Origin of the sequence: Saccharothrix mutabilis subsp. mutabilis, assembly GCF_039521145.1 — a bacterium.
GTDB classification, from domain to species: Bacteria; Actinomycetota; Actinomycetes; order Mycobacteriales; family Pseudonocardiaceae; genus Actinosynnema; species Actinosynnema mutabilis.
In genome coordinates this window covers 226762-450987 of the sequence record NZ_BAAABU010000004.1, presented here as the reverse complement: position 1 = coordinate 450987, position 224226 = coordinate 226762, and the positions used below count along the sequence as shown (strand labels likewise).

The 224226-nt window shown below is 71.4% G+C and carries 226 protein-coding genes, 1 tRNA gene and 1 pseudogene (2 of these 228 cut by a window edge); 101 read left to right on the top strand and 127 right to left on the bottom strand.

Translation table 11 applies throughout. The annotated features are described in order from the left end of the window. The 3 genes from purM to ABD126_RS13140 all read right to left on the bottom strand — a co-directional run. Window positions 1-960, bottom strand: the 5' portion of a protein-coding gene (gene purM / locus ABD126_RS13150; RefSeq protein WP_380567169.1) for a phosphoribosylformylglycinamidine cyclo-ligase. 117 nt of this gene lie to the left of the window's left edge; only the first 960 of its 1077 coding nucleotides appear in the window; its start codon is at window positions 958-960; its stop codon lies off the left edge, out of view. An 18-nt stretch (window positions 961-978) separates the two neighbouring features. Next, window positions 979-2499: an amidophosphoribosyltransferase gene (purF, locus tag ABD126_RS13145; RefSeq protein ID WP_343934052.1), complete on the bottom strand. Its 1521-nt coding sequence runs from the start codon at window positions 2497-2499 to the stop codon at window positions 979-981. 104 nt (window positions 2500-2603) lie between these two features. Next, a complete protein-coding gene (locus ABD126_RS13140; RefSeq protein WP_343934051.1) occupies window positions 2604-3332 on the bottom strand; it encodes a maleylpyruvate isomerase N-terminal domain-containing protein in 729 nt (242 codons plus the stop codon). 157 nt (window positions 3333-3489) lie between these two features. Here ABD126_RS13140 and ABD126_RS13135 point away from each other — a divergent pair, with 157 nt between their 5' ends. Further along, window positions 3490-3795, top strand: coding sequence for a hypothetical protein (locus ABD126_RS13135; RefSeq protein ID WP_343934050.1), 306 nt, complete (start codon window positions 3490-3492; stop codon window positions 3793-3795). Further along, window positions 3792-5786, top strand: a complete 1995-nt coding sequence (locus ABD126_RS13130) for an alpha/beta hydrolase (protein WP_343934049.1) — start codon at window positions 3792-3794, stop codon at window positions 5784-5786. The genes ABD126_RS13135 and ABD126_RS13130 overlap by 4 nt, the downstream gene beginning before the upstream one ends. Before the next feature lie 49 nt (window positions 5787-5835). Here ABD126_RS13130 and ABD126_RS13125 read toward each other — a convergent pair whose 3' ends face one another. From ABD126_RS13125 to ABD126_RS13095, 7 genes are all read right to left on the bottom strand, one after another. Beyond that, on the bottom strand, window positions 5836-6168 hold the full coding sequence (locus tag ABD126_RS13125; RefSeq protein ID WP_343934048.1) for a hypothetical protein: 333 nt from the start codon (window positions 6166-6168) through the stop codon (window positions 5836-5838). 41 nt (window positions 6169-6209) lie between these two features. Further along, on the bottom strand, window positions 6210-6587 hold the full coding sequence (locus ABD126_RS13120) for a sterol carrier family protein (protein ID WP_343934047.1): 378 nt from the start codon (window positions 6585-6587) through the stop codon (window positions 6210-6212). A gap of 9 nt (window positions 6588-6596) precedes the next feature. After that, window positions 6597-8246, bottom strand: coding sequence for a glycosyl hydrolase family 28-related protein (locus tag ABD126_RS13115; RefSeq protein WP_343934046.1), 1650 nt, complete (start codon window positions 8244-8246; stop codon window positions 6597-6599). Between the two features lie 157 nt (window positions 8247-8403). Then, window positions 8404-9210: an ESX secretion-associated protein EspG gene (locus ABD126_RS13110; protein WP_343934045.1), complete on the bottom strand. Its 807-nt coding sequence runs from the start codon at window positions 9208-9210 to the stop codon at window positions 8404-8406. A 111-nt stretch (window positions 9211-9321) separates the two neighbouring features. Continuing rightward, on the bottom strand, window positions 9322-10632 hold the full coding sequence (locus ABD126_RS13105) for a PPE domain-containing protein (protein WP_343934044.1): 1311 nt from the start codon (window positions 10630-10632) through the stop codon (window positions 9322-9324). Window positions 10633-10683: 51 nt separating this feature from the next. Further along, the gene (locus ABD126_RS13100; protein ID WP_343934043.1) at window positions 10684-11073 is read right to left on the bottom strand and encodes a transcriptional regulator; all 390 of its coding nucleotides are present in this window, start codon (window positions 11071-11073) and stop codon (window positions 10684-10686) included. 118 nt (window positions 11074-11191) lie between these two features. Continuing rightward, the gene (locus ABD126_RS13095; RefSeq protein WP_343934042.1) at window positions 11192-11776 is read right to left on the bottom strand and encodes a DUF3558 domain-containing protein; all 585 of its coding nucleotides are present in this window, start codon (window positions 11774-11776) and stop codon (window positions 11192-11194) included. Window positions 11777-11941: 165 nt separating this feature from the next. Between ABD126_RS13095 and ABD126_RS13090 the strand changes: the two genes are divergently transcribed. Continuing rightward, window positions 11942-14551 carry a glycosyl hydrolase 2 galactose-binding domain-containing protein gene (locus tag ABD126_RS13090; RefSeq protein ID WP_343934041.1) on the top strand — a complete coding sequence of 870 codons (2610 nt, stop codon included), beginning with the start codon at window positions 11942-11944 and terminating at the stop codon, window positions 14549-14551. 38 nt (window positions 14552-14589) lie between these two features. Then, the gene (locus ABD126_RS13085) at window positions 14590-15624 is read left to right on the top strand and encodes a glucose 1-dehydrogenase (RefSeq protein ID WP_343934040.1); all 1035 of its coding nucleotides are present in this window, start codon (window positions 14590-14592) and stop codon (window positions 15622-15624) included. On the opposite strand, the gene ABD126_RS13080 is transcribed toward ABD126_RS13085, so the two are convergent. Both ABD126_RS13080 and ABD126_RS13075 read right to left on the bottom strand, forming a co-directional pair. Next, the gene (locus ABD126_RS13080; RefSeq protein ID WP_343934039.1) at window positions 15625-17784 is read right to left on the bottom strand and encodes a putative bifunctional diguanylate cyclase/phosphodiesterase; all 2160 of its coding nucleotides are present in this window, start codon (window positions 17782-17784) and stop codon (window positions 15625-15627) included. Between the two features lie 60 nt (window positions 17785-17844). After that, window positions 17845-18666 carry an SAM-dependent methyltransferase gene (locus ABD126_RS13075; protein ID WP_343934038.1) on the bottom strand — a complete coding sequence of 274 codons (822 nt, stop codon included), beginning with the start codon at window positions 18664-18666 and terminating at the stop codon, window positions 17845-17847. Between the two features lie 152 nt (window positions 18667-18818). Here ABD126_RS13075 and ABD126_RS13070 point away from each other — a divergent pair, with 152 nt between their 5' ends. Together ABD126_RS13070 and ABD126_RS13065 are read left to right on the top strand one after the other, a co-directional pair. Next, window positions 18819-19865 (top strand): pentapeptide repeat-containing protein, encoded by a 1047-nt coding sequence (locus ABD126_RS13070; RefSeq protein ID WP_343934037.1) that lies wholly within the window; start codon window positions 18819-18821, stop codon window positions 19863-19865. After that, the gene (locus tag ABD126_RS13065; RefSeq protein ID WP_343934036.1) at window positions 19862-20830 is read left to right on the top strand and encodes a pentapeptide repeat-containing protein; all 969 of its coding nucleotides are present in this window, start codon (window positions 19862-19864) and stop codon (window positions 20828-20830) included. The genes ABD126_RS13070 and ABD126_RS13065 overlap by 4 nt, the downstream gene beginning before the upstream one ends. Here ABD126_RS13065 and ABD126_RS13060 read toward each other — a convergent pair. Further along, entirely contained in the window at window positions 20780-21655 is an 876-nt protein-coding gene (locus ABD126_RS13060; RefSeq protein WP_343934035.1) for a LysR substrate-binding domain-containing protein, read from the bottom strand. The two genes, ABD126_RS13065 and ABD126_RS13060, sit on opposite strands and share 51 nt — an antisense overlap. Window positions 21656-21759: 104 nt before the next feature. Between ABD126_RS13060 and ABD126_RS13055 the strand changes: the two genes are divergently transcribed. The 3 genes from ABD126_RS13055 to ABD126_RS13045 all read left to right on the top strand — a co-directional run bounded on the left by ABD126_RS13055 (window position 21760) and on the right by ABD126_RS13045 (window position 24385). Further along, window positions 21760-22605: an aldo/keto reductase gene (locus ABD126_RS13055; RefSeq protein ID WP_343934034.1), complete on the top strand. Its 846-nt coding sequence runs from the start codon at window positions 21760-21762 to the stop codon at window positions 22603-22605. A gap of 85 nt (window positions 22606-22690) precedes the next feature. Next, entirely contained in the window at window positions 22691-23479 is a 789-nt protein-coding gene (locus tag ABD126_RS13050; RefSeq protein WP_343934033.1) for a lysozyme, read from the top strand. Between the two features lie 111 nt (window positions 23480-23590). Beyond that, entirely contained in the window at window positions 23591-24385 is a 795-nt protein-coding gene (locus ABD126_RS13045; RefSeq protein WP_343934032.1) for a lysozyme, read from the top strand. A gap of 49 nt (window positions 24386-24434) precedes the next feature. Here the strand turns inward: ABD126_RS13045 and purL are convergent, their stop codons facing one another. The 6 genes from purL to ABD126_RS13015 all read right to left on the bottom strand — a co-directional run bounded on the left by purL (window position 24435) and on the right by ABD126_RS13015 (window position 29830). After that, window positions 24435-26696, bottom strand: coding sequence for a phosphoribosylformylglycinamidine synthase subunit PurL (purL, locus tag ABD126_RS13040; protein WP_343934031.1), 2262 nt, complete (start codon window positions 26694-26696; stop codon window positions 24435-24437). Then, the gene (gene purQ, locus ABD126_RS13035; protein ID WP_343934030.1) at window positions 26693-27364 is read right to left on the bottom strand and encodes a phosphoribosylformylglycinamidine synthase subunit PurQ; all 672 of its coding nucleotides are present in this window, start codon (window positions 27362-27364) and stop codon (window positions 26693-26695) included. The genes purL and purQ overlap by 4 nt, the downstream gene beginning before the upstream one ends. After that, window positions 27361-27600: a phosphoribosylformylglycinamidine synthase subunit PurS gene (gene purS, locus ABD126_RS13030; protein ID WP_343934029.1), complete on the bottom strand. Its 240-nt coding sequence runs from the start codon at window positions 27598-27600 to the stop codon at window positions 27361-27363. The genes purQ and purS overlap by 4 nt, the downstream gene beginning before the upstream one ends. Before the next feature lie 228 nt (window positions 27601-27828). Beyond that, the gene (locus tag ABD126_RS13025; protein ID WP_343934028.1) at window positions 27829-28368 is read right to left on the bottom strand and encodes a DUF3800 domain-containing protein; all 540 of its coding nucleotides are present in this window, start codon (window positions 28366-28368) and stop codon (window positions 27829-27831) included. 191 nt (window positions 28369-28559) lie between these two features. Beyond that, the gene (locus ABD126_RS13020; protein WP_343934027.1) at window positions 28560-29099 is read right to left on the bottom strand and encodes a hypothetical protein; all 540 of its coding nucleotides are present in this window, start codon (window positions 29097-29099) and stop codon (window positions 28560-28562) included. A gap of 191 nt (window positions 29100-29290) precedes the next feature. Beyond that, the gene (locus tag ABD126_RS13015) at window positions 29291-29830 is read right to left on the bottom strand and encodes a hypothetical protein (protein WP_343934026.1); all 540 of its coding nucleotides are present in this window, start codon (window positions 29828-29830) and stop codon (window positions 29291-29293) included. A gap of 126 nt (window positions 29831-29956) precedes the next feature. Between ABD126_RS13015 and ABD126_RS13010 the strand changes: the two genes are divergently transcribed. Next, entirely contained in the window at window positions 29957-30919 is a 963-nt protein-coding gene (locus tag ABD126_RS13010; protein WP_343934025.1) for an NAD-dependent epimerase/dehydratase family protein, read from the top strand. Here the strand turns inward: ABD126_RS13010 and ABD126_RS13005 are convergent. Continuing rightward, window positions 30903-32045 carry a trypsin-like serine peptidase gene (locus ABD126_RS13005; protein WP_343934024.1) on the bottom strand — a complete coding sequence of 381 codons (1143 nt, stop codon included), beginning with the start codon at window positions 32043-32045 and terminating at the stop codon, window positions 30903-30905. The two genes, ABD126_RS13010 and ABD126_RS13005, sit on opposite strands and share 17 nt — an antisense overlap. A gap of 111 nt (window positions 32046-32156) precedes the next feature. Between ABD126_RS13005 and ABD126_RS13000 the strand changes: the two genes are divergently transcribed. Next, complete coding sequence (locus ABD126_RS13000) at window positions 32157-32768, top strand: MBL fold metallo-hydrolase (RefSeq protein WP_343934023.1); 612 nt, start codon at window positions 32157-32159, stop codon at window positions 32766-32768. Here ABD126_RS13000 and ABD126_RS12995 read toward each other — a convergent pair. Both ABD126_RS12995 and ABD126_RS12990 read right to left on the bottom strand, forming a co-directional pair. Next, window positions 32690-33409 (bottom strand): DUF2334 domain-containing protein, encoded by a 720-nt coding sequence (locus ABD126_RS12995; RefSeq protein ID WP_343934022.1) that lies wholly within the window; start codon window positions 33407-33409, stop codon window positions 32690-32692. The two genes, ABD126_RS13000 and ABD126_RS12995, sit on opposite strands and share 79 nt — an antisense overlap. A gap of 110 nt (window positions 33410-33519) precedes the next feature. Beyond that, window positions 33520-34404, bottom strand: coding sequence for a phosphoribosylaminoimidazolesuccinocarboxamide synthase (locus ABD126_RS12990; RefSeq protein ID WP_343934021.1), 885 nt, complete (start codon window positions 34402-34404; stop codon window positions 33520-33522). A gap of 64 nt (window positions 34405-34468) precedes the next feature. Between ABD126_RS12990 and ABD126_RS12985 the strand changes: the two genes are divergently transcribed. From ABD126_RS12985 to ABD126_RS12970, 4 genes are all read left to right on the top strand, one after another. Continuing rightward, window positions 34469-35320 carry an ABC transporter substrate-binding protein gene (locus ABD126_RS12985; RefSeq protein ID WP_343934020.1) on the top strand — a complete coding sequence of 284 codons (852 nt, stop codon included), beginning with the start codon at window positions 34469-34471 and terminating at the stop codon, window positions 35318-35320. Beyond that, window positions 35317-36150, top strand: coding sequence for an amino acid ABC transporter permease (locus tag ABD126_RS12980; protein WP_343934019.1), 834 nt, complete (start codon window positions 35317-35319; stop codon window positions 36148-36150). Before ABD126_RS12985 ends, ABD126_RS12980 begins: the two co-directional genes overlap by 4 nt. Continuing rightward, window positions 36147-36896: an amino acid ABC transporter ATP-binding protein gene (locus ABD126_RS12975; RefSeq protein WP_343934018.1), complete on the top strand. Its 750-nt coding sequence runs from the start codon at window positions 36147-36149 to the stop codon at window positions 36894-36896. The genes ABD126_RS12980 and ABD126_RS12975 overlap by 4 nt, the downstream gene beginning before the upstream one ends. Before the next feature lie 90 nt (window positions 36897-36986). Beyond that, window positions 36987-37400 carry a hypothetical protein gene (locus tag ABD126_RS12970; RefSeq protein ID WP_343934017.1) on the top strand — a complete coding sequence of 138 codons (414 nt, stop codon included), beginning with the start codon at window positions 36987-36989 and terminating at the stop codon, window positions 37398-37400. Between the two features lie 46 nt (window positions 37401-37446). On the opposite strand, the gene purB is transcribed toward ABD126_RS12970, so the two are convergent. The 7 genes from purB to ABD126_RS12935 all read right to left on the bottom strand — a co-directional run bounded on the left by purB (window position 37447) and on the right by ABD126_RS12935 (window position 42611). Beyond that, entirely contained in the window at window positions 37447-38877 is a 1431-nt protein-coding gene (purB, locus tag ABD126_RS12965; protein ID WP_343934016.1) for an adenylosuccinate lyase, read from the bottom strand. Window positions 38878-38984: 107 nt separating this feature from the next. Beyond that, a complete protein-coding gene (locus ABD126_RS12960; RefSeq protein ID WP_343934015.1) occupies window positions 38985-39731 on the bottom strand; it encodes a hypothetical protein in 747 nt (248 codons plus the stop codon). Then, complete coding sequence (locus ABD126_RS12955) at window positions 39728-40258, bottom strand: RNA polymerase sigma factor (protein WP_343934014.1); 531 nt, start codon at window positions 40256-40258, stop codon at window positions 39728-39730. The genes ABD126_RS12960 and ABD126_RS12955 overlap by 4 nt, the downstream gene beginning before the upstream one ends. A gap of 65 nt (window positions 40259-40323) precedes the next feature. Next, entirely contained in the window at window positions 40324-40911 is a 588-nt protein-coding gene (locus tag ABD126_RS12950; RefSeq protein ID WP_343934013.1) for a TetR/AcrR family transcriptional regulator, read from the bottom strand. A 13-nt stretch (window positions 40912-40924) separates the two neighbouring features. Then, window positions 40925-41248, bottom strand: a complete 324-nt coding sequence (locus ABD126_RS12945; protein WP_309109800.1) for a DMT family transporter — start codon at window positions 41246-41248, stop codon at window positions 40925-40927. Between the two features lie 82 nt (window positions 41249-41330). Further along, window positions 41331-42077, bottom strand: coding sequence for a hypothetical protein (locus tag ABD126_RS12940; RefSeq protein WP_343934012.1), 747 nt, complete (start codon window positions 42075-42077; stop codon window positions 41331-41333). A 15-nt stretch (window positions 42078-42092) separates the two neighbouring features. Continuing rightward, a complete protein-coding gene (locus ABD126_RS12935; RefSeq protein ID WP_343934011.1) occupies window positions 42093-42611 on the bottom strand; it encodes a SigE family RNA polymerase sigma factor in 519 nt (172 codons plus the stop codon). A 212-nt stretch (window positions 42612-42823) separates the two neighbouring features. Here ABD126_RS12935 and ABD126_RS12930 point away from each other — a divergent pair. Both ABD126_RS12930 and ABD126_RS12925 read left to right on the top strand, forming a co-directional pair. Beyond that, window positions 42824-43782 (top strand): annotated as a pseudogene (locus ABD126_RS12930) (threonine aldolase family protein). Beyond that, complete coding sequence (locus ABD126_RS12925) at window positions 43779-44369, top strand: HAD family hydrolase (RefSeq protein WP_343934010.1); 591 nt, start codon at window positions 43779-43781, stop codon at window positions 44367-44369. Before ABD126_RS12930 ends, ABD126_RS12925 begins: the two are co-directional and overlap by 4 nt. Here ABD126_RS12925 and ABD126_RS12920 read toward each other — a convergent pair. The 12 genes from ABD126_RS12920 to ABD126_RS12865 form a co-directional block, all read right to left on the bottom strand. Then, complete coding sequence (locus tag ABD126_RS12920) at window positions 44366-45109, bottom strand: potassium channel family protein (protein WP_343934009.1); 744 nt, start codon at window positions 45107-45109, stop codon at window positions 44366-44368. The genes ABD126_RS12925 and ABD126_RS12920 overlap by 4 nt on opposite strands. Before the next feature lie 36 nt (window positions 45110-45145). Further along, window positions 45146-45319, bottom strand: coding sequence for a hypothetical protein (locus ABD126_RS12915; RefSeq protein WP_343934008.1), 174 nt, complete (start codon window positions 45317-45319; stop codon window positions 45146-45148). A 38-nt stretch (window positions 45320-45357) separates the two neighbouring features. Further along, window positions 45358-46503 (bottom strand): pyridoxal phosphate-dependent aminotransferase, encoded by a 1146-nt coding sequence (locus ABD126_RS12910; RefSeq protein ID WP_343934007.1) that lies wholly within the window; start codon window positions 46501-46503, stop codon window positions 45358-45360. Between the two features lie 118 nt (window positions 46504-46621). Further along, window positions 46622-47152 carry an ESX secretion-associated protein EspG gene (locus tag ABD126_RS12905; protein ID WP_343934006.1) on the bottom strand — a complete coding sequence of 177 codons (531 nt, stop codon included), beginning with the start codon at window positions 47150-47152 and terminating at the stop codon, window positions 46622-46624. Between the two features lie 77 nt (window positions 47153-47229). Next, on the bottom strand, window positions 47230-47997 hold the full coding sequence (locus ABD126_RS12900; protein WP_343934004.1) for an ESX secretion-associated protein EspG: 768 nt from the start codon (window positions 47995-47997) through the stop codon (window positions 47230-47232). Next, window positions 47994-49256, bottom strand: a complete 1263-nt coding sequence (locus ABD126_RS12895; RefSeq protein WP_343934003.1) for a hypothetical protein — start codon at window positions 49254-49256, stop codon at window positions 47994-47996. Before ABD126_RS12895 ends, ABD126_RS12900 begins: the two co-directional genes overlap by 4 nt. A 10-nt stretch (window positions 49257-49266) precedes the next feature. Next, a complete protein-coding gene (locus ABD126_RS12890) occupies window positions 49267-49863 on the bottom strand; it encodes a DUF3558 domain-containing protein (RefSeq protein WP_343934002.1) in 597 nt (198 codons plus the stop codon). After that, window positions 49850-50311: a hypothetical protein gene (locus ABD126_RS12885; protein WP_343934001.1), complete on the bottom strand. Its 462-nt coding sequence runs from the start codon at window positions 50309-50311 to the stop codon at window positions 49850-49852. The genes ABD126_RS12890 and ABD126_RS12885 overlap by 14 nt, the downstream gene beginning before the upstream one ends. Before the next feature lie 171 nt (window positions 50312-50482). Next, window positions 50483-51739 carry a phosphoribosylamine--glycine ligase gene (gene purD, locus ABD126_RS12880; RefSeq protein ID WP_343934000.1) on the bottom strand — a complete coding sequence of 419 codons (1257 nt, stop codon included), beginning with the start codon at window positions 51737-51739 and terminating at the stop codon, window positions 50483-50485. A gap of 28 nt (window positions 51740-51767) precedes the next feature. After that, entirely contained in the window at window positions 51768-52748 is a 981-nt protein-coding gene (locus tag ABD126_RS12875) for a TAXI family TRAP transporter solute-binding subunit (RefSeq protein WP_343933999.1), read from the bottom strand. Beyond that, entirely contained in the window at window positions 52741-54741 is a 2001-nt protein-coding gene (locus ABD126_RS12870) for a TRAP transporter permease (protein ID WP_343933998.1), read from the bottom strand. Before ABD126_RS12870 ends, ABD126_RS12875 begins: the two co-directional genes overlap by 8 nt. A gap of 896 nt (window positions 54742-55637) precedes the next feature. Continuing rightward, window positions 55638-55898, bottom strand: coding sequence for a UBP-type zinc finger domain-containing protein (locus ABD126_RS12865; RefSeq protein WP_343933997.1), 261 nt, complete (start codon window positions 55896-55898; stop codon window positions 55638-55640). A 28-nt stretch (window positions 55899-55926) separates the two neighbouring features. Between ABD126_RS12865 and ABD126_RS12860 the strand changes: the two genes are divergently transcribed. Together ABD126_RS12860 and ABD126_RS12855 are read left to right on the top strand one after the other, a co-directional pair. Continuing rightward, on the top strand, window positions 55927-57480 hold the full coding sequence (locus ABD126_RS12860; protein WP_343934223.1) for a Na+/H+ antiporter: 1554 nt from the start codon (window positions 55927-55929) through the stop codon (window positions 57478-57480). Between the two features lie 114 nt (window positions 57481-57594). Next, window positions 57595-58701, top strand: coding sequence for a glycerophosphodiester phosphodiesterase (locus tag ABD126_RS12855; RefSeq protein WP_343933996.1), 1107 nt, complete (start codon window positions 57595-57597; stop codon window positions 58699-58701). Window positions 58702-58813: 112 nt separating this feature from the next. On the opposite strand, the gene ABD126_RS12850 is transcribed toward ABD126_RS12855, so the two are convergent. Then, entirely contained in the window at window positions 58814-60103 is a 1290-nt protein-coding gene (locus ABD126_RS12850) for an adenylosuccinate synthase (RefSeq protein ID WP_343933995.1), read from the bottom strand. A 128-nt stretch (window positions 60104-60231) separates the two neighbouring features. On the opposite strand from ABD126_RS12850, the gene ABD126_RS12845 reads away from it, so the two are divergent. From ABD126_RS12845 to ABD126_RS12835, 3 genes are all read left to right on the top strand, one after another. Next, a complete protein-coding gene (locus ABD126_RS12845) occupies window positions 60232-60855 on the top strand; it encodes a hypothetical protein (protein WP_343933994.1) in 624 nt (207 codons plus the stop codon). A gap of 107 nt (window positions 60856-60962) precedes the next feature. Continuing rightward, the gene (locus ABD126_RS12840) at window positions 60963-61601 is read left to right on the top strand and encodes an HNH endonuclease family protein (protein ID WP_343933993.1); all 639 of its coding nucleotides are present in this window, start codon (window positions 60963-60965) and stop codon (window positions 61599-61601) included. Then, window positions 61601-61849, top strand: a complete 249-nt coding sequence (locus ABD126_RS12835; protein WP_343933992.1) for a hypothetical protein — start codon at window positions 61601-61603, stop codon at window positions 61847-61849. Before ABD126_RS12840 ends, ABD126_RS12835 begins: the two co-directional genes overlap by 1 nt. A 34-nt stretch (window positions 61850-61883) precedes the next feature. On the opposite strand, the gene ABD126_RS12830 is transcribed toward ABD126_RS12835, so the two are convergent. Both ABD126_RS12830 and ABD126_RS12825 read right to left on the bottom strand, forming a co-directional pair. Continuing rightward, window positions 61884-63176, bottom strand: coding sequence for an FUSC family protein (locus tag ABD126_RS12830; protein WP_343933991.1), 1293 nt, complete (start codon window positions 63174-63176; stop codon window positions 61884-61886). 15 nt (window positions 63177-63191) lie between these two features. Further along, window positions 63192-63599 carry a DUF3151 domain-containing protein gene (locus ABD126_RS12825; protein WP_343933990.1) on the bottom strand — a complete coding sequence of 136 codons (408 nt, stop codon included), beginning with the start codon at window positions 63597-63599 and terminating at the stop codon, window positions 63192-63194. 288 nt (window positions 63600-63887) lie between these two features. Here ABD126_RS12825 and ABD126_RS12820 point away from each other — a divergent pair, with 288 nt between their 5' ends. Further along, window positions 63888-65018: a hypothetical protein gene (locus ABD126_RS12820; RefSeq protein WP_343933989.1), complete on the top strand. Its 1131-nt coding sequence runs from the start codon at window positions 63888-63890 to the stop codon at window positions 65016-65018. Window positions 65019-65512: 494 nt separating this feature from the next. Here ABD126_RS12820 and fbaA read toward each other — a convergent pair whose 3' ends face one another. Next, window positions 65513-66547, bottom strand: coding sequence for a class II fructose-bisphosphate aldolase (fbaA, locus tag ABD126_RS12815; RefSeq protein ID WP_309109825.1), 1035 nt, complete (start codon window positions 66545-66547; stop codon window positions 65513-65515). Window positions 66548-66640: 93 nt separating this feature from the next. Here fbaA and ABD126_RS12810 point away from each other — a divergent pair, with 93 nt between their 5' ends. After that, window positions 66641-66925: a DUF427 domain-containing protein gene (locus tag ABD126_RS12810; protein WP_343933988.1), complete on the top strand. Its 285-nt coding sequence runs from the start codon at window positions 66641-66643 to the stop codon at window positions 66923-66925. Between the two features lie 48 nt (window positions 66926-66973). Here the strand turns inward: ABD126_RS12810 and ABD126_RS12805 are convergent, their stop codons facing one another. Continuing rightward, the gene (locus ABD126_RS12805) at window positions 66974-67801 is read right to left on the bottom strand and encodes an LLM class F420-dependent oxidoreductase (protein WP_343933987.1); all 828 of its coding nucleotides are present in this window, start codon (window positions 67799-67801) and stop codon (window positions 66974-66976) included. 110 nt (window positions 67802-67911) lie between these two features. On the opposite strand from ABD126_RS12805, the gene ABD126_RS12800 reads away from it, so the two are divergent. Beyond that, a complete protein-coding gene (locus ABD126_RS12800) occupies window positions 67912-68841 on the top strand; it encodes an aldo/keto reductase (RefSeq protein WP_343933986.1) in 930 nt (309 codons plus the stop codon). Window positions 68842-68926: 85 nt separating this feature from the next. Then, a complete protein-coding gene (locus ABD126_RS12795) occupies window positions 68927-69802 on the top strand; it encodes an SDR family oxidoreductase (RefSeq protein ID WP_343933985.1) in 876 nt (291 codons plus the stop codon). Window positions 69803-69959: 157 nt separating this feature from the next. Here ABD126_RS12795 and ABD126_RS12790 read toward each other — a convergent pair whose 3' ends face one another. Further along, window positions 69960-70244, bottom strand: a complete 285-nt coding sequence (locus tag ABD126_RS12790; RefSeq protein ID WP_343933984.1) for a YciI family protein — start codon at window positions 70242-70244, stop codon at window positions 69960-69962. Between the two features lie 68 nt (window positions 70245-70312). Between ABD126_RS12790 and ABD126_RS12785 the strand changes: the two genes are divergently transcribed. The 8 genes from ABD126_RS12785 to ABD126_RS12750 all read left to right on the top strand — a co-directional run bounded on the left by ABD126_RS12785 (window position 70313) and on the right by ABD126_RS12750 (window position 76148). Next, a complete protein-coding gene (locus tag ABD126_RS12785; RefSeq protein ID WP_309109831.1) occupies window positions 70313-70891 on the top strand; it encodes a SigE family RNA polymerase sigma factor in 579 nt (192 codons plus the stop codon). 193 nt (window positions 70892-71084) lie between these two features. Further along, window positions 71085-71978, top strand: coding sequence for an ROK family protein (locus ABD126_RS12780; RefSeq protein ID WP_343934222.1), 894 nt, complete (start codon window positions 71085-71087; stop codon window positions 71976-71978). Next, window positions 71975-73126 carry an N-acetylglucosamine-6-phosphate deacetylase gene (gene nagA / locus ABD126_RS12775; RefSeq protein WP_343933983.1) on the top strand — a complete coding sequence of 384 codons (1152 nt, stop codon included), beginning with the start codon at window positions 71975-71977 and terminating at the stop codon, window positions 73124-73126. The genes ABD126_RS12780 and nagA overlap by 4 nt, the downstream gene beginning before the upstream one ends. Before the next feature lie 53 nt (window positions 73127-73179). Next, entirely contained in the window at window positions 73180-73368 is a 189-nt protein-coding gene (locus tag ABD126_RS12770; RefSeq protein ID WP_343933982.1) for a hypothetical protein, read from the top strand. 9 nt (window positions 73369-73377) lie between these two features. Further along, window positions 73378-74118: a DedA family protein gene (locus ABD126_RS12765; RefSeq protein ID WP_343933981.1), complete on the top strand. Its 741-nt coding sequence runs from the start codon at window positions 73378-73380 to the stop codon at window positions 74116-74118. A gap of 72 nt (window positions 74119-74190) precedes the next feature. Then, the gene (locus ABD126_RS12760; protein ID WP_343933980.1) at window positions 74191-74622 is read left to right on the top strand and encodes a glycosyl hydrolase family 18 protein; all 432 of its coding nucleotides are present in this window, start codon (window positions 74191-74193) and stop codon (window positions 74620-74622) included. Continuing rightward, the gene (locus ABD126_RS12755; protein ID WP_425542795.1) at window positions 74619-75101 is read left to right on the top strand and encodes a glycosyl hydrolase family 18 protein; all 483 of its coding nucleotides are present in this window, start codon (window positions 74619-74621) and stop codon (window positions 75099-75101) included. Before ABD126_RS12760 ends, ABD126_RS12755 begins: the two co-directional genes overlap by 4 nt. A gap of 102 nt (window positions 75102-75203) precedes the next feature. After that, entirely contained in the window at window positions 75204-76148 is a 945-nt protein-coding gene (locus tag ABD126_RS12750; protein ID WP_343933979.1) for a hypothetical protein, read from the top strand. A 32-nt stretch (window positions 76149-76180) separates the two neighbouring features. Here the strand turns inward: ABD126_RS12750 and ABD126_RS12745 are convergent, their stop codons facing one another. Continuing rightward, window positions 76181-77554 carry an FAD-binding oxidoreductase gene (locus ABD126_RS12745; protein WP_343933978.1) on the bottom strand — a complete coding sequence of 458 codons (1374 nt, stop codon included), beginning with the start codon at window positions 77552-77554 and terminating at the stop codon, window positions 76181-76183. A 105-nt stretch (window positions 77555-77659) separates the two neighbouring features. Between ABD126_RS12745 and ABD126_RS12740 the strand changes: the two genes are divergently transcribed. Then, the gene (locus ABD126_RS12740) at window positions 77660-78325 is read left to right on the top strand and encodes a DedA family protein (protein ID WP_343933976.1); all 666 of its coding nucleotides are present in this window, start codon (window positions 77660-77662) and stop codon (window positions 78323-78325) included. A gap of 7 nt (window positions 78326-78332) precedes the next feature. On the opposite strand, the gene ABD126_RS12735 is transcribed toward ABD126_RS12740, so the two are convergent. Beyond that, window positions 78333-78953 (bottom strand): nucleoside/nucleotide kinase family protein, encoded by a 621-nt coding sequence (locus ABD126_RS12735; RefSeq protein ID WP_343933975.1) that lies wholly within the window; start codon window positions 78951-78953, stop codon window positions 78333-78335. After that, complete coding sequence (locus ABD126_RS12730) at window positions 78950-79789, bottom strand: PfkB family carbohydrate kinase (RefSeq protein ID WP_343933974.1); 840 nt, start codon at window positions 79787-79789, stop codon at window positions 78950-78952. Before ABD126_RS12730 ends, ABD126_RS12735 begins: the two co-directional genes overlap by 4 nt. A 67-nt stretch (window positions 79790-79856) precedes the next feature. Here ABD126_RS12730 and ABD126_RS12725 point away from each other — a divergent pair, with 67 nt between their 5' ends. Both ABD126_RS12725 and ABD126_RS12720 read left to right on the top strand, forming a co-directional pair. Continuing rightward, window positions 79857-80816, top strand: coding sequence for a LacI family DNA-binding transcriptional regulator (locus ABD126_RS12725; protein WP_343933973.1), 960 nt, complete (start codon window positions 79857-79859; stop codon window positions 80814-80816). A 10-nt stretch (window positions 80817-80826) separates the two neighbouring features. Beyond that, window positions 80827-81597, top strand: coding sequence for a sugar phosphate isomerase/epimerase family protein (locus ABD126_RS12720; RefSeq protein ID WP_343933972.1), 771 nt, complete (start codon window positions 80827-80829; stop codon window positions 81595-81597). Here ABD126_RS12720 and ABD126_RS12715 read toward each other — a convergent pair. Both ABD126_RS12715 and ABD126_RS12710 read right to left on the bottom strand, forming a co-directional pair. Then, entirely contained in the window at window positions 81578-82654 is a 1077-nt protein-coding gene (locus ABD126_RS12715; protein WP_343933971.1) for a glycoside hydrolase family 76 protein, read from the bottom strand. The genes ABD126_RS12720 and ABD126_RS12715 overlap by 20 nt on opposite strands. A 25-nt stretch (window positions 82655-82679) precedes the next feature. Continuing rightward, window positions 82680-83231, bottom strand: coding sequence for a TrmH family RNA methyltransferase (locus ABD126_RS12710; protein WP_343933970.1), 552 nt, complete (start codon window positions 83229-83231; stop codon window positions 82680-82682). Window positions 83232-83249: 18 nt separating this feature from the next. Between ABD126_RS12710 and ABD126_RS12705 the strand changes: the two genes are divergently transcribed. Then, window positions 83250-83387: a hypothetical protein gene (locus ABD126_RS12705; RefSeq protein WP_343933969.1), complete on the top strand. Its 138-nt coding sequence runs from the start codon at window positions 83250-83252 to the stop codon at window positions 83385-83387. Here the strand turns inward: ABD126_RS12705 and ABD126_RS12700 are convergent, their stop codons facing one another. The 4 genes from ABD126_RS12700 to pyrE are packed head-to-tail and all read right to left on the bottom strand — an operon-like array spanning window position 83388 to window position 85847. Beyond that, on the bottom strand, window positions 83388-84104 hold the full coding sequence (locus ABD126_RS12700) for a hypothetical protein (RefSeq protein WP_343933968.1): 717 nt from the start codon (window positions 84102-84104) through the stop codon (window positions 83388-83390). Between the two features lie 51 nt (window positions 84105-84155). Further along, a complete protein-coding gene (locus ABD126_RS12695; protein ID WP_343933967.1) occupies window positions 84156-84542 on the bottom strand; it encodes a DUF2784 domain-containing protein in 387 nt (128 codons plus the stop codon). 56 nt (window positions 84543-84598) lie between these two features. Continuing rightward, the gene (locus ABD126_RS12690) at window positions 84599-85291 is read right to left on the bottom strand and encodes a hypothetical protein (protein ID WP_343933966.1); all 693 of its coding nucleotides are present in this window, start codon (window positions 85289-85291) and stop codon (window positions 84599-84601) included. A 1-nt stretch (window position 85292) separates the two neighbouring features. Beyond that, window positions 85293-85847, bottom strand: a complete 555-nt coding sequence (pyrE, locus tag ABD126_RS12685; protein WP_121224223.1) for an orotate phosphoribosyltransferase — start codon at window positions 85845-85847, stop codon at window positions 85293-85295. A 53-nt stretch (window positions 85848-85900) separates the two neighbouring features. On the opposite strand from pyrE, the gene ABD126_RS12680 reads away from it, so the two are divergent. Continuing rightward, window positions 85901-86473 (top strand): hypothetical protein, encoded by a 573-nt coding sequence (locus ABD126_RS12680; protein WP_343933965.1) that lies wholly within the window; start codon window positions 85901-85903, stop codon window positions 86471-86473. A gap of 147 nt (window positions 86474-86620) precedes the next feature. On the opposite strand, the gene ABD126_RS12675 is transcribed toward ABD126_RS12680, so the two are convergent. The 6 genes from ABD126_RS12675 to clpB form a co-directional block, all read right to left on the bottom strand. Next, the gene (locus tag ABD126_RS12675; protein WP_343933964.1) at window positions 86621-87046 is read right to left on the bottom strand and encodes a hypothetical protein; all 426 of its coding nucleotides are present in this window, start codon (window positions 87044-87046) and stop codon (window positions 86621-86623) included. Continuing rightward, the gene (locus ABD126_RS12670; RefSeq protein ID WP_343933963.1) at window positions 87043-87930 is read right to left on the bottom strand and encodes a WXG100 family type VII secretion target; all 888 of its coding nucleotides are present in this window, start codon (window positions 87928-87930) and stop codon (window positions 87043-87045) included. Before ABD126_RS12670 ends, ABD126_RS12675 begins: the two co-directional genes overlap by 4 nt. Continuing rightward, entirely contained in the window at window positions 87927-88280 is a 354-nt protein-coding gene (locus ABD126_RS12665; protein WP_343933962.1) for a hypothetical protein, read from the bottom strand. Before ABD126_RS12665 ends, ABD126_RS12670 begins: the two co-directional genes overlap by 4 nt. A 104-nt stretch (window positions 88281-88384) precedes the next feature. After that, entirely contained in the window at window positions 88385-89164 is a 780-nt protein-coding gene (locus tag ABD126_RS12660) for an SDR family NAD(P)-dependent oxidoreductase (protein WP_343933961.1), read from the bottom strand. Next, entirely contained in the window at window positions 89161-89856 is a 696-nt protein-coding gene (locus ABD126_RS12655) for a type III secretion system chaperone family protein (protein ID WP_121224211.1), read from the bottom strand. The genes ABD126_RS12660 and ABD126_RS12655 overlap by 4 nt, the downstream gene beginning before the upstream one ends. 71 nt (window positions 89857-89927) lie before the next feature. Next, window positions 89928-92510 carry an ATP-dependent chaperone ClpB gene (gene clpB / locus ABD126_RS12650; protein ID WP_343933960.1) on the bottom strand — a complete coding sequence of 861 codons (2583 nt, stop codon included), beginning with the start codon at window positions 92508-92510 and terminating at the stop codon, window positions 89928-89930. A gap of 158 nt (window positions 92511-92668) precedes the next feature. Between clpB and ABD126_RS12645 the strand changes: the two genes are divergently transcribed. The 3 genes from ABD126_RS12645 to ABD126_RS12635 all read left to right on the top strand — a co-directional run bounded on the left by ABD126_RS12645 (window position 92669) and on the right by ABD126_RS12635 (window position 95058). Next, window positions 92669-93046 carry a VOC family protein gene (locus ABD126_RS12645; RefSeq protein ID WP_343933959.1) on the top strand — a complete coding sequence of 126 codons (378 nt, stop codon included), beginning with the start codon at window positions 92669-92671 and terminating at the stop codon, window positions 93044-93046. Between the two features lie 42 nt (window positions 93047-93088). Then, entirely contained in the window at window positions 93089-93469 is a 381-nt protein-coding gene (locus ABD126_RS12640) for a VOC family protein (protein ID WP_343933958.1), read from the top strand. Window positions 93470-93954: 485 nt separating this feature from the next. Next, entirely contained in the window at window positions 93955-95058 is a 1104-nt protein-coding gene (locus tag ABD126_RS12635) for an FAD-binding oxidoreductase (protein ID WP_343933957.1), read from the top strand. 5 nt (window positions 95059-95063) lie between these two features. Here ABD126_RS12635 and ABD126_RS12630 read toward each other — a convergent pair whose 3' ends face one another. Genes ABD126_RS12630 through dnaK form a run of 4 tightly spaced genes read right to left on the bottom strand, consistent with a single transcriptional unit; the run spans window position 95064 to window position 99201 of the window. Then, window positions 95064-95492, bottom strand: a complete 429-nt coding sequence (locus ABD126_RS12630; protein ID WP_343933956.1) for a heat shock protein transcriptional repressor HspR — start codon at window positions 95490-95492, stop codon at window positions 95064-95066. Beyond that, window positions 95489-96658, bottom strand: a complete 1170-nt coding sequence (gene dnaJ, locus ABD126_RS12625; RefSeq protein ID WP_343933955.1) for a molecular chaperone DnaJ — start codon at window positions 96656-96658, stop codon at window positions 95489-95491. The genes ABD126_RS12630 and dnaJ overlap by 4 nt, the downstream gene beginning before the upstream one ends. 21 nt (window positions 96659-96679) lie before the next feature. Beyond that, the gene (gene grpE, locus ABD126_RS12620) at window positions 96680-97351 is read right to left on the bottom strand and encodes a nucleotide exchange factor GrpE (RefSeq protein WP_343933954.1); all 672 of its coding nucleotides are present in this window, start codon (window positions 97349-97351) and stop codon (window positions 96680-96682) included. After that, window positions 97348-99201 (bottom strand): molecular chaperone DnaK, encoded by a 1854-nt coding sequence (gene dnaK, locus ABD126_RS12615; protein ID WP_343933953.1) that lies wholly within the window; start codon window positions 99199-99201, stop codon window positions 97348-97350. The genes grpE and dnaK overlap by 4 nt, the downstream gene beginning before the upstream one ends. Window positions 99202-99366: 165 nt before the next feature. On the opposite strand from dnaK, the gene ABD126_RS12610 reads away from it, so the two are divergent. Next, the gene (locus ABD126_RS12610) at window positions 99367-99543 is read left to right on the top strand and encodes a hypothetical protein (RefSeq protein ID WP_343933952.1); all 177 of its coding nucleotides are present in this window, start codon (window positions 99367-99369) and stop codon (window positions 99541-99543) included. Here ABD126_RS12610 and ABD126_RS12605 read toward each other — a convergent pair. From ABD126_RS12605 to ABD126_RS12590, 4 genes are all read right to left on the bottom strand, one after another. Beyond that, complete coding sequence (locus tag ABD126_RS12605; RefSeq protein ID WP_343933951.1) at window positions 99540-100328, bottom strand: DUF4097 family beta strand repeat-containing protein; 789 nt, start codon at window positions 100326-100328, stop codon at window positions 99540-99542. The genes ABD126_RS12610 and ABD126_RS12605 overlap by 4 nt on opposite strands. Window positions 100329-100434: 106 nt before the next feature. Then, window positions 100435-101010 carry a hypothetical protein gene (locus ABD126_RS12600; protein WP_343933950.1) on the bottom strand — a complete coding sequence of 192 codons (576 nt, stop codon included), beginning with the start codon at window positions 101008-101010 and terminating at the stop codon, window positions 100435-100437. Window positions 101011-101034: 24 nt separating this feature from the next. Further along, window positions 101035-101613 carry a TetR/AcrR family transcriptional regulator gene (locus ABD126_RS12595; RefSeq protein WP_343934220.1) on the bottom strand — a complete coding sequence of 193 codons (579 nt, stop codon included), beginning with the start codon at window positions 101611-101613 and terminating at the stop codon, window positions 101035-101037. A gap of 169 nt (window positions 101614-101782) precedes the next feature. Continuing rightward, window positions 101783-102109 carry a DMT family transporter gene (locus ABD126_RS12590; RefSeq protein ID WP_343933949.1) on the bottom strand — a complete coding sequence of 109 codons (327 nt, stop codon included), beginning with the start codon at window positions 102107-102109 and terminating at the stop codon, window positions 101783-101785. 129 nt (window positions 102110-102238) lie between these two features. Here ABD126_RS12590 and ABD126_RS12585 point away from each other — a divergent pair, with 129 nt between their 5' ends. After that, window positions 102239-104515 carry a (Fe-S)-binding protein gene (locus ABD126_RS12585; RefSeq protein WP_343933948.1) on the top strand — a complete coding sequence of 759 codons (2277 nt, stop codon included), beginning with the start codon at window positions 102239-102241 and terminating at the stop codon, window positions 104513-104515. Window positions 104516-104568: 53 nt separating this feature from the next. Here the strand turns inward: ABD126_RS12585 and ABD126_RS12580 are convergent, their stop codons facing one another. After that, window positions 104569-104949 carry a phage holin family protein gene (locus ABD126_RS12580; RefSeq protein ID WP_343933947.1) on the bottom strand — a complete coding sequence of 127 codons (381 nt, stop codon included), beginning with the start codon at window positions 104947-104949 and terminating at the stop codon, window positions 104569-104571. Between the two features lie 83 nt (window positions 104950-105032). Between ABD126_RS12580 and ABD126_RS12575 the strand changes: the two genes are divergently transcribed. Next, on the top strand, window positions 105033-106016 hold the full coding sequence (locus tag ABD126_RS12575) for a cation diffusion facilitator family transporter (protein ID WP_343933946.1): 984 nt from the start codon (window positions 105033-105035) through the stop codon (window positions 106014-106016). Here the strand turns inward: ABD126_RS12575 and dcd are convergent. After that, a complete protein-coding gene (gene dcd / locus ABD126_RS12570; RefSeq protein ID WP_343933945.1) occupies window positions 106013-106594 on the bottom strand; it encodes a dCTP deaminase in 582 nt (193 codons plus the stop codon). The two genes, ABD126_RS12575 and dcd, sit on opposite strands and share 4 nt — an antisense overlap. Window positions 106595-106631: 37 nt before the next feature. On the opposite strand from dcd, the gene ABD126_RS12565 reads away from it, so the two are divergent. Further along, window positions 106632-106702 (top strand) — tRNA-Gly (locus ABD126_RS12565). A 123-nt stretch (window positions 106703-106825) separates the two neighbouring features. Here the strand turns inward: ABD126_RS12565 and ABD126_RS12560 are convergent. The 5 genes from ABD126_RS12560 to ABD126_RS12540 all read right to left on the bottom strand — a co-directional run bounded on the left by ABD126_RS12560 (window position 106826) and on the right by ABD126_RS12540 (window position 110310). After that, window positions 106826-107359: a hypothetical protein gene (locus tag ABD126_RS12560; RefSeq protein WP_343933944.1), complete on the bottom strand. Its 534-nt coding sequence runs from the start codon at window positions 107357-107359 to the stop codon at window positions 106826-106828. Window positions 107360-107406: 47 nt separating this feature from the next. After that, window positions 107407-107868, bottom strand: coding sequence for a DUF5313 family protein (locus ABD126_RS12555; RefSeq protein ID WP_343933943.1), 462 nt, complete (start codon window positions 107866-107868; stop codon window positions 107407-107409). Next, entirely contained in the window at window positions 107865-108320 is a 456-nt protein-coding gene (locus ABD126_RS12550) for a MarR family winged helix-turn-helix transcriptional regulator (protein WP_343933942.1), read from the bottom strand. The genes ABD126_RS12555 and ABD126_RS12550 overlap by 4 nt, the downstream gene beginning before the upstream one ends. Before the next feature lie 11 nt (window positions 108321-108331). Continuing rightward, entirely contained in the window at window positions 108332-108706 is a 375-nt protein-coding gene (locus ABD126_RS12545; RefSeq protein WP_343933941.1) for a hypothetical protein, read from the bottom strand. Between the two features lie 95 nt (window positions 108707-108801). Next, window positions 108802-110310: a sodium:solute symporter family protein gene (locus tag ABD126_RS12540; RefSeq protein ID WP_343933940.1), complete on the bottom strand. Its 1509-nt coding sequence runs from the start codon at window positions 110308-110310 to the stop codon at window positions 108802-108804. Between the two features lie 236 nt (window positions 110311-110546). On the opposite strand from ABD126_RS12540, the gene ABD126_RS12535 reads away from it, so the two are divergent. After that, on the top strand, window positions 110547-111245 hold the full coding sequence (locus tag ABD126_RS12535) for a LuxR C-terminal-related transcriptional regulator (protein ID WP_343933939.1): 699 nt from the start codon (window positions 110547-110549) through the stop codon (window positions 111243-111245). A gap of 116 nt (window positions 111246-111361) precedes the next feature. Beyond that, window positions 111362-113200, top strand: coding sequence for an acyl-CoA dehydrogenase (locus ABD126_RS12530; protein WP_343933938.1), 1839 nt, complete (start codon window positions 111362-111364; stop codon window positions 113198-113200). Window positions 113201-113254: 54 nt separating this feature from the next. On the opposite strand, the gene ABD126_RS12525 is transcribed toward ABD126_RS12530, so the two are convergent. The 4 genes from ABD126_RS12525 to ABD126_RS12510 form a co-directional block, all read right to left on the bottom strand. Continuing rightward, on the bottom strand, window positions 113255-114058 hold the full coding sequence (locus ABD126_RS12525) for a DUF1206 domain-containing protein (RefSeq protein ID WP_343933937.1): 804 nt from the start codon (window positions 114056-114058) through the stop codon (window positions 113255-113257). A 735-nt stretch (window positions 114059-114793) separates the two neighbouring features. Further along, window positions 114794-116527 carry a VanW family protein gene (locus ABD126_RS12520; protein ID WP_343934219.1) on the bottom strand — a complete coding sequence of 578 codons (1734 nt, stop codon included), beginning with the start codon at window positions 116525-116527 and terminating at the stop codon, window positions 114794-114796. A 596-nt stretch (window positions 116528-117123) separates the two neighbouring features. Next, window positions 117124-117417 carry a GroES family chaperonin gene (locus ABD126_RS12515; RefSeq protein ID WP_121231684.1) on the bottom strand — a complete coding sequence of 98 codons (294 nt, stop codon included), beginning with the start codon at window positions 117415-117417 and terminating at the stop codon, window positions 117124-117126. Between the two features lie 48 nt (window positions 117418-117465). Beyond that, window positions 117466-119295, bottom strand: a complete 1830-nt coding sequence (locus ABD126_RS12510; RefSeq protein WP_343933936.1) for an NHL domain-containing thioredoxin family protein — start codon at window positions 119293-119295, stop codon at window positions 117466-117468. A 97-nt stretch (window positions 119296-119392) separates the two neighbouring features. Between ABD126_RS12510 and ABD126_RS12505 the strand changes: the two genes are divergently transcribed. Then, window positions 119393-119854, top strand: coding sequence for a helix-turn-helix domain-containing protein (locus tag ABD126_RS12505; protein WP_343933935.1), 462 nt, complete (start codon window positions 119393-119395; stop codon window positions 119852-119854). Further along, window positions 119845-120357 carry a VapC50 family PIN domain-containing toxin gene (locus ABD126_RS12500; RefSeq protein WP_343933934.1) on the top strand — a complete coding sequence of 171 codons (513 nt, stop codon included), beginning with the start codon at window positions 119845-119847 and terminating at the stop codon, window positions 120355-120357. The genes ABD126_RS12505 and ABD126_RS12500 overlap by 10 nt, the downstream gene beginning before the upstream one ends. A gap of 39 nt (window positions 120358-120396) precedes the next feature. Here the strand turns inward: ABD126_RS12500 and ABD126_RS12495 are convergent, their stop codons facing one another. The 3 genes from ABD126_RS12495 to ABD126_RS12485 all read right to left on the bottom strand — a co-directional run bounded on the left by ABD126_RS12495 (window position 120397) and on the right by ABD126_RS12485 (window position 122777). Further along, on the bottom strand, window positions 120397-120771 hold the full coding sequence (locus ABD126_RS12495; protein WP_343933933.1) for an NTP pyrophosphohydrolase: 375 nt from the start codon (window positions 120769-120771) through the stop codon (window positions 120397-120399). Between the two features lie 443 nt (window positions 120772-121214). Next, window positions 121215-121370 (bottom strand): hypothetical protein, encoded by a 156-nt coding sequence (locus ABD126_RS12490; RefSeq protein WP_343933932.1) that lies wholly within the window; start codon window positions 121368-121370, stop codon window positions 121215-121217. Window positions 121371-121583: 213 nt separating this feature from the next. Continuing rightward, window positions 121584-122777 (bottom strand): AAA family ATPase, encoded by a 1194-nt coding sequence (locus ABD126_RS12485; RefSeq protein ID WP_343933931.1) that lies wholly within the window; start codon window positions 122775-122777, stop codon window positions 121584-121586. Between the two features lie 132 nt (window positions 122778-122909). Here ABD126_RS12485 and ABD126_RS12480 point away from each other — a divergent pair, with 132 nt between their 5' ends. Beyond that, a complete protein-coding gene (locus ABD126_RS12480) occupies window positions 122910-123530 on the top strand; it encodes an SIMPL domain-containing protein (protein ID WP_343933930.1) in 621 nt (206 codons plus the stop codon). Window positions 123531-123568: 38 nt separating this feature from the next. Here the strand turns inward: ABD126_RS12480 and ABD126_RS12475 are convergent, their stop codons facing one another. Then, window positions 123569-124846, bottom strand: coding sequence for an acetyl-CoA C-acetyltransferase (locus ABD126_RS12475; protein ID WP_343934218.1), 1278 nt, complete (start codon window positions 124844-124846; stop codon window positions 123569-123571). 84 nt (window positions 124847-124930) lie between these two features. Between ABD126_RS12475 and ABD126_RS12470 the strand changes: the two genes are divergently transcribed. Then, the gene (locus tag ABD126_RS12470) at window positions 124931-126250 is read left to right on the top strand and encodes a 3-oxoacyl-ACP reductase (protein ID WP_343933929.1); all 1320 of its coding nucleotides are present in this window, start codon (window positions 124931-124933) and stop codon (window positions 126248-126250) included. Continuing rightward, a complete protein-coding gene (locus ABD126_RS12465) occupies window positions 126250-127053 on the top strand; it encodes a MaoC family dehydratase (RefSeq protein ID WP_343933928.1) in 804 nt (267 codons plus the stop codon). The genes ABD126_RS12470 and ABD126_RS12465 overlap by 1 nt, the downstream gene beginning before the upstream one ends. Here the strand turns inward: ABD126_RS12465 and ABD126_RS12460 are convergent. Further along, window positions 127050-127727, bottom strand: coding sequence for a TetR/AcrR family transcriptional regulator (locus tag ABD126_RS12460; RefSeq protein ID WP_343933927.1), 678 nt, complete (start codon window positions 127725-127727; stop codon window positions 127050-127052). The genes ABD126_RS12465 and ABD126_RS12460 overlap by 4 nt on opposite strands. A 100-nt stretch (window positions 127728-127827) precedes the next feature. Between ABD126_RS12460 and ABD126_RS12455 the strand changes: the two genes are divergently transcribed. Together ABD126_RS12455 and ABD126_RS12450 are read left to right on the top strand one after the other, a co-directional pair. After that, complete coding sequence (locus ABD126_RS12455) at window positions 127828-128466, top strand: SCP2 sterol-binding domain-containing protein (protein ID WP_343933926.1); 639 nt, start codon at window positions 127828-127830, stop codon at window positions 128464-128466. After that, complete coding sequence (locus ABD126_RS12450) at window positions 128463-129677, top strand: acyl-CoA dehydrogenase family protein (protein ID WP_343933925.1); 1215 nt, start codon at window positions 128463-128465, stop codon at window positions 129675-129677. The genes ABD126_RS12455 and ABD126_RS12450 overlap by 4 nt, the downstream gene beginning before the upstream one ends. 21 nt (window positions 129678-129698) lie before the next feature. Here ABD126_RS12450 and ABD126_RS12445 read toward each other — a convergent pair whose 3' ends face one another. The 7 genes from ABD126_RS12445 to ABD126_RS12415 all read right to left on the bottom strand — a co-directional run bounded on the left by ABD126_RS12445 (window position 129699) and on the right by ABD126_RS12415 (window position 135638). After that, window positions 129699-130925 (bottom strand): tyrosine-type recombinase/integrase, encoded by a 1227-nt coding sequence (locus tag ABD126_RS12445; protein WP_343933924.1) that lies wholly within the window; start codon window positions 130923-130925, stop codon window positions 129699-129701. A gap of 36 nt (window positions 130926-130961) precedes the next feature. Next, complete coding sequence (locus ABD126_RS12440; RefSeq protein ID WP_184926377.1) at window positions 130962-131156, bottom strand: helix-turn-helix transcriptional regulator; 195 nt, start codon at window positions 131154-131156, stop codon at window positions 130962-130964. Between the two features lie 19 nt (window positions 131157-131175). Beyond that, a complete protein-coding gene (locus ABD126_RS12435; protein ID WP_343933923.1) occupies window positions 131176-132783 on the bottom strand; it encodes a replication initiator in 1608 nt (535 codons plus the stop codon). Then, window positions 132780-134186 carry an FtsK/SpoIIIE domain-containing protein gene (locus ABD126_RS12430; protein WP_425542802.1) on the bottom strand — a complete coding sequence of 469 codons (1407 nt, stop codon included), beginning with the start codon at window positions 134184-134186 and terminating at the stop codon, window positions 132780-132782. The genes ABD126_RS12435 and ABD126_RS12430 overlap by 4 nt, the downstream gene beginning before the upstream one ends. Before the next feature lie 385 nt (window positions 134187-134571). Beyond that, the gene (locus ABD126_RS12425; protein ID WP_343933921.1) at window positions 134572-134856 is read right to left on the bottom strand and encodes an AMED_5909 family protein; all 285 of its coding nucleotides are present in this window, start codon (window positions 134854-134856) and stop codon (window positions 134572-134574) included. Further along, a complete protein-coding gene (locus ABD126_RS12420; protein WP_343933920.1) occupies window positions 134853-135173 on the bottom strand; it encodes a hypothetical protein in 321 nt (106 codons plus the stop codon). Before ABD126_RS12420 ends, ABD126_RS12425 begins: the two co-directional genes overlap by 4 nt. A 3-nt stretch (window positions 135174-135176) precedes the next feature. Further along, entirely contained in the window at window positions 135177-135638 is a 462-nt protein-coding gene (locus tag ABD126_RS12415; RefSeq protein ID WP_343933919.1) for a hypothetical protein, read from the bottom strand. A 179-nt stretch (window positions 135639-135817) separates the two neighbouring features. Here ABD126_RS12415 and ABD126_RS12410 point away from each other — a divergent pair, with 179 nt between their 5' ends. The 5 genes from ABD126_RS12410 (at window position 135818) to ABD126_RS12390 (ending at window position 140273) form a co-directional block, all read left to right on the top strand. After that, a complete protein-coding gene (locus tag ABD126_RS12410; protein WP_343933918.1) occupies window positions 135818-136705 on the top strand; it encodes a DUF5919 domain-containing protein in 888 nt (295 codons plus the stop codon). Next, window positions 136705-137493 carry an inositol monophosphatase family protein gene (locus tag ABD126_RS12405; RefSeq protein WP_343933917.1) on the top strand — a complete coding sequence of 263 codons (789 nt, stop codon included), beginning with the start codon at window positions 136705-136707 and terminating at the stop codon, window positions 137491-137493. The genes ABD126_RS12410 and ABD126_RS12405 overlap by 1 nt, the downstream gene beginning before the upstream one ends. Window positions 137494-137526: 33 nt before the next feature. Next, window positions 137527-138669 carry a GmrSD restriction endonuclease domain-containing protein gene (locus tag ABD126_RS12400; RefSeq protein WP_343933916.1) on the top strand — a complete coding sequence of 381 codons (1143 nt, stop codon included), beginning with the start codon at window positions 137527-137529 and terminating at the stop codon, window positions 138667-138669. 1 nt (window position 138670) lies between these two features. Beyond that, a complete protein-coding gene (locus ABD126_RS12395; protein WP_343933915.1) occupies window positions 138671-139201 on the top strand; it encodes a HEPN domain-containing protein in 531 nt (176 codons plus the stop codon). Between the two features lie 703 nt (window positions 139202-139904). After that, window positions 139905-140273: a VOC family protein gene (locus ABD126_RS12390; RefSeq protein ID WP_343933914.1), complete on the top strand. Its 369-nt coding sequence runs from the start codon at window positions 139905-139907 to the stop codon at window positions 140271-140273. A 3-nt stretch (window positions 140274-140276) separates the two neighbouring features. Here the strand turns inward: ABD126_RS12390 and ABD126_RS12385 are convergent, their stop codons facing one another. Continuing rightward, entirely contained in the window at window positions 140277-141179 is a 903-nt protein-coding gene (locus tag ABD126_RS12385; protein WP_343933913.1) for a helix-turn-helix domain-containing protein, read from the bottom strand. 73 nt (window positions 141180-141252) lie between these two features. On the opposite strand from ABD126_RS12385, the gene ABD126_RS12380 reads away from it, so the two are divergent. After that, window positions 141253-142341 carry a pentapeptide repeat-containing protein gene (locus ABD126_RS12380; protein ID WP_343933912.1) on the top strand — a complete coding sequence of 363 codons (1089 nt, stop codon included), beginning with the start codon at window positions 141253-141255 and terminating at the stop codon, window positions 142339-142341. On the opposite strand, the gene ABD126_RS12375 is transcribed toward ABD126_RS12380, so the two are convergent. Genes ABD126_RS12375 through pdhA form a run of 3 tightly spaced genes read right to left on the bottom strand, consistent with a single transcriptional unit; the run spans window position 142338 to window position 146012 of the window. Continuing rightward, window positions 142338-143783, bottom strand: a complete 1446-nt coding sequence (locus ABD126_RS12375) for a dihydrolipoamide acetyltransferase family protein (RefSeq protein ID WP_343933911.1) — start codon at window positions 143781-143783, stop codon at window positions 142338-142340. The two genes, ABD126_RS12380 and ABD126_RS12375, sit on opposite strands and share 4 nt — an antisense overlap. 13 nt (window positions 143784-143796) lie before the next feature. After that, window positions 143797-144819 carry an alpha-ketoacid dehydrogenase subunit beta gene (locus ABD126_RS12370; RefSeq protein ID WP_343933910.1) on the bottom strand — a complete coding sequence of 341 codons (1023 nt, stop codon included), beginning with the start codon at window positions 144817-144819 and terminating at the stop codon, window positions 143797-143799. Next, entirely contained in the window at window positions 144819-146012 is a 1194-nt protein-coding gene (gene pdhA / locus ABD126_RS12365) for a pyruvate dehydrogenase (acetyl-transferring) E1 component subunit alpha (RefSeq protein WP_343933909.1), read from the bottom strand. The genes ABD126_RS12370 and pdhA overlap by 1 nt, the downstream gene beginning before the upstream one ends. 442 nt (window positions 146013-146454) lie before the next feature. Here pdhA and ABD126_RS12360 point away from each other — a divergent pair, with 442 nt between their 5' ends. The 7 genes from ABD126_RS12360 to ABD126_RS12330 all read left to right on the top strand — a co-directional run bounded on the left by ABD126_RS12360 (window position 146455) and on the right by ABD126_RS12330 (window position 158703). Then, window positions 146455-147864, top strand: coding sequence for a M20/M25/M40 family metallo-hydrolase (locus ABD126_RS12360; RefSeq protein ID WP_425542793.1), 1410 nt, complete (start codon window positions 146455-146457; stop codon window positions 147862-147864). Between the two features lie 214 nt (window positions 147865-148078). Further along, window positions 148079-150754 (top strand): MGH1-like glycoside hydrolase domain-containing protein, encoded by a 2676-nt coding sequence (locus ABD126_RS12355; RefSeq protein ID WP_343933908.1) that lies wholly within the window; start codon window positions 148079-148081, stop codon window positions 150752-150754. 156 nt (window positions 150755-150910) lie between these two features. Beyond that, window positions 150911-151732, top strand: a complete 822-nt coding sequence (locus ABD126_RS12350; protein WP_343933907.1) for a transporter substrate-binding domain-containing protein — start codon at window positions 150911-150913, stop codon at window positions 151730-151732. An 83-nt stretch (window positions 151733-151815) separates the two neighbouring features. Continuing rightward, window positions 151816-152640, top strand: a complete 825-nt coding sequence (locus ABD126_RS12345; protein ID WP_343933906.1) for an amino acid ABC transporter permease — start codon at window positions 151816-151818, stop codon at window positions 152638-152640. Continuing rightward, window positions 152637-153410 (top strand): amino acid ABC transporter ATP-binding protein, encoded by a 774-nt coding sequence (locus tag ABD126_RS12340; protein WP_343933905.1) that lies wholly within the window; start codon window positions 152637-152639, stop codon window positions 153408-153410. Before ABD126_RS12345 ends, ABD126_RS12340 begins: the two co-directional genes overlap by 4 nt. A gap of 195 nt (window positions 153411-153605) precedes the next feature. Continuing rightward, entirely contained in the window at window positions 153606-156308 is a 2703-nt protein-coding gene (locus tag ABD126_RS12335) for a hypothetical protein (protein WP_343933904.1), read from the top strand. Window positions 156309-156381: 73 nt separating this feature from the next. Beyond that, the gene (locus ABD126_RS12330) at window positions 156382-158703 is read left to right on the top strand and encodes an NEW3 domain-containing protein (protein ID WP_343933903.1); all 2322 of its coding nucleotides are present in this window, start codon (window positions 156382-156384) and stop codon (window positions 158701-158703) included. Here ABD126_RS12330 and ABD126_RS12325 read toward each other — a convergent pair. Further along, window positions 158700-159374 (bottom strand): TetR/AcrR family transcriptional regulator, encoded by a 675-nt coding sequence (locus tag ABD126_RS12325; RefSeq protein ID WP_343933902.1) that lies wholly within the window; start codon window positions 159372-159374, stop codon window positions 158700-158702. The genes ABD126_RS12330 and ABD126_RS12325 overlap by 4 nt on opposite strands. 105 nt (window positions 159375-159479) lie before the next feature. Here ABD126_RS12325 and ABD126_RS12320 point away from each other — a divergent pair, with 105 nt between their 5' ends. Next, entirely contained in the window at window positions 159480-159992 is a 513-nt protein-coding gene (locus ABD126_RS12320) for a hypothetical protein (RefSeq protein WP_343933901.1), read from the top strand. A 70-nt stretch (window positions 159993-160062) separates the two neighbouring features. Here the strand turns inward: ABD126_RS12320 and mctP are convergent, their stop codons facing one another. From mctP to ABD126_RS12305, 3 genes are all read right to left on the bottom strand, one after another. After that, window positions 160063-161697, bottom strand: a complete 1635-nt coding sequence (gene mctP / locus ABD126_RS12315; protein WP_343933900.1) for a monocarboxylate uptake permease MctP — start codon at window positions 161695-161697, stop codon at window positions 160063-160065. After that, window positions 161698-161964, bottom strand: coding sequence for a DUF3311 domain-containing protein (locus tag ABD126_RS12310; RefSeq protein ID WP_343933899.1), 267 nt, complete (start codon window positions 161962-161964; stop codon window positions 161698-161700). It lies immediately after the preceding gene. Window positions 161965-162084: 120 nt separating this feature from the next. Next, window positions 162085-162783, bottom strand: a complete 699-nt coding sequence (locus ABD126_RS12305) for a GntR family transcriptional regulator (protein WP_343933898.1) — start codon at window positions 162781-162783, stop codon at window positions 162085-162087. A 260-nt stretch (window positions 162784-163043) separates the two neighbouring features. Here ABD126_RS12305 and ABD126_RS12300 point away from each other — a divergent pair, with 260 nt between their 5' ends. From ABD126_RS12300 to ABD126_RS12290, 3 genes are read left to right on the top strand one after another with little or no spacing between them, the layout of a single operon-like run. Further along, window positions 163044-163817, top strand: coding sequence for a LamB/YcsF family protein (locus ABD126_RS12300; protein WP_343933897.1), 774 nt, complete (start codon window positions 163044-163046; stop codon window positions 163815-163817). Window positions 163818-163869: 52 nt separating this feature from the next. Next, a complete protein-coding gene (locus tag ABD126_RS12295; protein WP_343933896.1) occupies window positions 163870-165129 on the top strand; it encodes a pyroglutamyl-peptidase I in 1260 nt (419 codons plus the stop codon). Window positions 165130-165134: 5 nt separating this feature from the next. Next, window positions 165135-165971 (top strand): septum formation family protein, encoded by an 837-nt coding sequence (locus tag ABD126_RS12290; RefSeq protein WP_343933895.1) that lies wholly within the window; start codon window positions 165135-165137, stop codon window positions 165969-165971. Window positions 165972-166012: 41 nt separating this feature from the next. On the opposite strand, the gene ABD126_RS12285 is transcribed toward ABD126_RS12290, so the two are convergent. From ABD126_RS12285 to ABD126_RS12275, 3 genes are all read right to left on the bottom strand, one after another. Then, on the bottom strand, window positions 166013-166501 hold the full coding sequence (locus ABD126_RS12285; RefSeq protein WP_343933894.1) for a hypothetical protein: 489 nt from the start codon (window positions 166499-166501) through the stop codon (window positions 166013-166015). 129 nt (window positions 166502-166630) lie between these two features. After that, entirely contained in the window at window positions 166631-168442 is a 1812-nt protein-coding gene (locus ABD126_RS12280) for a phosphoenolpyruvate carboxykinase (GTP) (protein WP_343933893.1), read from the bottom strand. A 391-nt stretch (window positions 168443-168833) separates the two neighbouring features. Next, window positions 168834-168956, bottom strand: coding sequence for a hypothetical protein (locus ABD126_RS12275; RefSeq protein WP_343933892.1), 123 nt, complete (start codon window positions 168954-168956; stop codon window positions 168834-168836). A 73-nt stretch (window positions 168957-169029) separates the two neighbouring features. On the opposite strand from ABD126_RS12275, the gene ABD126_RS12270 reads away from it, so the two are divergent. Next, window positions 169030-169452, top strand: coding sequence for a hypothetical protein (locus ABD126_RS12270; protein WP_343933891.1), 423 nt, complete (start codon window positions 169030-169032; stop codon window positions 169450-169452). On the opposite strand, the gene ABD126_RS12265 is transcribed toward ABD126_RS12270, so the two are convergent. From ABD126_RS12265 to ABD126_RS12250, 4 genes are all read right to left on the bottom strand, one after another. Next, window positions 169449-170156: a hypothetical protein gene (locus ABD126_RS12265; protein ID WP_343933890.1), complete on the bottom strand. Its 708-nt coding sequence runs from the start codon at window positions 170154-170156 to the stop codon at window positions 169449-169451. The genes ABD126_RS12270 and ABD126_RS12265 overlap by 4 nt on opposite strands. A 128-nt stretch (window positions 170157-170284) precedes the next feature. After that, window positions 170285-172102, bottom strand: coding sequence for a dynamin family protein (locus ABD126_RS12260; RefSeq protein WP_343933889.1), 1818 nt, complete (start codon window positions 172100-172102; stop codon window positions 170285-170287). Continuing rightward, entirely contained in the window at window positions 172099-172467 is a 369-nt protein-coding gene (locus ABD126_RS12255) for a nucleotide exchange factor GrpE (RefSeq protein ID WP_343933888.1), read from the bottom strand. The genes ABD126_RS12260 and ABD126_RS12255 overlap by 4 nt, the downstream gene beginning before the upstream one ends. Continuing rightward, complete coding sequence (locus tag ABD126_RS12250) at window positions 172464-173981, bottom strand: dynamin family protein (RefSeq protein ID WP_343933887.1); 1518 nt, start codon at window positions 173979-173981, stop codon at window positions 172464-172466. The genes ABD126_RS12255 and ABD126_RS12250 overlap by 4 nt, the downstream gene beginning before the upstream one ends. Before the next feature lie 87 nt (window positions 173982-174068). On the opposite strand from ABD126_RS12250, the gene ABD126_RS12245 reads away from it, so the two are divergent. The 3 genes from ABD126_RS12245 (at window position 174069) to ABD126_RS12235 (ending at window position 176529) form a co-directional block, all read left to right on the top strand. After that, window positions 174069-174575: a hypothetical protein gene (locus ABD126_RS12245; RefSeq protein ID WP_343933886.1), complete on the top strand. Its 507-nt coding sequence runs from the start codon at window positions 174069-174071 to the stop codon at window positions 174573-174575. A gap of 102 nt (window positions 174576-174677) precedes the next feature. Beyond that, window positions 174678-175862: a sensor histidine kinase gene (locus tag ABD126_RS12240; RefSeq protein WP_425542792.1), complete on the top strand. Its 1185-nt coding sequence runs from the start codon at window positions 174678-174680 to the stop codon at window positions 175860-175862. A 10-nt stretch (window positions 175863-175872) separates the two neighbouring features. Then, window positions 175873-176529 (top strand): response regulator, encoded by a 657-nt coding sequence (locus tag ABD126_RS12235; RefSeq protein WP_343933885.1) that lies wholly within the window; start codon window positions 175873-175875, stop codon window positions 176527-176529. Window positions 176530-176569: 40 nt separating this feature from the next. Here ABD126_RS12235 and ABD126_RS12230 read toward each other — a convergent pair whose 3' ends face one another. Both ABD126_RS12230 and ABD126_RS12225 read right to left on the bottom strand, forming a co-directional pair. Continuing rightward, window positions 176570-177478, bottom strand: a complete 909-nt coding sequence (locus ABD126_RS12230) for an SDR family oxidoreductase (RefSeq protein WP_343933884.1) — start codon at window positions 177476-177478, stop codon at window positions 176570-176572. Further along, on the bottom strand, window positions 177479-178048 hold the full coding sequence (locus tag ABD126_RS12225) for a TetR/AcrR family transcriptional regulator (RefSeq protein WP_343933883.1): 570 nt from the start codon (window positions 178046-178048) through the stop codon (window positions 177479-177481). A gap of 50 nt (window positions 178049-178098) precedes the next feature. Here ABD126_RS12225 and ABD126_RS12220 point away from each other — a divergent pair, with 50 nt between their 5' ends. Next, a complete protein-coding gene (locus tag ABD126_RS12220) occupies window positions 178099-178893 on the top strand; it encodes an HAD family hydrolase (protein WP_343933882.1) in 795 nt (264 codons plus the stop codon). 28 nt (window positions 178894-178921) lie between these two features. On the opposite strand, the gene ABD126_RS12215 is transcribed toward ABD126_RS12220, so the two are convergent. Then, window positions 178922-180373 (bottom strand): multicopper oxidase family protein, encoded by a 1452-nt coding sequence (locus ABD126_RS12215; protein WP_343933881.1) that lies wholly within the window; start codon window positions 180371-180373, stop codon window positions 178922-178924. A gap of 84 nt (window positions 180374-180457) precedes the next feature. After that, window positions 180458-181318 (bottom strand): dihydrodipicolinate synthase family protein, encoded by an 861-nt coding sequence (locus ABD126_RS12210; protein WP_343933880.1) that lies wholly within the window; start codon window positions 181316-181318, stop codon window positions 180458-180460. Window positions 181319-181388: 70 nt separating this feature from the next. On the opposite strand from ABD126_RS12210, the gene ABD126_RS12205 reads away from it, so the two are divergent. The 7 genes from ABD126_RS12205 to ABD126_RS12175 all read left to right on the top strand — a co-directional run bounded on the left by ABD126_RS12205 (window position 181389) and on the right by ABD126_RS12175 (window position 187874). Then, window positions 181389-182288 carry a LysR family transcriptional regulator gene (locus ABD126_RS12205; RefSeq protein ID WP_343933879.1) on the top strand — a complete coding sequence of 300 codons (900 nt, stop codon included), beginning with the start codon at window positions 181389-181391 and terminating at the stop codon, window positions 182286-182288. An 81-nt stretch (window positions 182289-182369) separates the two neighbouring features. Further along, window positions 182370-183200: a hypothetical protein gene (locus tag ABD126_RS12200; RefSeq protein ID WP_343933878.1), complete on the top strand. Its 831-nt coding sequence runs from the start codon at window positions 182370-182372 to the stop codon at window positions 183198-183200. 1 nt (window position 183201) lies between these two features. Then, window positions 183202-184320, top strand: a complete 1119-nt coding sequence (locus ABD126_RS12195) for a sensor histidine kinase (RefSeq protein WP_343933877.1) — start codon at window positions 183202-183204, stop codon at window positions 184318-184320. Beyond that, window positions 184317-184964, top strand: a complete 648-nt coding sequence (locus ABD126_RS12190) for a response regulator (protein ID WP_343933876.1) — start codon at window positions 184317-184319, stop codon at window positions 184962-184964. The genes ABD126_RS12195 and ABD126_RS12190 overlap by 4 nt, the downstream gene beginning before the upstream one ends. Before the next feature lie 189 nt (window positions 184965-185153). Next, entirely contained in the window at window positions 185154-186068 is a 915-nt protein-coding gene (locus ABD126_RS12185) for an ABC transporter ATP-binding protein (protein WP_343933875.1), read from the top strand. Window positions 186069-186076: 8 nt separating this feature from the next. Next, complete coding sequence (locus ABD126_RS12180) at window positions 186077-186838, top strand: hypothetical protein (RefSeq protein ID WP_343933874.1); 762 nt, start codon at window positions 186077-186079, stop codon at window positions 186836-186838. Window positions 186839-186974: 136 nt separating this feature from the next. Beyond that, on the top strand, window positions 186975-187874 hold the full coding sequence (locus tag ABD126_RS12175; RefSeq protein ID WP_343933873.1) for an ABC transporter ATP-binding protein: 900 nt from the start codon (window positions 186975-186977) through the stop codon (window positions 187872-187874). 21 nt (window positions 187875-187895) lie between these two features. Here the strand turns inward: ABD126_RS12175 and ABD126_RS12170 are convergent, their stop codons facing one another. Further along, on the bottom strand, window positions 187896-189131 hold the full coding sequence (locus tag ABD126_RS12170) for a S8 family serine peptidase (protein WP_343933872.1): 1236 nt from the start codon (window positions 189129-189131) through the stop codon (window positions 187896-187898). Window positions 189132-189337: 206 nt separating this feature from the next. On the opposite strand from ABD126_RS12170, the gene ABD126_RS12165 reads away from it, so the two are divergent. From ABD126_RS12165 to ABD126_RS12145, 5 genes are all read left to right on the top strand, one after another. After that, window positions 189338-189919, top strand: coding sequence for a hypothetical protein (locus ABD126_RS12165; RefSeq protein WP_425542791.1), 582 nt, complete (start codon window positions 189338-189340; stop codon window positions 189917-189919). A 92-nt stretch (window positions 189920-190011) separates the two neighbouring features. Then, window positions 190012-190653, top strand: a complete 642-nt coding sequence (gene trmB / locus ABD126_RS12160; protein WP_343934215.1) for a tRNA (guanosine(46)-N7)-methyltransferase TrmB — start codon at window positions 190012-190014, stop codon at window positions 190651-190653. Between the two features lie 145 nt (window positions 190654-190798). Beyond that, the gene (locus ABD126_RS12155) at window positions 190799-191920 is read left to right on the top strand and encodes a nitric oxide synthase oxygenase (protein ID WP_343933870.1); all 1122 of its coding nucleotides are present in this window, start codon (window positions 190799-190801) and stop codon (window positions 191918-191920) included. Window positions 191921-192192: 272 nt separating this feature from the next. Continuing rightward, window positions 192193-193365 (top strand): sensor histidine kinase, encoded by a 1173-nt coding sequence (locus tag ABD126_RS12150; RefSeq protein ID WP_343933869.1) that lies wholly within the window; start codon window positions 192193-192195, stop codon window positions 193363-193365. A gap of 107 nt (window positions 193366-193472) precedes the next feature. Next, the gene (locus ABD126_RS12145; protein ID WP_343933868.1) at window positions 193473-194774 is read left to right on the top strand and encodes an amidohydrolase family protein; all 1302 of its coding nucleotides are present in this window, start codon (window positions 193473-193475) and stop codon (window positions 194772-194774) included. Here the strand turns inward: ABD126_RS12145 and ABD126_RS12140 are convergent. From ABD126_RS12140 to ABD126_RS12125, 4 genes are all read right to left on the bottom strand, one after another. Next, window positions 194771-195442: an SDR family oxidoreductase gene (locus ABD126_RS12140; protein WP_343933867.1), complete on the bottom strand. Its 672-nt coding sequence runs from the start codon at window positions 195440-195442 to the stop codon at window positions 194771-194773. The genes ABD126_RS12145 and ABD126_RS12140 overlap by 4 nt on opposite strands. 574 nt (window positions 195443-196016) lie before the next feature. After that, on the bottom strand, window positions 196017-198098 hold the full coding sequence (locus tag ABD126_RS12135; protein WP_343933866.1) for a PhoX family protein: 2082 nt from the start codon (window positions 198096-198098) through the stop codon (window positions 196017-196019). Window positions 198099-198257: 159 nt separating this feature from the next. Then, a complete protein-coding gene (locus ABD126_RS12130) occupies window positions 198258-200309 on the bottom strand; it encodes a PhoX family protein (protein WP_343933865.1) in 2052 nt (683 codons plus the stop codon). A 60-nt stretch (window positions 200310-200369) separates the two neighbouring features. After that, window positions 200370-201542 (bottom strand): MFS transporter, encoded by a 1173-nt coding sequence (locus ABD126_RS12125; RefSeq protein ID WP_343933864.1) that lies wholly within the window; start codon window positions 201540-201542, stop codon window positions 200370-200372. Between the two features lie 64 nt (window positions 201543-201606). On the opposite strand from ABD126_RS12125, the gene ABD126_RS12120 reads away from it, so the two are divergent. The 4 genes from ABD126_RS12120 to ABD126_RS12105 all read left to right on the top strand — a co-directional run bounded on the left by ABD126_RS12120 (window position 201607) and on the right by ABD126_RS12105 (window position 204731). Continuing rightward, window positions 201607-202260 carry an HAD family hydrolase gene (locus ABD126_RS12120; RefSeq protein ID WP_343933863.1) on the top strand — a complete coding sequence of 218 codons (654 nt, stop codon included), beginning with the start codon at window positions 201607-201609 and terminating at the stop codon, window positions 202258-202260. Between the two features lie 37 nt (window positions 202261-202297). Continuing rightward, window positions 202298-203188 (top strand): DNA-processing protein DprA, encoded by an 891-nt coding sequence (locus ABD126_RS12115; RefSeq protein WP_343933862.1) that lies wholly within the window; start codon window positions 202298-202300, stop codon window positions 203186-203188. Window position 203189: 1 nt separating this feature from the next. Next, a complete protein-coding gene (locus tag ABD126_RS12110; protein WP_343933861.1) occupies window positions 203190-203930 on the top strand; it encodes a ComF family protein in 741 nt (246 codons plus the stop codon). 75 nt (window positions 203931-204005) lie between these two features. Then, entirely contained in the window at window positions 204006-204731 is a 726-nt protein-coding gene (locus ABD126_RS12105) for an SDR family NAD(P)-dependent oxidoreductase (RefSeq protein ID WP_343933860.1), read from the top strand. A 58-nt stretch (window positions 204732-204789) separates the two neighbouring features. Here the strand turns inward: ABD126_RS12105 and ABD126_RS12100 are convergent, their stop codons facing one another. Both ABD126_RS12100 and ABD126_RS12095 read right to left on the bottom strand, forming a co-directional pair. Further along, entirely contained in the window at window positions 204790-205881 is a 1092-nt protein-coding gene (locus ABD126_RS12100; protein WP_343933859.1) for an inositol-3-phosphate synthase, read from the bottom strand. A 29-nt stretch (window positions 205882-205910) separates the two neighbouring features. Beyond that, window positions 205911-206453, bottom strand: coding sequence for a PadR family transcriptional regulator (locus tag ABD126_RS12095; RefSeq protein WP_337723526.1), 543 nt, complete (start codon window positions 206451-206453; stop codon window positions 205911-205913). Window positions 206454-206620: 167 nt separating this feature from the next. Here ABD126_RS12095 and ABD126_RS12090 point away from each other — a divergent pair, with 167 nt between their 5' ends. The 3 genes from ABD126_RS12090 to ABD126_RS12080 all read left to right on the top strand — a co-directional run bounded on the left by ABD126_RS12090 (window position 206621) and on the right by ABD126_RS12080 (window position 211718). Next, the gene (locus ABD126_RS12090) at window positions 206621-207025 is read left to right on the top strand and encodes a DUF5318 domain-containing protein (RefSeq protein WP_343933858.1); all 405 of its coding nucleotides are present in this window, start codon (window positions 206621-206623) and stop codon (window positions 207023-207025) included. Window positions 207026-207608: 583 nt separating this feature from the next. Next, window positions 207609-210080 (top strand): transglycosylase domain-containing protein, encoded by a 2472-nt coding sequence (locus tag ABD126_RS12085; RefSeq protein ID WP_343933857.1) that lies wholly within the window; start codon window positions 207609-207611, stop codon window positions 210078-210080. Window positions 210081-210170: 90 nt separating this feature from the next. After that, window positions 210171-211718: a glycosyltransferase family 87 protein gene (locus ABD126_RS12080; protein WP_343933856.1), complete on the top strand. Its 1548-nt coding sequence runs from the start codon at window positions 210171-210173 to the stop codon at window positions 211716-211718. A 33-nt stretch (window positions 211719-211751) separates the two neighbouring features. Here the strand turns inward: ABD126_RS12080 and ABD126_RS12075 are convergent, their stop codons facing one another. Next, complete coding sequence (locus tag ABD126_RS12075; RefSeq protein WP_343933855.1) at window positions 211752-212993, bottom strand: serine hydrolase domain-containing protein; 1242 nt, start codon at window positions 212991-212993, stop codon at window positions 211752-211754. 69 nt (window positions 212994-213062) lie between these two features. Continuing rightward, the gene (locus ABD126_RS12070; protein ID WP_343933854.1) at window positions 213063-213743 is read right to left on the bottom strand and encodes a TetR/AcrR family transcriptional regulator; all 681 of its coding nucleotides are present in this window, start codon (window positions 213741-213743) and stop codon (window positions 213063-213065) included. 66 nt (window positions 213744-213809) lie between these two features. Here ABD126_RS12070 and ABD126_RS12065 point away from each other — a divergent pair, with 66 nt between their 5' ends. Continuing rightward, window positions 213810-214919: an FAD-dependent oxidoreductase gene (locus tag ABD126_RS12065; protein WP_343933853.1), complete on the top strand. Its 1110-nt coding sequence runs from the start codon at window positions 213810-213812 to the stop codon at window positions 214917-214919. Window positions 214920-214924: 5 nt separating this feature from the next. Here ABD126_RS12065 and dnaB read toward each other — a convergent pair whose 3' ends face one another. The 6 genes from dnaB to ABD126_RS12035 form a co-directional block, all read right to left on the bottom strand. Next, window positions 214925-217522, bottom strand: coding sequence for a replicative DNA helicase (gene dnaB / locus ABD126_RS12060; protein ID WP_425542790.1), 2598 nt, complete (start codon window positions 217520-217522; stop codon window positions 214925-214927). 415 nt (window positions 217523-217937) lie between these two features. After that, window positions 217938-218393 (bottom strand): 50S ribosomal protein L9, encoded by a 456-nt coding sequence (gene rplI / locus ABD126_RS12055; protein ID WP_121224024.1) that lies wholly within the window; start codon window positions 218391-218393, stop codon window positions 217938-217940. A 16-nt stretch (window positions 218394-218409) separates the two neighbouring features. After that, entirely contained in the window at window positions 218410-218649 is a 240-nt protein-coding gene (gene rpsR / locus ABD126_RS12050; protein ID WP_033428226.1) for a 30S ribosomal protein S18, read from the bottom strand. A gap of 46 nt (window positions 218650-218695) precedes the next feature. Continuing rightward, window positions 218696-219190 (bottom strand): single-stranded DNA-binding protein, encoded by a 495-nt coding sequence (locus ABD126_RS12045; RefSeq protein WP_343933852.1) that lies wholly within the window; start codon window positions 219188-219190, stop codon window positions 218696-218698. A gap of 15 nt (window positions 219191-219205) precedes the next feature. Then, window positions 219206-219517, bottom strand: coding sequence for a 30S ribosomal protein S6 (gene rpsF, locus ABD126_RS12040; protein ID WP_343933851.1), 312 nt, complete (start codon window positions 219515-219517; stop codon window positions 219206-219208). Window positions 219518-219672: 155 nt separating this feature from the next. Continuing rightward, the gene (locus ABD126_RS12035) at window positions 219673-220665 is read right to left on the bottom strand and encodes a hypothetical protein (protein WP_343933850.1); all 993 of its coding nucleotides are present in this window, start codon (window positions 220663-220665) and stop codon (window positions 219673-219675) included. A 150-nt stretch (window positions 220666-220815) separates the two neighbouring features. On the opposite strand from ABD126_RS12035, the gene ABD126_RS12030 reads away from it, so the two are divergent. From ABD126_RS12030 to ABD126_RS12015, 4 genes are all read left to right on the top strand, one after another. After that, complete coding sequence (locus ABD126_RS12030; RefSeq protein ID WP_309109948.1) at window positions 220816-221586, top strand: deoxyribonuclease IV; 771 nt, start codon at window positions 220816-220818, stop codon at window positions 221584-221586. After that, the gene (locus ABD126_RS12025) at window positions 221583-222968 is read left to right on the top strand and encodes a glycosyltransferase family 87 protein (protein ID WP_343933849.1); all 1386 of its coding nucleotides are present in this window, start codon (window positions 221583-221585) and stop codon (window positions 222966-222968) included. Before ABD126_RS12030 ends, ABD126_RS12025 begins: the two co-directional genes overlap by 4 nt. After that, entirely contained in the window at window positions 222965-223615 is a 651-nt protein-coding gene (locus ABD126_RS12020) for a class I SAM-dependent DNA methyltransferase (RefSeq protein ID WP_343933848.1), read from the top strand. The genes ABD126_RS12025 and ABD126_RS12020 overlap by 4 nt, the downstream gene beginning before the upstream one ends. A gap of 73 nt (window positions 223616-223688) precedes the next feature. Continuing rightward, a protein-coding gene (locus ABD126_RS12015; protein WP_343933847.1) for an ATP-binding cassette domain-containing protein crosses the window boundary here: on the top strand, window positions 223689-224226 show its 5' portion. The gene runs 407 nt beyond the window's last position; only the first 538 of its 945 coding nucleotides appear in the window; its start codon is at window positions 223689-223691; the stop codon falls past the right edge of the window.

Here is a 224226-nt window from a genome sequence, read left to right as displayed (position 1 = left end):
GTCCTCCGGGGACACGACGGCGACCATGCCGATGCCCATGTTGAACGTCTTCTCCATCTCCTCGCGCTCCACCCGGCCGCGCTGGGCGATCATCTGGAACACCGGCGCGGGCGTCCAGGTGCCGCGGTCGAGGGTGGCGTGCAGGCCCTCGGGCAGCACGCGCGCCAGGTTCGCGGCCAGGCCGCCGCCGGTGACGTGCGCGAACGTCCGCACCTCGGCCTCCGCGGCCAGCGCGAGGCAGTCCTTGGCGTAGATGCGGGTCGGCTCCAGCAGCTCCTCGCCGAGGGTGCGGCCGAACTCCTCGACGTGCCCGGACAGCGGCATGCGGCCGATGTCCAGCAGCACGTGCCGGGCCAGGGAGTACCCGTTCGAGTGCAGCCCGGAGGACCCCATGGCGATGACGACGTCGCCGTGCCGCACGCGGTCCGGCCCGAGCATCGCGGACGCCTCGACCACGCCCACGCCGGTGCCGGAGATGTCGTAGTCGTTCTCGCCCATCAGGCCGGGGTGCTCGGCGGTCTCGCCGCCCAGCAGCGCGCAGCCGGCCTGGACGCAGCCCTCCGCGATGCCCTTGACCAGCGCCGCGACCTTCTCCGGCACGACCTTGCCGATGGCGATGTAGTCCTGCAGGAACAGCGGCTCCGCGCCGCACACCACGAGGTCGTCCACCACCATCGCGACCAGGTCGATGCCGACGGTGTCGTGCTTGTCCAGCGCCTGGGCGACCGCGATCTTGGTGCCGACGCCGTCGGTGGACGACGCGAGCACCGGCTCCTTCCAGCGGTCCAGGCGCAGCTTGAACAGGCCCGCGAACCCGCCGATGCCGCCGAGCACCTCGGGCCGCTGCGCCTTCGCCGCCCACGGCTTGAGCTTCTCCACCGCCTCGTCACCTGCGGTGATGCTGACTCCGGCGGCGGCGTAAGTGGCCTTGGGGGTGTCGGTCACGTCACTGGCTCTCATGTTGTGCGGGCAGGTCTGTCAGGGACGCCGCAAAGCGTCCTCGGCACCGTACCCGTTCGCCAGAACGGGAGCCGCCGAGCCCGCCACGCCCCGGATGCCCTCCAGCAGGTGCTTGCCGATCAGGGCGTCCTCGGGCAGCGGGATGGGGTACTCGCCGTCGAAGCAGGCCGAGCACAGCCGGGTGCGGGGCTGTTCGGTGGCCGCGACGAGCTGCTCCAGCGACACGTAGCCCAGCGAGTCGGACCCGATGGAGCGGCGGATGCCGTCGTCGTCGAGGCCGTTGGCGATCAGCTCGGCGCGGGAGGCGAAGTCGATGCCGTAGAAGCACGGCCACTTCACCGGCGGGGACGCGATCCGGACGTGCACCTCGACCGCGCCGGCCTCGCGCAGCATGCGGACCAGGGCGCGCTGGGTGTTGCCGCGCACGATCGAGTCGTCCACGACGACCAGGCGCTTGCCGCGGATGACGTCGCGCAGCGGGTTGAGCTTGAGCCGGATGCCCAGCTGCCGGATGGTCTGCGACGGCTGGATGAACGTGCGGCCCACGTAGGCGTTCTTGACCAGGCCGGACCCGTAGGGGATGCCGGAGGCCTGGGCGTAGCCGATGGCGGCCGGGGTGCCGGACTCGGGCACCGGGATGACCAGGTCGGCCTCCACCGGGTGCTCCTGGGCCAGGCGGCGGCCGATCTCGACTCGGGTGGCGTGCACGGACCGGCCGGCGATCGTGGTGTCCGGGCGGGCCAGGTAGACGTACTCGAAGATGCAGCCCTTGGGCTCGGGGTTGGCGAACCGGGACGACCGCAGGCCGTTCTCGTCGATCGCGATCAGCTCGCCCGGCTCGACCTCGCGGACGAACGACGCGCCCACGATGTCCAGGGCGGCGGTCTCGCTGGCCACGACCCAGCCGCGCTCCAGCCGGCCCAACACCAGCGGGCGCACGCCGTGCGGGTCGCGGGCCGCGTAGAGGGTGGACTCGTCGGAGAAGGCGAGGCAGAACGCGCCGCGCAGGGTCGGCAGGAGCTGCATGGCGGCCTGCTCGATGCCGATGTCCGCGGCCTGCGCCGCGAGCAGCCCGCACACCAGGTCCGAGTCGGTGGTCGCGCCGTGGCTGGTGTCCACGCCCAGCTCGCGGGCGCGGACCAGCAGCTCGGCGGTGTTCACCAGGTTGCCGTTGTGGCCCAGCGACAGGCCGGAGCCGGTCGCCGTGGTGCGGAAGGTGGGCTGGGCGTTCTCCCACGTGGTGGAGCCGGTCGTGGAGTAGCGGCAGTGCCCGACGGCGACGTGGCCGCGCAGGCTGGACAGCACCTGCTCGTCGAACACCTGGCTGACCAGGCCCAGGTCCTTGAAGACGACGACCTGGCTGCCGTCGCCGACGGAGATGCCGGCGGCTTCCTGCCCGCGGTGCTGCAACGCGTACAGGCCGTAGTAGGTGAGTTTGGCGACCTCTTCGCCCGGCGCCCAGACACCGAACACCCCGCATTCCTCGCGGGGCTCCTGCTCGGTATCGGTGCGGCCGGTTGCTGACTGGTCGGTGACCACCGAGTGCTCCCTAGCGACGCGGGCGGGCTGCACACCGAGTGTAAGGCGAACGGGGGGTGAACCACCCCCATCAGCACCCGTCGGACGTGAGCAAGCACACCCCGTCAGTCCAGCTTGACCACGCTGAGCAGGCTCTGGTCACCGGTGGTCTTGAGCGGCAGCCGGCCCCAGAGCCCGTAGTGGACGATCTGCGCCTCGCCGGTGATCTGGAGGTCGGTCTCCTCACCCGGCCACGCGGCCCGCAGCTCGGGCACCACCCCGGGCTCCAGGGTGACCACCCACGCCTCGGGGACGTCGGTGAGCTGCACGAACGCGGTGCCCTTGGCGGTCGGCGGGACGTCGGTGGCGTACTTGGCGGCCAGGAGGGTGCCCAGGGACTCCTCGATGCCGTCCACGGCGAAGTCGGTGTCGCCTGCGACCAGCTCGCGCAGGGCGGCCTGGGCGTCCCAGCGGCGCAGGTCGAGTTCGTGGGCGATGCGGCGGTGCCACACCCAGGCGAGGTCGGGCGCGGCGGGCGAGAACGTCCAGGCGGGGCGGTTGCCGGGGACGGCGGGCAGCACCTCGGCGGCCAGCGCGAGCTGCGCGTCGAGGTAGTCGAGGGGGACGACGTCCCGCGGCACCGGGGGCAGGTTGAGCCGGACCGTGCTGCCGCTGCGCAGGTATTCGAGGGAGGTCTGGAGGAAGCGGCCGACGTGCAGGGTCAGCTCGGTGAACGTCCAGCCGGGGCAGCTGGGCACCTTGGCCTCCGGGTCGGCCCCGCCCACGGCTGCGCGGAACATCGCGGCCTGCTCCTCGAACTTCGCCGTCCACCGCTGCGGGTTCCAGCCAGCCACTTGCGCCTCCCGTGTCCTGTCACGCCGCCTCCACCGACGCGGCCACAGCGAACATGGTTCCGCATCCGGGCTCACGTTTCGCGGGAACCGGGGATGATCGTGCTGCGTCGGAGTGGCCAGCGGCTAGCGGCACGAAGGGTGGGGAACCGTGTTCGGTGTGCGACCAGAGACGTTGCGCGCGGCGTCCAAGCAGTTCCACGAGGGTGCGGACGCGGCGGGCGACGGAGCCGAGATGATCTCGATGCTGCGCCTGGACGCGAGCGCCCTGGGCGAGGTCGCCGCCGCCGCCGAGTTCGCCGACGCCCTGGCCAAGTGGGCCGGCGAGCAGTCCGACGACCTGCGCCGCGGCAGCGCGTGGTACCGCGACGCGGGCGACGGCCTGAACGAGAACGCCGACGCCTACCAGCGCGCCGACGACGACTCCGGCAACTCGTTCCGTTCCGTGGAAGGTGGCCTGGCGTGAGCTTCGTCGACCCCGAGGTCCTGTACGGGCAGCTCGCGTCGGGCGACGCGGGCCGAGTGGCCGCCGCCGCGGACCCCATCAGCGGCGCGCAGAGCGCCGTGAGCCGAGCGGGCCAGTCCGTGACCACCGGCGGTCAGACCGCCACCGCCAGCTGGCAGGGCGAGTCGGCCCAGAGGTTCGGCGTGCGCGCCGAGCTGTCCACCAGGTCCGCCACCGTGGCCGGCGAACGCCTGGGCGCGGGCATCGACATCGTGCAGGCGGCGTCCCGGGCGTACGGCCAGATGCGCGGCAGCGCGGACCAGCTGATCGACTTCTGGCGCGGCCGCTCCCCGGCGCTGGACGAGGCGCAGACGCGCGAGCTGGCGAACAAGGTCAACGAGCAGCTGACGAACGTCAAGAACAGCTACGAGAACGTCCTGCGCTCGTACGCGAAGGCCCTGTCGGGCGTCCGCCCGGCCTTCCAGGAGGTGGCGGCGAAGGACGCCGGCTGGAACACGGCCGTCCAGTCCATGCGGACGACCGCCACCGTCCCCCCGCCGGGCACCGACCCGAAGAAGGTCGCCGAGTGGTGGAAGTCGCTGACGAAGGAACAGCAGGACGAACTCCTGCGCACGAAGTTCCAGGAACTCGGCCAGCTCCGCGGCCTGCCCTCGGAAGTCCTCGACACCGCCAACCGCCGCCGCATCGACGACGACCGGCAGCGCTTCTCGGCGGAGGCCGACCAGCTCCAGTCGCAGATGGACGCGCGGGCCCGCGAGCTGGGCCTGGACCCGAGCAAGTCCGACGACCTGACCAAGCTGCTGAACGACCCGCGGTACGCGGACCTGGCCGAGAAGAAGGACGTCGCCCAGACCAAGGCCGACAACGCGGAGAAGGTCCAGAAGAGCATCGACCAGGCCGACCAGTTCGCGCGTGACCGCGGCTGGCTCAAGCCCGACGGCTCGCCCGACGTCCGGATCATGGCCTGGGACCCCTACGGCCCGCGCGGCGACGGTGCCACCGCGATCGCGTACGGCAACCCCGACACCGCCAAGAACCTCGCGGTGGCCGTGCCGGGCACCGGCTCCACGCTCGACAACTTCTCCATCAGCCAGGCCGGCAACCTCCGCGAGGCCATGGGCCCGAACGGCAACGCCACGATCCAGTGGCTGGGCTACGACGCCCCCGGCTGGGCGCCCGGCGAGGTCGACAACCCGGCGCAGGCCCGCGAGGGCGGCGCGAACCTGGTGGCCGACGTCGACGGCTACCGCGCCGCCGCCGAGGCCGCCGGCAACCGCCAGCACCTGACCGTGATCGGTCACTCCTACGGCTCGACCACCGTGGGCTACGCCGGCATGAACGGCCTGGCGGCGGACGACATCGCGTTCGTCGGCTCGCCCGGTGTCGGCGCGTCGAACGTCAACCAGCTCTCCGCCGGCCCCGGGCACGTCTACGTCGGCGCGACCGAGCACGACCCCGTGGTCCAGGGCACCAGTTCCAGCTGGTTCACCCAGGACGGGTCGTCGATCGGCCCGTACGACGACCGGTTCGGCGCGAAGACCTTCGGCACCAGCGACGGCACCTCGGCGCTCGGCGCCCACTCGCAGTACTACGCGCAGAACTCCGAGTCCCTGGACAACCTCGCCAAGATCGCCACCGGCGACGGCGGCTCGGTGACCGAGCAGAAGTGGCACGACAACCCGCTCGGCCCGTCGCTGCCCGGTTCGCACATCCCGGTCGTCGGCCCGGTGATCGACGTCGTGAGCGGCACGGCGGTCGGTGCCGCCGATCTCGTCACGGACGCGGGTTCCGGTCTCTACAACGCCGGTCGCGACGCCTGGAACGGCAACTGGTCCGGGGCGGGCAACGGGCTGGTCAACACCGGCAAGGAGATCGTCAACGACACCGTGGACGTCGTGGTCGGCGGAGTCGGCGACGTGGTCGAAGGCGGACGTGACCTGGTCGAGGGCGCGAAGGGCGCCTGGGACAAGACCGTCGGCTCCTGGTTCTAGGTCGTGCGGCGCGGGTGGGCGGGGTGTCCCGCCCACCCGCGGCGGCTCGTCACGCCGCGCGGCACGGACCCACCGACAGCTTGGGGTCCACACCGTCGAAGCCGTTGTCGTCCGAACGCTTCACCGTGCAGGTCACGACATCACCGACCTTGACGTCCTTCGGGAGTTGGTCGAGGTCGGCGCCGTAGGTGCCGGTGTGCGGCGCCTTCGCCTTGTCCTGGCTCTCGTCCAGCTCCATGCCGACCCGGGTGGCGGCCTTCCCCGTGGGGTCCGGGACGATCCGCACGACCTTGAGCCGCACGTCGCCCTCCCACTCGGAGCCGCACCCCACGAGGACCAGTCCGACCGCCGCCACGACCACACCGAGCTTCAACGCCTTCACGTGCCCGAGCCTAGCCAGTGGCCGTGGCGCGTGCGGCGGGTTCAGATCCGGACGACCGGGAGCAGGGTGGAGAGGTCTGCTCGGCTGCCGGACGCGGTCACCCGCGCGTCTTCCAGGGCCTGGGACCACTCCATGCGGCCCGTGGCCAGGAGGAGCCAGGTTTCCGGGTCGGTTTCCACCACGTTCGGTGGGGTGCCCCGGGTGTGGCGGGGGCCGGCTAAGCACTGCACTGCCGCGAACGGCGGGACCCGTACCTCGACGCTGCGGCCCGGGGCCAGTTGTTCCAGGGTGCGCAGGCTGAGCTTCACCGCCGTGGCCAGGACCGGGCGGTCCGGTTTGTCCGCTTCCCCCGTCAGCCAGGGGAGGACGGCGGCCACGGCGGTGCGCAGCTCGGTCGGGTCGACGGGCTTGGGCGGCATCCGACCAGGTTAGCGGTGGCGCAGGGCGCGTTGGGCCTGGTGCAGGTTGCGGGGCTCGACCGGGGTTCCGTAGGACTCCAGGGCCGCGTTCAGGGGGCCGGTGAAGTCCGGTTTGTCGATCTGGCCGAACTCGGTGACCTCGCTGATGCCGACCGTGGCGCTGAGCGGTGCCACGTGGTCGATCTTCACGCAGCCCGCGCGGCCGTTGGTGACGGTCACGTTCCAGTGCGTGAACCTCGCCCCGTACAACGGTCCCGCGTCCGCCGAACCGCCGTGCGCGCCGTCGTTGTGGATCGTGATCTCGGTGCGGACGTTGGCGAACGGCAAGCCGCGGTGCGTGTCGAACGTGCCCGCGTCCATCCGCCCGCGCGACCAGACGTTGCCGCACGACAGGCCTTCCACGTTGACGCCGTGGTGGCCGGACCCGGGCGTGGGTGGTTCGGTGAAGGCGCCGATCGCGAAGTCCTGCACCAGGTTGTCGTGCGACTGCTCGCGGCACGCGTACGAGTGGTGCTGACCCCGGCCCTCGACGCGGGTGTTCAGCAGCGAAACACCCTTGGCGGACACCAGCAGGAAGCCGTTGTCACTGTCCACAACGGACACGTCGTCGGCCCAGCAGTCCCAGGCGCACTGGAACGCCAGGCCGTTGTAACCCTTGTCCTGCAAGTGGGCCGGGCGCGTCGTCTTTGCCATGCGGATCGTCAGGCCCTCGACGCCGACGCCGGTGATCGGCGGCGCGAGCGTGGTCAGGCGGGGGTTGAAGGACGGGCGGGCGTCCAGGGGCAGTGGTTGGGCCAGGCGAACCCTGTTGCCGCGCACCGACCCGATGCGGACCGGCCACACGAAAGGCTTGTACGACAACAGTTTCGTCTTGTCGCTCCACTTGTAGGTCTGCGTGCCCGGGATGTCACCGCACATGTGCTTGAACAGCCCGTAGTCGCCGTCGTCGTCGAGCTGGAGCAGGACCCGTTGCCCGGCCCGGAGGTTCGAGGCGTCGGCGACGGTGAGGTCACACGTTCCACGATCCGCGTGTTCAACAATCCTCGCCAGCTCGGTGCTCTCGTCACCGCCGTTGCCGGTCCACCCCTCGAACGGCCAGCGCTGCGCCCGGATCGCGTCGACCAGCGCGCGGTACCGGTCGCGGTGGCACACCCACACCAGCCCGCCGCTCCAACTCCACGCGGAACTGGTGCCGCCGTACCGGCTGCGGTTGACCCCGACGACCTCTTCGAGCGGGCGCGTGGCGAACAGCGTGGTGCGGGCGCTGCCGACGCCGCGCAGGACGACGTTCGAGTGGCCGACGCGGACGACGTCGTCGATGCGGTAGGTCCCGGCGGGCAGCAGCACCGTGCCACCGCCGCGCCGGCCGACGTCCTCGATGGCCCGGTTGATGGCGGCGGAGGCGTCGGCCGATCCGTCCGGCTTCGCGCCGTAGCGCAGGACGTTGGCGCGCACGGCGGGGCGCGGCGGGCGTTGCCCGGTCCGGTAGCCGGCGAAGGCGACGTTGGGGATGCGCGGGTGGGCGTTCGGGTCGGCCACGAACTCCCGCCACAGCCCGGCGGGTGCGGGTTCCGTGCCCCGCGCGGTGCCGGCGAACACCGCGCTACCGAGTAGGGCCGCTCCGGATCCGATCAGGAACTGCCGTCGCTCGATGGTCATCTGGCCGTCTCCTCGTGCAAGGGGGCGGCAGCGGTGACCAGATCAAACCCCAGGAACGACCCGAACGCCAGACCCGGCAACCGGACGCACGCACGAACGCGCCGAACCGCGACCGGGCGCGCCCGCACGAAACGCGCCGACCCGGTCCCGGGAGTCGCTAGATCTTCGCGGCGCGCACGGCCTCGGCCAGCAGCTCCTCCACCTGGTGCACCAAGCGGCGCGCGTCGGTCGGCGTGAACGTGCTCCACGGCTCCGACCCGTTCGACGCCCGCCGTTGCTGCAGGTAGCGCCCGTCCTCGGTGTCGAAGAACGCCACCACCCGGTCCGGCCGGCAGCGCTTGCCGTACTTGTCCCGGGCCGCCGCGCCGAAGTTGCCCGTGTGGACCAGGCCGGTGAACATCTTCACCAGCGTCGTCGCGTCCTCCTGGCGCACGCCGTGGTTGCGCAGCGAGTTCTCCAGGCTCTTGGGCGAGCCGTCGGAGTTCTTCACCGCCTTCTCCAGGTCGGCGCTGGGCATGGTCACCGAGTGACCGGTGCCCGCCGGGTGCGCGGGCAGCGTGCCGAGGACCGCGCTGGGCAGGCCGCTGCCCGCCGCGCGCCGGAACGTCAGCTGGTTGTCGCTCAAGGTCGCGATCGCGCCGTGGTCGCCGTTGGCCGCCGCGAGCACGCGCACGCTGCGCCCCACCCAGATGCGGCCGTCCACCTCGCGCTCCGGCCGGACGAACTGCCGGAGCAGGTAGTCCAGCTCCGGGTGCAGCCCGGTCGGGCCGCCCAACCCGCGCGCGCCGACGGCCTGCCACACGCGGCGCTCCAGGTCGGCGCGCTCCTGGTGGGTCTTGCCCGGCGACGGCACCTTGATCACCAACGGCATCGGCCCGAGGTCGAGCCGTTCCCACAGGACGTCGAACTCCTCGGCGGAGAGGGTGATCGGTTCCCTCTCGGCCTGCCCCCCGAAAATGGTCACTGCTGCCGCTCCACGTCAACCTCAGCACCGGCCCCACCCCGACGATGGGGCCCTCTTGCCAGTCCAGGCCGGGACCCGTGGAGGTCCCGGCCTGGACGCCGAACCGTCGAGCTACTGCGGGGTCTCGCCGATCACCGGCGGCGCGACCAGGCGGTCGTCACCGAACACGTCGTCCGTCTCGACCAGGTAGTCGGCGGACTTGTGCTCGATGTCGTCCTCGCCGTTCGCGCCGTGGCCGGCCGCGCCACCCGCGCCCATGCCCGCACCCGGACCGCCGGGACGACCACCGGGGCCGCCCGGACCACCGGGGCCACCCGGACCGAAGCCGCCGACACCGGCCATGCCGCCACGACCGGGCATCCCGCCCGGGTTGCCGCCCATGCCGGGGCCGCCGGGCATACCGGGACCGCCGGGGCCGAAGCCGCGACCCATGCCGTTCGGACCACCGGGGCCACCGGGACCGCCCGGCATGCCGGGACGCATCGGCGGCACACCCGGCCGGTTCTGACCACCCGGACCGGTGGGCACGCGCGGCGGGACCGGCGGGTTCGTGCCCGTCGGCGGCTTCCAGCCGGGCGTCGGACCACCGGGCGGGTTCGTGCCCGGCGGCAGACCACCGATCGGCGGCGTGGGCGTCGGCGTGACCGGCGGCGGGGTCGGGGTCGGGTTGGGCGTCACCCACGACGGGTTGGTGGTGCCGCCCTGGAACGACGGCGGCGGGGCCGCCGGCGGGGCCGGCGTGGGCGCGGCCCAGGACGGCTTGGTGGTGCCGCCGCCGTCACCGGGCGGCGTCCACGTCGGCGTGCTGTTGTAGTTCGCGCTGCTGGTGTTGTAGCTCTGCTGGCCGCCGGGCGACGGGGTGTCGACGACGACCTGCGGCGGGGGGACGAACTCGCCCAGCGTGTTGGAGTTCCACTCGCTGCTGGACTGGTAGTTGTTCATCACCTCGACGGCCTTGGCCTCGGCGTTGTCCTGCGCCGCTTCCTGGGCCTCGTGGTCCTTCTGCTGGTTGATGACGTGCATCATGCCCACCGGGCCGCCCAGCGCGCCGAGGACCTTGTCCCCGGTCGACGGGGCCTCGGTGGTCACCTTGACCGGCTCGGGCATCTCCTTGCGGGCGTCCGCGATGTAGTCCGCCTGCAGCTGCGCGGAGGCCTTCATCGTGTCGGAGCCCTGCTTGGCGTCACCGGCCCACTGGGCGAGCGGCGACAGCGCCTTCTGGGTCTCGTCGGCGGTCGAGCCCTCCCACTTGGCGCCCAGCTTCTCCAGGCCGCGGTGGATCGACTCGTCGATGTCGGCCAGGGTCTCGGAGAGCGCCTTCCACTTGTCCTCGATGGGACGGGAGGCGGCGACGCCCGGGCCTTCGTTGATCATGCGGTGCAGATCGGGGTGGGCATACCCGCGCCAGCGGTGGTCACCCATCGTGCTCGCCCCCCTCGGGTGCGTTGTCCATCAGTCTGTGGTCGGTGGTGGTCAGTCGCGCTTGACGCGTCCCCAGGAGGCGACGTTGTCACCCTCGACGCGGCGGTAGTTGTCCTCGATCGCCTGGAGCTGCCGCACCACGCCGTCGAGCTGCTTGCGGTACTCCTTGATCGCGGTCAGTGCGGCGGAGTCACCGGCCTCGAAGGTGTCCTGGTTGAACTTCTCCGCGGTCTCCTTGGAGACCGGGTCGCCCGCCCAGTTCTTCGCGCGCAACGCCCACTCCGCGTCCCGCAGCTGCGCGTCGAGGCGCTCCAGCGCGTCGGCGAACACCTTCTTCGCCTCGGGAATGGCCGTCGGGTCGACGTGCAGCTTCTGCTGCGTCCCGCTGTACGCCGGCGGAGTATCCGTGGTACCCCCGCCACCACCATCCGCGATGAACACGGCACACCCTCCTGTAGTGCTGCACATACCCCAGCGTGTGCATTTGGGATGACTCTAACTCTGATGCGGCACGCGGGTGGATGGTTCCGGGTGCAAAGCGAGTAGTTCTACTCGTGTTTCAGCGAGCTGTAAGGGTGGCGACCGCCGCACCGGCGATCTGCTGCACCATCTCGCACAGCCTGCCCTGGGGCACCGACTCGTCGATGCTGGTCGTCTGGAGCGCCAGCACCTGCCCGTCCGACACGTCCACGCCCAGGTAGCAGGAGCTCTTCTGCTGGGGCGTGCTGCCCAGGACCGCCGGGAAGCCCGCCACCTGGAGCTGCTGGGTCTCGACGTCGAAGCTGCCGTCGGTGAAGAACTCGATGCCCGAGGTGGTGGCGGTGATCACGGTCGCGCCCCACGTGCGGTCCTCGCGGTTGTGGTCGCACGACGGCGACCGGAACACGGTGGACGTGCCCTTCGTGGGCGGGCGGTCGAGGCCGAGCTCCTTGCGCTGGGCGTCGGTGAGCAGCGTGCAGGGGTCGACGTCCTTCAGGTTGATCGTCTTCGGCCGCTTGGCCGGTTCCTTCGACGTCGAGGTCGGCTTGCCGGACGACCCGGTGGTCGCGCTGGTGGGCGAGCCCGGGGTCGGGGAGCCGGTGGTCGACTCGGAGCAGCCCGCGAGGAGCAACACGGCGGCGAGGAGCGGCACGGCACGGCGCATGGGGCTCAAAGTATCCGATCGGCGCGCACGGAGCGTCGCCATTGGGCACACCCGCGTCACCCGTCGGCAGCATTGCCCGACCGCCCCACTGAACGGAAACCTCCTTTACTAAGAGCCGCCGCCCTGATCAGGGGAGTTGCAATACGCTCACGGGCAGTCCCGCTCGTGGCGGCTCTGGCACTCGCGCTCGCCGTGCCCGACGCCGTCGCCCTTCCGACAGACCGGCCCGGTCGACCCGCCGGCACGCCCCAGGCCCCGCTCACGGTCGCCGCCGACCCCGGCACCGCCGCCACCGTCCCCGACTGGCGACTGCAGTCCAGCGCCCGCGCGCCCCAGACCGGCGCGGACATCTCGACCCCCGGGTACTCCGACGCCGGCTGGCGCACCGTGCCCGCCCGCTCCACCGTCCTCGCCGGCCTGGTCGCCGCCGGCGCCTACCCGGACCTCACCCGCGGCGACAACCTCAAGCAGGTCGACCCGACCGACTTCACCGTCCCCTGGTGGTACCGCAAGGTCTTCACCGCCGACCCCCGCCCCGGCGCGCACACGTCGCTCAGGCTCGACGGCGGCGTCATCTCGCGCGGCGAGGTCTGGCTCAACGGCACCCTCGTCGCGGGACCGGACCGGGTCGTCGGCGCGTACCCCACCCACGAGTTCGACGTCACCGCCCTGCTCCGGCCCGGCGCGAACGCCCTCGCGATCCGCGCCGCCGCGGCCGACCCGAAGCAGGACCTGCTCATCCACTTCATCGACTGGTCCCAACTGCCGCCCGACCGCAACCAGGGCCTGTTCCGCGACGTCCGGTTCACCACCAGCGGCCCGGTCTCCCTGCGCTTCCCCCGGGCCACCGCCGACCTGCCGCTGCCCGCCCTCGACACCGCGAAGGTCACCTTCGAGGTCGAGGCCCGCAACAACACCGACGCCCCGGTCACCACCCTGGTCACCGGCGGCATCGGCCACACCGCGCACAGCCGGACGGTCACCCTCGCCGCCCGCGCGACCACGACCGTCACCTTCACCGAGGACGTCACCCGCCCCCGCGTGTGGTGGCCGTTCCAAATGGGTGACCAGCCCCTCTACACGGCGTCCTTCACGGCGACCGTCGACACCCGGGACTCCGACCGCGCCACCACCCGGTTCGGCATCCGCGAGGTCTCGTCGTCGCTGGTGGACGGCGGGCGGCAGTTCCACGTCAACGGCGAGCCGTTCCTCGTGCGCGGCGGCGGGTGGGCCTCGGACCTGTTCCTGCGCACCGACGTGCGCAGGATCGAGGACCAGCTCAAGCTCGTCCGCTCGATGGGCATGAACACCCTGCGCCTGGAGGGCAAGCCGGAGAACGACGAGCTGTACGACCTCGCCGACCGGCTCGGCATCATGCTGCTCACCGGCTGGGAGTGCTGCTCGAAGTGGGAGGACTACGCGTCCTTCGACGCCGAGGACAAGCGCGTCGCCGGCGCGTCCGCGGAGAGCGAGGCCCGGCGCGTGCGCAACCACCCGTCGATGCTCGGCTTCCTGATCGGCAGCGACGCCGCGCCCGGCGCGGAGCTGGAACGCATCTACCTCGACGCCCTCGCCCGCGCGCACTGGAACCTGCCGATCGTGTCCTCCGCCAAGGCCGTCGCCTCGCCACAGCTCGGCGCGCCGGGGATGAAGATGGAGGGCCCGTACTGGTGGGTCCCGCCGACCTACTGGTACACCAAGCGCCTCGGCGGGGCGTTCGGCTTCGCGTCCGAGGTCGGCCCCGGCCCGACCATCCCGGAGCTGGACGAGCTGCGGAAGTTCCTCACCCCGCGGGACATCGCCAAGCTCACCGACCACAACGCCGTGCAGTACCACCTGGCGCCGTCCCCGACGTTCAACAAGCTCTCCTTCTGGGGCGCCGCCCTGGACAACCGGTACGGTCGGCCGGCCACACCGGAACAGCTGGTGCGCAAAGCCCAACTGGCGAACTACGAGATCAACCGCGCCCAACTGGAAGCGTTCGGCCGCAACTCGTCCGACCCGGCGAAACCGGCCACCGGCGTCATCTACTGGATGCTCAACGACGCCTGGCCGACCCTCTACTGGCACCTGTACGACTACCACCTGGCCACGGCCGGCTCGTACTTCGGCGCGAAGACCGCCCTGCGGCCCCTGCACGTCCAGTACTCCTACGACGACCGCTCGCTCGTCGTGGTCAACACGGGCCTGGCCGAGGTGGGCGGACTGCGGGTCCGGGCCACGGTCTTCCACCTCGACGGCACGGTGAAGGCCGACGACACCCACCCGGTCACCGCCCGCGCCAACGGGTCCACCCGCGCCGGCGCGCTGCCCACCCCGGGCGGCCTGTCCACGACGTACTTCGTGCGCCTCCTGCTCCAGGACGGCCAGGGCCGCGTCCTCGACCGCAACGTCTACTGGCTGTCCACCAAGCCCGACACCCTCGACTACGCCAAGTCCACCTGGTACCACACGCCCCAGTCCGCCTACGCCGACCTGAAGGGCCTGGACCGCCTCCCGACCGGCCTGGTGGCGGTGCGGACCGCCTCGACCGACGGCGAGACCCGCGTGGAGCTGACGAACACCGGCCGCTCGGTCGCGTTCTTCGTGCGGGCGACGGTCCGCAAGGGCGCCGGCGGCCCGGAAGTCCTGCCCACCGACTGGAGCGACAACTACGTGACGCTGTGGCCGGGCGAGACCGTCACGCTCACCGCCCGCTACCGGTCGTCGGACCTCGGCGGGGCGTCCCCGGCGGTGGAGGTGTTCGGCCACAACGTGCCGCGGGTCGTGCGCTGAGTCGTAGACCGGCGTGGACCGCCGTAGCCTCTCGTCCCGTGGGTGACACGGTGCGGGCCGCGATGGTGGTGCCAGGCAAGCCCGACCTGGCGACGGTGGTGGACCACGAGGTCGCCACGCCGTCCGACGAAGTGGTGGTGCGGGGCCTGCTGGCCGGCATGTGCGGCACCGACGTGGAGATCATCCGCGACGGCTTCGGCCGGCTCCCGCCGGGCAGGGACCGCCTGGTGCCCTTCCACGAGTCGGTGGGGCGGGTCCTCTCCGCGCCGGACGGTTCGGGGTTCGCACCGGGCGACCTGGTGGCGGGCGTGGTCCGCAGGCCGGACCCCGAGCCGTGCCCGGCCTGCGCCGTGGACGCCTGGGACTTCTGCCGCAACGGCGGGTACCGGGAGCGCGGCATCAAGGAGCTGGACGGGTACGGCATGCGGCGCTGGAGCGTGCCGCCCAAGTACGCCGTCCGCCTCGACCCCGCCCTGGGCGAGCTGGGCGTCCTGACCGAGCCGGCGTCGATCGTCGCCAAGGCCTGGGCCCAGGCCGACCAGCAGTCCCGGCGCGCCCACGTCCAGCCCCGGAAAGCCCTGGTCACCGGGGCCGGCCCGATCGGCTTGCTGGCCGCCCTCCTGGCCACCCAGCGCGGCCTGGAGGTGCACGTGGTGGACCGCGTCGAGAAGGGCCCGAAACCGGACCTGGTCCGGGCCCTCGGCGCGCACTACCACCGCTCGCTGGACGAGGTCGAGGACGTCGACGTCGCCATCGAGTGCACCGGCGCGGCCCCGGTCGTCTGGGACACCGTCCGCCGGGCCTCGACCACGGTCCTCGCGGGCCTGACCGGCGACCACGACCCGGTCCCGCTCGACCCGTCCGTCTTCGACTCCGTCGTCCTGCACAACAAGGCCGTCATCGGGACGGTCAACGCGGGCCTGCCCGACTACGAGACCGCGGCCGAAGCCCTCGCCCGCGCCGACCGGACGTGGCTGGCCGGCCTGATCACCCGCAGGATCCCGCTGGACCGCTTCACCGAGGCCCTCGACAAGGAGGAGGACGACGTCAAGGTCGTCATCGACCTGACCTGATCAGGCGCGCAGCAGCTCGTCGATCTCGCCGGGCGTCATCGGCTTGGCGAAGAACCAGCCCTGCCCGGTGTCGCACCCGATCCGGTGCAGGCGCTTGGCCTGCGACGGCGTCTCCACGCCCTCCGCCGTCACGCCCAACCGCAACGCGTGCGCCAACTGCACCAGCGTGGACACGATCTGGACGTCGACCGGGTCCTCCTCGTCGGCCGCCCGCAACCCCTCCATGAACGACCCGGCGATCTTCAGCTCGTGCACCGGCAGGTGCTTGAGGTAGGCCAGGTTCGAGTAGCCGGTGCCGAAGTCGTCGATGGCGATCCGCACGCCCATGTCGGACAACGCCCGCAGGGCCTCCAACGGCTCGTCCGCGGTGCCCATGATCGCGCTCTCGGTCAACTCCAGCTGCAGGTGGTGCGGCGGCAACGCGCACTCGTCCAGGATGCGCTTCACGTCCCGCACCAGCTCGGGGTCCCGCGACTGGCGCACCGCCAGGTTCACCGACACGAACGGCGCGGACTCGCCGAACTCCTCCAGCCAGCGCCGGGCCTGCCGGCAGGCCGCCCGCAGCACCCACCGGCCCAGCGGGACGATCAGCCCGGTCTCCTCGGCCAGCTCGATGAACCGGTCCGGCGCGAGCCGCCCGAACTCCGGGTGCTGCCACCGCACCAGCGCCTCGACGCCGACGACCGTGCTGTCCTCCAGCCGCACCAGGGGCTGGTAGTCCACGTAGAACTCGTCGCGCTCCAGCGCCGCGGGCATGGTCGCGGACAGCGTGAACCGGGCGACCTCGCGGGCGTTGCGCTCCGGGTCGTACAGCGCCCAGCGCGACTTGCCGTCCGCCTTCGCCCAGTACAGCGTGATGTCGGCGTCGCGCATGAGGTCGGCCGCGGTCGTGCCGGACAGCGCCCGCTCCACGATGCCGATCGACGCCGACACGGTCAGCTCGTGCCCGCCGATCCGGATCGGCGACTCCAGCTCCCGTAACACCCGGTCGGCCACGTCCACGATGTCCTGGGTGTCCGCCGACCCCTCCACCAGGATGACGAACTCGTCGCCGCCCATCCGCGCGACCAGCTTGCCCTCGCCGGACACCGAGTGGTCCAGCCGCCGGCCGACCTCGACCAGCAGCTGGTCGCCGATGTCGTGGCCCAGGCTGTCGTTGATCACCTTGAACCCGTCGAGGTCCAGGTAGCACAGTCCGGCGCGGCGGCGCGCCCGGTTGTTGAACACCCGCCCGAGCCGCTCCAGGAACAGCGCCCGGTTGGGCAGGCCGGTCAGCGGGTCGTGCAGCGCCTGGTAGCGCAGCCGGTTCTGCAGCAGGTGGCGGTCGGTGACGTCCTCGATCATCGCCACCTGGTACTGCGGGTCGCCGTGGTCGTCGCGGACCAGGGACAGCGTCAGGTGCGTCCACACCTGCTCGCCGTCGGCGCGGCGGAACCGCTTCTCGGCCCGGTAGTGGTCGCACTCGCCGGCGGTGAGCTGGTCGTAGAGGCGCCAGACGCTGGAGCCGTCCTCCGGGTGCATCAGGTCGCGGATGTTGTACTGCCGCATCTCCTCGACGCTGAAGCCGAGCATGTCCTGCAACGCCTGGTTGACGTCGAGGATGCGGCCCTCGATGTCGGCGATGCCGATGCCGATCGCGGCCTCGGTGAACATCGCCCGGAACCGCGCTTCGGAGGCCCGCAGCGCGGCCTCGGCCTGGTCGCGGGCGTCCAGCACGGCCGCCCGGATCGCCTCCTGCTCGGCCAGCGTGCGCTCGCGCAGCGCGCGGGCGTACCCGGCGGACAGCGCGCCCTGCAACGCGGCCAGGCGGGACCGCATCAGCTCGTCGGGCGCGATGCCCAGCTCGGCGAGCAGGTCGTCGCCGAGCAGCTGGATGGTGCGGCCGAGCGTGTCGGTGCCGGTGAAGTGCGCCTCCACCAGGCGCGCGCCGATCTCGTAGCCGGGCGCGGTGCGGAACGGGCTCGCGTGCAGCGCGTGCACCAGCACCTCGGTGAGCGCCTGGAGGTGCTCGGCGACCTCGGTGCGGGTCATCGGGACGTAACTGCTGCCGATCACCGCGGTGGCCCACGTGCGGGCGAAGGACTCCGCCCCGGCCAGTACGGCGGGGTCGAGGTTCGATCGGCCCGGTGTCGCCACCCGATGGTCAACCTGTTCCGTCATGTCCGTCGGCCTACCGCCACAACGCAGAGGATACGGGCGTGCGCGTGCTGGAGTCGAACATCAGGACTTCCGCCCCACGGCGCCGAAGCCCAGGAAGCGGGCGGCGCCCTCGTCCACGTCGTCGGGCGACTCCGGGTGCCACAGGGGCAGCCGCGCCACGCCCGGATCGACCAGGGCGAAGCCGTCGAACAGGGCCTCCACCTCGTGCTTGCGCCGGTAGGTCATCTCGCTGACGCCGCGGTTGTAGGTGCCGCGGGCGTCGTCCCACGCCGGGTTCCACTCGCCGTCCTCGTAGCCCGCGTGCGACACGGCGAGGTAGCTGCCGTGCGGGAGCGCGTCGCGGTAGGCGGCGACGATGCCGTGCGGGTCGTCGGTGTCGGGCACGAAGTGCAGCAGGGCGATCATCAGCACGGCGATGGGCTGGTCGAAGTCGAGCAGGTCCTGCACCTCGGGGGACTTCAGCACGCCCCGCGCGTCCCGCACGTCGGTTTGCAGCACGTTGACCGACTCGTTGCCGGTGAGGATGGCGCGGCTGTGCGCGACGGCGACCGGGTCGATGTCGACGTAGACGATCTTGGCGTCGGGGTCGACGGCCTGCGCGATCTCGTGCACGTTGCCCACGGTCGGGATGCCGGACCCCAGGTCGAGGAACTGCCGGATGCCCTGCGCGAGCAGGTACCGGACGGCGCGCCGCAGGAAGGCGCGGTGGTTGAGGATGACGTTCCGCAGGATCGGCACGTCCGCCAGCACCTTGTCGCCCACGGCCCGGTCGATGGCGAAGTTGTGCGCGCCGCCCAACCAGTAGTCGTAGACGCGTGCGATGCTCGGACGCCCGAGGTCGATGTCGACCGGCGCCCAGTTGGGGCGCTCCACGCTGTCCACGGGGTTCTCCTTACGCCTTGGTCCGGCCGGTTGCCCGCCGTTGCGGTGACCCCCACATCATGGGCCAATCCGGTGAGTTAGCACACCGCTCCCCCGCGGGTAGTTGTGTTCCCGTCACCGTGTCGGCGGTCACCGGGAAGAATGCCCCGCTTGTGAAGTACCTGTTGGTCGCGGGCGCGGTCGTCAGCGCGGTGGGCTGGGTGTGGTTGCTGCTCGTCGTCCGGCGGCGCAGGCCCCGGCTCAAGCCGGTGCTGCTCTCCGCCGTCGGCGCGTTCATGCTGGTCACGGGCTGGCTGTTGGTGCTGGACCCGCACAGCCCCAAGCACGAGGTGATCAAGTCCGGCGGGCTGGCGGCCGGGTCGGTCGTCGCCTTGTACGCGTTGTGGCTCAACGACCGGCGCCGGCGCATGGACGAGAAGCGCCACGACCTGGAGATCGAACGGGCCGAACACGACCGGTCGCGGGTCGCCGACGAGAGGTTCGCCCGATCGGTGGAACTGCTGGGTCACGAGACGGAACAGGTGCGGGTCGGCGCGATGCACGCCCTGGCCGGACTGGCGCGGTCCCGCCCGGAGTACACCCAGACCGTGCTCGACGTCCTGTGCGCCTACCTGCGCCGACCCTTCCAGCCCGACGTGCTCGCCGCGCGGCCCGGTGAGCACGCGCCGGAGCGGGAGCCCGACGGCACCGGCCACTACACGCCGGAGAGCGAGCGCGAGCTGGAGGTCCGGCTCACCGCCCAGCGCCTGGTCGCCGACCTGCTGCCGCGCGACGACCAGGGCGGCGCCGAGCTGTACGACCTGAACCTGACCCGGGCCTACCTGGAGTACTTCGACCTCTCGCACCGCCAGGTCGGCGAGTTGACCGTCCGGGCCGCGCGGCTGGCCCGGTCCAACTCGTTCCACCACCTGGTCGTGCACGGTGGGGCGTGGTTCACCGACTCGGTCAGCACGGGCCGGCTGCACATGCACGACATGGTGTTCTGCGACCTGGGCTGGTTCAGCCGGGTCGAGTTCGGCGACCGGGCGGACTTCGCGCGCACCCGGTTCTTCGGGCCGGCGAAGTTCGCCGGGGCGCGGTTCCACGGGCCGGTGTCGTTCGAGGGCGCGCGGTTCGACGAGCCGGTGGACCGGACCGGGCTGGAGCTGCCGCCCGACGCCGTGCCGCCCGCGGGCCGACTGGACGAGGTGGTGGGGTGAGCGTGCGGGGACGGGTGCTGCTGGCGGTGAGCGTGACCGCCGCGGTCCTGGTGACCGTGGTGACGACGGCCGTGCTGCTGTGGGTCGAGCCGAAGCTGTCCAAGGCGGAGGCGGTCAAGACCGGCGGGCTCGCCGGCGGCGCGGTCGTCGCGCTGTACGCGTTGTGGCTCAACGACCGCCGCCGCCGCACCGAGGAGGCGCGCCACGAGCTGGAGAGCGACAAGGTCGCCGACGAGCGGTTCTCGCGGGCCGTGGAGATGTTGGGCAACGAGGCCGACCAGGTCCGGGTGGGCGCGATGCACGCCCTGGCCGGCCTGGCGCGCTCCACGCCCCGGCGGTACAAGCAGACCGTCCTGGACGTGCTGTGCGCCTACCTGCGGCGACCGTTCGACCACGCGGCCTACGGCAAGCTGCCGGAGGACCCCGACCAGGCGTTCCACCGGTTCACCGCGGCCGACAAGCCGACGCCGGAAGAGGACCGCGAGCGCACCGTCCGGCTCACCGCGCAGCGGCTGATCACCGACCTGCTGCCGTGGGGCCAGGACCCCGACGAGACGCTGTACCACCTCGACCTGACCGGGGCGAACGTCGAGTACTTCCGGCTGGAGGGCAGGCGGGTCGGCCGGCTGACCGCGCGGCGCACCCGGTTCCACGGCATCACCGCGTTCCGCGAGGTCACGTTCGGCAAGCCGGCGCTGTTCTCCGGCGGGGAGTTCCTGGGCCGGGTGGACTTCCGCCACGCCCGGTTCACCGGCGGCATGTCGTTGCAGGCCGTGCGGTTCGAGCGCCCGCTGGACGCGCGCGGGGCGACGGTCGGCGAGTTCCTGCACCTGCCGCCGAGCGCGCCGGAGCTGGTCGGGTCGGTGGAGCTGCTGCCGGGGACGCGGGTGAAGGAGGACCCGACCGGGTGGGAGCTAACCGGTCGCGAGGGTGCGGTCTTCCAGCACCATGTCGAGCAGGACTGACGCCGCCGCGCTCACGCTCGCCCCGGTGACCACGGACGTGCCGGTCGTCGGGGCGTCCGCGATCGGCACGAACCGGGCCCGGGTCGGCTTGTGCCGGAACGACTCGGGCACCAGCGCGACGCCCAGCCCGAAGCCGACGAAGTCCAGCAGCGAGTGGACGTCGTTGACCTCCACCGCGACCCGCCGTTCCACACCGGCCTGGGCCAGCGCGCGGTCGACGTCGTCGCGCGTGCCCCAGTCGGGGTTGAAGTCCACGAAGGACTCCCCGGACAGGTCGGCCAGCAGCACCGACTCCTCTTGCGCGAAGCGGCTGTCCGGGCCGCAGACGAGCACCATCGACTCGGTGTCCACAGAGGACTGCGGCAGGTCGCCGGCGCTCGCCGTGGTGACGAACGCGAGGTCCAGCCGGCCCGCCCGCACCTCCTCCGCGAGTTCGCCGGAACCGCCCTGCCGCAACCGGATCTCCACGCCGGGGTGCCGGTCGTGGAACCGGGCCAGCACCTCCGGCAGGTGCACGGCGTGCAGGCACTGGACCGACCCGACGGCCAGCGTGCCGCGCAGCAGCCCCTGCACGCCGGCCACGGCGTTGCGGGCCGCGTCGACAGTGCTGAGCACCCGCCGGGCCTCCTCCAGCAACGCCCGCCCGGCCTGGGTCAGCTCGACCTGCCGGGTGGAGCGCAGGAACAGCGGCGCGCCCAGCTCGACCTCCAGCGCCCGGATCGAGGCGGACAGCCCCGACTGGGCGACGCGCATCCGCCGCGCGGCCCGCGTGAAATGGCACTCCTCCGCGACCGCGACGAAGTATTCGAGCTGGCGCAACTCCACGATTCATCACCCGAACTGCTGAATGGCATCAGGTCCTTCTGTTGGACAGCTTAATGCTCCGGGCGCAGGCTGGTGGGGACAGCCGACGAAAGGACCAGCACACCATGCACCAGCGCCGGATCGCCGACGCCGAGGTCAGCGCCATCGGCATGGGCGCGATGCCCCTGTCCCTGGCGGGCCGGCCGTCCCGCGACCAGGCCGTCGAGACCGTCCGCGCGGCCCTCGACGCCGGGGTCACGCTGTTCGACACGGCCGACGCCTACTCCGCCGACGAGCACGACTTCGGGCACAACGAGGAGCTGCTCGCCGAAGCGCTGAAGGGCGTGACCGGCGTCCTGGTCGCCACCAAGGGCGGGCACACCCGCACGCCCGGCGGCGACTGGGGCCTGGACGGCCGACCGGAGTACCTCAAGGCCGCGTGCGAGCGGTCGTTGCGCCGGCTCGGGGTGGACGTGATCGACCTCTACCAGTTCCACCGGCCCGACCCGGCCGTGCCGACCGCCGAGTCCGTCGGCGCGCTCGCCGAGCTGCTCGACGAGGGCAAGATCCGGTTCGCGGGCGTGTCCAACTTCGACCCGGCGCAGATCCGCGAGGCCAACGACGTGCTCGGCGGCCGGCTCGCGGCGGTGCAGAACCAGTTCTCGCCCGCGTTCCGATCCAGCGAGCCGGAGCTGGAGCTGTGCCACGAGCTGGGCATCGCGTTCCTGCCGTGGAGCCCGTTGGGCGGGATGAGCGCCGCCGGGCAGCTCGGCGAGCGGTTCGGCGCGTTCGCCGAGGTCGCGGACGCGCACGGGGTCAGCCCGCAGCGGGTGTGCCTGGCTTGGATGCTCGCCAAGTCGCCGGTCGTGGTGCCGATCCCGGGCTCGTCGCGGCCGGCGAGCATCCGCGACTCGGCCGCCGCGGTGCACCTGGTGCTCACCGACGAAGAGCTGAAGCGCCTGGACGGGTGACACCCGCCCGGATGCGGAACGGCAGGCGTTGCCCGACGATCTAGGCCAGGCGCACCAACGGTCTACGGCGAACGGGGGCTCACCGATGAGGTTCCGCACCTGCTTGGCGCATGCGGGCGCGATCGCCATCACCTTGGCGGTCGCGCCCGCCGCGCAAGGCCTGCCGGAGGGTTCCGCCGACCACTACGCGGGCTCGCAGATCGCCAAGCACGAGGGCTGGGGGCGCTCCGGTGATCCACCAGCGGACGGCAAGGTGCCCGGGATGGACGTCAGCAGCCACCAGGGCGACGTCGACTGGCCGAAGGCGTGGGCGGACGGCGCGCGGTTCGCCTACGTCAAGGCGACCGAGGGCACCGGGTACCGCAACCCGAACTTCGCCCAGCAGTACGACGGTTCCCACGCCGTGGGCATGATCCGCGGGGCCTACCACTTCGCCCTGCCGGACCGCTCGTCCGGCCGGGAGCAGGCGGACTTCTTCGTGGACAACGGCGGTGGCTGGTCGCCCGACGGCAGGACCCTGCCCGGCGCGCTGGACATGGAGTACAACCCCTACGGGGACACGTGCTTCGGCCTGGACCAGAACGCGATGGGCGCGTGGGTCGAGGAATTCGGCAACCGGGTCCGGGAGCGCACCGGCCGGCACCCGACGATCTACACGTCCACGAGCTGGTGGAACAAGTGCGTCGGCACGTCCCGGGCGTTCGGCGACACCAACCCGTTGTGGGTCGCGCAGTACAACGACACCCTCGGCCCCCTGCCGCACGGGTGGAGCTACGAGACCATCTGGCAGTGGCGGGCGGCCGGGCTGTTCCCGGGCGACCAGAACCTGTTCAACGGCCCCGCGGAGCAGTTGGCCCGCTTCGCTCGGGGCTGAGCCGGACTACTCCGTTTCGTGACTAATTAACACGAAGTCTGGCTATCCGGTTAGAACAGCGGGACACTGCCCAACGAGTCACCCCCTGCACTGGCTCGAAAGGTGTTCGCCATGAGAGCACTCCTGCGCGGCGCCACACTCGCCGCGACCGCGTTCGCCCTGATCACCACCACCCTGACCCCCGCACAGGCCGCTCCCCCGATCGTCGACGACCACGCCATGGGCTCGCAGATCGCCAAGCACGAGGGCGGCGGCGACCGGCGGATCGTCATCGACACCGACCCCAGCGCCCAGGCCGCCGTGTACGGCATCGACGTCAGCTCCCACCAGGGCAACGTCGACTGGGCGTACTGGTGGGGGCAGGGCAAGCGCTTCGCCTACGTCAAGGCGACGGAGAGCACGACTTACCGCAACCCGTACTTCGCCCAGCAGTACAACGGCTCGTACAACGTGGGCATGATCCGCGGCGCCTACCACTTCGCCCTGCCGGACCGGTCCAGCGGCGCCGCCCAGGCGGACTTCTTCGTCGACAACGGCGGGGGCTGGTCGCGCGACGGCAAGACGCTGCCCGGCGCGTTGGACATGGAGTACAACCCGTACGGCTCCACCTGCTACGGGCTCTCGCAGGCGTCGATGATCGCGTGGGTGCGGTCCTTCTCGGACCGGTACCACTACCGGACCGGGCGGTGGCCGGTCATCTACACCTCGACCAGCTGGTGGAACCAGTGCGCGCCGGGCGACTTCACCGCGACCAACCCGTTGTGGGTGGCCCGGTACGCGTCCACCGTGGGCACCCTGCCCTACCGGTGGAGCTACTACACGTTCTGGCAGTACTCGTCGAGCCCGATCGACCAGAACGTCTTCAACGGCGCTTACGACCGTCTCCAGGCGTTGGCCAACGGATGAGCGAAGGGCGCGCGGCGACCACCGGTCACCGCGCGCCCTTGATCAGTGCTCAGTCGAACAGCGCCGGCAGGGTGCCTTCCCAGGCCTCGCGCACCTCGGCCAGGTCCAGCTCGCCCAGGCCCTGGATCTCCAGCGCCCGCGACTCCGGGTCCACCACGCCGACCTTGCGCCACGGCAGCCCGCGCGCGGTGCACATGTCGGTGAAGCGCAGCTCTTCGGTCCGGGGCACCGCCACCAGCACGCGGCCCGCCGACTCGCTGAACAGCTCGGTGAACAGGTCCCCTTCCAGGAACACCCGCGCACCGGTCTCACCGATCAGGCACGTCTCGACCAGGGCCTGCGCCAGGCCGCCCTCGGCCAGGTCGTGCGCCGCCGACAGCATGCCGTCGCGCGAGCCCGCCACCAGGACCTCCGCCAGGAGCTTCTCCCGGGCCAGGTCCACGCGGGGCGGGAGGCCGCCGAGGTGGCCGTGGACGACGTGCGCCCACTCCGAGCCGCCGAACTCCTCGTGCGTCTCGCCCAGCAGCAGCAGCGTCTCGCCGGCCTCCGCGCCGATCCCGGTCGGGATGCGGCGGCGGACGTCGTCGATCACACCCAGCACGCCCACGACCGGGGTCGGCAGGATCGCCGTCGCGCCGGTCTGGTTGTAGAAGCTGACGTTGCCGCCGGTGACCGGGATGCCCAGCTCCACGCAGCCGTCCGCCAGGCCCTTCACGGCCTGCTCGAACTGCCACATCACGGCCGGGTCCTCGGGCGAGCCGAAGTTCAGGCAGTTGGTGACCGCCACCGGCGTCGCGCCCGTGGTCGCCACGTTCCGGTACGCCTCGGCCAGGGCCAGCTTCGCGCCCGTGTACGGGTCGAGCTTGGTGTAGCGGCCGTTGCAGTCCGTGGACAGCGCCACGCCCCGGTGGGTCTCCTCGTCGATCCGGATCATGCCCGAGTCGGCCGGCTGCGCGAGGACGGTGCCGCCGCGCACGTACCGGTCGTACTGCTGGGTGACCCACTGGCGCGACGCGAGGTTCGGCGACGCCGCCATGGTCTTGACCAGGTCGAGCAGCTCCTCGCGGGCCGGCTTCGGCAGCCGGTCCGGGGTGTCGGCCTGGAGGGCGTCCTGGTCGGCGGGGCGCTCCACCGGCCGGTGGTAGACCGGGCCCTCGTGGGCGACGGTGCGCGGCGGGACGTCCACCACGACCTCGTCGTGCCACGTGATGACCAGGCGGTCGCCCTCGGTGACCTCGCCGATCTCGGTGGCGATCACGTCCCACTTGGCGCAGACGGCCATGAACGCGTCGACGTCCTCGGGCCGCACGACCGCGCACATGCGTTCCTGCGACTCGCTGGACAGCACCTCGGCGGGCGTCATGCCCGACGCGCGCAGCGGAACCCGGTCCAGCTGCACGCGCATGCCGCCGTCACCGGCGCTGGCCAGCTCCGACGTCGCGCACGACAGGCCCGCGCCGCCCAGGTCCTGGATGCCGACGACGAGCTTCTGCCGGAACAGCTCCAGCGAGCACTCGATCAGCACCTTCTCGGTGAACGGGTCGCCCACCTGGACGCTCGGCAGCTTCTTGCGCTTGCCGGCGGTGTCGTCGAAGGTCTCCGACGCCAGCACGGACACGCCGCCGATGCCGTCGAGGCCGGTCCGCGCGCCGTACAGGATGATCTTGTTGCCCGCGCCCGAGGCGTGCGCCAGGTGCAGGTCCTCGACCCGCATCGCACCCACGCACAGGGCGTTGACCAGCGGGTTGCCCGAGTACGACGCGTCGAACACGACCTCGCCGCCGATGTTGGGCAGGCCCAGGCAGTTGCCGTAGCCGCCGACGCCGGCGACGATCCCGGGCAGCACGCGACGGGTGTCCGGGGCGTCGGCGGGGCCGAAGCGCAGCGGGTCCATCACGGCCAGCGGGCGGGCGCCCATCGCGAGGATGTCGCGGACGATGCCGCCCACACCGGTCGCCGCGCCCTGGTAGGGCTCGACGTACGACGGGTGGTTGTGGCTCTCCACCTTGAACGTGATCGCCCAGCCGTCGCCGATGTCGACGACGCCCGCGTTCTCGCCGATGCCCGCGAGCATCTTGGCGCGCATCTCGTCGGTGGTGGTCTCGCTGAAGTACTTCAGGTGCACCTTGGACGACTTGTAGGAGCAGTGCTCGCTCCACATCACCGAGTACATCGCCAGCTCGGCGTCCGTCGGGCGGCGGCCGAGGATCTCGCGGATGCGGGCGTACTCGTCGTCCTTCAGGCCCAGCTCCTTGTAGGGCTGCTCCTGGTCGGGCGTGGACTCGGCGTTCTTGACCGTGTCGAGGCTCATGCGCTCACCACCGCGTCGAGCAGGGACAGGAACATGCCGAGGCCGTCGTCCGTGGGTCCGGTGAGGGCGTCGATCGCGTGCTCCGGGTGCGGCATGAGGCCCACGACGCGGCCGTTGGCGCTGGTGATGCCGGCGATGCCGTTGCGCGAGCCGTTCGGGTTGTCGCCGACGTAGCGGAACACCACGCGGCCCTCGCCCTCCAGCTCCTTGAGGGTCTCGTCGTCGGCCTGGTAGCCGCCCTCGCCGGACTTGAGGGGGACGAGGACCTCGGCGCCCTTGTCGAACCGGGTGGTCCAGGCGGTCTCGTTGTTCTCGACCTTGAGCCACTGGTCGCGGCACACGAAGTGCAGCTTGTGGTTGCGGATCAGCGCGCCGGGCAGCAGGTGCGCCTCGCACAGGATCTGGAAGCCGTTGCAGATGCCCAGCACGGGCATCCCCTTGTTCGCGGCCTCGACCACTTCCTGCATCACGGGGGCGAACCGGGCGATGGCGCCGCAGCGCAGGTAGTCGCCGTAGGAGAACCCACCGGGGACGATGACCGCGTCCACGCCCTTCAGGTCGTGGTCGGCGTGCCAGAGGCTGACCGCCTCACCGCCCGCGTACCGGACCGCGCGGGCGGCGTCGACGTCGTCCAACGTGCCGGGAAAGGTGATGACCCCGACCTTCATGCGTCGACCCGCCGGACGACCCAGTCCTCGATCACGGGGTTGGCGAGGAACGTCTCGGCGATCTTGGCGAGCGTGGCGTCGTCGACGTCGTCGGCGACCTCCAGCTCGAAGTGCTTGCCCTGGCGGACACTGGTGATTCCGTCGAACCCGAGGCGGGGCAGCGCGTTGGCCACCGCCTGTCCTTGCGGGTCGAGGATTTCGGGCTTCGGCATGACGTCGACGACGACTCGGGCCACGACAGGCTGCTCCCTGGTAGGAGGGCTGGCGGTACTGCCGAAGCCTACCTGACCTGGGTGTTCATCAACTTCCCAGGTGGCGGGCGGCACACGTTCACCTGGGTTCACCCGATCGAGAGCAGCGGGTTCGGGGGTGCTGCGTGTTAATCTCGTGGTGCTCCGGCCAATAGGCCGGGGAAGTGAGCGCGGCACCCGTTCGGACGGACGGCTGGCCGCGCTTCGCGCTTTCTAGGGCCAGTCCAGTCCGACGACCTCCCCCAACACCGGCTCGATCCGCCGTGCCCAGTCCTGGCCCGCGCCGTGGCACCAAGCGGCGACGTCGGCGATCCACAACAGCGGCTCGTCCTGACTGGCGACGTGCTCGTAGGTCAGCGGCACGTCACGACCGACCTTGCGGAGCACGCGCCCGATGGTCTCGCGGTCGCGGAAGTCCCGACCTTCGCGGCTGTCGAGCACCAGGCGCATGGCACCCACCCCGACGAGGTCCCGAGCCAACCGCGTCAAACACTCCTGCCGCGCCCGCTCCTCACCCAGGCGGCAGCTCGCCGAGTAGACGCCGACCTCCACGCCGAGCGCGCACAACGTGGAGACGATCAGCCGCTTGCGGGGCAACGTCTCCTTCTTGAAGTGCAGCTCCCGCTGGCCGGGGAAGAGCAGTCCACGCAGCTGTGAGCGGGTCTGGCGCAGTTGGCGGGGGTGGACGACGGCGGCGGCCAGGTGGTAGGTGTCCTGGCGGCGGGATTCGTCGACGAACGCGTGCACGGTCACGACAACACATCGGCACCCGACCGTTCGGGCTACAGCACCCGAACGCCTGTTCACCCCCGCCGAGCGTTTCACCCGATCGAGAGCCCAGCCGCCGGGGTCGTCGGTGCTAACCTGGAGGCAGCTTCGGCCAATAGGCCGAGGAAGTGAGCGCGGTCCCCCTCCGGACGGTCGGCGACCGCGCTTCGCGCTTTCTAGGGCCAGTCCAAGCGGGTCACCGGGCCGATCAAGGGTGCCGCTCGACGCGCCCAGTCACCACCCGCGCCGTGGCACCAGACCGCGATGTCGGCGATCCACAGCAGCGGGTCACTCGTGCTATTCATGTGCTCGTAGACCAACCCGCCGGAATCCGGACGCTTGACCAGCGCGCGACTGATCGTGCTCCGGTCCAGTTCGTCGCGAACCTCCCGGCTGTCCAGGACCAACCGGTGCGCACCGAGGTCGACCAGGTCGCCGGTCAGCCTGGTCAGGCACTCCTGCCGCGCGATCTCCTCACCCCTGCGACAACTCGCCCCGTAGATCCGCGCGGCCACGCCGAAGCCCGCGACCTGCGAGAGGATCGCCCGCCGCCGCGTCGGCTTCTCCCGGTAGAAGTGCAACTCGCGCTGTCCGGGAAACAACATCCCCCGCAGCCGCGCACGCAACTGCGCAAGGTCCCGGGGCCGGATGATGGCCGCTGCCAGGTAGTAGGTGTCCTGGCGGCGGGATTCGTCGACGAACGCGTGCACGGTCACGACAACACATCGGCACCCGACCGTTCGGGCTACAGCACCCGAACGCCTGTTCACCCCCGCCGAGCGTTTCACCCGATCGAGAGCCCAGCCGCCGGGGTCGTCGGTGTTAGCCTGGGAGCAGCTCCGGCCCGTACGCCGGAGAAGTGAGCGTGGTCCCCGTCCGGACGGTCGGCGGCCACGCTTCGCGCTTTCTACGGCTCGTCCAAGCGCACGACCGAACCGATCACCGGCGTGATCCGCCGCGCCCACTCTTCGCCCGCGCCGTGGCACCAGGCGGCGATGTCCGGCAGCCAGAGCAGCGGTTCGGCGACGCTGTCGATGTGCTCGTAGACCACCCCCGTCTCCCGCGGACGCTTGCCCAGCGCGCCGCGGATGGTCAGTTCGTCGAGCTTGTTCCGCTCCTGCCGGCTGTCGAGCACGATCCGGCGGCCGTCGACGTCGAGCATGTCGTCGGTGAGCCGCGCCAGGCACCGCTGCCGCGCCTCTTCCTCACTGCGCCGGCAACTCGCCCGGTAGACGTCGACCCGCACGTCGAACTCGGCCACCACGGAAAGGATGGCGCGCCTGCGTGCGGGCTTCTCCTTCTTGAAGTGCAGCTCCCGCTGGCCGGGGAACAGCAACCCCCGCAACCGCGATCGCAGCGGGCGCAGCCGGCCGGGTTGGACGATGGCCGCCGCCAGGTAGTAGGTGTCCTGGCGGCGGGATTCGTCGACGAACGCGTGCACGGTCACGACAACACATCGGCAGCCCGCTGCGCCGACTGGAGGACATCCACCGAACACGTGTTCCACCGCCGCCGCGTTCGCTGTGGGCTGATCGGCTGGCGGCGGACGGCGATGCGCCGGAGGGTGGGGATCATGCGGATCCTGGTGCTGGGTGGGACGGTGTTCCTCGGGCGGGCCGTGGCGGGGGAGGCTGTTCGGCGGGGGCATGACGTGGTTTGTGCCGCTCGGGGCGAGTCCGGGGTCGTGCCGGACGGGGCCGTGCACGTGCCGGTTGATCGGAACCACGGGCTCGGGAGCCTCACCGGCGAGTGGTTCGACGGGGTCGTGGATGTCGCGCGCAGTGTGAGTTGGGTGCGGGACGCCGTCAGATCCCTTCAGGCCCGCCACTGGACGTTCGTCTCGACCTGCTCCGTCTACGCCGACCACGCGACGCCGGGCAGCACCGAAACCCTCCCGCCCCTCGAAGACGACCCCGACGCGCCGATGACGCCCGAGCGCTACGGCAGCGTGAAGGTCGCCAGCGAGAACGCCATCAAGGAGGTCCGGGACGCGTTCATCGTGCGCGCCGGGCTGATCACCGGGCCGGGGGACACCAGCGACCGGTTCGGGTACTGGCCCAACCGGCTCTCGCGCGGCGGGCGGGTGGCCGTGCCCGACGTCCCCGACCAGCCCGCGCAGCACGTCGACGTGCGCGACCTCGCCGCCTGGATCGTCGACTCCGCCGAGAACGGCACCACCGGCACGTTCGACGCCATCGGCCCCTCGAACCCGCTCAGCCTCGTCCTCGGCGAGATCGCCGGCGCCACCGCCCCACCCGGCACCGAACTGGTCCGCATCCCCGAGGAGGTCCTCGAACAGCACGGCATCGCGCCGTGGGCCGGACCGCGCTCGCTCCCGCTCTGGCTGCCGGCCTCGCACCGCGCGCTGATGTTCCGCGACGCCGGACCGGCGCTGGCCGCGGGCCTCAAGCCGCGCCCGACCGCCGAGACCGCGCTCGACTCGCTGGAGTACGAGCGCGGCCTCGGCCTCGACCGTCAGCGCCGCGCGGGGCTGCCCGCGGACGCGGAGGCCGAGCTGCTCACAGCAGTGGGTTGACCTGGGCCGCGATCAGGTCGATCCGGACGCCCTGGTTCGGGCACCCGCCCCAGTGGTGCAGGCCGATGACCTTGTGCGTCTGCCGCGACAGCACCGGCGAGCCCGACGACCCGCCCTCGGTGTCGCACTTGTAGGCGATGTCGGACTGCGACGAGTCGCCGTTCACCCGGACCGCGGTCACCTTGCAGTACCCGCCGCCGCTCTGGTCGTCGCGCAGGGACAGCTTCTTCAGCTTCCCGGCCGGGTGGCCGACGATGTACATCTCCTCGCCGACGGCCGGCACGCGCGCGTCCAGCTCCAGGTAGCCGAACGAGCTGATGGTGCTGAAGTTGGTGACGCTGAACAGCGTGTAGTCCAGCGACGCGTTGGTCTTCAGCACCGACGACACCAGCACCTTGGTGACGGTCGCGGACGTCGTCCCGCCGCACGTCGGGCACTGGTAGTTGAACCACACCTCGATGCCGGTGCCGCTGGTGAAGCAGTGGTTGTTGGTCAGCATCCGGTTGTTCGGACCGACCCGCCACGCCGTGCACAGCGACCCGCCGTTGCGCAGCAGCTTCGCGACGGGCCGGGTCTTGCCGAACTCCGTCGGGTTGCTCGACTGGTAGCACGCGACGTCGCGGTAGTCGTTGGTGCCGCAGATGCTCATCGGCGCGAGTTCGGCTTCCCGGGCCAGTTCGGCGTCGGTGAAGCCCCGGGTGATCTTGTCGAGCTTCACGCGGGACGCGGGGTGCGGCGCGCCGCCGTCCCGGCCCTTGATCGACACGACCGCGCGGTCACCGGTGATCGACATCGCCCAGAACCCGGTGGCGTCCGCGGACGCCGTGCCGGACGCGAGCGGGTCGGCGGTGTACCGGTAGGACTCGGTGCCCGCCGGGTTGGCGACGGTCAGGACGTCGCCCGCCACCAGCCGCAGGGCGCTGAAGTGGGCTTTCAGGTACCACGACCCGGGACGCGAGATCGTGGTCTCGGTGGACCGGCCGCCGACGACGGTCGAGACGACCTCGTCCTGGCCGACCTTCTGGGTCTGCTCGAAGTGCTCCGCGGCCGTGGCGGCGGTTGCGGTTCCCGCCAGCACGGGTACAACGAGCAGGGCGGCAGCGAGGAGGCGCAGGGTGCTCCGCACTGTGTTCACCTCACGTTGTGAGCAGGGACAACTACATCCAGTGATGGTCCTCACATCACCCGTTCGTGTCTCCCCGCCGAACGTCGGTAATTCACGCGGAAGGTTGCAACGATGCGAATCGTCCACTTCGGACACTCGTGCGTGCTGGTGGACACCGGCGCCGCCCGCCTGCTGTTCGACCCGGGCGCCTGGTCGACCGGGTTCGAGGAGGTCAGGGACCTGGACGCGGTGCTGGTGACCCACCGCCACCCCGACCACCTCGACCGGGACCGCCTGGGCGACCTGCTCGCCAACAACCCGAACGCGGCCTTCTACGCGGCCGACGAACTCGACGGCGCGCTGGCCGCCCGCCCCGGCGAGGCGCTCGACGTCGAGAACGTCTCCGTGCGCGTGGTGGACGCGCCGCACGAGCAGATCCACCCGTCCGTGGAGGTGCCCGCCAACGTCGGCTACCTGGTCGAGCACGGCGCCTTCTACCACCCGGGCGACTCGCTCACCGTGCCCGACGTGCGGGTGGACGTCCTCGCGGTCCCCACCGCCGCGCCGTGGATGAAGCTGTCCGACGCCGCCGACTTCATCGGCCGGGTCCGCCCGCGGATCGCCGTGCCGATCCACGAGGCGATCGTGGCCCGGACCGAGATCTACTACCGGGTCCTGTCGAGCACCGCGCCCGACGGCACCGAGTTCATGGTGCTGCCCAGGGGCGAGTCGGCCGAGCTGTAACTCCCCACCACGGCTTCGTGGTGCAGGGCGAGGTCCACGGCTTCCAGCACCGCGTCGCGCACGCCGATCCGGTCGAGGTCCGCCGCGTCCACGCCGATCCGCACGAACCCGCCGCGCCGGGCCGCCCGGGCCACGCCCGCCAGGTAGCTCCAGTGGTCGGTCACCATCCGCACCCGGCCCGGCCGCACGTCACCGGTGCGCAGGTCGCGCACGCCCGCCATGTCCGCGCACAGCGCGAACCGGTGCCGGCGCAGCGCGACCAGCGTGCCCGGTGACGCGAGCCAGCTCGGGGGCGCGAAGGCGTCCGTGGCCAGGCCCAGCCGGTGCAGCGCGGCCCGCGCCGCGACCAGCCGCAACCCCGCCTCGTGCGCGGGCAGCGCCGAGAACTCCGCCCGCCGGCGCAGCGACACCGGGCGGCGGCACGGGTCGGCGTCGTGGTCGAACCCGTGCAGGACCAGCGCGTCCGCCCCGCGCACCCGCGCCCGCACCCAGTCCAGCGCCGCGCCCGGCACGGCCTTGCGCGGCGCGAGCAGCAGCGACAGCGGCACCCGCCGCCGGTCCAGTTCGTCGGCCAGGTCGGCGCACCGGGCGAGCGTGCTCGGCCCGATGCCGGACAGCGAAACCACGAGGGTGGCGACCATGCCCACCAGTGCGCCGCACCGGCGTGTCGCCCGCCTGACGGCCAGGTGACGTGCCGTGACCGATCGCGCGAACTCCGGTCACGGGGCTCGACCGGTCGCGCGGGCTCCGGCTACGAGATCCAGTCGTCGAACGACAGCCCGGTGATCCGCTCGTAGGCCTCGACGTACCGGGCGCGGGTCGCCGCGACGACCTCGGGCGGCAGCGGCGGGGGCGGGGTGTCCGAGGCGCGGTCCCAGCCGGACTCGGCCGAGGTCAGCCAGTCGCGCACGTACTGCTTGTCGAAGGACGGCTGCACGCGGCCGGGCTCGTAGGAGTCCGCCGGCCAGTAGCGCGACGAGTCCGGCGTGAGCACCTCGTCGCCCAGGACCAGCGTGCCGTCGGCGTCCAGCCCGAACTCGAACTTCGTGTCGGCGAGGATCACGCCGCGCGACCGGGCGAACTCGCGGGCCGCCGAGTACACCCGCAACGTCGCGTCGCGGAGCCGTTCGGCCAGCTCCGGACCGACCTGGCCCACCACGTGCTCGAACGACACGTTCTCGTCGTGCTCGCCGATCGCCGCCTTGGTCGCGGGCGTGAAGATCGGCGACGCCAGCTCGGAGGCCTCCACCAGCCCCGGCGGCAGCTCGACCCCGCACACCGCGCCGCTCTGCCGGTACTCGACCATGCCCGACCCGGTCAGGTAGCCGCGCGCCACGCACTCGACCTGCACCATGTCCAGCCGCCGGACCAGCAACGCCCGGCCGCGCACCTCCGCCGGGATGCGCGGGTCGTCCCACGCCACCAGGTGGTTGGGCACCAGGTCCGCGAACTTCTCGAACCAGAACACGCTCATCGCGGTGAGCACGCGGCCCTTGTCCGGGATGGGCGTGGTCAGGACGTGGTCGTAGGCCGAGATCCGGTCCGAGGCGACGAGCAGCAGCAGCTTGTCGTCCACCTCGTGGATGCTGCGGACCTTGCCGGCCGCGATCTGGCGGTAGTCAGCGAGCTTGGGCACGGCCCGAAGCCTACTTCGTCCCAGGTCATGGGCGGCCCTTCCCACCTGCGGCAAGATTCCAGCCATGCGTGCACCCGCATCGATACTCGCCGTGGCCGCCCTGCTGGCCGCCGCCTGCGCCCCCGCGGACCAGGCCACCCCCACCCCGACCCAGGTCGACGGCGTCGCCTGCACCAAGGACAAGCTCGCGACCCTGACCCCCGGCAAGATCACCTTCGGCACGGACCAGCCGGTCTACCAGCCGTGGTTCGTGGACGACGACCCCACGAACGGCAAGGGCTTCGAATCGGCCGTCGCCTACGCGGTCGCGGAGGAGCTCGGCTACGCCAAGACCGACGTGGTGTGGACGCGGGTGCCGTTCAACGCGGCCATCCAGCCCGGCAAGAAGTCCTACGACGCCGACATCAACGAGTTCTCCATCACCGAGGAGCGCAAGCAGGCGGTCGACTTCTCCGCGCCGTACTACGACGTGGACCAGGTGCTGATCACCCTGAAGTCGTCCAAGGCCGCGTCGGTGAAGACGCTCGCCGAGGTGAAGAAGATCAAGATCGGCGCCCAGGTCGGCACCACCTCGTTCGAGGCGGCCAAGCGCCTGGCGGCCGAGCAGGACGTGGCGGTCTACAACACCAACGACGACGCCAAGGCCGCCCTGCGGGCCGGGCAGATCGACGCCCTGGTGGTGGACCTGCCCACCGCCTTCTACATCACCTCCGCCGAGCTGGAGGACGGCCAGATCATCGGCCAGGTGCCCGCGGGCGACGGCCGGCCCGAGCAGTTCGGCATCGTGCTGGACAAGGGCAGCCCGCTCACCGGCTGCGTCTCCAACGCCGTCGAGTCGCTGCGCTCGAAGGGCACGCTCGCGAAGCTGGAGCAGGAGTGGCTGTCGTCGGCGGGCAACGCACCCGAGCTGAAGTGACCGTCTCCGAGTTGCAGCGGGAGCGCCTGGCGTACAAGCGCTTCCGCTCGCGGCGGTCCACGGTGGTCGCCCTGCTGTCCACCGCCGTGTTCGCCGCGGTCGCGTACGCCACGGTCACCGGCGCGCCGGGCTGGCCGCGGGTCCGCGACTCGTTCTTCGACGTCGACGTGGCGTGGCGCGCGCTGCCCGCCGTGCTCGAAGGGCTGTGGCTGAACCTGCGCGTGCTGCTGGTGTGCGGGGTGCTGATCCTGGTGCTCGGGCTGGGGGTGGCGGCGCTGCGCACGTTGCGCGGGCCGGTGTGGTTCCCGGTGCGGGCGCTGGCCACGGCGTACGTGGACCTGTTCCGCGGCATGCCGCTGATCCTCACCCTGTACCTGGTCGGGTTCGGGCTGCCCGCGCTGCGGCTGACCGGCGTGCCCAACGACTACGTGGTGCTGGGCGGCGCGGCGCTGGTGCTGACCTACACGGCGTACGTCGCCGAGGTGTTCCGCGCCGGCATTGAATCGGTCCATCCATCGCAGGTCGCGGCGGCCCGGTCGCTGGGCCTCGGACCGCGCCGGACGCTGCGGCTGGTCGTGCTGCCGCAGGCGGTCCGGCGGGTGCTGCCGGCGTTGTTGAACGACTTCGTGGCGTTGCAGAAGGACTGCGGGCTGATCTCCGTGCTGGGCGCGGTGGACGCGGTGCGGGCGGCGCAGATCGAGCAGGCCAGGACGTTCAACTTCACCCCGTACGTGCTGGCCGGGCTGCTGTTCGTGCTGCTGGCGGTGCCGTCGGCGCGGTTCGCGGACGCGATGGCGCGGCGCGCGGAACGCCGGGAGGGCCGTCGATGACCGCCCCGGTGCTCAGCGTGCGGAACCTGGTCAAGCGCTACGGGCCGCACACCGTCCTCGACGGCGTGGACCTGGACGTGCGCGAGCACGAGGTGGTGGCGCTGATCGGCTCGTCCGGTTCGGGCAAGTCGACGTTGCTGCGGTGCGTGAACCTGCTGGAGGAGCTGGACGACGGCCAGGTGCTGCTGGACGGCGTGGACGTGTCGGACCCGAGGGTGGACGCGGACGTGGCCCGGCGCGCGATGGGCATCGTCTTCCAGGCGTTCAACCTGTTCCCGCACATGACGGTCCTGGACAACATCACCCTCGCGCCGCGCGTGGTGCACCGCGTGGCGCGGGGCGAGGCCGAGCGGACCGCGTTGGAACTGCTGGAGCGGATGGGCCTGGCCGACAAGGCCGGCAGCTACCCGGACCGCCTGTCCGGCGGCCAGCAACAACGGGTGGCGATCGCGAGGTCGTTGGCGTACTCGCCCCGGCTGCTGTTGCTGGACGAGATCACCAGCGCCCTGGACCCGGAACTCGTCGGCGAGGTGTTGGCGCTGGTCAGGGAGTTGGCCGGGCAGGGCCGGACCATCCTCATGGCCACCCACGAGATGGGCTTCGCGCGCCAGGTCGCCGACCGCGTGTGCTTCCTGGACGGGGGACGCCTGGTCGAGTCCGGCCCGCCGGAGCAGGTGCTGGGCGTGCCGGAGCACGAGCGGACGCGGCAGTTCCTGCGGAGGATCATCGAGGCGGGCCGGTTGTAGCGCGGGTTGAGGGCGGTCGAACGCCGGGTGAAGGCGGGGTGAGGTGAGGGTCACTTGGGTATCGGACGGGTGCCCCCTACCCTGCTACCCGTGATGGCACGGAAGGTGGTCTGGGGACCGGTCGCGGTAGGCGTCGGCCTCCTGCTGGGCGCGTGCGGCAAACCCCAGGCCTCGCCCACCCCGGTCCCGGTGCCGAGCATCACGCCGTCCCCGACGAGCCACTCGGTCCCGGCCAACGCCTCGATCTCGGTCCGCCCGGCCCCGACCACGGAGACGACAACGGTGGCCGCGACCACCGAACCACCCCCGCCCCCGCCCGCCCAGCCCCCGGCCCAGGTCCAGCCACAGCCGACCCAGGTCGAGCCCACCCAGCCGCCGTTGCGCGAGGTGGCCCTGCTGGGCTTCCCGTGCGACACGGAGGGCGAAACGGCGACGGACCCGGCGGGCAGGCCTCTGGTCTGCGAGAAGTCCCGCCGAGGCAAACTCTTCTGGGTCAGGCCCTAACCGGCGCGAAGCGCAGCTCTTCGCCGCGCGCCGGCTCGGCTTTCGCCTAAAGGATCGGCGCGGGGACGTATCCGGCGGCGGTCGGGTACTTCGCGAGCACGTCCTCCACTTGGGCGACGATGCTGGCCACCTGCTGCCCCGCCACGCCCGTGAACGACAACCGGTCGTCCAACAGCGCCTGCAACTCGTCCCGGTCCAGCGGCAACCGGGCGTCCGCCGCCAACCGGTCCAACAGGTCGTTGCCGGCACCCTGCTCACGCATGGCCAACGCCACCGCGACCGCGTTCTCCTTGATCGCCTCGTGCGCCGTCTCGCGCCCGACGCCCTTGCGCACCGCCGCCATCAGGACCTTCGTCGTGGCCAGGAACGGCAGGTAGCGGTCGAGTTCGTTCGCCACCACCGCCGGGTACGCGCCGAACTCGTCCAGCACCGTCAGGAACGTCTCCAGGAGCCCGTCGAAGGCGAAGAACGCGTCCGGCAGGGCCACGCGGCGCACGACCGAGCAGGAGACGTCACCCTCGTTCCACTGGTCGCCCGCCAGCTCGCCGACCATGGACAGGTAGCCGCGCAGGATGACCGCGAAGCCGTTCACGCGTTCGCACGAGCGCGTGTTCATCTTGTGCGGCATCGCGCTGGAGCCGACCTGGCCCGGCTTGAAGCCCTCGGTCACCAGTTCGTGGCCGGCCATCAGCCTGATCGTCTTGGCCAGGCTCGACGGGCCCGCCGCGAGCTGGACCAGGCACGAGACCACGTCGAAGTCCAGCGAGCGCGGGTAGACCTGGCCGACGCTGGTCAGCACGCGCTCGAAGCCGAGGTGGCCCGCGACGGTGCGCTCCAGCTCGGCCAGCTTGTCGTGGTCGCCGTCGAGCAGGTCGAGCATGTCCTGCGCCGTGCCGACCGGGCCCTTGACGCCGCGCAGCGGGTAGCGGGCGACCAGTTCGTCCAGCCGCCGGAAGGCGACCAGCACCTCGTCGGCCGCGGACGCGAAGCGCTTGCCCAGGGTGGTGGCCTGCGCGGCCACGTTGTGCGAGCGGCCGGCCATGACCAGGTCCGCGTGTTCGGCGGCGAGGCGGGCCAGGCGCGCCAGGACGGCGGCGGTCTTGCCGCGCACGTGCTCCAGCGAGCGCAGCACCTGGAGCTGCTCGACGTTCTCGGTCAGGTCGCGGGAGGTCATGCCCTTGTGGACGTGCTCGTGGCCGGCGAGGGCGTTGAACTCCTCGATGCGGGCCTTCACGTCGTGCCGGGTCACCCGCTCGCGCTCGGCGATCGAGGCGAGGTCGACCTGCTCGACGACCCGCTCGTAGTCGGCCACCGCGCCGTCCGGCACGGCGACGCCCAGCTCGGCCTGGGCCTTGAGCACCGCGAGCCACAGCTGCCGCTCCAGCACGATCTTGTGCTCGGCGGACCACAGCGTGGCCAGCTCGGTGGAGGCGTAGCGACCTGCGAGGACATTGGCGATCCTGGGCTTGCTCGTCACCGCCACAGGATAGTTGCCCACCGGGGTGCCGCCCGCCGCCAGCCACCCGCAGCCGACCACCGGCCACCCAACGCCGGCCACCCAACGCCGGCCGGCCGACGCAGCCGTCAGCCGGTCAGGGCGAGCATCGGGTCGGTGGCCAGGGTGACGAGCTGGTCCGGCGTGATCGGCGCCACCGGCTCCGCGCCGCTCCGGTCGTAGTCGTGCCCGGTGATCATCACGACCGTCCCGTCCAGGCGGAAGTGCGCGACCATGTGGGTGAACAGCTCGCGCTCCGGCGCGACCGACGACGCGACCTCCACGCGGCTGCCGTCCGGCTGGATCCGGGACGGGTCGCACTGGGCCGGTGCGCAGAAGGCCGCGCGCGTCACCACGACCGGCGGGCCGATCAGCTCGACCGTGAGGCTGGTGGTGCCGCGCTTGCCCGTGAGGAACACGTACCCGGTGACGTGGCCCCGGGTGAGCTTCCGGGTGTCGGAGAAGTCGACCTTCACGTCCGCCGTGTTCGGCACGACCTCCGTCACCCGCTTGGTCAGGTAGCCGCTCAGGTACTTCACGCCCTCCTCGACGGGCACCGGGGCCGGGGCGCTCACCGCCGACGGAGTCGGTTCGGGCCGCGCGGTCGTGGTCAGCACGCGGGCCGCGTCGACGGACCCGCGCGGGGGCGCGAGCACGCCGGGCAGCGCGAGCACCGTCCCGATCAGCGCGAACGTCGCCACACCCACCGCCACCAGCGCCCGACGGCGCCGGCGAAACGTCTCCGCGCGGGCGATCAGCAGGTCGGGGTCGAAGTTCAGCGGCGGCTCGTCCGCGACCGCCGCGTGCAGGCTCTCCCTCAGCTCCGCTTCGCTCATGACGCCACCACCGCCCCCGCTTCCAGTTGTTCCACCGCCGCGCGCAGCGCGACCAGCCCACGCGCCGTCTGGCTCTTGACCGTGCCCTCGGTGCACCCCATCGCCACCGCCACCTCGCTGACCGGCAGGTCCTCGAAGTACCGCAGCACGAGCACCGCCCGCTGCCGGGGCGGCACGCGCAGCAGGGCCGCGTGCACCAGGTCGCGCGCCCACAGCTTCTCCTCGGCCAGGTCGGGGTCGGCGGACGCGTCGGCCCGGTCGGGCACCTCCCCGTCGCGCTGCTCGGCCCGCCGCCACGGTCTGCGCTTCTCGTCCAGCCACGTCCGCAGCAGCACCTTGCGCGCGTAGGCGGAGGGGTTGTCCCGCCACTCGACGCGGTGCCACGCCTGGTAGAGCTTGAGCAGGCTCGCCTGCATCAGGTCCTCGGCCGTGTGCCAGTCGCCGCAGAACAGGTAGGCGGTGCGCCGCAGTGCGGCGGCGTGACCCACCGCGAACTCGCGGAAGCCCTGCTCGTCGGCCTTGCCCATCCGTACCCCTTCCGGACCCTCCACCACTTACACGAACGGGTGACCGGAGGGGTTGCACCGAGGGGTCAGCGCGGTTGCATGGCCTTGGCGAGCATGCGGCGCGCGGCGGCGCGGGGGTCGGGGCTGATCTCGATGAGGGCGTTGACCACCGCGCCGTCGACCAGGGCGATCAGCTCCTCCACGCGTTCGCGCCCGACGGGCTGGCCGGCGCGGGTGAAGATGTCCAGGAGCAGGCCGTGCAGCTCGCCGCTGAGCTTGCGCATCAACGGCCGCAGGTACGGGCGGCGGCCGGTGGCCACCAGGCGCTCGTAGCGCAGGAGCACGGCCTCGGCGTCGCGGTCGCCCGCCGGTGGGCCGAGCAGGAGGTCCAGCACCAGGTCGATGAAGGCCTCGCCGCCGCACTCGCCGGGGTCCAGCTCGTCCAGCCGCGCCTTGCCGTACTCCAGCTCGGCCCGGCCGTGGAACTCCAGGGCGGCCGTGACCAGCTCGTCCAGCGAGTCGAAGTAGTAGGTCGTGGACGCGAGCGGCAGGCCGGCGCGCTCGGCGACCGCGCGGTGCCGGACCGCGTCGAAGCCGCCGTCGACCAGGAGGCCGGCGGCGGCTTCGACCAGCGCCTGTCGACGGCGCTCGCCCTTGGGCGTTGCGGCAGTCATCGGGAGAAAGGTACTAGTGCCCGCCACCGGCCAGGTTCAGACCGATGACACCGCTCACGATGAGCCCCAGCGACACGAGCTTGAGCGTCGAGACGCCGTCGCCCAGCCACACCATGCCGATGACGGCGGTGAGCGCCGCGCCGATGCCGGTCCACACCGCGTACGCCGGTCCGGCGGGCAGCTGCTTCATCGCCCACGCCAGGCCCGCGAAGCTGACCAGCGCGAACACCGCGAACGCGACCGTCCACCACAGCCTGCTGAAGCCGTCGGAAAGCTTCAGCGCGACCGCCCAGCCGGCCTCGAACAAGCCGGACACGATGAGCACGGCCCACGCCATGACGACCACCTCCGAAGTAATCTGGCACAACCGTACCAAATTACTGGCACACCCGTACCAGATGGTGACCACCACAACCGGGTCAGAACCGCGCGGCGATCTCCCGCGCCAACTCGTCCAACTCCGCCGCGAACGGCGCGACCGACGACCCGGCCTCCGGCTCGCTCAGCACGTGCACCACGCCGGTCTTCGCCGGGCTCGACGCCTCGGCGGTCGCGCTCGACGACACGGTCAGCGTCCCCGGCGGCACCAGCACCACCGACACCACACCGGGGATCGAACCGTCGCGGACCAGGTAGGACGCGCCGCGCGACCCCGGCGGGCACTGCGCGGCGGCGGGCGCGGGCTGGAGGCCGTCGGCGGCCGGGAGCTTGTCGGCGAGGGCGACGGCAAGCTCCCGGTCCACCTCCTGGCACCCGGAGGTGCCACCGGGCGCGATGCGACCGGTCGTCCCCGACGTGCCGTCCCCCTGCGTAGACGGGTCGTCGGGGCCACTCTTGGGCAGCGCTTCGCCGCTCTGGTCGGCGTCCGCGCGCTGCTGTCCTTCCTGCGGAACCTCGAACGGGGTGAGGTTAGGGGACGGGGAGTCCTGAGCGGAACCCGCGGACGCCGTGAGCCCACCGGAGTCCTGCCGCGTGAGATCGGCCGTCACGAGGACACCGCCGAACAGCAGCACCACGGCCAGGGTGGACCCGAGCGCGAGCCGCGTCCGGCGCCGGGCGGTCACCCGCGCCGACTCGGCGCGCACGCTGCCCACGTCGAACGACGGCGGCGGCGCCGCACCGCCCGCGGCGTCGCGGAACAGCTCCGCGAGCTTGCGCTCGTCCACCTCAGCACCTCCCCTTCACGACGCGGGCCTCAGGTCGTCGATCGCGTCCCCCAGCGCCTCCCGCAGGGCTTCCAGCCCGCGCGAGGTCTGGCTCTTCACGGTCCCCTCGGAGCACCCGAGCACCTCGGCCGCGGCCGACACGTCCAGGCCCTCCAGGAACCGCAGCACGAGCACCGCCCGTTGCCGGGGCGGCACCCGCTTCAAGCCCGCGACCAGGGTCTCGCGCGTCGCCACCGCGTCGCCGACCTCCCCGTCGTGCGCGGGCGCGTCCGGGACGGAGTCCACGAACCGCTCGCGTCGCCAGGGGCGCCGCGACTCGTCGATCACCGCGCGCACCAGCGTCCGGCGGACGTACGCGTCCAGGGCCTGCTTGTCCCGGACCTTCCGCCACCTCCGGTGCAACGCGACGAACGCGGTCTGCGCGAGGTCGTCCGCCCGGTGCCAGTCGCCACAGAGCAGGAACGCCGTTCGGCGCACGGCCTCCCGGCGAGCTGCGAAGTACTCCGCGAACTCCTGCTCGTCGCGCTGATCCACGCGGACTCTCTCCGCTCGTCGTGCTTGCACCTACCGGACGGAACCGGGGCCACCAACGGTTGCACGCCCCTCGTCCGAGACTTGCGTCACCCCCATCGTGGTACCGGCGACCGGGCGCGGTAAGGCCTTGCCGCGTGTGATGTGATCCATTCGTGACCCAGCTCGCACCCCTGGACTTCCGGTCCGACACCGTCACCCGCCCCGACGAAGCCATGCGGCTGGCCATGTCCACCGCCGAAGTGGCCGACGACGTGCTCGAACACGACCCGACCATGCTCGCCCTGGAGGAGCGGGTCGCCGACCTGCTGGGCGTGGAGGCCGCCCTGTGGGTGCCGTCGGGGTCGATGGGCAACCTCATCGCGCTGACCGTGCACCTGCGGCCCGGCGACCGGTTCCTCGCCGCGCGCGGCGCGCACGTCCTGGACAACGAGCTGGGCACCGCCGCGTGGATCGCCGGCGGCATGCCGCACCCGCTGGAGTGGGACGCGCCCGGCCGGTTCACCGCGGACGCCGTGCGCGCGCGGCCGGCGCCGACGGCCCGTACTACTCGCTGCGCACGACCCTGCTGTGCCTGGAGAACACCCACAACGCGGCCGGCGGCACCGTCACCCCGCCCGACGAGCACGCCCTGCTGGTGTCGGCGGCCCGCGAGACGGGCCTGAAGGTGCACCTCGACGGCGCGCGGCTGTGGAACGCGTCGGTGGCGCTGGGCGTGCCGCCGGCGGCGCTGACGGTGGGCGTGGACACCGTGCAGGTGTGCCTGTCGAAGGGCCTGGGCGCGCCGGTCGGGTCGGTCGTGGCGGGCACGCGGGCGTTCGTCGCCGAGGCGCGGCGGGTGCGCAAGATGCTCGGCGGCGGCGTGCGGCAGGGCGGCGTGCTGGCGGCGGCGGGCCTGGTGGGCCTGGACCGCATCGACGACCTCGCCACCGACCACGCGAACGCCCGGGAGCTGGCGCGCGGCCTGGCCGAGCTGGGCTGGCAGGTGGTGGAGCCGGAGACCAACATCGTGCTGGCGGGCGTGCCGGACCTGGAGGTCACCCTGACCGGGCTGCGCCACCTGGGCGTGTTCGCCGGGCCGATGTCCGGGAAGGTGCGGTTCGTGCTGCACCGGGACGTGACGGCGGAGGACGTGGCGGAGGCGTTGCGGCGGATCGGGTCGGTCAGCTCGTGACCCGCTGGGTGGTGTTCGACTACGGCAACGTGCTCAGCGAGCCGCACACCGGCCTGGACGCGCTGGCGGGCGTGCTGGACGCGCCGGCGGACCGGTTCGAGGAGGTGTACTGGAGCTTCCGGCTCGCCTACGACCACGGGATGTCCGACCTGGAGTACTGGCGTTCGGTCGGCAAGGCGCTGGGCGTCGAGGTGTCCGAGGGGTTGGCCGCGGAGCTGAACCGGGCGGACTTCGCGGTGTGGCTGCGGGCGTCGCGGCCGGCGGTCGGGCTGGTGGCGGAGCTGGCGGCGGCCGGCGTGCCGCTGGCGCTGCTGTCCAACGCGCCGTCGTCGTTCGGGCGGGCGCTGGCCGAGCAGCCGTGGACGCGGCACTTCGACCACCTGGTGTTCTCGGGCGACCTCGGGGTGGCCAAGCCCGCGCCGGAGGTGTGGGCGTCGGTGGCGGAGCTGCTCGGGTCGTCGGACTGCGTGTTCTTCGACGACCGGCCGGAGAACGTGGCCGGGGCCGTCGAGGCGGGGTGGACCGGCGTGGAGTGGCGGGGCGCCGAGCACGCGCGGGAGGAGCTGGCCCGGCTCGGCGTGCTTTAGGGGTGGCGGGAAGCGCGCAGCTCGGCGCGCAGTTCGGCCAGCTCCGCCTTCACCGAGCGGAGTTCGGCCAGCGTGGCCTCCTCGGCCTCCGCGACCTGGTCCTCGACCCCGCTCAGCCGGTCGACCAGCCAGGACGCGATGGTGCCGGTGATGACACCGAGCAGCGCGATCCCGCCGATCATGAGCAGTGCGGCGACCAGCCGCCCCTCCCACGTGACGGGGTAGCGGTCGCCGTAGCCGACGGTGGAGATCGTGGTCAGCGTCCACCACGCGGCGTCGCCGAACGTCGTGATCGTCGCGTCCGGGTGGTTGCGCTCGGCGTCCAGCACGGCCAGCGACGCGCACAGCCCGACCAGCACGGTCACGCCCGCCGCGTACAGGCCGATGCGCTGCCGCACCTTGCCCGCGAACCGCCGGTTGAGCACCTTCAGGACGGTGATCAGCCGCAGCACCCGGAGCTGCCGGATCATCGGCAGCAGGACCGTGAGCAGGTCGAACAGGTGCGTGACGAAGAACCGCCGCTTGTCCACGGCCAGCGTGAACCGCGCGACGTAGTCCAGCGCGAACACCAGCCACACCGCCCACAGCACGAGTTCGAGCGCCAGGTGCAGCCCGCCGGTGGCCCGGTTGTCGAGCACCTGCCAGGCGTAGACGACCAGGAACACGACGGCCAGCACCGTCAACGGCCACTCGACCCGCCGCTCCCACCGGGTCAGCCGACGCTCATCACTGTCCAACACCGCCCCATGGTGACCGCCGGAGCAGCGGTTTTCCAACTAACGTGGCCCGTTGATGCCCTTCCGACCGCTGCTCTTGATCGCCCCGTAAGCGGCTGTGCCGAGGAACAGCACACCGCCGACGATCGCGAGCCAGAACAACCCCTTCACGACCGCGCCCACCAGGCTCAGCGCGACCCAGATCGCGAGCAGCCACAGGATTATCTTGACCATGCCCGGGACAACGGGCGGGCTGACCTGGGAGTTCCGCGTCACAGCCACGCCTTGAGCCGGCGCAGCGCCTCGCTCATGTCCTGCGCGCTGCCAGCGAAGGAGAACCGGACGAACTCGTGGCCGTGCACGGGGTCGAAGTCGATGCCGGGGACGATCGCCACGCCCGTGTCGGCGAGCAGCCGGCGGCAGAAAGCCATCGAGTCGTCGGTCACGTGCGAGACGTCGGCGTAGGCGTAGAACGCGCCGTCCGCCGGGGCGATCCGGGTGATGCCCAGGTCGTGCAGGCCGGCGAGGAGGACGTCCCGGTTGTGCCGGTACCCGTCGACCAGGGAGGCGGTGTACTCGTAGGACTCCGGCGTGAACGCCTGCACGGCCGCGTGCTGGGCCAGCGCCGGCGGGCACAGGGTGAAGTTGCCGGTGAGCCGGTCGGCGGCGGCGCGCAGGTCCGGCGGCATGAGCATCCAGCCCAGCCGCCAGCCGGTCATGGCGAAGGCCTTGGAGAACGAGTTCACGACGACCGAGTCGCGGGAGGTCTCCCACGCGCAGGCCAGGGGCGTGCCGTAGCTGATGCCGTGGTAGATCTCGTCGCTGATCAGCCGGGTGCCGTGGGCGGTGCACCAGGTCGCGAGGGCGGCGAGTTCGGCGGGGCTGAGCACGGTGCCGGTCGGGTTGGCGGGACTGGCGACGACCAGCCCGTCCAGCGGCCCGGCGGCGTCGAGCAGCTCCGTGGTCGGCTGGAACCGCGTCTCCGGCCCGCACGGCAGCTCGACGACCTCGCAGCCCAGCGCCCGCAGGATGTTCCGGTAGGCGGGGTACCCGGGCCGCGCGAGCGCCACCCGCGCGCCGCTGTCGAACGCGGACAGGAAGGCCAGCAGGAACGCGCCGGACGAGCCGGTGGTGACGACGACGTCGTCGGCGGTGACGTCGAGGTCGTACTGGCGGCGGTAGTGCCCGGCGAGCGCGGTCCGCAGTTCGAGGATGCCGAGCTGCTCGGTGTAGCCCAGCGGGTTGTGCCGCAACGCGTGCTCGGCGGCCCGCAGCACCGGCTCGGGCGCGGGACTGGACGGCTGGCCGGCGGCGAGCGACACGACGTCCCCGTGCGTCCGCTGCCGCTGGGCTGCGGCGGACACGATCTCCATGACGTGGAACGGCGGCACATCGGCCCGAGCGGCTACACCCAACATGGCCACAGGCTAATCCGCGCGCGCCGACAGGTGCCCCGGACGTCCACGCCCCCGCCCAGCCGCGACTCGGCGGCGGCTGAAGGAAGGCCGCCCGGATCGTCCGGTTTGCGCGCTCCCGTTATGCCGAGAGTTCATCCAGCAGCGCGGTCACCGCCGAGCGCAGCGCCGCCGGGTCGGTCGGGCCGTGGAAGTCCACGACGTCCGCCGCCCGCCTGCGGTGGCCCTCCGCGTCCAGCACGGCCGCGCCGAAGCGGCCCCGCAGGTCCGCGCCGCCGACGTGCCCGCCGCCCAGCACCGGCAGCAGCCCGACCAGGGCCGACGCCAGGTCCGACGCCACCTCTCGCACGGTCACGACAGCCCCGGTCAGGACGGCCAGCACGGTCCCGTTGCCCGCGGACGCGGCCAGCGCGCGCACCGCCGTGCTGCCGAACCCGAGTCTCAGGTCCGCCGCGCGCGGCGGGTTGGCGAGCAGCTTGAACGCCGCCCCCAGCCACGGGTCGAGTTCCGCGCCGCGCGCGAGGCCGGCGGCGGTCAGGTCGGTCCACGGCGCGGGGTCGTCCGCCACGTGCAGGACGATCGGCATCGCGCCGAGGTCGAGGTGGTCCCAGGCGGTGCGGAACGCGGCGGCGCTCATCGTCGCGGTGGTCACCAGACGTCACTCCCGGCTGACGGCGGGCCGTGGTGCCCGCAGGGGAGTTGACGCGGCGACCGCCGCCCGGGTTCCCGTCAGACCTCGTTGATCAGCTCCCACACGCAGGTGGCGAGGCGGGCGTTGTCGATCGGGGTGATCGTGGACCAGTCGCGGCCGTCCGAACTGGGGCGCACGAGGTGCAGGTAGCGGCCAGCCGGGGTGTCGTGCCAGGCGACGACGCGGCGCGCCCGGACCGGTGGGCCGCCGTGCTGCGCCCGTTCCGCGCCGAACTGGCCGCGCGTGCTCATGCCGTCGCACATGCCCGCCAGCTCCTGGGCGTCGCTGAGCGGCAACCCGTGCCGTTCCAGGGCGAGCACGAGCTTCTCGGCGTTGCGCCCGGCCTCGTCGGACGCGGCGCGCAGCACGTCGTTGGGCAGGCTGATGGACCGGCCGCGGCCCGCGGGCATCTCGCCGGTGACCGACACGGCCGCCTCGGCCAGCGCGCTGGCGCGGGCCTCGATCAGCCACACCTCGTCGCCGTCCACGACCGCGAGGACGGCCTCCTCACCCGAGGCGGCGGCCAGTCCCTTGATCTTGCGGCGGTCGACCCAGACCCAGATGTCCACCGCGACCTGCGGGTTGGCCAGCAGGGCGAAGGTGTCCGCCAGCTCGGGGACGAGCCTGCGCCCGCCGGCCAGCCCGCGCTGCTCCAGCGACCCCCACGCCTGCTCCACGAACCGCGCCCGCTCGGTGTGCGTGACACCGGGGCTGGGCACGTCGAGGGCGACGTTGCGCCGCTGGTGCCGTTCGGCCTCCCACGCGACGTCGAACTCCAGCGTGGACAGGACGACCGTGCCGCTCACTTCTTCTCGGGCTCGTCGCCGATGACCTGCTGCACGACCATGCGCTCGTCACCGAAGACGTCGTCGGAGTCCACGCCGTACTTGCGGATGTGCTCCGCGTCCTCCTCGCCGTCCTTGCCGCGCGGCGAGGCGGCGGCCTGCATCATCGACCCGGCCCCGGCCTTGCCCGCGGCGGCGCCGGCGGCGCCCCGGTTGCCCGGCACGCGCTCGTCGGGGTCGATGGCCCCGATGGTCGCGGAGATCCCGGCCTTCCCGGCCAACCCGCTCGCCCCGGGCACGCCACCCGGCATCCCCGGCTTGCCGCCCGAGGGCACCTTCCCGCCGTCCGGCTTGCCGCCACCACCGGGCGGAACCGGCGCGGACGGGTTGCGCACGACCCGGGCCCCCTTGGCGGTGGCCGCGAGCCCGGTCAACGTGGCCCCGGCCGCGAGCCCCAACCCGAGCCCGAGCCCGAGGTTGGAGGACCCGACCTTGCCCGGCAGCACCGGCGAGGCGCCGGGCGTCGGCACGGAAGTCGTCGGCGGCAGCACCCCGGTCGACCCGCCCGGCAACTGCGGCGGAACGGACACCTGCCCACCACCGGGCACCTGCGGCACCCCACCGGGCAGACCGCCCGGCACACCACCGGGCACCTGGCTGATCCCGCCCGCGGGCTGCTGCACCGGGGCGACGGGCGTGGCCACGGCGCTGGAGGCCGTGGTGACCTCGAACGACGGGGGCTTGTTCATGCCCTGGTACTGGTTGAGCGAGTCCCGACTGGCGTCGACGTACTGGTCGAACCCGCGGATGACCTGCTCGCGCGCGGCCTGGGTCTCCTTGACTTCCTTGGCGTGGTCGGTCTCGTAACCGAAGAAGCCGCCGGCGTCGTCCCAGAAGCTGGTCTCGGTGTCACCGGCGAGCTTGGACGCGTCGGGCATGCCGTTGCGGGAGTCGCTGTAGGCGTCACCTTGAACGGCGGTCGCCTTGGAGTTCCGCTCACCGGCTTCGGTGCCGGAAGTGGCGACCTCGGCGGTGTAGCTCACCTTCTCGTGACCGGCATCGCCCGCGGCGCCCTGCCACGAGTGGCCCATGGGGGCCAACAGGCCCCGGATGGTGTTGTCGACGGACTCCAGGCTCGCCGCGAGCTCGCGCAGCGCCTGCGAGGCCCGGCTGAACCGCTCGGCCGCGTTGCTCTGCGTGAACTGCTGCACCAACGACATGAGGCCGGGGTTGTCGAGGCCCTGGAACCGGTGATCCTTGAGCTGCTTGAAGTCGGTCACGGTGTTCCCCTCACTTCAAGGTCTGCAAGGTCGCGAGCGCCAACTCGGCACCCTTGGCGGCGTTCTGGCACATGACGTCCTGCGTGGTGTCGCGGCCGATCGGCAGGAACTGCACGAAGACGTGCTGGCCGTCGGCGACGTCGACCGCCACCGAGCAGTCCACGGAACTGGTGCCCTTGAAGGTGACCTGCTTGGCGGGGAAGCCGGCGACCTTCTTCTCGGCGATGTCGAGGTTGCCCGACGAGTTCCAGTAGTCGATGCCCTTGCCGGTCACCAGGTGCACCGCGTACGAGTACACCTTGGAGGCACCGGGGCCGGTCAAGAACGTGCAGGCCGGCGACTTCACACCCTCGACCACGTCCGACTGGTCGGGCTGGGTCACCACCGTGCCGAGTTGCTTCTGGTCGTTCGCGCTGAGGGCCTTGCACGGGTCGAGGCCGTCGAGCTTGATGTCCTTCGGGCGCTCGGAGGGCGCGGGCGTCGCCGACGTCTTCGAGCCCGCCGTCGTGGTCGCGGGAGTCGGGGTGCCGACCTGCCCGGTGGAGACGCAACCGGCGAGCGTCAGGGCCGAGAGCGCCACCACGGCGCTCCACTTAACGAGGCGCACCAGCGGCCCCCATCGCGGTGTTGATCTCTTCTTCGGTGAAGCCGTACTGCTCGGCCACCTTTCGGAGCTGCTCCGCGAGGCCGCTCAGGCTGGCGATGTACTCGTCCACGCGAGCCGCGTACGACTCCGGGTGCTGGAGCAGCCGGTCGTTCCACGCCTCGGCGATGTCCGCGTTCACCTCGTCCATGCCGTTGAGGTTGATCCGCATGCCACCCAGCGCCTTGGCGTAGGCGAGTTGGAGAAGGGACACCTGGTCCTGGATGACCTTGCCCATGGCCAGGACGTCGTCCTTGTCGACCTTGAAGTGCGTGCTGCCGCCCGGCGCGCCGGCCAGGGTGTCGTTGAGCCGCTTCTCCGCCGCGAACATGTCGCCGACCGCACGCCCGATGGCTCCACCCACGCCGGCGACGGCTCCCAGTAGGCCGTTCTCCTCCACCACGACGTCCATCCCCCGTACGGTCGGTAACGGATCGGTCCCGGTTCGCAGGCTACCAACGTGCGCGTGAGCCGGGTCTGAGGTTGGACGAACTCGACCGCCGTCCGGTTCCGGGCCGATCGTGGGCATGGTCGAGGCCCCGCGCACCCGGGAGCAGCGCGGGGCCAGGGACCAACGCCTGGATCAGGGGACTTCGATCTCGCCGTTCGCCGCGCGCAGCGCGATGTCGGTGCGGTGGTGGGAGCCGGTCAGGTGGACGGCGGATACGCGGCGGTAGGCGTCTGTGCGGGCGTCGGCCAGGGTTTCGCCGGTGCCGACCACGGACAGCACCCGGCCGCCCGTCGAGACCACCGCGCCGTCCTCGCGACGACGGGTGCCGGCGTGCAGGACGCCTTCCGCCTCGCCGCCCGTCACGACGTCGCCCGTGCGCGGCCGGCCGGGGTAGCCCTCGGCGGCCAGGACGACGGTCACCGCGTAGCCCTCGGACCACTCCAGCGCGCCGACGCCCGCCAACGCGCCCGTCGAGGCGGCCAGGAACAGGCCGGCCAGCGGGGTCTTCAGGAGCGCGAGCACGGCCTGGGTTTCCGGGTCGCCGAACCGGCAGTTGAACTCGATGACCTGCGGCCCGGTCGAGGTCAGGGCCAGGCCCGCGTACAGCAGGCCGGTGAACGGCGTGCCGCGGCGCGCCAGCTCGTCGACCACGGGCTGCACGCACGTCGACACGATCGTGTCCACCAGGTCGGCGGGGGCCCAGGGCAGTGGCGCGTAGGCGCCCATGCCGCCGGTGTTGGGGCCCGAGTCGCCGTCGCCCACGCGCTTGAAGTCCTGCGCGGGCAGCAGCGGCACCACCGACACGCCGTCGGTCAGGCAGAACAGGGACACCTCGGGGCCGTCCAGGAAGGACTCCAGCAGCACCGGGTGGCCGTGGTCGAGCAGGGTCATGGCGTGGGCGCGGGCCGTGTCGCGGTCGGAGGTGACCACCACGCCCTTGCCGGCCGCCAGGCCGTCGTCCTTGACCACCCAGCGCGGGCCGAAGTGGGTCAGGGCGGCGTCCAGGCGGGCCGGGTTGTCAACGACCTCGGACGTGGCCGTGGGCACCCCGGCCGCCTGCATGACGTCCTTCGCGAACGCCTTGGAGCCCTCGATGCGGGCCGCCGCGGCGGACGGGCCGAAGCAGGGGATCCCGGCGGCGCGCACGGCGTCCGCCGCACCCGCCACCAGGGGCTGCTCCGGCCCGACCACGACGAGGTCGGCGTTCCACTCCTTGGCCAGCGCGGCGACCGCCGCCGGGTCGCCCACGTCGACACCGTAGATCTCGGCCGCGCCCGCGATCCCGGCGTTGCCGGGAGCGCAGGCCAGCGCGACGACCGCCGGGTCGCGCGACAAGGCGAGGACAAGGGCATGTTCACGGGCGCCGGACCCGATGACCAGGACACGCACGGTGGGCCAGCCTAGATGACGCGGCGGGTCAGCCGCCGAACGCGTCCAGCGAACCCGCGTGCAGCGGCACCGGGTCGGTCATCGCGGCCTTCTCCTTGATGATGTCCTTGGCCGCCGGGTGGATCTTCTCCAGGTCCGTCTTCTTGTCGAAGACGAGCTTGGTGATGGCGCACGCGTTGGCGTCCGGGAAGTCGGCCTTCACCAGCAGCAGGTTCGGCACGACGACGGTCGGGATGTCCGCCGGCTGCCCGTAGGTGGCGGCCGGGATGGTGCCCTTGTCGTAGACCGAGTTGATCTCCTTCAGCTTCTGCAGCTGCGGGGTGATGTCGAGGAACTTGACCTGGTCCTTCAGCGACGTGGTGATGTCGGTGATCTGCGCGGTGGGCAGGCCGCCGGACCAGATCAGGCCGTCCAGGCTGCCGTCCTTCATGCCGTCCGCGGTCTTGGCCAGGTCGAGGCGCTGCGCCTGGACGTCCTTCTCCGGGTCGAGGCCGGCGGCGGTGAACAGGCGGTTGGAGATCACCTCGGTGCCGGACTTGGGCGAGCCGGTGGAGATCCGCTTGCCCTTCATGTCGGCGATCGAGTTGATGCCGCTGGACGCGCGCACCAGCACCTGCGTGTAGTTCGGGTACAGGCGGGTCAGCGCCTGGACCTTCTGCGGCTTGCCGTCGAACGCGCCCTTGCCGTTCACGGCGTCGGCGGCGGTGTCGGCCAGCGAGAACGCCATGTCGTAGTCGCCCGCGACGAGCTGCTGGATGTTCTGCACCGACGCGCCGGTCTCGGCCGCGGTGGCCTTGAGCTTGGTGTTGTCGCTGATCAGCTTGGCCAGGCCACCGCCGACGACGTAGTAGACGCCGCCGGAGTTGCCGGTCGCGATGGTGATCCGACCGTCGGCCGCCTCGCACGCCGCGGTGCCGGAGCCGGTGTCCGCGGCCTCGCGCTTGCCGCCACAACCGGCGGCGACGAGCGCCACCGCCAGGACGGCGACGGGGACCTTCCAGCTACGCATGGTGTTCCTTTCGCATCTTCGGCAGGAGCAGGTGCACGGCCACCGCGGCGACGAGGAACCCGATGCCGACGGCGATCGTGACCGGTTGCAGGTAGAGCAGGGCGACGGCGGCGGGGATGCACAGCACCCGCTCGGGCCACGCCGCCTGGTGGACGAGCCACCCGCCGGTGACCACGGCGAGCGCCGCGACCCCCAGCGCCGAGGCGGCGAAGACCCAGAGCGAGTCCAGCGCCGACGAGCGCAGCAGCAGGGCCGCGCCGTCGTCGGTCAACACGAACGCGAGCGGCACGAGGAACGCGGGCAGCGTGTACTTCCACGTCCGCCACATCGTCTTCATGACGTCGCCGCCGGTGATGGCGGCGGCGGCCACCGCGGCGAGCGCCGTCGGCGGCGTCACCTCGGACAGCACCGCGTAGTAGAAGATGAACATCGCGGTCTCTTCGCGGGCCACGCCCAGCTCCACCAGCGCGGGCCCGATCACGACCCACGAGATGATGAAGGACGCGGTCACCGGCACGGCGAGCCCGAGCACACTCACCGCGACCGCGGCCAGCACGACGGTCACGAACAGCACGACCGACGGGTTGGACGAGATCAGACCGGCGATGTCGACCAGCGCGGAGGCCAGTTCCTGCCCCAGGCCGGTCTTGGTGATGGTCGAGGTGATCACGCCGGCCGCCGCGCACACCGCGATCACCGGCAGCGCGCTGCGCACCCCGGTGGACAGCGAGTCGAGGATGGTCCGCCCCCAGGTACGGACATCCCCCTTGTGCGCGATCAACGCGAACAAAGCCGCGACCCCCGACGCGTACACCACGGCCGAGTAGACCGGGATGTCCAGCGCGAGGAAGACGACGATCACCCCGAGCGACAGGAAGTGGTACCCGCCGCGCTTGAGCAGCACCCACGGACTCGGCGCGTCGATGTCCACGGGCTTGGCCCCGAACCGCCGCGCGTCGATCTCCACGGCGAGCGCGATGCCCAGGTAGTACAGGAGGGTCGGCAGGATCGCCCAGATCAGCACCTGGAGGTACGAGGCCTCCAGGTACTCGGCGATGATGAACGCCGCCGCGCCCAGCGTGGGCGGCGACAGGATCGCCCCGATGCCCGACGCGGCCAGCAACCCGCCCGCGCTCTCCTTCGGGTAACCGGCTTTCTTGAGCATCGGCCAGGTGACCGCGCCCAACGAGACGGTCGTGGCCGTGCCGGACCCCGACACGGTCCCCAACAGGAACCCGGCGGTGGCGGCGGTGCGCCCCGGCGCGGTCCGCGACTTGCGGAACGCCGAGAAGCTGATGTCCACGAAGAACGTCCCGGCCCCGGACGCGTTGAGCACGGCGCCGTAGATCGTGAACAGCACGATGTAGGTGGCGGCCACGTCCAACGGCGTCCCGTAGAACCCGGTCGCGTCGTTGTAGAACCCGTTGATGATCTGCGCGAAGTCCACACCGGCGTGCGAGATCGCCCACGCGGGCGGCAGGTACCCGCCGTAGTAGGCGAACGCGACGAACCCGACGCACACCAGCGGCAACACCCACCCGGTGGTCCGCCGGCACGCTTCGAGGACCAGGAACAGCAGGATCGACCCGGCGACGACATCGAGGTCGGTCAACTGCCCCTGCCGGTCGAGGAACGCGTCGAACCCGCCGAACAACGGGTACGCCCCGACCGCGAACGCCAGCACGGCGAGCGTCCAGTCCAGCGGCCCTGGGTCGTCGGCCCCGCCCTTGCGCGGCCGGTAGCAGAGGAACACCAGCGGCAACGTGACGGCGAGGAAGATCACCAGGTAGTACTGCCCGCCCTTGGCGAACGGCCAGAACACCTGCTTGAGCACCAGCAGGGCCGCCAACAACCCGGCGACCCAGATGCCCAACTCCCACCGCCGCGACAACGACCGCGAGGGCCGTTCCTCGTCGTACTCGGCGATCAGTTCGGCGACATCAGCCTGTGGCTTCGTCGACACGCGCACTCCTTCGTGTCGCGCAGGGATCATGCGCTCCAGAAGCTACTTGTGGTCGCTCTCACAGCCATAGACCCACCATCTAAAGGGACTGTAAAGACCGTCGCCAGCCCCTCCACCCCCGCGCCCAACCACATCCCCGGACACCGCGAACGAGGTTCTTCGCGCGAAGCGCGGACACGGGCCTCCGCCAGGTCACGACCCAACCCGGGCTTCTTGCTCGTGTCATCTCCGTATGGCCTGCCCGAAGGGCTACCGCACTTTTGGTCGGGTGCGGCCGAATTTTTTGTGAGGGACGAGCAAAAAATTTAGCGGCACCCGGCCAAAAGTGTGGTTGGCTCCGCCAGGCCATACGGAGATGGCACGGGCAAGAAGCCCCCGCCTTTTCTTTGCTTTTGTGTCATCTTTGGCGGCCTGCCCGCCGGCGAGGCTCTTTTCATCTTTTCAAGCTTTTTACAACAGCGCTTCGCTCTCCAATCAGCACGCGCTTCGCGCTGGTCAACGCGCTGACGCGCTCTCAAGATCAAAAGCAGGCTGGGGAGGCCTCCAGTGGGGAGGGAAGGGCGTCGTGTTCCCCACCGCATGACCTGGCGGAGCCAACCACACTTTCCGGAGGTCGGCCTGAAAACTTTTTGCTCGTTCCTCGCAAAAACTTTTGAGTCCGACCCCCGAAAAGCGCGGTAGCCCTTCGGGCAGGCCATACGGTGGGGAACACGAGGCCCCTCCCGTGGTTGGTGGCCAACCCGCCGCGCGGAGCGCGGCGAAAGGCTTGCCGCTGCGCGGCGAAAAGCGCGCGACCGGGCAGCCGGGAAGTCTGCTCAGCGGCGCGAAAGGGATGGCATGAGGCCGTGCGACCGGTTTCGATGAGACGGTCGGACGATTCCGGGGGCCGTGTCGGTGAAAACTGAGGACCGGTTGTCCCAACCGGACTAGACCACTCGGCCGTCCTCATAGCACCAGCGCCAGTCCTCACCGGGCTCGAACGACTTCATCACCGGGTGACCCTCGGCGTGGAAGTGGGCCGTCGCGTGTCGCCTCGGGCTGGAGTCGCAGCACGCCACGTGCCCGCACGTCAGGCACATCCGCAGGTGGGCCCAGTTGTGTTCGCCCGACGACAGGCAGTCCGCGCAGCCCTCCGTCGTGTCCGGGGACACCGTCTGGGGCAGCGTGGCGAGGTGAGGACAGGTCATGCGGGCCATCATCACGCAAGATTGCGCCATGCACGGACCGGAACTCCTGCTCCTCCTCGTCGGCGCGCTGCTGGTCACCGCCGCCGCCAAGCGGCTCGGGTGGTCGGCGCCGCTCGTGCTGGTCGCCGCCGGGCTCGCGGTGTCGTTCATCCCCGGGTTGCCGGAGTTCGCGCTCGAACCCGAGCTGATCCTCGTGCTGGTCCTGCCGCCGCTGCTCTACTCGGCGGCGCTGGACAGCTCGTACCACAACATCCGGGCCAACCTCCGGCCCATCGGGCTGCTCGCCGTGGGCCTGGTGATCGCCACGACGATCGGGGTCGGGTGGGTCGCGCACCTCGTCCTGCCGGAGCTGTCCGTCCCGGCCGCGCTCGTCCTGGGCGCGGTGGTCGCGCCGCCGGACGCCGTGGCCGCCGTCGCGATCGGACGGCGGCTCAACCTGCCTCGGCGGACGATGACACTGCTGACCGGGGAGAGCTTGATCAACGACGCCACCGCGCTGACCGTCTACAAGGTCGCGGTCGCGGCGACGCTCGGGGTCACGGCCACCTGGGTCGACGGGCTGCGCACGTTCGTGATCGGCGCGGGCGGCGGGGTGGCGATCGGGTTGACCATCGGGATGGGGGTCCGGTGGATCCGGACCCGGCTGGACGACGGCGTGATGGAGAGCGCGCTGGGCATGCTGGTGCCGTTCGGCGCGTACCTGTTCGCGGAGGAGCTGGGCTCGTCCGGCGTGCTCGCCGTCGTGGTCGCCGGGCTCTACATCGGCCACTACGCGCCGCGCAGCTCGTACTACACGCGCCTGCAGGACACAGCCGTGTGGCGGTCGGTGGACGTGCTGCTGGAGTCGTTCGTCTTCGCGTTGATCGGCCTCCAGCTCAAGACGACCGTGGCCGACGTGGACGTGACCACCGGGCTGGTCGTGGCCGCCGCCTGGATCCTGGCGGCCACGATCCTGGTGCGGTTCGTGTGGATGTACCCGGCCGCGTACATCCCGCGCTTCCTGTCCAAGCGCGTCCGCACCCGCGAGAAAGCGCCCGGGTGGCGCGGCATCACCGTGCTGTCGTGGGCGGGGATGCGGGGTGTGGTGTCGTTGGCCGCCGCGTCCGCGTTGCCGCTCGACCTGCCCGGTCGGGACGTGATCGTGTTCTGCGCGTTCGTCGTGACCGTCGGGACGCTGCTGCTGCAAGGGCTCACCCTGCCGTGGGTCATCCGGAAGTTGGGCGTCCGGGGCGACGAGGAGCGCGCGGACGCCTTGGCGGAGGCCCAGGTGCAGCACGCCGCCGCCCAGGCCGCCGTGCACCGGCTGGACGAGCTGGTCGACGAGGGCGACCGCACGCCCGACCACGTCGTCGAACGGCTGCGCGTGCTGGCCGAGCACCGCGGCAACGCGGCCTGGGAACGCCTGGGCCGCCAGGAGGAGGAGAGCCCGGCCGCGTCCTACCGCCGGCTGCGCCGCACGATGCTGGAGGCCGAGCGCGAGGTCTTCATCGAGGCCCGGGACAGCGGGCGGATCGACGACGAGGTCCTGTTCCGCGTGCTGCGCGAGTTGGACCTGGAGGAAGCGGCCATGTCGCGAGAGTGACGACCCACCACGCATTCACCGTGACGCCGCCTGCCCTTCACCCTACGGTGACCGAGAGGTCGCGGTGCGCAACGAGGCTGCGCCGCGTCTGGTTCGCGAACAGGGAGGTCGGCGATGGTGCGGACGAGGATCGTCGGGGCGGCGCTCGCGGCGCTCGCGGTGGCCGGGGTGGTGACCGTGTCGTCGGCGTCGGCGCAGAGCGACGTGGCCGGGGCGCACAAGCCGAAGGGGCCGATCGTCATCGGTCACCGCGGCGCGTCGGGCTACCGCCCGGAGCACACGCTCGCGGCGTACGAGCTGGCGGCGCGCACGGGCGCGGACTACGTCGAGCCCGACCTGGTGTCCACGAAGGACGGTGTGCTGGTCGCCCGGCACGAGAACGAGATCGGCGGCACCACCGACGTCGCCGCCAAGCCGGAGTTCGCGGGCCGCAAGACCACCAAGGTCGTCGACGGCGCGTCGATCACCGGCTGGTTCACCGAGGACTTCACCCTGGCTGAGCTGAAGACGTTGCGCGCCAAGGAACGCATCCCGGAAATCCGCCCGCGCAACACCCTCTACGACGGCCGCTACGAGGTGCCGACGCTGCAGGAGGTCATCGACCTGACCCGCCGCCTGTCCCGCGAGCTGGGCCGGGACATCGGCATCTACCCGGAGACCAAGCACCCGACCTACTTCCAGGACATCAAGCTCGCCCTGGAGCCCAAGCTGGTCGACGTGCTCAACCGCAACGGCCTCAACCGGCACAACGCCAAGGTGTACGTGCAGTCGTTCGAGGTGGCCAACCTCAAGGAGCTGCGCAAGTCCCTGCGCGTCCCGCTGGTGCAGCTGATCAACTCCTCCGGCGCGCCGTACGACTTCGTCAAGGCCGGTGACAAGCGCACCTACAGCGACCTGGTCACGCCGGACGGCCTGCGCGAGATCCGCACCTACGCCCACGGCGTCGGCGCGGCCAAGGACCGGATCATCCCCCGCAACGCGCAGGGCTTCCTCCAGTCCCCGACCACGCTCGTCCGCGACGCCCACACCCGCGGCCTGATCGTGCACGCCTGGACGTTCCGCAACGAGAACGCGTTCCTGCCGGCCGACTTCCGCACCTCGACCGACCCGGCCGCGTACGGCCGCGCGTTCGAGGAGTACGCGAAGTTCTACGCCACCGGCCTGGACGGCGTGTTCGCCGACAACCCGGACACCGCCGTCGAGGCCCGCTCGACCCGCTGACGAGGTCCGTCCCGCAAGGCGGGCGGCGGTGCAGCGGGGCGGGTTGCCCGAGGACGTGAAGACGCGGCCTGCTCGATGTCGAGCAGGCCGCGTTCCGGTTCTCCGCCGGGCGTCAGGCCAGCATGTCGTGGCGCACGATCGTCTGGTCGCGGCCCGGGCCCACGCCGATCGCCGAGATCCGGGCGCCCGAGATGGACTCCAGGTGCTCGACGTAGGCACGCGCGTTGGCGGGCAGCTCCTCGAACGTGCGGCAGTGGCTGATGTCCTCGAACCAGCCCGGCAGCTCCTCGTACACCGGCACGGCGTGGTGCACGTCGGTCTGCGTCATCGGCATCTCGTCGACGCGCTCGCCGTCGATCGTGTAGCCCACGCACACCGGCACCTTCTCCAGGCCGGACAGCACGTCGAGCTTGGTGAGGAAGTAGTCGGTGATGCCGTTGACCCGCGAGGCGTAGCGGGCGATCACGGCGTCGAACCAGCCGGTGCGCCGGGAGCGGCCCGTGGTGACGCCGAACTCGCCGCCGGTCTTGCGCAGGTGCTCGCCCATGTCGTCGTTGAGCTCGGTCGGGAACGGACCGGAGCCGACGCGCGTGGTGTAGGCCTTGAGGATGCCGATCACGGTGGTGATCCGGGTCGGGCCGATGCCCGAGCCCGCGCTCGCGCCGCCCGAGGTCGGGTTGGACGACGTGACGAACGGGTAGGTGCCGTGGTCGACGTCGAGCAGGGTGCCCTGCGAGCCCTCCAGCAGCACCGTCTCGCCGCGGTCCAGCGCGTTGTTGAGCAGCAGGCGGGTGTCGGCGATGCGGTCGGTGAACTTCGCGCCGTGCTCCAGCACCGCGTCCACGACCTGCTCGGGGTCCAGCGCCTTGCGGTTGTAGACCTTGACCAGCACCTGGTTCTTGAAGTCCAGGGCGGCCTCGACCTTCTGCCGCAGGATCTTCTCGTCCAGCAGGTCCTGCGCGCGGACGCCGACGCGGGCGATCTTGTCCTGGTAGCACGGACCGATGCCGCGGCCGGTGGTGCCGATCTTGGCCTTGCCCAGGTACCGCTCGGTGACCTTATCGATCGCCACGTGGTAGGGCATGATCAAGTGCGCGTCCGCGGAGACCAGCAGGCGCGAGGTGTCCACGCCCTGCTTCTCCAGGCCGTCCAGCTCCTCCAGCAGCACTCCGGGGTCCACCACGACGCCGTTGCCGATGACGCTGGTCACGCCGGGCGTGAGGATGCCGGAGGGGATGAGGTGCAGGGCGAACTTCTTGCCGTCGGGCAGCACGACGGTGTGCCCGGCGTTGTTGCCACCCTGGTAGCGGACGACCCACTGGACCCGTTCGCCGAGCAGGTCGGTCGCCTTGCCCTTGCCCTCATCGCCCCACTGGGCGCCGATCAGCACTACGGCCGGCATGTGAAACTCCAAGCGGTTCGACGGGTCAAGAGCGTGACGGACCAGCCGTCACTTGCCGGTGGTTGAGGGTAGACCAGGAGATGAACGTGCGCGGAATCGTGTTGGCCTGCGGAAACTCGCAGTCGCCAATGATCACTGACGGTGACCGGTTCGAGGTGCGCCAGGTGGCCGCACGCCCGGGAAAGGCCGAGGTGGACCCGGTTCTGGCCGATCTGGGTGACCGACGTCTCATCGTCCACGGCACGGACGCCGACCTCAACGCGGTCGTCCTGCGCCTGCTGCGCACCGAGCGCCTGGCCGAGGTCGCGGTGGCCTACGTGCCCGCCTCGCCCGACTCCGACGTGGCCCGCCTGTGGGACCTGCCGACCGATCCCGGCCGCGCCCTCGACCTCGCCCTGTCGGGCGACCCCGACCGCGTGTCGCTCGTCCGGGACGACGTCGGCGGCGTCCTGGTCGGCAAGGGCTCGCTCGGGCCGGTGCGCGGGGTCGGCTACGCGGACGACACGGTCGTGCTGCGCGGGCAGGCGAGCCGCATCGAGGTCGTGCCGGACAACGAGCTGGGTCTTGCGGTGAGCGTGATCCACAAGCGGCTCTTCACCAAGAAGGTGACCACGACCGCCGGCCGCGCGTTCCAACTCGGTTGCTTGCCCGTGCAGGTGAACCTGGACGGCGTCGCCCACCCGCGCCCGATGAACAAGTGGACCTGGTACCGCCACACGGAGGATCTTCGCCTCATTCGCGGAGTGCACTGACAAAGCGTTTTCCCTTAAGCCACAAGCGTGTCACCCAAAGGCATTGTGATCGCCGGACAATTGACCCAAGGTGATTCCGACAGCTTCCAACTAGGAAGGTCGGAATCATGTCAACGGTCAACAACCCTGCCCGTTTTTCGATCACCCTGCTCCTGGCTGGTGCGCTCACCCTCGGCCTGACCGCCCCCGCCCAGGCCACTCCGCCCGACATCCCCAGCACCGCCACGGCGAGTTCGGAACTGGCGGCGCTGACGGTCGCGTCCGAGGGCTCCATGACGGGCTACTCGCGTGACCTGTTCCCGCACTGGACCACCGTCTCGGGCACCTGCAACACCCGGGAGACGGTCCTCAAGCGCGACGGCACGAACGTGGTGACCGACTCGAACTGCGCCGCCACCTCGGGCCGCTGGTACAGCCCGTACGACGGCGCGACCTGGAGCGCCGCGTCGGACGTGGACATCGACCACATCGTGCCGCTGGCGGAGGCGTGGCGGTCGGGCGCGTCGTCGTGGACCACGTCCCGCCGCCAGTCCTTCGCCAACGACCTGTCCGGCCCGCAGCTGATCGCGGTGACCGACAACGTCAACCAGGCCAAGGGCGACCAGGACCCGGCGCTGTGGAAGCCGCCGCTGACGTCGTACTGGTGCACGTACGCGAAGATGTGGGTACACACCAAGTACCGGTGGGGCCTGAAGGTGAACTCCGCCGAGAAGACCGCGTTGCAGTCGATGCTCGGAAGGTGCTGATGGCCGACTACTCGTCCCCTTTCGTGGCGGGCCCGGGCGGCGTGATGACCGACGAGGTCGGCGTGATCACGGGCCGATTGGAATTGCGCACCACCCTCGCCAACGGGGTGGTCCGCGCGAAAGTCCGCTACGAAGGCGCTGACGAGTGGTACGCCATCACCGGCGCGTCCTGCCGATTGGCGGATCAACGCGACCACGCGGCGATCCACCAGGTCCTGCTGGGCGTCCTGGACCGCCCGCTCGGGTGACCCGTCGGGGGCGCTTCGCGGCGCCCCCGACGGGTCAGCCCCCGTTCCCGCGGCTCAACGGGGGCAGCGCCTCGACCGCCTCCGCGCGGGTCAACCCGGTGGCCTGCAACAGGTCCACCGCCACCGACCGGACCTGGGCGAGCACCACCTTGGTGGAGAAACCCTCCCCGCCCAGCTGCCGGGCCGTGGCCACCGCCGCCGCGTCCCGCACCGCGGCGCGGGCCCGCCGCGGCTCCTCACCCCGGGCCAGCTCCGCCCGCAGCACCTCGACCGCGGACGCGTACTGGCGCAACACGTCCGGCAGCACGGCGGGCATCTTCTCGTTGTCCCGCAAGGCGGCCAGCGCGCGTCGGGCCAGCACCCTGGTGTTGCGCAACGCGTAGTCCACCGGTGCCGCGACGGCTTCGTAGCGCTTCAGGTCACCGCGTTTGCGCCACCGGATCGGCGCGATGGTCGCGATCTCGCCACCGGTCTGCAAGGCGGTTCTGAAGTCGTCCACGGCTTCCTGGCTGTCGCGCAGCCGCGCGAGCACGCCGGCGGCCTGCACCGCGTCGCCGTCGGCCACCGCGTCCGCGACCCCGCGCAGGGCCGTGGCCAGCTCGCCGAAGACGGCCTTGCCCTGCCGGTGCGCGACGGTCAGCGGGTTGGCCGGGAGCAGCGCCGCCACGGCCAGGCCGACGAGCCCGCCGACCAGGGCGTCCACCATCCGGTCGAGGCCGCCGCCGGCGCTGGGCGGCAGCAGCGTCGCGACCAGCACGGCCGAGGAGCCGGACTGCAACGCGATCACCGCGCCACCGTCGAGCAGCACGGCGGTGGACATGGCCAGCGCCACGACCAGCGCGATCTGCCACGGGCCGGAGCCGATCACGGAGATCAGCACGTCCCCGACGCCGACGCCGACCGACACGCCGACGACCAGCTCCACGACCCGCCGCAGCCGCTGCCCGAGCGACACGCCCAGGCAGACGACGGCGGCGATGGGCGCGAAGAAGGGATGCGCGTGCCCGACCACGGTGGTCGCGACGAACCACGACAGCCCGGCGGCGAGCGCGGCCTGCACGATCGGCAACGCCGTGCCCTGCCACCGCTTCAGCCGGCGCGCCAACTCCGCCCGCACCCGCCCGCCGGAAGCCGAGCCGCCGGAAGCCGAGCCGGTGCCGGCACCAGGCGGGCCGCCGCGAGCCGCGTCGCCGCCGCCCGGACCGCCGCCGGCACCGGCCGAGCCGCTGGGCGAGCTGCCGGAAGCCGGGCTGCCGGGTGTCGGGTCACCGCGGGTCGAGCCGTCGCGAGCCGGGCCGTGTTCGTCGCCCGCGCGCCGGTCCTCCACGCGCCCGGCCCGTCGTCAGGCGAGGCCGAGGGCGGCCGGGGCGGCCGGGTCGCTGTCGGTCAGGAACTTCTTGCAGCGCTCGTACTCCTCCGTCTCGCCGATCTCGTCGGCCGCCCGGGCCAGCGCCGCCAGCGCCCGCAGGAAGCCCTGGTTCGCGCGGTGCGACCACGGCACCGGGCCGAAGCCCTTCCAGCCGGCGCGGCGCAGTTGGTCCAGGCCGCGGTGGTAGCCGGTGCGGGCGAAGGCGTAGCCGGCGATCGGGTCGCCGGTCTGCAGCGCCCGTTCGGCGAGCAGCGCCCACGCCTCGCTGAAGTCGGGGTACGCGCGGACGATCTTGGCCGGGTCGGTGCCCGCCTCGGCGGCGGCCTGCGCCTCGGGCCGGTCGGGCAGCAGCGTGGGGTCGGGACCGAGCAGGTTCTCCATGCGCTCAGGATAGGAATACGCGGGCCGCGGTAGCGACCACTGCCAGCACGAGCGCCGACACGACGACCCCGGCGACGACCTTCTTGCCCATCCACGACTCCTCGGGCTCTCAGCGAACTCTCAGGGCCGCACTGTTCCGTGCTACACCGAAAAGAGCAACGAAGCTCACCCGATAGCGGTAACAAAACCGCGAACGTGCTGGTCGCCCCCATCCCTTAGGGGACAAATCGGTAAAGACCAGGGTGGTCCCGGCTTCCCGACCGTCCTACCGAGACGCATCATGTTCGGGTGAAAACGGGGGTTGTCGAACGCGTCGCGCGGTTCCGCGACCAGTACTGGGAGCGGGGCGAGCCGGGGCGCCGGACCCCGCCGGCGCTGGCCGCCGGCCTCTACAAGCTCTGGCTGTGGGGCCTGCTCTTCAAGCTCATCGGGTCGTCGTGGGACGTCGCCTGGCACTTCAAGTGGCTGCGCGACGAGCTGGCCCCACCGCACATGATCAACACCGTCGGCACGGTGATCGTGGTCGGCCTGACGATCTTCCACACCTACACCGGCTACGGCGCGGACCGGACCGCCCTGCGCCTGATGCAGTGGGGCACCGGCGTCTTCCTCGTCGCGCTGCCGATCGACCTGATCAACCACCGCGTCAACGGCCTGGACATCACGTCCTGGAGCGGTTCGCACGCCCTGCTCTACCTGGGCACGGCGATCATGCTCGCGGGCGCGTTGCGCGGGTTCGCCCAGCACACCGAACCGTCCCGGTGGCGGCTGTTCGGGCTCGCCGCGCTGTGGTTCTTCTTCCTGGAGAACATGTGGTTCCCCAACCAGCACCAGGAGTACGGGGTGCTGGAGATCGCGTCGTGGGACCGCGGCGACCCGTACGCGGAGCCGATCCTGCTCCAGTTCGCCGCCGACCAGATCGGCCGGCCGGTGGACCGCGAGTCGATCGTGCGGTTCTCGCTGCCCATCCCGGACTGGGTGTACCCGGTGTGGGGCCTGGTCGCCGCCGCGCTGGTGCTCGTCGTGGCGCGGCGCAGCATCGGTCGCCGGTGGGCCGCGACGGCCGTGGCCTGCGGGTACGTCGCGTACCGGTGCCTGATCTGGCCGTTGCTGGCGGGCGCGGACTTCCCGCTCTCGACGGTGCCGCTGTTCCTGGTGCTGGTCGGCCTCGCGGTGGACGCGGCGCACCTGGGCCGCGTGCCCGAACCGGTCGCGGCGGTGCTCGGCGCGGCGGCGGTGACGGGTCTGGGCTACGGCGGGATCTGGGCGCTGCAACAGGTGGACGCGGCCCCGCCGATCCTGTTCCCGTCCGCAGCGGTGACGTTCGTGCTGCTCGCGGTGCTGTGGACGGCCGCGGGCCCGACGGTCCGCCGGATCGGGGTGGGGCTGCCCCCACTGCGGTCCCGGGTGGCCGCCTGATTCTGCCCGCTCCGGAATCCCCCGAAGATCGTTCGCGTCACGACGACCGATCCTCGGGGGATTCCTTTCGTGAGTGACGTTTCCGCCATCCGCTGCGCGCCGTGGTGGCCGCGGCCGTGGTGCTCGGCCTCGCCACCGCCACCCCCCACCACGGCCTCCACCGCCAACATCGCCGCGGACACCACGTCCACCGGCGACCTGCACCGGGCTGCACAGCGGTGGATCGACGCCGGCGTGCGACCCCGACGGGTTCCGGGGTCCGCGGCTGCACGACCACGTGCGGACCGGGGCGTCGACGTGTCCGCGTCGTGGGCCAAGGGCGGCCTGATCTCCACCGCCGGGGAGTGGCCGAAGTCCTGCGCGCCCTGTTCGGCGGGCGGTTGCTGCCGGGCAGGACGAGATGGTGAACGCCGCGGTCTGCGAGCTCTACGGCCGCTGAGACGCCGAACGGCCCCTCCCGAACCGCGGGAGGGGCCGTTCGCGGGTCCGAAGGCTCAGCCGGCGATCATCCGGCCGGAGGACTTCAGGTGCTCGCACGCCTGCGCGATGCGGGCGGCCATGCCCTGCTCGGCGGCCTTGAGGTAGGACCGCGGGTCGTAGGCCTTCTTGTTGCCCACCTCGCCGTCCACCTTCAGCACGCCGTCGTAGTTGGTGAACATGTGCGCCGCGATCGGACGGGTGAACGCGTACTGCGTGTCCGTGTCGATGTTCATCTTGATCACGCCGTAGGAGACCGCCTCGTGGATCTCCTCCAGCAGCGAGCCCGAGCCGCCGTGGAAGACCAGGTCGAACGGCTTGGAGCCGGCCGGCAGGCCCAGCTTCTCGGCCACGACCTCCTGGCCCTGCTTCAGGATCTCCGGGCGCAGCTTCACGTTGCCCGGCTTGTAGACGCCGTGCACGTTGCCGAAGGTCGCCGCGACCAGGTAGCGGCCCTTCTCACCGGCGCCGAGGGCGTCCACCGTCTTCAGGTAGTCCTCGGGCGTGGTGTAGAGCTTCTCGTTGATCTCGGCGACGACGCCGTCCTCCTCGCCGCCGACGACGCCCACCTCGATCTCAAGGATGATCTTCGCCTTGGCCGCGAGGTCGAGCAGCTCGGTCGCGATCTTGAGGTTCTCGTCCAGCGGCACCGCCGAGCCGTCCCACATGTGGGACTGGAACAGCGGGTTCAGGCCGCGGTCGACGCGCTCCTGGCTGATCGCCACCAGGGGCCGGACGTAGCCGTCCAGCTTGTCCTTGGGGCAGTGGTCGGTGTGCAGCGCGATGTTCACCGGGTACTTCTCGGCGACGACGTGCGCGAACTCCGCGAGCGCCACCGCACCGGTGACCATGTCCTTGACCTTGGTGCCCGAGGCGAACTCGGCGCCGCCGGTCGAGATCTGGATGATCCCGTCGCTCTCGGCCTCCGCGAAGCCGCGCAGCGCCGCGTTGAGCGTCTCGGACGAGGTGACGTTGATCGCGGGGTAGGCGAACTCGTTCGCCTTGGCCCGGTCAAGCATCTCGGCGTAGACCTCAGGGGTTGCGATGGGCATCGGTGGTCCTCCTCGGGTGCCCGGAACGCGGTGTCGTGGGCATCCTACGGGCACCGCCCGGCGGAAGAAGTTGATCACCGGCATAGTGGGTGCATGGCGATCGCACGGTGGAACGGCGAGATCATCGCCGAGAGTGACGACACGGAGATGGTGGAGGGGAACCACTACTTCCCCCTGGAGTCGGTGCACGCCCACTACCTGAGGCCGTCGGACACCACGTCGGTGTGTCCGTGGAAGGGCACCGCGAACTACTACAACCTGCACGTGAACGGCAAGGACAACCCGGACGCGGTCTGGTACTACGCCGAGCCCAAGGAGGCGGCGGCGAACATCAGGGGCCGCGTGGCCTTCTGGCGCGGCGTCGAGGTGACGGACTAGCCGGCGGTCCGCGACCCCCTCGGGAGGTCCCGAGGGGGTCGGGGCGCGTCACCCGTTCAGGGCGGCGGCCAGGTCGCGGAAGGCCGGGGAGGTGTCCTGGTTGGCGCCCAGCAGCTGGACGGACACGTGGTCCGCGCCGGCGTCGAGGTGGGCGCGCAGGCGGGCGGCCACGCGGTCGGTCGGGCCCCACGCCACCAGGGCGTCCACCAGGCGGTCGCTGCCGCCGTCGCGGAAGTCGTCCTCGGTGAAGCCGTTGCGCAGCCAGTTGTTGGTGTAGTTCTCCAGCCGCAGGTAGAGGGCGAGGTTGCGGCGGCCCTCCTCGCGGGCCTTCGCCGGGTCCTCCTCCAGCACCACGTGCTGCTCGGGCGCGAGCACGGTGCCCTGGCCGATCACCTCGCGGGCCTGCGCGGTGTACTCCGGGGTGACCAGGTACGGGTGCGCGACGGTGGTCCGGGCGGCGGCCAGGCGCAGGACGCGCGGGCCGAGGGCGGCCAGGGCCAGGCGGTCGCGCGGGACGTCCAGCTCGTCGAGGTAGCGGACCAGCTTCTGGTACGGGCTGTGGTACACCTCACCCGCCAGCTCGCGGTGCCCCGCGCCCACGCCGACCAGGAAGCGGTCGGTCCAGGCCAGGTCGCGGTAGCCGCCGTTGACCACGGCGGCCGGGGTCGTCCAGACGTTGAGGATGCCGGTGGCGACGACCAGCCGCTCGGTCGCCTGGAGCAGCTCGCCGACGAGCCCGAGCACACCGCCGTCCGGGGCCGCGCCCAGCCACAACGCGCTGAACCCCAGCTCCTCCAGCCGGGCGGCGGCCTCCGCCCGCCCCTCCCAGCCCGTGTAGTGGCTCCAGACCCCGAAGCGCCCCAGCTCCACCGTCATTTCGACTCCTTTCGAAGACAACTTCGACTGTGGCCAACCCGTGGGACGCACGATTTAGTCCTGGCTGTGGGATTCGGCCGACCGCGGGGTGGCGGGGTTAGGTTCGCGGCATGACGAACTTGGGAACCAGCGACCTGGACGTGTCCCGCCTGGCGCTCGGCGGGAACGTGTTCGGGTGGACCGCGGACGAGGAGTCGTCCTTCGCGGTGCTCGACGCGTACACGGCGGCCGGCGGCAACTTCGTGGACACCGCGGACGTGTACTCGGCCTGGGCGCCGGGCCACTCGGGCGGCGAGTCGGAGTCGGTCGTGGGCCGGTGGCTGGCGTCGCGCGGGAACCGGGACTCCGTGGTGGTGGCGACGAAGGTCGGCATGCTGGACGGCCTGGACGACCTGAAGGCCGCCACCATCGCGACCGCCGCCGAGAACTCCCTGCGCCGACTGGGCGTGGACCACATCGACCTCTACTACGCCCACCAGGACGACCCGGGAACGCCGCAGGAGGAGACGCTGGCGGCGTTCGACGCGCTCGTGCGGTCGGGGAAGGTGCGGTACATCGCGGCGTCGAACTTCACGGCGGAGCGCCTGACGTCGGCGCTGGCGGTGTCCGAGCGCGAAGGCCTCGCCCGGTACGTGGCGCTCCAGCAGCACTACAACCTTGTTGAACGATCCTACGAAGGTGAGCTGAGGGCGGCCGTCGAGGCGGGAGGGCTGTCCAGCGCGCCGTACTGGGGCCTGGCGAAGGGCTTCCTGACCGGCAAGTACCGGCCGGGCGTCGAGGTCGAGAGCGTCCGCGCCGCCGCCGCGTCGAAGTACCTGGACGACCGGGGCCTGCGCATCCTGGCGGCGCTGGACGAGGTCGCCGCCGGCCACGACACGACGGTGGCGGCGGTGGCCCTGGCGTGGCTGGCGGCCCAGCCGACGGTGGCCGCGCCGATCGCCAGCGCGCGCAACGTCGAACAGTTGAACGACCTCCTGCCGGCCCTCGACCTGGAGTTGAAGGCCGACGAGATCGAGCGGCTGAGCGCCGCGAGCGCCTGAGCGGAAGCGAGTTAACTCTCCAGTAGCTTACTGGCGGTAAGTTGCGTTACGGTGACCTCCGGAGAACCCGTTCGAGGAGGTCACCGTGGACGTTGCGGGCAAGGTTGTCCTGATCACCGGCGCGGCTCGGGGAATCGGCGCCGAGGTGGCGCGGCGGCTGGCCGCCAAGGGCGCGAAGGTCGCGCTGGTCGGGCTGGAGGGCGACCAGCTCCGCCAGGTCGCCGAGCAGTGCGGCGGGCGGGCGTGGGAGGCCGACGTCACCGACTGGCAGGCGCTGGAGACCGCCGTCAACGGCGTGGTCGAGCACTTCGGCGGCATCGACGTCGTGGTGGCCAACGCCGGCATCGCGGCCACCGGATTCATCCGGTCGATGGACCCGGCCGCCTTCGAACGGGTCATCGAGGTCAACCTGCTGGGCGTCTGGCGCACCGTCCGCACCGCCCTGCCGCACCTGATCGCGAGCCGCGGGTACTGCCTGGTCGTGTCGTCGCTGGCCGCGATCGTCCACATCCCCGGCAACGCCGCGTACTCGGCCGCCAAGGCGGGGTGCGAGGCCTTCGCCGACAGCCTGCGCGCCGAGGTCCGCCACCTGGGCGTGGACGTGGGCGTCGCGTACTTCTCGTGGATCTCGACCGACATGGTCAACAGCGCCGACCAGCACCCGGTCTTCGGGCCGCTGCGCAGCGGCATGCCGGGGCTCGCGGGCAAGAAGTACCCGGTCTCCGACGTGGGCAAGGCCGTGGTGCGGGGCATCGAGAAGCGCGCCAAGGCGGTGCACGTGCCGGGCTGGGTCGGCGGGCTGAAGATCTTCCGGGCCTTCACGCCGAAGGTCGTGGACCAGCAGGCCGCGCGCCAGGTCCCCGCCGCCGACCGCGAGATGGCCGCGAAGGACCTGTCCGGCCTGGTCGGGCCGGGCGGCGAAGCGGCGGGCACCCGCAAGCCCGCGCAGAAGAAGCGCTGACCGCCCGACGGGGAGACCGGCCGCCCGCGAGACACCGGGACCGGTTCCCCGCAGGGGTGTCGGCCGCCTGCGGGAGCCGGGGGCCGGCCTCCCGCAGGGGTGCCGGCCTCCCGCGCGCCCGGCCGTCCGCAGGGGCCGCCGGTCGGTCGGCGGTCGGCTAGTCGGCCAACCAGGTGCCCAGCACCGGCAGCCACTCGTGCACGCGCGTCTCGGCGACCACGCCGGCGGGCGTGTACGGGTCGGCCGCCAGCACCGACTTCAACTCGGCCTCGTCGGCCACCTCGTAGACCAGGATCGCGCCGGACTGGTCGGCGTACGGCCCGGAGACCAGCAGCTTGCCCTGCTCGACCAGGGTGGCCAGGTACTCCCGGTGCGCCGGCCGTACGGCCAGCCGCGCCTCCTGGTCGTCCCCGAACACCAACTCGACCGCGTACCGGGCCACCGCGCACCTCCACGAAGAACGTCAACGCCGGCACCGAAGCTACCCCCGAACCGGGTACCGTCTTTTCCGTGGTCGGTTCGGAACAACACAGCGGCGGCATCGCGCGTGTGCAGGACACGCTGACGAACCTGCGCATCCAGGACGGCGTCGCGCCCGCGCCGACCGGTCCCCTCACGCTGGAGGACCTGTACCGGCAGCACCGGATGCGGCTGGTCCGCCTGGCCCTGTTGCTGGTCGACGAGCCCTCGACCGCCGAGGACGTGGTGCAGGAGGCGTTCACCGGCCTGTACCGGAACTGGTCGCGCCTGCGGGACGCCCAGGCCGCCGTCGGCTACCTGCGCACCGCCGTGGTCAACGGCTCGCGCAGCGTCCTGCGCCGCCGCAAGACCGCCCGCGACTACACCCCGCCGCACGTGGCCAACGCCCGGTCGGCCGAGAGCCTCGCCATGCTCACCGCCGAGCACCAGGCCGTGGTGAAAGCGCTGTCCCAGCTGCCGCCGCGCCAGCGCGAGGTGCTCGTGCTGCGCTACTACGGCGACCTGTCGGAGGCGGAGATCGCCGAGGCCACCGGCATCTCGAAGGGCACCGTGAAGAGCACGGCCAGCCGCGCGCTGGACGCCCTCCAGAAGATCATGGGCACCGCCTGACGGCACTCCCCGAGAACGCCGTCGATCGCCCACGCGCGCCTGGAAAGCGCTTACCACCGCCCGTCCCGAAGGGTGGGAGAACCCGGGTGCGGAGGGTGGGCGGATGTGTACCGGGTGGGGGAATCGGGCACTTGGTATAGACCAATGGCGGCTCGATGCCGCACTATCGGTCCTCGTGGCACGCACAAGACACGTGATAGCCGTCGACGTCGGCGGCACCGAGACCAAAGCCGCCCTGGTGGCGGGCACCGCCTCCGACGTGCGCGCGGTGCGGCAGCGGCGCCGGGCGACCACCCGCGACGCCGACGCCGTGGTCGACGATGTGGCCGCCCTGGTCGACGAACTGCGTGCCGGCGCCGACGACGTCGAGGCCGTCGGTCTCGTCGTGCCCGGCGTCGTGGACGAGGCGCAAGGCGTCGGGGTGTACTCCGCGAACCTCGGCTGGCAGGACTACCCGTTCGTCAAGCAGGTCGAGGCCCGCACCGGCCTGCGCACCGCGTTCGGGCACGACGTGCGCGCGGGAGGGCTCGCCGAACTCCGCACCGGCAACGCCCGCGGCCTGCGCGACGCCGTGATCATGCCCATCGGCACAGGCATCGCCGCCGCGCTCGTCCTGGACGGGCGGATCTACCGGGGCGACGGCAGCGTCGGCGAGATCGGCCACGTGGACGTCGGCCACGGCGACCCGTGCGGCTGCGGCCAGACCGGCTGCGTCGAGGCCCGCGCGTCCTCCGCCGCGATCGCCCGCCGGTACACCGAGCGCTCCGGCAACCCGGTCACCGGGGCGGCGGACGTGGCGCGGCTGGTCCGAGCGGGCGAGAACGACGCGGTGGTCGTGTGGCACGAGGCCGTGGACGCGCTCGCACGGGGCATCCTGCTCGTGGCGGCCCTGCTGGGTCCGGAGGCGGTTGTCCTGGGCGGCGGTCTCGCGCTGGCGGGCCCGCTGCTGGTGGACCCGCTGCGGGACCGGCTGGACGGCTTGATCACCTTCCAGCGGCGTCCGGAACTGCGGCTGGCGGCACTGGGTGACGAGGCGGGCTGCCTCGGCGCCGCGCTGCTGGCCATCGACATGCTGGAGGAGAGATGAGCACGTGGGGTGGACCGGTGGACGTGACCCTGACCGGTGGTCGGGTCGTCACGCCCGACGGGGTGCTCGACCGGGGCTGGGTCGCGGTGCGCGACGGCCGGATCGCCGCCGTCGGTGACGGCGCCGCGCCGGACGGGCCGACCACGGACGTGGGCGGCGGCTGGCTGGTGCCGGGCTTCGTGGACATCCACTGCCACGGCGGTGGCGGCGAGGCGTTCACCAGCGCCGACCCGGACCGGGTGCGCAGGGCCGCCGCCGCGCACCGCCGGCACGGGACGACGACCATGCTGGCCAGCCTGGTGTCCCGGCCGATCCCGGAGCTGGCCGACCAGGTCAAGGCGCTGGCCGAGCTGGTGGACGACGGCGTGGTGGCCGGCATCCACCTGGAGGGCCCGTTCCTGTCCGCCGCGCGGTGCGGCGCGCACGACCCCGCCATCCTGTGCCCGCCGGACGCCGCCTCGGTCGACGCGCTGCTCAAGGCCGGTCGCGGGACCGTGCGCATGGTGACCGTGGCCCCCGAGCTGGAGCACGGTGTCGACGCGGTCCGCCGCCTCGTCGACAACGGTGTCCTGGCCGCCATCGGGCACACGGACGCGACCGAGGCCCAGATCCGGCCCGCCGTGGAGGCCGGAGCGAGCGTCGCGACCCACCTGTTCAACGGCATGCGCCCGCTGCACCACCGCGAGCCCGGCCCGATCGGCGCGCTGCTGGACGACGAGCGGGTCACCGTCGAGCTGATCTGCGACCTGGTCCACCTGCACCCGACGGCGGTCCGCCTCGCCGCGCGGCACGCGGGGACCGGCCGGACCGTGCTGGTCACCGACGCCATCGCGGCGGCGGGCGTGGGCGACGGCGTGTACGACGTGGGCGGCCTGGAGGTGCGGGTCGTGGACGGCGTGCCGACGCTGGCCGGCGGCGCGTCGCTGGCGGGCAGCACGCTCACGATGGACGCGGCGTTCCGCAACGCCGTGCAGTCGTGCGGGCTGACCGTGGAGGAGGCCGTGCGAGCGACGGCCACGCGGCCCGCGCGGCTGCTCGGCGTCGAGGCGGGCGAGATCCGCGCCGGCCTCGTGGCCGACCTGGTCGTGCTGGACGACGAGTTCCGCCCGCGCGAGGTCATGGCGCGCGGCGAGTGGGTCAAGGAGTAGGGCTCGCGTCGCGCCGCCCCCGACGACGTGGGCGGCGCGCGATACTGGGCACCATGTCCGACGAGCACGAGCGGCTGGTGGTCGACGCGCTGCGCGCGCAGGTCGCCGGCACCGGCGGGCGCCTGCCCGCCCCCACGCCCGACCCGGGGCGCCCGGCGCTGGGCGCGGGCTGGGTGCTGCTGCTCGCCGTCCTGCTCGGCCTGGCCGCCGGCACGGTCGTGGCGGTAATCACGCTCCGTTGAGCCTGTACCGTGGTCCGCGTGACGGTCGCGCTCACCACCACCCACGCCCTCGGCCCGGACTGGCTGGACCCGCAGATCCTGCTGCAGGGACTCGGGCCGTACATGCTGGTCGGCCTGTGCTTCATCATCTTCGCCGAGTGCGGGCTGCTGGTCGGGTTCTTCCTGCCCGGCGACTCGCTGCTGTTCACGGCGGGCCTGTTCGTGGCGAGCGGCCTGATGGACTACCCGCTGTGGCTGGTGTGCGTGCTGCTGACGGCGTGCGCGATGCTCGGCAACGTCGTGGGCTACTGGATCGGCTACCGCGCGGGACCGGCGCTGTTCAACAAGCCGGACTCCAAGATCTTCAAGAAGGAGTACGTCGACAAGACGCACGAGTTCTTCGAGAAGTACGGGGCGCGCGCGATCGTCCTGGCGCGGTTCGTGCCGATCGTCCGGACGTTCATCACGGCGATGGCCGGCGTGGGCCGCATGGACGCCCGCAAGTACTTCACCTACTCGTTCATCGGCGGTGTCGCGTGGGCGGCCGGCCTGACCGTCCTGGGCTACTTCCTGGGGCAGATCGAGTTCGTGCGCAACAACCTGGAGATGATCCTGCTGCTGATCGTCTTCCTGTCGATCGTGCCGATCATCATCGAGGTCATCAAGGCGCGGCGGGAGAAGAAGGCGCTCCTCGCGCAGGAGGCGGACGACATCACCCAGCAGTTCGACCGCGCCGACGACGCCACTCAGCAGTTCAAGCGCATCGACTGACGCGAAGCCTCCCGGCCGGGCGCGCCTGATCGGCGGTTGACCGCACCCCTCATTGGTCTGTACCAGTGAGGGGTGCTTCGTTTCGGGCTCGCGGTGCTGCTGGCGCTCGCCTCCGGCGTCTCGGCGCCCACGACCGCCTCGGCCTCGGCCTCGCCGAAAGCGGTCGTGGGCGCGTACTACGGCAACTGGTTCAGCGCGTCGAAGCCGATCTCCTCGATCCCCTCGGACACGCCGATCACGCACCTGTTCTACGCGTTCGCCACGATCGAGGACGGCCGGTGCGCGCTCAACGCCCCCACGGCGGCGAAGGACTTCGCCGACATCCTCGACCTCAAGCGCCGCAAGCCGTCGTTGCGGGCGTTGATCTCGATCGGCGGTTGGGGCGCGGGCGGGTTCTCCGACGCCGCGCTCACCGAAGCGTCGCGGCGGGCGGCCCGTACGACCCGGGGCGGAGCTTCGAGCTCGGCGCGCTGGGCCGCGACCTCGACTTCATCACCCTCATGACCTACGACATGGGCACCGGCTTCTCCCCGGTGGCGACGTTCAACGCGCCGCTGCGCGAGGTGCCGCAGGACCCGATGCCCGCCGCCGACCGCCGCTGGAACAACGTCGTCGGCGCGGTCGAGTACTACGTCCGCCACGGGGTGCGGCCGGACAAGCTCGTGCTCGGGACCCCGTTCTACGGCCGGGGGTTCCGGGTCCGCGAGGCCGGGCCGGACCACGGGCTGTACCAGCCGTGCGAGAGCGCGTTCTGGGTCGACGGCTACGACGAGGTGCAACGGCTGCGCGCGACCCCGGGCTGGACCGAGCACTGGCACCCGGTGGCGCGGTCGCCGTGGCTCTACAACGCGGCCGAGCGCAAGTTCGTCAGCTACGAGAACCCGCGCTCGATCGGCATCCGCGCCCGGTACGCCAAGGACCGCGGCCTGCGCGGCACGTTCATGTGGAACTCGGCCACGACGACGCGCGGCACAGCCTGCTGACCGCGATGGCCGCGCCATTCCGGTAGCCACACCGCGCCCGGTCCCGCCATACTCGGTGACGGGCACCAGGGGGGTGCCCGAAAACCGTTGGGGGGCAAGGAAGTGATTCGTATTCGGCGTGCCCTGGGCACGCTCGCCGCCATCGGCGCGGCACTGACCGCGGTGGTGGCACCCGCGTCGGCCACGGCAGAACCCGCGGCACCGCTGGTGTCCTCGGCCGTTTATGTCGAGAACGCGCCGTACCCGGGTGTCGGCGGTGAGCACGTGCCGGGTGTCTTCTTGTTCGACGCCAACGGTTCCGCGGACGTCGTGGAGTTCCGGTACGCGAACCGGCGGCTCAGCGGCTCGGTGCCGGCCGACGCGGACGGCAGGGCGACGGCGGTCATCACGCCCGGCGCGCCCGGGTCGTTGGAGCTGAAGGTCTACAGCGTGAACCGGGACGGCGTCGCGTCCGCCGTGCGCACCTACGACACGCAGGTCGCCTACACCGGCCCGGACACGACGGTCACGCCGTGGTCCGCGCTGGTCGGCACGCCGCGCACGGCCGCGTTCGCGCCGCGCTGGGGCCACCTCGCGCCGATCGTCCGCTACACGTACCGCGTCAACGACGGCGAGCCGGTGACCGTGGACGCCGACGCGGCCGGGCGGGCGAGCGTGACGATCGGGTCGGACCGGCCGGGGCTCAACGAGGTCCGGGTCGTCGGGGTCACGGCGGACGGCACCCGGACCGCCGAGCACCTGCGCGGCTACGAGGCCGTGCTGGGGTACGCGTGGGCGAACAGCTCCGACTACCCGTACGGGGCGGAAGCGGGCGGCGTGGGCGTGACGGGCGCGTTCGAGCTTCACAGCACCGTGGCCGAGACGGTGGCCTTCGAGTACCTGTTCGAGGACGGCGAGGTGCGGACGGTGGCGTCCGAGGCCCCGGGCACGGCGGTCATCGCCCTGACCCCGACCCGCCCCGGCCGCACGGAGGTGCTGGTGCGCAGCGTGCGGGCGGACGGGCTGGGCTCGAACTGGTACGCCTACAGCTTCAGCGTCATCAGCTGAGCGAGGCCGAGCCGCGCGACGGAGTCGCGCCATCAAACACCGAACATCGATCCCGGGTTGAACAGGTTCTCCGGGTCCAGCGCCCGCTTGATCTCGCGGTGGACCCGGAGGCCGACCGGGCCGATCTCGGTCGCCAGCCACTCGCGCTTGATCTTGCCGATGCCGTGCTCGCCGGTCACCGTGCCGCCCAGCGCGAGCCCGACCGCCAGGATGTCGTCGAACGCCTTCCGCGCCCGCGCGAACTCGTCCGCCGACGTGGGGTCGTAGACGATCGTGGGGTGCATGTTGCCGTCGCCGGCGTGCCCGACGACCGCGATCCGCAGCCCCACCTCCGCGCTGATCCGCTCGCACCCGGCGATCAGCTCGGCGATCCTGGTCCGCGGCACGCACACGTCGTCGGTCAGCCACGCCCCGTAGACCTCCAGCGCGGTGAGCACGGCGCGGCGGGCGGTGAGCAGGTCGCGGCCCTCGTTGAGGTCGTCGGTGGCGTAGGTGAGGTCCGCGCCGGCGTCCTTGCAGACCTGCTCGATGACCTCCAGGTCGCGCCGCGCCGCCTCGCCGCCGGCGTCGGACTGGCAGATGAGCAGGGCTTCGTCGGCGTTCAGGTCGGTCTTGAGGTACTGCTCGACGGCCCGGATGGACGTCCGGTCCATGATCTCCATCAGCGACGGGACCACGCCCTCCCGCACCACGCGCGCCACGGCGGCACCCGCGTCGGCGGTGTTGGAGAACGTCGCGACCAGCGTGGACGGGGCCTGCGGGAGCGGGCGCAGGGCAAGGGTGGCGCGGGTGATGACGCCCAGCGTGCCCTCGCTGCCGATGAACAGCTTGGTCAGGTCGTACCCGGCGACGCCCTTGACCGTGCGGCGGCCGGTCCGCAGCAGCTCGCCGTCGGCCAGGACCACCTCAAGCCCGAGGACGGAGTCCGTGGTGACGCCGTACTTCACGCAGCACAGCCCGCCCGCGTTGGTGGACAGGTTGCCGCCGATCGTGCACCAGTCGTAGCTGGACGGGTCCGGCGGGTAGAACAGCCCGTGCTTCTCCACCGCGCCGCGCAGGTCGAGGTTGACCACGCCCGGCTCGACGACGGCCAGCCGGTTGTCGGGGTCGATCTCGACGATCCGGTTCATCTTTGTTGTGACGAGCACCACACAGCCGTCCACGGCGTTGGCCGCGCCGGACAGCCCGCTACCCGCGCCGCGGGGCACGATCGGCGTCCGGTGCGCCGCGCACGCCCGGACCACCTCCCGCACCTGGCCGGTGTCGGTCGGCAGGACCACGGCCAGCGGCTGCCCGTGGGGCGCGAGCGGCATCATGTCGCGCCGGTACGCGGCGGTGACGTCCGGATCGGTCAGCACGGCATCCGGTCCAACGGCGGCGCGCAACCGCGTGAGCAGGGCCTCCATCCCCTCAAACTAGCGCTGTTCGGCACGTCCCGATCCGAAGCTTTTCAGCACCAGTTCGCCCGGAGTCGCCCAAACCGGTCCGAAGCGCCACGTAGGCTGGCGCTCGTGGTTCTGTCCGCAACGTCCGAAGCACTGGCGTTCGCCCCGCTGGAGACCGCAGGCCCGTTGGCCGTGTGGCTCATCACGCTGAGCTTCGTCTTCTTCGAGTGCGCGTTCATCTTCGGCCTGTTCCTGCCCGGCGACTCGCTGCTGTTCGCGGCCGGTGTCGTGCTCGCGCAGCACGACGGCGAGCTCAGCGCGTGGTTGCTGTCGGTCGCGGCGATGATCGTGGCCGTGGTCGGCAACCAGATCGGCTACTACATCGGCCGGCACACGGGCACCCGGCTGCTGGCCCGCCGCGGCGGCAAGGTCCTCAACAAGGAGAACCTGGCCAAGGCCCGCGACTTCCTCGACCGCCGCGGTTTCTGGGCGATCGTGCTGGCGCGCTGGATCCCGTGGGTGCGCACGCTGGCGCCGATGGTCGCCGGCGCGGCCCGCATGGACCCGAAGCGGTTCATGCTCGCGACGACGATCGGCGCGCTGGCGTGGGTGCCGACGCTGGTCCTGGCCGGCTACTACGGGGCGGGGCTGCTCACGTCCATCCCGTGGCTGCAGACGGCGGCGGTCATCGCGAGCGTGGCGTTCTTCGTGGTCGGCACCGCCTACGGCCTGATCCGCTACCGGCAGGAGATGCGCAAGCCGGTCGAGGAAGAGGTCGGCGCGCAGCAGTAGGCCCGGCTCACAGGACTTCGGCGATCACCAGGTCGGCGGCGGACTTCGACGCGTTCACCATCAGGGCGTTCACGTGGTCGGTGCCGTTGAGCACGCGTTCGCGCGCGTCCTCGACCGAGCGGCCGTAGCGGACGTGGCGGTCGATCAGGCGGGACACCCTCAGGTCCTCGTCGATCATCAGGAACCACGCCTCGTCCAGCACCACCCGCACGCGCTTCCACTTGTCGTACTGCATCAGCAGGTAGTTGCCCTCGGTCACCACCAGGGGCACGTCCGGTGGCACGGGCACCGCGCACGCCACCGGCTCCTCGATCTCCCGCCGGAACTCCGGCGCGTAGACGACGTCCGGCCCGCACGCCTTGAGCCGGCCCAGCAGGTCCACGTAACCGGGGATGTCGAACGTGTCCGGCGCGCCCTTCCGGTCGGCGATGCCCAGCCGGTCCAGCTCCTTCTGCGCGAGGTGGAACCCGTCCATCTCGACCAGCGCCGCCGACGAGCCCAGGGCGTCGACGAGCCGGCGGGCCAGGGTGGACTTGCCGGAGCCCGGTGCGCCGCCGATGCCGAGCAGCCTGCGCTCGCCCGGTTCCGCCAGCCGTCGCGCCCGGTCGACCAGGTCGTCGAACCTCACCCGCTGTCCCGCCACCGCTCCAGCTCCTCAACCCAGTCCCACGCGGTGTTGCGCACGCGCACCGCCGCGACCGCGTTCGCCCACCGCACGGCGTCCTCCACCGCGCGGTCCTCCGCCGGGACGCCCCGGGCGACCGCGACCGCCAACGCACCGTGCCACACGTCGCCGGCGCCGTTGGTGTCGCGCACGGGCACCGCGGGCACCGGCACCGCGCCGGTCCGGCCGGCGCGCGACCAGGTGACCGGCTCGGGACCGCCGGTGCGCAGCACCAGCGGCACGCCGTACGCGTGCACCTCGGCCGCCGACCGCGGGAACGCGGCCGAGCAGGCGGCTACGTCGACGAGGGGCAGCAGGTCGTCGAGCACAGGTTTCCAGCTCCCCGCGTCCAACACCACCGGCACACCCTCGCGTTTCGCCAGGCGGGCGGCCTCGACGGCCACCGGGCCGAGGTGACCGTCCACGAGCACCACGTCGCAGCCGGCCAGGTCCACCCCGGACTCCGGCGCGAACCCGGAGGCGTTGCGGGACACGACGGTCCGCTCGCCGTCCCGCTCGCGCACGACGACCATGCTCAGCGCCGGGCCGCCCGGCCCCAGCGACCGCACCTCGACCCCGCCCAGCATCGAGCGCACCACCGGCCCCAGCTCGCCGCCCAACGACGTCGCCAGCACGGCCCGGTGCCCCAGCGCCGCCACGGTCCGCGCCGCGTTCGCCGCCGGACCGCCGGGCGCGAGGTGCACGCCGAGCGACTGCACCTTGTCGCCCGGTCGGGGGAACTCCGCGACCACCTGAGACACGTCCAGGGTCGTCAGCCCGACACACAGGACGGCTGCCACGACGTGCACCTCCGAGCCGGTATCGTCCCCCGCAATCGCTTGCGCACGGCCGAACGGGGACGGGTACATGGTCACCATGAAGGAGGTCGCCGCGCTGGCCGGCGTCTCCATCACCACGGTCTCACACGTGATCAACGAGACCAGGCCGGTGGCCGCGAGCACGCGCGAGCGGGTCCTCAAGGCGATCGAGGAGACCGGGTACACCGGGGACGCGATCGCCCGGTCCCTGGTCACCGGCGGCACGAAGTCGCTGGGCCTCGCGGTGTCGCTGGTGTCGCACCCGTACTTCGCGGAGCTGATCGCGGCCATCGAGAACGAGGCCGCGCACGCCGGGTACTCGCTGGTGCTGATCGACACCCGCGAGTCGGCCGAGTCGGAGCAGGCGGCGGTGCGGATGCTGCGGTCGCGCCGGGTGGACGGGGTGCTGCTCACGCCCACGTCGGGCTCGGCGGCGCTGCCCGAGCTGCGCCGGCTGGGCGTGCCGACGGTGCTGGTGGACCGGTTGACGCTGGCCCAGGACACCGACCAGGTGGGCCCGGAGAACGTGCAGGCCACGTCCACGCTCGTGCGGCACCTCGCCGACCTCGGGCACCGGCGGATCGGCCTGGTCACCGGGGCGCCGGGCGTGCCCACGACCGACGAGCGGGTGCTGGGCTACCGGCTGGGCCTGGGCCGGGCGGGGCTCAAGTGGGACGAGGAGCTGGTCACCCAGTCGCTGGAACCGCTGCTCGGCCAGGTGTCCGGGCTGGTGGTGAGCGACCACCAGGTGCTGATGGGCGTGCTCGGCGCGGCCCGCGCGCACGGGGTGCGGATCGGGACCGACCTGGCGCTGGTCACCTACGGCGAGGTGGAGTGGGCGGAGCTGGTCGAGCCGCCGCTGACCACGATGGCGCAACCGGTCGAGGAGATCGGGCGGACGGCGGTGCGGCTGCTGCTGTCGCGCATCGCCGACCCGGAGCGCGCGCCGGAGACGATCCGGCTGGCGCCAGCGCTGAAACACCGCCAATCCTGCGGCTGTCACCAGTAGCGTGGGGCGGGTGCTGGTACCCGGCCTGGTTTCGGTGACCTTCCGCGCGCTCCCCGTTCCCGAGGTGGTGGACCTGGCGCGGTCGTGCGGTCTGTGGGCCGTCGAGTGGGGCGGCGACGTGCACGTGCCGCCGCACGACCTGCCCGCCGCGCGGGACGCCCGCGACCGGTGCGCCGACGCGGGGCTGAGCGTGTCCGCGTACGGGTCGTACTACCGGGCGGGCGTGACCGACGCCGAGGAGTGGCCGCGGGTGCTCGCGACGGCGGCGGAGCTGGGCGCGCCGCGGATCCGGGTGTGGGCGGGGAACACGGGCTCGGCGCGGACGCCTCCCGACCGGCGGGCGCGGGTCGTGGCGGCGATCCGGGACGCGGCGGTGCGGGCGGAGGACTACGGCATCCGGATCGCCGTGGAGCACCACCGCGACACGTTGACCGACACGCTGGAGTCGGCGACCCGCCTGTACGCGGAGGTCGGGCACGGGTCGGTGGTGCCGTACTGGCAGCCGCGCGGCGGGCAGGACGTGGCGAGCGCGGTGGAGGAGGTGCGCACGCTGCTGCCGCGCCTGACGACCGCGCACGTGTTCTCGTGGGGACCCGGTGGCGGCGCGGACCGGTTGCCGTTGGCGGCGCGGGAGGACCTGTGGCGGCCGGTGCTGGCGGAGCTGGCGCGCGACGGGGTGGACCGGCACGTGCTGCTGGAGTTCGTGGCCGACGACTCGCCGGCGCGGTTCCGGGAGGACGCGGCCGTGCTGCTGGGGTGGATCAGCGCCGTAGCGGCGTGATGTCGTTGCGCTCCAACAGGGCCGCGGCTTCCAGCGTCATCCAGCCGCCGAGTTGGACGGACAGGTCGCGCTCGGCGCTCGCGGGGTCGGGGTCGCCCGCCGGTTCGGTCCACTGTGGACCGAAGAGCGGTCCGCTGACGGCCGCGCTGCGGTTGCCCCACAGGGCGTCCGCGGACGTGAACACGAGGTCGGCCGCCTTCGCCGCCTCGGGCCGGTCGAGCCGCAGCGCCGCCTGGGCGAGGTAGCGCGCGAGGATGCCGGTGAACAGGCCGGCGTCACCGCCGCCGTGGCCGCGCAGGACGCCGTCGTCGGCGAGGTGCTTGTCCACGGCCGTGATGATGCGCGCGGCGCGGTCCTTGTACTGCGTGGAGCCGAGTTCGACGCACGCGCCGAGGACCACGCCCTGGCAGTAGGTGTAGAGGTTGCGCTCGACCTCGCGGACCGTGCCGTCGGGGTGGACGTGCAGGCCGTCGAACAACAGCCCGGTCTCCTCGTCCCGCAGCCACTCCTCGATCCAGTCCACAGTGGAGCGTGCGCGGCCGAGGTCGCCCTTGCCGCCGAGGCGGGCGAGGAAGATGGCGGCGGGGCCGTTGGCGGGGACGTTCTTGAAGTCGTCGTCGCGCTTCCACCAGATCCCGCCGCCGCCGTGGTCGGTCCAGCCGGCGCGGAGCCGTTGGGCGATGGCGTCGATGGCGTGGGGCTTGTGGACGCCGGCGTGGGCGGCGCGCTGGAGGGCGAGGCCGAGCCAGGCGATGTCGTCGTAGTAGTCGTTGGTCCAGCCGACCAGGTTGCGGACGCGGATGCCGCGGACCAGTCGGCGGATGAGCTTGAGGCGCGCTTCGCGCGGGGAGCGGAGCTGGGCGTCGAGGACGCAGTCGAGCAGGTGCGCCTGCCACCAGTAGCCGAAGCGGACGTGCAGGCGGGCGGACCAGGTGGCCGGCCAGGCGACCGCGCCGAGCGCGGTGCCGGGGAGCCCCCACACGCGCCGCAGGTGCCGCGACTCGACGGCCCGTTCGGCCACGCCCGCGCGGGCGGCGAGGAGCTTCGGCGTCGTCACGGATCAAGCTTCGCGACTGGATCGGTCAAGAAGCTCGTCGGAAGAGTTCCCAGTGGTAGAGCGCCATGGCGACGCTGGTGGTCAGGTTGTAGCTGGACACTTTCGGGCGCATCGGCAGGGACACGACCCGGTCGGCCCGCTCCCGGACCGCGTCGGAGAGCCCGTGCCGTTCGGACCCGAAGGCGAGGACGGCGTCGTCCGGTATCCGCGCGTGCTTGAGGTCCTCGCCGTCAGCGTCGAAGGCGATCACCTCGCCTTCCAGCTCTTCGACTCCCGCCAGCCGAAGCACAGGCAGGGCGAAGTGCAACCCGGCACTGCCGCGCAGGACGTTCGGGTGCCACGGATCCACGTCCCCGATCGACACCACACCCCCGGCACCCAACCCGGCGGCCACCCGGATCACCGCGCCGAAGTTGCCGAGGTTCCGCGGGTTGTCCAGCAGCACCAGCGGTGAGGATCGTTCAACAATCCCCCACTCCGGTCGTTCAACAATCCCCCCGACCCCGGTCGGGTGCGCCTTGCCGACCACCCGGACGAACTCGTCCAGCCCCACCTCGACGGCTCGATCGTTGAACAACTCAACAAGATCAGGCGCATGCGACCGGGCGAACCCGACCGCCTCACCCCGATCCACCACGACCACGGTCCGCACAACAGCCCCAAACCGAACCGCATGCTTGACCGCGTGGAACCCCTCCAGGACAACCTGCTCACCCACGAGCCGGGATGGTAGTCAGGCACCCAGCGCAGGCCGATCGATCCGGAGACCGACCTTTCGGTACGCCGGTACGTCTCGAACCGTGAGCGAGACCTCGACCGTCCCGTCCGCACCGCTGCGCATGACCAGCGCATAGCTGTCGCGTCGGGGATCGAGCCCCACGTGGTCGAGCTTCGCAGTGAACTCGGCCGGCAACACGACGGTGTAACTGATCAGCTCCGCCACCTCACCAAAAGACACGAGAAAGACGTCCGGCTCATGACCTCGCGCGAAAGGGAGGCACATTTCCGGCCAGAACACGTCGACGAGGAACGTGAACTGCTCACCGCGCACCAACGGGCTGTCGAGGTGCACGAACGTCTTGACCATTCCCACACGGATCCAGTGATCGGTGGTGACGAGCCGCGTGCCCCCGATGCCGTGAACCTCGGGCGTGCGCACGTCCACCGTGACCAGGTGCCTGAGGTCGGGCCAATCCCAGTTCACGCGGTTGGTGAAGCTCAGGAACACCATCCGGTCGCAGTCCGCCTCGATCGTGACCGCGAGCCGCTGACGAACGTCCCCGTCCTCGTTGATCCGCGACTCCTGCGACCATGCGACGACTCGCCAGCGGTGGCCCAACTCCTTCTCGAGAACATCGCAGTAGAGCGCCAACAGACGCCCATACTGCCCTCTGCCCACATTCCTCGGCTCAATTTCTCTGGTCATGCCGAAGGGTAGATCGGTGAGCACCCGACATGGACGAACTGTAGCTCGAACAGCGCAACTGGGTATTGCGCCGGTTCAGCGACAAGTCTCCGGGTGGTGGGGAGTTGTGTGTTCAGCCCGCCGCTTGACGTAGTACCCGACCCACGACACCACCACGCACAGCGCCACCACGAGTTGCACCGTCGGCGCCGCCGACTCCGGGTAGAGCACCCCGTCGATGTAGGTGTCGATGAACCCGGTCGGCAACGGCTCCTGCCCCGCCGCCGTGCGGAAGGCGTTTTCCAGCCATGTCAACGGGCAGGCCAGGGGGAAGGTGACGATCAAGGCGCCCCACACCGCCATCGCCACGTGGAACCACACCAGCCGCGGCCAGCGCCACGCCAGGAAACCGCCGACCACCAGGAAGCCCAGAACGCCGAAGTGGAGCACCATGACCAGTTCGGCGAGCGCCCGCGCGACCATCACGACCTCCCTGTACCCCAGGGTAGGCCGCACCCCCACCGGACGCCCGCGAAAATTCAGCCGCGGGGCAGCGCCTGCCAGGGCACCCGGCCCGCGATGTCCAGCAGCAGGTCCGCCAGGTGCGCCAACGGGGCCTGCACCAGCGGCGCGGGGACGGCCGCCGCCAGGTTGTGCTCGTCGAACGCGATGGCCACGCCCGCCGCCCGCGGGTCGGTCAGCAACGCCTGGGGCAGGCCCGAGCCGAGCAGGGCGCCGGCGAAGGCCGGGTTCTTGCGGCGGACCTCGTAGCGGGCGTCGAAGGCCGGGTCGCCGGTGGCCGTGAACTGCTCGAAGATGCCCCACACGCTGTCCTCGCGCGGGCTGATCAGCACCCACGGGCCCGGCATCGGGCGCGGCACGACGACCACCGAGTACGTGCGGTACTCCGTGGTCACCGTGTTGTCCGTGCGCAGCAGCACCTCGACGGCCAGCACCGGCACGCCCCGCCACGCGCCGACGAGCTGGAAGCGGACCCGGCTGCGGTCCGCCTCCAGCATCCGGCCGATCTGCGGCACGCGCTCCTGGAAGCCCTGGTCCTCGGCGACGAACCGCCAGCCCAGGGCCGCCTCCAGCGCGCGCATCCGCTGCTCCCACTGGTTCACGAACTGCGGGTTCGTGAACGGGTTGCGCTTGCGCCGCGCCACCCCCACGGCGACGCCCACTCCGAGGATCGCCACGACGACCAGCAACAACACCACCGCGGAGGACATGTCAGGCCAGACCGAGGTCCGCCAGGTCGAGCAGGTAGCGGTAGGACAGGCCCTGCGCCTCGATGACCTCGCGGGCCACCGTGCCGCGGTCCACGACCGTCGCGACGCCCACCACGGTCGCGCCGGCCTCGCGCAGCGCCTCCACCGCGGTCAGCACGCTGCCGCCCGTGGTCGAGGTGTCCTCGACGGCGAGCACCCGCTGGCCCGCGACCTCGATGCCCTCGATGCGCCGCTGCATGCCGTGCTTCTTGGTCTCCTTGCGCACGACGAACGCGTCGAGCACCTCGCCGGCCGCCGCCGCGGCGTGCATCATCGCGCACGCCACCGGGTCCGCGCCGAGCGTCAGTCCGCCCGCCGCGACGTAGTCCCAGTCGGCGGTGAGCTGCCGCAGGAGCTTGCCGATCAGCGGCGCGGCGGCGTGGTGCAGCGTCGCGCGGCGCAGGTCGATGTAGTAGTCGGCCTCCGCGCCGGAGGACAACGTCACCTTGCCGTGCACCACGGCCAGCTCGCTCACCAACCGGGCCAGCTCGGCCTTGGCACCGGCGTCCAGAACCACTTCAGTTCGCACGGGGTCCAAGACTGTCATACGCGTCCGTACGCTGGCACACCGTGAACCTGTTCGGCACCGACACACTCGTCATCGAGCAGCCCTGGGGCGCTGGCCGGCACCTGTTCGGGACGCGCTACCGGACCACCGCCCTGACCGAGCACGGCGTGCCGCTGGCGACCGCGGCCGACCGGAAGTTCCTCGGTCCGCTGCGCAAGCTGCTGCGCGCCACCGGGTTCTCCGGGCGCACCGTCTACGACCTCGCCGTCACCTCGCCGCAGGGCCAGGTGCTGCTGCTGGTGCACAAGGGGGCGGGCAAGCCGCCGACGCGCGTGTCGCGGCCGGACGGGACGCCCGTCGGCTCGGTGCGCCGGGAGGGGCGGGGGTCCTACGCCCTGCTGGACCCGGGCGGGCGGCGGCTGTGCGGGCTGACCGACGTGGCGACGTTCACCCCGGGCGCCCTCGCGAAGGGCGCGAACGGCCGGGTGCGGCGGGACGTGCTGCGGCTGCGGCCGGGCACGCCGGAGCCGGTGCGGTCGCTGGCGCTGGCGACGGCGCTCGCGTTCGACGTGGTGCGCGGCATCGGGACGAACCACACGAGCGGCGGCGGCTTCGACTTCCCGACCAGCGCCTGAGCCGGGCGCGCGGCGGCGGGGGCCGGCCTCCGGCCCCCGCTGCCATGGTCCCACGAGGGACCGACAATCCCGCTCGACCTGCGACGCCCGCGACGCCCGCGACGCCTGCGACACCCGCAGACCCGCGGCGCGGGTGGGTCGTGCGGGTTACCAGGCGTCTTCGGTGAAGCTGCTGGGCTCGTCGTCGTCCCCGCCGCCGCGGCGGGGGCGGCCCGACTCCACGACGTCCTCCGGGTCGTTGCCCTCCTGGAGCTGCGTGTACGCCCGCTGGAGGTCCGGCACGCCGGTCGCCAGGGCCGCCTGCACGCCGGGGTCGTCGACCGCCCGGCCCGAGGCGATGTCCTGCCACGACATCTCGCCGGCGTCCACCCGGCGGGCCAGTTCGCGCAGCTCGCGCGGCGCGTTGGGGCCGTGGGCGGCGCGGTTGATCTCGGCCAGGTCCGCCTGGGACAGGCCCGACGAGCGCAGTTGGACCTTGCTCGCCTCGCGGGAGACCTTGTCCACGTTCTCCAGGCGCGCGTCCACCTCGGCGACCAGCGCGTTAAGGCGCTCGCGGTCGTAGGGGAAGGTCACTGGCCACCTCCGGACGGCGCGGGCGCGGGTTCGGGCGCGGGCGGCGGGGCCTGGTTGTAGCGGTTGCCCGCCGAGTGGCCGGCCTTGCCCAGCTTGTAGCCGTTCCAGGCGACGCCGAACGCGCCGGACTTGGCCGCGGCCATGCCGTTGTCGAACTTCTCCTTGCCGTCCTGGTAGCCGTCGACCACGTCGAGCAGGTCGTTGACGTCGCGCACGTCCTTGAGCTTGGACAGCGCGGTGCCCATCGCGACGATGCCGTCGATCATGCCCTGGACGCCCTCGATCAGCGTCTGGATGGAGATGATGATCTTGCGGATGGCGTCCACGATCTGGATGGCGTCGTAGACCATCCACACCGCGCGGCCCCAGCCGACCACCGGGATCCACGCCGTCATCGCCGCTTCGAGCAGCTTGCTGATCAGCATGTCCAGCAGGGTCAGCGCCAGGCCGCACGCCTTGCGGCAGGTGTTGGCGGTGGACCGGAACTTGTTGCCGATGATCCGCGCGATCTGCGAGTCGGCCTCGATGGCGAGGGTCCACATGGTCTTCATGCGGGCCTCGAACGCCTGCGCGGCGTCGCCGTTCCAGTGCGGGTTGAGCTGGTCGACGCCCGCGTCGACGTTGTGCCGCACGGAGTCCAGGGCCTTGGCGGTCCGGTCCCACGCGTTGGCGTTCTCGTCGATCTTCTCGAAGTCGCCGAGCAGCGGCTTGATCAGCGCGTCGAGCAGGTTCTCGCCGGTGACCTGCTCGTAGATCCAGTTGACGCCCTGGATCTTCCACCCGGCCTTCTCGATCAGCTCCTTGGTGGACTGCCGGCCCGGCCGGTCCTCGGCGGCGGCGTTGAGGGCGACGGAGGGGTCCTCGACGTCGGCGTACGCGGTCACTTGCCACCACCCAGGGTCGGCGCCTCGGCGACGTTGGCCAGCTCCGCGAGCACCCGGTCGAGGACGCTCAGCGCCAGCTCCTCGCCCTTCTGGTACATGTCGGCGGCCTTGGCCAGGCCCTCGGCTTCCTTGGTCATCATCTGGTTCGCGAAGTCCAGCGTCTCCCCGTACAGGTTGGCGACGCCGGTCACGATCGGCTGGAGCAGCGAGAGCAACCCGGTGAAGCCCGAGGTGTCGCCGCCCTTCGTGACCGCGTGGTCCTTGATGGTCGTGAAGTGCTGCGCGTTGCGGGTCAGCAGCTCGCTGTAGCCCCGCAACTCGGCCGGCTCGACGTGGAAGCCTTCACCCATGGACGGTTCCCTCCTCCTCCAGTTCGGGGAGTGGGACGAGCCGGACGGGTGCCCGGTTCCCGGTGATCTTGGCCGATTTCACCGGCCCTGATCAGGAGCTTCGCTCACGTTCGACCGCGGGCGTTGCCGGCCCGGGAGGCGATGCGGCGCAGCAGCGGGCGCGGGATCAGCCGGCTGATCGTCGCGATGGCCTTGTACTGGAAGCCCGGGATGGACAGCTGCTTGCCGGCGCGCAGGTCGGCCAGGCAGTCGTGCACCACGCGGTCCGCGTCCAGGTACAGGAACGCGGGCGTGCCGGACATGTCGATCTTGGCCCGCTGGTGGAACTCGGTGCGCACGAACCCCGGGCACAGGGCGAGCACGCGCACGCCGGTGCCGGCCGTCGCCTGCGCCATGCCCTCGGAGAACGCCGTCACCCACGCCTTGTCGGCGCTGTAGGTCGAACCCCGGCCGGGCAGGAAACCCGCGATGCTGGACACGTTCACCACGTCGCCGCGGCGGCGCTCCACCATGCCGGGCAGCGCGGCCCGGGTCAGCCGCAGCACGGTCTTGACGTTGACCGAGAGCTGGCTCTCCAGCCGGTCGGCGTCGGAGGCGAAGAACTCGCCGGACAGCGCGAACCCGGCGTTGTTGACCAGCAGGTCGAACGGGCGCTCGGCCAGGACCTCCTCGACCTTGCCCCGGCTGGTGTCGTCGGCGAGGTCGGCGGGCAGCACCTCGACCGCCACGCCGTGGCGTTCGCGCAGCTCGGCGGCGGTCTTCTCCAGCCGCGCCACGTCTCGCGCGACCAGGACCAGGTCGTGCCCCTCGGCGGCCAGCCGGCGCGCGAAGGCGGCGCCGATGCCCGCGGTCGCGCCCGTGACCAGGGCCAGCGGCGGGGTCACGGCTTGCGGCCGAACTGCGGGCGGTGGACCTCGCCACCGGTGTCGGTGTCCGGGTCGGCGTCGAACGGGTCGACCACGTCAGCCAGCTCCCCCAGGTCGCGCAGCAGTCGTTCCAGTCGGGCGGGTGAGGAGTTCGGCGGGGCCGCCGCCATCACCCAGTCGTTCTCCAGCCAGACGACGGTGACGTCCGCGCCGATCTCCTCGGCGGCGTCGACCAGGTCCGGCGTGATGAGCTTGCGGGCGGCGGGCAGCTCGCTGACGAACGCGTACCGCGAGCCGACCGGTCCGAGCAGGTCGGGCATCTGGTCGCGCTGGAACGGCACGCTGGGCAGCCACAGCTCGACCACGACGTTCACCGGGCGGCGGCAGCGCACGCCGACCAGCACGGAGTTGACCTTGCCGCCGGTCTCGTGGTCGAGCACGTAGACCTGGCGGCGGCCGTCCGCGGTGAACGTCGAGCCGGCCACCACGTCCTTCGCGACGCCCGTGCCGTAGTAGGCGATCGCCCCGCTCTCCCACCGTGTGGGCAGCACGTGGTCGGTCTCCTCGAACTGCCAGCCACGCAGAGCGGCCCACCTGCGCCGCTCCCGGTTACGCGCGGTTCGCTGCGCCCGGTCGGTGGCGAGCAGGGCGAACCCCGCCACCCCCGCGACCGCGGCGACGGTGAACCAGACCCACGCCGGTATGCCCACGGGTGCGAGGGTAGCGGGAGACACCGACCAAAACGAAGATCATGTGTCCGGTGGCGCGCCTCCGCCGGGGATCAACCCCTTCCGACGATGAGCCCGGACTGGTCGTCCACCACGTCGACCTTCACCGTGTCACCGTCGCGGACCTCGCCGGACAGCAGCTCCTTGGCCAGCTGGTCCCCGATCGAGGACTGCACGAGCCGCCGCAACGGCCGCGCGCCGTACACCGGGTCGAAGCCGTTCAGGGCCAGCCAGTCGCGGGCCGCGGGCGTGACCTCCAGGGCCAGCCGCCGCTGGGCCAGGCGCTTGCCCAGCCGCCCGATCTGGATGTCCACGATCGAGGTCAGCTCCTCGGTGGCCAGCGAGTGGAACACGACCACGTCGTCCAGGCGGTTGAGGAACTCGGGCTTGAAGTGGCGGCGGACGACGTTCATGACCGCGTCGTTGCGCTGCCGCTCGTCCAGGGCCGGGTCGGCGATGGACTGCGAGCCCAGGTTCGAGGTCAGCACCAGGATCGTGTTGCGGAAGTCCACCGTGCGGCCCTGGCCGTCGGTCAGCCGGCCGTCGTCCAGGACCTGCAGCAGCACGTCGAACACGTCCGGGTGAGCCTTCTCGACCTCGTCGAGCAGCACGACGCTGTACGGCCGCCGCCGCACCGACTCGGTGAGCTGACCGCCCTGGTCGTAGCCGACGTACCCGGGGGGCGCGCCGACGAGCCGGGCCACCGAGTGCTTCTCGGAGTACTCGCTCATGTCGATGCGGATCATCGCCCGCTCGTCGTCGAACAGGAACTCCGCCAGCGCCTTGGCCAGCTCGGTCTTGCCGACGCCGGTCGGGCCGAGGAACAGGAAGCTGCCGGTCGGGCGGTCCGGGTCGGCGACGCCGGCGCGCGTGCGGCGCACCGCGTCGGACACCACGCGCACGGCCTCGGCCTGGCCGACGACGCGCCGGGCCAGCTCCTCCTCCATGCGCAGCAGCTTGGCGGTCTCGCCCTCCAGCAGCCGCCCGGCCGGGATGCCGGTCCACGCCGACACCACGTCCGCCACGTCGTCCGGGCCGACCTCCTCCTTGAGCATCACGGCCGCGTCCTGCGTGCTGCGGGTCGCCGCCTCCAGCTCCTTCTCCAGCGCCGGGATGCGCCCGTACCGCAGCTCCGCGGCCCGGCCCAGGTCGCCGTCGCGCTCGGCCCGCTCGGACTCGCCGCGCAGCTGTTCCAGCTGCTCCTTGAGGTCGCGGACCTTCTCGATCGAGGTCTTCTCGTTCTGCCAGCGCGCGGTCAGCGCGGCCAGCGCCTCGCGCTTCTCGGCCAGCTCGGCGCGCAGCGCGGCCAGCCGCTCGACCGAGGCGGCGTCGGACTCCTTGGCCAGCGCCATCTCCTCGATCTCCAGCCGGCGCACGGCCCGCTCGACCTCGTCGATCTCGACCGGCCGGGAGTCGATCTCCATGCGCAGCCGGGACGCGGCCTCGTCGACCAGGTCGATCGCCTTGTCCGGCAGGAACCGGGCGGTGATGTACCGGTCGGACAGGGTCGCCGCCGCCACCAGCGCCGAGTCGGTGATGCGCACGCCGTGGTGGACCTCGTACCGGTCCTTCAGGCCGCGCAGGATGCCGACGGTGTCCTCCACCGACGGCTCGCCCACCAGCACCTGCTGGAACCGCCGCTCCAGCGCCGGGTCCTTCTCCACGTGCTCGCGGTACTCGTCCAGGGTGGTCGCGCCGACCATGCGCAGCTCGCCGCGCGCCAGCATCGGCTTGATCATGTTGCCGGCGTCCATCGCGGACTCGCCGGTCGCGCCGGCGCCCACGATGGTGTGCAGCTCGTCGATGAACGTGATGACCTGGCCGGCGGAGTCGGTGATCTCCTTGAGCACGGCCTTGAGCCGCTCCTCGAACTCGCCGCGGTACTTCGCGCCCGCCACCATCGCGCCCAGGTCCAGCGCCACCACGCGCTTGCCGCGCAGCGACTCCGGCACGTCGCCGGCCACGATCCGCTGGGCCAGGCCCTCCACGATCGCGGTCTTGCCGACGCCGGGCTCGCCGATCAGCACGGGGTTGTTCTTGGTGCGCCGGGACAGCACCTGCACGACCCGGCGGATCTCGGTGTCCCGCCCGATCACGGGGTCGAGTTCGCCCTTGCGGGCCCGCTCGGTCAGGTCGACGCCGTACTTCGCCAGCGCCTGGTAGGTGCCCTCCGGGTCCGGGCTGGTCACCCGCGCCGACCCGCGCACCTTCCCGAACGCCTCCTTCAACGCCTCCGGGCTCGCGCCGTGCCGCCGCAGCAGGTCGGCGACCTGGCCGCCGTGCTGGGCCAGGCCCACCAGCAGGTGCTCGGTGGACACGTACTCGTCGCCCATCTCGGTGGCCAGCTCCTGCGCCCGCCCGAGCACGCGCACGGCGTCCCGGGAGAACTGCGGCGCGGACACGCTCGACCCGCTGGCCGCCGGCAGCGCGCGGCTGAGCTGCTCCAACTCCTTGTGCACCTGCTTGGGGTCGGCCCCCACAGCGGACAGGAGCGGCGCGGTCAGCCCGTCGCCCTGCGCGAGCAGGGAGCCGAGCAGGTGGACCGAGGTGACGTCGGGGTTGCCCGCGATCGTCGCCGCCTGAACCGCCGCGGACACGGCTTGCTGCGTCTTCGTGGTCGGGTTGAAAGCGTCCATGCCTCACCTCGGTCGCGTGTTTCCGGCGCACCACCGGCTACCACTCACCTCAACGTCAGAAAAGTTGAGTCCGTTCCACTCAACCTAACCCAAGTGGTGTGACGCCCGCCACGACCACCCTTGACCTCGACCGAACTCGAAGTCCTAGCGTCGGTGCCATGACCGTCAAGCTGAACCACACGATCGTGTCCGCCCGCGACGCCCGCGCCACCGCCGACTTCCTGGTCGAGGTCTTCGGCTTCGCACCCGCCACCCCCTACGGCCCGTTCCTCGTCGTCGGCACTGACAACGAGGTCTCCCTCGACGTCATGGCGGTCGAGGGGGACATCACGCCGCAGCACTACGCGTTCCTGGTGGGCGACGACGACTTCGACGCCATCTTCGGGCGCGTCAAGGAGCGCGGCCTGCCGTACTGGGCGGACCCGTTCCACCGGCAGCCCGGCGAGATCAACACCCACGACGGCGGCCGGGGCGTCTACTTCGACGACCCCAACGGGCACAGCCTGGAGATCATCACCGTCCCGTACGGCGGGTAAATGCGCGTGCGCCCGTCCGCACGCCCGCATCAAGATCTGCGCATGAGTTCACTGCTGCACCACATCACCGTCGACTGCGAAGACGCCTACGCCCTCGCCACCTTCTGGAGCCAGGTCACCGGCCACCCCGTCTCGGACGAGGACGAGCCCGGCGACGCGGAGTGCCTGGTCGAGCTGCCGACCGGCCCGAGCCTGCTGTTCATCCAGGTCCCCGAGGGCAAGTCGGTGAAGAACCGCCTCCACCTCGACCTCCAGCCCGACACCACCCGCGACGAGGAGGTGGAACGGCTGCGCGGCCTCGGCGCCACCCTGGTGGACGACCAGCGCCGCCCCGACGGCACCGGCTGGGTCGTGCTCGCCGACCCCGAGGGCAACGAGTTCTGCGTCGAACGCAGCGCAGCCGAGCGCGCCGCGACCTCCTGACCCCGTCACCCACATGTCGCAACGCGTTGTCCACACGCGCACCCCTGTTATCCACAATCCCCAGGTGTGAATCCACAGGCCGAAGCGGATCTCCGCACCGGTGCGGCACCAGTGCGACCAAGAGGGTGAGACCCCCGCCGCACGCGATCTCGGGGACCCGTTAAACGCGTGCTCGGGCGGGGTACTCGCCTCTCGGTTGGACGCAATCCGCAGACCCGGTACAGGTCATCACGAATGTTCGCTCGATGGGACGAACGGTCGGCAACCGACCGTGATCGCACTGCACTCGAAGGTGGCATCAAGGAGTCAGTCGGCCAGTTGACGGGTTAGCCTCGGTTCGTCGGGGATGGAAGCTTGACGAGGACGATGCGCCTTGCTGACGGCGCTGGAAACGTGGAGACTGCGCCCGGACCATGACTGCGAACGCTGTGTTGAGCCCCATCCCGAGCCCGCCCCACCGAGAGCCCCCACCGGGTGTCACCGCAATGGTGCGCCTGATCAGGGAGAGCTGGGCGGTCGTCGAGCCGCGCGCCGAAGAGGTCGCCAAGTTCTTCTACGGAATGCTCTTCAGCCTCGCGCCGGCCACCCGTGAGATGTTCCCGGCGAACATGGAGGTGCAGCGCAGCCGCCTGCTGCGCGCACTGGTCCACGTCGTCCAGATGGTCGACCGACCGGACGACCTGATCCCCTTCCTGCGCCAACTCGGCCGCGACCACCGCAAGTTCGGCGTGGTCAACGTGCACTACGAGTCGGTCGGGACCGCCCTGCTGGCCGCGGTGAAGAAGCACGCCGGCCCCGCCTGGACGCCCCAGGTCGAGCTGGCGTGGGCCGAGGCCTACACGATCATGGCCCGCGCCATGCAGGAGGCGGCGGCGGCCGACGACGGGCCGGCGTACTGGCACGCCACCGTGCTGGAGCACCAGCGGGTGAGCTGGGACCTGGCCGTGGTGCGCCTGCAGCCGGACCACCCCGTCGGCTACCGCGCCGGCCAGTACGTGAGCGTGGAGACGCCCCAGCGGGCGCGGCTGTGGCGGTACTTCTCGCCGGCCAACGCCCCGCGCGAGGACGGCATCATCGAGTTCCACATCCGCTCGGTGGAGGGCGGCTGGGTCAGCCGCTCCATCGTCGGCCACACCCAGCCGGGCGACGTGTGGCGCATCGGCCCGCCGATGGGCCGCCTGCACGTGGACCGGAAGTCCGGCCGCGACGTCCTCATGGTCGCCGGCGGCACGGGCGTGGCCCCCATGCACGCGATCGTCGACGAGATGGCCCAGTGGGGCGAGAACCCGCGGACCCACCTGTTCGTGGGCGGCCGGACCCGCGAGGACCTCTACGACCTGGACAACCTCCAGCGCTTCGCGATGACCAACCCGTGGCTCACGGTCGTCCCGGTCCTGGAGTCCGACCCGGGCGCGCGGGGCGTCGAGCAGGGCACCCTGGCCGACGTGGTCACCCGCTACGGCGCGTGGGAGGACCGGGACGTCCTGGTGTGCGGCTCGCCGTCGATGATCAGGGCGACGGTGTCCCGCATGCTCGTGGCCGGCACCCCGCTGGACCGCATCAAGTACGACCCGTTCACCCTCGACTGACCGCGTCAGCGCTTCCGGTTCGGCTTCCAGACGACCAGGGCGGTCTCCTGGCGGACCGGGACCAGGTCGCGGCGCAGCGACCGGTGCACCGAAGCCGCCGCGTGCTCCGCCGCCGCCAACGCCTGGGCCAGCTGCTCGGTCAGCTCGGAGACCTTCGCCCGCAGCGCCCCGACCTCGTTCTCCAACTCGATGATCCGCTTGATCCCGGCCAGGTTCACGCCCTCCTCCTGGGAGAGCCGCTGGACCTCGCGCAACAGCACGATGTCCCGCATCGAGTACCGCCGACCACCGCCGGGGGTCCGCCCCGGCGACACCAGCCCCATCCGGTCGTAGGACCGGAGGGTCTGGGCGTGCAGGCCGGACAGCTGCGCCGCCACGGAGATCACGAAGAACGGCGTGTCCTCGTCTGTTCCCGGGGGGAACGGAAAAGTCATGTCGACCTCTTCTCCACCAAGGCGTTGAGGTCCGCCCTCGGGTCGTGCCGCGCGGTCGCCGAGGCGTAGGCCTCCAGCGCCTCGCGGGCCGCCGCGTCCATGTTGTTCGGGACCGCCACCTGCAGCGTGATGAGCAGGTCGCCGACCTGCCCGTCCCGCTTGGCGATGCCCTTGCCCTTGGCGCGCAGCACCCGGCCCGACGCCGTGCCGGCGGGCACCTTCAAGGTCACCTTGCCGTCGAGCGTGGGCACGGTCAACGTCGTGCCCAGCGCCAGTTCGGGGAACGTCACCGGGACGGTGACGGTGAGGTTGTTGCCGCTGCGGCCGAACACCGGGTCCGGGTTGACGTGCACGCGGACGTACAGGTCGCCGCTGGGACCGCCGTTGCGGCCCGGCTCGCCCTGCCCGGCCAGGCGGATGCGCTGGCCGTCGTCCACGCCCGCCGGGATGCGGATGGTCAGCGTGCGCGTCTTGGTGGAGACGCCGTCGCCGCCGCACTCCGGGCACGGGTCGTCGACGACGCGGCCGGTGCCCCGGCAGTCGGTGCACGGCTCGGAGAACGCGAACGCGCCCTGGCTGCGGGTCACCAGGCCGGCGCCGCCGCAGTTGGTGCAGGTCCGGGGCGAGGTGCCCGGCCGCGCGCCGGAGCCCGAGCACGTCGAGCACGTCGACGGGCTGGACAGCCGCATCGGCACGGTCGCGCCCTTGACCGCCTCGGTGAAGTCGATCCGCACGTCGGTCTCGACGTCCTCGCCCCGCCGGGGCCGGGTCGCCGAGGCGGACGTGCCGCCGCCGCGCCGGTTGAACAGGCCGCCGAGCAGGTCGCCCAGGCCGCCCATGCCACCGGTCTGCTGCCCGGCGCGGCCGAACAGGTCGCCGACGTCGAAGCCGCCGCCCTGCCCGAACCCGCCCGGGAAGCCGCCGCCGCCCGCGAACAGGCGGCGGGCCTCGTCGTACTGCTTGCGCTTGGCGGCGTCGGACAGCACGCCGTAGGCCTCGGAGACCGACTTGAAGCGCGCCTCCGCCTTGGCGTCACCGGGGTTGGCGTCGGGGTGCAGCTCCCGCGCCAACTTCCGGTACGCCTTCTTGATCTCGTCGGCCGAGGCGTCGGAGGAGACGCCCAGCTCCCGGTAGAAGTCCTTCTCGATCCAATCCCGAGCACTCATCCGGACGCCGCCCCCTCTCGCTCAGTCCTGCTGTTGTCCGGTCGGTTCCTCCGCCGCGGCCGGCTCGTGGTCGGTGACCCCGACCAGCGCGGGCCGCAGCACCCGGTCGCCGAACCGGTAGCCGCGCCGCAGCACGGCCGTCACGGTCGGCCCGCTCACGTCCGGGGACGTGGCGTGCTGCACGGCCTCGTGCACGGAGGGGTCGAACTCCTCGCCCTCGTGCCCGAACGGCTCCAGGCCGGCCTTGGTCAGCGCGCCGACCAGCTTGTCCGCGACCGCCTTGAACGCGCCGGTCAGGTCGCCGTGCGCGTCGGCCCGCTCGACGTCGTCGAGCACGGCCAGCAGGTCGGCGGCCACCTGCGCCTTGGCCGTGGTGACCACCAGCTCCCGGTCGCGCTCGACGCGCTTGCGGTAGTTGGCGTACTCGGCGGTGAGGCGCTGGAGGTCCGCGGTCCGCTCGTCGAGCTGGGCCTTCAGCTCGGCGGCCGGGTCGACCTCCGCGGGCTCGGCGTCGGGGGCGGCGTGGCGGCCACCCCCGTCCGCGTCGGCGGCGCCTTCGGCCACGGGAACCTCCTCGGCGGCGGGCCCGGTCGCTTCGGCGTCCGCGGCCGGCGGGCGCACTTGACCGGTCTCCGGGTCGATGCGGCGACGGTCGCGCACCACCACGTGCGGCTGCTCCTCGGGCCGGGTCACTTCTTCTCGTCCTCGTCCACGATCTCGGCGTCCACGACGTCGTCGGCCTTGGCGTCACCGGCGCCCGGCGCGGAGGCGCCGTCACCGGCCGGCGCGCCCGGGGTGGGAGCGGCGCCCGCGTACATGGCCTGGCCGATCGCCTGCGACTCGGTGGCCAGCTTCTCCACCGCGGTGCGGACCTTGGCGATGTCGGTGCCCTTGAGGGCCTCGTTGGTCTCCTCGATCGCGGCCTTGACCTTGTCCTTGACCTCGGCCGGGATCTTGTCGTCGTTCTCCTTGACGACCTTCTCGGTCTGGTAGACCAGCGTCTCGGCCTGGTTGCGGACCTCGGCCTCCTCGCGGCGGCGCTTGTCCTCCTCGGCGTGCGCCTCGGCGTCCTTGATCATGCGGTCGATGTCGTCCTTCGGCAGCGCCGAGCCGCCGGTGATCGTCATCCGCTGTTCCTTGCCGGTGCCCATGTCCTTGGCGGACACGTGCACGATGCCGTTGGCGTCGATGTCGAAGGTGACCTCGATCTGCGGGACGCCGCGCGGCGCCGGCGGCAGGCCGGTCAGCTCGAACATGCCGAGCTTCTTGTTGTCCGCGGCGAAGTCGCGCTCGCCCTGGAAGACCTGGATCTGCACGGACGGCTGGTTGTCGTCGGCCGTGGTGAAGATCTCGGACCGCTTGGTCGGGATGGTCGTGTTGCGCTCGATGAGCTTGGTCATCACGCCGCCCTTGGTCTCGATGCCCAGGGACAGCGGGGTGACGTCGAGCAGCAGGACGTCCTTGACCTCGCCCTTGAGCACACCGGCCTGGAGCGCCGCGCCGACCGCGACGACCTCGTCCGGGTTCACGCCCTTGTTCGGCTCACGGCCGCCGGTCAGCTCCTTGACCAGCTCGGCCACGGCCGGCATGCGGGTGGAGCCGCCGACCAGCACCACGTGGTCGATGTCGCCGACGGAGATGCCGGCGTCCTTGATCACGTTGTTGAACGGGGCGCGGGTGCGCTCCAGCAGGTCGTTGGTGATGCGCTGGAACTCGGCGCGGGACAGCGTCTCGTCCAGGAACAGCGGGTTCTTGTCCGCGTCGACCGTGATGTAGGGCAGGTTGATGGTGGCCTGCGACGAGCTGGACAGCTCGATCTTGGCCTTCTCGGCGGCCTCGCGGATCCGCTGGAGGGCCATCTTGTCCTTGGTCAGGTCGATGCCGTTGGACTGCTTGAAGCGCTCGACCAGCCAGTCCACGACGCGCTGGTCCCAGTCGTCGCCGCCGAGGTGGTTGTCACCGGAGGTCGCGCGGACCTCGACGACGCCGTCGCCCAGCTCCAGCAGCGAGACGTCGAACGTGCCGCCACCGAGGTCGAAGACCAGGATGGTCTGCTCCTTCTCGCCCTTGTCCAGGCCGTAGGCCAGGGCGGCGGAGGTGGGCTCGTTGACGATGCGCAGCACGTTGAGGCCCGCGATCTGGCCGGCCTCCTTGGTGGCCTGGCGCTGCGCGTCCTCGAAGTAGGCGGGCACGGTGATCACGGCGTCGGTGATCTCCTCGCCCAGGTACGCCTCGGCGTCGCGCTTGAGCTTCATCAGCACGCGCGCGCTGATCTCCTGCGGCGTGTACTTCTTGCCGTCGATCTCGGTCGTCCAGTTCGTGCCGATGTGCCGCTTGACCGACCGGATGGTCCGGTCGACGTTGGTCACCGCCTGGTTCTTGGCGGGCTGACCGGTGAGCACCTCGCCGTTCTTGGCGAACGCGACGATGGACGGGGTCGTCCGCGAACCCTCGGAGTTGGCGATCACCGTCGGCTCGCCACCCTCGAGAACCGCGACGACGGAGTTGGTCGTCCCCAGGTCGATGCCGACCGCTCGCGCCATTTGGATTCCTCCTGGTAGTGCGTCTGTGAGAGCCCCGCGTTGAGCGGCGTGCGCTCAAGTTTGCCAGGATCTGCGGACTTGAGTCCACTGGGCTCAATTTCTCTGCCTGTCCAACGGACGGGGCCGTTCGGGTGTTCCCGCCGTGGCGTGATCCGGGACACTCGAATGCCGCCGCCGGCCGGGTCGAGCCGACCGGCGCGGAACACGTCGACGCCGCTCACGCCCGGCGGCCCCGGCCAGTCCACCCACAGGGTGGCGCTGACCGGGGCCGACGAGGTGGACGGCGGGGTGGACGGCGAGGTGGAGGCCCTGCTGCGGGCGGCGTACGAGCAGAACGCCTAGGGGGCGGGCTGCACGCTCACGTCCCCGGACCCGGACTTCGCCACCACGGTCACGGTCGCGGCCGGGTCGCTGGCCACCCCCACGGTCCGCTCGCCGCTGCCGGTCTCGGCCTCGACGCGGTAGGTCGCCTTCGGCAGCCGGACGTGCACGTCCCCGGACCCGGATTCGGCGTGCACGGCCTGCACGGCCGCCATGCCGACCTCGACGTCCCCGGAGTTGTTGACGACCGACACCTCACCCCGCATGTCGGTCAGCTTGGCCCGCCCGGAGCCGACGTCCCCGTGGAACGCGCCGGCGACGTTGGAGACGGTCACGTCCCCCGAGCCGTTCTCGACCTTGGCCGACCCGGTCACGTCCCGCACGGTCACGTCGCCCGAGCCGAGCCTGATGTCGACGCTCGCGACCCCTTCGAACGTCAGGTCGCCCGACCCGTTCTCGCCGAGGACCTTCACGTCCTTGCCGGGCACGGTGACCTCGTAGTCCACCGAGCAGTTCCGCCCGCAGTCGTCGAGCACGAGCGTGTCGCCCTCGACGCGGTGGGTCTGCCCGGACGGCTTGTCGTCGTTGCGGGAGTACTGGACGGTCCGCTTGACCTCCACCGCGGCGACCCCGTCCCGCCCGCGCACGGTGACGCGGCCGGAGTCGTTCTGCACCCGGACGGCCACCACCTTCTCGGTGACGCTGCCCTGGTCGGAGAACGTCTCCTGGACCAACCGCACGCACCCGGCCGCGGCCCCGACACCGACGACCACCCCGAGCACCGCCACCGCGACCCGCTTGCCCACCACTGCCCCCTAGCTCCAGCCCTTGAACGCCCACCAAACCTATGCGTCCGCACACGCGCCGGAACACCGGGAAGACCCCCGGCCCGTACTGGGGCTGTCCCTACCCTCAGGCCAGGGACTCCACGACGGCCCGCAGGGCGGGCGCGCACCGGGCGGGGTCGCCCAGGAACCGCTCGGAGGCGATGACGTGCGACTCGGTCATCCGCTCCCAGACCAACCCCTGCACCGACACCACCGTGATCACCAGCCGGAACGGCTTCACGTACCGCCCGATCCGGTTCTCCACCCCGCGCACGACCTCACCGATCGGCAGCGCACCGGGCGTCCGGTTCGCGTGCACCCGCTCGTACTCGGCGGCGGCGTCCCGCAGGGCGATCACCGCGGCCCGCAGCGCGGGCCGCACCGCCAGCGAAGGCCCGGCGGGGTCGATCGGGGCCGCCGCCGAGGGCACCTCCGTCCGGGCGTGGTCGAGCACGTCGGCCCACCAGCCGAGCCACTCCTCCGCCGCGCCCGCCCGGTCCACCCCGGGCGGCACGAACACCGGGACCGACGGGTCCAGGCCGGGCAGCTCCGGCACGGTGTCGACCGACAGCGCCAGCGTGTCCCGCAGGAACAGAGCGGTGTTGACCGTCTGGTTCGTGCCGTGGGACACCTGCCACGACTCACGCCCGGCGAACCTCATACCACCCAGTGTCCCGCGTGAAGGTCATCGGAGAGGCATCAGAAGGGACACGACCGGCTCCAACTGTTCCGCCGTTGGGGGGAAATCCGCGATCAGGCCCTGGATCAGCAGCCCGTCCAGGGCCGCGACGAACCCGAGGAAGGCCGCCGGCTCCATGGTGCCGAACACCGACGACAGCAGCGTGATCCACCGCCGCGCCGCCGGCCGCAGCTCCGGCCGCCGGGCCGCGAACAGGTACAGCTCGTACTCCGCCAGCGTCCGCCCCCGGTGCGGCCCGACCGCGTCCGCCAGGAACCGGGCCACCGACGACGGCGTGGGGCTCACCGACCCGAACGCCACCGCCATCTCGCTCGCCGACCACTTCAGGCACGCGATCAGCAGGTCGTCCAGGGTGCTGTAGTAGTAGACCGTCGAGGACACCGGCACCTCGGCCTCCCGCGCCACCGACCGGTGCGACACCCCGGACACGCCCTCGCGCTCGATCACCCGCAACGTCGCCGCGAGGATCGCCCGCCGCCGCCGCTCGCCGCGGGCCCGGCGGCCGTCGGCGGGAACGCCCCGGCTGCGGCCGACGACAGCGGGCGCGGCCCGGGCCCGGTCCACGGGAGCCGGCACGGCCCGGCGGCCGTCACCCGGCGTGGCCCGACTGCCGCCAGCCGGCGCGGCCCGAGCCCGGCCGTCGTCTCCCGGCGGGCCCCCGCCCCGGCCGTCGTCAGCCGGCGTGGCCCGGCCCCGGCCGTCCTCTCCCGGCGTGCCCTGGCCGGGGCGGCCGTCAGCCGGCGGCACTGCCCACCTCGATGGCGACCACGCCGGCGACCACCAGCACCAACCCGACCACCATCGTCGGGTTCAGCGGCTCCTCGAACAGCACGACCCCGATCCCCGCCACGGCCGCGATGCCGAACGCGCACCAGATCGCGTAGGCGACCCCGATCGGCATCCCGAGCTTGAGCACGAACCCCAGCGACGCGAACGCCACGACGTACCCCACGACGACCGCCACCACCGGCAACGGACGGGTGAACCCGTCGCTGAGCTTGAGCGAGACCGTCGCGGTCACCTCGCCCACGATCGCCAGCGCGAGCAGCAGATACACCACAGCGGGCCCTCCAACTAGTGGAACGAACGTTCAACTAGTTTATGTGATCGGCCACGCTCAAGTGGTTACCGACCAGTAATCCGGCGTACTCTGCCCAGCCAGGAGACTGACGAGAAAGGCCGCCACCACATGGGAGCCCTCCAGCTCACCCTCGGCGCCATCGGCGTCGCCGTCAGCGTGTACGCCTGGGGTCTGTTCGTGGCCGGTGTGGTCCGGATGATCAAGATCATCCGCCTGGGCCAGCCGGACTCGACGCGCAACGGGCCGTTCCTGCCCCGCCTGCGCACCCTGATCGTCGAGTTCGTCGCGCACACCCGGATGGCCAAGTTCCGCAAGGTCGCCCCCTGGCACTGGATGGTGATGTGGGGCTTCCTCATCGGCTCCGCCGTGCTGTTCGAGGCCTACGGCGAGGTGTTCTACCCCGGCTTCCACTGGCCGGTCATCGGCACGTGGTCGGTCTGGGCGCTGCTGATCGAACTGCTCGGCCTGGGCACCGTCGTCGGTGGCGTCGCGCTGGCGGTCATCCGCCAGCTCAACCACCCGCGCCGCGCCGACCGCGTGTCCCGGTTCGCGGGCTCGAACTTCCGCGCGGCCTACTTCGTCGAGGCCGTCGTCATCATCGAGGGCCTGGGCATCCTCGGCGTGAAGGCGTTCAAGCAGGCCTCCGGCCTGGAGGACCCGCCGCTGTGGTCGTCCTTCGTCACCGGGCCGCTGAGCAACGTCCTGCCCGCGAGCCCCGACTGGGTCTCGATCATGGCGTTCATCAAGCTGGCGTCGGCGATCGTCTGGCTCATCGTCGTGGCGAAGAACCTGACCATGGGTGTCGCGTGGCACCGGTTCAGCGCGTTCTTCAACATCTACTTCAAGCGCGAGGACGACGGCGGCGTCGCCCTGGGCGCGCTCAAGCCCATGATGAGCGGCGGCAAGGTCCTCGACCTGGAGGAGGCCGACCCGGACAAGGACACCTTCGGCGTCGGCAAGGTCGAGGACTTCACCTGGAAGGGCTGGCTGGACTTCAGCACCTGCACCGAGTGCGGTCGCTGCCAGTCGCAGTGCCCCGCGTGGAACACCGGCAAGCCGCTGTCCCCGAAGCTCGTCATCACCCAGCTGCGCGACCACGCCTACGCCAAGGCCCCCTACCTGCTGGCCGGCGGCCGGCGGGACATGGCCGGCGACGAGGTCGGCATCACCGAGGACAAGTACGAGGACTACAAGAAGCGCCTGGAGTCCATCGACGTCCTGGCCCTGGCCGAGGCGGACCGGCCGCTGGTCGGCGGCGCGGACGAGCTGGGCGTCATCGACCCCGAGGTGCTGTGGTCCTGCACCACGTGCGGCGCGTGCGTCGAGCAGTGCCCGGTGGACATCGAGCACGTCGACCACATCGTCGACATGCGCCGCTACCAGGTGCTGATCGAGTCGAACTTCCCGTCCGAGCTGGGCGGGATGTTCAAGAACCTGGAGAACAAGGGCAACCCGTGGGGCCAGAACGCCAAGGACCGCCTGGCGTGGACCGAGGGCCTGGACTTCGAGGTGCCCGTGTTCGAGGGCGAGCTGGGCGACACCGAGTACCTGTTCTGGGTCGGCTGCGCGGGCGCGTTCGAGGACCGGGCCAAGAAGACCACCCGCGCGGTGGCCGAGCTGCTGCACACCGCGGGCGTCAAGTACACGGTGCTCGGGCCGGAGGAGACCTGCACCGGCGACCCGGCGCGGCGCGCGGGCAACGAGTTCCTGTTCCAGATGCTGGCGCAGCAGAACGTCGAGGTCCTGAACACGGTGTTCGAGGGCCGTGAGCCGGGCAAGCGCAAGATCGTCGTGACCTGCGCCCACTGCTTCAACACGCTGGCCAACGAGTACCCGCAGGTCGGCGGCCAGTACGAGGTCGTGCACCACACCCAGCTGCTCAACCGCCTGGTGCGCGAGCGGCGGCTGGTGCCGGTGGCCGAGGTGGCGGAGGACGTCACCTACCACGACCCGTGCTACCTGGGCCGGCACAACAAGGTCTACGAGGCCCCGCGCGAGCTGGTCGGGGCGTCGGGCGCGACCCTGCGCGAGATGCCGCGGCACGCGGACCGCTCGATGTGCTGCGGCGCGGGTGGCGCGCGGATGTGGATGGAAGAGCGCATCGGCAAGCGGATCAACATCGACCGCGTGGACGAGGCGCTCGGCACGGCCCCGTCGAAGATCGCGACCGGCTGCCCGTTCTGCCGCGTGATGCTGACCGACGGCGTGACGGCCCGGCAGAACGAGGGCGTGGCCGGCGGTCACGTCGAGGTGGTGGACGTGGCGCAGTTGCTGCTCACCGCCGTGCGGCGGGGCCAGGAGCAGGAGCGGGCCGACGTCCCGACCGACGAGGTCGGCTCCGGCACGCCGCTGACCGAGGAGGACAAGGCCGGCTCGCAGAGCTGACGTTCCGACGCGGGAAGGCCCCGGTCCACTGTGGACCGGGGCCTTCGTCGTCCTCAGTCGTCGGAGCGGACGCGGTCCCAGATGATGTTGAGCGCCCAGCTCGTGAGGGCGACGATGATCGCGCCCCAGAACGCGGGCCAGAAGCCGGTCACCGTGAACGGCAGGCCCAGCTCACCCGCCAGCCAGCCGGTCAGCCAGAACAGCAGGCCGTTGACGACCAGGCCGATCAGGCCGAGCGTGACGATGTAGAAGACGCAGCCGAAGAACTTGACCAGCGGCTTCACCACGGCGTTCACCAGGCCGATCAGCAGCGCGACGCCGATCAGCGTGCCGATCTTCGCGGCGGTCGAGCCCTCGCCCAGGTCGATGCCCGGGATGACCGTGGAGACCCAGACCGCGATCGCGGTCACCAGCACCTGCACCAGAATGCCCATGCCGCGCAAGGCTAGCCCCCGGTGTGCTCCGAACGGGTCAGGCGCGGCCTGCGGATGTCCCGGAGCCGCCCTACCGTCGAGCCATGACGACCACGCCGGAGCCGGTGAAGAGCGGGAGCACGCTGACCGTGCTGCTCGCCCTCGCGGTCAACTTCGCCATCGCGGTGATGAAAGCGGTCGCCGGCGTGATCACCGGGTCGGCGGCGCTGCTCGCCGAAGCCGGGCACTCGGTGGCGGACACGTTCACCGAGGGCCTGCTGCTCACCGCGCTGCGCCGGTCGACGCGGCCGGCGGACCGGCGGCACCCGTTCGGCTACGGCAAGGACCGGTACTTCTGGTCGTTGCTGGCGGCCGTGTCGATCTTCGTGTCGGGCGCGGTGTTCGCGTTCTACGAGGGGTTCAGCACGGTGTTCGGCGAGCCGACCGAGCAGACCAGCGTCGGCGTCGGGTACGCGGTGCTGGCGATCGCGTTCGCGCTGGAGTCCGTGTCGTGGGCGCAGGCCGTGCGGCAGGTGCGGCGGGAGGCGCGGGCCGAGGGCCGGTCGGCGCTCGCCTTCCTGCGGATGAGCGACGACCCGACGGTGAAGACGGTGTTCATGGAGGACTCGGCCGCGCTGGTCGGCCTCCTGCTGGCGTTCGCGGGGCTCGGGCTGCACCACCTGACCGGGTCGTCGGTGTGGGACGGCGTGGCGTCGCTGCTGATCGGCCTGCTGCTCGCGGTCGCCGCGTTCGTGCTCGCGGCGACCAACCGGGGGCTGCTGATCGGTCGCCAGGCCGACCCGAAGCTGGTGCGGGCGGTGTGGGCGTACCTGCGGGACGTGCCGGAGGTCGAGCAGGTGGTGGACCTGCTGACCATGGCCGTCGGCACGGACCGCGTCCTGCTGTGCGCGCGGCTGGACTTCGACGACGCCCTGGGCGCGGCCAAGCTGGAACGCGCGTGCGTGCGCATCGACGCCGAACTGCGCGCCCGGTGGCCGGACCTGGACGAGGTCTTCCTGGAGCCGGTGCCGCGCACCGACCCGGACCTGAGGTCCCGCGTCCTGGCCCGGTACGGGAACCTGCTCTAGCGGCGCGTCTCGGTCCGGTGGAAGTTCAGGTAGGCCCGCGAGGGGGTCGGCCCGCGCTGCCCCTGGTACCGGCTGCCCGCCTGCTGCGACCCGTACGGGTGCTCGGCGGAGCTGGTGAGCCGGAACAGGCACAGCTGCCCGATCTTCATCCCCGGCCAGAGCGTGATCGGCAGGTTGGCGACGTTCGACAGCTCCAGCGTGATGTGCCCGGAGAAGCCGGGGTCGATGAACCCGGCCGTCGAGTGCGTCAGCAGACCGAGCCGCCCGAGCGAGGACTTGCCCTCCAACCGGCCCGCGAGGTCGTCGGGGAGGGTGACCAGCTCGAACGTGGACCCGAGCACGAACTCACCGGGGTGCAGCACGAACGGCTCGTCGTCGGGGGTCTCGACGAGCGAGGTCAGGTCGTCCTGCTGGAGGGACGGGTCGATGTGGGTGTACCGGGTGTTGTTGAACACCCGGAAGAACCGGTCGAGACGGACGTCGATGCTGGAAGGCTGCACCATGACGTCGTCGAACGGCTCCAGCACCAGGCGGCCCGAGTCGACCTCTCCGCGCAGATCTCGGTCACTCAACAACACGGGGCACAGCCTATGTGTATGATCGGTGCCGCAGCACGCGGGTGTAGTTCATTGGTAGAACGACAGCTTCCCAAGCTGTAGAGGCGGGTTCGATTCCCGTCACCCGCTCGGAACGCCGAAGCCCCAGGTCGCGAGCAACCGACCTGGGGCTTCGGCGTGATCGGGCCCGGACCGGCGGCAGGCCGCGGCGACGGTGGCCGGGGTCACGCCGCGAGGATCGTCACGGCGGTGCTACGCGCTCAGGCGCTGCCCGGCGGCGTTGAAGGCCTCGACGCGCAGGCCGGACGCCTCGTCCTCGGACAGGTCCGACACGTCCGCCACAAAAGCGCCCGAGCCCACCAGGGCCGTGATCTCCCTGCCGTCCTCGGTGTGCAGGGTCACGGACGCCACGTCGGCTCGCGCGTACCCGTAGAAGACCTGGTGCTCCGCCAACCGCGCGCACGGGCAGACCGGGACTTCGGCGATCCCGGGTCCCATGATCGAACTTTCATGACCGACGTTCGACCCGCTCCGGGTACACGCCATCAGATGGGATGTCGTGCTGCCGACCAGCACGAAGCCGCTGGACCGCACGACCGCAGGGCCGGGCTTGGCGGGAACCTCGAACCCCGAACGGGTCAGCACCTCCCGGCAGATGGCGAACGCCTTCTCGACCGTGATGGTCGACGGGTCCACGACGGCCCGGCCGGCCACCGGCTCCCTCGGCATCGCGACGAGCAGCACCGCCACCGCGGCCAGCGCGGCCAGACCGAGGATCACCCGCATTGGGCGATGATGCCCACGCGGTAAGCCTTGCCGGGTGGAATCGCGCGTTATTCGGCCGAACGCCACGCCGCGTCGTACCGGCGCTGCCGCTCGCGGTCGGTTTCCGTGGCCCGTTCCTTGCGGTAGGTGCTGGCAGCCGCGCGTGGGTAGCCGTACTTGGTCATGCGGTGGTCCGTGCTCTCGATCGCGTACGACACCGCGAAGTACACGCCGACCACCAGGCCCAGGGAGCCGCACGCGACGGCCAGCGGCAGCGGGGAGTCCAGGCCCCACACCAGTCCCAGCGTGATCAGCACGGTCAGCGGCAGGACCTGGAGGAACGCTCGGACCACGAACCATCCCAGCCAGCTCGGCTTCGTGGCCTGGTGGAACACCCACTCGCGGTAGCGGACCGGCAGTCGGCCGCCGACCAGGTACCAGGCGCGCAGCGGCAGGGGCGGCCTCCGGCCCCCGTCTCCATCGTCCCACCGGGGACCGACATTTCCGGTGTTGTCCGGGGGCGTGGTCATGGGGTTGCCTCCGTCGCTGCGATCACGCGGGTGAGGGCCTTGTGGAGGGTTTCCAGCTCGTCCAGGGACATGCCGAGGCGTTCGACCACCGCCGGCGGGATGCGCAGGGCCTGTTCGCGCAGGGCCGCGCCCGCCTCGGTCAGGGTCACGGCCAGCTGGCGCTCGTCGGCCGCGGCGCGGGTGCGGTTGACGTAGCCGATCGCTTCCAGGCGCTTGAGCAGCGGCGACAGGGTGGCGGGCTCCAGCGACAGCATCCTGGCCAGCGCCTTCACCGACAGGGGCGCCTTGCCCCACAGCGCCAGCATCACCAGGTACTGCGGGTGCGTCAGGTTCATCGGCTCCAGCAGCGGCCGGTAGAGGGCCACCACGTTCCGGGACGCGATGGACAGGGCGAAGCAGACCTGCCGCTCCAGCGCCAGCGGGTCGCCCTCGAAAGTTTGTGCACTAATCATTAGCACCCACACTACACGAGCTCGGCCCAGCCCCCGCCCTCCGCGAGCACCGCCCGCACCCCCGCGAAGTGCTCGACGACACCCGCCAGGTCGCTGTGCAGCAACGCCGCCCGCTCCGCGTCCACCGGCACGTGGTCGTCCCGCCACAGGTCCAGCGGCAGGCTCAGCACGAACACCACGGAGTCGACCAACCTCGACACCGGCGCGTCACCCGGGCAGCTCGACCGGAGCGACGCGCACTCCCACGCGATCTCGTGCAGCGCGGCCACCGCCGCCGCGGGGGTGCCGTCCCACGACTCGTCCGGCCACACCCGCGCGCTCAGCGCCAGCCACAGGCGCCACCCGGCGCCCGACTCGACCTCGTCCCGCGGCTGCCACGCACCCATGCCTCCACTGTGGGTGCGACAAGCCGGACGAACCGCATGAGACTGCCCACAAGTGTGGTCCCGCCCCCACGATCGGGGAGCGGGACCACGGCACGTCACGCGCGGGCCCGCTCCGGTTCGGCGTCGCTCTGCAACGAGTCGACCAGCGCCGCCCGGTCCTCCGACGGCTCCGGCCGGATCACCAACCCGACCACCAGGTACAGCACGAGCGACACCAACAGCGGCCAGGACACGATCACCGCCTGCGTCACGAACTCCACCTTGTTCTGCTGCAACACGTACAGCGCGGCCCACGTCCCGAGCCCGCCGACCACGGAGGAGATCGCCGCCGACGGCCCGACCCGCTTGAACCACGGCAACAGCCCCAGCATCAGCGGGATCGCGATCGGCCCCATCGTCGCCGCCACCAGCGCGATCACGACCTTGAGCACGAACCCCTTGGTGTCGGCGGTCAACGCGATCGTCATCGACAACCCGATGAACGCGAACGTCGTGATCCGCGCCAACCGCAGCTGAGCGGACTCGGTCAACCGGGTCACGCCCTTCCACAGCCGCGGCAGCATGTCGCGGGTGACGACGGCCGAGATCACGTTCGCGTCCGACGACACCATCGCCATCGTGTGCGAGAAGAACCCGGCCAGCACCAGGCCCACCATGCCCGCGGGCAGCATGGCCTTGCCCATCTCCACGTACGCCTGCTCCGCGTTGGCCTCCATGCCCGGCACGATCAGCGGCGCCGCCCACATCGGGAAGAACAGCACGAGCGGCCACACCAGCCACAGCACCGACGACAGCAACGCGGACCGCTTGGCCGCCGCACCGGTGGGCGCGGCCATGTAGCGCTGCGCCAGGTTCCACATGCCGCCGTTGTACTCAAGCGTCTTGATCAGGAACAACGCCATGAAGAACACCAGCGTGTACTGACCGGCCAGCGGCTCGGAGTGCGACGCCGGCAACTGCTCCCAGATCTCCCACATGAAGGAGATCCCGCCGAAGTGCGCGGCGACCGCGACGAACATCGCGATGCCCGCCAACCCCTGGATGACGAACTGCCCGAAGTCGGTCAGCGCGTCGGCCCACAGGCCGCCGAGCACCGAGTAGACCATCGTGACCAGGCCGACCAGCGTGATGCCCAGCCACACCTCGACGCCCGCGAAGCCCTTGAGCAGCAACGCGACCGCCACCCACTTGGCGGCGATGTCCACGACCTTCAGCGCCGCGCCGGCCCACGCCATGATCTGCTGCGTCGGAACGTTGTACCGGCGGGCGAGGTACTCCAGCGGCGACTTCACGCCGTGATTGGAGCGCAGGCGGTTCCAAGCGCCCGCCCACAGGAACGCGCCGATGCCCACGCCGACGCCGATGGTCAGCGCCCACCAGATGTAGACGGTGAGCCCGAGCCGGTACGCCTCGGCGGCGAAGGCCACGAACATGACCGCGCTGTAGCCGGACATGTGGTGCGAGATGCCGGACAGCCACCACGGCATCCTGCCGCCGGCGGTGAAGAAGTCGGCGATGTTCTTGATCCGCCCACGTGACCAGTAGCCGATGGCCACCATCACGAAGAAGTACCCACCTACGACCAGCCAGTCGAGGGTGCCCATCGAACCTCCCTGAACGTCCTCGGCGGGCGGCAGCGCGAAAGAACGGGCGGCGGTGCGCGGCGTCCCACGTGCGGGTGTGTGACGTAGGTCTTACGGAGGCGTTGCGCTGTGCGGAAGACCACAAAGGCCAACCGACTCACACTTGTGACTCTTGTTCACGTACGTGACCGGCTCATACGGACAGTTTTGTTTTCCGAAATCCCGTCATGCCCCTCGTGCGAACAACTCCCATGGACATGCGAACCGGTGTCAACGGCCGCCCGCTGCCCGCGGGCGCGGGCCGGCATGCCTCGGGGCCGGGGATCGCGCTGGTCGATCCCATCCCGCTGTTCCGCGAGGGCCTCTCGGCCGTCGTGCGCCGAACGCCGGGGCTGAACTGGCTCGGCTCGACCGGGCACCTGCACACCGCCGTGCGGCTCCAGGAGCGGTTGCGGCCGGACGTGCTGCTGGTGGACTCGGTGCTGGACCCGCAGGGCCACCTGGCCACCCTGCTGGTCGGCAACGACCCGCAGCTGCTGGTCATCTCCCTGGTCCGCGAGCCGCACCGGACGGCGAAGTACGTGCGCGGCGCGTTGGCGGCGGGCGTGCGCGGGCTCGTGCCGCGCGGCGGCGAGGTGGGCGAGGTGCTGCAGGCGATCGTGCGCGGGTACCAGGAGCGGATGTACGTGGACCCGACGCTCGCGCCGCTGGCCGCGGGGTTCACGCCGACCGCCGAGGCCGGGTCGCGGCGGGCGCTGTCCCGGCGGGAGTACGAAGTGCTCCAGTTGATCGCCGACGGGCTGGAGAACCAGGCCGTGGCCAACGAGCTGTACGTGTCCGTGGAGACCGTCCGCACGCACGTGAAGAACATCCTGCGCAAGCTGCGGGCCCGGGACCGGACGCACGCCGTGTCGCTGGCCTACCAGGCCGGACTGCTCAGCTCGAACATGAAGTGATCTCGTCTGCTCCGCCACAACCGGGTGGGTGCCCTTGCCGGGGTTACTGACAGGTAATAAACTGTTGTTACCGGTCAGTAGGGGACCGCCCCGACCTGTTTGGAGAGAGCGACGAGATGGGTCACTACAAGAGCAACGTCCGAGACCTCGAGTTCAACCTCTTCGAGGTCTTCAACGTGCAGGACCACCTCGGCACGGGGCCGTTCGAGCAGTCCGACGAGGACACGGCGCGCGGCGTGCTGGCCGAGCTGAACAACCTCGCGGTGGGCCCGCTGGCGGAGTCCTTCGCCGACGCCGACCGCAACCCGCCCGTGTTCGACCCGAAGACGCACTCGGCCACGCTGCCCGAGTCCTTCAAGAAGTCGTACCAGGCGATCTGGGACGGCGAGTGGTACCGCCTGTCCCTGCCCAACGAGCTGGGCGGCTTCGGCATCCCGCCGTCGGTGCAGTGGGCGGCCTCCGAGCTGATCCTCGGCGCCAACCCGGCGATCTACATGTACCTGGCCGGTCCGAACTTCGCGACCGTGGTGCACAAGAACGGCACCGAAGAGCAGAAGCGCTGGGCCGAGATCATGATCGAGCGCGGCTGGGGCGCCACCATGGTGCTCACCGAGCCCGACGCCGGCTCCGACGTGGGCGCGGGCCGCACGAAGGCCGTGCTCCAGGAGGACGGCTCGTGGCACCTCGACGGCGTGAAGCGGTTCATCACCTCGGGTGACCAGGACCTGACCGAGAACATCATGCACCTGGTGCTGGCGCGCCCCGAGGGCCCCGGCATCGAGGCGAAGCCCGGCACGAAGGGCCTGTCGCTGTTCCTGGTGCCGAAGTGGCACTTCGACCCGCAGACCGGCGAGTCGACCGGCGAGCGCAACGGCGCCTTCGTCACCAACGTCGAGCACAAGATGGGCCTCAAGGTCTCCACGACCTGCGAGCTGACCTTCGGCCAGCACGGCGTGCCCGCCAAGGGCTGGCTGCTCGGCGAGGTGCACGACGGCATCGCGCAGATGTTCCAGGTCATCGAGTACGCCCGCATGATGGTCGGCACCAAGGCCATCGGCACGCTGTCCACCGGCTACCTCAACGCCCTGGCCTACGCCAAGGAGCGGGTGCAGAGCGCCGACCTGACCCGCATGACCGACAAGACCGCGCCCCGCGTGACCATCACGCACCACCCGGACGTGCGCCGCTCGCTCATGCTGCAGAAGGCCTACGCCGAGGGCCTGCGCGCCGTGTACCTCTACACGGCCACGTTCCAGGACAGGATCGCCCTGGGCGGCGAGGCCAAGGAGCTGGCGGAGAAGGTCAACGACCTGCTGCTGCCGATCGTCAAGGGCGTCGGCTCCGAGCGGGCCTACGAGCAGCTCGCGCAGTCGCTGCAGACCCTGGGCGGCTCCGGCTTCCTCCAGGAGTACCCGATCGAGCAGTACATCCGGGACTCCAAGATCGACTCCCTGTACGAGGGCACCACGGCCATCCAGTCGCTGGACTTCTTCTTCCGGAAGATCATCCGCGACAAGGGCCAGGCGCTGGGCTTCCTCAACGGCGAGATCCAGTCGTTCATCGACAACGAGGGCGGCAACGGCCGGCTCAAGGAGGAGCGGGCGCTGCTCAAGCGGGGCCTGGAGGACCTCCAGGGCATCCTGGGCGCGATGATCGGCTTCCTGACCAGCTCGCAGGAGGACGTCCGCAACCTCTACAAGGTCGGCCAGAACACCGTCCGCCTGCTGATGACCGCCGGTGACGTGCTCGTCGGCTGGCTGCTGCTGCGCCAGGCCGAGGTGGCCCTGGCCAAGCTGGACGGCCAGGTGTCGGCGAAGGACAAGGCGTTCTACGAGGGCAAGGTCGCGGTCGCGTCCTTCTTCGCGAAGACCGTCCTGCCGGAGCTGACCGCCCGCCGCAAGATCACCGAGAACACCGACAACTCGCTGATGGACATCGACGAGTCCGCGTTCTGACCTTCCGGAAAGACCAGGGCGGCTCCCCCAGGGCGTTGGGGGAGCCGCCCTTTTTCAGCCCTTGTGCGCCCGGGCAGCGGCGAAGCAGTAGACGCCGAAGCCGAGGAAACCCAGCGCGATCAACGCCAGGAGGAACACGCCGTAAGGCTGAGCCACGAGCGTGTGGAGCGCCTTGTCCAGCCCGCCCGACTCGGACGGGTCCGCCTCGATCGCCGCGAACCCGACCAGGACGCCGATCAGCGCGTAGGCGATCCCCTTGCCGATCCACCCGACCCGCCCGAGCCGCTCGACCCACTTCTGCGAGCCGGAGGGCAGTTCGGACATGTCGAGGTCGTCCTCGAACGACTTCTTGACCCCCTTGCGCGCGACCGCCACCCCGAGCCCGATCACGAACAACGCGACCGCGCCCACCAGCACCTGCCCGAACGGCAGCGCCAACACCTTCGCGGTCCACGTCTGCGACTGCTCGGTGGAACTCTTCTGCCCCGACCCGACGGCATAGGAGATGGCCGCGACCGCGATCACCACCCCGGTGATCGCCCGTCCGATCGAGCCAAACCGCCGGTACCAGCGCTTGCGCTCCGGCGACACCCACTGGTACCCGGACACCGCCATGGCCACCTGCCACAGCGCGAAGGCGAACAACCCGACCGCCAACACCCACAGCAACACCGGCCCGAGGGACGTCTCGGCCAACGCGGCCACGGCACCCTTCTGGTCGGTGCGTTCCCCGGTGTCGCCCAGCACCACCTGCGCGGTCAACACGGCCAACAGCACGTGGACCGCCCCGTAGCACACCATCCCCGCCCGACCGAGGACTTGCACGGCCGGGTGACGTCTCACCTCATGCACGCTCACGATCGGGTGAATACCCGCTCCTGACCAGCCCTAAGCCGCCACCCACCGGTCGCTCGCACACACGCCCGCCCACCCACGCAGCAGGACGCGAGTGAACCGCGCGCAGCGCGTGCCCTTCGGCGCGCGCAGCGCGCCCGCTTTCGGCTTTTCCGTCCTCCCCGTACGGCCTGCCCGAAGGGCTACCACACTTTCCCGGGGTTGGGCCAAAAAGTTTTGCGAGGAACGAGCAAAAGTTTTTCGACCAACCCCGGGAAAGTGTGGTCGGCTCCGCCAGGCCGTACGGGGAGGACGGAAAAGCCCCTCTTTTGCTTTCTCCCCGGGGGCCTGCCCACCGGCGAGGCTCTTTTGATCTTTACGAGTCACGCTGACGCTCTCAAGCCCCCGCTTCGCGGGTCCTCACGGGACGCGCTCCGCTCTCCCAAGCTCGAACGCGCTTCGCGCTTGGGAGCGCTTCGCGCACAACGCGCTGGCGCGCTCGAAAGATCAAAAGAGAAAGCGAAAAGCGAAAAGAGGCGCTCGCCGCGCGGCAGGCCCCCGGGGGTGGAAGGACGTCGGTTCGTTCCCCGTACGGCCTGCCGGAGGCAACCACCCTTCAGCCTTCTCCGCAACCGGTGAAGCGTGGTTGCGGAGAAGGCTGAAGCGCGGTTGGGCTTCGCCCAGGCCGTACGGGGAACGAACCGAGGCCCTTCCTGTGGCTTGGCAGCCCTTCAAAAGCGCGCCTGCGGCGCAATGCCACTAGCCGGCGGGTGGAGCTTCGCAGACGATCTTCGGTGACGGGTCGTACTTCACCGTGCGCGACTCCGACCGGGTCTGGCCCGTCCGACGGTCGGTGATGGTCCGGGTGTCCGTCACCGTGAAGCCCTGCGCGCCGTTGCTGGGCACGCACGGCTGGGTCGTCTTCTTGATCTCCTGCGGCTCGGTGAAGTTCGTCCGCTCGCTGGTCGAGCCGCTGACGTCGTAGTTCTTCGTCCCCCACAGCACGATCTTCAGCGAGGACGGGGTCCAGATGGTCTGGATCGCCACGCCGGTCTGGTCGGGGTTGGTGAACTTGATGTCGATCAGGCTGTTGCCCGCCGCGTCCATGAACACCGTGGCCTCGCGGCCCGCCGGGTAGCGGGAGATCCAGTAGCTGTGCTCCTTGTGCCCGGCGTCCTTCATGCCCGCGTGGTACGCCGCGTTGTAGAGCGTCGTCGCGAACTGGGAGATGCCGCCGCCGACCGCGCGGCCGGGGGCGCCGTTCTCGATGATGCCCGCCTCGACGTAGCCCTGGGCGGTGCCGCGGGGGCCGGTGAAGCCGTTGAGGGAGAACGTCTCGCCGGGCTTCACGATCGCGCCGTTGACCTTCTGGGCCACCACGCGGATGTTCACGCCCGAGTCGGCCGCGAAGCCACCGGTCTGGAACTCGCCGATGACCTCCTTGATGCCCATCTGGTTGGCCTGCTCGGTGGTCACCTTGGCGGGCGACTTCTTGTACTCCGCCTTGATCTCCCGCTGGTCGGCGCGCTTGAGCACCTCCAGGTACGTGACCAGCGACTTCTCCCAGTCGATGGTCAGCCCGTCCACGGACGGCTTGACGGTGGGCCGGCCGCCCTCGAACACGATCTCGGCGTCCTCGCCCTCCTTCTCCGTGTCCTTGAGCTGCGGGCCGGCGGCCTCGACGACCTTGTTGTTGTCCACCTTGACGGTCAGGCTGCCGTCGTCGGCGGGCTCGAAGACCAGGGTCGCGAAGAGCTGTTCGGGCGTGAGCGTGGCGTCCTTGCCCTCGCCCTTGACCACGACCGGGGACGCCACGGCGGGCTTGGCGACCTCGTCGAGCGCCTTCTGCACGCCCTCCTTGGTCGTCTTCACCGGGGTGAGCGCGACCGGCAGCTCGACGGTGCCGCCGTCGGCCCAGTCGGCGAGCAACTTCTCGCGGGCACCGCCGGCGTCGAGTTTCTGGCCCTGCTTCGGGTCCACCGCGACGGCCGTGCCGCCCTCGAACTTGATGGTGCCCTCGGCCGGCTCGTGGTCGGTCCTGGCGCGCAGGTCCTCGACCGCGGCGGACAGCTTGCCCTGGTCGCTGCGGGTGGCGAAGCCGACCTCGCGGGAGGTGAAGAACGACGTGAGGCGGGTGATCGGCGACAGCGGCTGGTCGCCGGCCCGCTCGAAGGTGCCCGCCCAGTCCAGTTCGAGGCCCGCGGCCCTCGGGTCGACCTCGGTCTCGACGTCGCCCGCGCGCGCCTTGACCGGCTTCTCCAGCCGGGGGCCGATCTCGGCGCGCAGCTTCTGCTCCGCGTCCTTGTGGCTCATGCCGCCCACGTCGACGCCGGCCACCGTCACGCCGCGCGGCACGTTGCCGCTGGAGACCAGGATGTCCAGGCCGTAGAGCAGGACGAGCAGGCCGAACACGCCGGCCGCGACGAGCGCGACCTTCTTGCGGCTCTTGCGGCGCTGGTCGTCCTCGTCGGCCTGCGTCTCCTCGTCCACCATCACCGGGCCGAGGACGGTCGCCTCGGGCTCGCCGACCGGGGTGGCGAAGACGGTGGTCTGCTCGGACGGGGACGGGTTGCGCGGACCGTCCTGCGGGGCGCCGAACGCGCGGGTCTCGTCCGCCGCGCCCTGCGGGCCGTTGAACGCGCGGGTCTCGTCGGACGCGGCCTGCGGGCCGGGGAAGGCGCGGGTCTCGTCGGCGGGCGGGGTCAGCTTGCGGGTGACCTCGTCGGGGTGGGGGTTGGGCACATCCTGGGTGACGCCGGCGGAGGCCTGGAGGTTGCCGCTGTCGATGTACTGGGTCGTCTCGGAGGGTGCGACGTCCCGCACGGTGCGCGCGGAGGGCTCGTCCGGCTCCTCCTGCGGCCAGGCGTTCTCCTCCTGGGGCCACTGCGCCTCGCCCGCGGACGGCGCGGAGCCGTTCGTCGGGTGCTCCGAACCGGTGCCCGACGGGCGGACCGGCTGGAACGCCGTGGTCCGCTCAGCGTCGTGCTCCGGTCGTTGGTTCTCCGGCACCGCTCCCCCTCTTGCCTCTCCGCAAGGTCCTGGGACTGCTTACCCGACCGCCGTCACACGACGATCACGGTCGGGCGGTTCTAGAGGTAAAGGCCCGTTCCGTGGTCCGACCGCTCGGTGGCGGTGGCGTGCACGTCGCGTTCACGCATGACCAGGTAGGTCGCGCCCTGCACCTCGACCTCGAACTGGTCGTCCGGGTTGAACAGGACCCGGTCGCCGACCTTGACGTGCCGCACGTTCGTGCCGACCCCGAGCACCTCGCCCCAGGCCAGACGCTTGGCCATCTGCGCGGTCGCCGGGATCAGGATGCCGCCGCTGCTGCGGCGCTCACCGTCCTCCGGGGAGATCCGCACCATGACGCGGTCGTGCAGCATCTGGATCTCAAGCTTGACATCGGGCACCCGATGAGTCTACGTGGCGCGCTACGCGCCCTCGTCCAGGCCGCCCATCATGAGGGGCAACCGGTGCGGGCCGTCCGCGCTGACGCGCACGGGCACGCCCCAGTCCTGGCGGGTGAGCTTGCACACGGGGTGCTCCACGCTGGGGTCGTCCGTGCAGCTCGCGGCCTGTGCGACGACGTGCAGGACGCCGTCGGTGAAGCCGTCCGCGATGCGCAGCGTCCGCTTGAGGTCGGTGCCGACGCCCGCGCCCTCGACCAGCAGCTCCGGCGGCGAGCTGGTGATCTCCAGCCGGGTCGACGGGCCGTAGCGGTCGTCCAGCTTCTGGCCGGTGGGCGGGGTGAAGACGACCGACAGCTCCAGCTCGCCGGGCGCGATGACCGTCGGCGGTCGCTTCACCCGGTGGGCCTCGCCGAGCACCTTCGTGCCGGGCGCGACGGGCCGTTCCAGGCGGTGGGCGGCGGAGGCGACGACGACCAGCTCGCCGGCCACGAACAGCACGTCGCTGGGCTCGGCGATGTCCGTGGCGAGCGTGGACACCTCGCCGGTGGCGGGGTCGTAACGGCGCACCGCGCCGTTGTAGGTGTCCGCGACCGCGATCGAGCCGTCGGGCAGGACGGCGACGCCCAGCGGGTGCTGGAGCAGGGCCTGGTCGGCCGCGCCGTCGCGGTGGCCGAAGTCGAACAGGCCCTTGCCGACGACGGTCTTGACGTGGCCGTCCTCCAGGTAGCGCAGGGCGGAGGTCTCGGAGTCGACCAGCCAGAGGCGGTCGCCCCGGGCGGCGAGGCCGGAGGTCTGGGCGAAGAACGCCTCCTGGAGCGGCGCGTCGCTCAGGCCCTCGACGGTGGTGCCGGCGAGGCGCTCCAGGCGGCGCTCGACGGGCTTGAACAGGCCGAGGGTGTGGTTGCCGGCGAGCGCGATGGCGACGCCCCCGGCGGGTTCCCACCAGGCCACGTCCCACGGGCTGGTGAGGTGGATGGCGTCGGCCGGGCCGTCGGTCTCGCCGTCGCGCCACTGCTCGCCGGTGCCGGCCACGGTCGTGACCTCGCCGGTGTCGAGGTCGAGCCCGCGCAGCAGGTGGTTGACGGTGTCGGCGACGACGACGTGGTAGCCGACCAGCGCGGCCGTGTCGTCGGGCAGGAGGGCCAGGCCGGCGGGCTCGGAGAACGTGGGCTCGACGCCGTCCCGCCGGCCGCGCTCGCCGGTGCCGATGCGGCGGACGACGGTCTCGCCGTCGGGTTCGAGCTCGACCAGGCTGTGGTGGGCGGAATCGCTGACCAGCAGGTTCCCGTTGGGGAGGACGACCGCCTTGGCGGGGAAGCGCAGGGTCGTGTCGGCCGGGGCGGGCGGGACGTAGGGGCCGTCGCCGCGGTGCAGCGTGCCCTTGGCCTCGTGCTCGGCGACGAGTTCCCGGACGACCGTGCGCAGCGCGTCGACGTGCCCCTCGCCGGCGGCGACGTGCACGACGTAGCCCTCTGGGTCGACCACGACGAGCGTCGGCCACGCCTTGACGGCGTAGTTCTGCCAGGTGGCCAGCTCGGGGTCGTCCAACACGGGGTGGTGCACCTCGTACCGCTCGACGGCGGCCTTCAGCGCGTCGGGGTCGGCCTCGTGGACGAACTTCGGCGAGTGGACGCCGATGGTGACCAGGACGTCGGCGAACTCGGCCTCCAGCGGGCGCAGCTCGTCCAGGACGTGGAGGCAGTTGATGCAGCAGAACGTCCAGAAGTCGAGCAGGACGACCTTGCCCCGCAGGTCGGCGAGCTTGATGTCCCGGTCACCGGTGTTGAGCCAGCCACGGCCGACCAGTTCGGGGGCGCGGACACGCGCGCGGCGGCGTTGAGCAGTCGTCACGTGCGAAGTCAACACGACGTCAAGCGGCGTCTATTTCGGCGTCCACCATGTGGATGAGGAACCTTTCGTTTTGTTCGTTTCGGTCTACGCTTGAGGCATGACAGCGATCTCGGGAGAGCGGACACTGCTGCCACCGGCCAGCCCGGAAAGCCTGTCGCCCTGGGTCGCGGCCCTGGCTCGGCCGGGTGACGCGAACGCCGCGCTGCTCGCCCCGGACGGCACCCGGCTGGACCTCCCGGCCGAGGTGTTCGAGGTGCTGCGCAGCGTGGTGGCCGCCATGTCGCAAGGGCTGGCGATCACGGTGGCGCCCCAGCACACGGTGTTGACCACGAGCGAGGCGGCACACCTGCTCGGCGTCTCGCGGCCGACCCTGGTGCGCCTGCTGGAGGCCGGCGAGATCCCGTACGAGCAGCCGAACCGACACCGGCGGGTGCGCCTCGCCGACCTCCTCGCCTACCGGGAACGCGCGAGCCGCGCCCGTGCGGCCGGCCTGGACGAGATGGTTCGCGACGGCGAGGACGACGGCCTGTACGACCTGCCCCTGGAGACGTGCCCCTGAGCATCGCGGAGTGCCGAACCCACCGGCCGCTGTGGTCCGCCGACGTGCTCGCGGAACTCGACCGCAACCTCCGCAAGCGCGGTGCGACGGCGGAGCAGGTCGCCCACCGGATCGATCAGATGAGTCGACACTTCCCCGATGCCGAGGTCCTCGGCTACGAGGACTTGATCGACTCCATGGAGAACCACCCGAAGGACCGGCACGTGCTCGCGGCCGCGGTCCGCGGTGGGGCGGAGGTGCTGGTCACCGAGAACCTCAGGGACTTCCCGACGAGTGCTCTGGAGCGGTACGACGTCGTGGCCGTCCACCAGGACGACTTCCTGCAGGACCAACTCGGGCTCTTCCCGAACGCGGTCCACTCGGCGCTGCGCCGACAGGCCTCCCGCTACCGCCGCGCCCCGCGGTCGGTCGAGGACCTGCTCGACGTCCTGGCCGATGCGGGACACGGCTGTCCGGGGTTCGCGGAGGCTTGCCGGCGGGACTTGAGAGCGTGGCGAAGGTGAGCCACGAGCGGCGAACGCGACCGCTCGGGTGACTTCGGATCACCGAACCGACTTCGGGCCCAGGACTTCGGCGCCGAGTTCGGTCACGCGGCGGCGGAGTTCGCGGTCGGCCGTGACGACCGCGCACGGGCGGTCGGGGGCGGCCGTTCGGACGACTTCCACGATCTTGTCGTCGCCCGAGTGCTCCGCCGCGACCACGCGGACCTCGGGGATCGATTCCACGTGGCGGGCCTTGCCCTCCACTACCAGGACGACCTCCAGCGGGCCCGCGTGGAAGGCGGGCAGGCCGCCTTCGGCGATCGTCGCCAGGGAGTCGCGCAGGCGGGTGGCCGCTCCGGCCCGGTCGCGCCACCAGCCGTCGGGGACCGAGCCCACGACGTTGGCCGCGTCGACCACCAGCAGCGGGAGCGTCATCGGGTCATGCTCTCAGGAAACCCTCAAGGAATTGTCAGACCCCGGTGGCACCATGGGTGGTGTCCATGGGGGACAAGACACATTCAGGGGGAAGCAGTGATGATCCGGCGCGCCCGCAGACAGGACGACACCTGGACCGGTTCGGCCACGTCCAAGTAGTCCGGGCACTCGGTCGGGGGACATGGGAAACCCCGCGGTGCTGCCAGGTCGGGGGTCCGACAGCATCGCGGGGTCACCAGGAACATCGAGACACGATCGTGGACTGTTACACCCTCTACCGGGTGTGACCCGAATCACGTTTCGATGTGCTCAACATAGTCGAAGGCCCTGCCGCGCGGGAGGTGCGGCAGGGCCTTCGACGTTTCCCCCTTCGCCGATCGCGCGCGACAGCGGGGCGTGCACCCGGTGTCGATGTCGGGTGGCCGTCACGCGCGGAGGGCGGTTCAGCGGAGGGTGGTCACCTGGGCCTGGGCGATCGCCATGAGCTCGTGGCGCATGGCCGGGGTGGGCGCCTGGTCGATCGCGCGGGCAACGGCCTTCCGGTTGCGAGCCTCGACACGACGAGCGCGGAGCTTCGCAGTGAAGTTCACGGGGTTCATCCCTCTCAGAGTGCTTCTCGGTGTGTGCCTCAAGTATGCACCCTCAACAGCCCCAATGCACCCGATTGTCCGGTGAGATGGGGCACAGGCCGATGAATCTCCGGCGGCTACCTGTTCAGCACCTGCGATTCGCCTGACAGTCACCTGGTTGCGCCGGACAGCCCGACCACGGCTCCCCAGCGTGACCGCTGGACGACCCGACGCGACCGGAAATCAGTCCTCGCGCCCCAGGAGGAACCGCCCGAAGTGCGGCACGGTGAACGCGATCTGCCCGCGTTCCGCGCTGTAGACCAGGCCTTTCTTGATGAGGCTGTCCCGCGCCGGCGACAGCGACGACGGCTTGCGCCCCAGGTGGTCGGCGACCTGCGCGGTGTTCACGCCCGCGTCCTTGCCGTCGGTCAGCTCCGCCATCGCCCGGAGGTACTCGCGCTCGGCCGGCGTCGCCCGCTCGTAGCGCGACCCGAAGAACCCCACGGCCAGCTCGGCGTCCGCCTCGGGCGCGGCGACGGCCACGTCCAGCGGGGTGATCGGGTCGGCCGGCGCGGCGTCCCACGCGGCCTTGCCGTAGGCCTGGATGAAGTACGGGTAGCCGCCGGACGCGTCGAACAGGGCGTCCAGCGCCTCGTCGAGGATGCCCGCCTGCTCCCGCTCGACCGGCGCGAGCACGGCCCGGTCCGCGTCCTCGCGCGACAGCCGGTCGATGCGCACGTACCGGAACAGCCGCTCCGAGTACGACTTGGACGCCGACAGCACGGCCGGCAGGTGCGGCAACCCCGCGCCGACCACGACCAGCGGCGCGCCCGACTGGGACAGCTCGTGGCACGCCGCGCACAACGCCGACACGTCGTCCGGCCGCACGTCCTGCATCTCGTCGATGAGCAGCGCGACGCCGGTGCCCACGTCCTGCGCCAGCTCCGCGACCTCCGTGAACAGCTCCACCAGGTCGATCTCGATGTCCCCGGAGTCGGCCCGGCCCTGCGCGGCGGGCACGTCGATGCCCGGCTGCCACCGGTCGCGCAGCTTCGCGTCCTCGGGGTTGGCCTTCAGCGCGAACGCCTTGAGCACGCCCAGCACCGCCTCCACGCGGTCGGGCGCGCGGTGCCGCACGGCCAGGTCGCGGATCGCCCGGTGCAGCGCGGCGGACAGCGGTCGCCGCAGCCCGGCCTCCGGCCGCGCCTCGATCTTCCCCGCGCCCCACCCGCGCTTGAGCGCCATGGACCGCAACTCGCCCAGCAGCACGGTCTTGCCGACGCCCCGCAACCCGGTGAGCACGAGACTGCGCTCCGGACGGCCGCGCGCGACCCGTTCGAGGACCACGTCGAACGCGCTCAGCTCCTTGTCCCGCCCCGCCAACTCGGGCGGGCGCTGCCCCGCTCCGGGGGCGAACGGGTTGCGGACCGGGTCCATCCTCGGACGGTATCGAGCTGTCTACGACCGATCCAATACTCGACGCGTGTCGTGCTCTATTGGCCAATCTAGTGTTCAAGCTAGATCGGCTTATCGTTGCGCATGATCCGGCATGCGGGTTGGGTGGGTGACGTGGCTGAAGTCGTGACCAAGGGCACCGGCAAGGTCGAGCGCACCGCCGACCGGGCCGAGGTGCAGGTGAACTTCGAGACCTCCGGCGCGACCCGCACGGAGGCGGTCGACCTGCTGACCCGGCGGGTGGCGTCGGTCGAGCCGCTGCTCACGCGGCCGGGCGTGGAGGTGCGGTCGCGGCAGCTCAACGTGCACGACAACTGGAACGGCCGGCGCCGGTCCGGCAGCCGGGCGTCGCAGTCGTACACGCTGCGCGTGGACGCCCTGGACCAGCTGGACGACCTGCTGGGCGCGCTGGTCGCCGCCGAACCGACGTGGCTCAACGGCCCGTCGTGGCAACTCGCGGCGGACACCGAGGCCGTGCGCGAGGCGCAGAAGGAGGCCGTCCTCGACGCCCGCCGCCGCGCCGAGGGTTACGCCGAAGCCCTGGGCGCACGCCTGGGAACCCTGCTGCGCCTGGCCGATGGGGACAGCGAGATGTGGGCGGCCGAGTCGATGCGCGCGATGGCGGCCTACGGCGGCGCACCGGGCGCGCCACCGCAGATGGACCAGCTGAACCTGGAGGCCCAACAGATCACCGTGACCGTCCGCTGCACCGCGACCTGGTCGCTGCTGGACTAGGGGCCGCCCGCCGCGAAAGCCGGACGGCCCGTGCCCGGTCAGCGTTCGACGATCGCCGTCACGCCCTGGCCGCCCGCCGCGCAGATGGAGATCAGGCCGCGGCCCGAGCCCTTCTCGGCCAGGATCTTCGCCAGGGTCGCCACGATGCGCGCGCCGGTCGCCGCGAACGGGTGGCCGGCCGCCAGGGACGAGCCGTTCACGTTGAGCTTCGAGCGGTCGATGGGGCCGAGGGGTGCGTCCAGGCCCAGCTTGCCCTTGCAGAAGTCGGCGTCCTCCCACGCCTTCAGGGTGGCCAGGACCTGTGACGCGAAGGCCTCGTGGATCTCGTAGAAGTCGAAATCCTGCAACGACAGACTGGCACGGGCGAGCATCCTCGGGACCGCGTAGGCCGGGGCCATCAGCAGGCCCTCGCCGCCGTGGACGTAGTCGACCGCCGCCGTCTCGGTGAACGTCAGGTACGCCAGCACCGGCAGGTTCCGCGACGCCGCCCACTCCTCGCTCGCCAGCAGCACCGTGGACGCGCCGTCGCTCAGCGGGGTCGAGTTGCCGGCGGTCATGGTGGCGTCCTCGCCGCGGCCGAACACCGGCTTCAACTTGGCGAGCTTCTCCACCGACGAGTCCGGGCGCAGGTTCTGGTCGCGGGTCAGGCCCTGGAACGGGGTCATCAGGTCGTCGAAGAAGCCCCGCTCGTACGCGGCGGCCAGGTTGTGGTGGCTCGCGGCGGCCAGGGCGTCCTGGTCCTCGCGGGCGATGCCCCACTCGCGGGCGGTGATGGCGGCGTGCTCGCCCATCGACAGGCCGGTGCGCGGTTCGCCGTTGCGGGGGATGTCCGGGACGACGTGCTTGGGGCGCAGCTTGGTGACGGCCTTGAGCTTGTCGCCGGTCGACCGGGCGCGGTTGAACTGCAGCAACACCGAGCGCAGGTCCTCGTTCACGCCGATGGGCGCGTCGCTGGTGGTGTCCACCCCGCCCGCGATGCCGACCTCGATCTGACCCAGCGCGATCTTGTTCGCCACCGCGATCACGGCCTGCAACCCCGTGCCGCACGCCTGCTGCACGTCGTAGGCCGGGGTCTCGGCGGACAGGGCGCTGCCCAGCACGCACTCCCGCACCAGGTTGAAGTCGCGGCTGTGCTTGAGCACCGCGCCCGCGACCACCTCGCCGAGCCGCTCGCCCCGCAACGCGAACCGGCTGACCAGGCCGTCCAGGGCGGCGGTGAACATGTCCTGGTTCGACGCCGTGGCGTAGGGGCCGTTGGAACGCGCGAAGGGGATTCGGTTGCCGCCCAGGATGGCAACCCTGCGGATGTCGGCCATGTCGTCCTCCCGGTACGGGTGTGTGTTGTCCATATTACCTACTCGTCAGTAGACTTACTACTGAGTAGGGAGTGTGATGTGCGCATGGATCGCTACCAGTCGTTCGCCAAGTCCGGCTTCGGGCGTCTCGTCGTCGGCAAGCTCGGCCTGCCCAACCCGTACCCCTTGCGCCGGCACACGCCCGGGAAGCCCGCGCTGGACGGCCCCGTGCTGCTCGGCGGCAGCGGGCGACTGGTCGAACCGGTCGCCGCGGTGTGCAAGTCCATCGGCCTCGACGTGACCTCCGAGGCGAAGGAGAGCGAGCGGTACGGCGCGCTCGTCTTCGACGCCACCGGCATCGGCAGCACAGAGGAGCTGCGCGAGCTGTACGAGTTCTTCCACCCGGTGATCCGGTCCCTCGGACCGTGCGGCCGGGTCGTCGTCCTCGGCACACCACCCGCCGAAGCGGCCTCGCGCATCGCGCAGCGCGCCCTCGAAGGGTTCACCCGCAGCGTCGGCAAGGAGCTCAAGCGCGGCGGGACGGCCCAGCTCGTGTACGTCGCCGAGGGAGCGGAGGGCAACATCGAGTCCACCCTGCGGTTCCTGCTGTCCGGCCGCTCGGCGTACGTGTCCGGCCAGGTGGTGCGCATCGGCGCCGGTCCGCTGGAGGTCCCCGACGACTGGGAGCAGCCGCTCGCGGGCAAGGTCGCGCTGGTCACCGGGGCGTCCCGGGGCATCGGCGCGGCGATCGCGGAGGTCCTCGGGCGCGACGGCGCGCACGTCGTGTGCCTGGACGTGCCCGGCCAGGGCGACGAGCTGTCGGCCGTCGCCAACCGGGTGGGCGGGTCGACCCTCCAGCTGGACATCACCTCGGCGGATGCCCCGAAGCGGATCGTCGAACACGTCACCCAGCGGCACGGCGGGGTGGACGTCGTCGTGCACAACGCGGGCATCACGCGCGACCGCACGCTCGGCCGCATGGACGCCGGCCGCTGGAACGCGGTCATCGAGGTCAACCTGGCCGCCCAGGAACGGGTCAACCAGGCCCTGTTCGACTCCGGCGCGTTGCGCCCCAACGGCCGGATCATCGGCGTTTCGTCGATCGCCGGCATCGCGGGCAACGTCGGCCAGACCAACTACGCCACCACCAAGGCGGGCGTGATCGGCATGGTCGACTCGCTGTCGGAGGCCGTCGCGGGCACCGGGGCCACGGTCAACGCCGTCGCGCCCGGGTTCATCGAGACCAAGATGACCGCCGCGGTGCCGCTGATGATCCGCGAAGCGGGGCGGCGGATGAACAGCCTGTCCCAGGGCGGCCTGCCGGTGGACGTGGCGGAGACGATCGCGTGGTTCGCGCACCCCGCGTCCTCCGGCGTCAACGGCAACGTCGTGCGGGTGTGCGGGCAGAGCCTGCTGGGGGCGTGATGGGGAACCTGACCTGGCTGTACGCCAAGGCCGCGCTGACCGGGTTCACCCGGAGCGGCTCGACGCTGCCGGACGCCGTGCGCGACCTGCGCGTGGACGTCGACCGCGAGCACCTGACCGCGTACAACCGCGTGTGCGGGTTCGGGGTGCGCGACGAGCTGCCGGTGACCTACCCGCACGTGCTCGCGTTCCCGTCGCAGATCGAGCTGATGACCGGGCCCGGGTTCCCGTTCCCGCTGCCCGGGCTGGTGCACGTGGCGAACCGGATCACGCAGCTGCGGCCGTTGCGGGCGGACGAGCCGCTGGACGTGAAGGTGCAACTGGGGAACCTGCGCCCGCACGAACGTGGCCGCCAGTTCGACGTGGTGTCGTCGGTGTCGGTGGACGGTGAGCGGGTCTGGGTCGACGTATCGACATATCTCCGGCTCGGCGGCGGGTCCGGGGACGGTTCCGCGCGGGAGCGGGAGGAGCCGCCGAAGCCCACCGGCGGGTGGCGGGTCGGCGGGGACGTCGGGCGGCGGTACGCGGAGGTGTCCGGCGACCGCAACCCGATCCACCTGCACGCCCTGACCGCGCGCGCGTTCGGGTTCCCGCGGGCGATCGCGCACGGGATGTGGTCCAAGGCCCGGTGCGTGGCGGCGTTCGAGGGCAGGCTGCCGGACGCCTTCACCGTCGACGTCCGGTTCAAGGCCCCGATCCTGCTGCCCGGGAAGGTGGACTTCTCCGCCGCGCCGACCGCCGACGGGTGGCGGTTCGCGCTGTGGTCGAAGAAGCCGCACCTGGAGGGCGTGATCAGCGGCTAGTCGTCCTCTGGCACCCGTCGCGACGGCGGGTGCCAGATGTTGCCCTCGACCAGGTCGCCGAAGCCCATCCAGACCAGGTTCATCAGCCGGGCGGCGACGACGCCCGCGGGTTCCTCGGGGTTGTCCAGCCACCAGTCGGCCAGCGACTCGCCCGCGCCGACCAGCGCGGCGGCCAGCGCCTCGGCCTCCTTGTCGCCCGCGCGGGGCACGTTGGGGAAGTCCGCGGAGTGCACGAGCAGCGCGGCCACGAGGCTGATCGCCCGGCCGCGCATGTCGGCCAGCTCCTGCGCGAACGGGCCGCCCTGGGAGGAGGCCTGGCGGTGCAGGACCTGCCAGCTCGACCGGTTCTCGCCGACGAACCCGAAGAACGCGCGCAGTCCGCTCCACAGCTGCACGTCCGGCGGCTGGTCGGCCTCGACGCCGTTGGCGATGGCCTCCATCATCCGCGTGGACTCGCGGCGGATGCAGGTGGCGAACAGCTCCTCCTTGGAGCCCAGGTACGCGTAGAGCATGGGTTTGGAGATGCCCGCGACCTCGGAGATCTCGTCCATCGACGCGGCGTGGAAACCCAGCCGCGAGAAGACGTCCACCGCGGCGTCCATGATCTGCCGCTCGCGCACCGCGCGCGGCAGTCGCTTGGCTCGTCCGGTGCTGACCGGCTGCTCTGCGTGCATCGCACCCCCTGAAGGCTGGCGCAAGATTACTCCGCGCCCCTTGCCGCCTTACCTACTCACCAGTAGTCTTACCGCTCAGTAGGTACGCGGAGGTGCCACCATGACCAACCTCACCACCGAGGCCATCGCGAAGCTGAGCCCGAAGGCCCTGATCAAGGCGCTGCGGGAGGTGGACCCGGCCGACCCCGCGCTGCGCGACCTGGACATCGACGTCATCGCGCGCGGCATCGACCCGAAGAAGCTCGGCCAGGACGAGTTCGCCGACCTGCTCGGCACCCTCGGCGACCTCGCGGACGCGGGCGCCGACCTCGACCTGGCGAAGATGGACCCGCAGGACTTCGCCCGGATCGTGTCCCGCGCGTCCAAGGAGCAGATCGAGGCCGTCACCGCCCGGCCGGGCCTGCGCGAACGCGTGCTCGACGAGGTCTTCCGCCGCATGGAGGTCCACTTCCGCGCCGACCGCGCGGGCGCCACCCGGGCCGTCGTGCACTTCCGGCTGACCGGTGCCGGCGCGGAGGACGTCTACGAGGTGGTTATCGAGGACACCGGCTGCGCCATCGACAAGGGCGCGACCCGGGAGTCCCGCGCGACGGTCACCCTGGGCCCGGTGGAGTTCCTCAGGCTGGCCACCGGCAACGCGTCCGCACCCGTCCTGTTCATGACCGGCAAGCTGAAGGTCAAGGGCGACCTCGGTTTCGCGGCCGGTTTCATGAGCCTCTTCGACATCCCCAAGGCGTGAGCGTGTTCTCCCTGGAACTGAACGAGGACCAGCGCGACCTGCGCGACTGGGTGCACGGTTTCGCCGCCGACGTGATCCGGCCCGCCGCGTCCGAGTGGGACGAGCGGGAGGAGACGCCGTGGCCGGTGATCCAGGAGGCCGCGAAGATCGGCCTGTACGGGTTCGAGGCGCTGGCGACGTGGTTCGCCGACCCGGTCGGGCTGTCGCTGCCGATCGCCGTGGAGGAGCTGTTCTGGGGTGACGCGGGGATCGCGCTGGCCCTGATGGGCACAGGTCTCGCGGCGGCGGGGATCTTCGCCTCCGGAGAGCCCGAGCAGCTCGCCGAGTGGGTGCCCGAGTGCTTCGGGACGCCGGACGAGCCGAAGCTGGCGGCGTTCTGCGCGTCCGAGCCGCAGGCGGGGTCGGACGTCGCCGGGTACCGGACGCGGGCGGTGTACTCGCGGGCGACCGACGAGTGGGTCCTCAACGGGCAGAAGGCGTGGGCGACCAACGGCGGGATCGCCAACGTGCACGTGGTGACGGCGGTCGTGGATCCGGCGTTGGGAGCCCGCGGCCAGGCGGCGTTCGTGGTGCCGCCGGGCACGCCGGGGCTGTCGTCGCCGGGGAAGATCAAGAAGCACGGGATGCGGGCGTCGCACACGGCGGACGTGTTCCTCGACGACGTGCGCGTGCCGGGCCGGTGCCTGCTGGGCGGTCGGGAGCGCTTGGAGAAGCGCTTGGCGCGGGCTCGGGAGGGCGTTTCCGCCGGCGGGCAGGCGGCGATGGCGACCTTCGAGACGACCCGGCCGACCGTCGGCGCGATGGCCGTTGGCGTGGCGCGGGCGGCCTACGAGTACGCGCTGGCGTACGCGAAGGACCGCGAGGCGTTCGGGCGGAAGATCATCGAGAACCAGTCCATCGCGTTCGACCTGGCGAACATGAGGATGGAGATCGACGCGGCCCGCCTGCTGGTGTGGCGGGCGGCGTGGATGGGCCGCAACAACGTCCCGTTCACCGCGGGCGAGGGGTCGATGTCCAAGCTCAAGGCCGGCGAGGTGTCGGTGTGGGCGACGGAACGGGCCATCCACATCCTCGGCGGGGCGGGGTACACGCGGGAACACCCGGTGGAGCGGATGCACCGGGACGCGAAGATCTTCACCATTTTCGAGGGAACTTCCGAGATCCAGCGGTTGGTGGTGGCCAGGGCCATTTCCGGGATGCACATCAAGTGAGTTGATCTCCCCAGGCCGTCTCTAGGCCGTCCGGGGGTTGGACGGGGTCTTTCGGGCGCGGAAGACCCCGTCCACGGCTTTCCGGGCGCGTTCGTGGCTGGACGGCATTAGGTGGGTGTAGGTGCGGAGGGTGAAGCCGGGGTCTTCGTGGCCCAGGTACTCCGCCAACTCCTTGATGGACACCCCCTGGGCCAGGAGGACCGATGCGTACAGGTGCCGCATGGCGTGCATCCCGTCCTGGCGCTTGGTGTAGATCAGCCCGGCCTGCTTGAACGCCGGCACCCAGACGACCTTGTTGAACAGGTCCCCGTGGCAGACCTTTCCGTCCGCCCTGACCATGAGCAGGTTCACCGTCACCAGCTCACCGTTCGGCTTGTCCCAGGGGAGGGTCACGGCGGTGGGCGGGAACATCTCCAAGTAGTCGTCCACCGCGTCGAGCACGCCTTGCGACAGCGGCACCTGGCGCTCCTTGTTGCGCTTAGGCAGTGAGAACACCGGAGCCCGGTCGATCAGCCTGACCTGGCGCTGGACGTTGAGGACCATTGCTTCCCGGTCGATGTCCTCAGGTGAGAAGGCCAAGATCTCTCCCTGCCGCAGACCGCAGCCGGCACCCAGTGGAGCCACGATCTTGAAGCGCGCGTCCAGGGCGAGCTGGATCTTGTGAAGGCGCGACTCCGGCCACGGCACCACCTTGCGCGGTGACCGCTGCGGACGCTTGATGCTCTTGACGTTGCACGGGTTCTGGTGAATCCGCTTGTCGTCAACGGCCGAGTTCATGACCGACGAGAAGGTCTCGAACAGCAGGGCCTGGTAGGTGAGGCTGAGGCCCTTCTCCTGCATCTCGCCGAGCCAGTCGCGCACGAGCTGCGGCTTGATGGACACCAGCGAGCGGTGGCCGAAGTACGGGTAGATCTGACTGCGCAGCCGGCTACGAACCGTCTGCCGGGTGGCCGCGTCCGGCGAGTAGCCGTTGAGCCAGCTCTCCGCTTGGACCTTGAACAGCACCTTTCCCGCGTTGGGGTCGATGTACTTCCCCTCGCGCTTGTCCGACTCCATCTCGATGAGGAAGTCTTCCGCCTTCTTCTTCTGGCGGTCTGGGAAGCTCTTGGACCGCTCGACGCCTTCCGGGTCGATGTAGCGGACCTTGTAGCGCAAACCGGTGCCGTACAAGGAGGTCTTGACCCGGACGACCTCACGGGTGTCCGGGTCCTCGACCTCCTTCCACCAGCGGTCTTGGACGTGCCCCATGACAGTCCTCTCCTGTGTGTCGAATTGCCGAAACTTCTAGGCCGCGTCGAGGTCGAGGCCCTCGAACCACTCGCGGACCTTGGCCGGGTCCCACCGCAGGTGTTTGCCGACCTTCCGAGCCGGTGGCCCGTAGTTCTTGCTGCGCCAGCCACGGATGGTGTGCACCGGCACACCCAGGAACGCCGAGAGATCGTCAACGCCCCACAGCCGGTCGAACTCGTTCCCGCTCATTGCCGTCCCCCTCCCCTGCTCAGGCCGCTTGTGGAACTGCCGAAAGATCCGGCGGTGCTCCGCTGGCCGCGAGTAGCGCGCGGTCGTACTCGGCTCTCCACGTGACCCGTTGGGCAATGGCGTGCATGAGCAGGTGCGCGCGTGGTGTCACGTTCGGGTCGCCGGGCCGGACCAGGTGCCAGGACAGGTGTGAGGTGTCGCGTTCCGGCTTCTCGATGCCCACGGCCTTGAGCGCTTCCAGCACGAACCGCTTCCGGTCCGCGCGGTGGTCGGCGAGCGTCTTGCCTGACCACTTGCGCGAGACCAGCACCCGCCGGCCGGGCAGGCCGAGCGTGGTCCGGCGGTGCGCCCGCCCTTTGCAGTGCCCCGGCACCATGCGGGAGCCCGCGTTGCGTGGCTGGACCCCGTAGAGCAGCCAGACCGCGCACCGGTCCGAGCAGGGGGTGACGGCCAGCTCGTCCGCCAGGCGGTCCGCGTGCCGCCGCCGCCTGTCCGTGCGCTGCTCGACCACCTCACCGATCGACTTGGTGAGGTACTTGGTCAAGTACCCGATGTGCCGCCCGGCTTCCTCGGTGCCGCCGAGGATGCCCTTGGAGTGCACCTGCCGCCCGAACCGCACGACGTGTGCCGGCTCGTCCACCGCCTCAACCGCGTCTTCCCACCTGGTCAGCGGCCGGCGGGTGTCCGGGTCCACGAAGGTCTTCGCGTTGCCGTCCCAGACCGGCAGGCGCTCCCCGCCGTAGACCCGCTCGTCGTGGTTGGGCCACCACACCTGGTGGTAGGTAGCCGCAGTGACCAGCCGGATGGTGTCGTGCGGGACCGAACCGCGGAATGCCGCGTGCAGGTGAGGAGCCGCCCGTCGCTGAGGTTCCACGGTGGCGAAGTACTGCACGTCCCACCCGGCGACCCGCCGGAGGTTCTGCCACCACCGGTCAACCAGCGACGCGAAGTGCACCGCGTCCCGAGCAGCCCGCCGGTAGTCGTAGGTGTCCGGCTCCACCGGCGTCCCGTCATCACGCACCCGCCCGTAGGTGTCCAGCGTGAGCGTGACGAACATCGACGGTCGGAACCGCCCCGCGAACTCCCGCCCCACGGTCCGCTTCTCGACCCGCCGCTGAGGCAGCTCGGGCGCATCCTGCCGCCGCTTGGTGGACCGCTTGACCGGCCGCTTCCCCAGCGCATCCGGCGAGGGCAGCCGCCCACGCACACCGAGTTGCCGAAGTTCCGCGTCAACGCCGCCGATCTCGTCCCGCAGCTCGTCCGCGTCCCCGGCCTGCCCAGCCTCAACCGCGTCCCGGTACGCCTTGACCAGGTCCGCCCGGTACGTCAGCAGCGCTGTCTGGTCATCCGTAGGCGGGTCGGGCGTGAAGTCGGGTTCCTCGGTGAGGTGCCACCCTTCCCGACACTGCGCCATCCGCAACGCCTTCGCCTTCTTGGCACACGGCCCGCAGACGCTCTCCACCGTGGACCCACACGGCACCGCGACGTACCGAACCTCAAAGCTCTCCCGGTCCTCCACTTCCATCGTGAAGGGCCGAACGCAGACCCCGTACTTCTCGGCGGCAGCCTTGGCGACGTCCAGTGCGATGGGCTGCTTCATGCGCTCAGCGCGCGTCTCACCGGTCATGCAGCAGCACCCCCTTCGCTGCCGCCAGGGCGGCCGGGGAACTCGTGCACGGTCGCCGGGGCGAGGAACAAGCCCAGCTCGACCAGGTCCGCGTCCGTGACGTGGAAGGCCCGAGCCCGGTCCGGCTCCCGCTGCCCATCCGTCTTCACCCAGGCCACGCCGGGCGTGTTCTCGCTGATCTCGTGCGCCGCCGCCCCGCGCTGCCTAACACCGTCCCCCAGGACCATATCCACCTGTTGCGGCTCGTCCAGCCGCAGCGCCACCCGAGTGGTGAACAAGTGGCGGAACGACACAACCTCCTTACGCGGGTCCTGCACCAGCCCCACGACGGCATAGCCGGGTGCCCGGCCCTGAGAGGTGATCGTCTGGATAGCCCGAGCGGCCCGTTCCCGGAGTTGCTTGTCGGGCTGGTAGGCGATTAGGTCCGCCAGCTCGTCCACCACGAGCACAGTGAACGGCTCGCCAGTGGACCGAGCCCACAGCCGGCGGATGCCTCGGTAGCGGGTGGCCCGCTCCTTGACCTCGGCGGCGATCTCTTCCAGCAGGGCGACGGCGTCCGGTCCGTTGTCGTAGACGACCCGGTCGAAGGCGTCCGGGCACTGGCCCAGCTCCATCCCGCCCTTCGGGTCGATGCCCACCAGCCGGACCAGACCCGCCCGAACCGCCGGAGCGAGCTGCCACACCAGCGACCACAACACCGAGCCCTTACCCGCACCCGGCACACCCACCACGAGCACCTGCGACCCCAGCAACCGCAGCCGCCACGGCTTGCCGTTCTCCGTCCGGCCGACCGTCACCCGCCGCAGGTCCACCTCCGCCGAGTCCACCAAGGCTGGGACCGGCAGGGGCCGGAGCAGCGGGTCACGGTGCACGAAGTCCAGCTCCAACAGCCGGGGCCGCAGCACCCGCACCCGGCACGACCGAGCGCCGAACGAGTGCGCCAACCCCTCGCGCCGCAGCTCCCACGCTTCCGGGGACTGAGCAGGGATCATCCGCACCCGGACGCGGTCCCGCCATCCGTCCGACCGCACCCGCCGCAGCCTTGGGCGGTGCTCACGGCCCCGGCTGTCCTTGGACAACTCAGCCAGCCGCACCACCGTTCGCCAACGGGGCACGTACACGGTCGCGCGCCGCCACTCCGTGAGCAGCCGGTACCAGCAGTGCCGCAGAAACGACTCCCGCGCCAGCCCGTACCAAACCGTCAGCGCGCAGACCAGCGACAACACCGCCAGCACCAGCGGCGACAGGCCGAACTGCAACCAGCACCACGCCGCCAACGCCGGCACCAACGTCACCACCGGATACCGGCTGACGACGAGCACCAGGCGCACGACGAGCAAGAGCACCAGCCACACGAGCGCCAACACGCCCGCGAGCCACTTCACCTTGCCCGGCAACAACATCCACCACGGCACCCGAGGCCGAGCACCCTCGAACGGAGCCGGATCAACCCACTTCCCGCCGTTCACCGCGCACCACCGCGCGTGGTGGAAAAGATCAACGGCAACGCACCCGAACACGGGTCGCATTGCGTCTGGCCAACCAGGAGCCGTGCGAACCGCTTGCAGCTCGCACAGCGCGTCCGGGTGACCCCCTCTGGCGCTCGTTCGCGCCGTGGTTCTACGCTCACGTCTGTTCACTCCGCATCGCGTGGTGGACAACGCAGGAGCGGCAAGGTTGGTAGCCGGGTTCCGCTCCTGCGTCTTACGTTTCCGTTGTGCCGCAACAAGGTGTGCGGCATCGCCGCGTGACCCAGCAAGATCACGCGCTATGTCCAAACTGGACCGTTTAGGCGTCCACGTCGAACTCTTCGGCGGCATCACCCCCGCCCGCCGGCTCGATCTGCTCGCCCTTCTGCCGCTCCCGGTTGGCCCAGTACAGGGCTTCGTGGTGGTGCCCCCGGTCCACCTCCGCGACCTGCGCGTAGATCCGAGCGCTCCGCAGGTAGAAGGTCCGCCAGACCCGCTCATCCGCGTTCGGGGCTGGGATCAACCGCGACAGCGCTTCATGCGCATCCTTGAGCGTCTGGACCGCCCGCGCCTCAGCCCACAAGTCCGTGCGCCGGCGCTTCACTGCCCCTCACCACTCTCGGCAGGCACGCGCAGCGTGTGCGCCCCTTCCGGCCACTCACCATCCGCGATCAACTCGTTGACGTCCGCCTGGTGGTCGAACATCTCCGCCGCGTGCAGTGCCGCCGCCTTCGCCCACCAGGGCGTGCTGTCCAGCGCCGCGAGCTGCCGCCACAACTTCGCCACCGTCCGGTACGACGGAGCGATCCGCCGAGCCGCAGACGGGTCGTCAGCCGACACGTAGCGGTTCGCCTCATGCGCGTCCGTGTAGGTCCGGTACGCCGCCTGCCACTGGGCGACCAGTCGCTGAAGATCGGACACGGGTCACGCAGCCTTGGCGTCAGAGCCGCCGTTCGGCTTACCCGCCGCCGACCCCGAGCCCGCCGCCTTCCCGGCCGCGCGGAAGCCGGTCGCCCGGAACAGGAACGACTGGTACTTGAACTCCCCGTTGCCCGCGACGCGCGGCTCAGCCGTCAGCCCGTCCAGCTCGATGGGCCGCATCCCCGGCAGCACCTCACCGGTCGTGGGCACCGGCTGCACGTCCGCCAACAAGGTGATCTCGAAGCTCTTCCGCTTGGCGTTCGGCTCGTGCGGGTCCGTGACCGACACCTTCCACTGCCGCTTGCCCGTGGACTCGTCCACCCGCTGCCGCACCGGCCGCCCGGCCGCCCGCTCGTCCCGCGTCTGGTACTCGGTGTCCGGCATGACGTCCCCGACCATCACCAGGCCCTGCGGGAAGGCGTCATCGAAGTCGATCGGGAACCGGTGCCCCTTGCTGATCGCCACTGTTCCGCTCCTCTGACTGGGAGCCGCTCTTCTGCGGCTTGCCCAACCAGATTCGGCAGCGATTCGTCCCGTCCCAGGTCCGCCCGGGTCTCACCTGCCGCGTGTCGGTCGCAAGTTGTCTCGTCTTTGTCTCGTCCCGGTGCTAGCCTCGACCAATCGCCAGAACGGGGGGAGACCGTATGGCCACCGAGTCCACACTCCTTCGGGTGCTGCTCAGGCAACGCCACATGCAGGGCTACCGAGTCTTCTGCAAGGAGTACGACCGCATCGCCAAGCAGCTAGACACCGACCTCATCGGCCGCTACCCGAGCAAGGCCCAGTTCTACCGCTGGCTGTCCGGCGACTTGTTGGGCCTGCCATACGCCGACCACTGCCGCATCCTCGAAAAGATGTTCCCCGGCTGGACCGCCGAACAACTCCTGTCCCCACACGAGGGCGACACAGACAGCCTCGTGACGCCACCCCAGCGCACCGCGGCTTCCACCCCACCGGTCCCGCGCCCAGTCCAGATGCCCAAGCAGAACCGCCTGGCCGACGTCACCGCCGTCTACGCCAGCCGCACCGAGTTCCTGCACAACGTCACCCCACGAGCCCTGTTCGAGGGCGCGAAGACCATCGACGTGGCCGGCCTGTCCCTCAACGTCCTCTGCCAGCAGTACTCAGACCGCCTACTCCTGGACTCCATCGAGACAGGCACGGTCATCAGGGCACTGTTCCTAGACCCGAACGGCACCAACATCACCGCCCGCGAACGCGAGGAAGGCCTACCCGAAGGCCACCTCTCATCGTTCACCAAGCTCAACATCGAGGCCCTACAGCGAGTCGCCTCCAAGGTGAGCCCGGAAGCACAAGGCCGCCTCGACATCCGCACCTACGACGAGCCGGTCCGCTACAACATCCTCATCACCGACCAGGCCAAGTGCGTGGTGCAGCCCTACCTACCCGACGCACGAGGCGTCGAGTCCCCCACCCTGGTCATCGAGAAGGACGCCGCCGTACCAGGCCTGTTCGACACCTTCTCCCAGGTGTTCACCTCCATGTGGGATCGCTCAAAGGAGATCAACTGATGCGACCACTCGACCAGTTGGCCGAGATCGCACAGAAGGCCGTAGCTATTGGGGCCGATCTAATCAGGACCACGCGTCCGACGACCATCACAGTGAAGTCGGATCGAGATATCTTCACTGACGTCGATGTGGAGGTCGAGCGCGCGATTCGCAGGTACTTGAGCGAAGTCACCCCTGAGATTGGTTTCATCGGAGAAGAGGAGGGGCGCAGCACACAGGCACCTGGCAGTCGCGCGGTTTGGGCGCTTGACCCAATTGACGGAACGGCAAATTTCTCACACGGCATACCTCTATATGCAACACAAATTGCGCTCCTTCACGACGACACCGCGTTCGTTTGTGCCGTATCGCTACCTTACTCTTCGCAGACATATTGGGCCGCCCGAGGGCTTGGCGCATACGCTGGCGACAAACGAATTCAGGTGAGCAAGACAACCGATCCGGCGAACTCAATCGTCTCAATTGGAGACTACGCGACGGGCGATGGGGCACAGGAGAAAAATCGTAAGCGCCTCTCACTGACCGAAATGCTCGCTGCCCGAGTCGAACGCATTCGGATGCTCGGGTCCGCCGCTCATGATTTCGCATGGGCAGCAGAAGGCCGAACAGACGCGGTTGTAATTCTTTCGAACAACACCCTTGATATCGCGCCCGGCGCTCTACTGGCAACGGAGGCAGGCGCGTATGTAACAGATCTCGACGGGGCGCGATACACAAGCAAAGCAAGTGCAGTGCTGGCCGCAAACCCGGAACTGGCTAAAGCCCTGTTGTCGCTGATCAGTCAGTGAGCAAGGAACAAACTAAAGATTGAGTGTGGAGTCATGACCAGGAAGCCAGGCGGTAAACCGTACGAAGCATCCTTTCAGGATGACGCGCTTCTAACTCCCGACGAAGTGTCGGAGCTTACAGAGGCTGAAGACAGCGCCGCCCCCGTTTCTTACATGGGTTCAGACTTCGACGTCGAAGGGCTCGTCCGCCGCCTGGGTCGCGACGATATCGTCATTCCGTCATTCGGTCACAATGACGCGACCATCGAAGTCGCAGGTTTTCAGCGCGGTTTCGTTTGGGCACGTAATCAAATGGATCGGTTTATCGAATCTCTACTCCTTGGCTACCCTATTCCGGGCATTATGCTCGTTCAGCAGCCGAACATGAAGTATCTCGTCCTCGACGGCCAACAGCGACTGCGAACCCTCGCGGCATTCTACGAAGGCGTTTACGGCGGCAAAGAATTTGCCCTTCGCAATGTCGCAGAGGAATTCAAGGGTCTTACATACAAGACACTTGAGCCAGAGCTGCGTAGGCAGCTCGATAACACGTTCATCCAGGCGACAATTGTTAGGACCGATGGAACACGCGGATCCAGGGAGGCGATCTACCAGGTTTTTGAGCGACTGAACTCGGGTGGAACTCAGCTAACTCCCCACGAGATCCGAATTGCTCTTTACGCAGGCCCACTGATTGACTATATCGACAAATTGAACAAGTCAACGGCGTGGCGACAGTTGTACGGATCCTTCTCGCCAAGGTTGCGCGATCAGGAACTCGTGCTTCGCATCATCGCACTGTTTACCAAGAAAACAGAATTCTACCGGCCGCTAAAGAAGTATCTCAACGATTTTGCCGAAGAACACCGCGAGCTGAAAGGTCTGCCGACCAAAAAGATCACAAAACTGTTTGACCGAACTGCCGAACTTTTGCTAGCCGCAGCAGGCCGAGAGAGCGTCCGGTATCAGAGTCAGCAGGTCAATGCAGCCCTTACGGAAGCTCTATTCGTCGCCCTTATGAGCCGCCTCGAAACCACCGCCACGGAGCCTGCGCCCGAACAAATCGCAGAGTGGATCACAACCCTCACGAAGAATCGCCGAGTGATACCAGCCATCACGCGTTCGACTTCGAGCGAGGAGAACGTAAGGGTGCGACACAGGGCCGCAATGCGCATCTTTACTTCTGAAGAGGCGTAATATGGGTACTATTACGTGGCCTCCGAGACAGATTGACCCCTTAAAGGCGCAACTAGAATCACTCGCGTCAACCATTCAGTCGCCCCCGAAGCAACTCGGCGACAATGAAACGGCGTGGCTGACACGTTTTCTCGTCATACGATCCTGCGGCTTCTTAGAGCAAGTCGTGATAGAGGTGCTACGAACCTACGTTCGCGAGAAGTCGTACGGAATGGTCAAATCATTCGCTACGTCTCACCTCGATCACATGGCAAACCCGACCGCAGGAAATTTATGCGCACTTGTTGGCCGACTGGACGCCAATCTTGCCGACGCACTGAAGACTTTCCTCGACGAGAACGATCAATATTACTACCGCGAGCTAGCCGCCTTAGTCGATAAACGGCACCGGATCGCACATGGCCTCAACGAGGGTGTCAATCAATCAAAAGCGCTGACGTTCAAGGACGTGGCAGTCGCCATCTCAAAGTGGTTCATCGACAACTTCGATCCTCGTGATGGCGTTGCTGCGAAGCTAAAGCCCAAGACCTAGTGCGGCACTCGTGTTGCCGAATCTGGCTCTATGGGATCAAGGCGCGCGCCGCCTGCGGCGGCGCGCGGGTCGGTACGGGCGCACGTTGGCACCGACTCCCCGCATCGCGGCACGCCGGGCTCCCGCTTCGCTCCGCCCGTCGGCCGCGCGCGGAGTCGGTGCACGTGGCTGGCACGGCGGCGCGCCGCAGCAGCGGGAGCCTGACCTACAGCAGCTCCCAGCGGCCCGGCCCGGGACGATCGCGCGGTCACGGCGGTTGGCAGCGCTGGGCGCGGCGATCGGCTGCCGCGACGGCTTCGCCGCCTTGCCAACGGGAAGGCCGCTCGGCGATGAGCACCAGGCGCAAGACGCGTGAAGGGCGTCGCCCAGCCAGCTGTCTGCAAGGCACAGCTAGCCGGAGCGACGCCCTTCGCGGAGATCAACAGCCAGGCCGCCTCCAGGCCGTGAGGTGTCGAAGAAGGTTGGTCAACAACGACGAACGTTGACCAGGTATGCGCAGGTCAGACCACCATTCCACGCCGGAGCGCCTGGTCGGTCCGAACCCGGCGCAAGATCTTCACCATCTTCGAGGGGACTTCCGAGATCCAGCGGCTGGTGGTGTCGCGGGCGATCTCGGGCATGCAGATCCGCTGAACGTGACCGGCGGGGGACGGGGCGGGGTCTTTCCGGGCGCGGACGACCCCGCCCCCCTTAGCCTGCTGGGGTGATCGGGAGGCTGCAGTGCGTGGTGGTGGACTGTCCGGAGCCGCGTGGGTTGGCGGAGTTCTACCGGGGGTTGCTCGGGGGTGAGGTGGACCGGCCGGGGCAGCCCTGGGAGCTGAACGACGACTGGTCCACCCTGCACCATCCCGGCGGGGTGCTGTGCTTCCAGCGGGCGCATGACCACGTCGCGCCCGAGTGGCCCGATCCCGCCAAGCCGCAGCAGTTCCACCTCGACATCGCCGTGGAGGACCTCGACGCGGGTTCGGCCGAGGTCCTTCGGCTGGGTGGGGTCCTGCTGGACGACTCCGAGACCTACTGGCGGGTGTTCGCCGACCCCGCCGGGCACCCGTTCTGCCTGGTGTGGGAGTGACGGTCAGCGGCCGGCTTCGGCGAGCCACCGGCGTTCCGCGGTGGTGTCCGGGACCGGCGGCCAGCCGTTGATCTTCGCCAGCAGGGCCCAGTAGCGCTCCGCCCTCGGGTCGCCGAACTCCTCCAGCCAGCGGGACAGCTCGCCGCCCACCGGGAGGCCGGCGGCCTGGGACCAGCGGGCCGTCACGTCCTCGGCGATCCGGCGGCCCTCTTCGGAGGTCGGCTCGACGCCGGCCGCCAGGGCCTCCCTCGCCTTGGTCATCGCGTACTGGAAGGTCTCCATCTGCTCGGCGCTCGGGCCGGACAGGTCGGCGCCTCCCGCGCGCATCTCCTCGTGGCGCTCCGACATCCGGCGGATGGACGCCCGGAAGTCCTTGTCGCGCACCAGGTTCGCCAGTTCGATCCACGCCTCCAGCTGCTCCGGCGTCGGGTCGTCGGGCAGCTCCACCCGCACCGACCGCATCCGGTCCCGGAAGCCCGGGTCCAGGTCCAGGCCCCCGAAGACCTCGTCGAAGAAGTCGTCCAGGATCGCCTGGCGCTCCTCCTCCGACAGCCGCGCCAACTCGTGCACCATCTCCACCTCCCCGGTCCGGGCCACGACGCGCAGCACGGCCCGGCGCAGCCGGAGCGTGCGCAACTGCGCGTCGATGGCCTCCGCGTGCGTCCGGGCCACCTCGGCCACGGACACCTCGCTCGCCAGCACCCGGTGCGCGGTGGGCAGGTCGACGCCCAGGTCGCGCAGGGTGCGGACGAGCTTGAGCCGCGCCAACCCGTCGACGTCGTAGGTGCGGAAGCCGCCCGAGGTCCGCCCCGCCACCGGGACGAGGCCCGCGTCGGAGTAGAACCGGACCGTCCGGGTGGACAGGCCGGTCAGCCGCGCCAGATCGCCGATCGAGTAGTGCGTCACGCCGACCACCCTGGACTCTCCAGTTGCTGGAACTTCAACCGAATAACGCGATGATCCGGCACGATCTCGACCCGTGCCCGCCCTTCTCGACACCTACGGACCCCCGGTGGTCATCCTGCTGGCGACGGCGGTCGCCTGGCTCTACATCCGGCGGGCGCGGCGCAGGCACCTGCCGCGGCCGGTGGAACAGCGGGACGCCTCCGCGGTGCGCGGGTCGATGGCCGGGTCGGTGGTGCGGTGGCTGGTCGTGGCCGTCGTGCTCGCGGGTGCCACCGGTGCGGGGCTGTACCGGCTGTTGGGCAGGCCCGCGCTGCCGTCGGCCGCCAGTTTCACCACCGCCGAGCTGCTGGACCTGTTGAAGATCGGGCTGGCGGTCGTCGGCGGGCTCGGTGCCGTGGTGGCGTTGGCGGTGGCGTACCGGCGGCAGCAGGTGTCGGAGGCCGCGCACCTCATCGCCACCTGGCAGGAGGACCGCGACGACACCAAGTTCCTCAACGAGCGGTACGGGAAGGCGGCCGAGCAACTCGGGCACGACAGCTTCGCCGTGCGGCTGGCCGGCGTGTACGCGATGGGCGCGTTGGCGGACGACTGGGCGGAGCAGCGGCAGACGTGCGTGGACGTGCTGTGCGGCTACCTGCGCACGCCCTACCCGGAGGGCGACAGCACCGAACGCGAGGTGCGGCAGGCGATCCTGACCACCCTGCTCGACCGCAGTTCGCGCAGCGAGTGGCGGGGCGTGGACATGGACTTCCGCGGTGCGGTCCTGGAGGACCTGGACCTGTCGGACCGGACCTTCTACGGGGACTTCTCGTTCGACTTCGCGGAGTTCCGGGGGAAGTTGACCGACTTCGGCGAGGTGCGGTTCCGCGGCGTGACGACGTTCCGGGCCGCGACGTTCGCGGCCACGCACACGTCCTTCTGGGGCGCGTCGGCGAACCTGTCGAAGCTGGACTTCTCCTCCGCGACGTTCGCCGGCGACCTGGTCGACTTCTCGCGGTCGCGGCTCACCCGGGGGTCCGCGCTGCGGCTGGAGGGCGCCGTGTCGGAGGGGTGCGTGTTCCGCTACGACGACGTCGACCACGCGACCGTCGCCGAGTTCGCCGAGGCGTTGCGGCGGGAGGACGCCGGGGACCCGCGGGCCCCCGGCGCCGGTCCCGTCTAGTACGTCAGCGCCACGCCCGGGTCGGACAGGAGGCGGCCCACGTCGGCCAGGAACTGGGAGCCCTGTTGGCCGTCGACCACGCGGTGGTCGAAGCTGAGGGCCAGTTGGCAGACCTTGCGGGGCACGACCTGGCCGTCCACCACCCACGGCATGTCGCGGATCGCGCCGAACGCGAGGATCGCGGACTCGCCCGGGTTGATGATGGGCGTGCCGGTGTCGACGCCGAAGACGCCGACGTTGGTGATGGTGATGGTGCCGCCGAGCATGTCGGCGGGCGCGGTCTTGCCGTCGCGGGCCGTGGTGGCCAGTTCGTCCAGCGCCACCGCCAGTTCGCGCAGCGACATCCGGTCGGCGTCGCGGACCTTCGGCACCACCAGGCCGCGCGGGGTGGCGGCGGCGATGCCCAGGTGGACGTAGTCCTTGTAGACGATCTCGTTCGCCGCCGCGTCCCACGTCGCGTTGACGTCGGGGGTGCGGCGGGTCGCCAGGACCACGGCCTTCGCGCAGAACGCGAGCGGGGTGAGCTTCACGCCGCGGAACTCCGGCGTGTCCTTCAGCCGCGCGCGCAGCTCCATCATCGGCGTCACGTCGATGGTCAGGAACTCCGTGACGTGCGGTGCGGTGAACGCGCTGTCCACCATCGCCTGCGCGGTCGCCTTGCGGACGCCCTTGATGGGGACGCGGCGCTCACGCGCGCCGGACTCCACGGGGGCGGCGGCGGTGGCCACCGGCGCGGCGACGGCCTGCTCCACGTCCTCGCGGGTGATGACCCCGTTGGGACCGCTGCCGGTCAGCGCGTACAGGTCCACGCCCAGGTCCTTGGCCAGCTTGCGGACCGGGGGCTTGGCGAGGGGGACGTACCCGCCGGGCGAGCTGGTCCCGGTGAGCGCCGCCGAGGTCGCGGGCACGACCGGAGCGGACGCGGCCGGAGCGGACGCGGCCGGAGCGGACGCGGCCGGAGCGGGCGCGACCGGAGCGGCCGGAGCCGCGGGCGCGACCGGGGCGGCGGTGGCCACGCCGGAGGCCGGAGCCGCCGGAGCGGGTGCGGCCGGAGGCGTGCCCACGCGGGCGCGGCGCTTGGCCGGGCCCGACTTCGGGCCGTAGCCGACCAGGTTGGCCACCCGGCCCTCGGTCGCGTCCGGGGCCGTGCCGTTGGTGGCCGGGTTGGGCGCCGGGGTCGGGGCCGCCGCGCCGGACGGGTCGACGTCGATGGTGATGATCGGCACGCCGACCTCCACCGTCTGCCCCACCTCGGCGAGCAGCTCGGTCACCACGCCGTCCCACGGGCACGGCAGCTCGACCGCCGCCTTGGCGGTCTCGATCTCCACGATGATGTCGTTGACCTTGACCGTGTCACCGGGCCGCACGTGCCAGGTGAGGATTTCAGCCTCGGTCAGCCCCTCCGCCGTGTCCGGCAGGGGGAATTGCTTGAACTGCGGCATCCCAAGTGTCCCCTTACCAGGCCAGTGAGCGGTCGACGGCGTGCAGCACCCGGTCGAGGTCGGGGAGGAACTCCTCCTCCAGCTTCGACGGCGGGTACGGCGTGTCGAACCCGGTCACCCGCAGCACCGGCGCCTGCAGGGAGTAGAAGCACTCCTGCTGCACCTTGGCCGCGATCTCGCTGGTGATGGACGACTCGCTGGGCGCCTCGGACACCACGACCAGCCGGCCGGTGCGCCGCACCGAGTCGTAGACCGGGGCGAGGTCCAGCGGGGACAGCGTGCGCAGGTCGACGACCTCCAGCGACCGGCCCTCCTCCTCGGCCGCCGCGGCGGCGTCGAGGGCGGTGCGGACCATCGGCCCGTACGCGACCAGGGTGGCGTCGGTGCCGGTGCGCAGCACGCGCGACTGGAACAACGGCGAAGGCGCGGCGGTCGTGTCGACCTCGCCCTTCTCGTAGTACCGGCGCTTGGGCTCGAAGAACAGCACCGGGTCGTCGCACCGGATGGCCTGCTGGATCATCCAGTAGGCGTCGGCCGCGTTGGAGCACGACACGACCTTGAGGCCCGCCGTGTGCGCGAAGTAGGACTCGGGGGACTCGGAGTGGTGCTCGACCGCGCCGATGCCGCCGCCGAAGGGCACCCGGATCACCATGGGCAGCTTGAGCCGGCCCTGGGTGCGGTAGTGCAGCTTGGCGACCTGCGACACGATCTGGTCGAAGCCGGGGAAGATGAAGCCCTCGAACTGGATCTCGCACACCGGGCGGTAGCCGCGGATGGCGAGGCCGACGGCCGTGCCGATGATGCCGGACTCCGCGAGCGGGGTGTCGAGCACGCGCTGCTCGCCGAAGTCCTTCTGGAGGCCGTCGGTGATGCGGAAGACGCCGCCGAGCTTGCCGACGTCCTCACCCATGATGATGACCTTGGGGTCGGCTTCCATCGCCGCGCGCAGGCCGTTGTTGATGCCCTTGGCGATGGTCATGGTCTGCACCGCGGCGGGCGCTGCGGAGGTGGGACGGTCCATCGTCGGAGCAGCCATCAGTGCTCACCTCCCGCGAAACCGGCGTGGTAGGCCAGGAACTCGTCGCGCTGCGCCTCCAGGACGGGGTTGCCCTCGGCGTAGACCTGGCTGAAGATCCGCTCGGTGGACGGGTCGGGCAGGGTGACGCAGTGCTCGCGCAGCTCGATCGCCATCCGCTCCGCGTCCGCCTCGACCGAGTCGAAGAACTCCTGGTCGGCCCACTGCTGCTTGACCAGGTGCACCTTGACCCGCTCGATGGGGTCCTTGAGCTTCCACAGCTCCAGCTCGTCGGAGAGCCGGTAGCGGGAGGGGTCGTCGGACGTGGTGTGCGCGTCCATCCGGTAGGTGAACGCCTCGATCAGGATCGGGCCGTTGCCCTGCCGGCACTCCTCCAGCGCCCAGCGGGCGACCGCGAGGGTGGCGAGCACGTCGTTGCCGTCGACCCGGATGCCGGGGAAGCCGTAGCCGCGTGCCCGCTGGTAGAGCGGCAGGCGGGACTGGCGCTCGGTGGGCTCGGAGATGGCCCACTGGTTGTTCTGGCAGAAGAAGACGAGGGGCGCGTCGTACACGGCCGCCCAGACGAAGCCCTCGTGCACGTCGCCCTGGCTGGTCGCGCCGTCGCCGAAGAAGACCATGGTGGCTTCGCTGTCGGCGTCGCCCACCTTGCCGTCGAACTTCTGGCCCATCGCGTAGCCGGCGGCGTTGAGCACCTGGTTGCCGATGACGATGGTGTAGGGGTGGAACCGGTGCTCGACCGGGTCCCACGAGCCGTTGTCGGTGCCCCGGAACATGCTCAGGATCTGGCCCGGCTTGATGCCGCGGCACCAGGCCACGCCGTGCTCGCGGTAGCTGGGGAACGCCATGTCCATCGGCCGCAACGCCCGGCCGGCGCCGATCTGCGCGGCCTCCTGGCCCAGCAGCGGCACCCACAGGCCCAGTTCGCCCTTGCGCTGCAACGCGTTGGCCTCGCGGTCGGCGCGGCGCACCAGGACCATGTCGCGGTACAGCCCGCGCAGCTCCTCGGCCGTGATGTCGATGTCGAAGTCCGGGTGCTGGACGCGCTCACCCTCGGGGGTCAGCAACTGCACCAGGTCGGCGCCGCCCTCGTCTGTCGCTCGCAAGCCTGCGATCACCTGTTCCGCGGTCGGTTTGGCGGCGGTCGCCGGTGGGCTGCCCGGCCCCGGGTGCGTCCATTTCTCAGGGGACGACATTGCGCCTTACTCCTCGTCTACGAGGCCGCCAAGTCGCTTGTGACGACCTTGCGCGGCGGCACCGCCAGTCGCCGCCACCCTGGGTCGGGGAGGTCGGACAACCGTCGGCACTGACGGTGTTCTCATCCACATCTTGACACGCGCTCACTCGACTTGGTGAGCCCCGTCCCACTTTGTAACAGGCGACGCACCCCGCTGAACAGGGACAACGGTAGGAAGGCCAATCTTCGGCAGTCCGACCGAGGCGTTCGGTTACCGGACACCCTTGTCCCGGTTACCGATCGTTAACCACCGTCCGTACGCCGGCGAACACGGCCGGTCGGCTTCGACGCCGCCCGAAGAGCTGCGGATGTCGCGGCCGGCAACGGTGGACGTCCGAAGGTCGGGTCCTCACGGGGTTGCCCGGCTGGTGAACGCCCCGACCCGTGATTGGATCGGTCCCGTGGACCGTTCTGCGCTGACCCGTACCGTCCGTGGGCTCTGGGACGACGACATCCTCCCGAGCCTGTCCGAACTCGTCGCCGTGCCCGCGATCTCGCCGGCCTTCGACCCCGCGTGGGAGGAGCACGGCCACCTCGCCGCGGCGATCGACCACGTCCGCGGCTGGCTCGCCGGCCGCGACCTCGGCGCCACCGTCGAGGTCGTCACGCTGCCCGGTCGGACGCCGTTGCTGCTGGTGGACGTGCCGGCGACCGCTTCGACGAGCGACACCGTGCTCATGTACGGCCACCTCGACAAGCAGCCGCCGGTGGCCAACTGGTCCGAGGGCCTGGGCCCGTGGACGCCGGTCGTGCGCGACGGCCGCCTGTACGGGCGCGGCTCCGCCGACGACGGCTACTCCGGCTACGCGGCCGTCGCCGCGATCGAGGCCGTGCGCGCGGCCGGCGGGGCGCACGCCCGGTGCGTCGTGCTGCTGGAGACCGGCGAGGAGTCCGGCAGCCCGGACCTGCCCGCCTACCTGGAGCACCTCAAGCCCCGGCTGGGCGAGGTGTCGCTGGTGGTGTGCCTGGACTCGGGCGGCAACGACTACGACCGGATGTGGCTGACCACGTCCCTGCGCGGCCTGACCCAGGTCACGCTCACCGTGCGGGTGCTGGACAGCGGCATGCACTCGGGCATGGCCAGCGGGATCGTGCCCAGCTCGTTCCGGGTGGCGCGGCAGCTGCTCGACCGGCTGGAGGACTCCGCGACCGGCGAGGTGCTGGTGCGCGAGATGCACGTGGACATCCCGGAGAACCGGGTCGCCGAGGTCCGCGACGCCGTCGGCAGCGCGCCCGGCGTGCTGGTGTCGTCGGTGCCGTGGGCGGGGTCCACCGGTCCGATGGCCGAGGACGAGGTGGAGCTGGCGCTCAACGCCGGGTGGCGGCCGACGCTGTCGGTCACCGGCGCGGACGGGCTGCCCACCCCGGACGACGCGGGCAACGTGCTGCGGCCGTTCACGACCCTGGTGCTCAGCTTCCGCCTGCCCCCGACCGCCGACTCCAAAGCGGCGCTGGACGCCGTCGTGGCGAAGCTGACCACCGACGTGCCCTACGGCGCGACGGTCGAGCTGTCGCGCGTCGAGCACGCGGACGGGTGGAACGCGCCCGAGCTGGCCCCGTGGCTGCGCGAGACGCTGGACGTGGTCGGCAAGGAGGTGTTCGACGCGCCGTGGCGGACGGTCGCGCTGGGCGGCTCGATCCCGTTCATGGGGTTGCTGCACGAGGCCTACCCGGAGGCGCAGTTCCTGGTCACGGGCGCGGTCGGGCCGGACAGCAACTGCCACGTGCCCGACGAGTGGCTGAACCTCGCGCACGCGGCCCGTATCACCGAGGGCGTGGCGCACGTCCTGGACGCGCACGCGAAGCGGTAGCGGACGGGGGCGCGGGCGAGCCGGCGGAGGTCGGCCGCCCGCGTCCACCGGACAACACGGACGAGCGGTCTCGTGCACGACTCGGGTGAGCCGACCGCGGAAAAGGCCCACCCTGGGTAGCGGCTCGTTTGCCATGAGCAGCGCCGCCAAACGTGATCTGTGACCCTAACCCGTCAGTAACCGCTTTACTGGATCGATGCCGCACACTGGCCCGGTGAACGAGCAACGGCAGCAGGCCGAACGGGCGCGCCTGGGCGAGTCCGACTCGCCCACCGCTCCCTGGCGGCTCTGGGGTCCCTACCTCGCCGGACGCCAGTGGGGCACGGTGCGGGAGGACTACTCCGCCGGCGGTGACGCCTGGACCTCCTTCCCGTTCGAGCACGCCCGGTCGCGGGCCTACCGGTGGGGCGAGGACGGCATCGCGGGCATCTGCGACGTGCACGGGTTCCTCAACCTCGGCATCGCCCTGTGGAACGGCCGCGACCCGATCCTCAAGGAGCGGTACTTCGGGCTGACCAACAACGAGGGCAACCACGGCGAGGACGTCAAAGAGCACTGGTGGGTCACCGACGGCACGCCCACGCACTCGTGGATGCAGGTCGTCTACCGCTACCCGCAGGCCGAGTTCCCCTACGCCGAACTGCGCGAACTGGCCCGCGGCGCCGGCCGCAACGAGCGCGAGCCCGAGCTGTCGGACACCGGCGCGCTGGACGAGAACCGGTTCTTCGACGTCCAGGTGACCTACGCGAAGGCCTCGCCGACCGACATCTGCGTCGAGGTCACCGCCACCAACCACGGCCCCGAGCCCGCCCCGCTGCACCTGCTGCCCCAGCTCTGGTTCCGCAACACGTGGGCGTGGGGCCGGGACGAGCGGCGGCCGTCGCTGCGCGCCTGCACCGAGGACGGCTGGCGGCGCGTCACCGCCGAGCACGCCGCGCTGGGCCGGTACACGCTGCACGTCGAGGGCACCCCGACGCTGCTGGTCACCGACAACGAGACCAACGAGGTGGAGCTGTTCGGCGCGGCCGAGAACCCCACCCCGTACACCAAGGACGGCATCGACCGGTACGTCGTGCGCGGCGAGAGCCGGGCGTGCCGGGTGGTCGGCCCGCACGAGACCAGCGACCCCGGCACCAAGGCCGCCGCCTGGTACTCGTTCGACCCGGTGCAGCCCGGCGAGTCGGTGGGCGTCCGCCTGCGGCTCATCGCGGGCGACGGGCACATCGACGCGTTCGGGCCCACCTTCGAGGCGACCGTGGACGACCGGCGGCAGGAGGCCGACGCGTTCCACGGGACCGACCTGGACCCGCTGCGCGCCAACGTCGTGCGCCGCGCCCTGGCCGGCCTGATGTGGACCAAGCAGCACTACCGGTTCCGCACGCGGGAGTGGCTGGACGGCGACCCCGCGCAGCCCGCCGCGCCGAAGTCCCGGCAGTCGCCGCACGCCCGCAACGCCCACTGGCGGCACCTGGACGTCGCCGACGTCATCTCGATGCCGGACGAGTGGGAATACCCGTGGTTCGCGGCGTGGGACCTCGCGTTCCACACCGTGCCGTTCGCGAAGGTGGACCCGGCGTTCGCCAAGGAGCAGCTCCTCCTGCTGTGCCGCGAGTGGCTGATGCACCCCAACGGCCAGCTCCCCGCCTACGAGTGGGAGTTCGGCGACGTCAACCCGCCCGTGCACGCGTGGGCGGCGTTGCAGGTCTACCAGGTCGACCACGACCGGAAGTTCCTGGCGAAGATCTTCCACAAGCTGCTGCTCAACTTCTCCTGGTGGGTCAACCGCAAGGACGCCGACGGCAGCTACCTGTTCGAGGGCGGCTTCCTCGGCATGGACAACATCGGCCCGGTCAACCGGTCGGAGCCGATGCTGGGCCAGTGGCGGCTGGAGCAGTCCGACGCGACGTCGTGGATGGCCGCCTACTCGCTGCACCTGATGCGGATGGCGCTGGAGCTGGCGCGGCACGACGAGTCGTACGAGGACGTGGCCACGAAGTTCGTGGAGCACTTCCTGAGCATCGCGGAGGCGTCCACCCGGTTCGGTTCCGGCAAGAGCGGGATCTGGGACGAGGCCGACGGCTTCTGCTACGACGTGGTGACCCGCCGGCTGCCCGACGGCTCGGTGGAGTCCCAGCCGGTGCGGGTGCGGTCGATGGTGGGCCTGATCCCGGTGCTGGCGTGCGCGAAGCTTCCGCCGTGGGTGTTCGAGGAGCTGCCCGGGTTCACCCGGCGGCTGGAGTACCTGCTGGCGCGCCGGCCGGAGCTGGACCAGTTCCTGACCCGGCGCGACAACCGGGTGCTGCTGTCGCTGCTGGACGAGCGCAAGCTGCGCCTGGTGCTGGGCCGCATGTTCGACGAGGGCGAGTTCCTGTCGCCGCACGGCATCCGCAGCCTGTCGGCGGCGCACCGGGAGGGCCTGGAGGTCCAGGTGGCCGACCAGGAGCACCGGATGGGCTACGAGCCGGGCGAGTCCCGCACGCCCATGTTCGGCGGCAACTCGAACTGGCGCGGCCCGGTGTGGTTCCCGACCAACGCCCTGCTGGTGGAGGCGCTGCGGACGGTCGAGTCGTTCCACGAGGGTCGGTTCCACGTGGAACTTCCCACCCGCTCGCAGCGGCACATGACGGCCGGCCAGGCGGCGGACGAGCTGGTCAGGCGGCTGGTGTCGCTGTTCCTGCCCGACCACGACGGGCGGCGGCCGGCGGACGGCAAGCGGGTGGAGGCGACCGACTCCCCGCTGTGGCGGTCGCACGTCACCTTCAGCGAGTACTTCGACGGCGACACCGGCGAAGGGCTCGGCGCGACGCACCAGACGGGCTGGACCGCGCTGGTCGCGTCGCTGTTGACAGATCGTCGCCAAACGGGCGCTCTGAGTGTATCTATTGTGTGATTTAGCCCAAACGCCTGAACATCTTGTGCCCGAAAGGCTCCTGTGACGCAAGATTCATGCGTCACTTCGGGCTGTAACACGCGCGTGCTGTGCACCACGTCACCCAAGTGGCAGTATGCCGAACACTCGACCGACACAGTTACGAGGAGTGACGCCGTGGCCCGTCGTACCAGGCACGTGCTCGCCCTGTTGCCCGCGATCGCCCTTGCGGTCGTGGCGGCGGGCTGCGCCGAAAAGGTCAACAACACCCCGTCCGGCGACAGCGGGTCGACCAACGTCTCCCTGGTGAAGAGCGGCAAGTTGGTCACCTGCACCCACCTGTCCTACAAGCCCTTCCAGTACTCCGAGGGCGACAAGACGGTCGGCTTCGACGTCGACCTGGTGGACCTGGTGGCCAAGGAGCTGGGCGTCACCCAGGAGATCTTCGACACCCCGTTCGAGAACATCACCTCCGGCACGGTCTTCGCCACCAACGAGTGCGACCTGGCCGCGGCCGGCATGACGATCACCGACGAGCGCAAGCAGGCGATCGACTTCTCCGACCCGTACTTCGACGCCTCGCAGGCCCTGCTGGTGAAGAAGGACTCGCCGATCAAGGACCTGCCCGACCTCAAGGGCAAGCGCCTGGGCGTCCAGCAGGACACCACCGGCGAGGAGTACGCCAACAAGAACGCCGCGACCCACGGCTACACAGTCGTGGAGTTCGAGGACCTGCCGCTGATGGAGACCGCCGTCCGCACCGGCGCCGTCGACGCGGCCATCAACGACAACGGCGTGCTCTACGACTACGTCAAGGAGTTCCCGGACACCGCGGTGACCAAGGAGTTCGCCACCGGCGAGGCCTACGGCATCGGCATGAAGAAGGGCAACACCGCCCTCCAGGCCAAGGTCAACGAGGTGTTGAAGAAGGCCAAGGAGAACGGCGAGTACGACCGGATCTACGAGAAGTGGTTCGGCAAGAAGCCGGAGAAGAAGTGACCGGCTGAAACGCCCACGGGGCCGGTGCTCACGGGCACCGGCCCCGGCTCTTGCCCGAACCCCTGCTAGGAGTGCCGAGGAATATGGCCATGTCCAAACGCCGGCGGGCGATCCTGTTCCGCCGGGCGCAGTACGCGCTGCTGATCGTGATCGTCGCGCTGATCGCGGTGTTCGCGGACTGGGAAGACCTCCGGCGGTCGTTCTTCGACGTCGACACCGCGGCCAAGATGTTCCCGACCGTCATCCAGACGGCGCTGGTGAACACGATCATCTACAGCGCCTTCGGCTTCGCGATCGGCCTCGGCCTCGGCCTGCTGCTGGCGCTGATGAAGCTGTCGCCGGTGGCGCCCTGGCGGTGGATCGCGACCGGGTACATCGAGTTCTTCCGCGGCGTGCCCGCGCTGCTGGTGTTCGTGGCGCTGAGCGTGGCGGTGCCGCTGGCGTTCGGCCTGAAGTTCGACATCAACTCGACCGCCGGGCTCGCGCTGGGCATCGTCGGCTCGGCCTACATCGCCGAGACGATCCGCGCGGGCATCCTCGCGGTGCCCAAGGGGCAGATCGAGGCGGCGCGGTCGCTGGGCATGTCGCCCGGCCGCACGCTGGTGACCGTGACGATCCCGCAGGCGTTCCGGATCATCCTGCCCCCGCTGACCAACGAGCTGATCATGCTGATCAAGGACTCGTCGCTGATCAGCGTCGTCGGCCTGACCGCGGCGGACTACGAGCTGACCAAGTTCGGCCGCGAGACGCTGAGCCGGTCGCCGTCGCTGACGCCGCTGCTGGTCGCGGGCCTGTGCTACCTGATCATCACGCTGCCGCTGGGTCAGCTGTCGCGGCGCTTGGAGAAGCGGACCGGCGGTCGGAAGATCGGCACGCCGGAGTCGAGCGGGCTGGGGGTGTCGGCATGAGTTCTCCCGTCGCCGAAGTCGCGGTGGAGATCACCGGGCTGAAGAAGTCGTTCGGGCCGCTGGACGTGCTGAAGGGCATCGACGTCACGGTCGCGCGCGGCGAGGTCGTGTGCATCATCGGGCCGTCCGGCTCGGGCAAGTCGACGTTGCTGCGGTGCGTGAACCTGCTGGAGGAGCCGACCGACGGCAAGATCGTCGTCAACGGCGTCGAGCTGACCGACCCGGACTGCGACATCGACGCGGCCCGGACCCGGATCGGCATGGTGTTCCAGGGCTTCAACCTGTTCTCGCACCTGAGCGTGCTGAACAACCTGACCGTCGCGCAGCGGAAGGTGCTCAAGCGCGGCGAGAAGGAGGCGCAGTCGATCGCGCTGCGCAACCTGGAGCGGGTCGGGCTGGCGGAGAAGGTCAACGCCATGCCGGCTCAGCTGTCCGGTGGGCAGCAGCAGCGGGTGGCGATCGCGCGGGCGCTGTCGATGGACCCGTCGGTGATGCTGTTCGACGAGCCGACGTCGGCGCTGGACCCCGAGCTGGTCGGGGACGTGCTGGGCGTGATGCGGGCGTTGGCCGACGAGGGCATGACCATGCTCGTGGTGACGCACGAGATGCAGTTCGCGCGCGAGGTGGCCGACCGGGTGCTGTTCATGGACGGCGGGTACGTGGTCGAGGAGGGCCCGGCGGCGCAGGTCATCGGGGACCCGCAGCACGAGCGGACGCAGTCGTTCCTGGCGCGCGTGCTCGACCCGACCCACCAGGGGCCTTCGGCGTGAGTCCGGCTGGCGCGTGGGTTCGGCGGCGGGTGCGTTAGTTGGACGGGCGCGTGAGCCCGGCGGCGAGCGCGTGAGTTGGACGGGCGCGTGAGTTCGGCGGCGAGCGCGTGAGTCCGGCGGCGGGCGCGGCGTAACTTTCCGCTTTTTGGTGCGTTCGCTTGCGGGCGATCTTGGGTTGCCCGCATTGTCGATCACATGACCGAGACGGGCGCGCGCGGACTGGACGTGTTCGACCCCAGTCCGCCGCGCGCCTTCCGGATGGCCGCCGCGGACGTGTTGCGCGGGTTGGGCGAGGGCGCGTTCCGGCTGGGGTTGCGGCGGCCGTCGGTGCCGCCGGTGATCCGGGTGGAGGACCGGTTCCTGACCGGGGTGCTCGACCTGCGGGCCGTGGAGCTGAACTACCTGCTCGAATTCGTGCGCTGCCGGTTCGAGGAGGTGCCGGACCTGCGGCAGGGGCGGTTGGCCGGGGTGGTGTTCTCCGGGTGCCGGTTGCCCGGCGTGTGGGGGCGGAACCTCAGCAGTGCCAACGAGGTGTCGTTGTCGGGGAGCACCGTCGAAGGGCTCGTGGACCTGACCGACGCCGACATCGCTGGGTCGCTGGTGTTGCGCGATGCGCGGTTGCTGGCGCCGGTCGCCGGCGGACTGGCCCTGCACGCGGACCGGGTGAAGTTGGCCGGGGCTCTGTTGGCGCAGGGCGTGTCGGTGTCCGGCGAGCTGCGGATGGCCGGGGCCCAGGTGGGCGGCAACTGCAACTTCTCCAGTGGATCGTTGAACAATCCCCATGCTCACGCGGTGAACGCGACGGGCGTGCACGTGGGCGGAAACCTCTTGTTCAACAATTCCACAATCTTCGGCACGGTCCTGTTGGCGAACGCCCGGGTCGACTCGGCGCTGACCCTGAGGGGCGCGTCGGTGGCGGCGGGGAAGGTCGACGAGGAGGCGGGCCTGGACCCGCACGCGGACCCGACGTCGACGGTGGTGCTGGACCGGGCGACGGTGGACGGGGACGTGCAGCTGGACCGGGAGTTCAGCAGCTCGGGCACGGTGCGGATGGTGAACGCGCGGCTGGGCGGCACCTTGTCGCTGTCCGGCGGCCACTTCGACGCCCAGGACCACGGGCTCGTGGTCGGGGGCGGGAACGGGGACGGGCCGGCGGTCGAACTCGACTCGGCGGAGGCCGCGGGCGCGGCGGGCGGGCATGGATCCGGTGAGGCGGCGGGCGCGGCGGGCGGGCATGGATCCGATGAGGCGGCGGGCGCGGCGGGCGGGCATGGATCCGGTGAGGCGGCTGGGGATGAGGCCGCGGGCTCTGGCTGGGCCGCACGGGTCGAGGCGGCGCGGACGGCTGCGGTGGGGTTGGCCGGGACCGTGCGGGCGCGGGTGGGCAGGGAGTTCAGCGAGACCGCGCCCGTGCGGGCGGAGAGCGCGCTTGAGTCGGCCGGGGGAGTTTCCGGGCGTGCGCCTGGACAAGAGCGAGGACGAGCGTCGGAGCCCGTTGCCGGCCGGGCCTCGATCACGGGTGCTGATGGTGCGTCGGGCGCGGCCGCTGGTGGTGGTGCGTCGGGCGCGGCCGCTGGTGGTGGTGCGTCGGGCGCGGGCGCTGGTGGGGATACGTCGGGCGTGGCCTCCGGCCCCCGGATCGATCGTCTCATGGGGGACCGACAGTCCGGTGGGAAGCGGGTCGCTGAGCCGATCGGGTTCGGGCGGGCGTTGCACCTCGACGGGGCTCAGGTGGGTGGGGACGTCGTTGCCCGGCAGGCGTTCTTCCGCGGGCAGATCCGGATGGTGGACCTCCAGGTCAAGGGCAGCCTCACCCTCGACGGGTCGGCGCTGGACAACCCCCGCGCCGACGCGGTGCTCGGCAACCGGTCGCACATCGGGAGCAACCTGACCGCTCGGGAGGTCGAGGTCGCCGGCGGGCTGGAGCTGCGGGGTGTGCAGATCGGCGCGAACCTCGATCTGCGGGGCAGTCGGATCACGCAACCCGGCCGGTACCGGCACATGCCCGCCGGGAAGCCCTCGTTGGACGTCGGGGGCGGGGTCATCGGGCGGGACCTGATCTGTGCCGGCGGGGCCAAGGAGTTCGTCGCGCACGGCGGGGTTCGGGCTCGGCGCGCGCAGGTCGGGCGGATGGCCAACTTCAACGGGGCCGTGTTGGGCGACAAGCTCGACAGCCATGCGTTGAACGCGCTCGGGTTGCAGGTCCAAGAGCTGGTGCTCACGCCGGTCAGTCCGCCGCGTGGGGACGTGACGTTGCGGCAAGTCCGCTGCACATCGCTGGACGACAACGAGACCTTCTGGTCCGCCACCGGCTGGATCGACCTCGAAGAGTTCCGCTACGACTCGCTGCGCAACCCGATCGACCTGCGCGACGACGACGAGGTGAACCGCCGCCTGCGCTGGCTCCGCCAAGCCATGCGGCGCAGCTACCGGCCCGGACCCTACGACCAGTTCGCCGAGATGCTCCGCGCGTGCGGCAACGACGAGCACGCCGCGACCGTCCTGGTCGAGAAGCAGCGCCTGCGCTACCGGGCCGTCGCCGAGGGACGGCGGTGGCTCCGGCCGCTCGTGCTGCTGTGGAGCTGGTTGCAGCGGTCGATGGTCGGGTACGGGTACCGGCCGGCTCGCGCGCTCGCGTGGCTCGTGGTGTCCTGGGTGCTGGGCAGTGTCTGGTTCTCCGTCGGGCCGCCGCTGGAGGTGATCAACTCCGATGACCGCCTGCCGTGGAACCCGTGGCTGTTCACGATCGACCTGGTGGTGCCGATCGTGGACTTCGGCAACAAGAACCGGTGGCAGCTGGCCGGCGCCTCGCAGTGGATCGGGGCCGGGTTGATCGTCACCGGGTGGGTGCTGGCCACGACGGTAGCGGCGGGTCTGACGCGGATGCTCAAGCGCTGACCGCGTTTTTGCGGGTGGGGGGTGCCGGTTTGGCGGATTTCCACATCGGACGTTCCAGTGCTGAGGTCGAACCATGGTCGTCGTCGAGTCCACCGACTTGTTCGTCGGCTCCCTGCAGATCGTCCGCGTGCGCACCGCCGACCACGAAGGGCCGGTGCACGTCCACGTCGAGGGTGCGGGAGTCCGAAGTGCCCGCCACGGCACGGACGTCGAACCGGGGCTGTTCGGCTACGAGGTCCCGGTCGACGTGTCCGGCCACCCGCCCGGCACCGTCCTGCCCGCGCGGGCGGTCGTGCGGCACGGCGACGAGCGGCACGAGGTCGACTTCGACCTCACCGTGGCCGAGCGCGGCCGGACGCTGCACCTGGTCGCCCAGGCCACGTCCGTGCCGGAGGTCCGCGCGCACCTCGAACTCGCGCTGGCCGACCCGTCCTACCGGTTCGGCCTGCCGGCGAGCGTGGTGGAGCCCTACCTCGACACGCGCCCGCAGGACCGCGAACCGCTGACCGCCCTGGTCGACCAGAACCGGGTCGAACTGGTCGACCGGCTCCTGCCCGCGAACAGCGCACCGGTCGAGGACGCCGAAACCCTCGCCGACGCCGAGCGCGCCGCCTACGAACGGTTGCGCGACGGCCAGTCCGCGCTGGTCGGCGCGGGACGTTGGTTCGCCCGGATCCACCACGACTGGAACTCGCGCTACTCGTCACCGCGGTTCGTGTGCTCGCTGCCGCAGGACGTGCCGGTGCCGCAAGGGATCGAGCTGCGCGCGGCGACGCGGGCGGTGGAGGAGGCGGAGGCGTTCGCGTCGCTCGTCGCCGAACCCCCGGAGGACGTCCTGGCCCACGCCCGCGCCCGGCTCGCGGACGACGCGGACCCTCGGGTGTCGTTGCGGGAGGCCCACTTCCTCGCGACCGAGGTGCGGTCCCAGGTCCTGCACCAGCTTTCGTCCATTGTGGACACGGTTGGTGACGGCGTGCCGGTGGTCGTGTGGAACCCGTTGGCGCGCAAGCGGTCCGGCATGGTCGAGGTCCGGCTGGAGGACGACCTGGCCGAGGTGTCCGTGGTGTCGGCGGACGGCGCGCACCCGTGCGCCCACGAAGGCCACACGGTCGTCTTCCACGCCGGGGACGTGCCCGCCCTGGGGTGGAAGGTGTTCCACCTCACCGGCGGGCCCTCGCGGGGCTGGACGCGCGGCGGCGGCGCCCAGATCGCCAACTCCGCCCACCTCCTGACCGTCGACCCGGCGCGCGGCGGCGTGGTGACCAGCCTGGTGCGACTGGTGGACGAGGCGGAACTGCTCGCGCCCGCCGTCGGCAACGACCTCGGCACGACGACCCCGGCGACGGTGACCGTGTGGCACAGCCCGGTCGGCGAACGCGTCGTCGTGCGCGGGCGGGCCGGTGGCGTGGCGTACGCGCAGACCCTGACGCTGTGGGAGGGCGTCGACTGGGTGGACTGCGTGACCTCGGTGGACGACATCGCGGGCGAGGTCCGCATCACCTGGCCCGGCGTCGAGGAGGTGGTGCGGCCGGCGGACTTCCCGCAGCAGCAGACCGTCGAGTACGCCGTCCCGTGCGGCGATCCGGCGCGGGCGGCCGAGGAGTGCGCGCACCCGCTGACGGCCGTGGTGGGCGTGGACGGGTCGGGGCGGCTGCCCGCGTGCGGGTCGCTGGACGAGCCGGCGGACGTCGGACCGGTCGTCGTGTCGAGCGAGCCCGGGATCCCGCTGTTCGCCGACCACCTGCGGCACGAGCGGGGTCCGGCGCTGGGCCGGCCGCCGGTGGGCGTGCGGTTCCGGGGTGCCGACGAAGTGGTGGTGACGGCGTCGGCCGAGGTGTCGGGCGAGGTCCGGCTGGTCGCGCCGCCGGGCTGGTCGGTCGAACCGGCGGCGGTGCCGTTCGCGCTGCCGCCCGGTGGGTCGGCGCGGTCGGCGGTGTCGGTCGGGCGACCGCGGTCGGCCGCGCCCGGCCTGTACCCGGTGCGGGCGCGGGTGGACGCCGGTCGGGTCGTGGAGGACGTGCTGCTGGTGGACGTGCCCGAGTGGGGCGGGTCGCCGCTGGACGACGGGCCCGTGCAGCCGCTGTGGTTCGCGCGGGCGCCGGAGCCGCTGCGGCTGCGCCCCGGCGAGCGGGCCGAGGTGCCGGTGGCCGTGGCGTCGGCGTTGTGGGCGGCGGTGGCGGTCGAGGTGCGGCTGGTGAGCCCGTGGGAGACGTGGGACTTCGTGCGGCCACTGGCGCGCGGCGGCGAGGTGCCGGCGCGGGGGCGGGTGGAGTTCGGGTTCGAGGTGGTGGTGCCGCGGTGGGCCACGACCGGGCGGTGGTGGCTGTTCGCGAAGGTCGCCGGGGCGGGGTTGGTGCGGCGGTCGCCGGCCGTGCCGCTGGAGGTCGTGGACTAGCGCCGCCGCGCGAGGCCGGTTCCGAGGCCGTCGAGGAGGGCGTCCAGGCCGTGCTCGAAGGTGTGCTCGGGTGAGGCGTTGTACTCGGCGGCCGGGCTGTCCAGGCGCTCGCGCAGGCGGGGGAACGCCTGCGCGGTCTCGCGGGCCTGAGCGATGACGGCGTCGAGGCGCTCGCGGGCGTCGTCGCCCTCGCGTTCGATGCGGCGGGTGATGGTGATCAGGGCGGACGCGCCCAGGACGTTGCCGAGCACGAAGGTCAGGACGGCGGCGGCGGCGCGGTCCGCCTCGGGGCCTTCGAAACCGGCCGCCTCGAAGACGGCCAGGGCGCGGTCGTCGTAGCGGGCTTTGTTGGGGCCGTGGAACAGATGGGTGCCGAACGCCTGCACGAGCCAGGGGTGCCGGGACAGCATCGCGTGCAGGCTCCGGGCCAGCTCGCGCGCGGCGGTGCGCCAGTCGGCGTCCTCGGGTGGGAGGGCGATCTCCGCCCAGACCTGGTCGCCCGCGAGCACGACCAGGTCGTCCTTGTTCTTGACGTGCCAGTACACGGCGGTGGCCGCCGCGCCGAGCCGCTTGCCCAGGCTGCGCATGTTCAGCCCGTCGAGGCCTTCGTCGTCCAGGAGGTCGATCGCGGTCCGGACGATCTGGTCCTTGGTCAGCGTCTCGCGGGGCATGCGGCACACCCTAGCTGAACTTAGTTCAAGAGATTCTTGCACTTTGTTCAAGTCGAGCGCTACGGTTCGCTTGCACTTAGTTCAAGTCGAGTCCGGGGAGCACCGATGAACACCGTTGTCGCCGTCATGCAGCTGCTGGTCGCCGCCGCTTTCGTGTCCATCCCGCTGGTGCGCCACCGCTTCGGCCCGACCGCCACCGCGACCGCCCACGCCGAGCTGGCGCGCCAGGGGGTGCGGCCGGGGGTGCTGGCGGAGAACGGGATGCGGTTCGACGCCGGCGGCCACGAGACGGCGGTGCCGGTCGCCGTCGCCGCCGTGATGACCGGCCTGGCCGCGCTGAACCTGGCCGGCAGCGGCTGGGCCGCGCCGCTGACCTGGGTGTTCCAGGCGATCGTGCTGCTGGGCAACGGCGTGATCCTCTACAGCAACCTGACCGCCGCGAAGTCCGTGCGGGCCGCGTTCCTGCGCAAGGGCGACCCGGAACTGGCCCGTGTCGACGTCCCGGCCCTGCTCAAGGCCGCCGAGGACGGGTTCCCGGCGTGGACGTGGGTGCTGCAGAACGTCCGCCACGTCGTGGTGTTCGGCGCTTCGCTGGTCGCCCTCGCCGTCCTGGCCTGACCCGCCGCCGAAACGCGGCGAGCCCGCCCGGCGTGGTGACCGGGCGGGCTCGACGGTGGTGCGACCGTCCTCAGTGGACGGCGACGGGCTTGACCCTCGGGTTGTCCTCGTCCACGTGGTAGTCCTCGGCGTCGGTCTCGTCGGTGCCGTTGAACACCCGCAGGCGCTTGGCCACGACCGTCACGAGGACGGCGACCAGCAGGTTCGCCACGACGGCCACCGCGCCCACGTAGATCTGGGTGGTGGAGCCGGCGAACGGGTGCCAGCCGAACAGCGACAGCTTGTCCAGCGCCAGCGCGGAACCACCGAAGTGCGGGCGCTTCCCGTCGGCGCTGGGGATGCCGTAGAGCAGCCACATGCCCCAGCCCATGCCCACGACCCAGCCCGCGATGAGGCCGTAGACGTGGAACCACCGGGTGTAGAGCGCGATCGCGACGGCGGGCAGCGTCTGCAGGATCATGACGCCGCCGATGAGCTGCAGGTCGATGGAGAACTGCGGGTCGATGAACACGATGAACGCGACCGCGCCGAACTTCACCACCAGCGAGGCGAGCTTGGCCTGCTTGGCCTCCTGCGCCGGGGTGGCGTCCTTCTTCAGGTACTCCTTGTAGATGTTGCGCGTCCACAGGTTCGCCGCGGCGATGGACATGATCGCCGCCGGCACCAGCGCGCCGATGCCGATCGCGGCGAACGCGACCCCCGCGAACCAGGACGGGAACTCCTGGCCGAACAGCTCCGGCACGATGGTGTTGGTGTCCGGGCGGCCGGTGGCCTGGTTGGTGATCGGCTTGACGCCCGCGGTGATCGCGACGAAGCCCAGCATCGCGAGCAGGCCGAGCAGCAGCGAGTACGCGGGCAGCGCCACCATGTTGCGCTTGATGACGTTGCGACCGCGCGAGGCCAGGATGCCGGTCAGCGAGTGCGGGTAGAGGAACAGCGCCAGCGCGGAGCCCAGCGCCAGGGTGGCGTACTGGAGCTGGTTGTTGGCGTTGAGCAGGATGCCGTCGCCCTTGGCCGGCGTCTGGTCGAACTTCGCCTGGGCGCTGTCGAAGATCGCGCCCCAGCCGCCGAACTTGGCGGGCAGGTAGACCACCGCGACCAGGATCACGACGTAGATCAACGTGTCCTTGACGAACGCGATGAGCGCCGGCGCGCGCAGGCCCGACTGGTAGGTGTAGAGCGCCAGGATGACGAAGGCGATGAACAGCGGCGCGTGGCCGAGGACGCCGGCGCCGTTGAGGCCCATGCTGCGCAGCACGGCCTCCAGGCCGACGAGCTGCAGCGCGATGTAGGGCATGGTGGCGACGATGCCGGTGATCGCGACCAGCAGCGCGAGCCAGTGCGAGCCGTAGCGACCGCGCACGAAGTCCGCCGGCGTGACGTAGCCGTGGACGCGGGACACCGACCACATGCGGACCAGCGGCAGGAAGACGATCGGGTACAGGATCACCGTGTACGGCAGGGCGAAGAAGCCCATCGCGCCCGCGCCGAACACCAGCGCGGGGACGGCGACGAACGTGTACGCCGTGTAGAGGTCACCGCCGACCAGGAACCAGGTGATCCACGAGCCGAACTTCCGCCCGCCCAGGCCCCACTCGTCGAGGTGGTCGAGCGTGTCGCCCGCCTTCCAGCGCGCCGCGACGAAGCCGAGCACGGTGACCAGCAGGAACAACGCGCTGAACACCACGAGTTCGGTCCACTGCATCTACTTCGCCCCCTCGTCCAGGTCGTCCACGCCGAGCAGGTCGGGCTTGCCGGTCACGGCCGGCCGGTCCTTCGTCTTCACGTAGACGATGCCGACGCAGATGACGCCCAGCGGGACCCAGACGAACTGGTACCAGTAGAAGAAGGGGAGCCCGAGCAGCCGCGGTTCGTCGGAGTTGAACCACGGGGTGATCAGCATGAGCAGGGGAACCAGGAGGAGCAGGTTCCACCAGCTCCAGCGCAGGCTGGTTTGTCGAGCAGACGGCATGGGTGCCCTCCGTGCGGCCCGGATGACAGGGTGTCGCGCGATGCTAGGCCTCGGGAGGGACGGTCGTCACGGTGTCCGGTGGATTACCTACCGGTGACGTAGTTGAATCGTGATCCTTTTTCACTCACCGCGCAGGGCGGTCACCAGTTGGTGTTCGGCCGTCTCAAAATAGGACTCCAGGGCGGCGACGGCCTGCTGGGTGGCGCCCTTCTCCAGGTGGGCGGCGATCTCGACGTTCAGGGGCAGGTAGGCCTCGTGGAAGCGCTTGGGGTCGTCCATGAGGTGGAAGGCGAGGCGCAGTTCGGCGAGGAGGCGCTCGGCTTCCTCGTTGAGGCGGGAGCTGCCGGCCAGGGCGGTGAGGGCCTGGTGGAACTTGATGTTGTAGGTGCCGACGGCGGTCCAGTCGCCCCGGGTGGCGGCTTCGACGGCGTTGTCCACGGCGGCGCCGACGGCTCGTTTGGCCTCGTCGGTGGCGCGGGGGTAGACGCGCGCGGCGCCGCACTCGATGACGCGGCGGGCGGCGTAGAGGTCGGCGATGTCCTGCCAGGTGGGCTTACGGACGAAGACGCCCTTGCTGTACTCGTGGACGAGCAGGCGCTCGTGGGTGAGCAGGCGGAAGGCCTCGCGGAGGGTGTTGCGGGAGACGCGGAGGGCGTCGCCGAGGGCCTTCTCGTTGAGCTGCTGGCCGGGGCGGATCTCGCCGCCGAGGACGCTGGCGCGGAGCTTGTCGGCGACCTTCTCCGCTGTGCTGGACCGGTCGATGTCGGCGCGGTCGCCGGCGAGGGTGCGCAGCCAGTCGTCCGCGTCCAGGCTCGTCATGCGGCGAGTCTATCGGTGAACAGGTCAATCGGAGTATTGCTGGATTGTTGAACAATCCCTACATTGAACAATGCTGGTTGGGCTGTGGGGCGGCGGGCTGGTCGGGGCCGGCAGGCGAGCGCGCAGCGCGGCAGGTAGGCAGCGCGGCAGGCGGGCAGGTGGCGCGGCGGGCAGGTGGCGCGGCGGGCAGGTGGCGCGGCGGGCGAGTGGCGCGGCGGGCGGGTGGATGGGTGTTCGCCTGGCGGGAGGAGGGGTGGAGGGTGGATTTGAATGCTGATCTCGGGGAAGGGTTCGGGCGGTGGGAGGTTGGGGATGATCTTCGGTTGTTGGGGGTCGTCACCAGTGCCAACGTCGCCTGCGGGTTCCACGCCGGCGATCCCGTGATCATGCGGCGGACCTGTGAGGCTGCTGCTGCTCGTGGCGTCTCGGTCGGGGCGCATGTCGGGTATCGGGACCTTGCCGGGTTCGGGCGGCGGTTCGTGGATGTCGAGCCTGCCGTTCTCACCGCCGAAGTGCTCTACCAGCTCGGCGGGTTGGACGCTTGCGCGCGGGCGGCCGGTACGCGGATCGCATACGTCAAGCCGCATGGAGCCCTCTACAACGCGCTGGGCACGCACGAAGCGCAGGCCGACGCGGTGGTCGACGCGGTCCGCGCGTTCGACCCCTCGCTCCCCGTGCTCGGACTGCCCGGAGCGGTGTGGTTGAAGCGGGCCGAGGTGGCGGGGCTGCCGGTTCGGTATGAGGCCTTCGCGGATCGGGCGTACACCGCGATGGGGACTCTGGTCGACCGGCGACGACCCGGAGCCGTCCTGCACTCGGCGGTGGAGATCGCTGAGCGGTGTGTGGCAATCGCGGTTGACGGGCATGTGCGGTCGATTGACGGGCACCTTGTCCGGCTGCGGGTTCACTCGATCTGCGTTCATGGCGACACGCCGGGAGCCGTGGGCATTGCGCGGGCGGTTCGGGAGGCGTTGACGGGAGCCGGGGTGGGCGTCGCCGCGATGGGCACCGACAACGCCCGGGTCGGTGCCTGAGAGTCAACGGTCGGGGGTGGTGACGGACCGCCCGGTTCGCCAGGATCGATGGGTGATCAGGCGAATGCGCAGCGTGATGGCGATGGTGGTCGGGATCGGCGTGCTGGGGCTTCCCGCCGTGGCTTCGGCGGAGGAGGCCGGCGCCTGCTTCGACACCAGTGCGCCGTTGACCGTCGAAGAACAGCGGTTGGACGACTCGTTGGCGCCCGGGCTCCCCGCCGTCGGACCGGAACTGGTGCGGCTGGGCGGGTTCGAGCCGGTCGTGCGGCGGTTCGCCGCTCGGCTGTGCGACGTGCGGACGCGGGCCGGCGCGGAGGGCCTCACCGCCGAAGCCGGGCGTGAACTGTGGCGGAGCGCGGTCGACCGCGCCAAGGGCGAGCACGAGTGGGACGCCTACGACGACCGTCCCCTCTACTGGGCACGCCTCCAGCTCACCTCGTCCGTGCGGCAGTGGCGACCTCGGTTCCCGCTCTCCGCAGGCGACCGCGCCCGGCTCGTCCGGCGCGTCGACTGGGCGTCGCGCGGCGTGGACGACGTGCGGTTCGGCGGCGTCGAACGGCGGGTCCTGGTCACCGGGTTCGACCCCTTCCAGCTCAGCGGCACCTCGGTGCGGCGCAGCAACCCCGCCGGCGCTGCCGCGTTGCGCCTGGACGGGACCGTTGTGCAGACCGCCGACGGGCCCGCGCGCGTCGAGGCCGCCGTGCTGCCCGTGCTGTGGGGATCGTTTGACGAGGGGATTGTTGAACGGTTCTACGGGGGAGCGATTCAACAAGGGCTCCAGCCGGACGCGCTCGTGACGGTCAGCCAGGGCCGGCCGGGGCGGTTCGACGTCGAGCGGTGGGCCGCGCGCTGGCGGGGCGGGTTCCCCGACAACAACGACATCGGCGTCCGGGGCACCGTGCCGGACGCGACCGGCTGGCCGCAGCCGGCCCTGGAGTTCATCGAGACCTCCCTGCCCTGGCAGCGGATGGTGGACGCGGGCACCACCCCGTTCCCGGTCAACTACAACCGCTCGTTCTGCGAATGGCCCCTCGGCTCCACCCCCGGCACCGGCACCCCGGTCTGCCGCACCGACGAACCGACCCAGGGCGCGGTCGCCGCGGTCGGCAGCGGCGGCGACTACCTGTCAAACGAATCCATGTACCGCGCCAACCGCGTCCGCCTCGGCCTCGACTCCCCCGCCGCCGGCGGCCACCTGCACACCCCGGTCCTCCGGCAACCCGCCGACCCGACCGCCCTCACCGACGCCGCCTTCGAGGCCGAGCGCAGGGCGATCGCCGACCAGGTCCGCGCCCTGGTTTCAGTAGTCTGACCACCGTGCGGCGCAGGCGGGCGGCGGTGGGTGTCGGACTGCTGTCGCTCGCCCTCCTCACGGGCTGCACCACGCCCGTCCCCGGCACCCCGGACGGCGAGGTCGTCCGCCCCTCGATCACCCCCAGCCGGGAGGAACTGCCCCAGCACGGCCAGTGCACCGACGGCGCGCTGAAGACCGTGCCGTGCACCGAGCCGCACGAGGGCGAGGTCGTCGCCATCGGGCAGTTCACCGGGCTGGGTGACGCCTACCCGAGCGAACGTGACCTCCGCCGCAGCGCGCTCCCCGCGTGCCGCACCGCCCTGGCCGTCTACCTCGGCAGCACCGACCACGACGCGACCCGCCTCCAACCGCAGGTCCTGTGGGTGAGCCGGGACGGTTGGGCGCGCGGCGACCGCTGGCGGCTGTGCACGGTGGTCGAGATCGGCCCCGACGGGCAGCGCAAGAAGCGCACCGGCCCGCTCAAGAGCCTGCTCAAAGCCGAAGGCTTCGCCCAGGTGCAACTGTGCGCGCAGGGCTCACCGGGTGTCGACGAGCAGCTCAAGATCGTCGGCTGCGACACCCAGCACAAGGCCGAGGCCGTGCCCGGCGTCCTCAACATCGGCGCGCACACCGCCCCCACCCCGTCCGAGGAGCAGGTCGACGCCAAGGCGAAGGAGCACTGCGCCGACGCCGTCACCGGGTACGTCGGCGCGCAACGCCCGGACGTCTTCGCCTCCTGGCGCACGTTCGGCAGCCAGGCCTGGTCCGAGGGCTACACCACGGTCGTCTGCTACGCCGAGGCGACGCGACCGTTCACCGGACGCCTCTGGGGCCTGGGCGACAAACCTCTCCCCAACTGACCCACAGGCTGTGCACAGCTCCATCCACAACCTGTGGACAACTACCGCCGGCGCAGCGCCACAACGAGCAGCAGCACCCCGACCGCGACCGGCGCGCCGCTCTCCAGCACGGGCCTGAGCACCGGCAACGGCGGGAAGTAGCCCAGCTCGTAGGCCACCGACACGGCCACCGCGGTCAGTCCACCGACCAGCGGCGCGCTTGGGGACAGCCGCCCCAAGGTCATCAACCCCACCAGCAGTCCCGCCAGTCCCAGGCCCACCAGCCCGCGCCAGCGCACCTCGTCGAACTGGTCGATCCCGTACCCCCACGCGAACGCCCCCGCCACCACCAGCGCGGGCCCGAGGACCACCCCGAGGACGTGCCACCACCACCGGGTGCGAGGACGCTCCGGCACCGGGGACGCGCTCTCGGGCGGCGTGGCGCCCGGCGCCACCGGGTAGTAGCGCACGATGCCGGTCTGCGGTCCGACCTGCACGTCGCGAGGCCTGTCGAAGTGGAGGCCGCCGGGCAGGTCCTCCTGCTGGGTCACACTCCATTGGTACCTCCGGACCAGCCGGAAATCACCCGCAGTCACCAAAAAGAGACCCCTTCGGGGGCCTCGACAGGAAAAACCCGGTGGACGCCGTTGTCCACCGGGTCTCACGCACCCCTGACGACCTCAGCCGAGGCGCTGCTTCAGGGACTCCAACTCGTCGCGCAGCGAGGTCGGGACCTTCTCGCCGATCTTCGCGAACCACTCCTCGATCAACGGGATCTCGGCGCGCCACTCGTCGGCGTTGAACTCCAGCGCCGCCTCGACGTCCTCGCGCGGCGCGTCCAGACCGGTCAGGTCGAGCTCCTCGGCGGTCGGCACGTGGCCGATCGGCGTCTCCTGCGCGGCGGCCTTGCCCTCGATGCGCTCGATGGCCCACTTCAGCACGCGCGAGTTCTCGCCGAACCCGGGCCACAGGAAGCGCTTGTCCTCGCCCCGGCGGAACCAGTTGACGTAGAAGATCTTCGGCAGCTTGTCCGCGTCGGCCGACTTGCCGGTGTCGATCCAGTGCTGGAAGTAGTCACCGGCGTTGTAGCCGATGAACGGCAGCATCGCCATCGGGTCGCGGCGCACGACGCCGACCTGGCCGACCGCCGCCGCGGTGGTCTCGCTGGACAGCGTCGCGCCCATGAACACGCCGTGCTGCCAGTCGCGGGACTGGGTGATCAGCGGGACGGTGGTCGCGCGGCGACCGCCGAAGAAGATCGCCGAGATCGGGACGCCCTTCGGGTCCTCCCACTCGGGGGCCTTGATGTCGCACTGCGCGATCGGCGTGCAGTAGCGCGAGTTCGGGTGCGAGGACAGCTCGTCCGAGTCCGGCGTCCAGTCCTGCTTCTTCCACGAGGTCAGGTGGGCCGGCGGCTCGCCCATGCCCTCCCACCACACGTCGCCGTCGTCGGTCAGCGCCACGTTGGTGAAGAGCGAGTTGCCCTTCTCGATGGTGCGCATCGCGTTGGGGTTGGTGTGGTAGTCGGTGCCCGGCGCGACGCCGAAGAACCCGTTCTCCGGGTTCACCGCGTACAGGCGGCCGTCCTCGCCGAAGCGCATCCAGGCGATGTCGTCGCCGAGGGTCTCGACCTTCCAGCCCGGGATGGTCGGCTCCAGCATGGCGAGGTTGGTCTTGCCGCAGGCGCTCGGGAACGCGGCGGCGACGTAGTACGCCTTGTTCTCCGGCGAGGTCAGCTTGAGGATCAGCATGTGCTCGGCGAGCCAGCCCTCGTCGCGCGCCATCACCGAGGCGATGCGCAGCGAGTAGCACTTCTTGCCGAGCAGGGCGTTGCCGCCGTAACCCGAGCCGAACGACCAGATCGTCCGCTCCTCGGGGAAGTGGGTGATGTACTTCGTCTCGTTGCACGGCCACGGCACGTCGGCCTGGCCGGGCTCCAGCGGCGCGCCGATCGAGTGCAGCGCCTTGACGAACTCGGCGTCCTCGCCGAAGCGGGCCAGCGCCTTGGTGCCCATGCGGGTCATGATGTGCATCGAGACGACGACGTACTCGGAGTCGGTGATCTCGACGCCCAGCATCGGCTTCTCGGCGTCCAGCGGGCCCATGCAGAAGGGGATCACGTACATCGTGCGACCGCGCATCGAGCCGCGGTACAGCTCGGTCATGATCGCCTTCATCTCGGCCGGGTCCATCCAGTTGTTCGTGGCGCCGGCGTCGGCCTCGTCCACCGAACAGATGAAGGTGCGCTCCTCGACCCGCGCGACGTCGGTGGGGTCGGAGGCGGCCCAGAACGAGTTGGGTTTCTTCTTGAGCGGGACGAACGTCCCGGCGTCCACCAGTTTGGCGGTCAGGCGGTTCCATTCGTCCTGGGAACCGTCGGCCCAGACGACCTCGTCGGGGCAGGTCAGCTCGGCGACCTCCCGCACCCAGGACAGCAGGCGCGCGTGGTTGGTAGGTGCGTGGTCGAGACCGGGAATGGTCACTGCCGTCATCTCGTCTCGTCTCCTAGCTGAGCGCCAGCCCACGTGGACGCCGTTGTCCTGGTGGGACGTCCTCGGGAATGGCTCCGCCCGCCCGGTGGAGGGCGTGCCGTTTAAGGGGATAGACGGAGGTTAGCCGGGTTAATCCTCGGTAACGCACGTCTGACCTGTCGGCTCTCTCACAAAACCGATTCTGGAATCGATTCAGCACCCGATCATCACAAACCCGCCTGTGACCTGGGCTTTAGTTCCGGGAATGCAAGGGCACGGCGGTGCGGCGGTGACCACACGGTGAGGTTGCGACTTCGTAACGCTGTGAGAGCGCTCTCACGTTGGGGCGCAAGAATTGCACGAAGAATGTCCGACTTTGCGCGTGATCGGTTCGGCCCGTCGGTCGCGCGGTTCAGGGGGCGGAAAAGTGCCCGCGCACCGCCGGGTGGCCCACCGCGCCGACCACCACCACGCCCGGCACCGCGCCGAACCCGACCACCACCACGCCCGGCACCGCGCCGAGCCCGACCGCCACCCGCGCGGCACCGCGCCGAGCCCGACCGCCACCCGCGCGGTGCGGCCGGAGGGGGGCAACCGGGGCACGGGCGGTGCGTCTCCTGGACGTGAAGAACCGCATCGCCGTCGGCGCGTTCGGCGCGCTGGTCGTGCTCGCCGCGTGGCTGCTCCTGTCGCCGCGCACGGTGGACGTGGCCGTCATCGACTCCATCTCCGCCGACGGCACCGTGGTGTGGCGGGACGCCGAGCTCCGGCCGGCGGAGTCGAACAACACCGACGTGCGCGCGCTCGACGGCGCGGAGCACCGGCACACCTCGCGGCTCGCGGCAGACGCCGAGTTCTACCTGCCGCTGGGCTGCGGGTCGTCCCGCGGGGTGCAGGTCGCGCTGTTCAGCGGGGTCGGGACGGTCGAGTGCACGCGGGAGCAGTTCGCCGGGGCGGCCGTCCACGCGCCCCGGCTGACGTTCAACAGCGCCGGCGAGATCACCGAGATCGCCGGCCGCTACCACCCCTAGTTCGGGCTGATCCACTGCCCGGTCACGGAGTCGATGCGCACGACGCCGCTGACGGTGACCTTCCGCTCCTCCGCCGCCGCCCAGACCTCGTCGCTGTCCTCGGCGAGGCCGTCGCGGCCGTCGGGCACGTACTTGCCGTTCTGGTCGATGCGGCCGTGCTCGACCTCGGTCCACTCGTCCTCGCCGGTGTGCTTGGACATCGTGACCTCGCCGTCGGCGGTGATCTCGGTGGCCAGGTCGGCCTTGCCGTCGCCGTCGGCGTCGGTGAACAGCCAGGTGTCGCCCTGCTCGTCCTTGACCACGGCGGTGTCGGCGGCGCCGTCGCCGTCGGTGTCCTCGGTGGCCGGGCCGACGTTCTGGTCCGGCCCGTCCTCGACGTCCACGACGATGGACTTGCCCGCGTTGGTGTTGGTCTGCTGGGAGTGGTCGTCGGACGGCTCGACGGCGATCCACTCGCCGGAGCCCTCGTCGAACCGGGCCTGGCCGACCAGCTCGCCGTCCTTGTCGAACGTGCTCATCAGGTCCGCGTCGCCGTCGCCGTCGGTGTCGCTGAACGCGAGGTGCCCGCCGTCGTCGGTCTCGACCACGGCGGACTCGTCCACGCCGTCGTCGTTGAGGTCGTAGGTCGCCTCGGCGGTGTACTCCTCGTCCTCGACGGTGACCTTCAGCTCGCCGTCGGAAGCGCCTGTCTCGTCGACGTACACCGGATCCCACCCTCCTGCTGCCGCACAAGTACCGGTAGGACTCACGTTATGCCTGTTCGGTTCCGGGGCGGAACCCGCGTCACCCTTTGTCGGGATACGGCTACGCAGCGCCTTGACCGGTCCGGGGTTCAGGTGCGGTCGCGCAGGGCGCGGATGCGGGAGAGCAGGTCGTCCACCTTCGCCCGGCCGGCCTTGAGCTCCGCCACCCGGCGGGTCGCCACGGCGAGCGCCTTCGACCGTTCGCCGGCCTCCATGCGCAGCGCCTTGTCCACCTCGCGCAGCTCCGCCTCGATGGCGTCCACGCGCTTGCCCAGCGCGTCGTCCAGGGCCAGCGACAGCGCCTGCTCGGCCTCGATCAGCTGCTCCGCCACGAGTTGGTCCACTGTGGACCGCGCGTCGGCGATGGCGTCGGACAGCCACTGCTTGAGGTGCTGCTTGTCCGCCGAGTGCTTGCGGGTGCGGGCCATCCACCAGCCCGCGCCCAGGCCCAGCACGATCGTGACCGGCAGGACGATCGGGTTCAGCGCGGCCACGCCGAGCCCGGCCAGCGGCAGCGCGGCCAGCCGGCCCGCGCCCAGACCGCCGGTCACGCCCATGAACACCAGGAGCTTGTCCTCGGCCGTCGGCGCGCGCTTGTCCGGCGGGCGCAGCACGACCGGCGGTGTCGCGCCGCGGGCGAACTGGCCGCGGATCACGGCCAGCTCGTCGGGCGCGAACAGGTCGGCCAGGGCCGCGTCGGCGACCCGCTGCAACCGGTGCGCCAGGCCGGCGCTGATCCGCCCGGACACCACCTGCAGCGCCGCGTCCACCTGGTGCGGCAGCGCCGCCAGCTGCTCGCGCGACGCCGCGTCGATGGCCGACCGGAACCACGTCTGCACGTCGCGCATCTGCCGGCTGACCTCGTGGCTGCCCTCGACGCGCGCCCGCTGCACCTCGCCGCGCAGCTTGACCTGCCAGCTGCGGGTGGACGACCGGCGCTGCGAGTTCAGCTCGTCGCGCCGCTCGCGCAGCGCCTCGGCCTCCTCCTCGCCCGACGACAGCGCCCGCCGGTCCGCCTCCGCCCGCGCCACCAGCTCGTCCAGCACGGTCGCCAAGGCGCGCAACGAGTTCGCCTCGCCGAGCATCGCCGCCCGCCCGACCACCAGCTCCTGCAACGCCGCCTGCAGCTCGCCCACGCCGGACCGCTCGCGCAGCATCGCCGCCGCGTCCGGGTTCGGGGCCTTGGCGGCCAGCTCGAACATCCGCGACGACACCGGGTGGAACACCGCGCCCGCGAACCGGGGCGCGTGCTCGGCCAGCAGCGCCTGGTCGGCCTCCAGCACGGTCCGCCAGCCGCGGAACTGGTCGACCTTGGTCAGCGCGAACACCACGGTCTCGACGCGCTCGCCGACCGTGCGCAGGAAGTCCAGCTCGCCGCGCGTGAAGGGGGCGGACGCGTCCACCACGAACAGCAGGGCCGTCGCGGACGCCGCCGCCTCGGCCGCCAGCTCCCCGTGCACCGAGTCCAGCCCGCCGACCCCCGGGGTGTCCACAACGGACAGTCGTTCGAGCAGCGGGATCGGGGCCTCGACCTCGACGTGGCGGGGCGGCAGCATGCCCTCCGGCAGCTCGTGCGCCGCCGACACCCAGTTGACCAGCTCGGACCGCTCGAACGGCACCGGCGACATCGAGCCCGCGTAGCAGGCCCGCGCCGAGAACTCCGCCCCGTGCCGGAACACCAGGTACGCCGCCGTGGCCACCTCGGCGTCCACCGGCGACAGGCCCGGCGTCGCCAGCAACGCGTTGACCAGCGAGGACTTGCCCCGGTTGGTCTCGCCGACGACCACCACCGACGCGGGACCGCCGCGCCGGGTCTCCACGAACGACGCCGCCGACGGGTCGATCGAGCGCACCAGGGCGGTCAGCCGCTCGCGGGTCTGCCGGACGGTCTGCGGGAGCGTGGTCATCGGGCCGTGTAGACCGTGACGATCGGCGCGCGCAGCGTGCGCCCGCGGTCGACGAACCCGACCACCTCGGTCTCGGCGACCACGCCGTCCAGCGACGCGTCGTCGGTGGGCACGGTGCCGCCCGCCTCGTGCCGGGACGGGTCGAACCGCTCGCCGTCGGGCCGCACGGCGGTCACGCCGATGCCCGCGAGGCCCTCCTCGATCCGCTCGACCACGCCCGACGACCGGGCGCGGTCCAACGCGTACAGGCAGAGCTGCACCAGGGCGCGCCGCTCGGCCAGCGCCTGGTCGAGCAGCTCACCGGCGATGGTCGTCTCCACACCCGGCTCGGACGCCGTCGGCGCCGGTTGGGTTCCGTCCGTCATCGCCGCCCCCGGAGTTGTTGCCAGATCAGGAAGTACGCCCGGTGCACCACGTGCGCGACCCGGCTCTGCGCCGGTGTCGCGCCGAACGACGCGAAGGACCGCCACCAGCCGGCGCGTTCCAGCGCGTACGCGACCAGCTCCTGCGGCGGGCGTCCGCGCAGGCCCAGCTGCTCGGCCGGGTCCGGTGACGTGCCGAACCGCAGCACCTCGTCGGCCAGGTCCGCGGGCAGCGCCACCGCGCCGGACGCCACCAGCGTCAACGCCTCCAGCAGCCGCAGCTGGTGCGCCTCGGGCTTGGCCAGCAGCACCTCGATGGCGTCGTGCACGCGCTGCCGCTCGCCGGGGTCGCCGGACGCGGCGGCCAGCGCGGTCACCGACGCCAGCGCGGCGGCGGCCTTGATCCCGTCGGCGCGCGACCGGAACACCGCGTTGAGCTTGCCGCGCACCCCTTCCAGGCCGGACGCGTCGAGCAGCTTGCGGCGCAACGCGCCCGCGGTGATCGCCGGCTCCGCGTCCAGGGCGGTCAGCGCGCACCGGATGCCGTACAGGTCGAGCTTCTCCAGCAGCCGCGTGCGCACGCCCACCGGCACGTCGCACTCCCAGCTCACGAACAGGTCCGCCGAGATCAGCATGGTCTCGCGGGTCGCGTCGTCCAGCTCGGCCAGCTTGCGCAGCGCGTCGGCGTCGGCCGAGGTGAACCCGCCGGTCTCGGTCGACTCCGCGACCAGGCCGATCACCGGCAGCACGTCCGCCACCCGCGGCTTGAGCGTGTGCGCCTGGCGTTCGGCGAGCAGCACCGCCGCCTTCCACGTGTCGCCGTCCGCGCCGTCCACGGTCTCCGCGGCGATGGTGTCGGCCTTGTTCAGCACGGCGATGGCGTTCACCGGGCCGGCCTCGCGGCTCGCCGTGGCGGCGGTGAACGCGGCCAGCGCCTGCTGGTCGTCCTGCCGCACGCCCTGGGTCACCACGTAGAGGACGGCTTCCGCGCCGGCGACCGCGCTGCGCGACACCGGGTCCAGCTCGTTGCCCAGCAACGCCTCCGTGCGCGCGACCGACGCGGCGTCCAGCGAGCCCAGGCCCGGGGTGTCGATCACGGTCAGGTCCCGCAGCACCGCGTTGGTCAGGTACGCCTCGATGTGCGAGACCCGCTCGACGTCCACGCCGAGGTCGGCCGGGATGCCCCCGTTCGCGTCGAACGGCAGCACCTGCTTGCGCCCGTCGGTGAACACCACCTCGATGCGGTCGACGGTCCCGTACTGGAAGCGCGTGACCAGCCGCGTGCACTCGCCCACGTCCGTCGGCGCGACCCGGCGGCCGATCAGCGCGTTGACCAACGTCGACTTGCCCGACTTGATCCGCCCCGCGACCGCGACCTGCAACGGCGCGGACAACCTGCGCAGCACCTCGCGGAACCCGGCGGCGGTGGTCGGCGACACCTGCGGTTGCAGCCGCACGCACAGGTTCGCCACGGCCGCCGAGAGCGGGCCGGCGAGCTGCTGCGCCTGCGCTGTCACGACGGAGATCGTGCCACGCGGGGTCCGGGTCCGGTTTCCGAACGGGCCGGTCGGGGTATTGCCAACGGCGGAGAGGGAGGTCACGTCATGGAACAGGGTTATGCCGTCTTCCTGCTGCTCGGCGTGGTTCTGGTGCTGATCGACGGCCAGCTGATCTACCGCAGCGGCCGGGCCTACATGAACCGGGCGTACGGCGACCCGGAAGCGGCCCGGTCCATGACGGCGCTCGCCACGGTGCTGTTCCACCTCGTGGTGCTGGGTCTGCTGGCGCTGGTGTCGATCATCACCGTGGACACCGGCGACCCGGTCAAGGACGTCGTCGTCAAGCTCGGCGTCGTGCTCCTGCTGCTGGCGCTGGTGCACGCGGTGACGATGATGATCCTGGGCCGCATCCGCGACCGGCAGCTCCAGCAGCAGCTGGCCGACGAGATGGCCGAGGAGCACCGGCTCTACGAGCGGGAGCACAACGTGCCGTCGCAGGCGGTGCGGTTCGAGCCGGTCCCGCCGGTGGACACCACGCGGGGCCGTCCGGTCGACACGACCCGGGTGGACCCCGCTCAGATCGACCCGAGGCAGATCAAGACGACTCGCTGAGACGATCACCGGACGGTGCGCCCACGCCATCCGTCCAGAGGATTAGCTGAGGTCAGACCGTGGCGCGACGCGCTCGGTCTGACCTCTCTTTAGGCTGGTGACGTGCGGCGGCTGAGCCTGTGGATGCGTGCTCACCCGGTGTTCGGGGACTCCCTGATCGCCGGGCTGCTGTTCGTGTTCGACCTCGGCGCGATGGTGTCCTACGGCGACGTGGTGACGCCGCCCACGCTGTTCTTCGTCTCGCTGCTGCTCATCGTCCCGGTGGCCTTCCGCCGCAAGTACCCGGTCGGGTCGAGCTACACGATCCTGGGTGGCGGCGTCATCCAGCTGCTCACCCACGGCACCCTGGAGACCGGCCTCGCCGTCCGGCCGGCCGACTTCGCGCTGGCCGTCGCGCTCTACACGATGGTCGCGTTCGTCGGCCGCCGACCGGCCCTGCTCTACGCGGGGTGGCTCGCGCTGGGCACCGTCGTGTGGGCGGTGGCGCGGGTCGGCGGGGTGCCCGAGGCCGTGTTCCTGGTCTTCCTGATCGTCGTGATCTTCGGGTTCAGCTGGGCGCTCGGCGAGTTCGTCGGCGCGCGGCGCGCCTACCAGCGGGAACTGGAGCAGCGGCTGAAGCTGCTGGAGACCGAGCGGGACCAGCAGGCGCGGATCGCGGTGGGCGAGGAGCGGTCGCGGATCGCGCGCGAGCTGCACGACGTCGTGGCGCACGCGGTGTCGGTGATGGTCGTGCAGGCCGACGGGGCCGGGTACGCGATCAAGTCGCAGCCCGAGCTGGCCGAGGCCGCCGTGCGGACCATCGCCGAGACCGGCCGGCAGGCGTTGACCGAGCTGCGCCGGCTGCTCGGCGTGCTGCGGCAGGAGGACCAGTCGGGCACGCAGTGGGCGCCGCAGCCGGGCGCCGGCGACCTCGCCGACCTGGCGGAGAACCTGCGCGCGGCCGGGCTGCCGGTGCGGCTGGAGACCTCCGGCGACCTCGCCGACCTGCCCGCCGGCCTGGGGCTGGGGCTGTACCGGATCGTGCAGGAGGCGTTGACCAACACGCTCAAGCACGCCGGGACCGGCGCGTCGGCGGTGGTCCGGGTCGCCCGCGCGGGGGAGCACGTGGCGCTGGAGGTCGTGGACGACGGGTTCGGCACGCCGCACGACCTGGTCGCGGTGTCCGGCGGCAACGGGTTGATCGGCATGCGCGAGCGGGCCGGTGTGCTGGGTGGCACGTTGGAGGCGGGTCCGAACCCGGGTGGTGGCTGGCGCGTCCGGGCCGTGCTGCCGGTGGTGCCGTCATAGGGTGGAGAGCGTGATCCGAGTACTGCTTGTGGACGACCAGGAACTGATGCGGATGGGCTTCCGCATGGTGCTCGGCGCGCAGGAGGACATCGACGTGGTGGGCGAGGCCGGCGACGGCCTCGACGCCGTGCACATGGCCGCGTCGCTCAAGCCGGACGTGGTGCTGATGGACGTGCGGATGCCGGTGCTGGACGGCGTGGAGGCGACCAAGCGGATCGCCGAGGCCGGCACGGCGAAGGTCCTGGTCATGACCACGTTCGACATGGACGAGTACGCGTTGTCGGCGTTGCGCAACGGCGCCTCGGGCTTCCTGCTCAAGGACACCCCGCCCGGTGACCTGGTCTCGGCGCTGCGGGCGGTGGCCTCCGGGGACGCGGTCGTCTCGCCGTCGGTGACCAAGCGGCTGCTGAGCCGGTTCCTCGGCGAGAGCGGCGGGGAGCTGCGGGACGCGGCCGTGCTGGAGGTGCTGACCGAGCGGGAGCGCGAGGTCCTGGTGCTGATCGCCAAGGGGCTGTCCAACACCGAGATCGCGCGCAAGCTGTTCCTGTCCGAGGCGACGGTGAAGACGCACGTGGGGCGCATCCTGGCGAAGCTGGACCTGCGGGACCGGGTGCAGGCCGTGGTGCTGGCCTACGAGACCGGGCTGGTCCGGCCCGGCGACGTCTGACCGGGCCGGACGCGGGCTCACACGCGTTCGATTGACTCGGTCAGCGGTACTTGGACGCGTCCACGGTCATCGGGTCCAAGTCGGCCTTGACCACGTCCTCGTTCCAGCGGCCCCAGTCCGGCTGGGTGCCGTCGATGTCGGTGAACCCGTACTCGCGCATGAGGGTCCAGGACGCCAGCGCCTGCCCGGTGAACCGGTGCCGGTCCGGGTCGGCGGCCAGCGCGGCGATCGCGCGGCCCACGTAGTGCGGGCTCTCCGCCATGACGAAGTGCGGCGACCGCGGCACCGCGTCCCGCCAGTTCTCCTCGGTGACGCCGAAGTGCGCCAGCATCTCCTCCGACCGCAGGAACCCCGGCGTGACGGCGACCGACGTGGCGCCGTGCTTGTCGACGTCCTTGGCCAGCACGCGGCCCATCCGCCGGACCGCGACCTTCACCGAGTCGTAGGCCAGCATGCCCGAGTAGTACTCGTCGTCGTCCCCGTCGGTGACCTCGACGACCAGCCCGCCCGGCTTGCGGATCACCAGCGGCACCAACCGGTGCAGCGCCACCAGGTGCGCGCGGACGCTGTTGTGCCACATGCCGAGCTGCTGGTCGAGGTCCACCTCCCAGAACGGCTTGAACTCGACCGCCTGCTCGCCGCCCCAGACGTCGTCCACCAGGATGTCGAGCTGTCCGTCCACTTCGGACTCGATGCGGTCGCGGAACGCGTCCACGTCCTCGATGACGGTGAAGTCGCACCGCACCGGGATGCCGCGCCCGCCCGCCGCGGTCACCAGCTCCGCGGTCTCCTCGATCGTCTCGTCCCGCCCGATGGGCGACTTCGCGGCGCGCGTCGACCGCCCGCCGACGAACACCGTCGCCCCCTTCGCCCCCAGTTCCACCGCGATGGCCCGCCCCGCGCCGCGAGTGGCCCCCGTGACCGCCGCGACCTTGCCCGCCAACGACATTCATCTCCCCTTCCACGCGTCCAGCACCGCGTCCACGTCCTCCGCGAGCCGATCGGCCAGCGCGCCGCGCGGCCGGACCGACCAGTCCATCGAGACGCCGAAGACCACCACCGTGAGCACCCGCGCCGCGCGTTCCGCGTCGGGCGCGTGCGGCAGGTCCGCCGCGCGCACCAGGGCGAGCACCGTGCGCTCGGTCGCCGCGTAGTGCTCGGCCAGCAGCGCCCGCAGGTCCGGGTCGATCAGGTCCACGCCGAGCTGCGCGAGGTGGTTGCCCGCCTCGACCGGGTCGGTCATGCCCTCGAACCACGTCAGCAACGCCCGCCGCAGCCCCTCGACCGGGTCGAGCCCCTCCGCCGCCGCGCGCATCCGGCGCTCGACGTCGGCGGTGGTCTGCCTGGTCAGCGCCCGGAGCAGGCCGGCCTTCGACCCGAACCGCTGCGCGACCGTGCCGACCGACACCCCGGCCTCGCGCGCCACGTCGGCGATCGTGAAGCCCGGCCCCCTGCGGCCGATCACGGTCGCGGCGGCGGTGAGGAGCCGTTCGTCGCTGATCGACCGCGGTCGTGGCACGCGGTTATTGAACCACGATTCATTAATGGCCGTCCACTAGGGTGACGCCGGTGAGTTGGAGACCTCGCCTCATCGCCCTGGACATCGACGGCACCATCACCCGAGTCGGTCAGGAGGAGGTCGCCCCCGCGGTCCGCGCGGCCATCCACCGGGCGATCGACCACGGCGCGCACGTGGTCCTGTCCACCGGCCGCAGCCTCATCGGGACCCGGCCGGTCGTGGACGACCTGGAGCTGCGCGGCACCACCGCGATCTGCTCGAACGGCGCGGTGTGGTGGGACACGTCGTCCCGCGAGGTGGTGCGGCAGGTCGCGTTCGACGCGCGGCCGACCGTCGAGCTGCTGCGGGAGCTGTTCCCCGGCGCGGTGTTCGCGACCGAGGTGACCGGCGAGGGCAACCGGTCGCTGGGCAGGTTCCCCGAGGGCGACCTGTGGGGCGTGGTGCGCGAGGTGGACGTGGCGGAGCTGACGGCGGAGCCAACGTCCCGGCTGGTCATGCGGTGGATCGACCGCACGCCGGAGGAGGTGTCGCTGCGGCTGACGGACGTCTCGCTGGGTGACGTGGCCTGGTGGGTGGACCACGGCGAGCCGTGGCTGACCGTCGCGCCGACGGGTGTGAGCAAGGGGTCGGCGCTGGAGCTGCTGCGCGCGGAGCTGGGGGTCGCGGAGTCCGACACCTTGGCCATCGGCGACGGGCACAACGACGTGGAGATGCTGCGCTGGGCGGCGCACGGGGTGGCGATGGGCCAGGCGCCGGCGACCGTGCAGGAGGTGGCGGACGCCGTCACCGGGACCGTGCTGGAGGACGGCGCGGCGGCCGTCCTGGACCGCTGGTTCGCGGCCTGACACCGGTCGGCGCCGGGTCCGGCCTCGATCAGCCCTCGTGGTGGGCGTGGCCCGCCGCGGTCGGGGAGAGCGTGCGCGGGGTGCTGTCCTCGGTGCCCGGTTCGACGATCACGAACTGGCCCATCATGCCCTTGTCCTCGTGTTTCAGGATGTGGCAGTGGTACATGTACGGCATCGTCGCGTCGGTGTGCCGGCCGAACGCCACCGCCAGGCGCACCTTCGTCTTGCCCGGCACGTAGACGGTGTCCTTCGGGCCGCGCAGGTGGGGCGGGGGTTCCGCACCGTCGATGTCGAGGATGCGGAACGCCACCTCGTGCACGTGGAAGTTGTGGTCGTAGGTGATGTTGTCGATCTCCCACACCTCGCGCGCGCCCGCCGGGACGACCTCGTCGATGCGGGCCGGGTCCATGTTCCGGCCGTTGATGTTCGAGCCGCCCAGCTTGAACGTCCTGGTCTTCGGGCCCGGCTCGACCGGCGGGCGGGCGGCGAGGGTCGCGGGCAGGGCCGGGCTCGGGGCGAGGGTGGCGGCGGCGCGCAGTTCGAGCAGGTCGTAGTCGCCGGCCTCGATCACCGAGTCGCCGTCGAAACCCTTGAGCAGCACCGTCTCGCCGGGCCGGAAGTCGACCACGACCTCGAACCGCTCGCCCGGACTGACCTTCACCCGGTCGACGGTCACCGGTTCGGGCAGGAGACCGGCGTCGGAGGCGATCACCTGGAACTCCCGGTTGTCGGCGAACCCGATGGTGAACACGTGGGCGCCGGCCCCGTTGAGGATGCGGAACCGCGTCCGCGACGCCTTGACCTCGAAGAACGGGCTGTGCGTGCCGTTGACGAGGACCTGGTCGCCGAGCAGGCCCCACGTGCCGCCGAAGTCCTCCTTCAACTGGCCGTCGGCGTCGAAGACCTTGTCCTGCACGATCAGCGGCACGTCGTCCACGCCGTAGGTGTGCGGCAGCTCGGCGGAGTGCTCGTCGTCGACGATGAACATGCCCGCGAGACCCCGGTAGACGTGCTCGGCCGTCACGCCGTGCGGGTGCGGGTGGTACCAGGTCGTCGCGGCGGGCTGGTCCACCGTCCAGGCCGGGGTCCACGTCCCGCCGGCGGCGATCATCTGGTGCGGGCCGCCGTCCATCGCGGCGGGCAGGCGCATGCCGTGCCAGTGCAGGGTGGACGCCTCGGGCAGGAGGTTCGTGACGGCCATCGCGACGCGGTCGCCGCGCCGGGCGCGCAGGGTCGGGCCGAGGTAGCTGCCGTTGATCCCCCACGTGCGGGCGGGCTGGCCCGGCAGGAACTCGGTCTCGCCCGGCCGCAGCGCCAGCGGGTAGCGCTTCACGCCGTCGGCGCCGGGCAGCGGGTCGAGCACCGGCGGGATGCGCAGCGGGTTGGTGAACGTGATGCTGCCGGTGTTGCCCGCCGCGCCGGTGCCGCAGCCCGCCAGGGCGGCGAGGGCCATCAGCCCGAGGAAGCCGCGTCGTCTCATGCCCCGGAATGCTGCTGGTCAGCGGGCTCCGGAAGCGTCGGCCCGGGACGGTAATCCCGGGCCTGCGACCACGGCGGTACGGCGTCAGCCCAGGGCGGTAGCCCGGCGCACGGCCTCCTCGACGTGCGCGGCGCTCGCGGGCAGCAACGGCAGGCGGACCTCCGCGGTCGGGATGCGGCCCTGCGCGTGCAGGACGCCCTTGATCACGGTCGGGTTCGGCTCGGCGAACAGCGCCCGCGACAACGCGCCGAGCGGTCCGGTGAGCGCGCGGACGGCCGTCAGGTCGCCCTTCTCCCACGCCTCGATCAGCTCGACGAACCGGCTGGTCGCGACGTGCGCGGAGGCCAGGATGCCGCCGTGGCCGCCGAGCGCGAGCAGCGGCGAGAGGAACGCGTCCTCGCCGCCGAGCACCGCGAAGCCGGCGGGCGGGTCGGCGAGCAGGTCCACGGTGTCGTCGGTGACGCCGCCGGGCGCGTGCTTGACGCCGATGACGTTCGGCAGCGCGGCGAGCCGGCGCAGCGTCGCGGCCGACAGGTGCTGGCCGGTGCGGTAGGGGATGTCGTAGACGACCAGGGGCACCGGGCTCTCGGCGGCGACCTTGGTGAAGTAGGCGACCACGCCCTCCTCGCCCGGCCGCAGGAACGGCGGGACCAGGGTCAGCGCGGCGGTCGCGCCCCGGCCGGCGGCGTCGCGCAGCGCCTCGGGCGAGTTCGCGCCGATGAGCAGCTGCGCGCCGCGCTCGTGGCAGACCCGGGCGGTCAGGTTGAGCACGGCCCGCTGCTCGGCGGGGGTGAGCGCGCCGGGCTCGCCGGTGGTGCCGAGCGCGACCAGGCCGGTCGCCCCGTCGGCCAGCACCTGGTCGGCCAGGGCTTCCACCGCGTCGAGGGCCACGCGGTCCTCGCGGTCGAACGGGGTGATCAGCGGGACGAACAGGCCGGTCAGCATGGTGCCAGGATGCGGTCCGGGAACGTGAAGCACCAGTTCGCGTTCCTCAACGAAAACGTAAGCTGGACTGATGCTCGACGTCCGCCGCCTGCGTCTGCTCCGCGACCTCGCCCACCTGGGCACGATCGCGGCGGTCGCTCAAGCTCATGCCTACACACCCTCGGCAGTCTCCCAGCAATTGGCGGCGCTGCAACGCGAAGCGGGCGTGCCGCTGCTGGAGCACACCGGCCGCCGGGTCACCCTCACCCCCGCCGGGACGGAGCTGGTCCGGCACACCGAGTCGATCCTCGCGACGCTGGAGGCGGCGTCGGCGACCCTGGAGGCGGCCCGCGCGGGCGTGTCCGGCACCGTCCGGATCGGCGCGTTCCCGACCGCCGTGCGCACCCTGCTGCCGGCCGCGCTGGTGGCGCTGGCCCGCGACCACCCGGCGCTGGACCTCATGGTGAGCGAGCTGGACCCGGTCGAGATGCCCGACGCGCTGCGCGACGGCCGGCTGGACGTGGCGCTGGTGCACGACTACGACATCGCGCCGGTCGCGCCGGACCCCGGCCTGGACTCCGTGCCGCTGCTGGACGAGACGGTGTTCCTGGCGGTGCCCGCGTCGTTCGAGACCGGGGACGCGCCGGTGGCGTCGGCGCGCGAGGCGGCGTGGGTGGCGGGCACGCCGGGGACGCTGTGCCACACGGTGGCGACCCGGGTGTGCGAGGCGCACGGCTTCACCCCGCGCGTGCGGCACCACGTGGACGACTTCACGGCGGTGTTGGCGCTGGTCGCGGCCGGTCAGGGGGTGGCGCTGGTGCCCGAGCTGGGTGCCGCGCAACCGTTTGCGGGTGTGCGGCTGGTGCCGCTGGACGTGTGCCGCCGGACCGCCATCGCCTACCGCCGGGGCGGGGGCGGGCACCCGGCGATCGCCGCCTGCGTCACCGCGCTGCGCCAGACCCCGCTGGACCGCGTACAACCCGGGCGGTAGGCGTCGGCCCCCGGCGGTACGCCCGTGGTGTCGGCGCCGGGCTGACGCGGCGACCGGGGGTGGCCGAGCAGGGTTCCCGGCATGAAGCGATTCGTTGTGGCGGTGGTGGCGGCGGCCGGTGTGGCGGTGGCGCCCGTGCAGGCCGTGGCTCATGAACGGCAGGCCCATGAAGGGCAGCGGGTGGACATCGCGGTCGGGGTTGGCGGGTTCGACGCGCCGAGCACGATCAGCGCGGGCGCGGTGACGTTCTCCGTGTCGACGAGCGATCCGGCCGGGGCGTGGCTGGGCCTGGTCCGGCTCCGGGCCGGGGTCTCGCGCGAGCGGTACCTCGCCGACCTGACCCGGGCGATGGGACCCGAACCCGTCGAGGGCGGCAGGGCCGTCGCGAAGGACGCCGAGATGCTGGGCGGGGTGGCGGTGGCCCGGACCCCGGCCGCCGTGACGGTCCGGGTGTCGCCGGGCGACTACCTGCTGGTCGACTTCCGGGACGTCGGGCTGCCCGACCTCGCCGACCGCGTCCGGCCGGTGCGGGTCGTGCCCGGTCCCGGGGGTGGGCACGGGCCGGCGGACCAGGTCGTGGTGGTGCTGGACGGGCGGTTCGTCGCGCCCGCCGCGATCAGCGGGTCGGTGCGGGTGGTCAACCTGTCGCCGCACGTCAACGAGGCGATGCTGATGCCCGTCCGGCCCGGCACGACCGACGCCGACCTCGGGGCGTTCTTCCGCGGCACCGGGCCCGCGCCGTTCACCGGCGGGCCGACCGGCGTGGTGCCGCTGTCGCCCGGCCGGTCCGCGGTGCTCGACGCCGACCTCCCCGCCGGCCCGTACGCGCTGGTCACGTGGGTCACCGACACCCGGACGGGCAGGATGTTCGCGGCGGACGGGATGCGTGCGCTGGTGAGGGTGGGGGGCTGACGTGTCGCGAGTGCCACTGGCCGACGTCGCGCTGGGCGGTGGGCTCGCCGTCCTCGTGCTCGGGACGAGCCTGCTGGAGGTGGGGCCGCCGGGACCGGCCGGGTCCACCGGCTGGGGCGCGATCGGGCTGGCGGTGGCGCTCGCCGCGGCCCTGGCGGTGCGCCGCCGGGCGCCGGTGCTGACGTTGGTGGCGGCCAACGCGGTGACCGCCCTGTGGTTCGCGTTCGACTACCACGGCCGGCTGGTCACCGCGTCCGCCCTGATCGCCTGCTACACCCTCGCGGCCCACCGGGGCTGGAAGGCCGGGGTGCTCGGCGGCGTCGCCACGGCGGCGGTCACGGTCCTCACCGTCCGCTTCACCCTGGGCGGCCAGTGGTTCTCCGACCAGGTCCTCAACGCGATCCCGCTGGAGGCGGCGGCGACCGCCCTGGGCGCGGCGGTGTTCTCCCACCGCGCCTTCGCGGCCGGCGCCCGGGAGCGGGCCGAACGCATCGCGCAGGCCAGGTCCGACCAGGCCAAGGCGCAGGCCGCCGAGGAACGCCTGGTGATCGCCCGCGAGCTGCACGACGTCTTCGGGCACACGATGGCCGCGATCAGCGTGCAGGCCGGCGTGGCCGTGCACGTCATGGAACGCCGGCCGGAGCAGGTCGTGGCGGCGTTGAACGCGATCAAGCGGATCAGCGACGACGGCCTGGCCGAGGTGCGCGTGCTGCTGGGCGTGATGCGTTCCGACGAAACCCGCACGCTGACCGCGTCCGGCGGCTTGAAGCACCTGGACAAGCTGCTGGACGTGCCGGGCGTCTCGGTGGAGCTGACGACGGACGACCCGAGGCCCCTGCCGCTGGCCGTGGACCTGGCCGCGTTCCGGATCATCCAGGAGTCCCTGACCAACGTCCGCCGCCACGCCCGCGCCACGCGGGTCCGGCTGGAGTTGACCTATCGTGCGTCCGAGCTGGAAGTGGTGGTCCGGGACAACGGGACCGGCGCGGGCACCGGCACCGGCCACGGCATCGAGGGCATGACCGCGCGGGCCCACGCCCTCGGTGGCGCCCTCACCGCCGGCCCGGTCGAGGGCGGTTTCGAGGTCCGCTGCGTGCTGCCGGTGGAGGGGGACGCGTGATCAGGGTGCTCATCGCCGACGACCAGGCGCTGGTGCGGGGCGGCTTCCGGGTGCTGGTGGACAGCGAACCGGACATGACGGTGGTCGGCGAGGCGGCGGACGGCGGCACGGCGGCGGCGCTGGCCGCGCAGCTGAAGCCCGACGTGGTGCTCATGGACATCCAGATGCCCGGCGTGGACGGCCTGGAGGGCATCCGGCGCATCGCCGCGGACCCGGCGTCCAGCGGGGTGCGGGTCCTGGTCCTCACCACGTTCGACGAGGACGACTACGTGGTGGCGGGTCTCACGGCGGGAGCCAGCGGGTTCCTGCTGAAGAACACCGACCCGGCCCAGCTGCTGCACGGCATCCGGGTGGTGGCGGGCGGCGAGGAACTCCTGTCGCCCGGCCTGACCAAACGCCTGCTGTCCCGCGGCGCGCCGCGGTCCGCGGTCGACCACGACGCGTTCGCCCAGCTCACGGCCCGCGAGCGCGAGGTCGTCGCCCTGGCCGCGCAGGGGTTGAGCAACGAGGAGATCACCCGGGAGCTGGTGATCAGCCCGGCCACCACCAAGACCCACATCAGCCGGGCCCTGGCCAAGCTGGGCGCCCGCGACCGCGCCCAACTGGTGGCCCTGGCCTACCAGCACGGCCTGGTGAAGCCCTAGCCCCGAGGACCACCCGGGTGCCGACTCAGGGAAGCACTCAGGGTGATCACGGATTACTACAACCGAGGTAGCGGCCACGATAAGACTGAAGTCGCACCCACGAGTCAACTACAGACCGATGTGGTCGACCCCCCGGACCGGGCAGAGTTCTCGCCGAGACCGGGGGATGTGCCGTCCAGGGGAGAAACCATGATCGAGGCGATCGGCCTCACCAAGCGCTACGGGAACACGGTGGCGGTGGACAACCTGTCGTTCACCGTCGCGCCGGGTCGCGTCACCGGGTTCCTCGGGCCCAACGGCGCGGGCAAGTCCACCACCATGCGGATGATCCTCGGCCTCGACCGGCCGACGTCGGGCAAGGTGCTCATCGACGGCAAGCCCTACACGCAGCTCGACCGTCCACTGCGGACCGTCGGCGCGCTGCTGGACGCCAAGTGGGTGCACCCCAACCGGTCCGCCCGCGCGCACCTGGAGTGGCTCGCCAAGTCCAACGGCCTGCCCTCGCGGCGGGTGGACGAGGTGCTGGACCTGGTCGGCCTGACCAAGGTGGCCAAGCGGCGCGCCGGCGGGTTCTCGCTGGGCATGTCGCAGCGGCTGGGCATCGCGGGCGCGCTGCTGGGCGACCCGAAGGTGCTGCTGTTCGACGAACCGGTCAACGGCCTGGACCCGGAGGGCATCCTCTGGATCCGCCAGTTCATGCAGGGCCTGGCCGCCGAGGGCCGCACCGTGCTGGTGTCGAGCCACCTGCTGTCGGAGATGGCGCTCACCGCGTCCGACCTGGTCGTGATCGGCCGGGGCAAGCTGATCTCGCAGTCGACCACCACGGAGTTCGTGGAGCGCTCGACGGAGAACACGGTGCGGGTGCGCAGCCCGCACGCCGACAAGCTCGGCGCGATGCTGCTGGACAAGGGGTTCACCGTCCGCGAGGGCGAGGACGGCGCGCTCACCGTGTCGGGTGCGACCAGTGACCAGGTGGGTGACATCGCGGCGTCCGCCGGCGTGGTGCTGCACGAGCTGAGCCCGCAGCGGGGTTCGCTGGAAGAGGCGTTCATGCAGCTCACCGGTGATTCTGTCGAGTACCACGCGGCCGAGACGGGGAAGTGACGACCGAGATGACTCTGCTCGCTGTCGAACGGATCAAGCTGTTCACCACCCGCTCGCCGTGGTGGTGCATGCTCCTGGCCCTGGGGCTGTCGATCGGCTTCACCGCGATCATCGCGGCGAACTCGACCGAGGGCGCGATGCCGGTGGTCGCCTCGGCGTTCATGTACCAGTTCGGCCTGATGGTGATCATGGTGATGGCCGCGCTGGCGATCACCACCGAGTACCGGTTCGGGACGATCAAGGCGACGTTCCAGGCGGTGCCCGACCGGGTCTCGCCGCTGGTGGCCAAGGGCGTCGTGGTGGCGTTGCTGTCCGCCGCGGTCGGCCTGCTGGTCGGGTTCGGCTCCTGGGGGCTGAGCTGGCTGATCGTGTCCGACCACTCGCAGCTCGCGCTGGAGAGCGCGAACGACTGGCGGCACGTCCTGGGCATCTCGCTGGTCTTCGCGGCCGGCTCGCTGCTCGCGCTGGGCGTGGGCACGCTGGTCCGCCAGACCGCCGGCGCGGTGTCGATCATCCTGGTGTTCGCGCTGCTGGTGGAGAACCTGGTCACGCTGATCCCCAAGATCGGCGACGACATCCAGAAGTGGCTGCCGTTCACCGTGGCCAACAAGTTCGTGCTGGGCGAGTCGGACGGCAGCGGCATCCCGGAGAACGCGGGGCCGCCGGTGCCGGGCGAGCTGTCGCCGTGGGGGTCGCTGGCCTACTTCGCGGCCATCGCGCTGGCGTTCTTCATCGTGTCCCTCGTGGTCGCGAAGCGCCGGGACGCCTAGTCGTGGTACCCCGTCCGGGCGGAATCGGGGCCGGCCGGGCGGGAACGGGGGAAGGGGGAGGTCCGGGTCGCCTTTCGGGGAGGTGGCCCGGACCTCCGTCGTTTAGGTTCGCCTCACGGATCGGACAGGAGCTGTCATGATCGAAGCGACCGGACTCACCAAGCACTACGGGCGCACCGTCGCGGTGGACGACCTGTCGTTCACCGTCGGGGCCGGCCGGGTCACCGGGTTCCTCGGCCCCAACGGCGCGGGCAAGTCCACGACCATGCGGATGATCCTCGGGCTCGACCGCCCGACCCGCGGCAAGGTCCTCATCGACGGCAGGACCTACCACGAGCTGCACCGCCCGCTGGGCACCGTCGGCGCCCTGCTCGACGCGAAGTGGGTGCACCCCAACAGGTCCGCGCGGGCGCACCTGCTGTGGCTCGCGAAGTCCAACGGCATCCCCGCGCGGCGCGTGGACGAGGTGCTCGAACTCGTCGGCCTGACCCAGGTGGCCAAGCGCCGCGCCGGCGGGTTCTCGCTGGGCATGTCGCAGCGGCTGGGCATCGCGGGCGCGCTGCTGGGCGACCCCAAGGTGCTGCTGTTCGACGAACCGGTCAACGGCCTGGACCCCGAGGGCATCCAGTGGATCCGGCAGTTCATGCACCGGCTGGCCGACCAGGGGCGGACCGTGTTCGTGTCCAGCCACCTGCTGTCGGAGATGGCGCAGACCGCCCAGGACCTGATCGTCATCGGGCGCGGCCGGCTGATCGCCCAGACCAGCACCGAGCAGTTCATCAAGGACGCCACCGAGGACGCCGTGCGCGTCCGCTCGCCGCACCTGGACCGGTTGCGCGAGCTGCTGCCCCGCGAGGCGCGGGTCACCGACGGGGACGGCTCGCTGGTCGTCCACGGCCTGGAGTCGGCGCGCATCGGCGAGCTGGCCGCGCTCAACGGCATCACGCTGCACGAGCTGAGCCCCCAGCGCGGTTCGCTGGAGGAGGCGTTCATCCAGCTGACCAAGGAATCCGTCGAGTACCAGGCACAGGAGTAGCGGCCGAATTCACCGACCGGTTCACCACTGCGTGCGTTTCCAGAATTCTTCCGGGGGCGGTGGAATTTCCCGGTGGACCGGCGGCGGCGGGTCCGGCCGGCGCGTCCGGGACAACAGCGCACCGGCGACGGCGACGCCGACGAGAACGGCCAGCAAGCCGCCGAGGACGATCCCGGCGCGGGCCCCGTCGCCCCAGGCGGGCCCGTTGACGGCGCGTTCGGCGCGCGGCTCGGACGACGTCGGCACGGGCTCGGCGGTGGTGCGCGGCGGCGGGGACAGCGGGTTGCGCTGCACGTCGGCGACGTCGGCGGTGATCGCCGCGACCGGGTCGACCTGGCCGAAGCCGGTGGTGTCGTCGCGGCCCGGCACGCCGGCGTCGGTCGCGGTCGTGATCAGGCGGTTCACCACGCTGGCGGCGTTCATGTCCGGGTAGGTGGCGCGGACCAGGGCCGCCGCGCCGGACACCAGGGCGGTCGCGGCGGACGTGCCGTCCATCTCGGCGTACCCGGTGTCCACGACGGACCTCGGCACCGCGGACACGATCCCCTTCGCGGGCGCGGCCAGCACCGTCTCCGGGCCGGTGTTGGACGAGCCCCACGGCACCAGGTCGCGCTCGGTGCCGGCGACGGCCAGCACGCCGCGGATGTTGGCGGGCGCGCCGATGCGCTCGACGCCGTCGTTGCCGGTGCCCGCGACCACCACGACGTCGTGGTCGAACGCGTGGTTCACGGCCCGCAGCAGGTCGGGGGTGAGGGTGGCCTCGGAGGTCAGGGACAGGTTGACCACGTCCGCGCCCTGGTCGACGGCCCAGGTGATGCCCTCGGCGACCGCCGTGGTGGTGAACTTCGCGCCGTCCGAGCCCACCGACACCGGCAGGATCGTGGCCTCCGGCGCGACGCCCTGCGCGCCGCCGTCGACGCCGCGGCCGGCGATCAGGGCGGCCATCGCGGTGCCGTGGCCGTCGGTGTCCTCGGTGCCGCCGGTGCCGGTCGCGGAGCCGAACCCGGCGCCCGGCAGCACGGCGCCGCCGGCCAGGTCGGGGGCGGTGACGTCCACGCCCGAGTCCACGACGGCCACGACGACGCCCCGGCCGCGGGAGTACTCGTGCGCCTTCGGCACGGCCAGCGCGTCCAAGTGCCACTGTTGGTCGCGGATCGTCTGCGCGTGCGCCGGCGGCGGGGCGCACAGCCCGATCAGGAGCGCGACGAGCAACGCCCGGCGGAGCATCCCCGGAATTCCCCCTGTGGTCGAGATCACAACGCTATTCCATGTCTCGGATGTTTCAACGGAGTTCCACCCGGCAATCGGAGTAAGGGGTTCGTTAAGAGCCCGTGAACTCCGGCACAGCACCATGACAAGAACGCGTGGACCCGGTCAGATGGAAAGCAGGGAATCGCGAGGCGGCGATCGTCCGCACGCGAATTCCGATACCCCCCGTCAAGGAACCCTCCGGAGGTGAACCCGTGACGGTGCTTGATCCAGACCTGAACGCCGACTCGTCGGCTACCGGGTCGACGAACCTGCCACGGCAACGCGACCACGCCCTTCGCGTCGAACCGATGATGGCACTGGAATGGTCGCACGCGGTCGAACCCGCGGGCGGTGTCGGGATCGCCACGACGCCGGCGCAGACCCGCCGGGCGTGGCTGCACCGGGCCGACGAGCAGCAGGTGCTGGCGTTGTTCCGGGCCGTGGGCGCGGACGCCCCGGCCCCGTGGTGGCTGCGGGCGCTGGCCCGCGGCAAGCTGCCCTCGCGGGCGGCGGGCTTCGCGGTCGAGGACGAGGTGACCGACCTGCTCGCCGACCGGCCGGGCTGGGTCTTCGTGCCGTGGGCCGCCGACGGCGAGGTCGGCTACTGGGAGTTCGTGCCCTCCGAGAGCGGCGTCTACGGGCCCGCCGAACCGACGACCGTGCAGTTCACCGACCGGCACCCCGGCTGGGTGGACCTCCTGCCGGCGCACCGGGGACCCGGGACGCGGCAGCCGATCGCGTTCACGCCGGCCGCGCTGCGTGAGCAGATCGAGGACCTGGAGAACATCGCGTAACCGGTCGCTGCTTAGGCTGTGCGCCTGTGACGTCCAGCCAGCGCCCGCCGCACCACCGTTCCGTCGTCAGCTACGTGCAACGCGGGGAGCGGATGACCGTCGGGCAGCAGCGCGCGTGGGACCGCCACTGGGAGCGCTTGGGCCGCGAGGTCAAGGCGCTCCCGGCCGGTCCCGTCGACTTCGCCGCGTGGTTCGAGCGCGACGCCCCCGTGCTGCTGGAGATCGGTTCCGGCATGGGCGAGACGACGGCGCAGCTCGTCGCGGCGGCCCCGGACCTCAACTACGTCGCCGTCGAGGTCTACAAGCCGGGCCTCGCGCAGTTGCTGATGCGCGCCGAGGCGCTGGGCGCGACCAACCTGCGGGTGCTGCGCGGCGACGCCGTGGACCTGCTCACCGACCACGTCGAGCCCGGCACGCTGAGCGGCGTGCGGATCTTCTTCCCCGACCCGTGGCCCAAGAAGAAGCACCACAAGCGCCGGCTGGTGCAGCCGGAGTTCGTGCGCCTGGTCGCCACGCGGCTCGAACCGGGCGGCACGCTGCACCTCGCGACGGACTGGGAGAACTACGCCGAGCAGATGCTGGAGGTCTGCTCCGCCGAGCCGCTGCTGCGCAACCGGTACGACGGGTGGGCGCCGCGGCCGGAGTGGCGGCCGGTGACGAAGTTCGAGCAGCGGGCGGTCGAGGAGGACCGGGTCAGCCACGACCTGGTGTTCGACCGGATCGAGACCACCTGACCGTGTCATAAAGCCACGTCATCGAGTGGTCGAGACGGCGACGGTCGGTCGTTTCGTCACCCCATCGGGTGGGCTGTGTTGATCACCCGGTGTGCCCCGTCTGGCAGTGACGGGTGACGTCGTTCCGCAACTACGGTTGCCGCCCGTGACCGTCGTAGACAACGAACCGATAACGCTCGACATCGACGCGGCGGAGGGCTTCCTCCGCATGTTCCACATCGCCCACCCCGAGGCCGGACCCGTCGGACCCCGCCTGGCGGAGGTCCGCGACGAGATCGCCGAGACCGGCACCTACCGCCACACCACCGCCGAGCTGTCCTACGGCACGCGCATCGCGCTGCGGGACAGCGGCTGGTGCACCAGCGGCGTCCCGTGGCGGCGGCTCAAGGTCCGCGACCTGCGCGGCTACCGCAACGCCGCCGCCGTCGCCGGCGAGTGCGTGGAGCACCTGCGGCTGGCCACCAACGGCGGCGAGGTCCGCCCGCTGGTCACCGTGTTCGCCCCGGACACCCCCACCGCGCCCGGCCCGTGCATCTGGAACGAGCAGCTCGTCCGGTACGCGGGTTACGCCGACGGCACCGGCGACCGGCGCTACGCCGCGTTCACCGAAGCCGTGCGGGGCATGGGGTGGCGGCCACCGGAGCGACCCGGCCGGTTCGACGTGCTGCCGCTGGTCGTGGAGACCGCGCACGAGGGGCCGAAGCTGTTCACCATCCCGCCGGACGTGGTGCACGAGGTGTGCCTGGAGCACCCCGAGCTGCCGTGGTTCGGCTCGCTGGGCCTGCGCTGGCACGCCGTCCCGCTGATCACCAACATGAAGCTGTGCATCGGCGGCGTCACCTACCCCGCCGCCCCGTTCAACACCTGGTTCGTCGGCTCCGAGGTCGGCACCCGCAGCCTCGCCGACGAGGGCGGCTACGGCGCCGCGCGGCCCGTCGCCGAAGCCCTGGGCCTGGACACCTCCGCCGAGCGCACCCTGTGGCGCGACCGCGCCGTGGTCGAGCTGAACCGGGCCGTCCTGCACTCGTTCGACCTCGCCGAGGTCACCATCACCGACCACCACGCCGAGTCGCTGCACCGCCTGTCGTGGCTGCGCTCCCGGCAGCGGGCGTCGACCAACCGCCCCGCGTTCCGCCTGGAGGCCTCCGCCGCCCGCCGGGCCCGCACCGGCGGCCCCGCGCGCTTCTCCAACGCGGCCCTGGAAACCACCCGACCGCATTCCCCCGGGCGCCTCGCCGAACTGCTGCGCCGCCGCGCCGAGGGGTGACGGCTCACCGCTGCGAATCCACCAGCACTCCGGCGATCGCCATCAGGACCAGCACCAACAGCCCCAGCACCGCACCGGCCCACGTCGCCACTACCGCGAACATGTCGTTCCTCCGTTCCCCGACCTGCCCATCCAGAGTCACCCGCGCGCACGTCGTCCGACATCGGCCACAGGGGTATTTCGCCACGCGTTCGGGTCAGTCCCGCGGATGACGACCCTCCCCGACCGGGGGAGGACGCGGGATCAGCCGTGAGGACATACGGTGACCTCCCGTGGAGAGCACTCACCTCGGCTGGCGCACCCTGGCCAAGCGCCAGTGGCCGCTGGCGTGTGCGCTGCTCTTCTTCGCCGGCAGCGAGACCCTGAGCGACGGGACGTCCTGGTGGCAGCTGCCCGGCACGGCCGTGGTGTGCGCGCTGGCCGTGCTGTCCCCGCGCCGGCCGTTCGACGCGGCCCTGGGCGCCGCCACGGCGCTGCTCGCGTCGTCGTTGGTGCTGGACGTGGTGGACGAGACCGCCGGTCCGGCCGTGCTGGTGGGCGGCGCGACGCTGTCCGAGGGCGCGGCGACGATGGCGCTGATCGCCATCCTGGTGCGCCAGGCGCCGCTACTGCGCGTGCTCGTCGGCGTGGTGGCACTCGTCCTCGCGGTGGGGTTCACCCAGCCACTCCGCCCGTCGTACTGGGAGCGGTACTACTCGGACGTCGACTACTCGGGGCCCACGTTCTGGCAGCAGGTGCTGGCGGGGACCATCCTGCTCGTGCTGTCGGTCGGCACCGGCCTGTACTTCCGGGCGCGGGACCGCGAGCGCGCGACGACCCTGCGGGCCGAGGTGGCCGCCGCGCAGCACGCCGAGCGGATGGCGCTGGCCCGCGAGCTGCACGACGTGGTGGCGCACTACGTGACCGGGATCGTCGTGCACGCCCAGGCCGCGCAGGCGGTGCCGGCGGCGGCGCAGGAGGTGCTGCCGATCATCGCGCAGAGCGGCAACGAGGCGCTGACCGCGATGCGGCGCCTGGTCGGCACGCTGCGCGGGTCGGAGACGGACGCCGCGCCGGCCGCGACCAGCGACCTGGCCGACGACGTGCGGCAGGTGGTCGCCCAGTCGGGGCAGCCGGTGCGGCTGTCGCTGGACCTGCCGTCGGAGGTGCCGCCGTCGCTGGGTCGGTCGGTGCTGCGGCTGGTGCAGGAGTCGCTGACCAACACGCGCAAGCACGCCGAGGGCGTGACGGCGGTGGACGTGTCGGTGGCGGTGGACGGCGGGGTCGTGCACGTGGTGGTCGCCGACGACGGACGCGCGCCCAAGGCCGCGCCGGTCGGTGGGTCCGGCGGGTTCGGGCTGGTGGGGATGCGGGAGCGGGTCGAGCTGCTGGGCGGCACGTTCGCGGCGGGGCAACGGCCGGCCGGGGGCTGGGAGGTCCGGGCGGCGCTGCCCATCGCCGAGTGACCCGGGAGCAGAGGTCGCGGGTAGCGCGGCGGCTCGGGCGGGGCGGCTCGGCGCGGGTGCGGGCGGTTCGGGCGTGCGGAGCTGATCCGGTGCGGCAGGATCGGGGCATGTCGTTGCGCCTGCACGCCCCCGTGGTCCTGCCCTGCGATCCGTCCTGCACCGTGCTGCGGGACGCGGTGGTCGACGTCGTGGACGGCCGGATCACCCACGTCGGCCCGGCCGCCGACGCGTCCCCGTTCGACGGCGAGGTGCGCCGGCTGACCGGCATCCTCATGCCCGGCCTGGTCAACACGCACGCGCACAGCCCGATGGTGGTGCTGCGCGGCCTGGGCGGCGACCTGCCGCTGCTGCGGTGGCTGCGCGAGGCCATGTGGCCGGCCGAGGCGAAGATGTCCCCGACCGACATCGGCGCGGGCATGCTGCTGGGCGCGGTGGAGATGCTGCGCAACGGCGTCACCACCAGCTCCGAGATGTACTTCCACGGCCCCCAGCTGACCCAGGCCGTCCTCGACGCCGGGTCCCGCGTGGTGTTCGGCGCGGCGATCATGGACCTGCCCGGCCTGCCGTGGCGGCCGATGACCGACGAGATCACCCGGTGGATCGACGCCGACGGGCTCCGGTTCGGGCCGCACGAGCGGATCGAGCTGTCCTACGGGCCGCACTCGGCGTACCTGATCGCGCCCGAGGCGCTGGGCGAGATCGCCGGTCTCGCGCGCGACCGGGGCGCGTTGCTGCAGATCCACGTGGCCGAGTCGCCGGAGGAGGACGTCGACCAGCGGGCGGCGTTCGGGTCGGTGCCGAAGCTGCTGGAGCAGGCGGGCGTGCTCGGCGGACGGGTGCTGTCGGCGCACTCGGTGCACCTGTCGCCCGAGGACGTCGCGATCTACGCCAAGCACGGTGTCGGCGTCGCGCACTGCCCGGGGTCGAACACCAAGCTGGCGTCCGGCATCGCGCCGATCCGGTCCTACTTGGACGCGGGCGTGTCGGTGGGCCTGGGCACGGACGGGCCGGCGTCCAACGACGACCTGGACCTGTTCGAGGAGGCGCGGCTGGCGGCCCTGCTGGCCCGCGTGACCACGCTCGACGCGACCGCCATGCGCGCCGCCGACGCGTTGCTGCTGGCCACCCGCGGCGGCGCGGCGGCGTTGGGGCGCGAGGACATCGGCGCGCTGGAGGCCGGGCGGTGGGGCGACTTCGTGCACGTGGACGTGGACGACCCGGCGTTCGCGACCGGCTTGGACGCGCCGGACGACCAGGTGCTGGCGAACCTGGTGTGGGCGTCGGGGACGCGGCGGGTCAAGGACGTGTGGGTCGCCGGGGAGCAGGTCGTGGCCGACGGCGAGACCACCCGCGTGGACCGGCGGGCGGCCCAGGCGGGTGTCGCGGCCGTCTCGAAGCGGTTGCGCTAGCGCGGTCGGGGGCGGACGACGATCTCGGTGACGTGGGCGTCGTCCGCCGCTGTCACGGCCGTGTGCACGGCGTCGGCGACGGACTCCGGGCGCAGGTACAGGTCCGGCTGGTAGTCGCCGGCCTCCTGGCTGCGGACGCCGCGCTGCATGTCGGTGGCCGTGCGGCCGGGGTAGACGGTGGTGACCCGCAGGTCGGTCTCCTCGGCCCGCAGCACCTCGGCATAGGCGTGCAGGGCGAACTTGCTGGCGGCGTAGACGCCCCAGTTCGCGTTGGCCTGCCGACCCGCGCCGGAGTTGATCAGCACGACGTGGCCGCGGGCGGCGCGCAGCAGCGGGAGGGTCAGCCGGGTCAGCTCGGCGACGGCGATGACGTTGAGGTCGAGGGTGCGCCGCCAGGTGTCGGCGCTCGCCTCGGCCAGCGGACCGAGTTCGGCGATGCCGGCGCTGTGGACGAGGACGTCGAGCCGGTCGAGCCCGGCGACGGCTTCGGCGAGCCTGTCGTGGTCGGTCAGCTCGACGGGCCACGGCGTCCCGACCCCGGCCTCGGCGAGGGCTTGCTCGTCCCGGCCGCCGAGCAGCAGGTCGTGGGTGTCGGCGAGGCGGCGCGCGATGGCGAGCCCGATGCCTCGGGACGCGCCGGTGATCAGGGCCAGGGGTCGATCGGTCATGCCCGGAACCCTAGGTCGTGCTCGCCCCAGACGTTGGGTTCGACGTAGACGCCGAGGTCGAGGGCGGGCAGGAGCAGGTCGGGCCGCTGGGCGGGGGTGACGACGGACAGCCCCACCGACACGCTCCCGGTACGTCGACGCGGCCTCCGGCCCCCGGCTTCCATTCTCCCACGGGGGACCGACAATTCCGGCCTGGTTCGCGCGGAAGCGATGACACGGCGGGCGAGGTCCGGGCGGCAGCGGCGGCAGATCCGGGCGGCACCGGCGGCAGGTCCGGGCGGCAGCGGCGGCAGGGCGGCGGCAGGCCCGGGCGGCGGCGGCAGCGGCGGAGCGCAGGCGGCGGCGGAACGCAGGCGGCGGCGGAACGCAGGCGGCGGCGGCAGCGGCCGGGGCGGGGGGCGGCGAGCAGGGTAGGCGCGGCAGGCGGGCTTGGCGCGGCGGAAGCGGTGTGTGGCAGGCGAGCAGCCGGGGGCGAGGCGGGTGGGGCGGTGGGGCTTGGCTGAGCGTGGCGGCGCGGTGGAGCGGGTGGGGTAGCGGGCCCGGGCGTGGGGTGCACGGCCGGGCCCGCTGGGGGTCAGCCGCAGATGCGGCCCTTGTCCTTCTTCCACGCCACCACCACGGACGGGCGCGGCTGGGTGGCGCCGCCGTCCGGCCAGTGGGACGCCGGGTTGGCCGCCGACGCGCCGTCGATCTCGCCCGGGTGCTGCACCGACACCAGCACGAAGTCGTCCTCCACGACCGGGCCGCAGGTCTCCGCGCCCTTCGGCACGGTCAGGAACTGCTTCACCCGGCCGCGGTACTTGCCCTCCACCGGCACGGCGAAGAGGCCGTCGTTGGACTTCAGGGCGTTGCCGTCGGTGGAGATCCACAGGTTGCCCTGCGAGTCGAACGCCACGTTGTCCGGGCACGAGATCGGCGACACCTGGGTCTTGTCGTACCCGCCGAAGTACGTGTCCGCCGCGTTCGGGTCGCCGCACACCAGCAGCAGCTTCCACGAGAAGCTCGTCGCCGTGTTGTCGCCGCGGCGCTCCTCCAGCTCCAGCACGTGGCCGTGGCGGTTGTTCAGGCGCGGGTTGGGCTCGGTGGCGCCTTCCTTGCCCGCCTTGCCGCGGTCGGTGTTGTTCGTGAGCGCGGCGTAGACGCGGCGGTTGCGCGGGTTCGGCTCGACGTCCTCCGGGCGGTCCATCTTGGTGGCGCCGGCCTTGTCCGCGGCCTGGCGGGTGAAGATGTAGACCTCCTCGGCGGTGAAGCCCTCGACGAAGGACTTGTCGCCCGACGCCAGCGGGATCCACACGCCCGAGCCGTCGAACTCGCCGTCCGCCGGGAGCTTGCCGGTGCCGTCGATCTCGGCGGCCGGGCTGTCGCCGGTGAACTTCGCGACGTACAGCGTGCCCTTGTCCAGCAGCTTCTTGTTGTGCTCGCGGGCGTGGCGGCTGTTGCCCGGCTTGTACCGCTCGTCGGAGACGAACTTGTACATGTAGTCGAACCGCTCGTCGTCACCCATGTACGCGACCACGCGGCCGTCGCGGGCGACGATGACGTTCGCGCCCTCGTGCTTGAACCGGCCCAGCGCGGTGTGCTTGACCGGGGTGGAGGTCGGGTCGAGCGGGTCCACCTCGACGACCCAGCCGAAGCGGTTGGGCTCGTTGGGCTCCTGCGCCACGTCGAACCGCTTGTCGAACCGCTCCCACTTGCGGGTCGTCGCGCCGCCGGACATGCCGTAGCGCGCGAGCCGCGCCTTCTGCACCGGGTCGGTGACGGTGCCCGCGTTGGCGAAGTACTGGTTGAAGTTCTCCTCGCCGGACAGGATCGTGCCCCACGGCGTCACGCCGCCCGCGCAGTTGTTCAGCGTGCCGAACACCTTGGTGCCGGTCGGGTCGGCGGAGGTCTTCAGGTGCTGCGAGCCGGCGGCCGGACCGGTCAGCTCGAACTCCGACTTCACCGTGATGCGGCGGTTGAAGTGCTTGTCCACCTTCGGGACCAGCTTGCCGCTGCGGTGGTCGCGCTCGACCACGACGACCGACAGGCCGTGCGCGGCCCACGCGATCTCGGTCTGCTCCTTGGTCGGGTTGTTCGAGTCCCAGTTCTTGAACAGGAACTCCTCGGACGTGTACTCGTGGTTGGACACCATGAGCCAGCGGTTCCAGTGGTTCAGCGGGACCAGGCCGCAGAAGTCGTTGTTGAACCCGAACTGCTTGGCCTGCGCAGCGGCGGTCTGGTTGTCGAAGTCGAACGCGGGCGCGCCCGGCAGCACCGGGTCGCCCCAGCGGATCACGACGGCCGACTCGTAGCCCTCGGGCGTGACGACGCGGTCCTCGGTGTTCGGCGCGACCGGCTCGAAGTTCAGCCCGTCCCGGCCCCACCGGCGGCCCTGGGCCTCCACGTCGGCGGCCTCGGGCTCGGCGGCGGCCGTGCCCGCGCCGGCCAGCCCGACGCCCGCGCCCGCGACGGCGAGCACCGCGCCGGCCTTGAGCAGGCCGCGCCGGCGGACGACGTCGCCGACCACGTCACCGAAGTAGGCGTTGTCGGAAGTGTTGGGCGCCTCGTGCGCGCAGGCGTCGCCGCAGCGGTACTTGCAGGTGATCGCCGACCGCCCGAGGGGGTGGTTGGGCAGCAGGGGCAGCAGGCGCCGGCCCCGATCGGTGGACGAGGACACGCGGACCTCCGAGATCGCTTCAGGTGGGAACCTGGGCGAACGTAGGTTCACAAGTCCTCGTCCAGGCGGCGTGGAGGTGAACGCGAGGAGAACACCTCAAGCCCTTGCCGACCGGAACCGGCTGGTCACGCAGTGTTCGGTGGTGCGGCCTCGCACGGGTCAGTCGCCGATGAACCCGTCGCGCCACACCGCTACGACGGACGGACGCGGCTGCGCGTCCCCGCCGTCGGGCCAGTGCGACACCGGGTTGTCCGCCGACGCCCCGTCCACCTCGCCCGGGTGCTGCACGCACACCGTTATCACGCGGTCCCCGATCACCGGTCCGCACGTCTCCGCCCCGCGCGGCACGGTCAGGAACGCCTTGAGGTGACCGCGTTCCGGGCCGTGCAGCGGCATCGCGTACAGGCCGTCGTTGAGCCCGTTGAGCGCGCCCGCCGAGTCCGTGGAGATCCACAGGTTGCCGTGCCGGTCGAACGCCACGTTGTCCGGGCTGGAGAGCGGCGACACCTTGGACTTGTCGTAGCCCGCGAAGTACGTGCTCGGGTCGGCGGGGTCGCCGCACACCAGCACCAGGTTCCACGAGAAGTGCTGCGACAGCGCGTCCCCGCCGCGTTCGCGCAGCTCCAGGACCTGGCCGTGCTTGTTGAACGTGCGCGGGTTCGGCTCGGTCGCGCCTTCCTTGCCGGGCTTGCCGCGGTCGACGTTGTTGCTCAGCGCGCAGTAGACCGTGCCGGTGTGCGGGTGGGTCTGGATGTCCTCGGGGCGGTCCATCTTCGTGGCGCCGACCTTGTCCGCCGCCAACCTCGTGAAGACGTAGACCTCTTCCGCGGTCATGCCGTCCACATAGGACTTGTCGCCGCGGGCCAGCGGGATCCACTCGCCGCGCCCGTCGAACTTGCCGTCCGCGGGCAGCGCGCCGGTGCCGTCGATCTCGGCGGGGTCGCTGTCGCCCTTGAACCGCGCGACGTAGAGGGTGCCGTCGTCGAGCAGGGTCATGTTGTGCCGGCGCGCGGACCTGCTGGTGCCCGACCGGACCTTGCCGGTGGAGACGAACTTGTAGATGTACTCGAACCGCTCGTCGTCACCGGAGTACGCGACCACGCGGCCGTCGCGGGCGATGCGGACGTTGGCGCACTCGTGCTTGAACCGGCCCAGCGCCGTGTGCTTGACCGGCGTGGAGTCCGGGTCGTTCGGGTCGAGTTCGACGACCCAGCCGAACCGGTTGACCTCGTTGGGTTCCTGAGCGAGGTCGAACCGCTTGTCGAACCGCTCCCACTTGCGGGTCGTCGCGCCGGCGGGGATGCCGTAGCGGGTGCGGCGCGGGTCGGTGCCGCCGTTGGCGAAGTACTGGTTGAAGTTCTCCTCGCCGGACAGGATCGTGCCCCACGGCGTCACGCCGCCCGCGCAGTTGTTCAACGTGCCGAGGGCCTTGGTGCCGGTCGGGTCGGCGGACGTCTTGAGCAGGTCCGACCCCGCCGCCGGGCCGCGCAGCTCGAACGGCGTGGTCATGGTGATGCGGCGGTTGTAGCGGGAGAACGCGGGCGTCAGGCGGCCACCCCGCTGCTCGACCTGGACCACGGACAGGCCGTGCGCGGCCCACGCGATCTCGACCTGCTCCCGGGTGGGGTTCGCGGGGTCGTAGCCGCGGAACATGAAGCTCTCGCTGGTGTACTCGTGGTTGGTGACCAGGAGGTTCGTGCGGGCCAGCGCGTCCAGCGGGAGGAGGGCGGCGAAGTCGCAGTTGAACCCGAACTGGCGCGACTGGGCGGCAGCGGTCTGGTGGTCGAAGTCGAACGCGGGCGCGTCGGGGAACAGCGGGTCGCCCCAGCGGATGACGACGGACTGCCGGTAGCCCTCGGGGACCACGACCTCGTCGCGCGTGTTCGGCTGCACCGGGGTGAAGTTCAGGCCGCGGGTGTGCCGAGTGCCCGCGGCGGTCCCGGACTCGGCCGACGCGGACTCGTGCCCGGCGGACTCGGACTCGGCGGACCCGGACTCGGCGGACTCGGCGGACGCGACGGCCGGGACGCCGGCCAGCGCGGTCGCCACGACGCCCGCCTTGATCGCCGCACGCCGGCTGAGCAGGTCGCCGAAGTACGGGTTCGCGGAGGTGTTGGGGGCGTCGTGGAAGCACGCGTCGCCGCAGCGGTAGCGGCAGGTCACCGCCGCACGGCCCGGGGAGTGGTTGGGCAGCAGGGGAAGGTGTCGCACGGTCTGCGCTCCTACGGGTCAGGTCGGGTCCACTGACCGTAGGCCGGCGTTCACCGGTTGTTAACCCACCACTTCTTCACCGATCAGCGCGTCCTCGGCTGTGATCGGGCGGTCCGACGTCCGGCCGATGGCCAGCAGCCCGGCGGCCAGCACGCACGCCACCGCCGCGACCACGAACGGCTGCGCCAGGTGACCGACGAACGTCGCCGCGAGCGCTCCGCCGAGCCAGCGCAGGAAGTTGTACCCGGCGCTGGCGACCGGGCGCGGGGCCGGGCTGATGCTCATCGCGGTGCCGGTGAACAGGGTGTTGAGCAACCCGCTGACCAGGCCGCTGACGATGACGGCGACCACCAGCAGCGGCTTGTTCGGCACGGCCATGACGAGCATGAGCACGCCGAACACGAGGACGGCGGCGATGGTGGCGCGGCGTTCCCCGAACCGGTCGGCGAGCCGGGGCGCCAGCCAGACGCTGGACACGGCGACGCACACGCCCCAGCCGAAGAAGATCAGCCCGATCGCGACGGCGCTGTAGTGCAGCACGAACGGCGACCAGGCCAGGACGGCGAAGAACGCGCCGGTGTAGAGGGCCGAGCCGAGCGCGGTGCGCAGCAGACCGGGGTGCCGCAACGCCTTGAGCGGGTCGAGCAGGCCGATCCGGTGGGTGGGCTTGTCCTTGGCGAGGAAGGTCGCGCAGAGCACGAACGCGACCGCCATCAACACGGCCGTCCCGACGAACGGTCCGCGCCACGAGATGCTGCCGAGCAACGCGCCCAGCAGGGGTCCGACGGACAGGCCGAGCCCGAGCGCCGCTTCGTAGAGCAGGATCGCGCCCTTCTGGCCGCCGGACGCCGCGCCGACGATGACGCTCAGGGCGGTGGCGATGAAGAAGGCGTTGCCGAGCCCCCAGACCGCGCGCAGGGCCACCAGTTGGGTGATGTCGGCGGCGAGCGCGCACAGCAGCGTGGCGACGACGATCAGGGCAAGGCCGGCGACCAGCGTCCGCTTGGCCCCGAACCGGGCGGAGGCGGCGCCGGTGAACAGCATGGCGAGGACCTGGACGCCGAGGTAGGAGGAGAAGAGGAGGGTGACCTGCGACGGCGTGGCGTGCAGGCCTTCGGCGATGGACAGCAGGATCGGGTCGACCAGGCCGATGCCCATGAAGGCGATGACGGCGGCGAACGCCGTGACCCAGACCTGGCGTGGTTGCGCTTGGAAGAGGGCGGAAAATTTCACTTCGCCATACTAAAATTTTTTGCTTAGGGTAGCTAAGTAAGTCGCCTCACAGTACGGTGGGGACGTGGATGCGGTGGTGTTCGACCTCGACGGCGTGCTCGTGGACTCGGAAACGGTCTGGGACGAGGTGCGCCGCGCGTTCGCGGCCCGGCACGGCGGCACGTGGCTGCCCACCTCGACCCGCGACATGCAGGGCATGAGCACTCCCGAGTGGGCGTCCTACCTGGTCGAGGCGGTCGGCGTGCGCCTGAACCCGGACGAGGCGGCGCGCGGTGTCGTCGCCGAGATGGCCGCCCGCTACGAGGCCGGACCACCGGTGCTGCCGGGCGCGGTCGAGGTGGTGCTGGAGGTGGCGTCGCGGTACCCGGTGGCCATCGCCAGTTCCTCGCCACCCGTGCTGATCAGGTCATTCCTGGAGGCCACGGACTTGGCCGACGTGGTCCCGGTGGCCCTGTCGAGCGAAGAGGCCGGCGCCGGCAAACCCGCCCCCGACGTCTACCTCCTGGCGGCGTCGAAGCTGGGCGTGCACCCGAGCCGCAGCGCCGCCGTGGAGGACTCCACCAACGGCCTGCGCGCCGCCCTGGCCGCCGGCATGACGGTCTACGCCGTCCCCAACCCGCACTTCCCGCCCGACCCGGGGGTGCTCGCGGAGGTCACGGTGTTGCAGGCGCTGTCCGACCTGCCGAGTGCACTAGCCTCGACACGTCCGGATGAATGATCTGCCGCCTCGAACGCATGTTCGATAGGATGTCAAGGTGACGAGACGCGAACAGGCCGCACTCCTGCTCGCCCTCCGGGAGAGCGGGCGGCGGTGGGCCGACGTGGCCAACGCCGTCGAGGACGCGCGCTCCGCGATCGCGGTCCTGGACGACCTGCTCACACCCGACCAACCGACCCTCGACCACTCCCACGTCGACCTCGCGGCACGACTGGCCGAGGTGGAGCGTGAGATAGACGGCTGGGCCACCGAGGGCATCGACCTCGTCACCCTCCTGGACGCCGGCTACCCCGTCCGATTGCTGATGGTCCACCAGCGCCCCCCGTTCCTGACGATCCGCGGCGGACTCGGCCCGGGTGACGACCGCGCCGTCGCGGTCGTCGGGAGCCGCGGAGCCAGTCAGCGCGGTCTGCACATCGCCCGCGAGGTCGCGACGGCGCTGGTCGGTCACGGGGTGACCGTCCTCAGCGGCCTGGCGGCCGGGATCGACACGGCCGCGCACCGGGCCGCGCTGGACGCCGGAGGGCGCACTGTCGCCGTCGTGGGCACGGGCCTTCGGCATTGCTACCCCGCCGCCAACCGCGCCCTGCAGGACGAGATCGCCCGTCGAGGAGCGGTGATCTCCCAGTTCTGGCCGGACGCCGGTCCGGCGAAGCAGCACTTCCCCATGCGGAACGCCGTGATGAGCGGGTGTGGCGTCGCCACGGTCATCGTGGAGGCGGGCGAGCACAGCGGCGCCCGCATCCAGGCCCGGATGGCCTTGGAGCACGGCAGGCACGTGTTCCTGCTTCCCGAGGTGGTCACGGGCACGACCTGGGGCAGGGAGATGGCCGAGCGCCCGAACACCACCGTCCTGGAGGGCCCGGATCACCTCCTTGGGGTGGTCGACGACCTGACCGCCGAGGTGCCCGAGTTGATCGACTTCTGAGATGGGGTCGGTCAGCCGCAGCGAGAGCTACCGCAACGTCCTCGCGACGCCACCGCCGGCCGGACCGTCGATCTGTGCCACGTGCCACCGGGGCACGAGCGGCTATGTCCGCTGCTACCAGTGCAACAAGCACCGTGAGGTGTACGGCGACGAACTGGCGGACGTCGTGGTCCCGATCTCCCTCGCGATCAGCGGAGGTCAGCTGACCCGGGAGTTGAGCGGGTACAAGTACAACGACTCGCCACAGGTGCGGAAAGAGTTCGCGTACAACCTCGCCAGCACCTTGGCCGTGTTCCTCGCGACCCACGAGGGATGCCTCGCGACGGCGGTCGGCGTGCGGGTGTTCGATCTGGTCACCATCGTGCCGGGCACACGGCAGAGGAGCGGGCAGCACCCGCTCGCGGAGATCCTCGGCAAGACGGTGATGCGCACCAGCGGCCGGTTCGCCGACACCATGGCCGCCACCGGCGGGAACGACCACCTCACGGTCCGCCCGGGCTCGGTCACCGTGCACACCACCGTGGCGGGGAGGGTCGTGCTGCTCGTGGACGACACCTGGACCTCCGGGGCGAGTCTGCAATCCGCTGCGATCGCGCTCAAACGGGCAGGTGCGCGCCGCGTTGCCGGGCTGGTGATCGGACGGCGGCTCGACGCCGACGACCTGACGGCGGCCGAAGTGTTGGAGTTCGCTCGGACGCACCAGTTCGGCTGGGACGTCTGTGTGCTGTGCCGGACGGCGTGAGCGCTGCTGGTGCTCAGCGCGAGTTCCGAAGCGCGGGGCTCGCCCGTCCCCGCCCCGCCGACCTAGCCTCGCCCCATGGATCAACCGGTTGCGGTGGTGAGCGGGGCTGCTCAGGGGATCGGGGCTCGGGTGGCCGAGGTGTTGCGGGAGGACGGGTTCCGGGTTGTCGGGTTCGACCTCCGGGAGACGCCCGGCGGGGTGGTGGGGGACGTTTCCTCCGAAGAGGACGTCGAGCGGCTGGCGGACGGGCTCGAACGGGTCGACGTGCTGGTCAACAACGCGGGCATCGCCGGGATCCGGGCGTTCGAGGACACCTCGGTCGAGCAGTGGCAGCGGATGCTCGCGGTCAACCTCACCGGGCCGTTCCTGCTGACCCGGGCGTTGGGGCGGAAGATGCTCGACCGGGGCTCCGGGTCCGTGGTGAACATCGCCTCCGTCGCCGGGTTGCGGGGTGTGGCCGACCGGGCCGCCTACAACACCACCAAGCACGGCCTGATCGGCATGACCCGCACCCTCGCCGTCGAGTGGGGCGCCCGGGGTGTCCGGGTCAACGCCGTCTGCCCGGGGTGGGTGAAGACCGAGATGGACGTCGAGTCCCAGGCCGGCGGGCACTACGGGGACACCGACATCACCGACCACGTGCCGCTCGGCCGGTTCGCCTACCCGGACGACATCGCGCAGGCCGTGTCGTTCCTGGCCGACGCGAAGCGCAGTTCCTTCATCAACGGGGTGGCGCTGCCGGTGGACGGTGGCTGGACGGCCGACGGCTCCTGGCAGTCGCTTCGCCTCTCCAAGCGCTGACCAGCGAAAACGCCCCTGCGCCCGACGAGGGCACAGGGGCGTTTGTCGACAAGGCGATCTAGCGCTCCACGTCGCCGCGGATGAACGCCTCGACCGCGTCCCGCGCCTCGGAGTCCGAGTACTGCACCGGCGGGGACTTCATGAAGTACGACGACGCCGACAGGATCGGGCCGCCGACCCCGCGGTCGAGGGCGATCTTCGCCGCGCGCACCGCGTCGATGATGATGCCCGCCGAGTTCGGCGAGTCCCACACCTCCAGCTTGTACTCCAGGTTCAGCGGCACGTCGCCGAACGCCCGGCCCTCCAGCCGCACGTACGCCCACTTGCGGTCGTCCAGCCACGCCACGTAGTCCGACGGGCCGATGTGCACGTTCCGCTTGCCCAGCTCGCGGTCGACCTGCGAGGTCACCGCCTGCGTCTTGGAGACCTTCTTGGACTCCAGCCGCTCCAGCTCCTTCATGTTCAGGAAGTCCATGTTGCCGCCCACGTTGAGCTGCATGGTGCGGTCGAGCTGGACGCCCCGGTCCTCGAACAGCTTGGCCAGCACGCGGTGCGTGATGGTGGCGCCGACCTGGGACTTGATGTCGTCGCCGACGATCGGGACGCCGGCCTCCTCGAACTTGCGCGCCCACTCCGGGTCGGAGGCGATGAACACCGGCAGGGCGTTGACGAACGCCACCTTCGCGTCGATCGCGGCCTGCGCGTAGAAGCGGTCCGCCTCCTCCGAGCCGACCGGCAGGTAGGACACGAGCACGTCGACCTCGGCGTCGCGGAGGGCCTGGACGACGTCCACCGGCTCCTCGTCGGACTCCTCGATGGTCTCCCGGTAGAACTTCCCGAGGCCGTCGAGGGTGGGTCCGCGCTGCACGGTGACGCCCAGCGGCGGCACGTCCGCGATCTTGATCGTGTTGTTCTCGCTGGCCACGATCGCCTCGGACAGGTCGACGCCGACCTTCTTGGCGTCCACGTCGAACGCGGCGACGAACTCGACGTCGCGGACGTGGTACTCGCCGAACCGGACGTGCATCAGGCCGGGCACGCGCGTGCCCGGGTCCGCGTCGCGGTAGTACTGGACGCCCTGCACCAGCGACGCCGCGCAGTTGCCGACCCCGACGATGGCCACTCGAACGGTGCGGCGGTTGTCGCCCATGCCGAGTCCTCCTTTGTGTTCTACGTCTGTCATTCGTCCCGCTCGCGCTGTTCGGCCTGCTCGTGCGCGATCAGCTCGTTGAGCCACCGCACCTCGCGTTCGGTGCTCTCCAACCCCATGCGGTGCAGCTCGCGCGTGTAGCGGTCGATCCGCTCGCTCGCGCCCGATAAAGCCGTCCGCAGCCCTTCCCGCCGCTCCTCGACCCGGCGTCGCCGGCCTTCGAGGATCCGCATCCTGATCTCCGCGGGGGTGCGGGAGAAGAACGCCAGGTGGACGCCGAACGAGTCGTCGTCCCACGTCTGGGGGCCCGCGTTGGACAGCAGGTCGGCGAACCGCTCCTTGCCCTCCGCGGTGAGCTTGTAGACCTTGCGCGCACGACGACCCCAGGTGCGGGCCTCCTCCGGCGCCTCCTCGACGATCCACCCGGCGCGTTGCAGGCGGCGCAGCGTGGGGTACAGCGTTCCGTAGGAGAACGCTCGGAACGCCCCCAGCAGTTCGTGCAAGCGCTTGCGCAGCTCGTACCCGTGCATGGGTGCCTCGTGCAGCAGCCCGAGGATGGCGAACTCCAGCACTTGATCACCTCCCGCACCAAGCTGCCCGATGGGTGCACTCAGTATATCGGTGCGATACATCCGTCCGCCCGTTGAGATGTGGCGAGGGGCACAAGGTCACAAAGTGATCGCGACCACTGCCCTGAACGGCCCATCGACGGGGTTTTGCCGCCACGTACTCTGGTCCCGTGCTGACCCAACGGCAGGTGGTGGACTACGCCTTGCAGCGACGCGCGCTGCTGGCGGAGGTCTACGCGGGCCGGGTGGGCACGATGGAGGTCTGCGACGCCAGCCCGTACCTGCTGCGAGCTGCGAAGTTCCACGGCCGGCCGAGCGACGTGACGTGCCCGGTCTGCCGCAAGGAGCCGCTGACCCTCGTGTCCTGGGTCTACGGCGACGAGCTCAAGCACGCGGCCGGATCCGCGCGCACCGTCGAGGAACTCACCCGCATGGCGAACCTCTTCGAGGAGTTCACCGTGTACGTGGTGGAGGTCTGCCGCACATGTAGTTGGAACCACCTGGTGCAGTCATACGTCCTGGGAACGCGCGGTGTGAACTCCCGCAAACCGCGCAGGAGGACCGCGGCGGAGTGAAAGTGCTGCTCCGGCCACGGGCGTCGCTGCCGACGGCGACGGCGTACGACCACCGAACCGCGTGCGACGGCACGCCGGTCTTGGAGGCCATTTCGTGAACGACCAGCATGACGACAGGCACCGTGGCGCGGAGCCGCAGTGGCCGACGGGTGAGGACCCGGACGCCCGCCTGGCACCCCGCCGCGGCGCAGGGGATCAGCCGGACCGTCCGAACACGCCACCGGGCGGTTTCGAGCGCCAGCCGCGCCACGGCACCCCGCCGGGCGGCTTCGCGCGCCCACCCGCGGGCGGCCCGCCCCCGGGCGGCGTTCCCCGCGGCGGCCCAGGCACCCCACCCGGCGGCGTCCCCCGCGGCGGTCCCGGCACGCCCCCGGGCGGTGTCCCGCGCGGCGGGCCAGGCACCCCACCGGGCGGCATCCCCGGCGGTCCCGGCACCCCGCCGGGCGGGCCAGGCACCCCGCCGGGCGGCATCCCCGGCGGTGGCGGCACGCCCCCCGGCGGTGTCCCGCAGGGTGGCCGACGGCACGCCCCGGAACCCGGCCCCGGCGGCCCACGACCGGTGGGCGGCCCCGGCGGACCCGGCGTGCCCTCCCCGGCGAACGCCGACCCGAACGCCACCCGGCACGTGCCCAGGGGCCCCGGCCGGCCGAACACGCCTCCCGGCGGCATGCGCCGTCCCGGCGGCCCCGGCCCGGGTGTCCCCGGCGCCGGCGTGCCCGGACCGGGCGGCCCCCGCCGGCCCGGCGAGGAGCCGACCGACCTGCTCCCGCCCGTGCACCAGACCGTCGCCCGCGAGCCCGAGCTCCTCACCCACCGCGAGGACGAGATCGAGCTCGAACCGTTCTACGACGACGAGTACGACGAGGAGCTGACGCCGGAGGAGGAGAAAGCCTTGCGCCGGAAGAAGATCTGGCGCCGGGTGCGGCGCGTCTCGTACGTCGGCCTCTCCCTCATGATCCTGGGCCCCATCGTCGCGTTCGCGATCGCCTACCAGCTGGTGGAGGTCCCGAACCCGCAGGAGACCGCCTCGAAGCAGGACAAGGCGATCACCATCCTGTACTCCGACGGCTCGGTCATGACCAAGATCGCCCCGTCCGGCGCGAACCGGACGATGATCACCTACGACCAGATCCCCGAGCCGGTCAAGCAGGCCGTGTTCGCCGCCGAGGACCCGACGTTCATGACGAACCCGGGCTTCGACTTCCGCGCCATCGCCCGCGCCGGCTGGTACCAGGTCACCGGCCGCAAGAGCGGTGGTTCCGGCCTGACCCAGCAGTACGTCAAGCAGGCGACCGAGCAGGACGACGAGACGCTCTCGCGCAAGTTCACCGAGGTCGTCAAGGCGTACAAGATGTCGGAGCAGCAGGACAAGAAGGAGATCCTGACCTCCTACCTCAACACCATCTACTTCGGCCGGTCGGCGTACGGGATCAAGGAAGCGGCGAAGGTCTACTTCAACCGCAACGACCTCAACGAACTGACGCTGTCCGAGGCCGCTCTGATCGCCGGCATGATCCAGAACCCCAGCAAGTCGGAGAACCAGGCCTACAGCCAGGAGCGCTGGACCTACGTCGCCGACAACCTGGTGAAGTTCGGGTTCATCGACCAGGGCGCCCGCGCCGGGCTCGCCTACGTGCCGCCGGTCCCGCTCGCCGAGGTCAACAACAACGGCCTGGACGGCACCCGCCTGTTCATCCGCATGCAGGTCGAGGCGGAGATGGAGCGCAACCAGTGGGGCCTGGAGCGGGCCCAGAAGCTGGGCGTGACCGTCCACACCACCATCGACCCGGCCATGCAGACCGCCGCCGAGGAGGCGGTCGACGAGGTGATGGAGGGTCAGCCGGAGGTGCTGCGGACCTCGATGTCCGCGATCGACCCGGCGACCGGCGCGGTCCGCGCCTACTGGGGCGGCACCGGCCAGGGCATCGACTACCAGACGGGCACGCTGCAGGAGCCCGGCTCGTCGTTCAAGCCGTTCGACTTCGTCGCCGCGCTGCAGAAGGGCGAGGGCGCGGGCAAGCTCTACGACGGCAGCTCGCCGCGCACGTTCCCCGGCCGTGGCCCGGACAACCCGGTGCGCAACTCGCCCGGCGTGCGGTGCGACGTGCCGACGCAGTGCAGCGTGCGCGAGGCGATGATCAAGTCGATCAACACCGTGTTCTTCGACATGGCGCTCAAGATCGGCACCGGCAAGGTCGCGCAGGCGGCGCACCAGGCGGGCATCCCGCCGAAGGTCGAGGTCGGCGGCAAGACCTACACGCTGCTGGAGGACGAGAACGGCAACGCGCCGGACGCCAACATCTCCATCGGTGGTGGCACGACGCAGGTCCGCCCGTTCGACATGACCTCGACGTACGCGACCTTCGCGGCCCGGGGCGTCTACCACGAGCCGTTCTTCATCACGAAGATCACCAACTCGAAGGACGAGGCCGTCTACACGCACACCGACGTGACGCGGCCCGCGTTCGACCCGGACCCGCAGAAGAGCCAGGACATCGCGGACAACGTCACCGACGTCCTCAAGCACATCCCGGGCAAGTCGAACATCCCCTGCGCCAACGGCCGCGAGTGCGCCGGCAAGACCGGCACCCACGAACTCCCGAACAGCCAGGAGAACTCGAAGGCCTGGATGGTCGGCTACACCCCGTCCCTCGCGGCCGGCGTGTGGATGGGCACCGACTCCGGCACGGTCGCGTTGAAGAACAAGAAGAACGAGATGATCTACGGCTCCGGCCTGCCGGGTCAGATCTGGAAGAAGTTCATGGACAAGGCGCTGGCGAACGCCCCGAAGGAGACGTTCCCCAAGCCGAAGCCGATCGGTGAGCTGGAAGCGCCGAAGATCACGCCGACGACGACCACGCCCAAGGACGAAGACAAGGACGACGAGAAGAAGACGACCACGGGCCGGCCGACGACCACGCGCGACGAGCCGACGACCACCACGACCAGGCAGACCAAGCCTTCGTGCGGCGGCTTGTTCCCGGCGTGCCCGACGACCACGACGCAGCCGAACGAACCCGATCCGATCGGCGGCGGCAGTCAACCGACGAGATAGGCCAGTGAGGCCCGGCGGCCGCGCCGGGCCTCACGCTTTTCGGTGGCTTCTTCACGCCCAACCACAGCCGCTGGCCGTAGCATCCGGCACGTGGCAAGCCCTTCGCAGCACACGGACGCCGACGACACGGACTCGCTGAGCCCCGAGGAGCGGGTGTACCCGACGTGGACCGAGCCGCTGGCGCGGGCGGCGGCGCGGCCGTTCGGCGGGCCCGTCGGTCGGCACGCGTCGGTCGGGCGGCAGTGGTTCTGGACGCCGTTGCGGGTCGTGCTGCTCCTGGCCGTGGTGACGTTGGCGTTCGCCTACCTCCAGAAGTCGCCGTGCGTGCAGCAGTACGTCGACTCCAACGGGGTCGCGCAGCTCGACTGGCGGGGCAGCAAGCAGTTCACCGCCATGTGCTACTCCGACACCGTGCCGCTCTACACGGCGGAGCGCTTGGACAAGCCGGACACGTTCCCCTACAAGACGTCGTGGATCGACGACGAGGGCAAGCCCACCGCGCACGTCCGGTACATGGAGTACCCGGTGGTGACGGGCCTGTTCCAGTGGCTCAACGCACGCATGGCGCAGGGCTGGACCCGCATCGCGGAGAGCGGCTGGCTGCCGAACCCGATGACGGTCATCGTGTACTTCGACATCACCGCCCTGTGGCTGGCCTTCGCGTGGCTCGTGACGACCTACGCGGTGGCCCGCCTGGCCCGGCGGCGGATCTGGGACGCGGCCATCGTCGCCGTGTCGCCCCTGGTCGTGGTGCACGCGTTCACCAACTTCGACACCCTCGCCACGGCGTTCGCCACGGCGGGCATGCTGGCGTGGGCGCGCAAGAAACCCGTGGTCGCCGGCATCCTGCTCGGCCTGGGCGGCGCGGCAAAGCTGTACCCGCTGTTCCTGCTCGGGCCGTTGCTGCTGCTGTGCTGGCGGGCGGACAAGATGCGGGCCGGCCTCACCACGCTGGCGACCACCCTGTTCACGTGGGCGGCGGTGAACGCGCCGATCGCGCTGCTGTACCCGGCGGGCTGGCGCGAGTTCTTCCGGCTCAACACCGAGCGCGGCGTGGACCCGGACTCCCTCTACAACGTGGTCGCCCAGTGGACCGACTGGAAGGGCTTCGACCCCGGCCTGGTGCAGGGCCAGGCCCCCGAGGTGCTGAACACGGTCAGCGCGGTGCTGTTCCTGGTCTGCTGCGCGGCCGTCGGCTTCGTCGCCCTGTCCGCCCCGACCCGGCCCCGCCTGCCGCAGCTCGCCTTCCTGGTGGTGGCGGCGTTCCTGCTGACCAACAAGGTGTGGAGCCCGCAGTACTCGCTGTGGCTGGTGCCGCTGGCGGTCCTGGCGCTGCCGCGTTGGCGGCTGTTGCTGGCGTGGATGGCCGTGGACGCCCTGGTGTGGGTGCCGCGCATGTTCTTCTACCTGGGCGTGGAGAACAAGGGCCTGCCGATCGACTGGTTCCTGGGCGCCGTGGTGGTGCGGGACGTCGCCGTGATCGTGCTGTGCGCGTTCGTGGTGCGCGAGATCTACCGGCCGTCGCGGGACCTGGTGCGCCGGACCGGGGACGACGACCCGTGCGGCGGTTTCCTCGACGGCGCGCCGGACCGGCGGGTGCTCCGGATCGGCCGCCGGACGCCGGCCCACGCGGCCTGACCGGGCGAGCACGGTGGTGCTCGCCCGACCGTCTCACCTGCCGCAGAAGACGGTCTCGACCAGCCCGGCCAGTGCCTTCGGGAACGCCGCCGCCGGGTCGATCGGGGCGTCGCCGGTGGTCACGCCGGCCGTCATGGTCGTGCGACCGTCCGGCGAGCTGTACATGAGCGAGCCGTAGCCGCCGGGCGCGCCGCCGTTGTGGTGGTAGACCGTGCCGCCGCAGGGCAGTTCCTGCGCGAACAGGCCCAGGCCGTAGCCGAGGTGGCCGTGCGGCGTGCGCATCTCCGCCAGCAGCGGGGCCGGGACGAGCCGGCCCGCCATCAGCGCGGAGAAGAACGTCTGGAGGTCGCGGGTGGTCGAGTACATGTCGCCGGCGCCGGCCAGCAGGGACAGGTTCTGGCGGGAGACGTCGACGACCTTCCACTCGCCGCCGTCCTGGTAGCGGTAGTAGCCGTGGGCGTGCGGACCGGGCAGCGTGGACCGGTGGCCCGGCACGCCGGTGCCCCTCATGCCCAGCGGGCGCAGGATGCGGCGCTCCACCTCGTCGGCGAACGAGTGACCGGTGACCCGTTCGACGAGCAGTTGAGCCAGCGTGTAATTGGTGTTGGAGTAGTTCTGGCCCGTCCCCGGCTCGAACCGGGCCGGCCTGGCCAGCGCGAACCGCACCAGCTCCGCGGGCTCGTAGCGGTGGAACCGGTTCTCCACCCACGCCTTGCCGGTCGCCGGGATGCCGGGCACCACCGTGCCGTCGTCGTAGACCTCTCCGGTGTAGGAGAACAGGCCGCTGGTGTGCTGGAGCAGCATGCGCGGGGTGATCCGGCGGTCCAGGCCCGGTTCGGGCAGGTGGTCGGCCACCGGGGCGTCCAGGCCGACCCGGCCCTCGGCCACCAGTTGCAGCACGACGGTCGCGGTGACGGTCTTGGTCGAGCTGCCCACCCAGAACCGCCCGTCGTTCGGCGGCGGCGCGGGCGAGCCGAGCTTGCGCACGCCGGCGCTGCCGGTCCACTCGCCCCGCTCGTCCCGCACCCGCAGCTGCACGCCGCCGAACCCGGCGTCGATCACCGCCTGGGCGGCTCTTTGCAGTTCTGGGCGATCGGCGGTCTCCGCGGTGGCGGCGGTGGGGGTGGCGGCGGTGTCGGGTGCCGCGGGCGCGGCGGTGGCGGGTGTCGTAGCGCCGGCCAGCAGCGCGGCGGCCAAGGCCACCGTCCCCACGTGCCGGAACACCTTGGTGGTGCTGGTCCGCGGCGTCCGGGCCGCGATCGGTGAAGTCGTCATGGCGATCACGTTCGCCGACCCGCCTGACACCGACCGGTCACCGCCCTGACACCCCGTCCCGGCCGGGCGTCAGCCCACGACGCGCGCCGCGATGCCGTCGAGGAGGAAGTCGAGGCCGGCCCGGAAGGTCTCGTCGGCGTCGAGGTGGGGGCCGTCGTGCACGACCCTCGCCAGCGCGGGGAAGCGGCCGGTGGCCAAGGTCCGCCGCAGGTAGGGGCCGTAGGAGGCCTGCCACTGCCGCTGGTCCATCCCGGAGGCCCGCTCGGCGCGCCGCTCGGCGATCTCCCGGCGGACCGCGCCGACCACGTACGCGTTGACCGCGGCGACCGCGGGCACGACGGTGTCCAGGTCGATGTCGCCCATCGCGGCCAGCACGGCCTCGCTGGCGGCCAGCGAGTCCGGACCGAGCTGGGGCCGGCCGCCGATGAGGTCGGCGAGCCACTCGTGCCGGTGGGCGGCCCGGCGGGTGGCCTCGGCCAGGGAGCGCAGCACCTCGCGCCACCCGTCCCCGGTCGGCCGGATCTCGGCGTGGACCGCGTCGACCATCAGGTCGAGCAGTTCCTCCTTGGTGGCGATGTAGCCGTAGAGGCGCATCGGGCCGACGCCCAGCTCGGCGGCGACCTTGCGCAGTGACACCGCGTCGAGGCCGTCCGCGTCGGCGAGCCGGATGGCCGCCCGGACGATCCGTTCCCGGCTCAGCGGGGCCGGCGCCGGCCGTTCCGGCGGCTCCGGCCGCTCCCACACCACCACGGCCGAGACGATACAGCGCTCGGTCGCGATACAGTGTATCGAGCGATACAGTGAATCGAGGTGCGCATGACCATCGCCGTCGTCGGCGCGGGCCTGGGCGGTCTGACCCTTGCCCGGGTGCTGCACGTGAACGGGATCGACGCCGTCGTGTACGAACGCGAGTCGTCACGCGAGGCCCGCGGCCAGGGCGGCATGCTCGACATCCACTCCGGCCAGTGGGCCCTGCGGGAGGCCGGCCTGGTGGACGGGTTCCTCGCCATCGCCCGCGGCGAAGGCCAGGACATGCGGCTCCTGGAGTCCGACGGCACGTTGCTCCTCCAAGAGGACACGCCCGAGGACGCCCCGCTCCTCCGGCCCGAGGTGGACCGGGCCGACCTGCGCGCCCTCCTGCTCGACTCCCTTCCCGAAGGCACCGTCCGGTGGGGCCACGCGTACGAGTCCGCGGACAACGGCGTGCTGCGCTTCGCCGGCGGCGGCACCGCGCCGTACGACCTGCTGGTCGGCGCGGACGGCGCGCACTCCCGGGTCCGGGCGCTGCTCACCGACACCCGGCCGGCGCACGTCGGCCAGAACGTCGTCGAACTCGGCATCCCCGACGTCGACCACACGCACCCCGACCTCGCGGCGATGGTCGGCCGCGGCACCTGCTGGGTGCTGGGCGACGGCATCTCGCTGGCCGCGCAGCGCAACGGCGACGGCCGCGTGCGCGTCGGCCTGAGCTTCTACGACACCGGCGAGGACTGGTTCACCACCAGCGGCATCCCGTTCGACGACCCGGCCGCCACCCGCGCGCACCTGATCAGGCTGCTGGCGGACTGGGACCCGCGGTTCACCGCGCTCATCGCGGCGTGCGACGACACGATCCGGAGGTGGCCGATCAGCACCCTCCCGGTCGGCCTGACCTGGCCGCCGGCGCCGGACGTCACGCTCGTCGGCGACGCCGCCCACCTGATGCCGCCGGTCGGCGAGGGCGCCAACATGGCCCTGCTCGACGGCGCCCGCTTGGGCCTGGCCCTGACCGCGCACCCGGACGACGTCCCCACCGCCGTCCGCGAGTACGAGCGCGAGATGTTCGACCGCACGAGCGCCGCCGCCCGGCTGTCCGCGGACCTCCAGGAACTGCTGATGTCACCGGACGCCGCGCAGCGGCTGGTCGCGTTCTTCCAACCCGGCTGAGGTCGTCAGCCCTGGGCGAGGTCGGCGAAGCGGCTGTAGTGCAGCTGGTGGGCGACCGTGATGGTGGCCGTGGGGCCGGCGCGGTGCTTGGCGATGATCAGGTCCGCCTCGCCCGCGCGCGGGTCGTCGCGCTCCCACGCGTCGGGGCGGTTGATCAGGATGACCATGTCGGCGTCCTGCTCCAGCGAGCCGGACTCGCGCAGGTCGGACAGCTGGGGGCGCTTGTCGGTGCGCTGCTCGGGACCGCGGTTGAGCTGCGAGATCGCGATCACCGGGACCTCCAGCTCCTTCGCGATCAGCTTCAGGTTCCGGGAGAACTCCGAGACCTCCTGCTGACGCGACTCGCTGCGCTTGCCCGACGACATCAGCTGGAGGTAGTCGACCACCACGAGCCGCAGGTCGTGCCGCTGCTTGAGCCGCCGCGCCTTGGCCCGGATCTCCATCATGGTCAGGTTCGGCGAGTCGTCGATGAACAGCGGCGCCTCGCTGATCTCGCTCATCCGCCGCGCGAGCCGCGTCCAGTCGTCGTCACTCATCCGCCCACCGCGCATGTCGCCGAGCCGGATGCGGGCCTCGGCGGAGAGCATGCGCATGACGATCTCGGTCTTGCTCATTTCCAGCGAGAAGAACGCGCTGGTCAGACCGTGTTTGACCGAGGCGGACCGGGCGAAGTCCAGTCCCAGGGTCGAGTTGTGGGTGGGGATCATCGACCGGCTCGCCAGGTACAGGTGGTCCGCGTTGTCCACCTCGACGCAGCGCACCGGAACGCTCTCGACCGGCCGGGCGTCGACGATGTACCGGGACCCGGTGCGCGCGGTGCTCGCCGTGCGCCGCCGCTCCTTGAGCACGAGCCGCTTCCGTTCGAGCCGGAACACGTCGTCGTCGGTGCCGAAGGTCAGGGTGTACGCGGTCGAGGAGTCCTCGCTGCGGCCACGCACCCGCTTCGCGCTGAACCCGCAGCGGTAGCCGAGGCCGACGACCAGTTCACGCACGTCTTCGGCGAGCCGTCGATTGGTGACGCTGAACTGCACCGACCCACCGGAGGTCACCGTGCCGTCGGTGTCGAGGAGGCCGGCGAGCAGGGCGCGGCGCTGCGTCTCCGACGCACGCAGGTACTCGACCGGGATGTGCTTGTCACCGAGTACGCCCAGGCTGCGCAGCACCGCCTGCACAGTGCCGTGGTGGCTGTGGCACTCCTGGCACCTGCGCAGACCGGAGGACGGCTTGCCGCAGTCCGGACACGTCGGTGGCGGCACGGGCGCCGAGGTGAACCGGGCTCTGCCGCCGCAGCTACGGCCGCAGGTGCGGACCTGGCTGGTCCGCGGGGTGAACCGCGTGCCGCACACGACGCAGTCGCGTTCGGCGGGCTGGTCGGCCGGGAGCCGGATGCCGTACAGCAGCGGCCCCTGCGGGACCACGTCGTAGCCCTCCTCCTCCACGTGCCACACGATCTCGGGGTCGGCCGTGGTGAACCGCGCGGACGCCGAGTGGCCGTCACCGAGCCACACGCCGAGCACGTAGGGGGCGAGGGGGAGCGGGCGCTCCGGCAGGGCGAGCGGCCGGGCGTTGGTCACCGAGTGGTTGAGCCGGTGGTCCGCCGTCGTGCACCGCAGGGTGGCGGCGATCTCCCGGGTGGTGCGGACCTCGGCGAACGTCGCCTGGTTGCGGTTGCTGCCGGCCACGACCGCCGCCGCGGACTTGCGGGAGGCCCGGGTCTCGGTCAGCCACTGGTGCTCCGCGTCGGCGACGACCACCGTGCCGTCGGAGAACTCGACCTCGTAGCACGGTCGGCCGTGCATGACGTCGGTGGCGGCGACGACCGTCGTCGGCAGGCCGTCCGCGCCGATCAGCTGCTCGCCGACCCGGACCTCGCCCATCGTGGTCCAGCCGGACGGGGTGGGCAGCGGCGTGTCCAGCGCCAAGGCCTTGCCCACACCCGGGCGGGCCGCGACGATGATCATCTGGCCGGGGTGCAGGCCGTTGGTCAGCTCGTCCAGGTCGGCGAAGCCGGTGGGGATGCCCAGGGACGAGCCGCCGCGCGAGGCGATCGCGTCGATCTCGTCCATGGTCGGCTGGAGGAGTTCCTCCAGGACCACGTAGTCCTCGGTGGTGCGGCGCTCGGTGACCTCGTAGATGGCGGCCTGGGCGCGGTCCACGACCTCGTCCACGTCCGCGCCCTCGGCGCCGTTGTAGCCGAGCTGGACGATGCGGGTGCCCGCCTCGACCAGGCGGCGCAGGACGGCCTTCTCGGCGACGATCTCCGCGTAGTACGACGCGTTGGCGGCCGTCGGCACGGTCGCGATCAGGGTGTGCAGGTACGGGGCGCCGCCGACGCGCAGCAGCTCGCCGCGCCGCTCCAGCTCGGCCGACACCGTGATCGGGTCGGCGGGTTCGCCGCGCCCGTACAGGTCGAGGACGCAGTCGTAGATCGCCTGGTGCGCGGGCCGGTAGAAGTCGTTGGGCGCGAGGACCTCGACGACGTCGGCGATGGCGTCCTTGCTCAGCAGCATGCCGCCCAGCACGGACTGCTCCGCGGCGAGGTCCTGGGGCGGCTGCCGCTCGAAGCCGGGTTCGGCCATCCCCCGGTCGTCCACCAGCGCCACCGCGCACTCACCCCAATCCGCTCGTGCCCTGTTTTCTACCCCGCCGGTACGACAAAGTCCGCGAGGCACGCTCAGCGACTTCGCGGACGCTAGTGACCCCCGGATGGCGCAGGCAAACAGCCCTGGGGACAGACCGGTGGACAGGTTGGGGATGGTTCCGGCCGGTTGGGCACAACGCCGTGGAAAGCTGTGGACAACCTGGGTACAACTCCGGCCATGACAGAAGTTTTCCCAGGTGGGGGCCTGTGGACAGAGATGTGGAAAAGTGCTTCGTCACACCCTCGGCGTGTCGCGTGTAACCGCTTCTACGGCGTGTCGCGCACGGGCTGTCACACGGGGTTGTCCACAGCCGGACGTGCGAAGGCGCCGCCCTTCCGGAGTACCGGCTGAGCGGCGCCTTCTGCGAGCCCGGGGCTCAGTTGGCGGCTGCGACCTCGACGGCCAGCGACACCGTGACCTCGGGGTGCAGGCGCACGGCGACCGTGTGCTTGCCCAGGGTCTTGATGTGGCCGGCGATCTCGACGGCGCGCTTGTCCAGCGTCGGGCCGCCCGCGGAGCGGACCGCGGACACGACGTCGGACGAGGTGACCGAGCCGAACAGCTTCTTGGAGCCGACGGCGGCCTTGGCCTTCAGCGTCACGGAACCGAGGCCCTCCAGCGCGGCCTTGATCTCCTTGGCGTGGTCCAGGTCGCGGACGCGGCGGGTCTCCTGCGCACGGCGGATGACCTCGACCTGCTTGGCCGCGCCCTTGGTGGCGACGATCGCCAGGCCGCGGGGCAGCAGGTAGTTGCGGCCGTAGCCGTCCTTGACCTCGACGATGTCGCCGGGGCCACCGAGGCCGCTGACGTCAGCGGTGAGGATGAGCTTCACGGTGTGTCCCCCTTTCTCAGCGAGCGGTCGAGGTGTAGGGCAGCAGCGCCATCTCGCGGGCGTTCTTGACGGCCACGGCGACGTCGCGCTGGTGCTGGGAGCAGTTGCCGGTGACCCGGCGGGCACGGATCTTGCCGCGGTCGGAGATGTACTTCCGCAGCAGGGTCGTGTCCTTGTAGTCGATCAGGTTGGCGTTGCGGTCCTTGCAGAAAGCGCAGACCTTCTTCTTCGGCTTGCGCACAGGCGGCTTGGCCATGTGGGGTACTCCTGGATGAAGCGGTGAAGTGAGGGGGGTGCGGGGTCTAGAAGGGGGGCTCGTCGGAGAAGCCGCCGCCGGAGCCCGCCGGGGGCGCGGAGCCCCACGGGTCGTCCGCCGGGGCGCCACCGCCACGGGACTGACCGCCGCCGCCGAAGCCGCCGCCGCCGTCCCCACGGCTCACCTTGTTGACCTTCGCGGTCGCGTACCGCAGCGAGGGGCCGATCTCGTCGACCTCCAGCTCGATGACGGTGCGCTTCTCGCCTTCCTTCGTCTCGAAGGAACGCTGGCGCAGGCGCCCGGTCACGAGCACGCGCGAACCGCGGGTGAGCGACTCGGCCACGTTCTCCGCGACCTGCCGCCACACGTTGCACCGGAGGAACAGCGCCTCGCCGTCCTTCCACTCGCCGGACTGGCGGTCGAAGGTCCGGGGCGTGGAGGCGACCGTGAAGCTCGCCACCGCGGCACCGGACTGGGTGAAGCGGAGTTCCGGATCGGCGGTCAGGTTCCCGACCACCGTGATCGTCGTCTCGCCTGCCATGTCGGAAGGGCTCCCTTACGCCTTGGCCGCGACAGCCTTGGGGGGCTCGCGGCGCAGGACCTTGGTCCGGAGCACCGTCTCCTGCAGGCCGAGCTGGCGGTCCAGCTCCTTCACCGCGTCGGGGGTCGAGGTCAGGTCGAGCACCGCGTAGATGCCCTCGCTGTTCTTGTTGATCTCGAAGCTCAACCGGCGCTTGCCCCACACGTCGACCTTCTCGACGTTGCCACCGCTGGTGCGGATGACGTTGAGGAACTGGTCGAGCGACGGCGCGATGGTGCGCTCGTCGAGACTGGGGTCCAGGATGACCATCACTTCGTAATGACGCATGAAGACCACTCACCTCCTGTGGACTCGGCGGCCACGGACGTTCCGTGGCAGGAGGGTCGTCGCGTCAGCAACCCGGGAAGGCTAGCAGGAGATTCGCGGGCGGCGGCCGGCGGGGCTCCCGGGTCCCGGCCGGCGGGGCGGTGGTCGACGCGAACTCAGGCGACGGCTCGCCGCAGGACCCACGTCCGCACGAGAGCACCCGTCACGCAGGACAGCGCGAGCACCGCCAACAGCACCGGCGCGGCCACGCCGCCGCCGAGCTTGCCGCCGCCCGGCAACGCCTGGGCGCGGCCGGCGGTCTGGACGCCGTCGTTGGCGGGCGTCGGCAGGCCGTACCCCGGCCGGTACCCGGGCACGTTGCCGCCGTACCGGATGCCCGGCGACGGGGAGAACTGACCGGGCATCGCGAACGGCAGCGAGCCGTAGCTGAACAGCGGCACGCGGCCGAAGTTGCCGCTGAACGGGTTGCTCCCGTACAGCGGCAGGTCCAGGCCGCCCACGCCGCCGATCGGCGTGAAGCCGCCCTGCCCGCCGCCGGGCTGGCCGGTCCCGGGCTGCCCCGTCCCCGGCTGACCGCCACCGGGCTGCCCGGTCCCGGGCTGGCCCGTGCCCGGCTGACCGGGCTGCGTGCCGGGCAGCACCTGGCCGGCGATCTGCTGGGAGGTGTCCGCGAGCGCCTTCGACCCGTCCTGCACCGGCGCCGCCGCCGCGTTCACGCCCGTCACCGTCACGCCGCACAGCTTGGTCAGGGTGTCCTGCACCCGGCCGGTCAGCGTGGTGATGATCGGGCCGAGCAGCGGGATCTTGTTCAGCTCCGCGTTGACCTGGTTCGCGATGTGCCCGCCGGTGATGACGCCCGACCCGGTGGGGATCGCGCCGATCGGGATCGGCGGGAGGGCGTTGAACGCCGTCTTGAACGGCTCCGCCAGGGGCGGCCCGAGCAGCGGGATCGCCCGGATGAGGTCTGTGACGGGCTGCACGACGGCGCCGGGGCTCAGCGACACGGGTGTGCCGGGAGCGCCCTGGACGCTGGTCGCGCAACTGCCGACCACCACGGGCTCGGCCGCCTGCGCGGTGCCCGAGCCGGTCGCCGCGACCGCGAACACCACGGCCACCGCGCCCAACAGCCCGGTGAGTCGGGTCCGCATGGCTGTCCTCCTGCCGTGCCCCACGCCGTTACCTACTTACAAGTAACGAGCGTACGTCCTCCGGGTGACGCGAGTCATGTGCTGATTTCGCAAAACCCGTATCGGCGTCGGCTCCTGACTCGTTGCAGCACCCGGCTACTCTGCACAACCATGCGCATCGGGGCCCACGTCCGCGACGACGACCCGCTGGGCGCCGCGGCTGCTCGCGGGGCTGAAGTCGTCCAGTTCTTCCTCGCCGACCCCCAGGGGTGGAAGGCGCCCAAGCCGCACCCCCAGACCGAGGGTCTGCTGGCCTCCGACCTCGACGTCTTCATCCACGCGCCCTACCTGGCCAACGTGGCGTCGCTGAACAACCGCATCCGCATCCCGTCCCGCAAGATGGTCCTCCAGCACGCCGAGGGCGCGGCCAAGGTCGGCGCGAAGGGCCTGATCGTGCACGGCGGCCACGTCGGCAAGGGCGACGACCCGGCCGAGGGCATCGCGAACTGGCGCAAGATGTTCGAGCGGCAGGCCGCGGAGGGCGGGTTCGCCGTCCCGATCCTGATCGAGAACACCGCGGGCGGCGAGAACGCCATGGCCCGCACCTTCGACATGCTCGCCCGCCTGTGGGACGCGGTCGGCGAGTTCGACGCCGGGTTCTGCCTGGACACCTGCCACGCGTTCGCCTCCGGCGAGGACCTCGTGGGCATCGTCGACCGGGTGAAGGCCATCACCGGCCGCATCGACCTGGTCCACCTCAACAGCTCGCGCGACGAGTTCGGCTCCAGCCGCGACCGGCACGCCAACATCGCCACCGGCACCATCGACCCGGAGCAGCTGGTCGCGGTGGTCGCCGCAGCCGGATCGCCTGCGTTGGTGGAGACACCGGACGAAGGGCAGGCGGAGGACATCGCGTTCCTCCGCGAGCACCTGGGCCGATGAGCGTGACGCGGGAGGTGTCGGCCGTGCCCGATCGGGCGCGCGGGGAGCGGTCGCACCGGCTCGGCCGGGCCGCGTTGGCCGCGCTGGTCCTCCTGTGCGGGGTGACGCTGCTGCTCGGGTTCGCCAACAAGGACCGCTGCACCGGGCCGGAGTTCGACCAGTGGGGCCGCAGCGCGCCGGACTACGAGGAGCGCAACAAGGCCGAGGTCTGCTACTCCGACATCCAGCACCTGTGGATCGGCCGGGACGTGGACCGGCACGTCTTCCCGTACGTGCACGGCAGCATCAACAGCAAGGGCGTCCTGATCGGCGGCACCGTCGAGTACCCGGTGCTGACCGGCCTGCTGATCTGGGCGGGCGCGATCTTCGCCCACACCGACGCGGCGTTCCTGCTGTTCAGCGCGTTGCTGATGGCCCCGTTCGGGCTGGCGACGGCGTGGCTGCTGGGCAAGCTCAGCGGGTGGCGGGCGCTGCTGTGGGCGATCGGGCCGCCGATGGTCCTCTACGCCTTCCACAACTGGGACCTGCCGGTCGTGTTCTGCGCGGTCGCCGCGGTCTACGTGGTGCACCGGGGGTGGGGGCGCACGCCGAAACCGCTGGTGGACCGGGCCGTGGTGGCGTCGGTCCTGCTCGGCCTGGGGTTCGCGTTCAAGATCTACCCGGCGGCGTTCGTGCTGCCGCTGTGCCTCTACGTCCTGACCGGCGGGCGCGAGGGCCTCAAGGAGGGCGAGCGGTACGACTTCGCGGGCGCGGTGAAGGTCGCGTTCGCCTCGATCGTCACGGTCGTGCTGGTCAACCTGCCGTTCGCGATCGCGGGCTTCGAGGGCTGGCAGGCGTCGTTCACGTTCCAGCAGCTGCGGCGCGTGGACATCACGACGAACTCGATCTGGTTCTGGTCGATGCGGCCGTTCATGCCCGACGAGTCCATGCAGGGCATCGTGAGCGTGCTGTCGCCGGTGGGCATCCTGGCGTCGTTCGCGCTGGCGTGCTGGCTGGGTTGGCGGCGGTTCCAGCGCGAGGGCGCGTACCCGTGGGTGCCGGTGTCGGCGGCCATGCTGTGCGGGTTCCTGCTGCTGCACAAGGTCCACTCGCCGCAGTACACGCTGTGGCTGGTGCCGATGTTCGTGCTGCTGCGCGTGCCGCTGGGCTGGGCGTTCGCCTACTTCGCGGCGGACATCGCGATGGGGATCGGCATCTTCCGCTGGTACTACGCGATCGAGTTCGCGCAGCCGTCGGGCATCTACGACGGGTTCTCGGCGCAGGCCGTGGTGATCGGCGTGTGGGGCCGGGCGGCGCTGCTGGCGGCCCTGTTCTTCGTGTTCCTCAAAGCCCGGGTGACCTTCCCCGACCACACGCGTTTCCTGCCTAAAGTGACCGCGTGACCTTCCTCGAAACCACCCGTGCCGCCTACGACACGGTCGCCGAGTCGTACCACGAGACCCTCAAGGACGTGCTGGCCGAGAACCGGCCGGGCAGCGTCCTGGACCGGGCCATGCTGGGCGCGTTCGCCGAGCTGGTCACCGGCCGGGTCGCGGACGTCGGCTGCGGTCCGGGGCGGATCACCGGTCACCTGGCGGCGCTGGGCGTGGACGTGTTCGGCGTGGACCTGTCCCCGGAGATGGTCGCGATCGCCCGCCGCACCGTCCCGGACGTGCGCTTCGAGGTCGGGTCCATGACGGCGCTGGACCTGCCGGACGGGTCGCTGGGCGGTCTCGTGGCGTGGTACTCGGTGATCCACGTGCCGCCGGCCGGGCACCCCGCCGTGTTCGCCGAGTTCCACCGGGTCCTCGCCCCGGGCGGCCACCTGCTGCTCGCCTTCCAGGTGGGCGACGAGGCGAAGCGCATCACCGAGGCGTACGGCCACCGGGGGCTCGACGCGATGGCCTACCGGCTCGACGTGGCCAAGGTGGTGGCGGACCTGACCGGGGCGGGCTTCACGCCGCACACGACCCTGGTCCGCGAAGCCCTGGAGGAGTACGAGAAGACCCCGCAGGCCTACGTCCTCGTGCGCCGCCGGACCGACCGCTAGCCGCGAGTTCCCCGTCTGGGCCGTGTCAGGCGCAGAACAGGGGCGTGTCAGTTCCGCCGCTGACAGTGTGCCCATGACGGAATCCGCGATCGTGGCCCACGGGCTGCGCAAGACGTACGGGGACAAGACCGTGCTCGCCGGCATCGACCTCGATGTCCGGGCGGGCTCGGTGTTCTCCCTGCTGGGCCCGAACGGGGCCGGCAAGACGACCACGGTCAACGTGCTGACCACGTTGGCGAAGGCCGACGGCGGGACGGTCCGGGTCGCCGGGCACGACATCGCCACCGAGACCCGGGCCGTCCGGTCGGCCATCGGCGTGACCGGGCAGTTCGCCTCGGTGGACGACCTGCTCACCGGCGAGGAGAACCTGCGGCTCATGGCCGACCTGCACCACCTGGGCGGTCGCGAGGGCAAGCAGGTCGTCGCCGGCCTGCTCGAACGGTTCGACCTGGTGGAGGCCGCGACGAAGCAGGCCGCCACCTACTCCGGCGGCATGCGCCGCAAGCTCGACCTCGCGATGACCCTCGTCGGCAAGCCGCGGATCATCTTCCTGGACGAGCCGACGACCGGCCTGGACCCGCGCAGCCGCCGCACGATGTGGGACATCGTCC

What these genes read in the sequence shown, in the direction of transcription:
- ABD126_RS12840 (WP_343933993.1), top strand. Translation starts at nt 60,963, where the DNA reads ATGTCAACGGTCAACAACCCTGCCCGTTTTTCGATCACCCTGCTCCTG.
- ABD126_RS12805 (WP_343933987.1), bottom strand. Translation starts at nt 67,801, where the DNA reads ATGACGGTGGAGCTGGGGCGCTTCGGGGTCTGGAGCCACTACACGGGC.
- ABD126_RS12545 (WP_343933941.1), bottom strand. Translation starts at nt 108,706, where the DNA reads ATGGGTGCGTGGCAGCCGCGGGACGAGGTCGAGTCGGGCGCCGGGTGG.
- ABD126_RS12960 (WP_343934015.1), bottom strand. Translation starts at nt 39,731, where the DNA reads ATGAGCGAAGCGGAGCTGAGGGAGAGCCTGCACGCGGCGGTCGCGGAC.
- ABD126_RS12075 (WP_343933855.1), bottom strand. Translation starts at nt 212,993, where the DNA reads ATGACGACTTCACCGATCGCGGCCCGGACGCCGCGGACCAGCACCACC.
- rpsR (WP_033428226.1), bottom strand. Translation starts at nt 218,649, where the DNA reads ATGGCCAAGCCGCCTGTGCGCAAGCCGAAGAAGAAGGTCTGCGCTTTC.
- ABD126_RS12395 (WP_343933915.1), top strand. Translation starts at nt 138,671, where the DNA reads ATGGGTACTATTACGTGGCCTCCGAGACAGATTGACCCCTTAAAGGCG.
- clpB (WP_343933960.1), bottom strand. Translation starts at nt 92,510, where the DNA reads ATGGACGCTTTCAACCCGACCACGAAGACGCAGCAAGCCGTGTCCGCG.
- ABD126_RS13045 (WP_343934032.1), top strand. Translation starts at nt 23,591, where the DNA reads ATGAGAGCACTCCTGCGCGGCGCCACACTCGCCGCGACCGCGTTCGCC.
- ABD126_RS12460 (WP_343933927.1), bottom strand. Translation starts at nt 127,727, where the DNA reads ATGCACGCAGAGCAGCCGGTCAGCACCGGACGAGCCAAGCGACTGCCG.
- ABD126_RS12370 (WP_343933910.1), bottom strand. Translation starts at nt 144,819, where the DNA reads ATGGCTGCTCCGACGATGGACCGTCCCACCTCCGCAGCGCCCGCCGCG.
- ABD126_RS12755 (WP_425542795.1), top strand. Translation starts at nt 74,619, where the DNA reads ATGACCTACGACATGGGCACCGGCTTCTCCCCGGTGGCGACGTTCAAC.
- ABD126_RS13080 (WP_343934039.1), bottom strand. Translation starts at nt 17,784, where the DNA reads ATGACGGAACAGGTTGACCATCGGGTGGCGACACCGGGCCGATCGAAC.
- ABD126_RS12575 (WP_343933946.1), top strand. Translation starts at nt 105,033, where the DNA reads ATGACGACCACGCCGGAGCCGGTGAAGAGCGGGAGCACGCTGACCGTG.
- ABD126_RS12995 (WP_343934022.1), bottom strand. Translation starts at nt 33,409, where the DNA reads ATGGTCGCCACCCTCGTGGTTTCGCTGTCCGGCATCGGGCCGAGCACG.
- ABD126_RS12320 (WP_343933901.1), top strand. Translation starts at nt 159,480, where the DNA reads ATGAACACCGTTGTCGCCGTCATGCAGCTGCTGGTCGCCGCCGCTTTC.
- ABD126_RS12800 (WP_343933986.1), top strand. Translation starts at nt 67,912, where the DNA reads ATGACGAACTTGGGAACCAGCGACCTGGACGTGTCCCGCCTGGCGCTC.
- ABD126_RS12770 (WP_343933982.1), top strand. Translation starts at nt 73,180, where the DNA reads ATGTCCGACGAGCACGAGCGGCTGGTGGTCGACGCGCTGCGCGCGCAG.
- ABD126_RS12865 (WP_343933997.1), bottom strand. Translation starts at nt 55,898, where the DNA reads ATGACCTGTCCTCACCTCGCCACGCTGCCCCAGACGGTGTCCCCGGAC.
- pdhA (WP_343933909.1), bottom strand. Translation starts at nt 146,012, where the DNA reads ATGTCGTCCCCTGAGAAATGGACGCACCCGGGGCCGGGCAGCCCACCG.
- ABD126_RS13010 (WP_343934025.1), top strand. Translation starts at nt 29,957, where the DNA reads ATGCGGATCCTGGTGCTGGGTGGGACGGTGTTCCTCGGGCGGGCCGTG.
- ABD126_RS13055 (WP_343934034.1), top strand. Translation starts at nt 21,760, where the DNA reads ATGCACCAGCGCCGGATCGCCGACGCCGAGGTCAGCGCCATCGGCATG.
- ABD126_RS12325 (WP_343933902.1), bottom strand. Translation starts at nt 159,374, where the DNA reads ATGCCCCGCGAGACGCTGACCAAGGACCAGATCGTCCGGACCGCGATC.
- ABD126_RS12495 (WP_343933933.1), bottom strand. Translation starts at nt 120,771, where the DNA reads ATGACGCTCCCGCTGCTGGTGGTCGACGCGGCCAACGTCGTGGGCTCG.
- ABD126_RS12335 (WP_343933904.1), top strand. Translation starts at nt 153,606, where the DNA reads ATGACCGAGACGGGCGCGCGCGGACTGGACGTGTTCGACCCCAGTCCG.
- ABD126_RS12435 (WP_343933923.1), bottom strand. Translation starts at nt 132,783, where the DNA reads ATGACCGGTGAGACGCGCGCTGAGCGCATGAAGCAGCCCATCGCACTG.
- ABD126_RS12845 (WP_343933994.1), top strand. Translation starts at nt 60,232, where the DNA reads ATGATCACTGACGGTGACCGGTTCGAGGTGCGCCAGGTGGCCGCACGC.
- nagA (WP_343933983.1), top strand. Translation starts at nt 71,975, where the DNA reads ATGAGCACGTGGGGTGGACCGGTGGACGTGACCCTGACCGGTGGTCGG.
- ABD126_RS12555 (WP_343933943.1), bottom strand. Translation starts at nt 107,868, where the DNA reads ATGACCACGCCCCCGGACAACACCGGAAATGTCGGTCCCCGGTGGGAC.
- ABD126_RS12045 (WP_343933852.1), bottom strand. Translation starts at nt 219,190, where the DNA reads ATGGCAGGCGAGACGACGATCACGGTGGTCGGGAACCTGACCGCCGAT.
- ABD126_RS12950 (WP_343934013.1), bottom strand. Translation starts at nt 40,911, where the DNA reads ATGACTGCCGCAACGCCCAAGGGCGAGCGCCGTCGACAGGCGCTGGTC.
- ABD126_RS12025 (WP_343933849.1), top strand. Translation starts at nt 221,583, where the DNA reads ATGAGCGTGACGCGGGAGGTGTCGGCCGTGCCCGATCGGGCGCGCGGG.
- ABD126_RS12825 (WP_343933990.1), bottom strand. Translation starts at nt 63,599, where the DNA reads ATGGAGAACCTGCTCGGTCCCGACCCCACGCTGCTGCCCGACCGGCCC.
- ABD126_RS12340 (WP_343933905.1), top strand. Translation starts at nt 152,637, where the DNA reads ATGAGTTCTCCCGTCGCCGAAGTCGCGGTGGAGATCACCGGGCTGAAG.
- ABD126_RS12600 (WP_343933950.1), bottom strand. Translation starts at nt 101,010, where the DNA reads ATGAGGTTCGCCGGGCGTGAGTCGTGGCAGGTGTCCCACGGCACGAAC.
- ABD126_RS12885 (WP_343934001.1), bottom strand. Translation starts at nt 50,311, where the DNA reads ATGGACGTCGTGGTGGAGGAGAACGGCCTACTGGGAGCCGTCGCCGGC.
- ABD126_RS12850 (WP_343933995.1), bottom strand. Translation starts at nt 60,103, where the DNA reads ATGCCGGCCGTAGTGCTGATCGGCGCCCAGTGGGGCGATGAGGGCAAG.
- ABD126_RS12345 (WP_343933906.1), top strand. Translation starts at nt 151,816, where the DNA reads ATGGCCATGTCCAAACGCCGGCGGGCGATCCTGTTCCGCCGGGCGCAG.
- ABD126_RS12560 (WP_343933944.1), bottom strand. Translation starts at nt 107,359, where the DNA reads ATGCGGGTGATCCTCGGTCTGGCCGCGCTGGCCGCGGTGGCGGTGCTG.
- ABD126_RS12185 (WP_343933875.1), top strand. Translation starts at nt 185,154, where the DNA reads ATGATCGAGGCGATCGGCCTCACCAAGCGCTACGGGAACACGGTGGCG.
- ABD126_RS12985 (WP_343934020.1), top strand. Translation starts at nt 34,469, where the DNA reads ATGCGTGCACCCGCATCGATACTCGCCGTGGCCGCCCTGCTGGCCGCC.
- dnaJ (WP_343933955.1), bottom strand. Translation starts at nt 96,658, where the DNA reads ATGAGTGCTCGGGATTGGATCGAGAAGGACTTCTACCGGGAGCTGGGC.
- ABD126_RS12175 (WP_343933873.1), top strand. Translation starts at nt 186,975, where the DNA reads ATGATCGAAGCGACCGGACTCACCAAGCACTACGGGCGCACCGTCGCG.
- ABD126_RS12975 (WP_343934018.1), top strand. Translation starts at nt 36,147, where the DNA reads ATGACCGCCCCGGTGCTCAGCGTGCGGAACCTGGTCAAGCGCTACGGG.
- ABD126_RS12520 (WP_343934219.1), bottom strand. Translation starts at nt 116,527, where the DNA reads ATGGTGGACGAGGAGACGCAGGCCGACGAGGACGACCAGCGCCGCAAG.
- ABD126_RS12505 (WP_343933935.1), top strand. Translation starts at nt 119,393, where the DNA reads ATGACAGCGATCTCGGGAGAGCGGACACTGCTGCCACCGGCCAGCCCG.
- ABD126_RS12215 (WP_343933881.1), bottom strand. Translation starts at nt 180,373, where the DNA reads ATGAGACGACGCGGCTTCCTCGGGCTGATGGCCCTCGCCGCCCTGGCG.
- purQ (WP_343934030.1), bottom strand. Translation starts at nt 27,364, where the DNA reads ATGAAGGTCGGGGTCATCACCTTTCCCGGCACGTTGGACGACGTCGAC.
- ABD126_RS12705 (WP_343933969.1), top strand. Translation starts at nt 83,250, where the DNA reads ATGCGACCGGGCGAACCCGACCGCCTCACCCCGATCCACCACGACCAC.
- mctP (WP_343933900.1), bottom strand. Translation starts at nt 161,697, where the DNA reads ATGCAGTGGACCGAACTCGTGGTGTTCAGCGCGTTGTTCCTGCTGGTC.
- ABD126_RS12725 (WP_343933973.1), top strand. Translation starts at nt 79,857, where the DNA reads ATGGTCACCATGAAGGAGGTCGCCGCGCTGGCCGGCGTCTCCATCACC.
- ABD126_RS12230 (WP_343933884.1), bottom strand. Translation starts at nt 177,478, where the DNA reads ATGTCGTTGGCGGGCAAGGTCGCGGCGGTCACGGGGGCCACTCGCGGC.
- ABD126_RS13000 (WP_343934023.1), top strand. Translation starts at nt 32,157, where the DNA reads ATGCGAATCGTCCACTTCGGACACTCGTGCGTGCTGGTGGACACCGGC.
- ABD126_RS12875 (WP_343933999.1), bottom strand. Translation starts at nt 52,748, where the DNA reads ATGCGTAGCTGGAAGGTCCCCGTCGCCGTCCTGGCGGTGGCGCTCGTC.
- ABD126_RS12445 (WP_343933924.1), bottom strand. Translation starts at nt 130,925, where the DNA reads ATGGGGCACGTCCAAGACCGCTGGTGGAAGGAGGTCGAGGACCCGGAC.
- ABD126_RS12490 (WP_343933932.1), bottom strand. Translation starts at nt 121,370, where the DNA reads ATGAACCCCGTGAACTTCACTGCGAAGCTCCGCGCTCGTCGTGTCGAG.
- ABD126_RS12410 (WP_343933918.1), top strand. Translation starts at nt 135,818, where the DNA reads ATGGCCACCGAGTCCACACTCCTTCGGGTGCTGCTCAGGCAACGCCAC.
- ABD126_RS12855 (WP_343933996.1), top strand. Translation starts at nt 57,595, where the DNA reads ATGGTGCGGACGAGGATCGTCGGGGCGGCGCTCGCGGCGCTCGCGGTG.
- ABD126_RS12400 (WP_343933916.1), top strand. Translation starts at nt 137,527, where the DNA reads ATGACCAGGAAGCCAGGCGGTAAACCGTACGAAGCATCCTTTCAGGAT.
- ABD126_RS12330 (WP_343933903.1), top strand. Translation starts at nt 156,382, where the DNA reads ATGGTCGTCGTCGAGTCCACCGACTTGTTCGTCGGCTCCCTGCAGATC.
- ABD126_RS12690 (WP_343933966.1), bottom strand. Translation starts at nt 85,291, where the DNA reads ATGTCCTCCGCGGTGGTGTTGTTGCTGGTCGTCGTGGCGATCCTCGGA.
- ABD126_RS12835 (WP_343933992.1), top strand. Translation starts at nt 61,601, where the DNA reads ATGGCCGACTACTCGTCCCCTTTCGTGGCGGGCCCGGGCGGCGTGATG.
- ABD126_RS12405 (WP_343933917.1), top strand. Translation starts at nt 136,705, where the DNA reads ATGCGACCACTCGACCAGTTGGCCGAGATCGCACAGAAGGCCGTAGCT.
- ABD126_RS12280 (WP_343933893.1), bottom strand. Translation starts at nt 168,442, where the DNA reads ATGACGGCAGTGACCATTCCCGGTCTCGACCACGCACCTACCAACCAC.
- ABD126_RS12610 (WP_343933952.1), top strand. Translation starts at nt 99,367, where the DNA reads ATGCCGCCGCCGGCCGGGTCGAGCCGACCGGCGCGGAACACGTCGACG.
- trmB (WP_343934215.1), top strand. Translation starts at nt 190,012, where the DNA reads ATGACCGTCGGGCAGCAGCGCGCGTGGGACCGCCACTGGGAGCGCTTG.
- ABD126_RS12810 (WP_343933988.1), top strand. Translation starts at nt 66,641, where the DNA reads ATGGCGATCGCACGGTGGAACGGCGAGATCATCGCCGAGAGTGACGAC.
- ABD126_RS12745 (WP_343933978.1), bottom strand. Translation starts at nt 77,554, where the DNA reads ATGGAGGCCCTGCTCACGCGGTTGCGCGCCGCCGTTGGACCGGATGCC.
- ABD126_RS13095 (WP_343934042.1), bottom strand. Translation starts at nt 11,776, where the DNA reads ATGCGCCGTGCCGTGCCGCTCCTCGCCGCCGTGTTGCTCCTCGCGGGC.
- ABD126_RS12255 (WP_343933888.1), bottom strand. Translation starts at nt 172,467, where the DNA reads ATGACGGACGGAACCCAACCGGCGCCGACGGCGTCCGAGCCGGGTGTG.
- ABD126_RS12430 (WP_425542802.1), bottom strand. Translation starts at nt 134,186, where the DNA reads ATGTTGTTGCCGGGCAAGGTGAAGTGGCTCGCGGGCGTGTTGGCGCTC.
- ABD126_RS12955 (WP_343934014.1), bottom strand. Translation starts at nt 40,258, where the DNA reads ATGGGCAAGGCCGACGAGCAGGGCTTCCGCGAGTTCGCGGTGGGTCAC.
- ABD126_RS12110 (WP_343933861.1), top strand. Translation starts at nt 203,190, where the DNA reads ATGGGGTCGGTCAGCCGCAGCGAGAGCTACCGCAACGTCCTCGCGACG.
- ABD126_RS12475 (WP_343934218.1), bottom strand. Translation starts at nt 124,846, where the DNA reads ATGGCCGACATCCGCAGGGTTGCCATCCTGGGCGGCAACCGAATCCCC.
- ABD126_RS12245 (WP_343933886.1), top strand. Translation starts at nt 174,069, where the DNA reads ATGGAACAGGGTTATGCCGTCTTCCTGCTGCTCGGCGTGGTTCTGGTG.
- ABD126_RS12305 (WP_343933898.1), bottom strand. Translation starts at nt 162,783, where the DNA reads ATGACGAGCCTGGACGCGGACGACTGGCTGCGCACCCTCGCCGGCGAC.
- ABD126_RS12540 (WP_343933940.1), bottom strand. Translation starts at nt 110,310, where the DNA reads ATGGGCACCCTCGACTGGCTGGTCGTAGGTGGGTACTTCTTCGTGATG.
- ABD126_RS12630 (WP_343933956.1), bottom strand. Translation starts at nt 95,492, where the DNA reads ATGACTTTTCCGTTCCCCCCGGGAACAGACGAGGACACGCCGTTCTTC.
- ABD126_RS12100 (WP_343933859.1), bottom strand. Translation starts at nt 205,881, where the DNA reads ATGGGCGACAACCGCCGCACCGTTCGAGTGGCCATCGTCGGGGTCGGC.
- ABD126_RS12200 (WP_343933878.1), top strand. Translation starts at nt 182,370, where the DNA reads ATGAAGCGATTCGTTGTGGCGGTGGTGGCGGCGGCCGGTGTGGCGGTG.
- ABD126_RS12695 (WP_343933967.1), bottom strand. Translation starts at nt 84,542, where the DNA reads ATGGTCGCGCGGGCGCTCGCCGAACTGGTCATGGTGCTCCACTTCGGC.
- ABD126_RS12310 (WP_343933899.1), bottom strand. Translation starts at nt 161,964, where the DNA reads ATGCCGTCTGCTCGACAAACCAGCCTGCGCTGGAGCTGGTGGAACCTG.
- ABD126_RS12535 (WP_343933939.1), top strand. Translation starts at nt 110,547, where the DNA reads ATGCGAACCGGTGTCAACGGCCGCCCGCTGCCCGCGGGCGCGGGCCGG.
- ABD126_RS12260 (WP_343933889.1), bottom strand. Translation starts at nt 172,102, where the DNA reads ATGACCACGCTCCCGCAGACCGTCCGGCAGACCCGCGAGCGGCTGACC.
- ABD126_RS12465 (WP_343933928.1), top strand. Translation starts at nt 126,250, where the DNA reads ATGGGGAACCTGACCTGGCTGTACGCCAAGGCCGCGCTGACCGGGTTC.
- dnaK (WP_343933953.1), bottom strand. Translation starts at nt 99,201, where the DNA reads ATGGCGCGAGCGGTCGGCATCGACCTGGGGACGACCAACTCCGTCGTC.
- ABD126_RS13050 (WP_343934033.1), top strand. Translation starts at nt 22,691, where the DNA reads ATGAGGTTCCGCACCTGCTTGGCGCATGCGGGCGCGATCGCCATCACC.
- ABD126_RS12375 (WP_343933911.1), bottom strand. Translation starts at nt 143,783, where the DNA reads ATGCCGCAGTTCAAGCAATTCCCCCTGCCGGACACGGCGGAGGGGCTG.
- purL (WP_343934031.1), bottom strand. Translation starts at nt 26,696, where the DNA reads ATGAGCCTCGACACGGTCAAGAACGCCGAGTCCACGCCCGACCAGGAG.
- ABD126_RS12145 (WP_343933868.1), top strand. Translation starts at nt 193,473, where the DNA reads ATGTCGTTGCGCCTGCACGCCCCCGTGGTCCTGCCCTGCGATCCGTCC.
- ABD126_RS13105 (WP_343934044.1), bottom strand. Translation starts at nt 10,632, where the DNA reads ATGGGTGACCACCGCTGGCGCGGGTATGCCCACCCCGATCTGCACCGC.
- ABD126_RS12585 (WP_343933948.1), top strand. Translation starts at nt 102,239, where the DNA reads ATGGGAGCCCTCCAGCTCACCCTCGGCGCCATCGGCGTCGCCGTCAGC.
- ABD126_RS12035 (WP_343933850.1), bottom strand. Translation starts at nt 220,665, where the DNA reads ATGCGGACCCGACTCACCGGGCTGTTGGGCGCGGTGGCCGTGGTGTTC.
- ABD126_RS12915 (WP_343934008.1), bottom strand. Translation starts at nt 45,319, where the DNA reads ATGGTCAAGATAATCCTGTGGCTGCTCGCGATCTGGGTCGCGCTGAGC.
- ABD126_RS12065 (WP_343933853.1), top strand. Translation starts at nt 213,810, where the DNA reads ATGACCATCGCCGTCGTCGGCGCGGGCCTGGGCGGTCTGACCCTTGCC.
- ABD126_RS12210 (WP_343933880.1), bottom strand. Translation starts at nt 181,318, where the DNA reads ATGCTGACCGGCCTGTTCGTCCCGCTGATCACCCCGTTCGACCGCGAG.
- ABD126_RS12870 (WP_343933998.1), bottom strand. Translation starts at nt 54,741, where the DNA reads ATGATCCCTGCGCGACACGAAGGAGTGCGCGTGTCGACGAAGCCACAG.
- ABD126_RS12455 (WP_343933926.1), top strand. Translation starts at nt 127,828, where the DNA reads ATGACCAACCTCACCACCGAGGCCATCGCGAAGCTGAGCCCGAAGGCC.
- ABD126_RS13120 (WP_343934047.1), bottom strand. Translation starts at nt 6,587, where the DNA reads ATGCCGCCCAAGCCCGTCGACCCGACCGAGCTGCGCACCGCCGTGGCC.
- ABD126_RS12860 (WP_343934223.1), top strand. Translation starts at nt 55,927, where the DNA reads ATGCACGGACCGGAACTCCTGCTCCTCCTCGTCGGCGCGCTGCTGGTC.
- ABD126_RS12530 (WP_343933938.1), top strand. Translation starts at nt 111,362, where the DNA reads ATGGGTCACTACAAGAGCAACGTCCGAGACCTCGAGTTCAACCTCTTC.
- ABD126_RS12640 (WP_343933958.1), top strand. Translation starts at nt 93,089, where the DNA reads ATGAGTTCACTGCTGCACCACATCACCGTCGACTGCGAAGACGCCTAC.
- ABD126_RS13115 (WP_343934046.1), bottom strand. Translation starts at nt 8,246, where the DNA reads ATGACCATCGAGCGACGGCAGTTCCTGATCGGATCCGGAGCGGCCCTA.
- ABD126_RS12580 (WP_343933947.1), bottom strand. Translation starts at nt 104,949, where the DNA reads ATGGGCATTCTGGTGCAGGTGCTGGTGACCGCGATCGCGGTCTGGGTC.
- ABD126_RS12515 (WP_121231684.1), bottom strand. Translation starts at nt 117,417, where the DNA reads ATGCTGCACGACCGCGTCATGGTGCGGATCTCCCCGGAGGACGGTGAG.
- ABD126_RS12945 (WP_309109800.1), bottom strand. Translation starts at nt 41,248, where the DNA reads ATGGCGTGGGCCGTGCTCATCGTGTCCGGCTTGTTCGAGGCCGGCTGG.
- ABD126_RS12635 (WP_343933957.1), top strand. Translation starts at nt 93,955, where the DNA reads ATGGTGCGCCTGATCAGGGAGAGCTGGGCGGTCGTCGAGCCGCGCGCC.
- rpsF (WP_343933851.1), bottom strand. Translation starts at nt 219,517, where the DNA reads ATGCGTCATTACGAAGTGATGGTCATCCTGGACCCCAGTCTCGACGAG.
- ABD126_RS12470 (WP_343933929.1), top strand. Translation starts at nt 124,931, where the DNA reads ATGGATCGCTACCAGTCGTTCGCCAAGTCCGGCTTCGGGCGTCTCGTC.
- fbaA (WP_309109825.1), bottom strand. Translation starts at nt 66,547, where the DNA reads ATGCCCATCGCAACCCCTGAGGTCTACGCCGAGATGCTTGACCGGGCC.
- ABD126_RS12140 (WP_343933867.1), bottom strand. Translation starts at nt 195,442, where the DNA reads ATGACCGATCGACCCCTGGCCCTGATCACCGGCGCGTCCCGAGGCATC.
- ABD126_RS12180 (WP_343933874.1), top strand. Translation starts at nt 186,077, where the DNA reads ATGACTCTGCTCGCTGTCGAACGGATCAAGCTGTTCACCACCCGCTCG.
- ABD126_RS12205 (WP_343933879.1), top strand. Translation starts at nt 181,389, where the DNA reads ATGCTCGACGTCCGCCGCCTGCGTCTGCTCCGCGACCTCGCCCACCTG.
- ABD126_RS12440 (WP_184926377.1), bottom strand. Translation starts at nt 131,156, where the DNA reads ATGAGCGGGAACGAGTTCGACCGGCTGTGGGGCGTTGACGATCTCTCG.
- ABD126_RS12665 (WP_343933962.1), bottom strand. Translation starts at nt 88,280, where the DNA reads ATGGGTGAAGGCTTCCACGTCGAGCCGGCCGAGTTGCGGGGCTACAGC.
- ABD126_RS12105 (WP_343933860.1), top strand. Translation starts at nt 204,006, where the DNA reads ATGGATCAACCGGTTGCGGTGGTGAGCGGGGCTGCTCAGGGGATCGGG.
- ABD126_RS12910 (WP_343934007.1), bottom strand. Translation starts at nt 46,503, where the DNA reads ATGTTGGGTGTAGCCGCTCGGGCCGATGTGCCGCCGTTCCACGTCATG.
- ABD126_RS12645 (WP_343933959.1), top strand. Translation starts at nt 92,669, where the DNA reads ATGACCGTCAAGCTGAACCACACGATCGTGTCCGCCCGCGACGCCCGC.
- ABD126_RS12550 (WP_343933942.1), bottom strand. Translation starts at nt 108,320, where the DNA reads ATGATTAGTGCACAAACTTTCGAGGGCGACCCGCTGGCGCTGGAGCGG.
- ABD126_RS12485 (WP_343933931.1), bottom strand. Translation starts at nt 122,777, where the DNA reads ATGGACCCGGTCCGCAACCCGTTCGCCCCCGGAGCGGGGCAGCGCCCG.
- ABD126_RS12030 (WP_309109948.1), top strand. Translation starts at nt 220,816, where the DNA reads ATGCGCATCGGGGCCCACGTCCGCGACGACGACCCGCTGGGCGCCGCG.